Genomic DNA, 228,797 nt, shown 5'->3' on the forward strand with positions numbered 1-228,797 from the left:
TCACCTCATGGACGCAGCTGACGCTGGCGAACCATCGGGCGCCCAGGCTGTCGGCTGCGGTGTTTACCGGCCCCGGCATCGGCATCGCGTTAACCGGCCTGCTGGCCTGGGGCGCCGCCGCCTGCGGCCTGAGCGCCTCGCAGGCGTGGCTGGTTTACGGGCTGGTCACCGCCGCTGCGGCGCTGCTGATTTTCAACCGGCTGCCGGCCTCGCTGCCCTCTGCGGATCGGTCGGCCAGGTCGGAACCCTTCAACCGCAACCTGAAAAGGCTGCTGGCGGCCTATAGCCTGGCGGGCTTCGGCTATATTTTGCCCGCCACCTTTTTATCCCAGATGGCGCACAGCTTTTTTACCAGCGGCAATCAGGCGGCGCTCTTCTGGCCGCTGTTCGGCCTCTCTGCGGTGGCGGGCGTGCTGCTGGTGATCGCCTTCGCGGCGCGCCTCAATATCCAGGCCGCGCTGGCGACGGCGATGGTGGCGCAGGGCGTGGGCGTTGCCAGCGTGGTGATTTTCCCCGATGTGAAGGGGCTGTTTATCGCCACGCTGCTCACCGGCCTCGGCTTCCTTTCGATTATGCAGCTCTCGATGCGGCTGGCGCGCGATCTCTCGCCGGGCGCGATGGCCCGCACCGTGGCGGTGCTGACGTCCGGCTACGCCACCGGGCAGCTGATCGGCCCGCTGGTCTCGTCGGGAAGCGTCATGCTGTTTCACTCGCTGCATCCTGCGCTGCTGCTGGCGGCAGCGGGTCTGGCGCTCGGCGGCCTGATCGTGGGCATCGCCATTAAACGCTAAAAAAGCGCGCTGGTCTGGTGGCGCGGCGACTTCTGATCCAAAATCGCCGTCTGCTTTCGAAAGGATCAACAGATGGCGCGCACTCACACAATCCTGACCCTGGCCAGACGGGCGCTGATCGGCATCGCCGTTCTGCTGCTGGTGTTCTTTATTGGTCGTATTTATCAGTCGGAGCAGGGGCCGTCGCTGCACCGCTGGCACAGCTGGGTGGCCGATGAGATGTCGGCCGATGAGATAGATCGCGCCAGCTTCGCCGATTATCAGCAGCGAGAAGCGCGCATCTTTCAGGAGATGAAAGCGGAGCTGAACGATGGGCTGAGCGATGAGGACAAAAACGCGCTTAACCGCTTTTATCCCGGCAGCGCGGTTTATCCGGCGCGCTTCGCTACCGACTGGAATCGTTCGTTTATTCTGATGCCCAAAGGCGAGATTCGGGGCGCGGTGGTACTGCTGCACGGGCTGACCGACTCGCCCTACAGCGTGCGCTATCTGGCGGAGGATTATCAGCAGCGCGGCTTTGTCGCGGTTGCGCCGAGGCTGCCGGGGCACGGCACGGCGCCGGGATCGCTCACCGCCGTTAACTGGCAGAGCTGGATGGCGGCCACCCGGCTGGCGGTGCGGGAGGCGACCCGGCTGGCGGGCGCGCAGCGGCCGCTGCATCTGGTGGGCTACTCCAACGGCGGCGCGCTGGCGATGAAATATGCGCTGGAGAGCCTTGGCGACAAACAGCTGCGCGCGCCGCAGCAGATCGTGTTGCTGTCGCCGATGATTGGCGTCACCGGCTACGCCCGCTTCGCCGGCGTGGCGGGCTGGCCCGCGCTGTTTCCCGCCTTTGCCCGAACCGCCTGGCTTAACGTGGTGCCGGAATATAACCCCTTTAAATACAACTCGTTTCCCGTTAACGCCGCGCGCCAGTCCTGGCTGCTGACGCAGGCGTTGCAGGCGCAGATCGCGCAGGCGGCGCGCAGCGGGCAGATTAGCGCGCTGGCGCCGGTGCTGACCTTTCAGTCGGTTATGGACGCCACGGTAAGCACCCGCGCGGTGGTCGATGCGCTCTATCGCTATCTGCCGCGCAACGGCAGCAGTCTGGTGATTTTTGATATCAATCAGGCGGCCAATATGAGCGCACTGTTCCGCGCGCCGCTGCCTTCGGCGGTCAGCCGTCTGCTGCCTGCCGCGCCGCGCGCTTACGCCGCCACAGTGATCACCAACCGCACGCCCGAGACTTATCAAACGGTGGCGCGCACCATTAACGCCGGCGAGGTTGAGGAGCAGATTGCGCCATTAAACCTTGCGTGGCCGCGGGATATGTTCTCGTTGTCGCATATCGCCGTGCCTTTTCCCCTGAACGACGATCTCTACGGCGAGCAGCCTGACCAGCAGAACCGCTACGGCATTTCGCTGGGCGATCTCTCGCTGCGCGGCGAAACCAGCAGCCTGACCGTCGGCCCGGAAACCTTTATGCGCGCCACCGCCAATCCCTTTTTCAGCGAGATGATGGCGCGCATCAACGCGCAGATTGCCTGCAGCGGCGCGGCGGATTACCGCGCCTGCCTCGGCCGATAACCTCAGGTGAAGGAGAGAGCAAACAAAAAAGCCCGCGCAAGGCGGGCAACAGAGCGTGTCATTAGTTTCTTGATTTCGTAGGCAACACTTTGCTGTGTGTTACCCGTTAATCATAGCGCAGCGGGAGGATTTTTCTGTGTGAAGTGGGCAACGTTCTGCCGATATCTCTGACAGGCGATGTTCAGGTCAGGCATCAAGCTCGTACTGAACGGAGAGCTGGCCTTTTTTCTCCTTGAGCTTAAGGATACGAATGTTGCCGATCTCCAGCGTATTCTGCACATGCGTGCCGCCGCAGGCATAGGGTTTAAGATCGCCCCAGGTCACCATACGTTTACCCGCCGCGTCGGTGATAATGCGACTGTCGCCACGCTGAACCAGCGCCGCCGCATCGGCATTAAGCTCATCAAGGGTGAGGGGCATTAAGGGGGCGACGGCCTCAAAAACGATGCGTCCTTCGCCCGGCTTATGGTTTCCCTTTACGCCCAGCCAGCCATATTTCTCTCCCGCCAGGCCAATAAGATGGCCGGCTGAGTGGTAGCGGGAGTGGAGCGCGCGCAGCCCGGCGTCAACTTTTAGCCGCACCGGCCCCGTCTCCAGCGGCCCATCCGTGAAATGAAGCACCTGGTCGCCATCCTGCACCGCCTGCAGCATGTTTACGCCGTTAATCGTACCTCTGTCAGAGGGCTGCCCGCCGCCCTGCGGATGGAACAGCGTGGCAGAAAGAATGACGCAGAAACGATTGTCGCTCTGCGGCGTGCAGCTTATTACCTGGCTTTCTGTCTCAAGCGCATCGCTGGCGTAATAGCGTTTTTCAGTCACGGCAACTCCTGTAAAAAAGAAAGACAGGAAGCAGCATACTGAGTCTGCGAGGAATAAAAAAGGGCGAGGAGGCGGGGAGAGAAGGTCATGAGCGAGCATCCCTGCTCGACGGGCAATCCGTTAAATCGCTTCGCGCAGCTCCGGCCAGGCGACAGCGGCGCCGGTATCGCTAAACAGACGTCCCTGGAAGTTGATTACGCCTGCCGCTTCCAGCCACATCCACTCTTCCGGACGTTCAATGCCGGCGGCGATAACGGTGATTTCCAGCGCTGAGCAGCACTTGATGATCGCCTGCACCACCGCCTGCCTCGGGCCGCTGCGGTGCACGTCGCGGATAATGCCCGCGCCGATACGAATACGGTCGGGCTGAATGCGGGTCAGCATCGAAAGCCCTGCCGAACCGTCGCCGAAGTTATCGATCGACAGGCTGATGCCCGCTTCCTTAAGCTGCCTTACCGCAACCGAAAACGCTTCGATCTGAGAAATGACCTCTGTTTCGCTGACGCCGATAATCACCTGCTCCGGCACCAGTCCGGCGCTGCGTATCGCATCCACAATAATGCGCACCGCCTCAGGGATGGCGACCAGCGTCATCGGCAGCAGGCTGACGTAGAGCGACATGCCTTCCGGGCAGGCTCTGCCCGCCTGGTCGAAAGCCTGTGTGACGGCGTTCAGGCTGGCCTGATATTTCGGCAAACCTTCAAGCGCGACCTCTCCATTCAGCGTAGCGATCGCTTCAATCGCCGTGACCTGACGACCCAGCGGGTCGATAACCGGCTTAAAGGCCACGCCGTGATTGGCGGGCCAGGAGTCAGAGGCGCCCGTCTGGTCTGCAATAAAGTCCCAGTATTCAACCGGCGGCACTTCAAAATAGTTCTCTTTTTCGCGCGACTCGACAAAGGTGCGTAAGAACTGTAAGCCGCGATCGTCGTAGGTGAGGCGATAGCGCGAGGTGCCCTTATCCAGCACTGCCTGCAGAACGGTAGACCGATCATGCTCGCGCAGGTCAAACAGCTCCATACCGGCGTTGCCGAAACGGCGCGACGGCGAGTAGTCGCGCATCAGCTCGACAACGTTGTGATGGCGCTTGTCGGCGCAGATGCGGCTATAAATATCCAGCACGCCCGCCTCCGGCCCTTCCAGGATCTGGAAAAAGTGGGTGCCGTTAAACAGCAGAATGCCGGTCACTTGATGGGACGCATTCAGCTGGCTGGCTTTTTCCACCATGCCAGGAAGGGATTTTACAGGCACCTCGTCAGAGAGATGGCTGCGGTAAATTATTGTTGTAAGCATGAATGCTCCGTTTATCGTGATTGTCGCCGCCACATTAACAGCTACAGGCAGGCTAACGCCAATTAACACTGCGTAATTTGTGCGATAACAGGATTAATCCTGCTCATTTTAGCGAAAGCGGCTGAATAAAAAAGATAACTGCGCTGCTTTTTCACCGTGAGGGCCAGGGGAAGTCAAATGTTAATTTCTATAATGCATTGAATTTTAACTGATTAAATATTTTAACCTGAAATTTATTCTGAGCTACCGCTTCGCTTGATGATAAATTGCCTTTTTTACAAGTTTTTACCTTGTTTAACGCGGCGGTTTTTTAAGCCAACCGGCAAGGCTTTACAAAAATAAAAAACTGTACAGGTTTGTGGTTACTAAACTGACAAATGAGGTTATGTCTAATTCGCAACAAAAGGAGACTACGTGTTATTTCACAACGACGAGAAAGGTCACGCCATTATTGGCGAAGCGGTTATCAGCCTGGCTCTCGGTGAGAAAGAAATAAGCGTTGAGACACTCATCGCTGAGCTGAGTCACATGGCTGAAAATGAAACCCACGCCGCAAGGCTAACGGCTATCTCGGAGGCCAGACGCTGGCTGAAGAGTTATCAGCATCATGACAACCGGGATCAAACCGAGCTGCACTGGCTGACAGTGGCAGGGCGGGAAGATGATGGAAGACACAGCGAGGACGTCATCCGGCTCCGGCCGGAAAACGACGATGAAAGATAACCTCATTATCGGGCGCGTCTGACGCGTCCCGGCCGGAGATCGCTGTCAGGGATGACACCTGTTTTATCTGCGCCTGCTTCACCCGCCCGCAAAGTTGTACAACTTTACCTGTCCGCTTTAAGACGCTGAAAGCCCGATAAAACGGGCTTTGCAGGCGATTTAGCACTTTTTGCACAAAAATAAGACCTGTACAACAATGCAAGGGCTGTACAACTTTAGGAGAGTTGTATAACTTTACTACAGGTTTTGATGACCACTATTTAATCGCTTGTTAACGCAGAGGGTTTACCATGCGCCAGAACGTTGTAATTTCAGATACCGTCCGCTATATGAGCGACGTCACGCTGCCGTCGCAGCAGGAAACGCTGGGTCAGGTTGTCACGGAGATCCTGCGTGCCGGTCAGAATCTCAACCGCAAAGCGCTCTGCTCGCGTCTGATCCGTCGCCTGGAGCAGGCCACGGGGCCAGAAGAGGAGCAGCAGCTGCATCTGCTTATCGGCATGCTGTTCAGCCGCTAATCGCTGGCGAACCCTTTATTCAGGTCACGCCGCGCGGTCTGGCCTGAGCATCACTCTTTCTGACGGCGCTGCGCATCATTCTCGCGGGCCATACTATAAGAACACAATATGCAAACTCAACAGAATGCTCAGCATAACGCGTCTGCCGAAGCCGACATTATTCATCACTTCCGCGAAGCGGGCGATCGTCTTGAGGCGGAGTCTCGCGTGCTGGATGCCGTGATTCGCGATATCGTGATCCATGGCAAACGCGTCACCAGCAAAGCGATCATTATCTATCTTATCGCTGAACTGGAGAGCACCACCGACGTGGTGCATCTTGATGTGCTGCGCCACTGCCTGGAAATCGTGGTAGGACGCACGCCGGACGATGAAGGTATCTAATCAGCGATGCGCCGTCGAGCCTGCGGGCGTCGGCGCAGCCGTTTCGAACTGGCCCTGAGACGCCATTACCGAACAGCTCACCGCGGCAGCAAGGGAAACGGCAATCCATATTTTCATCACTCTCTCCTGTTCATGTTTATTTCACTCTCTTTAGCCTGGCACGCGAGCGCGTCAGCGAAAGTCGCTATGATAAGAAAAGGAATTTTCTGAGAGCGAAGGAGAGGGCACAGGCGAATAACGCGTTAGTGCAGCAATCTTTCCGCCGAAGGACGCCCCGTCAGCGAGCCGTGCGTTCCGTAGTGCGCGCGCAGTTCGTCATGCACCTGATTGATCGCATGACGCATCGCCATCAGACGCTCGCTGTCCTGCTCCATTTTCAGCTGAAGCTGCAGCGTTTCCGTTACAGCGCGCCAGGAGATATCGGCGCCCGCGCTCACCAGCTGCATAACGGCTTCGCCGATAACAATATTCGTCATCTTCTCGTTTGCGTTATTTTCCATATTTCCTCGTCTCGCCTGAAACCTGGAAAAAGCTTAGCACAGGAGTAGCGAACTGCAGGACATCCTGTGCTCTCTCTAAACTAGCGTCTGAGACGATAGATATCGGCGAAGTAAAGATAGCCTTTCTTATCATACTGGCTTTTTAAGCGCGCCTTCTCGTCGACGCTAAGCACGTCGCCGGCAAGCAGCGACTGAATAAACGCATCGCGTACGTGAACTTCCATATACCAGTCGCCGGTATAGCAATTTTTCAGCGCGCCTCTGTCAATATCTTTTACTCGGTAGGCGGGATTGATATGGAAAAAGAAGAAGAAATTACAGATGGCGAAAATAGCGCAGCAAACAATATATTCAATGGTGCCGAATGATGAGGAATAAAGCAGCACGCCCATGGTAATGACAAACAGAAAGCACATCAGGCCATACAGTCCGGGGTATTGCTTAATAAAGGAGACGTCAAAATAGGGGCGGTCATTGCGATTCTCAGCGCGGTTTATTTGGTCCAGCTCTTGCTGCAACAGACTTTCTAATTCGTTATACATGCAACCACTCTCTGCTAAAAAATACGCCCAAAGTATAGATGAATCGCCTTTGATTAAACACCGCAAATAAACGCCATGCCAGCCAGCTTAATCAGGCCCTGGCCGCTCCTGCGCGGGGCGGCGTCTGCAACAATGTTTCAGGATAGCGCCAGCGCCGAAATAACCGCAGCGATCTCGGCCCGGTGCGCGGCTGAAAGCGGCTGGAGCGGACGCGGAAGGCAATCAGGATCGGTCACGCCCAGCACGCCTGCCGCCGCCGCCATCACGCGAATGCTCCCGCCGTGCTTGCGGTAGAGCGCCCACAGCGGACTCAGGCGCGCGGAGAGCTGGGTGACGCGCGCGCGATCGCCCTGGGCGGCGGCGACGGTAATCGCCTTCGCCGTCTGCGGAAACAGCCCGCCGCAGACGGAATACCAGAGATCGCAGCCCGCATTGAGCGCCGTCCCGGCAACAGCGTCCACGCTGACGCCAATAGCGATGTGTTGAGGCAGCAGGGCGCGCAGCTGATGAATATGGCTGCGCGCCTGTTCCGGCTCGTCCGGTACGCCAGGAATTTTTACTGACCTTATGTGAGGGAGCATGGCGATACGCCGATACAGGTCGGAAGAGAATGTAAAATGCGTCGTAGCGGGATTGTCATAAAGACAGACGGGCAGCGAAACGTGGCGCGACACCGTTTCAAACAGGCTGAATACCTCATCTTCGCTTAGTTTTTGATAGCTTACCGGCGGCAAAAGCAGCGCGCTGGCGCCTGCGCGCTGCGCGTCATCGGCCAGATGCAGCACTTCAGAGGTGCTGACGGCGCCGATACCAATCATCACCGGGATCTTCCCGGCCTGCTCAACCGCCAGCGTCGCGACGCGCGCTCTTTGCTGTCGCGTCAGATAAGCGTAGCTGCCCGTCGAACCCAGCGCGCAGATCGCGTCGACGTTGGCCGCTGTAAGCCGCGCAAGGATGCGGGCGAATCCTTTTTCATCAATACCTGAGGCGGTCACGGGCGTCAGGGGAAAAGCACTCAGTCCGGAAAACATAGCAAGCTCCAGTTTATTGTGTCCAGGCGCGTCAGAGCGCTTTTTCATGCACCGTCATAGTAAAAATGAGCGGCTCATCGCCGGCGCAGGCGTAGCTATGCGCCGTATCGGTGGCGGCGACAGCGGAATAGCCGGCCTCCAGGGTAAAAGCGTCGCCATTTACCGTTAACAGCAGCGTCCCGGCCGTCACATGCAGCAGCTCAGTGGTTTCCGGCGGATGTCCTGGAGAGGTGAATATGTCACCGGGATAAAGCTCCCACCGCCACAGTTCAACCATATTGGGTCCACTGGTGCCCGCCAGCAATCTGGCGCTCCCGCCGTGCTCTCCCTGCCACAGCAGGGGGATCTGTTCAGGCGGAAGAATATGCACTTTGGGATCGCTGGCGACGTCAACAATATCGGCGACAGAGACGCCCATCGCCGCCGCGAGCCGACAAAGCAGCGCAATGCTGGGATTAGCCTTGCAGGCTTCGATCTCGACCAGCATCCCTTTACTGACGCCAGCCCGGCGCGACAGCTCGTCCAGCGATAATTTTTTTTGGCTGCGGTACAGCTTGATCCGGGCAGAGATCGCCTCGTTCACCGCTGCTGCATCGGCGCCAGCCTCGGTCGTTATGTTGACTTTTTTGGTCATCGGTCGATATTATGCAATAAATTAGTCATTACTGGATTATGAGATCTCTTCAATGGTGCCGTCAATCAGTTCAGATATCTGTCATATCGCCCCAGGGTTCCGCGCATTAAGCATTGTGGTGAAGGTTGCCGCCGTCCGCTCTCCGCAGTTCGGCACGGAGGCGCTGCGCGAAGCGTGCGCAGCGGTGCTTGCCGGCAAGCCGGAGTGGGCGGATGCGCATCTCAACGCCTGGAGCGAGGTGTTTCAAGCTTTTGGCGCGAAACCTAAACGCACGCCATGCTCAGCAGAGGCGCTGCGTAAACGCGTCATTCGTGACGGCGGCATGGCGTCGCTCGATCCAGTCGTCGATCTCTATAACGCGGTTAGCCTGCGCTACGCTATTCCGGTCGGGGGAGAGAACCTCGACGCCTACGTCGGCACGCCAGCGCTGGCGATCGCTGACGGCACGGAAACCTTCGATACCTTCAAAAATGGGCAGCCCGCCGTTGAAACGCCAGAGGCAGGCGAAGTGATCTGGCGTGATGATCGGGGGGTTACCTGCCGCCGCTGGAACTGGCGGCAGGGAGTCCGAACCCGCCTGAGCGTAACGGATAAGAAAATGTGGTTTATTCTTGAAAGCCTGCCGCAAATGCCGCTTGAGGCGCTCTACGCTGCCGGGCAGATGCTGACCGACGGAGTGGAGAACATCATGCCGGGTTCAGCGTGCGAATTGACGCTGGTAGGGCCGATATAAACGCCGAACTGCGCCCTCAGGCGCGCGAAGAAAAAATAAAGTGAGTATCGGTTTCGCTGATCAAATAGAGGCTTTTCGCTTCGCCGCTGGGCGAAACGAACACCACACCCTGACCGATGCTGAGCGGCGCGAAGACCTCAACCGGCTGGTTTTCTTTCTGGATCTCAAGCAGCATGCGCGACTCAAACGCGCGATCGGCAACGCTGTCGAGATGGTAGTTGCAGCTAAAAGAAAGTTCAGGCTTATCGAGTATATAGAACTGTCCGGACGGCATAAGCTTGACCTCGTTCAGGGAGAGCTGTGCGGCAAAAACGCCAGCGATGACCTTAGTGTAGCCATAAAAGGGGGGAGAGGCGTGAAAGAAGTGGTCTGCTTGCCTGATGATGATTTATTAGCGTGCTAATAATTTCGTTAGCAAGAAAAGTTAAAGCGCATACCGGGTTTTATGAGACTATTCTTAAGCCCCTTCAAGAGCTAAGCCATTGCGAGTGCCGGAGATAAGCGCCGGATGGGGCACGCGTATTCTGGCAGGTCGCCTTCGGGCGGCCTTTTTTATGCGCGTCAGAAGCGCGAAAGGAAACCGCCATTCCATGGCGAACAACATTCCAAAAGGCACCTTACTCAGAATTACCTGGCGGACGACGGCTCTTCTGTCCTCCTTTCCGGCCGGCTTCCCTGGCTCTGTCAGGATTGTTCCTGAAATTGCCTCCGCTGGCTTTGCCTCCCGCGCTGCCCGCTTCTTTGGCACGATCCGGATCGTTAGCAAAATTACCCGCGCCACCTCTGTATTTCTGTTGTGTCATAGGTAGAACTCCTATCAATGTTCCATAAGATAAAAGGACTAGCTAGTCACGCATTAAGCGTAGCCCGGCGCACCGCTTAATCAAGCGAATGCCGCAGCAAAAGATGCTGATTTTTCTGGCCGTTAATCAGAGAGATGCCGCTGCGCGCAGCGGCATAGAGAAAAGGTCAGCGACGGTCTGAACATACTGGCTATGTCAGGCGAAAGGCGAGCGGTTTTCCTCTGACGCCTGCGCGCGATCGCGCGAAAGACGCCAGAAATCGGAGCCGGAAGGGTGCTGATAGATGCGCAGCGAAAAAAGCCCGGCAACCGCATAGATATATTCAAAAATCGCCGACTGCGAATTTTCATAGTCGGCCCACAGCGTCGACGAGGTAAAACAGTAGACCTCGATCGGCAGTCCGTCCGGCGAGGGTTTGAGCGCGCGCACCACGATATACATATCCTTGCGAATGTCGTCGCGCTGCGCCAGCCAGGCGGTCAGGTAGTGGCGGAACACGGTGAGATTGGTCATGCCGTTTTCAATAAACCAGCGATCGCCCACGGCGCTAATGTCGCGCCCGTCGAGCAGCACCGAAAGCGGTTCGCTGACGCCGCGCAGCTGGGTCATCGACTGCAGCATCTCCTGATTCACAAAGGTGACGGAGTCGAGATCGAGATAAAAGCTGCGCATAATGCGCCGCGCGCCCGACGAAAACATCGCCTGCCAGTTGGTGTAGGTTTCCGTCAGGAAATTTTTAGTGGGAATGCGCGAGATGGTGTTATCCCAGTTGCGGATAGTAATGGTATGCAGGGCGATATCGGTGACTTCGCCGCTAAGATTTTTATCCGGCATCTCTATCCAGTCGCCGAGCTGCAGCACGTCGTTAGAGGAGACCTGAATGTTGGCCACCAGCGACAGCAGCGTATGCTGAAAAACCAGCATTAATACCGCCGCCGCCGCACCCAGGCTGGAAATAATAATCACCGGCGATTTATTCGACATAATCGCCAGGATCATAATCGCCGATAAAATATGCACCAGAATTTTGCCGACCTGAATATAGCCTTTGATCGAATGATTCTTACGCTTCGATTTTTTCGAATAGGAGCTGTTGACGATCTCCAGCACTTCATTAAAAAAGAGCGACAGATAGATAAAGAAGAGAATGCCGCACAGCGTCCGAATGGCAATTTGCAGATGTTCGGGCAGTTCAGGCATAAACTGCAGCAGATAATAGACGGTGATAACCGGAATAAAGTTGGAGAGTTTTTCCGATATCCTGACATCTTTATCCAGCGGCACATCGCTTTTATGGGTGCTGAAAAAGACTTTGCGCACCACTTTGACCACGAAGAATTTGCAGACAAGGTGCGCAATCATACCGGCGAGAACCAGCAGAATAATATTGAAGGTGGCGGAAAGCGCGACGTTCCCCTCAATAAAGCCCATTAATTCGTTAAAATAGTGCATTTTTACCACGTACTGAAAAAGGTAGAGCGAAAGTTAAGCATAAAACAGAGGCGGATGATAAGCGACGAATGCGTCGTTAAGGAACAGCGGCAAGAGGACAACGCCCAGACAAAGCCGGGCGAGGGGCGCCAGAACGACGGGTTAAGACTGAGTAAGCCGACCGTCTTATCCCGCCGCGCGGGGCGTCAGAGCAGAGAATCGGGATTGGCTTTAGCGGCTTTTTTCTCCTCTTCGACAGCCTGCACCGGATCGGCAGCGCTCAGCCAGCGATCGAATTTCTGGTAGGTCTCGATAAAGGATTTAAAGTAAACGGTAATGCCGGTGACATTCTCTTTTCGCTCCATATAAGCCACCGCCAGTTTAAACGCATCCTGATTTTCAAATTTCACGGGCTTTACTCTCCTGAATTACGGGTTTATTCAGCGTAGCCTGGCGTCGAAACCCGCGCCTGCGCATCTGTCTGCTTTTTCCCGCAAGGCGCGGCGGAGTGTGACGACGCATGACCCGCAGCGGCAGCATCATAACCCCACGCGCCTCGCTTTACATCAGGTTAAATCAGCAATCTTTCTGCTGCTGGCCGCCGTCGCGCAACGGCGGCGGCGCAGCCGGTCAGAAGTTGTACGATACCCCGGCGTACCAGGCGCGGCCTGGCTCGTTATAGGTCGACGCGCCCGCGTTCTCGCGATAGATGCGCTTATCGAGCAGGTTGCTGACGCCCGCGTTGGCGCGCAGGTTTTTTGTCAGGTCGTAGTTGAGATTCAGGCCCAACACCGAGTAGGCGCCAACCTCACGCTGCGACAGATTGTTCACCTCCAGCCGCGATTCGGAAAACTCGCGCGGCTTCTGGCGGCCGTACATCGTCCAGTTGATATTGCCGGAAAGGTCGCGCGTCATCTGCCACTCAAGCTGCGAGTTGATGGTGTATTTGGGAATAATCGACAGCGGATTGCCGGTCTCTTTATCTTCCGACTTCAGCATATAGGTGGCGTTGCTGCGCCACTCCAGCGTATCGGCGATCAGCGGCACCGTCAGGTTGCCTTCCAGCCCTTCAACCACCGCTTTGCCGCCGTTTTCCCAGCGCAGAATGTTATAGCCGTTAGAGGCGATGCCTACGCGCTCGCGGCCAGAGACGATCTTGTTTTTATAATCGTTGCGGAACCAGGTGATGCCCGCCACGTAGCCCTGATGAGTGTACTCGATGCCCAGCTCTTTGTTCACGCTCACTTCCGGCTCCAGATCGTCGCTGCCCAGCAGATAACAGCTGCCCGACGCGATATCCTTCGGGCAGCCGTTGCCGCGTGTCGAGAGCAGATAGCCTTCGGTGGACTGATAGAGGTTCGGCGCTTTGAAGGCGCGGGCGATGCCCGCCTTAAGCGTGAAGTCGTCTCCCAGAGCCTGCGACAGGTTCAGACTCGGACTCCAGTTGGCGCCGAAGCTGTTGTGGTAGTCGAAGCGGATGCCGGGAATAACCTCGGTCGAGTCGGTCGCGGCGATATTATCCTCGAAGTAGAGCGAGCTGAGGGTCGCGCTGTTCTTGCTGCTGCGATCCGCTGCGTTGCCGCTGACGCCGCCGATATTAACGCCCGCCTGGTTGGCGGCCTGCATCGAGGCGGGATCGTTCAGCTTGTCATGGTTCCACTCCGCGCCCAGCGTTACCGTCTGGTCGCGCAGCCAGTCGAGCGGGAAGTTAATCTCCGCGTTGCCGCGGTAGCTCTCCAGTCGGCTGGTGGCGAATTTATCGCTGTTGATCATGCCCTCCACGCTGCCGCCGGAGCCTTCCTGCAGGCGCGTGTTATTGGTTTTTTCGTAATTGAACGTCAGCTTCGACAGGCCCCAGTCCCAGATGCCGTTGTGCGCCAGGCCGTAAGACTGGCGGTAAAGACGGTTGGTTTCACTGCCGACCAGCGACTCGACCAGGCCGTTGGCGCTGTTATTGCCGTTGCTGTTTTGCGTGTCGCCGGCGTAGATATTGCCCTGACGGCTGTAGCCGTATGAGAAATCAAGGATCTGCTCTGGGGTGATCTTCCAGGAGAGCACGCCATTGATATCTTTATTACGCACGCCTTCGCGACCCGCGGCATAGGAGCCGTTCTGCGCGGTATTAATGTCCCAGGCGTCGGCATCGGTTTTATTGATGTTGCCATAGAGGCGCATGGTCAGCGCGTCGCCCGCCAGCGGCCCGCTCAGGCTGAAGTTGGCGCGTTTGGTGGCGCCCTCTTTGCTGTCTTCGGGCTGGTTGGTAAACAGCGAAAGGGAGCCGTGCCAGTCGTTGGTGGGTCGTTTGGTAATAATATTCACCACGCCGCCCGCCGCGCCGGAGCCGTAGCGCGCCGCCGCCGGGCCGCGGATCACCTCGATACGCTCCACCATTTCCGGCGGCACCCAGTTGCTGTCGCCGCGCGAATCGCGCTCGCCGCGCCAGCTGTAGCGCACCGCGTTGCGTGAGGAAACCGGCACGCCGTCAATCAGAATCAGGGTATTTTCCGGCCCCATGCCGCGAATATCGATCTGACGATTGTTGCCGCGGCTGCCGCTGGCGCCGTTGCCGGTCAGATTGACGCCGGGCATTTTACGGATGATGTCGGAGAGATCGTTCACCGGCGGGCTTTTTTCAATATCTTTGGCGGTAATGGTGGAGACGCCGGGCTGCTGCTTGAGTATCTGTTCGGCGGTGACCAGCATCGTCTCGTCGTCAGCCAGCTTTTCCGTCTCTTCCGCACCGACGCCGGTGGCGCTCAGCATGCCGACCATCAGCAGGGCGCAGGGGCGCTTTCTGAAATCTACCGTTACATTCACTTAAACTTTCTCCCTGATACGTTAACGAGTGTAAGTAAATGCGCATGATAGTGATAATGATTCTCATTGTATAGTTGGCGTCAGCATATTTACATTGCTGGACAATGGGTTAAAAAATGGGCGACGCGTTACGCGCGTAATGAGCCAGGGTTTTGTCAGCCGTTCAGAACTTCCTCAGAGGCACGCCGCGCTAATGCCTGTTTCGGCAATGCTTAGCGTTTTTTCGCATTTGTTAAGCCTGCCTCTCCTCCTTGAGAATAAAGCCGTCTGGCCGTTTAGATACTTATCTACTTTTCCCGCAAGGGATTTTATTTGATCAGGAGAAAGATCCCCGTGAAACTCATGCAAGGCGTCACCTACATCGCTTTCGCTCTGGCCGCGCAGGGCGCGATGGCCGCCGACACCTCGGTGCCGACCGACAGTTCACTGCATGTGCAGGCGGATCCCGCGCTGAAAAGCCTGGTGCCTGCCGCTATCCTGCAGCGCGGCTATATTGTCGCCGGGACAAACCCCAACACGCCGCCGACCACCTTCTATAAAGAAGACAATAAAACCCTGGCCGGGCGTGAAATCGACGTGATGAACGCCGTCGGCGAACGGCTTGGCGTCGCGGTGCAGTGGCGCGACACCGGCGGCTTCGACAATATCATTCCCGGCCTGAAAACCGGCCGCTACGATGTGGCGCTCTCCAACATCAACGCCACCCAGGCGCGCCTGAAGCAGGTCGATTTCGTCGGCTACTACAACGCCAGCCGACTCGGCATTATCTCGCTAAAAAGCGCCAGCATCGCGCCGTTCACCACCTTCGACGCGGTCTGCGGCAAAGAGGTCGGCGCGGGGGCAGGCACCACGCAGATCACCCGTCTGGAAGAGGCGAGCAAAGCCTGCGAAAGCGCAGGCAAGCCGCCGATTAAAATCGCCGTTTTCCCGGATCGTCCGGCTGGCGTACAGGCGGTGGTCAGCGGGCGCGTGCCGATGTTCTTCGGGCCTTATGAAGGACTGACCTGGCAGGTGAAACTGATCAAGCCGCTGACCATGAGCGGCGAGATCAGCGTCAACGACGCGCCGGTTTCCGTGGCGTTCCCGAAAGATTCACCGCTGGAGCCTGCGGTGCAGGCGGCGCTCAATTCGCTGATCAAAGATGGCAGCTACCAGAAGATCCTCGATCGCTGGGAGATCGGCTTCGGCGCGGTGAAAGAGGCGAAACGTAATCAGGAGATCTTCCAGTGAATCCAGAACCGCATCGCGCTGACGAGCTGCGCATCGTCGGCAAACGCTACTATGGCCGCTGGCTGAGCGCGCTGCTGGTGCTGCTGTGCGTGGCGGCGATGGCCCACTCGATGATCAATAACCCACGCTTCGAATGGGGCGTTATCGCCGACAACTTTACCGAAGCGTCGATTCTGCAGGGCGTTTTGATGACCCTGCAGCTAACGGCGATTTCGGTGGTGCTGGGGTTCGCCTTCGGCACGGTGCTGGCGCTGATGCGCCTCTCCTCGAATCCGGTGCTGGTGGCGGTAAGCTGGGCTTACACCTGGTTCTTTCGCGGCGTGCCGATGCTGGTGCAGCTGTTTCTCTGGTACAACATCGCCGCGCTCTATCCCACGCTCTCTCTGTCGCTGCCGGGCGTCGGCGAGCTGTGGAGCGCCCAGTCCAACGCGCTGGTCAGCCCGTTCAGCGCCGCCGTTATCGCGCTGGTGATGCACCAGTCCGCCTACGCGGCGGAGATCGTGCGCGCCGGCATCCAGAGCGTCGGCAACGGGCAGCTTGAGGCGGCGCGCGCGCTCGGCTATCGCCCGGCGCAGATCTTCCGCTTCACCATTCTGCCGCAGGCGATGCGCGCCATTCTGCCGCCGGCAGGCAATGAGGTGATCGGCCAGCTAAAAACCACGGCGGTGGTGTCGGTGATCTCGCTGCAGGATGTGCTCTTTTCCGCGCAGATCATCTATCAGCGCACCTATGAGGTGATCCCGCTGCTGCTGGTGGCGACGCTCTGGTATCTGCTGATGACTTCGGTGCTGTCGATCGGACAGTTCTACGTCGAACGCTATTTCTCGCGCGGCGTAGCGCGCGGTCAGTCGCGCACCCTGTGGCGCAGTTTGCTCAACGGCTTTACCCCGACGCGCAGCGAAAGGAGTATCACCCATGGCTGAGGCAATCGCCCTGCGTAACGTGACCAAACGCTTTTCCGGCGTCACCGTCCTCGACGAGGTCGATCTCGATATTCCGGCCGGTTCGGTGACGGTGATCCTTGGGCCGTCCGGCTCGGGCAAATCGACGCTGCTGCGCTGCATCAACCATCTGGAAAAGCTGGATGGCGGCACTATCCGCATCGGCGGCGAGCTGGTGGGATACCGGCAGAAAGGTCAGGCGCTGCATGAGCTGAGCAGCGGCGAAGTGGCGCGCCAGCGCCGCGACATCGGCATGGTGTTTCAGCAGTTCAATCTCTTTCCCCATCGCACGGTGCTGCAAAACATCGCCGACGCGCCGATACGCGTGAAAAAGGCGCCGCGCCAGCAGGCGCTGGAAAAAGCGCGCGCGCTGCTGCAGCAGGTCGGGCTGGCGGGTCGGGAAGAGGAGTGGCCGCAAAATCTGTCGGGCGGACAGCAGCAGCGCGTCGCCATCGCCCGCGCGCTGGCGATGGATCCTGGCGTGCTGCTGTTTGACGAGCCGACCTCGGCGCTCGATCCCGAACTGGTGGGCGAGGTGCTGCAGGTGATTAAGCAGCTGGCGCACTCCGGCATCACCATGGTGATCGTCACGCACGAGATCGGCTTCGCGCGCGAAATCGCCGACACTCTGGTATTTATGGAGAGCGGCCGGATTGTTGCCGCCGGGCCGACGCAGCAGGTGCTTGACGATCCCAGCAACGGGCGCGTGCGCAACTTCATCGCAACGGTGCTTTAGGCGCCATTTCTCCGCAGGACGACCATGACCGACACTATGCACAGCGCCCACTGGGGCGCATTTCGCGCGCGCCGCGACGGTGACAGCCTGACGATTACCCCATTTAGCGCCGACCCCGATCCCAGCCCGCTGCTGGCGAACCTGCACAACGCGCTCGCGCATCCGGCGCGCGTGGCGCGGCCGATGGTGCGGCGCGGCTGGCTGGAGAACGGGCCGGGCCCCGACGCGCGTCGCGGCCTGGACAGCTACGTGGCGGTGAGCTGGGAAGAGGCTTACGCGCGGGTAGCGGACGAGCTGCGGCGCGTCGGCGAGCGTTACGGGCCGGCCGGCATTTTCGGCGGATCTTACGGCTGGTCGAGCGCCGGACGCTTTCATCATGCGCAAAGTCAGGTGCACCGCTTTCTGAATACCGTAATGGGCGGCTATGTGCGCTCGGTTAACAGTTACAGCTCCGGCGCGGCCTCGGTGCTGCTGCCGCATATCGTCGGCGATATGAACGAGATTGCGCGGCGCGGCGTCAGCTGGGAGACGATCGCCGAGCACAGCGACGTGGTGCTGGCGTTCGGCGGACTGGCGCTGAAAAATTCTCAGGTGGCGAGCGGCGGCCTTAGCGAGCACACCGAGCGCGGCTTTATGCAGCGCGCCGCCCGACGCGGCACGCGCTTTATCTCCGTCAGCCCGCTGAAAAGCGATCTACCCGATGAAGCGGGCGGCGAATGGCTGTCGCTGATCCCCGGCACCGACGCGGCCCTGATGCTGGCGCTGCTGCATGAGCTGACCACGCAGGGCCTGACCGACGACGACTTTCTGGCGCGCTATACCCACGGCTGGCCGACGCTCAAAGCCTACCTGCTGGGCGAAGAGGACGGCATTACGCGCGATGCCGACTGGGCCGCCGCTCTCTGCGGCCTGCCTGCGGCGCAGATCCGCGCGCTGGCGCATGCGCTGCACGGCAAGCGGGTGTTGATCACCGTGGCGCACGCCCTGCAGCGCGCGCAGCATGGTGAACAGCCGGTCTGGCTGGGACTGGCGCTGGCGGCCGCGCTGGGGCAGCCTGGCCTGCCCGGCGGCGGCTTTACCTATGCGCTCGGCGCGCTGGGGCACTACGGTAAACACCATAATCTGGCGAGCTTTCCGGCGCTGCCGCAGGGTAAAAACGGCATCGACCGCTTTATTCCAGTGGCGCGCATCGCCGATATGCTGCTGCATCCCGGCGAAAAATTTCACTATAACGGGCGTCATCTGACCTATCCCGACATTCGGCTGGCCTACTGGGCGGGCGGCAACCCGTTTCACCATCATCAGGATCTGGCGCGGCTGCGTCAGGCCTTTTGCCGCCTCGATACGCTGATCGTCCATGAGAGCGCCTGGACGGCCAGCGCGCGCCACGCGGATATCGTGCTGCCCGCCACCATGACGCTGGAGCGTGAAGATGTCGGCGGGGCGCCGACCGACCGCCATCTTATCGCCATGCAGCCGGTGGCGGCCCCGTACGGCGAGGCGCGGGATGATTACCAGATTTTCAGCGAGCTGGCGCGGCGCCTGGGACGTGAGGCGGCCTTTACCGAAGGGCGCGACGCGCGCGGCTGGCTTGAACATCTCTATGCGCAGCTGCAGGAAAAGCTGGCGGCGCATCAGGTAGGGCTGCCCGATTTCGCCGCCTTCTGGCGGGAAGGCGTGGTGACGCTGCCGCAGCTGCAGGATGGCGGCCGCATGATCAATGCGTTTCGCGCCGATCCAGCGGCCCATCCGCTGCCGACGCCCACCGGGAAGATTCAGATCGCTTCCGACGCCATCGCCGGTTTCGGCTATGAGGATTGTCCCGGCCATCCGGTCTGGCGCGCGCCGCGCGAGCAGCCCTCTGCAAACTATCCTTTCTGGCTGATCGCCAACCAGCCGGCGACGCGCCTGCACAGCCAGCTCGATTTTGGCGACTACAGCCGCAGCGGCAAGCGCAACGGGCGCGAGGTTTGCAGCCTGCATCCGCTGGATGCGCAGCGGCTGGGCATCGGCGATAACGACGTGATTGAGCTTTACAACGCGCGCGGGCACCTGCTGGCGAGCGCCGCGCTCACCGAGGCGATCAGGCCCGGCGTGGTGCGGCTGCCGACCGGCGCCTGGTACGATCCGGTCGATCCCGCCGCGGCGCGGCCGCTCTGCCGTCACGGCAACCCCAACGTGCTGACGCAGGATATCGGCACCTCAGCGCTGGCGCAGGGCTGCACCGGCCAGATTGCCGTGGTGAACGTCAGAAAATATATCGGCGACGCGCCGCCGGTCGCCGCCTTTACGCCGCCGCAAGGCTAAGCGACAGTCGCTACAGCGCGGCGATCAGCGTCTGCGCCAGGCGGCGCAAATCCTCATCACTGCGCAGCGCGCTGCAGGCCAGCAGCGCAGGCTGCCCGTCCAGCGCCGCGCGCAGCTTGCCGGCGACGTCCACCGGCGTCGCCAGCGACTGCTGACGGGTGCGCCGCTGGCGCAGCTGCGTGCCGTCGTGGAGAAACAGCGTCACCTCATGGAAGCGCAGCCCAGGATTGATGGCGTCTGGCGGCGCATCCGCGTCGGGCTGGCGCGCCACCTTCGCCGCCAGCGCCATAATCTGCGGATTGACTTCGCCTTCGGCAAAGTCCGCCATGCGCAGGTCGCCGTAAATCAGCATGGCGGCGATGACATACTCCAGGCTAAAACGCGCCTCAATGCCGTTTTTCGGCTGGCGCACCGAGGCGGCGATATCGCCGCCGGGCGGAAAGGCCACGGTTATGCGATCGATAGCGCTCAGCAGCTCTGGTGTCGAACCGCTCCAGCGCTGGCGGATCTCGCGCGTCGCCTCCGCCGCGCTGTGCGTGCCGGCGCAGGTGGCGAAGGGCTTGAACTCCAGGCCCGGCGCGACGATGCGCCAGGGCGCGCCCCAGTTTTCCAGCAGCTTTTCAGGCTGCGCCTCCCGCGCGCTGCCCAGCGAAATAAAGGCCTCCAGCACGCCCTCCGCCTGCCCGTCAAACCCCGCCAGCGCCAGCTGCGTGGCGCGCACCGCGCGCTCGGCGGCGAAACCGGCGTGCAGCGGCTTCACCGCCGAGCCGAACTGGGCGCGCAGGCCGCTCGCCTCGGTGGCGGCGATGCCGAGCAGCACCGCGGTCTGCCGTGCGTCCGCGCCGCTAAAGCGCGCCAGCGCGGCGGCGGCGGCCAGCGTGCCGAGCGACGCGGTATTGTGGTAGCCGAGCGTGTAGTGGCTCTGCGTCATCGCCAGCCCGAGCCGGCCGGCCATCTCCACGCCGATGATAAAGGCGTCAAGAAAGCGCGCCGCGTTAAAGACGTTGTTCTCCGCCGCCCACGCCAGCAGCGCAGGCAGGATCACCACGCTGGGATGGCCGCGAAAGTCGGCGTGAAAGTCGTCATAGTCGAGCGCGTGCGCGGCGTAGCCGAGCAGCAGCGCGCGCGAGGCCGGGCCGCTGTCGCCGTAGATCGTTTTCAGCAGCGGCAAGCCGCTGTCCGGCGCCTGTTGGTTGAGTATCGGCCAGCCTACGGCGAGAAAATCCTGCACCCCTTCGCGTGCGCGCTGGCGCGCAGTCGGGTCAGGTTGGGAAGCGCTAATCAGCTGGCTAAGCTGCGCGGTGAGGTTCACGGCGTCGCCGCCAGATAAGGGAAAAAACGCATCGTCATCTCCGAACGAAAAAGCAGAACCCAGAGGGTAGCAATAAAGGCGCCGCGCTCTATATCTGAAATATCGCTAAGCTAATGCGAATTTGTAGAGAGGCGAGGCGGTATAAGGCGTTGCTTAAATTAGCGTTTGTCGTACTATGCCCTGCATACGCCACGCGCATGGGCAACCTTATTAACCCTCTGTTTACCCGACCTTTTTAGCGGGCAGCAGATCCACAGCAGGATAAGTCGTGTTAGCCATCAAATCGCCGCAAGCCTATCTACAGCAGGCCGGGATCCGCGCGCGGGCCGGAGAGCATATTCGTCCCATCGCCACCCATCTGCGCATTTTTTCCTCGCCGCGCGCCTGGCAGGCGGTGAATCCCGAACTGACTCAAAGCCTTGAGAGTCAGGGCATCCGCTGGCAGCTGGAGCTGCTCGAGGGTGAATGCACCGACGAGGCGATTAGCCAGCTTCAGGCCAATACGGCGCAGCAGGGCGCGGAGGCGATTCTGGCCGTCGGCGGCGGGCGCGTGCTGGACTGCGCCAAAGCGGCGGGCGATGGGCTGGATAAGGTCGCGGTGATCAACTTTGCCACGCTGGCCGCCACCTGCGCCGCCTGGTCGCCGGTGGCCATCGTCTATAACGCGCAGGGCGCGCATCTGCGCAGCCAGCCGCTGCGCAATATGCCGGCGCTGGTGCTGGTGGACAGCGAAATCATCGCCCGCAGCGACGTGCGCTACCTGAAAGCGGGCATTGTCGATGCGCTGGCCAAGTGGTATGAGTTTCGCCCCTATCAGCGCCATAATCCCGACAGTCTGGCGCTCGACCTGAAGGTCATGGCGGCGCAGCGCGCGGTGGACGCTTATCGGCAGTGGGGCGACGAGGCGGTAGAGGCCAACCGGCAACGCCAGGTGACCTTTGCGCTGGAGCGCATCATCGACGCGAATATCGTGCTGGCTGGACTGGCCAACAGTATGCGCGATACGCTACCGACGCCCGGCTACGCCCACGCGATCCATAATCGCCTGACCGGCCTGCCGGAGCTGCATCACTGGCTGCACGGCGAGAAGGTCGGCTACAGCCTGCTGGTTCAGTCTTTTATGGAGCAGGGCAACGGCGAACCGGACCCGGCGCTGGTGGCGCTGCTGCGGCGCTTCGACGCTCCGCTGAAGCTGCCCGCACTGGCGGGCGATCGCGCGGCGGCGCTGCATCGTCTGGCCGCTGAAGTGCGTTTTCCGGCCGCCAGCGCGGCGCGTCTGCCGTTCGAGGTTTCGCCCGCGGCGCTGGAGCAGGCGCTTATCGCCACCGATCATTTTTCATAGCCGCCTGAAGACGGCTCTTACTGCAATCAGGGAAATAATATGGACAGTTCATCTGCAAAAAATCGTCTGCGTCTTGGTCTTTTCGTTCAGCCGGTAGGGCATCACGTGAGCGGCTGGCGCCTGACCGAAGAGCTGGGCGCGCCGACCGATATCGACTGGCTGATTCGTCTGGCGCAGAAAGCGGAAGCGGGACGTTTCGACCTCTTTTTCGTCGGCGACGCGCTGGCGACCAGCATGTATCGCCTGCCCTCTACCATGGCGCGCCTCGAGCCGCTGACCATGCTGTCGGCGGTGGCGGTCAATACTCGCCGTATCGGTCTGGCCGCCACCGCATCGACCACCTTCAGCGATCCCTTCACCATGGCGCGCACCTTCTCCTCGCTGGATCATATCAGCCGCGGCCGCGCCGCATGGAACGTGGTGACGTCGTTCTCCGCCGACGTGGCGAAAAACTTCAGCCGCGACGATATGCCGAACCACGCCGAGCGCTATGCGCGCGCGCGCGAATTTCTGCAGGTGACCAGTAAACTGTGGGAAGGCTGGGAAGAGGGCGCGGTCCAGCCGGATCCGGCATCGGGCCACTATTTCGTTAACGAAAAGATCAGGCCGATTAACCACGTCGGCGAGCATTTCCAGGTGCAGGGCCCGCTGAATATCACCCGTTCTCCGCAGGGGCGTCCGGTGATTATCGAAGCGGGCTCCTCCGCCGACGGGCAGAAGCTGGCGGCAGAGACCGCCGAAGTGGTCTTTACCGCCGCCGCCAGCCTGGAAGAGGCGCAGGCGTTTTATCAGTCGCAGAAGGCGCAGGTCGCAGCCGCAGGCCGCAACCCGGATCACGTGGTGATCATGCCGGGCGTGATGCCGATTGTCGGCCGCACGCGTGACGAGGCGAAGGCGCTGTGGAAAGAGCTGAACAGGCTGGTGGATATCGACAACGGGCTGAAACAGCTCTCGCTGCGCTTTGGCATGGATCTCTCCAGCTATCCGCTGGACGGCCCGGTGCCGGAAGTGCCGCTGGGCGAAGGCAACCAGAGCCGCGTGAAGCTCATGACCGATATGGCGAAGCGCGAGAATCTGACGCTGCGCGAGCTGGCGGCGATCGCGGCGGGCTCGCGCGGGCACCGGGTCATTGTCGGTACCGCAGAGGATATCGCCGACGACTTCCAGCTCTGGCTGGAGCAGGGCGGCGCGGACGGTTTTAATATTATGCCGGCCATTATGCCGGAGCAGCTGGATCTGTTTATCGAGCTAGTGATCCCAGAGCTGCGCCGTCGTGGCCTGTTCCCGACCGATTATGCCTACGCCACGCTGCGTGAAAACCTCGGCCTGCCGACGGTCTGATCTGGCCGTCGCGCAGAAGCCGCAGGGCAGCAATAAAAAAAGGCGCTGATATCAGCGCCTTTCTTATTAGATCAGGAACTCGTCGAGCGAGCCGCCTGCATCCAGCACTTTTTTGATCGGCGAAGGCGTGCGGCCCTGACCGGTCCAGAATTTGGTTTCGCCGGTTTCATCTGTGAACTTATATTTTGCCGGGCGCGGCGCGCGTTTCGCTTTGGGTTTGCTTTCGTTCTGCGCCAGATCGGCCAGATCGGAAATATCGATGCCGTCTTTCAGCAGCATCTCTTTATACAACGCCAGCTTCTCCGCTTTTTCTTTTTGCGCGGCTTGTTCAGCATTCACTTCTTCACGGCGTTCTGCGACAACGACAGAGAACTTCTCGAGCATTTCGTTTAACACGTCGAGCTCAATTTCACGTGCCTGAACGCGCAGCGTACGAAGATTATTCAATGCTTTCAGCGCATCACTCATGGATATAACCCTTAACGAATAAAAATATGTAAAGCGCGCAGTTTACGGTAAAAAATAGATAAAGGAAATAAGCGAAAGCACAGAGAGTATCATTAAATTGATAGCCCGTTGCTACCTCGCCCGGGTTAATGTATTCGCATAAAACAACCCGCACAAATATAACGCAGCAGGACGGTGGGCACGCAACGAATAGTTTTCGCGCGGTTGTCGTTAAAACGATCAAGTTACGGCTTCGCGTTAATTTTTAAACGCAGCGGCTCTTATCTTGCTGATAAAAGGGAGATTAACTCATCTGCATCGCTATTTCAGCCTGCTATTTTACAGGTCATCTGTACAATGATGCCAAATTGATAAGTGAAAAGAAGTTATAAACCGATTAAAACGGCCACCCTTTGCACAGCGTTATCATTAACCTTTGCAATACTTACCTCTCGTAAGCGTTAGTGGCTATTTAGCGCAGCGTGGCGGTAGTGACGCGCGGAACACTATCCGCCGCTTAAAAAGCTCGCATTGTTTCACTATTTCATCATCTGGAATAAATCTTCTTCAGCCGCAGAGACGCTTATATTAAGCCGCCGCCAGTTAACCCATTAATAAGATTTTTGCTATTCCGGGTAAGCGCACCGGTTATCGACCGCGCCAGATCTCCAGCATCGTGAGCGCGACCCCAGGCTTTTTTTATGCATCACGCGGCGGGCTTTCGGCCTGCGGTCCGGCAATCGGCCCGATCAGCCGTCGCCTGACTTTCCTGTAGATTCCAGTTTTTACGCGGCATCCCCGCATAAAGCCATTATAAATCAGTGATATGCCGCTGAATCTTTACTGATTAACCTTTGCAGCATTTATTAACAATTGCTTGCAATGATAATGACAATGCGTATATTTCTCATTTGCTTTATTACAGCATCACGTCAGGACAGCGTCCTGCGGCCGGAGAGGCGAGTCGATCCGGCAACCCGTGGCAGCCATACCCAATAATGAAAAAAGAGGAAGAGTGATGTCTTTTGATGTTCAGCGCGTCAGGGAATACCGCGCGGGCGATTGCGCCTGCGCCATGAAACAGCCTCTGCAACGCTCGCTGCTGGCGGTGCTGATCGCCGCCAGCGTCGCGCAGAGCGCTCAGGCTGCCGATACGACCGCCGCAGGCGAACAGACGCTTGTGGTCGACGCCAGCGCCAGCAGCACCGGGCAGCAGGACGCGCGCGATTACAGCGTGCCGATTACGCGCGCCGGCACCAAAATGGCGCTGACCGCGCGCGATATTCCGCAGTCGGTCACTGTCGTCAGCAAGCAGCGCATGGAGGATCAGCAGCTGCAGTCGCTGAATGACGTGCTGCATAACACCATGGGCATCACCGGCGTCAGCAGCGATATGGATCGCACCAGCTATTACGCCCGCGGTTTCCCCATCGATAACTTTATGGTCGACGGCATTCCAACCACCTTCGCCTCGCGCTGGAACCTGGGCGACGCGCAGTCCGATATGGCGCTCTATGAGCGCGTGGAAGTGGTGCGCGGCGCGACCGGCCTGATGACCGGCCCCGGCAATCCTTCCGCCGCCATCAATATGGTGCGCAAGCACGCCGACAGCAAAGAATTTACCGGCAGCGTCTCCGCGACCTACGGCAGCTGGGGCAAGCAGCGCTACGTCGCCGACCTCTCGACGCCGCTCAACAGCGACGGCAGCGTGCGCGGCCGCCTGGTGGCAGGCTATGACGATAAAAACAGCTTTATCGAGCGCTACGGCGCCACCAAACAATTCGTTTACGGCGTAGTTGACGCCGATCTTACCGATTCCACCACGCTTTCCGTCGGCTATGAGTTCTCGCAGGTCGATACCGACTCGCCGATGTGGAGCGGCACGCCGCGCTGGTACACCGACGGCACGCAGATCCATTCCCGTCGTGGTTTCAACACCGCGCCGGAGTGGGCCTATAACGATAAAGAGAACAAAAAAGTCTTCGTTAACCTGAAGCAGGATTTCGACAACGGCTGGAACATCACGCTGAACGGCACCCACAATGAGATGTTCCTCGACAGCAAACAGCTCTATCTCGACGGCTACTTCGATAAAACTACCGGCCTGGGCGTGTCGCAGTACGCAGACTATCCGGTGGTGGGCGGAACCGGATACAACACCGGCAAGCGCAAGGTCGATGCGGTCGACGCTTTCGCCAGCGGCCCCTACGAACTGCTGGGTCGTCAGCATGAGCTGATGGTCGGCGTTAACTACAGCCGTCAGGACAATAAATATTACAGCTCCTGGGCCAATATCTCGGCGGACGAGCTGGGCAACTACAACAACTTCAACGGCGATTTTCCTGAAACTGACTGGGGCCCGCGCGAGCTGACGGCGGACAGCACCACGGTTCGCCAGAAATCGGTTTATCTGGCGACGCGCATTTCGCTGGCCGATCCGCTGCATCTGATCCTGGGCGCGCGCTACACCAACTGGAATCGTCAGACGCTGGCCACCGGCGAGGAGCTGGAGAAGAACAACACCACGCCGTACGGCGGGCTGATTTACGACTTCGCCGAAAACTGGTCCGCCTACGCCAGCTATACCTCGGTGTTCCAGCCGCAGGATTACCGCGACAGCAGCGGCGCCTTCCTCTCGCCGGTGATCGGGAAAAACTACGAGGTGGGCGTGAAGTCCGACTGGCTCAATAGCCGCCTGACCACCACGCTCTCCGTATTCCGCACCGAGCTGGATAACGTCGGCGAAGATACCGGGCAGATTATTCCGGGATCGCAGTCAACCGCCTACGCGGCGAAAGATGGCGTTGTCAGCCGCGGCGTCGAGTTTGAGCTGAACGGCGCGCTGACCGACAACTGGCAGATGACCGTCGGCGGCACCACCTATCTGGCGCAGGATCGCGACGGCAACGCCTATAACTCGCAGCTGCCGCGCACCAGCTTCAACCTGTTCACCAGCTATCGCCTGCCGATGCTCGATCAGCTGACGCTCGGCGGCGGCGTGAACTGGCAGACGCACACCTGGCAGGATGTCGGCGCGCCGGAAGGCAACGGCACCTGGCACGCGAAGCAGGGCAGCTATGCGCTGGTGGATCTCTTCGCGCGTTATGAGGTGAATAAAAACCTGTCGCTGCAGGCCAACCTGAATAACCTGTTCGATAAAGAGTATGACACCTGGGTCGGCGCCTATAACGTCTATGGCGCGCCGCGTAACTTCTCGGTATCGGCGACCTATCGGTTCTGAGTGAATAACGTTACAAAGGCCGCATAAGGCAACGGCGACGTAGTTTACTCTGCGTCGCCGTTTTTGTTCCGGTAAGGGTTAACGCCGCCAGAATCCACACTCAATAGTGCAGATATGGCAGCCCCCACATAACCCTACGCCGCTGACGCGCGCGCTGCGTCATACGCCGCGACGCGTTCGCGGATCTTCGGCAGCAGCAACCGCCCGTAATCCGCCGCGTCGCGCAGCTGATCGAAGCCGCGGAACAGGAAGGTGGTGACGCCGAGCTTGTAATATTCCAGCGCCGCCTCGGCCACCGTCTCCGGCGCGCCGACCAGCGAGGTGGAGTTGCCCGCCGCGCCGGAAAGGGCGGCGATGCCGGTCCACAGGCAGCTGTCATAGACCCTGCGCGCCGTCGCCAGCTGATACAGCCGCTGCGAGCCGGTATTGCTGTCGGGCTGAATCGCCTTGCCGCCGATCCTCGCCTGCGCCTGCGCGAGCAGATGGTCAGCGCGCTGCCAGGCCTCTTCATCGGTCGCGCCCAGCACCGGACGCAGCGACAGGCTGAAGCGGATCTGATCCTCGCGGCCATATTTCTGCGCCGCGGCGCGCACCTGAGCGATTCGCTCTTTTACCTGCTCCAGCGGCTCGCCCCACATCATATAGACGTCGGCATGGCGCGCGGCGATCTCCACCGCCGCATCCGACGCGCCGGAAAAGTAGATCGGCACGCGCGGCTGCTGGTACGGCTTCACCTCGGTAAAGTTCTCCCGCACCTGATAGCAATCGCCCTCATAGCTGAACGGCTGCGTCGACGTCCATACCTGCTTCATCACCTCCAGATATTCGCCGCTGCGCGCATAGCGGCTCTCCTTATCGAGAAAGTCGCCATCGCGCTGCAGATCGCCGCTGTCGCCGCCGGTAATCACGTTGATCGCCGCGCGCCCCTGGCTGAGCTGGTCCAGGGTGGCGAACTGGCGCGCTGCGAAGGTCGGCGCCTGAAAGCCGGGCCGGTGCGCCACCAGCAGCCCGAGCTTATCGGTGAGCGCCGCCACGTAGCTGGCGATAATCATCGAGTCCGGCGCGCGGCTATTCACCGCCAGCAGCACTTTGTCAAAACCCGCATACTCCTGCGTCTGGGCAAAGGCTTTGATAAAAGGCAGATCCACCACCTGACCGTTGCCGCCATCGGTCTCGCTCGCTTTATGCGCGCCGACCAGACCTATAAATTCCAGCGTCATCATTTACTCCTGTCGGATAAAAGGGCCGCTTTGCCGGCGGCGGTGAAAATAACATCGTCCTGCGGCGTATGGATCCGGCCGCACAATACATTGCGCAGGTGGCGTTCGAGCGGATTGGCGCGCGTCAGCGCGTGATTGCCGATATGCTCGACCATCAACTGCACGCTGCGAATGGCGTTATCGATAGTGACCTGTTTCACTTTCGCCGCGTCGGCCGCGGCGATCTGGCCAGCCGCCGCGCCGTCGAGTAGCGTGCGGCTGGTAAACAGCAGGGTTTCGATGCGGCCCGTCAGCTCCTGAAAGCGCGGCAGGCTCGCCAGCGGCTGGCCCAGGTTGGCGGGCACGCGCTGCTGCAGAAAGCGGATAAATTCACGCTGCGCCGCGCGCGCCACCGCGTCATAGAGCGTGCCCAGCAGCACCGCCATCCACAGGCTCTCCTCCTCGTTGAGGGCAGGGCGCGGCGCGCTCAGGCGGCTGACGTTGACCGCATTTTCCAGCGGCACCCAGACCTCCTCCAGCACCACGCGGTGGCTGCAGGTCGCGCGCATGCCCAGATGATCCCACTCCTCTTCGATGCGGATGCCGGGCGCGGAGGCGGGCACCAGCCAGGCGCCGACCAGCGGATCCGCGTCGTCGCTGCGCGCCCAGACCAGAAACCAGCTCAACCCGACGCTGCCGGTGGAGTAGATTTTCTCGCCGCTGATGCGCCAGCCGTCGGCGGCGCGTCGCGCCGTGGTGGCGGGCAGGCCGCCGCGCGCGGGCGTGCCCAGCTCCGGCTCGACGCGCAGCGCATTGATCAACGCGCCTTTTTGCACGATGCTCTGCGCCACCTGGCGGCGCACGTCGGCGGGCCAGCTGGCGTCGTCGCCGAGCCGACGGGCGTTCAGGTACTGCATTATCAGGATAAGCGCGGTGGAGGGTTCGCCCTGCGCCACCGCCGCGATCGCCGCGCGACACGCCGGCAGATCCGCGCCGCCGCCGCCCGCCGCCGCAGGCAGCGCGAAACTGAGCAGGCCGTGCTGGCGCAGCAGCGCGAAATTGGCCGTGGGAAATTCGCCGCGTCTGTCGACCTCCGCCGCGCTGCTCGCCAGCGTCTGGCTAATTACCGGCAGCAGCTCGTGAAGATATTCGCTAAGCGCCATCATCTTGCCTCAGTGATTCAGGGGGGATTTTTCGATTCTTTATTTTTCTCCCGGCGAAGTAAAAGCATTAAAGCGGATAACCACATGCGTAATCGGCATAATTTACAGGCTGGTTGCCCTCTCCTTTTCCCATTACTCTGCCCCTGACATCATATTTCTTTGATATTTCATTTCCGGGAAAGGTTATTTCATTCGGGGGAAAAAGCATGCCAGTAAATAGCGTTTTATCTCGTCGGCAATTTTTGCATTATTCCGCCGCGGCGCTTGCCGCCAGCGCCATTTCGCCGCCGCTCTGGGCGGATAACGCCATGCCTGGCATGGCGATGCCGCACGATCTGCTGCAGGGCGGCGCAGGCAAATGGGCGCTGGCAAAGCCGACGCCGGTGCGTCTGGCGGTCAACCTCAACGCCATCTGTCTGGCGCCGGTCGTGGTGGCGGATCAGCATCAGTTCTTTAAAGCGCACAACCTGGAGGTCGAGTTCGTTAACTTCGGCAACTCCACCGAGCTGCTGCTGGAGTCGATCGCCACCGGCAAGGCGGAAGCGGCGGTCGGCATGGCGCTGCGCTGGCTCAAGGCGCTGGAGCAGGGCTTTGACGTTAAGCTGACGGCGGGCACCCACGGCGGCTGTATGCGGCTGCTGACGCGCGACGACGGGCCAACCTCGCTGCAGGCGCTGAAAGGCAAAACCATCGGCGTCACCGATATGGCGGGCGCGGATAAAAACTTCTTCTCGCTGCTGCTCAAGCGGCACGGCGTCGATCCAAACACTGACGTGGACTGGCGCGTTTTCCCGCAGGACTTACTGCCGATGGTGCTGCAAAAAGGGGAGATTCAGGCGGCGAGCGGCTCGGATCCGGTGATGTGGCGTCTGACCCAGCAGCCGGGCTATCGGGAGGTCGCCACCAACCTCAGCGACGACTATGCCAACCTGAGCTGCTGCGTCATCGGCACGCGCGGCAGCCTGATCCGCGATCGCCCTGAAGTGGCCGCGGCGATTACCCACGCGATTTTGCAGGCCCACGCCTACGCCGCGCAGCATCCTGAGGTGATCGCCCAGGCCTTTAACAGCAAGGCGTTGAATACCAGTCCTGCAGAGATCGCCAGCGTGCTGAAAACCCATACCCACGGCCACTATTCGTCAGGGGACGCCTTTGTGAAAGAGATCGATATCTACGCGCGCGACCTGAAAGCGATCAACGTGCTGCGCCCGGAAACCGATCCACTGCTGTTCGCTAAAGGCATCACCGCGAACGTGCTGGCGTAAAAAAAAAGGCAGCGCGCGGCTGCCGTTTTATTCCTCTGTCTCTCTTACAGCAGCTGCTGCGAAGTCTGCACCGCCGTCGCCTCTTTCAGGCTCTCCGCGGGGTGGTCATGGCTGAACAGCCGCGTGCTGAGGTAGTTGGCGCCGCCGTCGGCCAGCAGCAGCACAATGCGCTTGCCCTGATTTTCCGGCCGCGCCGCCAGCAGCTGCGCGGCAAACAGCACCGCGCCCGACGAATCCCCGACCAGTATGCCTTCCGCCAGCGCGAACTGGCGCGCAGCCTGATACGCCTGCCAGGTTTCCACCGCAATCGCGTCGTCATAAACCTGAGGATCCAGATTCGGCGGGATCCGCTCCGGCGGCTGGCCGCTGAAGGCGTGGACGCCGGTAATCTCCAGCGGTTCCGGATGCTGCGGGCTCGGCTGCGAGCCGATGCCTGGTTCCACGGCGACCACCTGAATGGCGGGATCCTGCGCTTTCAGATAGCGCCCGATGCCGGAGAGCGTGCCGCCGGTGCCCACCGAGGCGACGAAAATATCGAGTTTGCCTTGGGTGTCGCGCCAGATTTCCGGGCCGGTGGTCAGCTCATGCACGCGCGGGTTCGCCGGGTTCTGAAGCTGCTGGAGAAAATGCACCTCCGGCTCGCCTTCGGCCACCCGCGCCACCAGCCAGCGGGTGGCGGCGACAAAGTCGCCGTCGCTGGCTTCGTAGTAGTCGGCGAAGCCCGGCACGGTGCTGAAGGGCACCACCTCTGCGCCGTAGGCCTGAATAATCTTGCTGCGCTCGATACTGACGAAATCGTTGATGTAGACGCGAAAGCGGTAGCCTTTGGCCGCCGCGATCGAGGCGACGCCGATGCCGGTGTTGCCGCTGGTGGTTTCGGCGATGGTGTCGCCCGGCCTGATAAGGCCGTCGCGCTCCGCCTGTTCAATCATCGCCAGCGCAATGCGATCTTTGACGCTGTGATTAGGGTTAAAAAGCTCCAGCTTGCCGAGCAGTTCGGCGCGCACGCCGTGGCGCTCGCTAAAGCGCGACAGGCGCAGCAGCGGCGTTTGTCCAATCAGTTCGGTCACAGAGTTATAGATAGATGCAGCCACAGGCGACTCCTCTTGAGAAAGCGTTACCATTTCACCGCGTTGCGCTGCCAGGCGAGCGTGCGGTCGCGAACAAGAAACAGCAGGGTGATCAGCGATGAAAACAGCACTGCCATTACGATCAGCGCGGCATACATATTGGCGTAGGCCGCCCATCCCTGCGCCCACTGCAAATACCAACCCAGCCCCGATTTGACGCCCATCATCTCTGCCGCCACCAGCACCGAAAAGGAGGCGCCCAGCCCCATAAACAGCCCAACGAACAGATGGGGCAGCGAGGCGGGAACCGCGACGCGCAGCACCAGAAAAGGCGATTTCGCCCCCAGGGTGCGCGCCACGTCGTAATAGCGGCTATCGACGCTGGCGACGCCCGACCAGGTGAGCACCGTCACCGGAAACCAGGTCGCCAGCGCAATCAGAAACACGGCGGCGGCGAAGCTGGAGGGAAAAAAGTAGAGCGACAGGGGCAGCAGCGCCGTCGAAGGCACCGGGCCGAGAAAGCGCAGGATCGGATGCACCCAGTAGCCAAGCCCGCGAGACCAGCCGATGGCGACGCCAGTAACAAAGCCGACGACGCTGCCGTAGAGAAAGCCGAACGCCAGCAGGCGCAGCGAGTTGAGCACGCTGTCGAGCAGGCGCGGCCAGTCGGTGGCGTAGGCCTCGATCAGCGCGCGCGGCGGCGCGAAAAAGGGCGCGGGCAGCAGCGCCAGCTTGGCGGTAACGTACTCCCACAGGCCGATCAGCAGCGCCAGCGCAATCAGCCAGCGGCCGCTGCGCTTCAGCGGCTGCCAGGCCTTTAGCGTGGGCGCGGCGCTGGAGCCGAGCACCAGCGCGCTGAGCAGCGTCGCCAGCGCGATAAACAGTTCATGCGTCTCGTTGACGAAGCGCGGCGCCGCGAAGCCCTGCGGTTTATCCGGCAGCGCCACCATCAGCGCCACCAGCGCCCACCACGCCAGCAGCGCGCCCCACAGCGCCGGTTCGAGGCGCCGCGACTCGGCGCGGCGGCGCAACGTCAGAATATCTGTGGCCATGCTGCTCTCCCTAACTCATCTTCATATGGTGATGCTGACCGTTATCCGGCAGCAGATCGGGCACATAGTGATCGGCAAACTGCTGCGCGTCGGTGTCCGGGCGGATGACATTGATTTTTTTCAGCTCGTTGACGTAGGTCGCCACTTCGCCGCGCAGCTGCGCGCCGGTGGAGTGGTGGCTGTGGGTATGCTCTTTCAGCATCGCGGCGATGGACTCGACCGGGACCGAGCCAGGCACGAACGGCTGGAAGATCTTCGCCGTCTCGTCCGGATGGTCGGCGGTCCACTGCTGTGCGTCGACGATCGCCTGGGTTATCGCCTGCGCGGTTTTGGGATCGTCGCGCACCAGCGAGCCGCGCAGCCCCAGCACGCAGCAGGTAAGATGGGCATATTCGCCGTTCAGGTTATTGTCTACTTCTGTCAGCCCGTGCTGCCGCTTCAGCAGCCAGCCCTGCGGATCGTCGGTCGCCAGCGCCTGTACTTCGCCTTTACGCAGCGCCTCGCCGAAGAGGTCGGCGGGGTACTGCAGCCAGTTCACCGCCTTATCGGGATCGATGCCCTGTTTCGCCAGCTGAATCGCAAAGAAGTTGCGGATTGGACTCGCCTGGTCGGTGACCGCCACCGATTTGCCCACCAGATCTTTTACGCTGCGGATGTTGCTGTTCTCCGGCGTCAGCAGGCGCATGCAGCCGCCGTGGGTGCCGACGGTGAGATCGACGTCGAATCCCTGCTCCAGCGGCTTGAGCCAGCGCAGCGCCATGCCGATGCCGCCGTCCGCCTGACCGGTGGCGATCGCCTGCAGCAGCGCGTCGGTCGGGCCGCTGAAGTTGACCGGCTCGACGTTGAGGCCATATTTTTTAAAGAATCCCTGCTTCAGCGCCACCGAAATGGGCGACTGGCAGACCGCGGTTTGCCCCCAGGCGAGTTTGATGGTTTTCAGCGGCGGATCCTCCGCCAGCACCGCGCCGGTAAACAGCGGCGTTAACCCGATGCCTGCGCCCAGCGTGGCGAGGCCGCGCAGCAACGCGCGGCGGCTCATCGAAGGTGAATGTATGGCCATGACGCTTTCCCTTGTAGTGAATTACCGGGAAACTACCCCATGCGCCAGAGCGCGCCAAATAACAATCCCGCATGACTTCATGCGATATTTCATTATGAAGATCGGGCAAACCTATTACCGCTATCGGCATATTTCATTCGCGAGGCGCGTGCTATTTATGAGGCTATTAAGCGGACTTCGGAGACTATTTTATGACGACGCAACAGGCGGGCGTAAATATCGATATTGAAAATGTCAGCCACCATTTTACGCTGGAGGGCAGCGATTTGCCGGTGCTGGAAAATATCAGTCTGCAGGTGCGGCCCGGAGAATTTGTCGCGCTGCTCGGGCCGTCCGGCTGCGGCAAATCGACGCTGCTGCGCCTGCTGGCCGGGCTTGAGCCGCCCGCCAGCGGCGTGCTGGCGGAAGAGGGACGCGCCATCACCGCGCCGCATCCATCGCGCGTGGTGGTGTTTCAGGATCCGACGCTCTATCCGTGGCGCACCGTCTACGACAACGTCGGGCTGGGGCTGCAGATCCGCGGCGAGAGCAAACAAGCGGCGCAGACCCGCATCGACGCCATGCTGCGTCGCGTCGGGCTGCAAGAGTTCGCGCGCGCCTGGCCGCATCAGCTCTCCGGCGGCATGGCGCAGCGCGCCGCGCTGGCGCGGGCGCTGGTCAACCATCCGCGCCTGCTGATCCTCGACGAGCCGCTCGGCAAGCTCGACTCGCTGACGCGCCTGCGTATGCAGCAGGAGATTGTCGAACTCTGGCAGGAGCAGAACTTCACCACCCTGATGGTGACGCATGACGTGGAGGAGGCGCTGGTGATGGCGAATCGTGTGGTGGTCTTCAGCTCGCGTCCGGCGCGGGTGCTGGACGTGATCGAAGTCGAGCAGGCCTATCCGCGCCGCCGCGACGATCCGGCGCTGGTGGCGCTGCGCAGCCGGGTGCTGGCGCTGCTGGGCGCGGAGCAGGCCGCCGCCTGACAGACGCCGCTTATTTCGTCAGGCGCGCCGCCATTTTCAGCGCGTTGTCGAAAATGGCGTCGGCGATCGCCGGCGGAATAGCCGCAGGCAGTTGCGCCCGGACGCGCACCACGGCGGCGGGCAGCGCCTCGGCGAAGAAGGCGAGGATCTGCGTCATCCGTTCCCGGGAGAAGCGCACGCTTTCCGCCGTGGCGAGGAAATGGCGCGGAAAGATTTTATCGATTTCGCTTTTTTTGCCTTTCGACGCGCTCAGCCCCATCGCCAGCTTCAGCTCGCGGATATTGAGGCCCGCGCCGCCCAGCACCGGATAGGCGGAAAGAATGTCGTAGAAGGGCGTCAGCCGGTAGCTGCCGCCGCGCTCGATATAGAGGGAAAAGTTTTTCGCATGTCCATCTGTGGCACCGATCAGCCACTGGAACACCTGAAACTTCATAAAATCGTCGCGATCCTCCAGCGCATTGCTGGATCCCATCAGCAGCGACATAATCGCCGCGATGCCTGGGCCGCCGTCAGACTCATACTTTGTCGCGGAGGCGAGACCGAGGCTCTGGCAGATATCCTCCTGCGGCAGGCGCAGCAGCCGGGCGCCGTCGGCGCTCCAGCGGCGATCGAATCGTCTCACCGCCAACGCGCGCAGCCTGCCTGCGGTGATAATACTGGCGTCGGGCACGCGGAAGCCCAGCTCGCGCGCCAGCGCCAGGCAGACATACTCATTTTCCACACTGTCGCGCATATCGAGGGTGGCGAAGGGCTGCTTAATTTCGCCGATCGGCAGCTTAATGATATGCGAGGTCGGCGTCGGACCCTGGGGGATCGCCCAGCCCCGATCGGTATGCAGCAGCGCGGTTTTCTCCTGCGCGCCCGCCACGGAGATGCGGAAGTCGCGCTCTTCCGGGATCATGCCCAGCGGAATATCGCTCTGGTAGGCCGAGAGGATTTTTTCCAGTCGCGCAGCGTCGAGCGTCTCATAACGCAGCGCAAGATCGGGCGCTGCGGCCTCTTCAGGCAGCAGCATCACCGCGCCGACGCTGTCGCGGCCCACTTCCCGCAGCAGATCGAACGGCTGCATCGACTTCGCCCTATAGCGGTTGAGGATGCGCTCCCTGACGCGCGGATTGTCCGGCAGCAGGTTGTCGAAAAAGTTAATCACGCTCACCGAGGCGATAGCGGGGTACTGCAAAGGCAGCGAGAGCGACAGCGGCCGCGCCAGCGGGTTGCTCAGCCAGCTCGCCGCATACTGAAAAAGATGCGCGCCGTTTTTCTGGCGCGTCAGGGTGCCGACGCGCTCGCCGTTCATCCAGGCGATAAGCCGATCCATTACCAGTCAAGCTCCTTGCCGTTTTGCGCTGATTTCCCCTGGATCACCAGCTCCTGCTCCAGCGACTGCAGGATCTTAAACAGCGTCGTCAGGGTGGTTTTGTCGGGATTGTTCTCAAAGTTCGACACCGTGGCCTGCTTGATGCCGACCCGGCGCGCCAGATCGCTCTGCGTCCAGCCGCGCTTCTGCCGTTCAAGCCGGATCAGCTGGGCCAGCTGTTTGGGGCTGTATATCATCGCCGCTCCTGATAAAAGGCGGGGATGCAGCTATCCCCGCCCGGGGGTAAACCAGAAAATATACCCACTCAAGGATAAAGTAAAGCGTATCCTTACATGGGGATAAATCAGCCGCCCCAGCGCTGCTGCAGATAGCGAACGGCGGGCTGCGTCTGCGGCTGATTCAGGTAGTTTTCCCGGAACAGAATGGTGCCGTCGATGCCCGGCGTGCTTTCGTTCAGATCGAGCTGCTTCTTCAGCTCCGGCACGCCGCCTTCTCGCGTCCAGTCCGGCTCGGTGCGCGACGGCTCGCCGACTTTATAGAGCGCGACGCCGATATAGAGGCGCGTATGGGTCGGCTTCACCACCTGCGCCCACCAGTGCGCCAGCACGTCGTAGCGCGCCGCCTGTCGCGCGAAGGGCCAGTAGAGCTGCGGCGCGATATAGTCCAGCAGCCCCTGCTGCACCCAGCGTCGCGTATCGGCAAAGGCTTCGTCGTAGGCGGCCGCGCCGCGCGTGTCGGAGCCTGCCGCATCGTGCGACAGATTACGCCAGACGCCCGCCGGACTGACGCCGAATTCGACCTGCGGTTTGATCTGCCTGATGGCGCGCGACACCTGCTCAATCAGCAGCTGGGTGTTATGCCGCCGCCAGTCCGCTTTCGAGGCGAATCCCTGGCCGTATGTACGCCAGGTCTGCGCATCGTTCAGCGGCGAGTCTGTGGTTTCCGCATAGAAATAATCGTCGAACTGCACGCCGTCGACGGGATAGCGTCTGACCACTTCCGCTACGATGCTGGTGATCCAGTCGCGCGCATCCGGGATGCCGGGATCCAGCACCAGCCGATCGCCAGCGGTGCGGATCCAGTCGCGGTGCAGCACATAGACGCTGGCGGGATGAAGCGACAGGGTGCGGTTCAGCGCCGCGAGGGTCGCGGGTTTGGTATTAACGGCGACGCGGTAGGGGTTGAACCAGGCGTGTACTTTCATGCCGCGCTTGTGCGCCTCATCCAGCATAAACATCAGCGGATCGTAGCCGGGATCGGCGCCGATAGTGCCGGTCAGCATATCGGACCAGGGCAGAATATCGGAGCGCCAGAGCGCGGTGCCGTCCGGCTTGACCTGGAAGAAAACCGTGTTGATGCCGAGGCTTTTCAGCCTGTCGAGTTTGGCCGTCAGCGCCTGCTGCTGTAGCTGAATGCGCTGCGTCGCGCTGCTGAGGTTAACCGAATTGACCGGCGGCCAGTCGAGACGGGAAACGGTGGCGAGCCAGACGCCGCGTACCGGCTGCTGCGCGGCTGCCGGCGTGGTTTTTTGCGGCTGCGGTTGCGCGGCGGGAAAGGGCGTGACCAGCGATTTGGGCGGCTCGGAGGCGCAGCCGGCCAGCAGCAGCGCGACGGCGATCAGCCGTTTTTTGCGCGCCGCGCAGAAGGAGACGGTGGAATAACTAATGGTAAACTCCCTTTCATATCGCTAACTATCCGGAGAGCATCATTCTCTGGTTATCGCGGCGTAAGTCAACCGCTGATCGGAATGCGGGGTCTTGAGGAAAAAAGGGGCATCAGCACGTAGAGTGAGTGTCAGTTTGCGACGGCAAACAGGCGAACATCAATCGGCGCCTTAATTGAGCGGCCGTCCCGCTTCCTCACCGCTGACACTCGTGCTCTGTTTTCCTGCAACCCTTTCGACCCGGGTCACAGGACATTGTTACTGCCGAGCAAGCTGTTTACTTGCCTGCCTGCGTCATCTGCTGGGCGGCCTTCAGATGCTCTTCTACCACCGGCGTGTGCGCGTCAGCCAGGGTCTTCACATCGGGATCCTTAATCTTTTTGGCGTCACTTTGCAGTTTTGACAGCACCATCTTGTGGTCCATGGTGCCGGCATTGGTCATATACATCTTGTCAAAGGCGGCGCCGCTCTCTTTTTCCAGCTTCGCTGCCATGGCTTTGTTTTTGGCATCCGGCTCCGTCGGCAGCGTCACGCCTTTTTGCTCGGCGACCGTCTGGACTTTGGTCAGGGCCGCGCCGTGATCGTCGACCATCTTCTGCGCGAAGGCCTTCACTTCGCTGCTTTGCGCTTTGCTCAGCGCGATTTTGGCGGCGGCCACTTCATTGATATTGGCCTGCGCCATATCCTTCAGCGCTTTTTCATCGCCGGCGCTGAGTTTGCCGTCTGATGCGGTCTGGCCTGCGGCGCCGTTCTGCGCGGGGCTGGCTGGCGTCTGGGCATAGACGCCAGCCGTGCTAAACATGGCGACGACTGCCGATGCGGTCAGCAGTGCTTTCAGGGTGTTATTCTTTTGCATGTTGTTCTCCAGATACTTACAGGGTGGCTGGCGTCAGGCTATTAACCCAGGCAGCCTTGTAGGGAAATCAGAAGTGCATTAGTGAGTATAGTGGATTAACTCTTTGGGGCAGCGGGAACAGGGAAGTGAGAGGCGTGGAGTGTGAACCGAAATTAATTGCTGTGCCAGCTTTGGATATTGCTGACAACAAGAGATTTATGAGGAGCTTTCAAGTGGTTAACGATCCCTCACGGGAGATGACTGTTCAGCCAGGCAGCTTAGTCCTCCCTTCGCTCATAAAGGAACAACAAAATATCCCGCCACGCTTCGGCGGTTATTTTCAGCACGTATGCACAAGGTAAGTGGACGGCCAGTCTCCAGCCTTCTGTAATCAGTTACAGGTTATGAGTAAGCTTTTCAATGTTGTCAGAAAGCATATCCAGCAGAGCCTTGACATAAATATTATTATTTCCCTGATGCCACATCACACTCAGCGGAAGTCCTTCCACATTTTTCACTGGAGAAAGAGCGAGGTATTTTACGCCGTCTGTATTCATATTCTTATAAGATGATGGAACCAGAGCTATGCCCAGACCGGCGGCGACAAAACTGAGGATGGTCTGTTTCTCTTCGGCATACTGCGCAATAACGGGTACGCAGCCGCCCGCCTTAAAAACATTCATCGTCAGATCGTGACTGTGAGGTCGGGTGCGCCTTTCCGGTACGATTACCGGTTCATGACGAAAATCATTAATACTGACTTCACTATGACTTACCAGCCGATGATGGGCAGGAACGGCAAGCACGCAGGTTTCATTTGCGATAAAGCGTGTTGTCAGCGTGACGTCAACATGTTCAGGCGGACGTACAAAGATCACATCCAGCCATCCGGAGAGAAGTCGGGGGATTAGGCTATGCGTTTTATCTTCCGTAATATGAATATCCGCATCGGGAAACTGCCTGACGAAAAGATTAATCAGTTCCGGCAATAACCCTCTGGCTGCGCTGTCAATAGCACCTATCCGCAGCGTTCTTTTCTGCGATAAGGTTTTTTTACGGAACCGCAGCCGCAGCGCATCGAAATCAGCAATTACGGCTTTGGCCTCATTCAAAAATGCTGCCCCTTCAGGCGTCAGCGACACATTTCTGGTCGATCGGTTCAGCAACCTTATCCCCAAATCCTCTTCCAGCAATTTTATGAAACGGCTGAGTGACGCAGGCATCATTTCAAGTTTCTGGGCGGCCCGACCAAAGTGAAGCTCATCACCCAGCACCACAAAGCAACGCAGCTGATTTATATCCATTTTTCCATCCAAACCTGATTATGCAAATTATTTGTATAAAGCAGTGCCGATGATAAAGCCGCGCAAAACTTCATACTGGGATCATTACAAAACGATAACAACCCTACATGACTGTGGAGCATCCTGAAATGAATAACGACCTCGAAAAAAAGGTTATGCGAAAGGTTACCCTGCGCATCATTCCTTTTATTATGCTGCTGTATTTCATTGCGTTCCTGGACCGGGTAAACATAGGTTTCGCTGCCCTGACCATGAATCAGGATCTGGGCTTTTCACCTACAGTATTTGGGCTCGGTGCCGGCATATTCTTTCTCGGCTATTTTCTTTTTGAAGTCCCGTCCAACTTAATTCTGCATAAAGTGGGTGCCCGCATCTGGATCGCCCGCGTGATGATCACCTGGGGCTTAGTCTCTGGCTGCATGGCTTTTGTGCAGGGTACGACCAGCTTCTATATTCTGCGCTTTCTGCTCGGCGTGGCTGAGGCAGGCTTCTTTCCGGGCATCATCCTCTATCTCAGCTACTGGTTCCCGGCAGCAAAACGCGCGCAGGTCACTGCCATCTTTATGGCCGCCGCTCCGCTCTCAACCGCGCTGGGATCGCCTGTTTCAGCCGCCCTGCTGGAGATGCATGGTTTCCTCGGCTACGCCGGCTGGCAGTGGATGTTTGTACTGGAGGCTGTCCCGGCGCTGATGCTTGGCGTTGTGGTGCTGTTCTTCCTGACTGACCGCCCGGCCAAAGCCAAATGGCTGACTGATGAGGAGCGCACCTGGCTGGAAAACACCATGCAGGCCGAGGAGCTAGCTCGTGCGGGCAAACAGAGCCACAGCAGCGCATGGCGCGGACTGGCGGATAAGCGCGTGCTGGCGCTGGCGCTGGTCTATTTCGGTACATCCGCCGGACTCTATACGCTTGGTATATGGTCGCCGCAAATCATCCGCAGCTTCGGCGCCACATCGCTTGAAATTGGTTTCCTTAACGCCTTCCCGGCGGTTATCGGCGTTATCGCCATGATCCTGTGGGCGCGTCATTCCGACCGCACTAAAGAGCGCAGCTGGCATGTGATTGGCGCCTGCCTGCTGGCGGCAGCCGGGCTGATTTACGCCGGTAACGTCAGCACGCTGTTCGCCGTGATCGTCGCCTTAACGCTGGTCACCGTGGGGATCAGCGCATCGAAACCGCCGCTGTGGAGCATGCCGACGCTATTTCTCAGCGGGCCGGCAGCCGCAGCGGGTATCGCTACGATCAACTCCATCGGCAATCTCGGCGGTTTTGTCGGCCCGATGATGACTGGCGTGATCCGTCAGCAGACCGGCAGCTACAGCTGGGGACTCTACTTTGTCGCCGGACTGCTGGCGCTCTCAGCTCTGATTGTCCTGATTCTTTCTGCCAGAGCGAATAAACCGCAAACGGCAGAGATCCCTCATCCTCATATTCATTGACTGGAGAAGTAACTATGCGTAACTACAAAATTGCAGCCATACCTGCCGACGGTATCGGTCCGGAAGTCATTTCAGCTGGTGTTGAGGTGCTGCATGCGCTGACGCGTCGCGATCCACAACTGAAGTTTGATGTAGAGACCTTTGACTGGGGATCGGATTACTACAAAAAACATGGCGTGATGATGCCGGAAGAAGGTCTGAACACGCTGAAGACGTTCGACGCTATTTACTTCGGCGCGGTGGGGGCACCCGATGTGCCAGACCACATCACCCTGTGGGGGCTGCGTCTGCCGATTTGCCAGGGCTTTGACCAGTACGCCAATGTTCGACCAACTAAAATCCTGCCGGGCGTGACGTCACCGTTGCGTAATCGTGGTCCGGGCGATCTTGACTGGGTCATCGTGCGTGAAAACTCTGAGGGCGAATACTCCGGTAACGGCGGCCGTGCGCACCGCGGCTTGCCGGAAGAGGTGGGTACCGAAGTGGCCATCTTCACCCGCGTTGGAGTCACGCGCATCATGCGCTATGCCTTCAGACTGGCGCAGTCACGTCCGCGCAAGCTGCTGACCGTGGTGACCAAATCCAATGCCCAGCGTCACGGTATGGTGATGTGGGATGAAATTGCCGCTGAGGTAGCGCTGGAGTTCCCGGATGTGCAGTGGGACAAAATGCTGGTCGATGCCATGACGCACCGTATGACGCTGCATCCGCAGACGCTGGATACCATCGTTGCCACCAATCTGCATGCCGATATTCTGTCTGATCTGGCCGGTGCGCTGGCAGGCAGTCTGGGCGTAGCGCCTACCGCAAATATCGATCCGGAACGCCGCTTCCCATCTATGTTTGAACCGATCCATGGTTCAGCATTCGATATCACCGGTAAAGGCATCGCTAATCCGGTTGCGACCTTCTGGACCGCCGTGCAGATGCTTGAACATCTGGGCGAACGCGACGCTGCTGCGCGGATCATGGAAGGCATCGAATACGTGTGTAAGGAAGGCATTCTGACGCCTGATATCGGCGGCACCGCCACTACCGCTGACGTCACCCGCGCCGTGGTGCAATTTATCGAAGCTAAAGCTGACGTTGCCGAGACCGCATAACCATGAAAAATGAACAGGCCGCAGCGATTCTGCAGGATATCTTTCAGCAGGCTGTCGACAGCGCCCGCGCCGGGCCGCTGATCCCTCCCAATCTGCCGGAAAAGCCACGCGGCCGTTGCGTGGTGATCGGTGCCGGTAAAGCTTCAGCAGCGATGGCGGCAGCGGTGGATGCGGCCTGGCCGGATGTGGACCTGTCAGGCGTGGTCGTGACGCGTTATGGTCATGCGGCGCCCGCGGGCCGCATCCGCGTTATTGAGGCGGCGCATCCCGTGTCGGATGCGATGAGCGAAACGGCCGCCATGCTGATTGTGGAGACACTGCGCGGGTTAACACCGGATGATCTGGTGCTGGCGCTGATTTCCGGTGGGGGGTCTGCGCTGATGGCGCTGCCCGCGCCGGGGTTAACGCTGGCCGATAAGCAGAAAATCACCCGGTCTCTGCTACACAGTGGCGCCAACATCAAAGAGATGAATCTGGTACGTCGTCACCTCTCCGCGGTGAAAGGCGGTAAGCTGGCGGTGCTGGCGCAACCGGCCCGTATTGTGTCGCTGATTATCAGTGATGTGCCAGGCGATGACCCGGCAGACGTAGCGTCTGGCCCCACCGTTGCCGACCACAGTATGCCGCATGATGCGCTCCGGGTACTTCAGCGCTACGGCATCGCGATCCCTGAAGCTCTTCATGATCTGCTAAACCAGCCGGCCCGACCGATGGCAAACATAGCGAACGGCGAAGTCAGGCTAATCGCTACCCCTGCGCTGGTTTTGCAGCAGGCGGCTGAAGCTGTACGCAATCATGGACTCACGCCGCTTATTCTGGGCGATGCGATAGAAGGTGAAAGCCGTGAAGCGGCCGTGGTTATGGCGGGTATCGCCAGGTCAGTGAAGCAGTACGGGCATCCTGTTTCCGCTCCTGCTGTGCTGTTGTCAGGTGGCGAAACCACCGTGACGGTCAGCAACGGTCAGCCAGGAAAAGGTGGGCGCAACACCGAGTTTCTGCTCAGCCTTGCCTGTGCATTGCAGGGTGAGCAGGGTATCTGGGCGGTAGCCGGCGACAGTGATGGTATTGACGGCACGGAAAATGCAGCGGGCGCGATAGTCTTCCCGGACACGCTGACACGCGGCAAAATACGCGGCCTTAATGCGGTTAACTATCTTGATGGACATGACAGCTACAGCTATTTTCACGCGCTTGATGATTTGCTGATAACCGGCCCGACGTTAACCAACGTAAATGACATCCGGGCAATATTGATTGCCTGAGCCTGTTGCTCTCCTGCGACCCGGGAGAGCAATATCTTTGCTCAGCGTTGTTCAGCCTGAGCCGTTTGTTACCGTTCTGTCTGCTTTTCCTGATGCTCTACCCTGGAAAACTACCGCCTGTCGCGTCCAGTTTGCACGACCAGGAAAATGCATTCGCGCGAATGAAGCCAGTCATGGTGCCTGGAGTGGGTGGACAAGCTCAGGTAGAGCGATGACACCCCCTCTGCTGGCTGGCGAATCAAACGGGAATTCGCTCAGCCAGCTAACGCTTATTATGTTACTTGAGAGAAAAGCGCGGCCGGGCGGCAGAGGGCGCAGAGGCGCGCCGAATTAGCCGGATACTCAGCCCTGCGCCCGTCGCGAGGCAGACGGCCATTGCCAGAAGCGCGACGATAAAGGCATGGGCGATATCCGCTCCGCTCTTGCTGGTGCCCAATAGGCTGTAAAAAAGGCCGCCGATCACGGCGACGCTCAGCGCCGTGCTGATCTGTAGCGCCGAGCTGGTTACGCCGGCAATCATACCTGAAAACGCTGGCGCAACCTGGCCTGTCACCATCCGCACCAGCGTTGGCATCGCCAGCCCCTGGCCCAGACCGGTGGCAAACAGGAGTAGCGCGAGCGGCAGCATGGCAGGAGGCGTGCCCGTCAGCGTATGGGCGATCAACCATGCCAGGCCCGCTAACCCTGAGGTCTCGAATCCCATCCCGATGGCGCTAAGGTAATTTCCAGCAAAGCGCCTCAGGTACGGCGTCAGTAATGGACCGATCAGAAAGCCGATGCCAAAAGGCAGAAAAAGCGTGCCCGCGGTCAGGGCGTTTAAGTGCAGCGCGCCCTGCAGATAAACAGAAAACAGCAGAAAGAACGCGCCGATAGAGTAAAACAGCAGCACGATCGCCAGTCCCTGGCCCAGACCAGGCGCGCGTAACACGGCGGGATCAAGCAGCGGCGAACCGCCATTCTGGCTAAGGCGCCGTTCATAACGCCATAACCACGCGGCCAGCAGCGGGAAAGCAACGAATAACAGCCAGGTCCACCAGGGCCATCCCGCCTCACGGCCTTCAATCAACGGCACAATCAGCGCGCTCAGCGTCAGGGTTGCCAGCAGCATACCGACGGGGTCGAGCCGCTGTGCCGATGGCGCCCGCGTCTCTTTCAGCAACGGCAGGCCAAAAAGCATGACCAGCAGCGCCACCGGCAGGTTAACGAGGAAAATCGCCCGCCAGCCCAGGTGAAACAGGTCCGCTGCAATCAGGATGCCGCCCAACACCTGTCCGATGACGGAGGCCAGACCAAAAACGGCGCCATAAATACTCAGCGCTAAGGGCTTCTCCGCCTCCGGGAAAATGGCCTGCACGGACGCCAGCGCCTGCGGCGCCATAATGGCGGCCGTGGCGCCCTGCAATATGCGTCCGGTAATCAGCACCCACGGCGACCAGGCTAAGCCGCACAGCAGCGAGGCGGCGGCAAAACCGATAAGCCCCAGGAAAAACATCTTCCCGCGCCCGTAAATATCGCCCAGGCGGCCGCCGGTAATCAGCGTTACCGCATATACGGCTGCATAGGAGGAAATCACCAGCTGTTCAGCCGAGGAAGAGGTGCCCAGGTTGCTCTGAATAGCAGGCAGCGCCACGTTAACGATAAAAAAATCGAGCGGCGGCAAAAAGGCTCCAACCAGCAGAATGATAAACATCGCCCAGCGACGCGGCTCGGCTTGCGTGAGGCTATGTGCCGACATAGAACACTCCTTTGGAACAGTCACGGTAAGGGAGGTAGGGTGAGGGCAGAATCGGGGGTTACGCCGTCAGGGCTCAGCGCATACCGCCGGAGGCCAGGATCACCTCGCCGGTGATCCACCGCGCCTCGTCCGATGCGAGAAAAGAGACGATCGGCGCAACATCCTGCACCTGGCCGATGCGGCCGAGCGGCGTCTGCTCTTCATTCCACGTCTGAAAGTCCGAGTTCATCGCGCCGACGCTATGGCTGCCTTCCGTTTCAATCAGGCCAGGGTTCACCGCGTTGACGCGAATGCCGCGTGGACCAAGTTCCTTAGAGAGAACGCCGGTGATGGCGTCGATAGCACCTTTGGCGCCGCTGTAGATGGCGCTCTCGGCAATAAAAACGCGGGTGACGAAGGAACTGATGTTAACGATGCTGCTGCCATTGCCGAGATGCGGCGCGGCGGCGGCGGTCACTAACAGCGGTCCCAGAACATTGATATCGAACTGTCTGCGATAGAGCGATTCGGTGCTCTCTTCAATGCTGGCGAACTGATAAATGCCGGCGTTGTTCACCACAATGTCCAGGCGGCCGAAATGGTCGATGGCTGCGTTGACCAGCGCCTGGACCTCTGTCTGGCGGGTGACATCCGCCGCTACCGCCACAGCCCGTCCACCGGCGGCTTCAATATCGGCCACCACCTTATCGGCCCCGCCTCTGTCTGAGGCGTAATTGACGATAACCTGCGCACCGTCAGCCGCCAGCTGACGAGCAATCGCTGCTCCGATACCTTTGGAGCCACCGGTAACAAGGGCAACTTTATCTTTTAATTTGAGCATGTTTTCAGCTTCCTGAAAGGGCCGCACAGGGCTATTGAGTGATGGAAGCTATGGTGATACCTACAAAGTTGTTTGAGAACTGACAATTTTGTATATTCGATGTTCATTTTTGAACGGCGAGGCGGCGGCATGGAGTGGGGTGACGTTCAGGTATTTCTTGCGGTGATGCGTAACGGTTCTTTTGGTAAGGCGGCCCAGCGTCTTGGCGTGAGCCACCCAACCATCGGACGCCGCATAAAGGCGCTTGAGGATGAAGCGCAGCAGGCGCTATTTCGCCGGACAAAGGAGGGGCTGGTCCTCACGGACGCCGGCGACGGCGTGATGAAGCTGGCGGAAGCGATGGAGAACTCCGCGCTGGCGCTGGAACGTCGCCTGGCAGGAAATCACGACCGCCTGGAAGGGATACTGCGTATATCCTCAGCAGAGTGGTTTGCCAACTATGTTCTGGCGCCGGTACTCGGCGAACTGACGCGTCGCCACCCGGCGATTGTGCCGGAAGTCATCGCAAGTTTCCGCCTGCTCAATCTGGCGCGCCGCGATGCCGACATCGCGTTTCGCATCGTACCCTTTACCGATCCCGATATTGTCCAGCGGCGCCTGATGAGCATGCCGTACGCTCTCTATGGCACGCCTGAAAATGCGCAGAAAATGATCGCCGATCCCGCGTCGGTGGGGCTCATTCTGATGAACACCGAGCAGTCGCACTTTCCCGATGTCGCCTGGCTTCTGGAGCGTTTTCCGCAGTCAAGACCCGCGTTTAAAAGCACCAGCCGGGCGATTCAGGCGCAAATGTGCCGGTGCGGCATGGGCGTTGCCGTATTGCCGCAACCTCTGGGCGATGCCACTCCCGGACTGCAGCGTATTGCCACTTCCGATCTGCCGCCATCAAGGGATATCTGGGTAGGCTACCATCAAGACCTCCGGCATATGGATCGCCTGCGCGCCATGCTCGATATCGCCGACAGTATGCTGGCTTTTAAAGAAGGTTAATTTGCTACAGCGTTACGCTTTTAATTTTTCATGCCTGCGTACGACCTCATCAATAATTTTACGCATCACTTCTTCCATAAAATTCACATCGAGACCTGAACTTTTCGCGATCGCTTTCAATCTGGCCAGCTGCACCGCTTCCCTGTGTTTATCGCTTTCCGGCATATTATGCGCCGCCTTAAGCTCGCCGACTTTATGCGTGCACCGAAATCGCTCTGCCAGAATATAAATGAGCGCGGCATCAAGATTATCGATCGTTTGTCGATGCGATAATAGTGCTGCCTGATAATCATCAGTAGACATATATTTATCTCTCGCCATAAGTTTGAATAAAGAAAAGGGCGGACGCCTCGCTTGTTCACTCAGCAAAGATCGTCAGGCGTATGTTCAAATATGACTATTCCCCCGTTAATCCACCTGTCGTTTGGCAATGATTTTACTTTTTCGGCTGTTTTTTATCGTCAGGGTGACGGCTGAAATCAGGAAATAGAAGACGCCAAAAGCCGCATAGGGTGCAACAGTCGTGACATCTAAAAGCTGGTCACTGCTGGCCTGCTTAAACATAAATATGCCCGCTAATGCAGATTGCGCGCCGCTTAAAATCATCGCCCACTGCCCGTTGGAGGTTTTCCAGCGACGGAGGGAAGCGGAAAGCTGCAGCACGCCAGAAAATATTGCCCATAAGCCAAAGACTTTAATGGTGGCGTTGATGCTTATGGAGAGCGCCCAGACAATAGCCAGTGCGACAATCATGCTGACAATAAGGTTGAATTTCTGCGGCGGGTTTACGGCTAAACCTCCTGATTTTTGAGCATCGATATAATTAGCGAGTGCGTCCCAGGCAGGATAGAGAACCAGCAGAACGGCACCGATAACGGGATTCTCTTTTCCGAGAAGTACCGCAAGCGTAATCCAGATAACAGATACCGCAGCGCGCATATAATAGTAAGACTGAAGCCAATGGTTTTGCGAGTGATCGGATGTTAATTCTTTGCTTTGCATAATGATTCTCCAGATGGACAGCGGCTGTTAGAGACGAAATAAACGTTGTCTGGTGCATAAACGCATGACGAAATTAATCCTCTTCATTAAGGCTATGACCAGTCTGGCGACGACCTGAACGGTCTAAAAGACGAACTCTGCGTATACGCAAGGAATGGTCGTTAGAGAATCGCACAGGGAACCGGACAAACTCGGGGGATACCCAAATAAAAATGTAGGCAAGCGGCGGCATCGCCATGGCAGGAAAATGCGGCTGAGCCGCAACCTGAATGCCTGCAACAGGCGTATTACACGCCAGGTTCAGTGCATCTGAATCATTAATGCGGCCAGGACATGAGCGGGAATCGGTGTTGTGAATATGCGCAGAAGAATCTATTTCACAGGCTTCACTATCAGAGTGATTATCCCGACGACACTCTGCCAACGCTCTCCGGTGGTTCGTTGCTGAGTGACACTCGGCAGTTCTGGGAGGTAACAGCATTTTTCTACTGGCAAGCAGCTGTGCAAGCAGGGTATCGGTGTCTAACCGATGCGATGAGATATTTTCTGACCGTTTAAGCTGCAAAGTGTCGATATTTAACGCATGACGTTGTGAAGCTTTCACCTGATTCTGCAAGAGGGTCTGGAAGCCTGATGCAACAGGATCGGGAGAGCGGTTTTTTATGCTGTCAACGTTCGACAACATTAAATTTACCGCTGCAGGCAGAGCACCAATACTGGTCATAAATAACTTCCCCATAATGGCAAGCGCGTATAAGCATAATTTCACCAGCATTATGCCTGTTGGTTTAACTCTTACTCAGGCGACCTACTAGAAGGTAGGCTGAGCAACAACGACAAATCCAGCTGCTTACTCCCATGTAAAATGGGATTAAATGTTCAGAGCAGCTTTATTTTTTCTGTCTGCCAGCGCGAGGCAGAGCAGAGTGAAACGAGAGCAAAAATAAAGAGCCGCAGACGCCGCTTTTAAGCAGGCAATAATGCGTTGGTTTTGATCAGCTTATTGATTGCCGGTTCGACAATGTGCAGGAACAGGTCAACGTTATCAAAAGCGCGCGCTGCGACCATCGCACCGTGTACCGTTGCCATAAAAGATTTTGCTTCCGTCGCTGCACTTTCGCGCAAGGTAAACAGGCCGCTCTTTTCGCCCCTGTCCAGCACGGCGGTCAGCCATTCGGTAAGGTCGGTAAAATGCCCGCGGACCTCCCTTGCCACCTCTTCAGGTAAAACCGGTAATTCCACCGCCAGCATGACGCAAATGCAGAAGGGCGAATCGTTGTTTTTAATGCAGGTCGCCCAGTAATTCACATAGCCATTAATTTCGCCCAGTGCATCCCCGGCAAAGTGCTGGCTGGTTGCCGCCATTCCTGCCTGCGCCTGCTGACGATAATCACTGACTACCGCCTGTACCAAATCAGCTTTGTTTGGGAAGTGGTGATGAATACTGGCTTTGCGAATCTGTACACGTTCGGCTATATCGGCGTAGCTAAAGCTTTTATAGCCGCCTGAGGTGAGTAGCATCCTGGCGTGATGCATGATTTCTGCGGCTTTCGGTGAACGTTCGGGATTCATGCATACTCCGACAAAAAGATAAAGTAACGGCTGCCCATCAATCTACTAGTAGGTAGGTTAGCGTGTCAACCGATATTCATTTGCACATAAGGCACCGTGGTTTTGCCCTGAAGTCAGGGTAGCTGACAGAGGGCGCAGAGAATGCGCCGTTGTAAAACCATGATCTCTCAGGCCGCCGCCTTAAATGCAGCGCAACAGCCTGGAGAAGGGCGTAATGGCTGTACTCTCCCTTACCTCACAAATGAAACCGCAGCGCCACGTTAAACCCCTGTTCCGCCGCCACCACAATCGCATCTGGCTCCTCACGGAACGGAATATCGCCCAGCAGCAGGCTCGCCTTCACCTTCGCCAGATCGTCGCTGCGGAAGCTAAGCGCGGACATGCGCGCCGAGCCGTCATAATCCGCCGGCAGCGAGCCGAAGCGCGTCTGCGCATAGGCGGCGGAGGCGAAACGTACCTTCGCTTCGCCCGCTTTCAGCACGAAGGCGCCATCCTGACAGGCGAGGATGCGATCCGCGCCGAACAGGTGGCTGTAAACCTGAGCGGAGAGCGCCGGATCCTGCGCCACGATGACAAACTCGCTGATATTGCGCACGCCGTTAGGATGCGACTGCCAGGCGGCCTGCCACACCGCATGCGGCGTGTCGTGCTGGCAGAAAAAGCTGCGGCCGTTGGGGATCAGCGCGGGGCGCAGCCGCACGGTGCGAAAGTGCGCCTCGCTCGCTTCGCCGTCCGGCAGCGTCACCGGCCGGTGAAACGCGGCGGGCGCGTCGCCGTCCAGATCCTGACGCTGAAGATGCAGCCAGGTGCTCTCCGCATCCTGGGTTTTCCATACCAGGCCGGTCAGGCCAGGCGGCGCCTGCCACAAATCTTTGCGCTGTTCGCCACGGCCGGGCTCATAGCCCAGCAGCTCCAGGTAGTTCTCGCCAAAAATCGCCAGGTGGTTGCTGGAGCCGAGCGTATGGTGGCCGCGCTCGCTGAGCTGAAAGCCGAGCCGCCGGTAGAGCGCGCTCGCCTCGTCCAGCCTGTCCGCCACGTTAATCACCACATGATCCAGCACCGGTACGGGAACGGGAATCGCCATCTCCTTTCTCCTCTTTTTCGTCATGCGCTGGCCACGATATCCAGGGCGCGCGGCGCAAGCTGCGTAAAATAGTCCACCGCCGCTTCGAGCATGCCCTCATCGGGATCGAATCCCGGATGATGCAGCCCGAACGCGCTGGCGCTGCCGATGCTGACAAAAGCGCCCGGCACATGGTGCAGATAGAACGCGAAATCTTCGCCGCCCATCTGTGGCGTAGCGCGCTCGGCGGTGAAGCCGTGCGCCTGCGCCAGCTCCAGCGCAAAGTCGGCCCAGGCGGGCGTATTGACCAGCGCAGGCGGCCCGGCGATCCACTCCAGCTCCGCTTCCGCGCCAAAGCCGGCGGCGATGCTGTCGATCAGCTGGCGCATGCGGTGCGGAATCACCTCGCGAATGGCGTCGTTATGGGTGCGCACCGTGCCTTCCAGCTCGACGCTTTGCGGCAGCACGTTCCAGCTGTTGCCGGCGGTAAAGCGCGTGACGCTCAGCACCACCGACTCCAGCGCGCTGAAAACGCGACTCGGCAGGGTCTGCAAGGCGGTAACGATATGGCTGCCGATCACAATCGAGTCGATACCCTCATGCGGCCGCGCGGCGTGCGCGCCCTTGCCGCGGATGCGGATGATAAAGCGGTCGACGTTGGCGTAAAAGGCGCCGCCGCGCGTGCGCAGCGTGCCGAGCGGCAGATCCGGCGCGTTATGCATGCCGAAGATCGCCTGCACGCCCTCCAGCGCGCCGGCGTCGATCAGCTGTTGCGCGCCGTTAAAGGTCTCTTCCGCCGGCTGGAACAGAATGCGCACCCGGCCGGGCAGCTGCTGCTCCTGCTGGCGCAGACGGTGCGCGACGCCAAGCATTACCGAGGTATGCAGGTCGTGTCCGCAGGCGTGCATCACGCCGGGCTGCTGCGACGTCCAGGCATGTTCGACAGCTTCGTCAATCGGCAGCGCGTCGATATCGGCGCGCAGCGCGATGAGGGGTTCGCCGTGGCCAATCTCCGCCACCACGCCGGTTTTCAGCGGCAGCGGCAGCAGACGAATATCGCCCTGGCGCAGCCAGCGCGTGATGCGCTCGGTGGTCTGAAACTCATGATTCGACAGCTCAGGATGCTGATGCAGCTCGCGCCGCCAGGCGATCAGTTGGTCAGATAACAACATGCTTATCCTTGTGCGTCAGAGGGCAGAAAGGGCTCGCCGAGCGTCAGCATCAGGCGGTTCGCCCAGGCGAAAAAGGCGGTTGCCTGGATCAGGTCGAGCAGCGCCAGCGTATCCAGCCCCTGGTCGCGCAGCGCCTCAAGCTGGCTCAGGCTGGCCGCAGGCGGCGTGACGGAGAGCGAGGCGGCGAAGTCGATCTCGGCGGCCCAGCGCGGCGACTGGCCGTGCGACAGCACCGCGCCGGGCGCGACGTTAAGCAGTTTCTGCACCGCATCCTTATCTTTCGAGAGCTGCGACGCCTTGCGCGCGTGCACCGAGGCGCAGTAGATGCAGCCGTTGATCTTGCTCGCCACTGTCGCCGCCAGCTCGCGTTCCGCGCGCGGCAGCCCGCCGGCGGTGTAGAAAATGCCTTTATCGGTCAGGGTGCGCTGCTCCAGCACCGGCTGGTTGCGCGCCAGCAGGCGGAAATAGTCGGAGTCGCTGTGGCCGAAGCGCGCCAGAAGCGCCTGCTCGTCGGCGCTGAACTCCGCCAGCGGCTTCGCCGCCAGCCAGGGCTCCCAGCCGAGTTCCGCCTGGGTAAAGGCGGTCAGCGCCGTCTGGCCGCTGGCGGTCTGCGCGGCGGTGTGCCAGCGGCCCGCAACGGCGGCGTGCGCCGGACTGCCGCTCTCTTCGCCCTGCAGCAGGCGCAAACCGGCCAGCAGGCGGCTCTGAAAGCTGATAAAGCCGACCAGCTGCGCCAGCGTCACCACGCCGCGCTCGCTCCAGCCTGCGTCGCGCAAAGCTTCAATATGCTGCGGCGCGGCGGCAACCGGCTCGAAGGTCACGCGCTGAGCAAAATCGCGCGCCTGCTGATGGCGCGCGTCGTCGCTCAGCGGCTGATAGGTCGGATGGGCGGCGTAGTGGGCGCGCAGCCGTTCAGCGCCGTGCCATTCGGCCACCTGCGCCGCAAGCGCGAGGCGCTCGGCCAGCGGAAAATCGCTCTCCTGCTGGCTAAACAGCACCTCGTAGCTGCCCTGCGCGTGGCGGGTAGCGGCATCGCGCGTAGCCCGCGCCTGCGCCAGCGCGCTGGCGGGATCGATATCGGCCAGTTGCGCCAGTAAATCGTGAGAGTGAGTCATAGGGTCTCCTGAGAGGTGAGCGTGCGCAGCCAGGGCGCAAGCTGTTCGGCGATAAGTTCAATGGAGCGCAGCGTATCGGCGGGCGACGGCTCGACCGAGTGCACCTGAAAAGAGATATCGGTAACGCGCGGCAGCACGCTGTCCTGCGCCAGCGAGGCGCGCACCGTGACGGCGTCACCGACGTGGGCGTCGAACTGGGCGAAAAGATTGTCCAGCGATTCGCCGCGCAGCGCATGGCCGGCGGCGCGGTACTGCTGCGCCTGCTGGCGGATGCCCGGCTCCGCGACGCGGCGCGCATAGCTGTCTGAATCGGCGATAAAGGCGGTGCGCGAAGCGAGAATGCGCGGCGTCACCCCGGCGGGCAGCGCGTCGAGGTAGGCGTCGATAATCGGGTTCTGTATCGCATCCAGCGGCCGCGCCGGATCGCTGGCGGGGCGCGGCTGGGTGCGCGACAGCATCAGCCCGTGTCCGGCGGCCCCGGCGCGCGCGGCGCCTTCGGCGGAGAAGGTGGCGATCCAGACGCGCTGCGCCAGTTGGGGCGCGGCGGGATAGAGATGGTTGTCGGGATGGGCCAGCGAATCGCCGCGCCAGGCGCCGAGCAGCTGATGCAGGTTATCGGCGAAGGCGGCGGCGCGCTGGTCGAAGGTCAGGCCGAACGGCAAAAACGAGTCTGGCGTGCCGCCGGAACCCAGACCGATCTCCAGCCGTCCTTCAGCCAGCAGATCCAGCACCGCCGCATCCTCCGCCACGCGCAGGGCGTTCTCCATCGGCAGGGTGATAATCGCCGTGCCGAGACGAATGGTGCGGGTATGCGCGGCGACGTGCGCCAGAAACACCAGCGGCGCCGGCAGGCCGCCTTCCGCCTCGTGAAAATGGTGCTGGGCGATCCAGGCGCTGTCGAAGCCGAGCCGTTCGGCGTGCTGGATCTGTTCGGTCGCCAGACGGTAGCGCTGCTGCGCAGGCACCTTATCCAGCAGTCGGGTGAAAAAGCCAATGCGTCGCCTCATGCGGAAGCCCTCATACGCGGAGTGAACTGCGGAATGGCGGCGATCAGTTCGCGGGTATAGGCATGCTGCGGAGAGGCGAACAGGGTGACAACGTCACCGCTTTCCACCACTTCGCCTGCGCGCAGTACCGTGACGCTGTCCGCCATATGGCGCACCGTCGCCAGATCGTGGGTGATAAACAGATAGGTGAGTCCCAGCTCGTTTTGCAGACTTTGCAGCAGCAGCAGGATCTGCGCCTGAACGGTCACGTCGAGCGCCGAGGTCGCCTCGTCCAGCACCAGAATGTCGGGGTTAAGGACCAGCGCGCGGGCAAGGGCGACGCGCTGACGCTGGCCGCCGGAAAGCTCACGCGCGCCGCGCGACAGCATCTCAGCAGGCAGCGCCACGCGCTCGGCCACCGCTTCAACCCGCCGACGCCGCTCAGCGGCGCCGAGCCGTTCGAAGTTGCGCAGCGGCTCCTCAATAATCTGCAACAGCGTCTGGCGCGGATCGAGCGAGGCGAACGGGTTTTGATAAACGAACTGGATCTTACGCCGCAGCTGGCGCAGCGGCTCGCCGCGCAGGCCGCCGACGGGCGCGCCGTCCAGCGTCACGCTGCCGCTGTCCGCCTGTTCGAAGCCGAGCAGAATGCGCGCCAGCGTGGTTTTACCGGAGCCGGATTCGCCCACCAGCGCGTACGTCGAGGCGCGCGCCACCTGAAAACTGACGTTGTGCAGCGCCTGCAGCCGCCGGTTTTTACCCAGCGCGAAGCTCTTGCTGATGGCGGCGGCGTCGATCGCGGGCGTCGCCAGCCGGTCGGGCGCGCGCCGTGCGACGCGCTGCGGCGCCGCATCCCGTAGCAGCTGGCGGGTATAAGGATGCTGCGGCGCGCCGACCAGCTGCGCGGCAGGCCCCGACTCCTGAATCTCGCCGTGGCGAAACACCATAATGCGATCCGCGCGCTCGGCCGCCAGCGCCAGATCGTGGGTAACGAACAGCACGGCGGTGCCGGACTCGCGGCGCAGCGCGTCGAGCAGATCGAGGATGCGCTTCTGCACCGTCACGTCGAGCGCGCTGGTAGGCTCGTCGGCAATGATCAGATCCGGGCTGAGCGCCAGCGCGATAGCGATCAGCACGCGCTGCTTCATGCCGCCCGACAGCTGGTGCGGATATTGATCGACGCGCTGCTCAGGATGGCTCAGGCCGACGCGCGTCAGCAGCTCCACCACGCGGCGGCGGCGCGCCTCGCCGCTGAGGTCGCTATGCAGTCGCAGGATCTCCTCGACCTGCGCGCCGACGGTTTGCACCGGATTGAGCGAATTGCCCGGATCCTGCGGCACCAGGCTGACGCGCACGCCGCGCAGCCGGTCGAGCCGCTTCTGCGACCAGTCGGCGATATTTTCGCCGTTCAGGCGGATCTCGCCGCCGTCGCGACGGCCGTTCTCCGCCATCAGCCCGATAATCGCCTGCGCGGTGGTGGTTTTGCCGGAGCCCGATTCGCCCACCAGCGCCGCCATTTCCCCGGCCCGGAGTTCAAAGCTGACGTCGTGCACCACCTGACGCCACTGATGCCCGCTGCGATAGCTCAGGCTGAGATGCTTCACCGCCAGCAGCGGCGCGGATGCGCTCATCGGCGACCTCCTGCAATCTGAATGCTGATGCGATTGGCGGACAGCACCACGGCGATCACCAGCAGGCCGGGAAAGGTGGTGAGCCACCATGCGGTAGAGAGATAGTTGCGGCCTTCGGCGATCAGCAGCCCCCATTCGGGCGCGGGCGGCGGCGTGCCGTAGCCGAGAAAGCTGAGCGTCGAAAGCGCGAGGATCGCCTGGCCGAACTGCAGCGCGGCGAAGGCGATCACCGGCGTCAGCGCGTTGGGCAAAATATGGCGGCGCAGCACGGCGAAAAAGGTGCCGCCGCTGCCGAAGGCCGCCTCGACGTAGTCGCTGTGGCGAATGCGCACCACTTCGCCGCGCGCCAGCCGGGCGAAGCTGGCGATTGACGCCACGCCGACCGCCAGCGCGGCGTGCAGCGTGCCGAAGCCGAGCAGGATCAGCACGCTCAGCGACAGCAGCAGGGAAGGGATCGCCAGCAGCACGTCGACGGCGCGCATTATCAGCGCCTCGGTTTTGCCGCCGCTGGCGCCCGCCAGCACGCCGAGCGCGGTGCCCGCCGTCAGCCCCATCGCCACGGCGATCAGCGCGGCGGAGAGCGACGCCGAGGCGCCGTACACCATACGCGCCCAGAGATCGCGTCCCAGCTGATCGGTGCCAAGCCAGTGTCCCGCCTGCGGCGCCAGACGCTGCGCCCCGGCGATGCCTTCGGTGGCGCTCCAGGCGGTAAAGAGCGCGGGCGCGAGGGCGGCGCCTGCCGCCAGCAGGATCACCAGCCACGCCAGCCATAAGCCCGGCTGCACGCGCAGCGTCCGGCGTCCGCTTAAGGCGCGGCGCGCGGCGGCGTAGTCGACAAGGCTCACAGCGCACCTCCCGCTACGCGCTGCAGGCGCGGATCGAACAGCGGCATCAGCAGATCCACCAGCAGGTTGATCGCCACAAAGCCGAGCGCGGAGATCATCACCACCGCCTGCAGCACCGCCACATCCTGGTTGTTCACCGCCTGCTGCGTCAGCTGGCCGAGACCGCCGAGGCCGAACACTGTTTCGGTGATCAGCGCGCCGGCGATCAGCTCGCCCAGCAGCAGCCCGGCGATGGTCAGCACCGGCAGCATGGCGTTACGCAAGACGTGACGCCACAGCACGCGGCTTTCGCTGGCGCCTTTGGCGCGCGCCACCGCCACAAAGGGCTGCGTCGAAACCTCATCGATGCTGCGCAGCAGGATCTGCGCCAGCGGCGCGGAGATCGGCACCGCCACCGTGACGATGGGCAGCAGCAGCCCCTGCCACGGCGAGGGATTGATCACCGGTATCCAGCGCAGCTGAAAAGAGAAGATCTGGATCAGCGCAATGCCGAGCCAGAAGGTCGGAACAGAGATAAGCAGCGCGGGGACCGACTGCAGCAGCGAACGCAGGCCGCGCAGCGCGGGCTGACGCGACAGCGCCGCCAGCGCAAAGGCGAGCAGCGTCGCCAGCAGAAATCCGCACAGCGCCAGACGCAGCGTGCCCGGCAGATTATCGGCGATCTGCGCGCTCACCGGCACGCCCGCCTGCACCGAAAAGCCGAAGTCGCCGCGCAGCATGGCGAACAGCGTATGCAGGTACTGTTGCCACAGCGGGCTGTCCGCGCCGTAGGCAAGGCGCATCTCCGCTATCTGCTGCGGGCTCAGCCCCAAATCCGGATTCTGAAACTTAATCAGCACCGCGTCGCCGGGCAGCACCTGCAGCAGCGCAAAGGAGAGGGTAAAGGCCGCCCATAGCACCAGCAGGCCGGTTCCGAGCCGTTGCAGCAAATAGTGTCGCATCAGTTACCCCGCCTTAATGTTTTTCCAGCCACGCGCCGTAGAACGCCGGGCGGCCGACCGCTTCAAAGCGCACCCCTTTCAGCCAGGGCGCGCCGGCAAACACCTGCGGCTCCTCGAAGATCGGAATAACGTAGGCGTTATCCAGCAGGTAGCGCTGCGCGTCGCCGGTGAGCTGCAGGCGTTTCGCCGGATCGACCTCGGCGGAGATCGCCAACAGCAGGGCGTTGAGCTTGTCGTCGCGGAAGCTCTGCACCTTGTCGCTGGAGCCGCCTTTTTGCAGCAGCGCGTCGCGGTTGCTGGGGTAGAACTGGCTTTTGATGACGTCGGGATCGGCGCGGCCCACTTCCGAGACGGTCAGCGGCGTTTTCAGCGGATCGAGGCTGTCGAGGGTTTTGCTGCCCGCGTCGCCCGCTTTCACCGTCAGCGCCACGCCGACCTGACGCCACTGCTGGGCAATCAGCTGCAGCACCTCTTTGTTCTGCGGCTGCGGCAGAGATTCATAGATGGTCAGCGCCAGCGGCTTGCCTGCTTTGGCGCGGATGCCGTCGGCGCCCGTCTGCCAGCCCGCCTCGTCCAGCAGCTTTTTCGCCTGCTCCGGGTTAAACGTCAGCCTGTCGCTGAGATCGACGAAGCCCGCGGCGCTGGCGGCGATCACCGATTTAGCCTGCGGGTAGTTGGGCGAGAAGAGGGTATCGACCACCTGCTTCGCATTAGTGGCGTGCAGCAGCGCCTGACGCACGCGCAGGTCGCTCACCAGCGGGTTGTCGGGACGGAAGCTGATGCTGTCGTTTACGCCGCGCGTCGGCGCCGCGTAAAGCGGGAAGTGCTGATCCTTCGCCTGCTTCTCGTCATAGGCCTGCACCTGACGGATCACATCCGCCTGGCCCGCCAGCAGCGCGCCGATGCGCACGCTGTCTTCCGGCGTGACGATGATTTTGATGCCGTCAAGATTGGCAGGCCCCTGCTGCTGGCCGTTTTTCGGCCCCCACTGGTAGCCTTTACGCGCGATCAGGTCGACTTCGCGGCCCAGCTTTTCGTCGCTGACCACGAAGGGGCCGGAGCCGATAATATGTCGCGCGTCGCCGAGCTGGTCGAAATTACGCGCGAGCGTGCTGAGCGAAACCAAACCGGAACCGATAGTGGCGGTGCCCTGTAAAAAACCGGGCGAGGGCTTTTTGAAATAGAACTTCACCGTCAGCGGATCGATCACTTCGCTGCGATCGTAGTTATTAATCACTTCAGAAACCGGCAGGCGCTGCGCTTTATTACCCAGACCGTAGGTATCGAAGTTTTTCGCCACCGCGTTAGCGTCCAGCGGCGTGCCGTCGGAGAAAGTGACGCCGGGCCGCAGCGTAAAGGTATATTCGGTTTTATCCGCATTGCTGCTCCAGCTCTCGGCAATCCAGGGTTCAACCTGCAATGTTTCCGGGTTCTGCCAGGTGAGCTTATCGGTGATTTGATTAAGGATGCCGCCGTTGGGATAGAAGCCGCCGGCAGGCGGATAGAGATTGGTATGCGCCTGCTGCTCAAGATAGATCAGCGTGCCGCCTTTTACCGGCGTCTCCGCCGCGTGAACGGTGATACTCCCTGCAAGCAGAGCAAATGCCAGCGCGCGCGGCAGTGGCGAAAAAGTGAAACGCGTCATGTGAATTCCTTTGTTATCAACTGCCTTAAAAGACGGAATTCATCATCGGACGCGGCGCAGGCCAAATGAACCAACGAATTGCGCAAAGCTTATCTGAAAATAACAAATAACGGCGCGTAAAGGAGAAGGGCGTAATTCGCCAGAAAGGAGGTTTTTTATTATTTCTCGCGCTCACCGCTTTTATTTAATTCAGGATCGCATTGCCTGGCGGAAATAACCTCCGCTATGCCATTTTTCGCCATCCTTTTTTCATATTTGTTGTTTTACGAATTATTAGCCTCGCTCCACACTGGGTCGCAACGGGATATAAGTGAGGAAGGGTGAATGTCATATCGTCTGAGTCTGTTAGATAAATCGCCGGTGCTCGCGGATGAGCCGGCCAGCAGCGCGTTACAGCGCACTCTGCAACTGGCGCAGCAGGCGGAACGCTGGGGCTATCACCGTTTCTGGCTGGCCGAGCACCACAACACCGCGCAGCTGGCGAGTCCGTCGCCGGAGGTGCTGATCGCCTGGATTATCGCGCAGACGCAGCATATTCGCGTCGGCTCCGGCGGCGTGATGCTGCAACACTACAGCCCCTATAAAGTGGCGGAAAACTTTAACCTGCTGGCGTCGCTGGCGCCGGGCCGCATCGACCTCGGCGTCGGCAAAGCGCCGGGCGGGCTGCCGCTGTCGACCCGCGCGCTGCAGGCGGGCGTGGATGCGCAGGCAAAAGGCAGCTTCGCCGAGCAGCTGAAGCAGCTCGGCCAGTGGCTTGACGCGCCGCCGCGCGAGGCTGACGACGAAGAGGCGCTGCACGCCACGCCGCTGCCGTCGCGTCCGGCTAACCGTTTTCTGCTGGGCGCCAGCGAAGAGAGCGCCACGCTCGCCGCGCAGCAGGGCTGGCAGCTGGTGTTCGCCGCCCATATCAACGGCGATCGTCAGCTGATGGAGAATACCCTCGGCACTTACCATCGCCTCAGCGGCCAGCGCGCGCTTGTCGCGGTGCAGGTGGTGGTGGCCGACTCCCCGGCGGAGGCGGATCTGCTGGTCAACGGCCTGCGTCATTTTCACGTTAAGGTCAACGGCGGCCAGGGCGTCAACGTCGGCAGCCTTGAGCAGGCCGAACGCTATGTGCGTCAGGGCGGCTTTACCGACTACGTTATCGAGCCGCGCACGCCGTCGCTGCTGAAGGGCACCGCCGCGCAGGTGCATGCCCAGCTGGATGCGCTGCAGCAGCACTACGCCGTTGACGAATTTATTATCGACACGCCGATTGCCGAACCGAAAGCGCGCGTCCGCTCGCTGGAGCTGCTGGCGACGCACCATCTGATCGCAGCCTGACCCTGGCGGAGAGAACCATGAGCACATTCGATTCCCAGCTGATTGCGTGGCGTCGCGAGCTGCATACCTGGCCGGAGCTATCCGGCCATGAAGAGGCGACCACCGCGCGGCTGCGCGCATGGTTGCAGGCGGCGGATATTGCGCTGCTGGACTATCCGCTAAAAACCGGGCTGGTGGCGGAGATCGGTCAAGGCGAATCGCTGATCGCCCTGCGCGCCGATATCGACGCGCTGCCGGTGCATGAAGCGAGCGGACTGGCCTTTCATTCCCGTCATCCGGGCGTGATGCACGCCTGCGGCCACGACGTGCACAGCGCGGTGATGCTGGGCGCGGCGCTGCTGCTCAAGCAGCATGAGACGGCGCTGAAGGGACGGGTGCGTATTCTGTTTCAGCCCGCAGAGGAGATCGCCGCCGGCGCGCGGCAGTTTATCGACGCCGGGGTGCTGGAAGGGGTGCAGGCGATCTTCGGCATGCACAACGAGCCGGGCCTGCCGACCGGGGTGTTCGCCACGCGCGGCGGCGCGTTCTACGCCAACGCCGACAAGTTTATTATCCGCGTCAGCGGCAAAGGGGCGCACGCGGCGCATCCCGAAGAGGGCGTCGACGCGATTGTCGCCGCCAGCCAGATTATTCAGGGGCTGCAAAGCCTGACCAGCCGCAGCTTCAATACCCTCGACAGCCTGGTGCTGAGCATCACGCGCATCGATGCGGGCAAAAGCTGGAACGTGCTGCCCGGCAGCGTCGAGTTCGGCGGCACCGCGCGCACCCACGACCTCGAGGTGCGCGCCGGGCTGGAGGCGCGCGTGCGGGCGCTGGTGACCCATTTCGCCGATGCGGCGGGCGCGCAGGCGACGCTGAGCTGGCACGCGGGGCCGCCGGTGCTGGTCAACGATGCTGAATGGGCGCGCTTTTCCAGCGAGATCGCCGAACAGGCGGGCTACCGCGTGCAGACGGCCGATCTGCACCTCGGCGGCGAAGATTTCGCTTTTTATCTCCAGCAGACGCCCGGCGCCTTCGTCAGCATCGGCAGCGCCAGCCCGTTCGGCCTGCATCACTCCGCCTTTAATCCCGACGAGGCGCTGATCGCGCCCGCCGCCCGCTACTTCGCGCAGCTGGCGCAGCACGCGCTGCAACGGCTCAGCGCGCGATGTTGCGACGCCATTCTGACCTGATCCCCTGAACTGAACGGCGCTCGCGCGGGCCCATGCGCCGCGCGAGCTGCACCGCTGCAACAAAAAAAGAGAGAACATCATGACCACGAGAGAGCTTCGACTGGGCACCATCCTGCATGGCGCATCCGGCAATATGTCCGCATGGCGTCATCCCGCCGCGCAGGCGGACGCCAGCATCAGCTTCGACTATGCGAAACGCATCGCGCGCAAAGCGGAAGAGGGCAAGCTCGATTTCCTGTTTGTCGCCGACGGCCTCTATATCAATGAAAAATCGATTCCCCACTTCCTTAACCGCTTCGAGCCGCTGACGCTGCTGTCGGCGCTGGCGGGCGTTACCGAGCATCTCGGGCTGGTGGGCACGGTATCCACCTCCTACAGCGAGCCTTTCATTACCGCGCGCCAGTTCGCCAGCCTCGACCATCTCAGCGGCGGCCGCGCCGGCTGGAACGTGGTGACCTCGCCGCTGGAAGGCTCGGCGAAAAACTTTTCCCGCAGGCAGCATCCGGAACATGCGCTGCGCTACCGCATCGCCGACGAGTATCTCACCGTGGTGAAGGGACTGTGGGACTCGTGGGAAGAGGGCGCCTTCGTGCGCGATAAGGCGAGCGGCAAATTTTTCGAGCCGGGCAAGCTGCACGCCATCAACCACCATGGCGATTTCTTTCAGGTGGCCGGGCCGCTGAATATTCAGCGCACGCCGCAGGGACGTCCCATCCTCTTCCAGGCGGGCGCCTCCGAAGATGGCAAAAAGCTGGCGGCGCGCCATGCCGACGCGATTTTCACCCATCAGCCGACGCAGGAAGAGGCGCAGGCGTTCTACCGCGACGTGAAGCGCCAGCTGGTGGAAAACGGCCGCCAGCCGGAGGATCTGCATATCTTCCAGGGGGTCAGCGTGATCGTCGGCGACAGCGCCGAGGATGTCGAGCGGCAGTACCAGACCACCGCCGCGCTGGTGTCGATTCAGGACGCGCTTAATTACCTGGGCCGCTTCTTCGATCACCACGACTTCTCGCAGTATCCGCTGGATGCGCCTTTTCCTGAGCTGGGCGATATCGGCCAGAACAGCTTCCGCAGCACCACCGACGAAATCAAACGCAAGGCGCGCGAGCACGGCCATACGCTGCGCCAGGCGGCGCTGGAGGCCGCGACGCCGCGCCCGCTGTTTCACGGCACGCCGGAACAGGTGGCGGACGGCCTGCAGCAGTGGTTCGAAAATTTCGCCACCGACGGCTTCATTATTCAGGGCGGCACGCCCGACACCTTCGAGCGCTTCGTCGATCGCGTGGTGCCGGTGCTGCAGGCGCGCGGCCTGACGCGACGCGACTATCCCGGCACCACCCTGCGCGCCAGCTTTGGCCTGAAGGAACCGGCTAACCAGTTCTCACAACAATAAGAGCACCTTCGCTATGCAGAATAATAAAACCTTTATCGCCCTGCTGTTGCTGGCCACGTCCGGCGGCGCGTATGCCGAAGGGACTAACGTCGATTACAACGGCCAGCGCGTCAGCCTCGAAGCCAATAAAGCGCCGATTAATACCGCGAAGAATGCCCAGGCGGTGGCGCAGCTGCCGGCCGGCCATCACTTTGTGGTGCCCGGCGCGTTTACCGTGGCGGTCGCCGCGCAGAACTCGCCGCCGCTGACGGTTTTTTCCGACGACAACAAGACCCTGCTCGGCAGCGAAGTGGATATCGCCCGGCTGGTGGCCGACAGCCTCGGCCTGAAGCTCAACGTGGTGCCGACCTCGTGGGAAGACTGGCCGCTCGGCGTCGCCTCAGGCAAGTACGACGCGGCTATCTCCAACGTTACCGTCACCAGAGAGCGTAAAGAGAAGTTCGATTTCGCCACCTACCGCCGCGACACGCTCGGCTTCTACGTCAAGGCCGACAGCAAGATCAAGGCGATCGCGAAGCCGGAGGATATCGCCGGGCTGCGCATTATCGTCGGCTCCGGCACCAATCAGGAGGCGGTGCTGCTCGCCTGGGATAAAGCTAATCAGGCGAAGGGGCTAAAACCGTTCACGCCAATCTATACCAAAGATGACGCCACTCAGACGCTGGCGCTGCAGTCGGGCCGCGCCGACGCCTACTTCGGGCCGAACGTGATCGGCGCGTGGAAATCGGCGCTGACCGGCAAAACCCGCCTGGTGGGGAGCTTTGACGGCGGCTGGCCGAAAGTGGCGCACATCGCGGTGACGGTGAAAAAAGGCAGCGGTCTGGCCGAGCCGATCAATACCGCGCTTAACGGCGTGATCCAGAACGGCGACTACCTCAAGGTGCTCAACCGCTGGGGCGAAGGCGTAGAGAAGATCGATCGTTCCGAAATTAACCCGCCGGGCCTGGGCGACTGAGAGGTGAACCATGAGCCAGCAATTTTTTCGCGACATCTCGCCGGAAGCGCCTGAGCTGCAGCCGATCCTGAGCGGACTCTTCGCCTTTTACGCCTCGCGCTACGGCGACTTCTTCCGCAACAACCAGGAAGTGGAGAAAACCGAGTGGTATCTGCCGCCGCGCGGCCTGTTTATCGTGCTGGAGCGCGACGGCGAGATTATCGCCATGGGCGCCTATAAGCCCTTTGATGAAGAGACCGCCGAGCTGAAGCGCATCTGGACGCGCGGCGATCTGCGGCGCCAGGGGCTGGCGCTGTTAGTGGTGCAGGAGCTGGAGCGGCGCGCGCTGCGCGCTGGCTACCGGCGACTCTATCTCACCACCGGTTTTCGCCAGCCGGAAGCGGTGCATCTCTACAGCAGCTTCGGCTATCAGCCGCAGTTCGACCTGAGCGGCGATCTGGAACGCTACGGGCAGCCGCCCTATGACGGCCGTCTGCGTTTTACCAAAGCGATCGACGTTAACCGCGTCGCTGAGGCGAGTTAAGGAGGCAAAATGAGCAAGGAACATCAACAGTTGAAAGTGGTGCCGGCGCGCTATCCGGCCCGCACTATCGGGGCGATCGTCGCCCTGTTTATTCTGGCGGGCGTGGCGGAGTCGGTGGCGCTGAACCCGCGCTGGGAGTGGGACGTCTTCGCCCGCTGGTTTTTCGATCCGGTGATCCTGCACGGCCTGGGACAGACACTGCTGCTGACGCTGCTCGGCACGGTTTTTAGCCTGATTTTCGGCGGCCTGCTGGCGCTGGCGCGCCTCTCGTCGTCGTGGCTGCTCAGCACGCTCGCCTGGGGCTATATCTGGCTGTTCCGCTCGCTGCCGCTGATTGTGGTGCTGATTATTCTTTATAACTTCTCCTATCTCTACGACACGCTCTCGTTCGGCGTCCCTTTTACCGCGCTCGCCTGGGGCCATTTCCAGACCATTAACGTGCTGGGACAGTTTCCGGCGGCGGTAATCGGCCTGACGCTGGTGCAGGCGGCCTACAGCGCGGAGATTATTCGCGGCGGCTTTCTCGGCGTCGATCACGGCCAGATGGAGGCGGCGTCGGCGCTCGGCCTCTCTGCGACGCGCCGCACCTTCCGCATTATTCTGCCGCAGGCGCTGCGCGCCATTATCCCTACCGCCTTCAACGAGATCATCAGCCTCGCCAAAGGCACGGCGATGGTTTACGTGCTGGCGATGCCGGAGCTGTTTTACACCATCCAGATGATCTACAACCGCAACCAGGAGGTGATCCCGCTGCTGATGGTGGGCGCGGCCTGGTATCTGATCATCACTACGGTGCTGTCGGCGATCCAGCACGGCGTTGAACGCTGGCTGGCGCGCAGCGTCACCCGCGATCCGCAACCTTCACGCTGGCGCCAGTGGCGCAGCCGCCTGAACCCCGTTGCCGCAAATGAGGAGATTAGCCATGTCCGAAGCCATTGATTACCGCCAGGCGCACGCCACCGGCGCCATCAGCATTACCGGCGTCAGCAAAAGCTACGGCCGCCACAAGGCGCTGGACGACGTGTCGCTGGAGCTGGATCCCGGTTCGGTGACGGTGATTGTCGGGCCGTCCGGCTCCGGCAAGTCGACCCTGCTGCGCACGCTGAATCATCTGGAGCGCGTCGATGAGGGCTTTATTCAGATCGACGGCGACTATATCGGCTACCAGCGGCGCGGCGACAAGCTTTATGAGCTGAAAGAGAAGGCGATTTTGCGCCAGCGCGTCAACGTCGGCTACGTGTTCCAGAACTTCAACCTCTTTCCGCATCTCACCGTGCTGGAGAATCTGATTGAAGCGCCGATAGCGCATCGTCAGCTGTCAAAGCGCGAGGCGGTCGCGCGCGCCGGGGAGCTGCTCGATATCGTCGGGCTGCGCCATAAGGCTGACGCCTGGCCGCGCCATTTATCCGGCGGCCAGCAGCAGCGCATCGCCATTGCGCGCGCCCTGATGCTGAACCCGCGCGTGATGCTGTTTGACGAGCCGACCTCGGCGCTCGATCCCGAGCTGGTGGGCGAAGTGCTCGACGTGATTAAAAAGCTGGCGCGTTCGGGCACCACGCTGGTGATTGTCACGCACGAGATCGGCTTCGCGCGGGAAGTGGCGGATAACGTGGTGTTTATGGTGGATGGCAAAATCGTCGAGCAGGGCAGCGCGACCCAGGTGCTGAGCAATCCGCGCCATGAACGCACGCGCCGTTTCCTCGCGCGCGTGTTATAGGAAAGAGACAATGAAAGCACCGTTACTCGCTGCGCTGCTGGTCGGCGCGCTCTCGCCTGCGCTGGCGGCCACCCTCGACGTTACGCAGAATGAGACGCCGATTGCCGCTCCGGCGAATCCGCAGGCGATCGGCAAGATCCCGCAGGGTTTCCATTTTGTCGAACCGGGCTATCTCACCGTCGCCACCGCCAATACCAACTCGCCGCCGCTGGGGCTGCTGGCGTCCGACAATAAAACGCGTATCGGCAGCGACGCCGACTTTGCGCGGCTGCTGGCGGATAGCCTGGGGCTGAAGCTGCATCTGGTGCCCGCCGCCTGGGAGGACTGGCCGCTCGGCGTGACCGCCGGACGCTATGACGTGGCGATGTTCAACATCGCGGTGACGGAAGAGCGCAAGAAGAAGTTCGACTTCGCCACCTATCGCGCCGACGGCCATGCGTTTCTGGTGAAGGCAAGCAGCCCGATCACCAGTATCAACAAGGCGGAGGATATTGCGGGACTGCGCATTATCGTCGGCTCCGGCACCAATCAGGAGCGCATCCTGCTCGGGTGGGACGCGCAGAACCGCGCGAAAGGATTAAAGCCGGTGACGCCCATCTATCTTACCGACGAGGCGGCGGCGACGCTGACGCTGCTCTCGGGACGCGCCGACGCGCTGTTCGGCCCGCAGTCGATGGCGGCCTGGAAGGTGGCGTCGCGCGGCGATACGAAGATTGTCGGCTACGGCCCGGTGCGATCCTGGGTGGCGGTCACCACCAGGAAAGGTAACGGTCTGGCGGAGGCGTTGCAGAGCGCGGTGAACGGCGCCATCGCGGGCGGAGAGTATCAGCAGGTGCTGAACCGCTGGGGCGAGCAGAATGAGGCGATTGAGGCCTCGACGGTGAATCCGCCGGGCATCGTTTACTGAAGCAAAGGCGACGCTGCCCTGAGCGTCTGCCAGCGAAAAAGCCGCCTGATGGGCGGCTTAGTATAAAAGCGCTTCCTGTTCAGGGGTTACGATACTCTTCGTACGTCCGCGGTGCGGGATCGCCTTCTTTACGATACAGGTTATCGGCGGCCTGACGCTCTTTAACGTATACCAGGGTTTCCTGCAGCTGCCGTTGCTCTTCGACCGGCATGGTAGTAATGACCTCGCTGTTGATGGACGCCTGAATTTTATCGAAAATTTCTATCGTAAACCCCAGGAACTCACTGTCGGTGAGGATCTCGTTGCGATAAAGTTCGCACAGCGTTTTCTGCTTATCTAACTCTTTTGTAAGATCCTCGACCTGTTTGTTACAGGCATCCAGCTGTGCTGACTCTGAAGCGTTCGAAGTCATGTTTTATTTCCTCTTTAGTTAACCATTATTTATTTAAACAGCGTCATCAGTGTAGTCCTCCAGTTGGGCAGTTAACAGCGTGTGGTTTGCCATTAAAAAGCTTTTTGTTTTGTAATATGATTAATATTGTGGTTTAAGTTCTTTTTGTGTCGGCTTTATAGGGTATTTAATTTTGTTCAGGCCGGGTAAAGCCGTTGCGCAGTTAAGCTGTAAGCCTTGTGGCATGCGCCCTGGTACGGGGCGAAAGAAGTTTTTTTGATAAGATGAAATAAAGTAATTTGTCAGGTGGTGTGGGCTGCTGGCACGGCGCGACGGGCAAACCGGCGAACAGGGCCAGCCGCGCCGAATCAGCTATCCTGCGTGCTGGAGCGATCTGTTGATGCCGTGCAGGATCGGCATGGCGTACAGCTAATTTGCCTTTTTGCTGGCTCAACTGGCGAAAGGTGCCAGGCTTAGCCCATCGCTGAAACACCTTGATGGAGTCTCCCTATGGGCCGAGTTAAGATCCGGTGCCTTAAATGTGGAGAGCGCCGTTTCCAGTACACGCGGAAAGATGATGAAAAACAGACGCCTCATGGCGCTGTCTGCCTGAGTTGCGGCCGGCAGATTGATCGGGATAATCTCTATCAGCTTTCTCTGGTTATGCGGCAGCCGGACGAGAACGACGACAGCTAAATGAACCGCCGCACGCCGCCTCTTTATCTACAAAAACAGAATAATTTATAGGCTTGCAATGAAAATCCGCTTTCTGTCAGCCAATGAGCACAAGCTGACCGAGGTACGCAAAATCCTCGAACCGGTGGGCGTCGACGTCCTGCCTATCTCGCGTCGCATCGACGAAATCCAGACGGAAAACGAAATTGCGCTGGTACGCGACAAGCTCACCAGGGCGTTTTCCATTATCGGTCGCCCGCTGTTTGTCGAACATACCGGTCTCTATCTCGATGGGCTAAACGGTCTGCCAGCCGGGCTGACGCGCATCTTCTGGAACCGGCTGGAGGCGGAGCGTTTCGCCAAGCTGGTGCAGGGGCTCGACAGCCAGGCGGTGACGGCGAAAACCGTGCTGGGCTACTGCGACGGACGCAAAATGTATCAGTTTCATGGCGAAGTGCGCGGCACCATTGCCGCCAGACCCGTCGGGCCACGTGAGTTTCAGTGGGACTGCGTGTTTATCCCGGAAGGTTATAGCCAGACTTTCGCCGAGATGGGCGAGCTGAAAAATGAGATCTCGATGCGTAAGCTGGCGCTCGATCGCTTCGCTGAATTTCTGAAAACCGCCCGAGGAGTGGCATGAAACCTGAACTGAAACGCGCCTATGACTCTGGCAAGCTGATCCTCTTCGCCGGCGCCGGCATCTCGCGCAATCTGGGGCTGCCGGAGTGGCATGAGCTGATCGCTCATCTGGCGAACGAGCTGGGCTACGATCCGAAAATCTTCAACACCTACGGCACCCATCTTTCGCTGGCGGAATACTACAAGCAGAAGAAAGGGTCGCTGGGGCCGCTGCGCAGCTGGATGGATCGCGAGTGGCATCGCCCGGACATTGATGTCCGGTCGTCAGAAATTCATACCATGATTACGCAGGGCAACTTTAGCCGCATCTATACCACCAACTATGACCGCTGGCTGGAAGCGGCGCATGAGGCGCACGGCGTGCCCTATAGCAAAGTCGCCAACGCGGCGGATCTGGTGGCGCTCACCGAGGACAAGCGACATATCATCAAACTGCACGGCGATTTCGACGACGACACCTCTATCGTGCTGGATGAAAGCAGCTATTTTGAACGCCTCTATTTCGACTCGCCGCTCGATATCAAACTGACCCACGACGTGATGGGCAATTCGGTGCTGTTCGTCGGCTACAGCATCAGCGATTTTAATATCCGCCTGCTGTTCTACCGCCTGACGAAAATGTGGGGCAGAACCGGCCTGGCGACCGCGCGGCCGAAGTCATATCTCTTCACCAACCGCAATAATCCGGTGGCGCGCGAAGTGCTGGGGCAGTGGGGAATCGAAATGATCGTGTCGGAAGAGGACGACCCGCGCAAAGCGCTGGCGGACTTTCTTAATGAATTGATTTCATAAGGCAAAATTTCATTTCACCTGGCGTGGCGATAGCGTTGAAAAAAGGATGCAATCTGTCCGTATGAGGGATATACTGTATATATTAACAGTATCGGAGAGGCAAAAATGGCTGTCGAAATTAAATACGTAGTCGTCAAGAAGGGTGAAGAGAAAATGACGTTTGCCAGCAAAAAAGAGGCGGATGCCTACGACAAGATGCTCGACATGGCGGAGGCCTTTACCGACTGGTTAGCGCAGCATCAGCCCGATATGGATGAGTCTCAGGCGGAAACGCTCGGCCTGTTGCTTGCAGAGCAGAAAGATGCGATTCAGCATATCCTGCGCACCAGCAAACTTCCGGATGCGGCTGACGCGGCGAAAAACGTGCGCGCCGCAGAAGGCGCTGATCAGAGCGCCGAAGGCGACGTCGCTCAAACCAAGAAAGTGCGCGCCGTTAAGGCCGCTTAACGTTATCCTGATATCAAAGACGCGCCGCAGCGCTTTTGCCTGCGGCGCATTTTCGTATATGAGTAGCCTCGGCAGTCAGGCGCCCCTGATCCGCAGGCTTTTGCGCGTCAGTGAGCGAACAGAGAGAAGGTGCCGAAATAGTAGCTTGCCATCCACGCCACATAGACCAGCCACACCACTAAACCTGCCGTTAAACCTAATTTACTCGTCATCAGCCTGCCTCCATTAGATGTGCGGTTACCGGAACCGTTGACACAAATTGACAGAAGGCTGCGAGGCGCGGATTGTTCTGGATCAAAAAACCTGCATACAGCGCTAAAGCGTTACCTCGGCGTAGATCAAAAAGCTTAGGGCAGGTCGGTACGATCGCCGCGCGTGGTGGGGTGCGAGATCACCAGAAATTCGACCTCGCTGTCGCTGTCGTTACGGGCCTGATGCTTCGCTTCGGGAGGGATTTCCAGACCCTCATGAGCGTTAAGCAGGTGACGCTCGCCTTCTAGCTCCATACAGAGCGTGCCGCGCAGTACAAAAAAGAATTGCCGACTCTGGGCATGATAGTGACGAATCTCCGCTGTACCGGCGGGCATCCGCTCGTGGATGATCGTGAGATCCTGCCGCTGCAGCAGTGTCCAGCCCTCGCATTTGTCGCCCCAGAAATAGTGTTCGGCATTCTCTTTCGATACCATGTTGATCTTCCTTATCCGCGTTATGGAACCGATACCATAACGATTCTGCCGGCAAAAAAACACGTCTTTTCAATCATCTTGTTTCTGATGCTCGCTTTTCATACCCTGGATAAAAGAAAACCCGCCGCTGGCGGGTTTTTTATAGTGAAGCGATGACCTGGTTACTGCGCCGGACGCGCTTTATTGCGCGAACGCAGCTTTTTAATCAGACGGTGCGCCTCGGCCTCGCTGGCTACCGCAGGCGAGGAGCCGCGCAGCGGTTTACGCGCCGATTCGTGCAGCGTCAGCACGGTGATCAGGCCAATCACGCCTGCGCCCATCAGGTAGTAGGCGGGCATCATCAGGTTATGCGTGGTATCCACCAGCCAGGCGGTAATCAACGGCGTGGTGCCGCCGAACAGCGACACGGAGAGGTTAAAGCCGATAGCCAGCGCGCTGTAGCGGATGTCGGTAACAAACAGCGCCGGCAGGGTGGCGGGCATCGAGCCGCTGAAGCAGGTATGCAGCGCGCCCAGCACAATCAGTCCGGCGAACACAAGCCACATATTGCCCGACGTCACCAGCATCATGCAGGGGATCGCCAGCAGGATCAGGCCAATCGCGCCGCTGCCGATGACCGGGCGACGGCCAAGGCGATCGGCCCAGTGTCCCCAGAACAGCGTCAGCGGCATCATCACGAACATCACCACCATAATCAGCAGCAGGCTGCTCAGCTCGCCCATGCCGAGGATGCCGGTCAGATAGCTCGGCATATAGGAGGTCAGCATGTAGTTGGAGACGTTAAACAGCAGCACCAGACCAATACATTTCAGCATCGGCTTGTGATACTTCTTCAGCATCTGCACCACCGTCATCGCCGGTTTGCTGTGCTCAAGTGCCTCCTGCTTCTCCATATGCTGCTGGAACGCCGGGGTCTCTTCCAGCTTGAGCCGCACATAGAGGCCGAACAGGCCAAGCGGCGCGGCGACGAAGAAGGGAACGCGCCAGCCCCAGTCGAGCATGGTCTGCTCCGGCAGCACCGAGGTCAGCGCGGTGACGAAGCCTGCGCCCAGCAGATAGCCGCCGAGGGTGCCGAACTCGAGAAAGCTACCCATAAAGCCGCGACGGTTATCGGTGGAGTATTCGGCGATAAAGGTCGCCGCGCCGCCATATTCGCCGCCGGTGGAGAATCCCTGCACCAGTCGCGCGACCAGCAGCAATATCGGCGCCAGAATGCCGATGCTGGCGTAAGAGGGGATCAGGCCGATGCAAAAGGTGCCGATCGACATCATGATCATGGTCATCGCCAGCACTTTCTGTCGGCCGATGCGATCGCCGAGCGGGCCGAACACCAGTCCGCCGATAGGGCGCACCAGGAAGGCGGCGGCGAAGGTGCCGAAGGCCGCGATGAGCTGAGCGGTATTGCTGGCGTTGGCGAAAAAGACCTTACCAATGGTCACGGCGAGGTAGCTGTAAACGCCGAAGTCGAACCACTCCATTGCGTTACCCAGCGCCGCTGCGCCAACCGCGCGCTTCAGCATATCGTTATCGACGATGGTAATATCGTCGACCGTCAGCTCTTTCTGTTTTTTTTGCCAGAAATGCTTTTTGCTTTTATCTGTGGGTTGATTCCCGGTGCTCATAATATCCTCATTAACCAATGAGGCTCTTATAGCTTTCGTCGCCGAACTGCCAACAAACTCTGGGAAAGAAAGCTATAAGCAGCCTGTTAAAATAAATTACGGCAGCTTGTTTACAACAATTTACCTTACTATAAAAACGGCCTCGCTTTCAAATTAGCAGATTTTTAGACTGTCATAGCCGATTAATCACGCAATTGATGCCGTTTTGATTCATCAGCGTGGTGTAAATGGCTCTGTCTCAGCGGGTTATGCTGTAAAAAAACTTAAAGACAGGGTTATAAAAAGTGTTGCGCGCAAATAACCTGACTTAACGCAGGGATTAATAATCGGCGCGTAATTGCTTTATTTAGCTTAAGAAAGCATAACCCTGAGATAAACGGGGTTATAAGCCCATCCAAAATGTCATTAATCTGTCACTGCGTTCATGACGCGTTATCGCTGTCGCCAGCTAACATTCAGAGAGAGTATTGATTCGCTCGCGCCGCCCAGGTCTGCGGCGGCCTTGATGGAGGGGTTATGGCCCGATTTAGTGATAAGCGTATTCTGATTACCGGCGGCACCAGCGGCATGGGGCTGGCGGGCGCGCAGCGCATTCAGGCGGAAGGCGGCCGCGTCGCGGTGACCGGCCGCAATCCCAGTCGACTGCAGTACGCCAACAGCGTGCTGCACGACAATGCGCTGCTGCTGCGCAACGACGCCTCGCTGGAGGCGGATATTGAGGCGCTGGGCGAAGCGGTGGAAAAGTGGGGCCAGCTTGACGGGCTCTGGCTGAACGCCGGTTACGCTGAGCTGGGCGAGCTGGAGTCGATCAGCGCGGACTCCTTTAACGCCATGATGAACGCCAACGTGCGCGGCCCGCTGCTGCAGCTCGCCAGACTCTCGCCTCTGCTTAATCCCGGCGCGTCGGTGGTGGTCACCTCATCGTCGTCAACCTATGAAGGGGCGGCAAGCACCAGTCTCTATGCCGCCACAAAAGGGGCGATTGTGGCGATGGCGCGCAGCTGGGCAACGGCGCTGGCGCCGCGCGGCATTCGCGTTAACGTGGTGGTGCCAGGACCGATCGAAACGCACTTCCGCGATTTTATGCCGGAAACGGCGCGTCAGCAGTTCGAGGATTTTATCGTCAGTCAGGTGCCGCTAAAGCGGGCCGGGAAGGCGGAAGAGGCGGCGGCGGTCGCGCTGTTCCTGCTTTCCAGCGACGCCTCTTACGTGACGGGCAGCCAGTACGCGGTCGATGGCGGACTGGTGCGTTACTGATATCTGGGGCAGCCTGCGCTGCCCGTTAAGCGATTAGCCTGGATAGATGCCGCGCTCTTTGCGCGCCATCAGAATGCGTTCGCAGGCGACGATATAGGCTGCGGTGCGCAGCGAGCACTCTTTCTCTTTGGCTTTGTTCCAGACGTGCACCATCGCGTCGGTCATGATCTTATCCATGCGCGCGTTGATCTCATCTTCGCTCCAGAAGAAGCTCGCCATATCCTGCACCCATTCGAAGTAACTGACCGTTACGCCGCCTGCGTTGCAGATGACGTCCGGCACCACGATAATGCCGCGCTCGGCCAGCACGTCGTCCGCTTCCGGATAGGTCGGGCCGTTCGCGCCCTCCAGCACCAGCTTGCAGCTTAGTCGTTCCGCGCGCTCGCGGGTGATCTGACCTTCCAGCGCCGCCGGGATAAAGATATCCATTTCGGTGCGCCAGAACGCCGCTTCATCGATTTTCTCCGCGCCAGGGAAGCCGAGGATCTGCTTGTGCTCCTGCTGCCAGCGCGAAAGCTCCGCCATATCGATGCCGCCGGCGTTGGCGATGGTCGCGCTGTGATCCTGAATCGCCACCACAAAGGCGCCCGCTTCGCTGAAGAGACGCGCCGCCTCGCTGCCGACGTTGCCGAAGCCCTGCACCGCTACGCGCGCCCCCTCAACGGGAATGCCTGCGCGGCGCGCCACTTCGCGGCCGGTGATAAACACGCCGCGTCCGGTCGCCTTTTCGCGTCCCAGCGAGCCGCCCAGGTGGACCGGCTTGCCGGTGACCACGCCGGTCACGGTGGTGCCGCTGTTCATGGAATAGGTGTCCATCATCCACGCCATCACCTTGCTGTTGGTGCCGACATCCGGCGCCGGAATATCTTTCTGCGGCCCGATGATAATGCCGATTTCGCTGGTGTAGCGGCGCGTCAGGCGCTCCAGTTCGCCTTCCGACAGCGCGAAGGGATCGCAGCGGATGCCGCCTTTGGCGCCGCCGTAGGGCAGGTTGACCGCGGCGCACTTGATGGTCATCCAGGCGGAGAGCGCCATGACTTCATTCAGATCGACGTTGGGATGATAGCGCACGCCGCCTTTACCCGGCCCGCGCGACAGGTTGTGCTGCACGCGATAGCCTTCAAAATGGCGGATGCTGCCGTCATCCATCTGCAGCGGAATATCGACAATCAGCGCGCGTTTCGGATGGCGCAGCGTATCGATCCAGCGTCCCAGTTCGCCCAGATAGGGCGCGACGCGGTCGATTTGCTGAAGGTAGGTGGACCAGGCAGATGTACTGTTTTCAGACGCGTAGGATAACTTTTCCATAAAGACCTTTCTTTTTTGAAGTCGTTTATTATGTGTTGCCGTGGATGGATAGCGGATCTAACCGCACCCCGTTAATTTACCACTTACCGAAGAAAGATAATTTTTCTTACGCCGCTGAAAAAAGCGCTTTTGCCACATTTTGGTGCAGCGCAGTGCATAAATAATGTGGCTGGCTGCGCCGCACTGAATAAAGATGTGCTTATGTTGCATGGTTGTTGCATAAATGAGATTTGTCGTCACTTTTCAGTTCCTTGAGTCATCTCATAAATTGAACAAAATACGCCCGCTACGTATTGACTTGGCAGCGGAAACTAGCCGCATGAGCCAGATTAATGAATGGATTACTTTTCGTAATGCTGAATAGCGGGGCGCTAAATCAGAGCGCCATTATTCCCTATATTTCAATTTTAAGATCGGGCGAGAACAGGGCGCTGACCTGCACTAATGAACTGGCCGGCAAATGGTCGCCATAATAATGAAACAGCACCTGGCGCAGGGCGTCGATATCCCTAAAAGAGGTGATGAATATCGTCACTTTCAGCAACGCGCTGAGGGTCTTGTTTTCTGCCTCGGCAATAAGCTGAAACTGTTTGAATATCGCCTCAGCCTGCTCGGCAAGGGAACCGGCTTGCGCGGCGCTGCCGAACGCGGTGAGGCCGGAAATATAGAGCGTTTTTCCCTGTTTTACCGCATGCACATAGGGCGCTTTAACATCGCCCAGCGCGGGATAATTAATTCGTTCGATGGCTGACCTCTATACCTCCTTCGTTTTATTTACTCTACGGCGCCATTGCTCAGACTAATCGCGCCATAACCGATTGTCGCTGTCGCTGAATTATCTTTTCGCTATATAATTGTAAATACAACGAAAGTAGTAAATAAAGGTTACGCTTTCTCGCCGTTAATATCACCTGCAGAATTGACTAATAAAATGACATTAATTTCCCGCCCGCGTTTTCAACCCCACTTACTTAGCTTGTTAATGTTAGCTGCCCTGAAAACACAGGGCGCGCTGGCGTCCACAAGCGATACGCTGGTGGTCAATGCTGCGCCGGGCTCATCCTCCCGCCATGAGGACGCCACGCAAAAAAGCGCCATGCTGGGCAATGCCGGCCAGCAGGCGCTACGCAACACGCCGTTCTCCGTTCAGTCGCTTTCACGCGAGATGATGAAACAGCAGCAGTTAAAAAGCGTCAGCGACCTCTATCGCTATATGCCGTCGGTTCAGGGCGACGGCGCGCGGCCGCAGACGCGCGGCATGCAGGGCAGCGTGGTGCAGAACAGCATGATCGACGGCCTGAACGTTGTCTCAACCACCGATTACGCGGCAGAGCAGTTCGACCATATCGAAGTGCTGAACGGCCTGGCCGGTTCGCTCTACGGCCCGGCCAATCCGGCAGGGCTGTTTAATTTTGTCGCGAAGCGCGGCGCCGATCTGCCGCAGCAGCGCCTGCGCATCGGCGGCGGCAGCGGCGGCAATCACAGTGTCGCGGCCGATCTCAGCGGCCCGCTCGATCAAAACGATCGCCTGCGCTATCGCCTGAACCTGCTGGATGACGAGGGTCCAGGCTATGTCAGCGGCAGCAAGGTGCGCCGTCAGCTGGTTAGCCTGGCGCTGGACGCTAACCTCAGCGACAGCACCGTGCTGGAGAGCAACTTCAGCTATTACCACTTTTACGATAAGGGCCTGCCGGGCAAATTCGCGCTCGGCAGCGGGCTCACCTTCCCGGCGGCGCCTGTCCCGAAAAAGGCCGGGCTGGGACAATCCTGGGCGGGCGACGACAACCATACGCTGACCGCAGGGCTGCGCCTGCGGCATGACTTTGACGGCAACTGGCAGGGCGAAGCAGGCGTACTGCGTCAGATCGCCGACCGCGAGTCGACCGCCGTCACCCATACTTTTACCGATCGGGCGGGGCGCTACACCACCACGACCTCCTCCTCGACCGCCAGTCGCTTTACCATCAACAGCTATATGGCGAATCTGACCGGCGAAGTCGATACCGGCAATATCCATCATCAGATCGCCACCGGCATTCGCGGTTTTGTCTGGAAGAATATGAATCCGCTGCACGGCGCGACCACGACGCTGGGCAGCGCCTCGCTGGATCGGCCTGCGCGCTTTGAGCGGCCGGACTTCCCCGACTTCAGCAACCGCTATCACTCCGCCACCGCGACGCAGCACGCTTTTCTGCTGAGCGACAACCTGCAGTTTTCCCCGCAGTGGAGCCTGCTGCTGGCGGGCAGCGAAAGCCTGCTCAGCTCCGCCAGCTACGCGAAAACCGGCGCGCGCAGCGGCGAATCTTCTGACAGCGGCTTCTCCGGATCCGCCAGCCTGGTCTATAAGCCGGTGGATCCGCTCACGCTCTACCTTACCTGGGCGGACAGCCTGCAGCAGGGCGACGCCGCGCCGTCGGGCGCTAGTAACGCCGGCGCGATCCTGGCGCCTTATCGCAGCAGGCAGACGGAATTCGGCGCGAAGCTGGCGCTGGATCGGCTGCTGCTGACGGCGGCGCTGTTTGAGATCAAACGCCCCTTTGCCTATACCAACGGCAGCGGCGACTACGCGGTGGATGGCGAACAGCGCAACCGCGGCGTGGAGCTGATGGCGGACGGCGACGTCACGCAACGCGTGCATCTCTACGGCGGCATGAGCTGGCTCGATCCGCGCCTGTTCAATACCTCCACCAGCGCGACGCAGGGCAAACAGGTGGTGGGGTTGGCGCGCTATAGCGCCAGCCTGTTCGCCGCCTGGGATCTACCTGGCCTCAGCGGCGCCGAGCTGCACGGCGGCGCGCGCTATGTCGGACGGCGCGCCACCGACAATGCCAACAGCGGCTGGGTAAGCGGCTATACCACCTTCGACGCCGGCGCGGCTTATCAGACCCGCCTGATGAACACCGCAACCACGTTTCGGCTTGATGTGACTAACCTGACCAATCGCCACTACTGGACCAATATCGTGCCGGGTGGCCTCAATGGTTACAGCGGCGCGGGGTATGCCAGCGCGTCGCTCGGCGCGCCGCGTCAGGTGCAGCTCTCAATGCAGCTCGATTTCTAAGGAGACTGAATAATGAAACCGTTACTGCGGGCCAGCCTGGCGCTGGCGCTGAGCCTGACGGCAGGCGTCGTCGCTGCCGCCACGCTAACCGACGACCTTGGGCAGCAGGTCGAGCTGCCCCATCCGGCGCGCCGCATCGCCGACGCCTGGTATGCGCACCATTCACTGCTGATGACGCTGGGCGCGGGCGACCTTATCGTCGCGACCGTTAATCACCCTGCAGACCGGCCGTGGATGTTTAAGGTGCAGCCTTCGCTGAATCAGGCGCTGCAGGCGCGCGGCAAAACCTTTTCCAGCGAGGCGCTGGTAGAGCGCGGCGTTGACGCCATCTTCGTTCCCGCGCAGGATCCCGATGCGATAAGCTACCGCCAGGCGGCTATCCCGACGCTGAGTATGCGCTTTAACGACGTGGCGTCGATGAAACGATCGCTGCTCACCACCGCGCAGGTAGTGGGCACGCCGCAGGCGCAGCGTCGGGCGCTGGCGTATAACCGCTATCTGGATGCGCAGATCGCCGCCGTCAGCGCGCAAACCGCCTCGCTGAGCGAGACGCAGCGGCCGCGCGTGCTGCATATTCAGTCGCTGCGGCCGCTGAAGATTGACGGCAGCCAGACGCTAATCGATAGCTGGATCCGACTTGCCGGCGGCAGCAACGCGGCGGCGGAGGTGACGGGCAATATGAAAGAGGTTTCGCCTGAGCAGATCATCGCCTGGGATCCCGACGTGATCATTATCGGGGCAGGCGCAGGCAGGCTTGAGGCGTCGCCTTATGCCGCGCTGTTTAGCGGCCTGAAGGCGGTAAAACAGCATCGCGTGCTGCAAAATCCGTCGGGCGTGTTTCCCTGGGACCGCTACGGCACGGAAGTGGCGTTGCAGATCCTCTGGGCGGCAAAGCAGTTGCATCCGCAGCGCTTTGCCCAGCTCGATCTTATCGCCGCTACCCGCCGCTTTTATCAGCGCTTTTACGGCTACCCGCTGCGCGCGGATGAAGCGGAAAGAATTCTTGCGGGTTTGCCGCCGATTTCAGGCTGAAATCGCCAGTGAACAAAGTGTGCGGTGACTGGCGTAAAAAGCAGCGAAGGGGGCGAATTCGGAACATGCTGACGCATTGTATGGTGGGAGAAAGTGTGACGTAGCGCTAAAATAGAGGCTTAGTCGCAGCTGAGGTCTGACAAAAATAATGATTTCACGTTTTTCCCCGATAGCCCTTTTCGCCGTCGTCGCGCTCGCCGGATGCGCGAAAAAGCACTCTTACCAGGACGATCCCACCTTTACCGCCGGTCCCGCGCAGGTCAGCGTCTCCCACGTGATGACGCGCACCGATGACGGCTCATCGGTATTCGTTACCGTCGACGGCAAAGACGCCGGCACGCTAAACGGCGGCCAGAGTAAGGATCTCTTCCTGACGCCAGGCAAGCATAAAATCGGCGGCTATGTCGCGACGCTGTTTGGTCTGGGGCGCGTCACCATTAATCCCGTCGAAGTCAACACGGCTAAAGGCGAAGTCAAGCATGTCGCCTATGAAGTAAAAAGCGACAAGCCTACCTTCACCGAATGGACGCCGCCTGCCGAAGGCTAATCCTCTTCTCCTTGGCCGGTCAGCGCCTGACCGGCTTTGCTCACGCTTCTCCCTTCTTACCATCCCGTGAATGGGTAATTTACAGCCGCACGCCTGATTATGATTATATTTAATCATAATTGACTATATGTGAGCATGATCAATTTATTCCCGCGCTGATTACCCTATAAATGCTGCTGTGACGCCTTCAAAAGAAAGTGCGCTGATTAAATTTAATCAATCTGCATCCCTACAGGAGATCAACGTGGCCTATCTCTACTGCAGCACGCGCTGCCCCGATTCAACATCCGCGCCGCCATCAGGTGTCATCACGGCAATGCGCTAGTCCGTCAGCACGCGCAATGACTTAACGGAAAACAGACGAGGGTGATAACCCTCACGGTTTCGCTCGTCCTCAAGAGAGGCTCAGATGAATACGTTCAATGCTGAAGACACCCTGATTATCGTCGGCATCGTGGTGGCTTATATTCTCTTCACCACCTGGCTGACCTGGCGGCTGCGCAGCAAAAGCAGCGGCGATTTTATGGAAGGATCCCGCGCCATGCCCGCGCTGGTGGTCGGTATTTTGCTGATGTCGGAATATATCGGCGCCAAATCCACCATCGGCACAGCGCAGGCCGCCTTTGAAGATGGCTTCGCCGCGTCCTGGTCGGTGATCGGCGCGGCAATCGGTTTTCCGCTGTTTGGCTTCCTGCTGGTCAAACGTATCTACAGCACCGGCAAAATCACCATCTCAGGCGCGATAGCGGAAAAGTACGGCAATACCACCAAGAACATCATCTCCGTCATTATGATTTACGCGCTGCTGCTGGTGAACGTGGGCAACTATGTGAGCGGCGCGGCGGCGATCTCAACCATCCTGAAAGTTAATCTGCCGGTTGCAGCCTTTATCACCGCGGTGGTCAGCACCTTCTACTTTTGCTATGGCGGCATGAAAGGGCTCGCCTGGGTCACGATGCTGCACAGCGCGCTGAAGTATTTCGGCATTCTCGCCATTATGGGGTTTGCGCTTTATAAAACCGGCGGCTTTACGCCGATGATCGAGCAGATGCCCAGCTACTACTGGACGTGGGATGGCCATATCGGCGCCAGCACCATCGTGGCCTGGCTGATCGGCACCATCGGCTCCATCTTCTGCACGCAATTCGTGATTCAGGCGATCTCCTCGACGAAAGATGTGCGTTCGGCGAAGCGCGCCACCTGGGTCGCCTTCTTCTTTTGCCTGCCGATTGGTCTGGCAATCGCGGTGATCGGGGTGGCGGCGAAATATCTGCATCCAGAGATCAACAGCCTCTACGCTATGCCGATTTTCCTGCAGGATATGAATCCCTGGATGGCGGGCGTGGTGACAACGTCACTGGTGGCGTCGATCTTTGTCAGCGTAAGCACCGTGGCGCTGGCCATCGCTTCGCTGGTGGTGAAGGATTTCTACGTGCCGTACCGCAAGCCGACGCCAGAGCAGGAGTTCAAGGCGACGCGCTGGCTGTCGCTGGTTATCGGCTTCCTGCCGCTGATTTTTGTGCTGCTGGTGCCTGAGGTGCTGAAGCTCTCGTTCTTTACCCGCGCCATTCGTCTCTCGATTTCGGTAGTGGCGGTGATCGCCTTCTACGCGCCGTTCTTCAAGAGCGCGCGCGGCGCGAACGCCGGTTTGATCGGCGCCTGCGTCGCGACATCCGTCTGGTACCTGCTGGGCGACCCGTTCGGCATCAATAATATGTATATTGCGCTGGTCACGCCGGCCATCATTATGGCGATCGATTACCTGATCCCAAACCGACAAGTAGATGAAACGCGCCAGAGCGTTGAACAGAGGGGAGTCCGATATGTCCGTAACCGTTAACCGCGATGGCGTACTGCATCCAGCAGAGCAGGATGCGCGCCTCATGACGGCGATGCTGCCATCGCCGTGCCCGCAAAACCACGCGGCCAACCTTTTGCCGTTGCCGGACGGTTCGCTACTGTGCGTCTGGTTCGGCGGCACCCAGGAAGGCGTGGCGGATATCTCTGTCTACAGCTCGCGCCTGGCGTCCGGCGCCGATCGCTGGAGCGAGGCGGTAAAACTCTCTGACGACCCCGCGCGGTCGGAACAGAACCCGGTGCTGTTTCTGGCGCCTGACGGCGTACTGTGGCTGCTCTGGACGGCGCAGCTTGCCGGCAACCAGGATACCGCTATCGTGCGCATGCGCCAGTCGCGCGACCTGGGCGTTAGCTGGGGGCCGATTGAGACGCTGCTCGACCAGCCCGGCACCTTTATCCGCCAGCCGATTACCGTGCTGGAGAACGGCAACTGGCTGCTGCCGGTGTTCTACTGCCGCACTCAGCCGGGCGAGAAGTGGGTCGGGAATGATGACGTCAGCGCGGTGAAGATCTCCAGCGACGGCGGCAAAAGCTGGCGCGATGTCGCGGTGCCTGGCAGCCTCGGCTGCGTGCATATGAACATCACCGCACTGCCCAACGGCACGCTGGTGGCGCTTTATCGCAGCCGCTGGGCGGACAATATTTACTACAGCCAGTCAGAAGATGGCGGCGAAAGCTGGTCACAGCCGGAGCCGACCACGCTGCCCAACAATAACTCCTCTGTTCAGGTCACCACGCTGCAGGACGGCACGCTGGCGCTGGTGTTCAACAATATGAGCGCGGCAGGCGCGACGGAGCGACGCGCCTCGCTTTATGACGAAATCGATGACGGCGACGACAGCCGCAAAGAGCCGCAGGCGCGCGAAGGGCGCAGCGCGTTCTGGGGCGCGCCGCGCGCGCCGATGACGGTGGCGCTGTCGCCTGACGGCGGCAAAAGCTGGCCGTGGCAGCGCAATCTCGACGAAGGCGACGGCTACTGCATGACCAATAACTCCCAGCAGAAACTCAACCGCGAGTTCTCCTATCCCACCATTAAGCAGAGCGCCGACGGCAATCTGCATATCGCGTATACCTTCTATCGGCAGGCCATTAAATATGTGCGCCTGTCGCCGGCCTGGGTAAAGGAGGCGTCATGATTATCGGCAATTTGCAGGCGCTGGCGATGGCGGGGCTGCCCGCCGCGCTTCGCGCTATCCTTGAGCGCGATGAGTGCGGGCTTGCGGCGCTGCAACAGCGCGAGGATGGCCGCTTTCAGCCCGCGGATGCGCAATGGTTCTGCCATATCGGCCCGGCGCAGACCGAGCCGGCGGCGCAGCGGCATACCGAATATCACCGTCAGTGGGCGGATATCCAGGTGGTGCTGGCGGGCAGTGAGGTGATTAACGCCAGCCAGCAGCCTCAGGCGCAGCCGGACGATGAAGAGCGCAAAGCGGATCTTTTCATCGCCGCCGCGCCGGTGCTGCCGGTTTCGCTACGCCTGAGCGCCGGCGATTTCGCCGTGTTTTTGCCGGGCGAGCCGCATCAGGCGCTCTGTGCCGCTTCGCAGCCGGAAAGGGTGCGCAAGGCGGTGTTTAAGATTCCGCGTTCGCTTCTGGAGGTATAAATGCCGCATGCGATAGTCACCGGCGCCAGCTCCGGTATTGGCGAAGCGATTGTCGCCGCGCTGCTCGATCAGGGCTGGCAGGTGACCGGACTGAGCCGCAGCGCGGTGACGCGCGACAGCGCGCTTTTCCGCAGCGTTCAGGTCGATATGACCGATGAGCCGGCGCTTATTCGCACGCTGGCCGATCTTCCGGTGCCGGATGCGCTGGTGCATGCCGCCGGCATGATGGCCGCCGCGCCGGTGGGCGAGATCAATCTCGGCGTCAGCTCGCGTCTCTGGTCGCTGCACGTGCGCGCGGCGGAGATCCTCGCCAGCCGCTTTGCACCAGAGATGAAGCCGGGCGGCCGCATTGTGCTGATCGGCAGCCGCACCTCGCGCGGGGCGGCTAACCGCTCCCAGTATGTCGCCACTAAGGCCGCGATGGTGGGGATGGCGCGCAGCTGGGCGATGGAGCTGGCGCCGCGCGGCGTTACGGTCAACGTGGTGGCGCCGGGCGCGACGGAAACGCCGATGCTGTCGCAGCCGGGCCGCGAGGCGTCCAGCCCGGTGATGCCGCCGATAGGTCGGCTTATCCAGCCGCAGGAGGTTGCCGCGCTGACCGCTTTCTTGCTCTCGCCGCAGGCGGCGGCGATCACCGGTCAGGAGATGGTGATCTGCGGCGGCGCCTCGCTGCGCTAGGCGCGGGCGTTTAGCTTCGCCAGCTGCGCGCCGAAATGCTGCTCGATCACCTTAAAGGTCTCCAGCGCCTTGACGCGGTAGAGCTGCTCTGAAGGATGGATGCAGTCGGGCGACATCATGGCGCGCCAGTCGGGCAGTTGTTGAATGCGCTGGTACTGACTGACCAGCGGCACCTTTTCCGCGCGGGCGACGGCGTCAAGCCTCGCGGCATAAGGCGCGACATCCCATTTCTCCGCCCGTCCGCACAGCGGATGCGGCTCCTGCAACACCACCGCTTTGCCGTTCGCTCTGGCGCTGTCGATCAGCGCCGTCATCACTTCGCCGTAGCGCTGCGGGCTCACCTGGTACGGTTTTTCGATATCGTGAAAGTGGTAGTGGCGCGCGTCGTTGGTGGCGAAATTAAGCAGGATCAGACGCGCGCGCGACTGTTTCATCGCTTCCTGCCATGGCGGATTGTGCTCATATTTATAGCGGCCGTTCAGCAGTTCAATCGCCTGGGCCGACGGCGCGCCGCGATTGATCACCTGCACGCCGCTGCCATATTTCGCCTGCAGCAGCTGATTAAGCACGGCAATTTCATTGTGCTCGCTGACGATATTGCGCAGCCGACCCGCCTCGCGCACCGCCAGCACCCCTTTGGTGCTGGAGCCTCCCCAGGCTTCAATAATAAAGGTGTCGGGCGATGTGGACTGCGCCATGGCTGACGCAGAAGCGGCGAGGGTGAGCGCAATGGATAGCGCCATTTTAAAATGATTTTTTTTTCGAAGCATATCGCTCTCGGCTTGTTGCCTGCAGTGAATATCGCGGTTAAACCACGGCTGCGATCACGGTAGCAAAATTAATTAGCCGCCAACAACCCGAAAAGTCTCGATAGTTGCCAGCAGAATTATATCAATGCTTTGTTTACAGGGATCGACACTTTTTTAAGCGGATCGAGGGAAACAAAACGTTTTTTTCGCGCCAGCGAAGTAAAATAAGCAGAATCGCATTCGTTAGCGATATTTCTTCTATTAACCGGCCTTATCAGCCGTCTCGTTTAGCGGGGCGCCGCGTGTAACAGGGCGAAAATTAATGGCGTTCGGCGATTTCTAATTTACAGGATGTTGTTTTTGTTGTGTTTTATTGCTATGTCGGCGCTGATTCGGCTATCTTCTGCTGCTCGCTTTACCTGGCTTTTTTCCTAATTGAGTCGCGAATCTCCAGGCATATTCCTAATGTCCTGCTCACGCAATGCATTTTATCGTTAAGTGATGTTAGGCTTTACCCATACAGGCCAGACAGGGTAATTCTGATTTCTGCGCGGCCGACTTCACCAGGTCAGGATTATATCCCTTTCGCGTCTCGCTGTTAAAAATGCGGCAGGAGAGAGGCGATGTTCTGACGAATTATCGAGAAGGGTACAACGTGGAAAATAAAGCGTTTCTCTCAAGCCGAAATATCGGCCTGGATTTCCTGCGCGCGCTGCTAATTCTGGAAGGGGTTTTATATCATGCCGCGCGAAGTCTTCCCGGCGGGAATAACTGGTACTATATTTCCGGGAAAAATGAGGCGGACGGCTTTACCGCGCTGATCGAGTTTATGCATACCTTTCGAATGGAAGCCTTTTTCTTCCTGTCGGGCATGTTCTCGGCCATGGTCATCCTGCGCAAAGGCACCGACTTTTTTTACAGTAACCGCAAAAAGCGCGTCGTGGTGCCGCTGATCTCCGCCTTCCTGTTTATTCCCGGGCTGATGTACCTTATCAACGCGCAAATTGACGGCGAAGCCCTCACCACCCATAACGCGCTGGGCGCCTATACCTCGCTACACCACCTCTGGTTCCTGGTCTCGCTGACCGCGATGTCGTTCCTGATCCCGGGCAGTCTCTATCAGCGCGCGGCGATGATGATGCGCCGTCTGCCTTTCCCGCTGCTGGTTGCGGCGCTGATCGTCGCGGCCAATACCTTCTTTGTGGTGAAGTTCTTCGTGAAAGACTTCGGCGAGTGGGTCAACCTGATCCCCGTCACCGCGCGCTTTATGGTGTTCTACGCGGCAGGCTACGCGCTCTATCTTAACAGCGATCAGATACCGCAGCAGGCGCGCAGCATGCTGGTCAATACCAAAGTGGTGGCGGCGCTGGGGCTGGCCTGCTGGCTGGTGTTCTATGCCATCTTCCACTACAACATCACCAGCAGCCTGAAGTATCTGCCGGTGCTCTGCTCCAGCGTCTTCTCGGTGATTTTCTCCTACTGGGTGGTCTTCACCTTCGAGAAATTGCGTATGAAAGAGAGCCGCCTGGTGAAGGGCGTGGTGGATTCCGCGCTGGTGATCTACATCATGCACTATCCGCTGGTGATCACTTTCGCCTGGCTACTGGATGGCTATCTGCCCGACGCGCTGCCGATAACCTATGTCGCGGTAGTGACCACGCTCGGCCTGATCTGCAGCGCCGCGCTCTATTTGCTGATTAAGCAGCTGCCGCTGATGTCGCTGCTGTTCGGGCTGAAACCGGCCCGCGTGCAGAACGTGCCAGCCACCGATCCCCGCAGCTAATCGCCTCGCTTTGCCTCTGCCCGCCGGACCTTGTCTGGCGGGCATTCTGTTACAAACCTCTTTATTTAGGCGCCGCAAAAGCGGTTATGCTCTTACTACTTCAGACAACCGTGTAGCGAAAGGATCATGATTGTAAATTGCATGGTATATCGCCCAGGCCAGACCGGGCAGGAATTAGACGTAGAAAAAATCAGCGATGTGCTAAGTGAGCCTGACGCCTTTATCTGGATGGGCCTTTATCAGCCCGAAGCGGAGTTTATGCATAAAATCCAGAACGAGTTCGGGCTGCATGAACTGGCGGTAGAGGATGCGCTGTGCGCGCATCAGCGTCCCAAGATCGAACAGTATGGCGAGTCGATGTTTATCGTGGTGAAGACCGTCAGCTCGGAAAATGAACATCTCCACCTGGGCGAAACCCACTTCTTTATCGGTAAAAACTTCCTGATCACCCTGCGTCACGGTGCTTCCGACAGCTATGCGCCGATTCGCGAGCGCGTGGCGCAAAACAGCGCGCTGCTCGATCACGGGCCAGGCTATCCGCTCTACTGTATTCTCGATTTTATCGTCGATCGCTATGGCGAATATACCGCCTCGCTCGGCGATAAAATCAATGAAATGGAGGCGGCGCTGTTCCGCTCCGAGTTTGATAATCTCGCGGTGAAAAAGGTCTATCGCCTGCGCCGCGAGCTGCTGAGCCTGCGCAATGCGGCGCAGCCGCTGGAAGAGATCTGCCAGCAGCTGGTGCGGCTGCATGAAGAGATCGTGCCGAAAGAGCTGCGCGCCTATCTGCGCGACGTGCAGGATCATGCGCGTCACGTCGTCACCGACGCGGAAGATATGCGGGAAATGCTCACCAGCGCCATGCACGTCAACCTGGCGATGGTTGCGGTACAGCAGAACGAAGTAACGAAAAAGCTGGCGGGCTGGGGTGCGATTCTGGTGGTGCCGACGGTGATCTTCAGCATGTACGGCATGAACTTTAAAGAGATGCCGGAACTCAATTCGCCGCTGGGCTACCCGCTGGCGCTGGGCGGCACTATCGTCGGCTGCTTCCTGCTCTGGCTGCGGCTGCGCAGGTCGGGCTGGCTTTAGCGGCTACGCCGCGACGCACTGCGCGTCGCGGCCTGACGGTTTACTCTTCGATTGAAGTCAGCAGCGCATTTTGAATAATGCGCTGCGCTTTCAGCGGATTTTGCTCCAGCTGCGCCGCCTGCAGCGCCGCCATATCCAGCTTGTCGAGCGCGCGATAGATATGCTTGAGGAAGCGGATCGACAGGTTGGCGGCTTCGACATGGTCTTCGCGGAACGGGAACTGATCGAGCTGCCAGACGCCGTCCCAGTTGTTGCATTTCAGCACGTAGAAAAACTCGAAAATTTCGGTCATATGCACGGTGCCGACCACCAGGTCGTCATCCCAGCCGCGCAGGTTGTCGTTCACATCCATGCCGAACAGGCGGCCGCGATCGATAATCAGCTGCGCGGAGCCGGCCGGCGATTCGCCCGCGAACAGCGCGTGACCGAAATCCAGCAGGATCCCCACGTTGTCCAGCCCGATCTCCTCGATACCCAGCAGCGATTTTGCCGCAGAATCCCAGGTCATTTTGACGCGTGGCTCGCGCGGCTTGTATTCGATGGCGAATTTCACGTCCGGGTTCGCGCCGGCGAGTTCACGCATGCCATCGACCGCCAGCTTCCACAGGTTTTTATGATCGACCTGGAAAGGGTAATCCCAGCCGTCCTGACCGGGCCAGACCTTAACGTAGTTCGCGCCCAGCTCGCGCACCACGTCGGCCGCTTCGTTCATCAGCGCCAGCGCCTCGGCGCGCACCGCCGCGTCGGGATGGGTAAAGGCGCCGCGCGAGAATTTGCGCAGATAGATCTCCGGCGTCACGCCGATCGCTTTCAGTCCCGCCTCCTGCAGCGCCTGCTTCACCTCGGCAACGGAGACGCCAGGGGTAAAGGGATAGGGAATATCCACAAAGGCGAGATCCTCGACTTCGGCCGCCAGCTTGATCTGATCCAGCGTGCTGAGCGCCGGGCCGTAGCCGTCGACCGCGTAACGGTCGATGTAGTTTGCGAAATGCCACAGGCCAGCGCCAAACTTCGGATAGTTATAGTCACTCATTGCCGAGATTCTCCGTTCAGGATGCAGACAGAAAGGGGGGCGGATTGCGACGGCAATCCATAAATGAATATATATTCAGTAAAGATTATATATTCCATTGTGCGGGCGAAATTGGCCAGCTTGCCAGCGCAGCGCGCGATAACTGTAAGGTGGGTCACAAAAAAATTCAGAACGGCCAGGGAAGCGCACGCGGACGTCGGCGCAGAGCGCTGAGCCGTTCGGCTTGTTAAACGGCGTCATTAAGGGGATGATCTGCGCAGTCTGGGTCCACATCGTAGGCGCTATGCTTATCAGTACAGAAAACTTTCGCAGCTACACGGCCGATACGCAGCTCGCCTGTACGCTTGCGGCTGTCGCGGGTGCGCTCAATACCGCGGCATTTGAGGTTGTCGGCTTTTTCTCCGCCAATATGACAGGCAATGTCTCTTTGCTTTCGGATCATCTGGCCAAGGCAAGCCTGGCGCCGGCTATTTTCTTTATATCGATCGTCGCCATCTTTATCACCGGCTCCGCTTTTTCCACGCTGCTGATCAATGCCGGACGGCGCAACAACATGCGCAAAGTCTACGCCTTCAATATTCTGGTGGAGGGCGTCGGTCTGGTGGGGCTCGGCGGGGTTGAAACCTGGCTGACGCCGCAGTCGCCCGGCGTGATGCTGATTTTATGCCTGAGCTTTTTGATGGGGCTGCAGAATGCCGTCGTCACCCGAATATCCAACGCGCGCGTCAGAACCACCCATGTGTCGGGCACCTCGACGGATATCGGTATTGAGCTGGCGATGCTGTTTGACGTGCTAAGGCGCAAAGAGTCGCCGAAAGAGGCGCCGCTCTATATTGAGCGATTGAAACTCCACGCCTTAACGCTGCTCTCGTTTCTGGCTGGCGGCGTGGCCGGGATCTGGCTCTATCGCGCGTTGGGCTATTCGTTCATTATGTTGGTCGGCCTGCTGCTTATCGCGCTCGCGCTGCATACCATGCTGGGCAGGCATGTCCGTCCGGCTAATCCGTAAAGCGCTTGCTGCCAGCGAGAGGCGCGGCTCGCTAAACCGCGCCTGCGGCAGGGCGCGCTCAGCTAAAGCCTGCGCCCAGCAGCTGTTTATCGATACGGCAGCCGGGCATCATCGCTTCCAGCCCGGCGATCAGCTCGTCGCTGGCGTGATGCAGCGCATCCAGCGGCATTTCCGGCAGGCTCTCAAGGATAAACCACATCTGCTGCGCGCTGGCGTCGAGCCGCGTTCGCACGCCCTGGCGCCAGTTCCAGCGACGGCAGGTGACGCCGAGATCGTCGCGCCAGATCACTTCGCCCGGCTCGGGCGACTCTTCGCAGGGTTCGCCCGCTTTCAGCGTGTCGAAGCGTTCGCTGCCGTCGGCGCACACCAGCCGCGCATCGCCGACATAGGCGGCAGCATTTTCGCCGCCGATCGGCAGGGCGTACTTAATGCTGATGGCGTTATAGAGATCGACAATCGGATCGATGGCGGGCAGCGCGCCGTCGCGAGCGACCCGCTTGCGCAGCGCTTCGACCGAGCTGGGCGTGCGAGCCGGTTTCGCGCCGAACGCCTTAAAGACGTCGCGCCAGGCGGCGATATGCGCTTCGGCGTAGGGCACATCCTCGGTGGCGACGGCGCGGCAGGCGTCATCCAGCGCCGCACGCGCCACCTGCGGGTGCCGCACCTCAGCCGCTTCGACCAGAATGCTGATAGCGCGAAAGCCCGGCGCCAGCGCGAGTACGGTCAGCTCGACCACAGGAGAGAAAGAAAACATCGCTATTCCTTGTAGAGGGTTACGGCATCAAGTGTAGCGACCGATGGCGGTCGCTGCTCGCCTGGCGCGGCGCAGACCAGATAAAAATCCAGGAATATGCCGAATCCGAAGTAAATTGCCCGCATTTAGCTGTGCGCTTGCATTATTTGTCTATACTGAAACTGGACTTAATAAATAGTGAGGGAATCATGAAAAAGACAATTATTGCACTTTCTGCTCTGATGCTGGCGACCCCGGTTTTTGCGGCTACCACACACGCTACCGATGAAACCGTGGCTGAAGCGCATAAAGGCGCCGACACCGCCAAAGAGAAGCTGCATCAGGCGCAGGATGCGGGCGCTGAACAGAAGCTGAAAGCGGAACACGCGGCAGAAGGCAAAAGCCATGCGACCACCAGCAAAGTGAGCGAAGGTTCGCAGAAAGCCTGGCACAGCACCAAGCAGGGCAGCGAAAAAGCCTGGGATAAAACCAAGCAGGGCGCTGAAGACCTGAAAAACAAAGCAACGAACTAACAGAAAATGGCCGGTTAAACCGGCCATTTTTTTATCCTCTCTCCGGCTTCAGGCGCACCGCGCGCCGTCCCGCCAACAGCGACACCGCTGCCATCGAAAAGATCCCCCAGCAGTAGAGGTTGGCCGTCGCCGCCAGGCCTATGGTCGGCACCGCGCAGCCCGCCAGCAGCGCCGGCAGCGCAAAAGCGAGATAGCTTTTTATCAGAAAGGCGGCGAAGAGCCCGGCGCGCTCGTGACTCTCCGCCAGCGGCATTACGATGCTGATAATGGTCGAAAAGATCGAACCGAATCCCTGACCGGCGACCGCGGTACCGAGAAACAGCAGCGCCGTCTGATGATGATTAATGCCGATCAGGCTCACGCCAATGCCCGCCATAAGCGCCAGGGTGCCGATAAAGAGCGCGCGCTGCGGCTGCCAGCGGCGGAAAATAAACACCGACCCCGTGGCGCTCAGCATCAGCGTCGCCACCACGGCGCCGCCGACAAACGGCGAGCGAAGCCCGCTCACCTGGATCGCCAGCGTCGGCATCAGCGACAAATAGAAGCCGCCCAGCGCCCAGGCCGCCACATTCACCGGCGCCAGCCGCAGCAGCGCGCCCAGCGCACGCGGCGGAATCGCCACTTGCGGCTGTAAAGCGCGCAGCGCGCCGGGCGTCCGCGCCACGGTTTCAGGCATAAGCGGCAGCAGCGCCAGCGCCAGCACCATTAGCGCAAACAGCAGCGCATAGATGGAGACGGTGGGGAAAGGCGCAAAAGTGATCAGCAGAGCGCCCGTCAGGCTGCCCGCCAGCAGGCCGAGAAAGGCGGTAATCGAATTGAGCAGCGGGCCGCGCGCCTTATCGCCATCAAGGATCGCCGCGCCGAAGGTCGGCAAGGCGATACCTGTCGCAATGCCCTGAACCATCCGCGCGGCGATCAGCGTATGCGCCGAGTCCGCCAGCATAAACATGATTAGCGCCAGCGCGTTGCACAGCAGCGCCGCCAGCATCATCACGCGCCGACCGATAAAATCGGAAAGGCGGCCCAGCGTCAGCAGGGCAAAAAGCAGGGCGAAGGCGTAGCTGGCGAAAATCAGCGTCACCGCCACCGGCGACAGATGGTAAAGGGTGCGGTAAAGCGGATAGAGCGGCGTCGGCGCGCTGCTGGTTGCGGAGAACAGCGTGGCGCAGATAAAAGCATAAAGGGTAATGCGCGCCGCGGCGGCGGCGGACAACGTGGTAGCAGCCATGATTATCACCTTAAAGCAAAATATTAGCTTTAAGAGAGGTATACTTGCATTTCTGAGTTAACGCAATATCTTTGCATTAAACAATTTTCGACATGCTTATTCTTTTCAGAGAGGAAAAAATGGCCAGGGAGATGATTCGACAGGGCGGACGCAGCGCGCGCATTCAGGAAGAGGTGCACAAGGCGGTCAATACGCTGCTGAAAACCCGCGGCCGCAGCGAGTTGACGGTGCCGATGGTGGCAGAGACGGCGGGCGTGACGCCATCCACCCTCTATCGCCGCTGGGGCGATTTAACGCAGCTGCTTGCCGACGTGGCGGTGGCGCGCATGCGCCCGATAAGCGAGCCTGACGATACCGGCGATATGCGGGGCGATATGGAAGCTTTCATTTTGCAGTATGCAGAAGAGATGTCGTCGAAACCGGGGCGGCAGATGCTGGCTGACGTTATCGGCAGCGGCGGCGGCAGCGCGACGGTAAAGTGCTGCGGCTTTACCCGGCTTCATCTCGAAACGCTGCATCATCGCGCCATCGCGCGCGGCGAAGCGGGCTTCTCGATTGATGAGGCGGTAGATACGGTGGTGGCGCCGGTGATCTATCACATTCTGTTTGAAGATCGTGAGCCGACGCCAGACTACTGCCGCGAGCGGGTGGCGCGACTGTTTCAGGGCGGTTAACCGCGAGCCTGCGCCGGGCGGCGAACAAACCGCGGCAGAAGAGATGCACCGAATGAATATAGTTACAACATACTTTTAAATGATTTGTTTAAACACAATCAGCAAAGTGCCAAATGCAGCTTAAAAGAGTCCAGCAGCTACTTCGTCGTTGATATCGCCCGTAGCTTCTCTTCGGCTGCGCATTTCACTGCTTACCGGCAGACCTTCTCAGAACAGTAATATCTTTTTTAGGTGATTCCCCGAACATCCGCGCATACTCCCGGCTGAAATGAGACAAGCTTTCGTAACCGACAGCATAGGCCGCTGTGGTGACATCATAATGTTCATTCAGCATCAGTCGCCTGGCTTCATTAAGGCGCAGCCATTTCTGATACCGGAGCGGACTCATTCCTGCAAGCTGCCTGAAATGTAGATGGAATGAGGGGGTACTCATCTGCACCCGACTTGCCAGTTCCTCGACGCGTAAAGGCGATGCAATATTGGTCTTTAACCAGTCGATCGCTTTGCCGATACGATAGCCATGGCCGTCTACCGCTGCAATCTGTCTGAGATGATCGGACTGATCGCTCATCAACAGTCGGTAATGTATCTCCCTGTGAATCAGCGGACCGAGCACAGGAATGGCTTCAGGCTCGTCTAGCAATGAAAGCAGGCGGCAGAAAGGCTCCAGCAAAACATCCGTTATGGTTCCAATACCGACACCCGCTCCCGCGTCTCGTTTTTTGACGGGCGGCAGGCTTCTCAGGGCAATTAATTCCATTAACACGCGCTGGTCAAGTTTATAGGCCAGGCCAACACATGGCCGGGATGCCGACGCCTGTAGTACTTCCGAACTCGCTGGCAGGTCAAGAGAAGTGATCAGGAAGTTTTTCGCATTATATTCGTAAGCTTCACCACCAACCCACATGATCTTGGCGCCATCGGCGACCAGAACGATACTGGGAGGCACCAGGCAGCTCACAGGCGGTGCAGGTTCGTTCCGCCGGAATAATTCCAGCCCTTCTACGGCCGTAGGGAAATCACCGGTACAAGGCGTGCGCTGCGCAATATCCCGGGAAAGCTCGCCGAGTAGTTTCTCAATCGACTTGTCTGAAAACATTCTGTAATGCCTCACTTTTGTTACCTCAATGCGACGTCGTCAACTTACCCATAATCAAAACTAAAATATACGGTTTAGCAACGGGTAAATAGGATCAGGCAAATAATACAGAGTATTTTAATAACAGCTTTCATTAGAGATAACCAAAATAGCAATACTGAAATATTCCTCCCCCTCAACATTGAACGAAAGGTTTTAATCTCATGACGCTAAAATCTTCAGCGCGCTTTTTTAATGGCGCTCTCCTTGTCGGAGCGATGGCTCTGATTACAACAGAAAATGCAGTCGCCCAGCCTGCGCCAGGCACAGCAGATTCTTCAGTACGCCTGGTTCAGACCTGGGATAAAACCTTTGCAAGGAGCAATAAAGTGGATCATCAAAAAGTGACTTTTAAAAACCGTTATGGCATTACGCTGGCCGCGGATGTGTATCTTCCTAAAGATCGCGCAAACAAAAAGCTTGCTGCACTTGTTATTTCGGGGCCCTTTGGCGCGGTAAAAGAGCAGGCTTCAGGTCTCTATGCGCAAACCTTAGCCGAGCGCGGATTCGTGACGCTGGCATTTGATCCGTCTTACACCGGTGAAAGTAGTGGGGAACCACGCAATATCGCATCACCGGATATCAATACCGAAGACTTCATGGCAGCAGTCGATTTTATTGGACTGCAACCTTATGTGGATCGTGAACGTATCGGCGTCATTGGTATCTGTGGTATGGGGGGAATTGCCCTGAACGCTGTCGCCGTGGATAAACGCGTAAAAGCGGTAGTTGCCAGCACCATGTATGATATGAGCCGCGTAATGTCAAAAGGCTACAATGACAGCGTAACACCTGAGCAACGCGAACAGGCGCTTGAGAAGATGAGTCGTCAGCGTTGGGAAGATGCGGCAAACGGCAAACCGGCCTACCAGCCAGCCTATAATAAACTGAAGGGCGGTGAAGCACAGTTTCCTCGTGGACTATGCGGACTACTACATGACCAAACGCGGATATCATCCACGAGCCGTCAACTCTGGCAATTCATGGTCCGTGACAACGCCTTTGTCCTTCATGAATTTCCCGCTGATGACTTACATTAAGGAAATTTCTCCGCGCCCGATCCTGTTCATTCATGGCGAAAAAGCGCATTCGCTTTACTTCTCCCAAACGGCTTATGAAGCGGCAAATCAGCCAAAAGAGCTTCTTATTGTAAAAGATGCCACACATGTCGATTTATACGATCGTATGGATAAGATCCCGTTCGATAACATCACAGCATTTTTCAACAAAAACCTCCATAAATAGGTCATGATGCAGTGTCCGTCTTCTGTCAGAAGCGGCCCTTTTAACATCCTGTGTTCAAAATCCCAGGGGTGCAAAGACACATCTCTTACCCCTGGTGACTTGCCCCTCTAAAAGAGTGCGCAGAAGGGCTGTTAATCAGAAAGCACAGACAAATGGCACGTACATAAGTATGCGGCTGAGATCCGGGGCCTGTTGAGTGAACTAAGCGGCTGGCCAGCATCTGTCTATTACATACAAGAGAAGGGGCTATGCAAAACGCTCTCGATGACAAAAAGAATTGAAATAATTCGATGTATAATTCAGTATATAACCCTGCGTTGATGCGGCAATTATTTTATTAATAAAAATCGCCATTGAGAGCGGCTCGCATTACTATTAATGCGCCCGCAAGCAGGGAGTCAGGCGATGAATATAAGTTTTTATTCCTATTTTTTTTGATTTATATCAACCTGACTTGCGGCTAAGCTGTCCATCTATTTTAATAGAGATAAAATATACCTATAATTAGGTAGTTAACCCGACCTGCGCTATTCCTCATTCCAGCGTTGCTTTGCGCTGCGTCATGAAAGCCCCTATAAATCCTCTTGTCTTTCTGGCTTGCTAAGATAGGCTTATTAACCATTCTACAGGACGTAAGAGTTCGCCAAATAACGGCGCCTGAATAGCATCCGTATCTAATTAAAAAGGGCAGAGCTAATTCGGCGCCGTCATCTGATTATATTCAGGTTCGTATTAATACGGATTTATTCGGTTTCTCATTTATTACTTTTTTAATTACTACTCGCAGACAGCGGGCGCGATCCCACTGCTGCTCATCAGGAGGATATGTGAGCGTAAAACCTCATTCCGGGCACGGCGCGCTTGAAAACTGGGCGCCTGAAAATCAACAATTTTGGGAAAGCCGCGGCAAGCGCATCGCCCGACGCAATCTCATCATCTCCGTCAGCGCGCTGCTGCTCGCCTTCTGCGTCTGGATGCTGTTTAGCACCGTCGCCGTCAACCTGAATCGGGTGGGATTTAACTTCACCGTCGATCAGCTGTTCTTGCTGACCGCATTGCCTTCGCTCTCCGGCGCGCTGTTTCGCGTGCCTTATTCGTTTGTCGTGCCGGTGCTGGGCGGCCGTCTCTGGACGGTGATCAGCACCGCCGTGCTGATTATTCCCTGCGTCTGGCTCGGCTTCGCGGTGCAGAACCCGGCAACGCCCTACGGCGTGTTTATCATCATTTCGCTTTTCTGCGGCCTGGCAGGCGCCAACTTCGCGTCAAGCATGGGCAACATCAGTCTCTTCTACCCCAAAAGTAAGCAGGGTGCGGCGCTGGGTATCAACGGCGGCCTCGGCAACCTTGGCGTCAGCGTGATGCAGCTGGTCGCGCCGCTGATTATCGCCGTGCCGTTTTTCGTCGGCGGCGTAACGCTGGAAGATGGCAGTCAGATGTGGCTCGCCAACGCCGCATGGATTTGGGCGCCGCTGCTGGCTATCGCCACTATCGCTGCCTGGACCGGCATGAACGATATCGCCGGCATGCGCGCCTCGCTGCGCGAACAGCTGCCGGTGTTGAAACAGGGGCATCTCTGGACGCTCGGCATGCTCTATCTGGCCACCTTCGGTTCCTTTATCGGCTTCTCGGCCGGATTCGCCATGCTGGCGAAAACCCAGTTCCCGCAGGTCGATATTGTCCATCTCGCCTTCTTCGGACCCTTCCTCGGCGCGCTGGCGCGCTCTGCGGGCGGCTTCCTTTCCGACCGGTTCGGCGGAGTGCGCGTGACGGTGATCAGCTTCTCGCTAATGACGCTTTTCTCGGCGCTGGTTTTTCTGACGCTGCCGGGCGCTACTGACGGCTACTTCCTGGGTTTCTATGTGGTCTTTATGGGCCTGTTTCTCGCCTCGGGCCTCGGCAGCGGCTCGACCTTCCAGATGATCGCGGTGATCTTCCGCCAAATCACGCTGGATCGCATGACCGCCAAAGGCCACAGCAAAGAAGAGGCGCAGCACGCCGCCGTCACCGACACCGCCGCCGCGCTGGGCTTTATTTCCGCGCTGGGCGCAGTGGGCGGATTCTTTATCCCGAAAGCGTTCGGCACCTCGCTGACCCTGACCGGTTCGCCCGTCGGCGCCATGAAAATTTTTCTGGTCTTTTACATCGTCTGTCTGCTGTTGACCTGGCTGCTGTATGGCCGTCGCAAAACCAATAACAACTAAGCAGAGCATATGAGCACTAACCATACTGGAGATGCGCAATGAGCAAACTTCTCGACCGCTTCCGCTATTTCAAACAGAAAGGCGACAGCTTCGCAGAGGGGCACGGTCAGGTCTATAACACCAATCGCGACTGGGAAGAGAGTTACCGCCAGCGCTGGCAATATGACAAAATCGTGCGTTCCACCCACGGCGTAAACTGCACCGGCTCCTGCAGCTGGAAGATCTACGTTAAAAACGGCCTGGTCACCTGGGAGACGCAGCAAACCGACTATCCGCGCACGCGTCCCGACCTGCCTAACCATGAGCCGCGCGGCTGCCCGCGCGGCGCGAGCTACTCCTGGTATCTCTACAGCGCCAACCGGCTGAAATATCCGCTGGTGCGCAAGGTGCTGCTGGAGATGTGGCGTGAGGCGCGGGCGCAGCACAGCGATCCGGTCGACGCCTGGAACGCCATTATGGCGGATAGCGAAAAGAGCAAAATATATAAATCGCAGCGCGGCCGCGGCGGCTTCGTGCGCGCCAGCTGGCAAGAGCTGAACCCGCTGATCGCCGCCGCCAATATCTGGACCATCAAAAACTACGGCCCCGACCGTATTGCGGGCTTCTCGCCGATCCCGGCGATGTCGATGGTTTCCTATGCGGCAGGCACGCGCTATCTGTCGCTGATCGGCGGCACCTGCCTGAGCTTCTACGACTGGTATTGCGACCTGCCGCCCGCCTCGCCGATGACCTGGGGCGAGCAGACCGACGTGCCGGAATCCGCCGACTGGTACAACTCCAACTACATTATCGCCTGGGGCTCCAACGTGCCGCAGACGCGTACCCCGGACGCGCACTTCTTTACCGAAGTGCGCTACAAAGGCACGAAAACGGTCGCGATCACGCCGGACTATTCAGAAGTGGCCAAGCTGTGCGACCAGTGGCTGGCGCCGAAGCAGGGCACCGACAGCGCGCTGGCGATGGCGATGGGCCACGTGATCCTGAACGAGTTTCACCTGAAAAACCCCAGCGACTACTTCCTTAACTACGCGCGTCACTACACCGACATGCCGATGCTGGTGCTGCTGGAGCCGCGCGAAGACGGCAGCTATGTACCCGGACGCCAGCTGCGCGCGGCGGATCTGGCCGATAATCTGGGCGAAGAGAACAATCCGCAGTGGAAAACCGTGGCCTACAACCAGGAGGGTGAACTGGTGGCGCCGAACGGATCGATCGGCTTCCGCTGGGGCGAAAAGGGCAAATGGAACCTCGAACCAAAAGCGGCGGGCACGCCGACGCAGCTGACGCTCTCGCTGCTCGACCAGCGCGATGCGGTGATGGATGTCGCCTTTCCTTACTTTGGCGGCATTGAGAACCCGCATTTCCGTCATGTGAAGCAGGATGAGGTGCTGCTGCATAAAGTGCCGGTGAAAATGCTGACGCTGGCCGACGGCCGCGAGCTGCCGGTCGCCTCGGTTTACGATTTGACGCTGGCCCACTACGGCCTCGATCGCGGTCTCGACGATGACAACTGCGCGCGCGACTACAGCGAAGTGCGCGCCTATTCGCCCGCCTGGGCGGAGCAGATTTGCGGCGTGCCGCGCAGCCAGATTGAAAAAATCGCGCGCGAATTCGGCGAAACGGCGCACAAAACTCACGGTCGCTCGATGATTATCGTCGGCGCGGGCATGAACCACTGGTATCACATGGACATGAACTACCGTGGGCTGATCAATATGCTGGTGTTCTGCGGCTGCGTCGGTCAGACCGGCGGCGGCTGGGCGCACTATGTCGGCCAGGAGAAGCTGCGTCCGCAAACCGGCTGGACGCCGCTGGCCTTCGCGCTGGACTGGAACCGTCCGCCGCGCCAGATGAACAGCACCTCGTTTTTCTATAACCATGCCAGCCAGTGGCGCTTCGAGAAGCTGCAGGTCAGCGAACTGCTGTCGCCGCTCGCCGACGCCAGCCAGTTCAGCGGCCAGCTAATCGACTTCAACGTGCGTGCCGAACGCATGGGCTGGCTGCCTTCATCGCCGCAGCTCGGCATCAACCCGCTGCGCATCGCCGAAGAGGCGAAACGCGCCGGCCAGTCCGAGCAGGCGTGGACCGTCGAGGCGCTGAAGTCCGGCAAATTGCGCATGGCGTGCGAAGACCCCGATAACGGCGGCAACCATCCGCGCAACATGTTTATCTGGCGCTCGAACCTGCTCGGTTCCTCGGGCAAAGGGCACGAGTATATGCTGCGCTATCTGCTCGGCACCGAGAGCGGCATCCAGGGCGAACCCATAAGCGACGAAAAAGATCGTCCGGAAGAGCTGGAGTGGCGCGGCGAAGCGCTGGAAGGCAAGCTCGATCTGCTGGTGACGCTCGATTTCCGCATGTCCAGCACCTGTCTCTTCTCCGATATCGTGCTGCCGACCGCCACCTGGTATGAGAAAGACGATATGAATACCTCGGATATGCATCCGTTTATTCATCCGCTTTCCGCCGCGGTCGATCCCGCCTGGGAATCCAAAAGCGACTGGGAAATTTACAAAGGCATCGCCAAAACCTTCTCCGAACTCTGCGTCGGCCATCTCGGCGAGGAAACCGACGTGGTGCTGCAGCCGCTGCAGCACGACTCGCCCGGCGAACTGGCGGCAGGCGAAGTGCGCGACTGGAAAAAAGGCGAATGCGATCTGATCCCTGGCCAGACCGCGCCGCAGATTATCAGCGTGCAGCGCGACTATCCCGCCGTTTATGAACGCTTTACCTCGGTCGGTCCGCTGCTGGAGAAACTGGGCAACGGCGGCAAAGGCATCAGCTGGAACACCGATAAAGAGGTCGACCTGCTGCGCCGCCTCAACTACACCAAAGCAAACGGCGTCGCCAAAGGTCAGCCGATGATCAACAGCGCGATCGACGCCGCCGAAGTGATCCTGACGCTGGCGCCGGAAACCAACGGTCAGGTGGCGGTGAAAGCCTGGCAGGCGCTGGGCGAATTCACCGGCCGCGACCATACGCATCTGGCGCGGCCGAAGGAAGAGGAGAAGATCCGCTTCCGCGATATTCAGGCGCAGCCGCGCAAAATCATCTCCAGCCCAACCTGGTCCGGGCTGGAAGATGAGCATGTCTCCTATAACGCCGGCTACACCAACGTGCATGAGCTGATCCCGTGGCGCACGCTCTCCGGCCGCCAGCAGCTCTATCAGGATCATCCGTGGATGCGCGCCTTCGGCGAAGCGTTCTGCGCCTACCGTCCGCCGGTCGATACGCGCAGCGTGCAGAATCTGGAGCATATTCCCTCTAACGGTTTCCCGGAGAAGGCGCTCAACTTCCTGACGCCGCACCAGAAATGGGGCATTCACTCCACCTACAGCGAAAACCTGCTGATGCTGACCCTGTCGCGCGGCGGGCCTATCGTCTGGATGAGTGAAACCGACGCCCAGGAGCTGGGCATCGAGGATAACGACTGGATCGAGGTCTTCAACGCCAACGGCGCGCTGACGGCGCGCGCGGTGGTCAGCCAGCGCGTGCCGGCGGGCATGACCATGATGTATCACGCGCAGGAGCGCCTGATGAACATTCCGGGTTCAGAGATAACCGGCCAGCGCGGCGGCATCCATAACTCGGTCACGCGCGCCTGTCCGAAACCCACGCATATGATTGGCGGCTACGCCCAGCTGGCCTACGGCTTCAACTACTACGGCACCGTCGGCTCTAACCGCGACGAATTTATCATGGTACGTAAGATGAACAAGGTGAACTGGCTGGATGACGAAGGCCGCGATCAGGTACAGGAGGCGACAAAATGAAAATCCGCTCTCAGGTCGGCATGGTGTTGAACCTCGATAAGTGCATCGGCTGTCACACCTGTTCCGTCACCTGTAAAAACGTCTGGACCAGCCGCGAAGGGATGGAGTACGCCTGGTTCAATAACGTAGAAAGCAAACCGGGCGTCGGCTACCCGCACGCCTGGGAAGATCAGGAAAAATGGCGCGGCGGCTGGATCCGCACTATCAAGGGGCGGCTGGTGCCGCGCCTCGGCAGTCGCTCCTCGGTGCTGATGAAGATCTTCGCCAACCCGGTGGTGCCGGGCATCGACGATTACTACGAGCCTTTCACCTTCGACTATCAGCATCTGCACACCGCTAAAGCAGGCAAGAGCCAGCCGACGGCACGCCCGCGCTCGCTGATCAGCGGCCAGCGCATGGACAAAATCCACGGCGGCCCAAACTGGGAAGAGATCCTCGGCGGCGAGTTCAGCAAGCGTTCGGCGGATAAAAACTTCGACGCGATGCAGAAGGAGATGTACGGCCAGTTCGAAAACACCTTCATGATGTATCTGCCGCGCCTGTGCGAGCACTGCCTCAATCCCGCCTGCGCGGCCACCTGTCCGAGCGGCGCCATCTACAAGCGCGAAGAGGATGGCATCGTCCTGATCGATCAGGATAAATGCCGCGGCTGGCGCCTGTGCGTCAGCGGCTGTCCGTACAAAAAGATCTACTTCAACTGGAAAAGCGGCAAGTCGGAGAAGTGCATCTTCTGCTATCCGCGCATCGAGTCGGGCATGCCGACCGTCTGTTCGGAAACCTGCGTCGGCCGTATCCGTTACCTCGGCGTGCTGCTCTATGACGCCGACAAAATCGCTGAAGCGGCCAGCACCGAGCATGAAACCGATCTCTACCAGCGCCAGTGCGACGTTTTCCTCGATCCCTGGGATCCGCAGGTGATCGAAGAGGCGCTGAAGCAGGGCATTCCGCAAAGCGTTATCGACGCCGCGCAGGCGTCGCCGGTGTGGAAGCTGGCGATGGAGTGGAAGCTGGCGCTGCCGCTGCATCCGGAATACCGCACGCTGCCGATGGTCTGGTATGTGCCGCCGCTGTCGCCGATTCAGTCGGTGATGGACGCGGGCGGGCTGGTGTCGCAGAGCAGCGTGCTGCCGGACGTGGAAAGCCTGCGTATTCCGGTGCAGTACCTGGCCAACCTGCTGACGGCTGGCGACACCGCGCCGGTGCTGCGCGCGCTGAAGCGCATGATGGCGATGCGCCACTACAAACGCGCGCAGAATGTGGACGGCGTCACCGACACCCGCGCTATCGACGAGGTGGGCCTGAGCGAAGCGCAGGTCGAAGAGATGTATCGCTATCTGGCGATCGCCAACTACGAAGATCGCTTCGTGGTGCCGAGCAGCCATCGCGAGCTGGCGCGCGAGGCCTTCCCGGAGCGCAACGGCTGCGGCTTTACTTTTGGCGACGGCTGCCACGGCAGCGACACCAAATTCAACCTGTTCAACAGCCGCCGTATCGACGCGATCAATATCGGCGACAACGCGGGAGGCGAATAATGGCGCTGGTTAAAGTGGTTGCCCTGCTACTGGAGTATCCCGACGAGGCGCTCTGGGCGCATCAGGATGAGCTGCGCGAGCTGGTCAGCGCGCAGCATCCCGCGCTGCTGCCTTTTGTCGACCGCTACTTCGGCACGCCGCCGCTCGATATGCAGGCGGAATGGTGCGCGCTGTTTGAACGCGGCCGCGCCACCTCGCTGCTGCTGTTTGAGCATGTGCACGCGGAGTCGCGCGATCGCGGCCAGGCGATGGTCGATCTGATGGCGCAGTATGAGCGCGCCGGACTGGAGCTGAACTGCCGCGAGCTGCCGGACTATCTGCCGCTCTATCTGGAATACCTCAGCATGCAGCCGGAAGCGGAGGCGCAGCAGGGCCTGCTGGACGTGGCGCCGATTCTGGCGCTGATTGGCGGCCGTCTGAAAGAGCGCGACAGCGACTTCAGCGCCCTGTTCGATACGCTGCTGAAGGTGGCGAACAGTCCATTGAGCAGCGAAAGCGTGGCGGCGCAGGTCGCCAGCGAGACGCGCGACGATACCCCGGCCGCTATGGATGCGGTCTGGGAAGAGGAGCAGGTGAAGTTTATCGCCGACAGCGCCTGCGACAGCTCGGCGCAACAGCAACATCAGCGGCGCTTCCGCAATGACACCGCGCCGCAATATCTCGATCTCTCCGCTGGAGGAACAGCCTGATGCACTATTTAAACCTGTTGTTCTTTGATATCTATCCCTACCTGTGCGGCACCGTGTTCCTGATCGGCAGCTGGCTGCGTTACGACTATGGTCAGTACACCTGGCGCGCCTCATCCAGCCAGATGCTGGATAAAAAAGGCATGCGCTTCGCCTCGAACGTGTTTCATATCGGCATTCTCGGCATCTTCTTCGGCCATCTGTTCGGCCTGCTGACGCCGCACTGGATGTATGAGCCGTTCCTCGCCATCGCCACCAAGCAGAAAATCGCTATGGCCGCAGGCGGCGTGTTCGGCATCATGACGCTGGTCGGCGGCTTCCTGCTGCTGAAACGTCGTCTGCTTAACCCGCGCATTCGCGCCACCTCGACCCGCGCCGATATTGTTATCCTCGGCATTCTGGTGGTGCAGTGTACGCTGGGCCTGACGTCGATTCTTTTCTCCATGCATCACCTCGACGGTGTGGGCATGATGAAGCTGGTCGGCTGGGCGCAGGCGATCGTTACCTTCCAGGGCAACGCCGCGCACTGGCTGGATGGGGTAGAGTGGATCTATCGTGTACACCTGATCCTCGGCATGACCATCTTTTTGGTGTTTCCGTTCACGCGTCTGGTTCACGTCTGGAGCGCGCCGGTGGAGTATTTCACCCGTCGCTATCAGGTGGTGCGCGCCCGTCGCTAAACGTTGCTCTCCGCGCCAGCCCAGCCTGTGGCTGGCGCACTATTGCTCCCGCCGCTGATTGACTTTTTTGTAACACCGTCACGTCTTTACAGTAACTGAAGTAATAGCGCCTTGTTTAAGTTACTTAACATTTTTATTAACTCTTTTAGATTAGGCGCTGTGACAAGGATCGCATTTCTCCCTACGCTTAAGCTCAGGTAATAATAAAAAGGTGAAGCGTGCATGTTGATAAAAATGAAGCGAGAGCGATCCCATACGGAAGACCGTTATCTTGCTGTCTGGCTGGCGACGGCGGCCGGTTTGCTGAATGCGATGGCATTAGGCGCGTTCGGTTTTTTTCCCTCGCATATGTCGGGCAATACCTCGCAGCTTTCCAGCGAAGTTAATAACAGCGATCTGCGCGATCTCACTTTTCTCGGCTGCCTGCTGCTGGCCTTCGTCGCGGGCGCGGTCACCGCGCGGCTGGCGGTCATCGCCGGTCTGAAACACAATCTGCGCACCGTTTTCTGTCAGGTACTGGTGGCGGAAGGGATTGCGCTGCTCTGTCTCTCGCTGTTTGAAATCTTTTTCTACTCTTCCGGCAATAACCGCGAGGTGCTGGTGCTGCTCGGTTTTCTGATGGGCGTGCACAACTCCACCTCGACGCAGCTATCTAACGGGCGCGTGCGCGCGACGCATATCACCGGCACGCTGACCGATGCCGGCATTTCGCTCGCCTCGGTCATCAGCGCCATGCTGCGCCGCGACCCGTCGAAAAACGCGCATGCGCAAAAGAAGCAGCTCAAGACGCACCTGACGACGATTTTTTCCTTTCTCGGCGGCGGCATCGCCGGACTCTGGCTGTTTCGCGTGGCGGGTTTTCACGCCATGGCGGCGCTGAGCGCGGTGCTGATTCTGCTAGCGGTGACGTCGATGGCGTTGACGCTGATGAAGGTGAGAGGAACGGCAATGGCGGCAAGACGCTAACAGGATTTAAAGCAAACAGGCAATAAAAAAGCCGGTAACAGGGTTACCGGCTTTTTTTGCGTTTCAGGCCGTTAGCCTACCAGCGGCTTCGCGGTTTTTTCAACCAGCGCCAGCAGAACTTTCACATCTTCCAGCGTCACGGTCGGGTTAAGCAGCGTCAGCTTCAGGCAGGTCACGCCGTTGTGCTCGGTCACGCCGACATTGGCGCGGCCCGATTCCAGCAGCGCGTCGCCGATACGCTGGTTCAGCAGCGCGGTTTCAGCCAGATCGTGACAGCCGCTTTCCGGATGGAAGCGGAACAGCACGCTCGCCAGCTGCGGCTTCATCACCAGCTCCAGCAGCGGATGGGCGCTGATATATTTCGCGACCTGCTGGGCGAGGGTGACGCCGTGATCGATGATCGCCGCGTACTGTTTCTGACCCAATGCTTCCAGACCCATCCACAGTTTCAGCGCGTCGAAACGGCGCGTGGTCTGCAGCGATTTGGACACCAGGTTCGGCACGCCCGCCTCTTCGTCGAACTCAGAGTTGAGATAAGCCGCCTGATAGCGCATCAGCTCGTAGTTCGCCGCATCTTTCAGCAGGAACGCGCCGCAGCTGATGGTCTGGAAATATTGCTTATGGAAGTCCAGGGTAACGGAATCCACCAGCTCGAGGCCGTCCAGATAGTCGCGATATTTTTCCGACAGCAGCAGCGCGCCGCCCCATGCCGCATCGACGTGCACCCAGATATTGTTCTGGGCCGCCAGCGCGGCGATGTCGCGCAGCGGATCGATAGCGCCGGCGTCGGTGGTGCCTGCGGTAGCGACAATCGCCAGGATCTGATCGCCGTTGGCTTTCGCCTGGGCGATCTTCTCTGCCAGATCGGTCACGTCCATACGGGCGTATTGGTCGGTTTTCACCTGGGTCACGCACTGGTAGCCCAGGCCGAGCAGCGCCATATTCTTCTGTACGGAGAAGTGGGCGTTTTCGGAGCAGAACACCTTCAGCTTGCGCAGATCGCCCACCAGGCCATCCTGCTGAACAGAGTGGCCCTGACGCGCAAAGAACGCGTCGCGCGCCAGCATCAGGCCCATCAGGTTGCTCTGCGTGCCGCCGCTGGTGAACACGCCTGCGTCGCCCGCTTCATAGCCGACCTGGGCGCGCAGCCACTCGATCAGCTTCATCTCGATGATGGTGGCCGACGGGCTCTGATCCCAGGAGTCCATGCTCTGGTTGGTGGCGTTGATCAGCACTTCCGCCGCCTGGCTTACCACCAGACTCGGGCAGTGAAGATGCGCCACGCACTGCGGGTGATGCACCCCCAGGCTATCTTTCAGGAAGAACTCGACCGCGCGCTCGATGGCGGCCTGGTTGCCCAGGCCGGTCGGGTTGAAGTCCAGCGCAATACGCTCGCGCAGTTCCGCGACGGTTTTGCCCTGATACATTTCAGGCTGCTTCAGCCACTCGACGACGGCTTTGCTGCTCTGCTCGATAACCTGCTGGTAGGCTTCGATGCTCTGCGCCGAGCCCGCCAGGATCGGATTTAATTCAGACATGATCGCATTCCGCTCCACTTAAACCGGCTGCACGCCAGCGGCCAGCAGCGCCTGCTCGAACTTGTCGAGGAACACTTCCAGCTCCTGGTTGGTGATCAGCAGGGAAGGCAGCAGACGCAGCACGCAGCCGTGACGGCCGCCGCGTTCGAGGATCAGGCCCGCTTCAAAGCACTTCTTCTGCAGCAGCGCAGAGAGGTCGCCGTCCGCCGGATAGCAGCCCAGCTGATCTTTGGCTTCGTTCGGCTTAACGATCTCGATGCCGATCATCAGGCCCAGGCCGCGTACGTGACCGATAACCGGGAAGCGCTGTTGCATCTCGGCCAGCTTGCCTTTCAGCCACTCGCCTTGCTGCGCCACTTTGTCGGCGATGTTCTGCTCTTTAAGGATCTTCAGCGTGGTGAGGCCGGTGGCCATCGCCAGCTGGTTGCCGCGGAAGGTGCCGGTGTGGTGGCCCGGCGCCCAGGCGTCGAACTGCTTTTTAATGCCCAGCACAGCGAGCGGCAGGCCGCCGCCGACGGCTTTCGACATCACGATAATGTCTGGCTGAATGCCGGCGTGCTCGAAGGCGAAGAATTTGCCGGTACGCGCGAAGCCCGCCTGTACTTCGTCGATGATCAGCAGAATGCCGTGCTCTTCGGTCACTTTACGGATGCGCTGCAGCCACTCGGCCGGCGCCGGGTTCACGCCGCCTTCGCCCTGAACCGCTTCCAGGATCACCGCCGCAGGTTTGCGTACGCCGCTTTCCACGTCGTTGATCAGGTTTTCGAAGTAGTAGGTCAGCGCTTTCACGCCCGCTTCGCCGCCAATGCCCAGCGGGCAGCGGTAGAGGTGCGGGTAGGGCATAAACTGCACTTCCGGCATCATGCCGTTGACCGCTTCTTTCGGCGACAGGTTGCCGGTGACGGAGAGCGCGCCGTGGGTCATGCCGTGGTAGCCGCCGGAGAAGGCGATCACGCCTGAACGGCCGGTGGCTTTTTTCGCCAGCTTGATCGCCGCTTCAACCGCGTCCGCGCCGGATGGACCGGTGAACTGCAGCTTGTACTCTTTGCCCTGACCAGGCAGCAGCGACAGCAGGTATTCAGAGAACGCATCTTTTAAAGGCGTCGTCAGATCGAGAGTATGTAACGGCAAGCCGCTGGTAATGACATTTTGGATGCTCTGCAACACGTCAGGATGGTTATGACCCAGCGCCAGCGTGCCCGCGCCTGCCAGGCAGTCGAGGTACTCTTTATTGTCGGCGTCGGTGATCCATACGCCTTTCGCCTGGGTGATCGCTAACGGTAACTTGCGGGGATAACTTCTGACGTTTGATTCGAACTCAGCCTGACGGGCCAAATAGGTTTCATTGTTTGCGTTTGAAGTGGCATCTAAAGAATCAATACGGACTTTATCCGTCATCATATCTCTCCTACAACCGGGGCGATCGACTGTGCCGCAGTTGAATGAATGTTAAAAAATCGGGTTACCTGATTTTAGGCGCGGCCAATATAGAGCTTTTGCGATTCGGGCTCAATCTTTTATTTTGTTTAGATTTGTTCGTGTTTATTTATAACTAACTTTTCCTGCCTTACGACCTTACCCGGCAGCATGCGCGGGCCTGATGACGCCTGTGTTAAGAAGGTGTGACGGCTCGACGCAGCCGTTGAGCTTAACCGCGGTAAAAAACGCTAACCGAAGAAGAAACAGGCAATTAAAGCCCTTTTTTGTTGACGTATTAAACAAATGACGCGGTGAAAATTATCACCCCGTAAATTAATCCGCAGCGCGAAGGTTAAGTTATATAAAAGGCTTAACCTTACGTGCGGGAAACATATTTAAACTAAATTCGTTAAAACGGGAATCTTTAGCGCAGCAGCGAAGGAAGCAGCGCGGCGGAAACGGAATCACGCAGCAGGCGCTGCGCCTGCGCATCCAGGCTGCGGTTCTGCCACAGCGTAATGCCGATACGGCCCGCCGCAGGCAGCGTCCCGTCGAGGATATGCAAGGTGCGCGGCAGCCCGATGGGCGAGCGCAGCGTGATGCCGAGGCCCGCCTGCACCGCCGCCCAGATGCCGCTCAGGCTCGGGCTGGTGAAGACCACGCGCCATGCAATACCTGCCTGATCCAGCGCCGCGATGGCGCGGGATCGCATCTGGCAGGGCGCGTCAAACATCACCAGCGGTAAAGGTTCGCCGTTTGCCAGCAGCGTCCTGAGTTCTTTCTGCGGCGAGGCGATCCATACCAGCGGACACTCCCCCAGGAATTCGCTCTCGTCGAGCGCCTGCTCAGGCTGCCACAGCAGCGCGATATCGACCTGCTTCTCCATCGCCGCCTGACGCAGGGCGCGGTTGCGGTCTATGCGTGCCGTGATGTTGAGATCCGGATGCTGGCTCGCGAGCTGGCTGAGCAGCGCGGGCATCAGCGATTCTCCAAAATCTTCCTGCATGCCGATACGCAGCTCGCCCTGCAGCAGTTCGCCGCGCACGGCGCGCTGCGCTTCGTCGTTGAGCGCCAGCAGGCGGCGCGCGTAGCTCAGCAGCCTCTCGCCGGCGGGCGTCAGCGCCAGCTTGCGACCCTGCTTCACCACCAGTTCGGCGCCGCACTGCGCTTCCAGCTTTTTGAGCTGAGCGCTAACGGCGGAGGTCGACCGGCAGAGCCGCTGGGCGGCGAGCGCAAAGCTGTCGTATTCGATGCCCGTCACGAAGCTGCGCAGCGCATCCATATCGAGAGAAACCGGGAGCTTATTCATATCATCCTGCTTTTCGGGATTAAGCGTGCTGAATAATTTGATTTTCAGGATAGTAGCAGAGGGCGAAACTGGGGGTAAGCGATAAATAAAGATAGGAGCCCTCATGAGCCACGCACTCGATAAAGACAATCTTCAACAGGCCGCGCCAAAGCTGGCGGAGATCACCCATACCTTGTTATTCGGCGATATCTGGCAGCGCGACATTCTGACGCCGCGCGAACGCAGCCTGATCACCCTGGCCTGTCTGGCCGCGCTGGGACGCGAGAAACAGCTCGGCTGGCATATGCGCTTCGCCGCTGAAAACGGCCTGAGCCGCCGCGAACTCAGCGAAGCCTTTACCCATCTGGCGTTTTATGCCGGCTGGCCTGCCGCCGTGACCGCGCTGCACTATTTGCCTGAAGAGGAATTAGTCGAGGAGAAAACACCATGCCGCTGACCCGCATCACGCTGAATGAGCAGACCAGCGAGGCGCGTATCGCGCAGATTTCCGACATCCTGCACCGCACGCTGGTAGAGACCTTCGACGTCCCGGCGCCTGACCGGTTTCAGATAGTAGAGAAGCTGCCTGCGGCGCAGCGCATTTATGACCTGCACTATCTGAGCGGCGGACGCAGCGACGATTTCATCCTCTTTACGCTGCTTGCCGGAAAGCCGCGCTCGGCGGCGCAGAAATCGGCGTTCTGCCGCACGCTGACACAGCGGCTGGCGGCGCAGCTCGCTATCCGGCCCGACGACGTGATGGTGGTGATCCAGTTCAACACCGCCGCCGACTGGAGCTTCAGCCAGGGCGAAATGCTCGCCGGGGAGAGGCTATGATCCTGATGCACTACCGCTTTACGCTGCCCGCCGATTACGACATGACGATTATCGAGCGGCGCATTGCGGAAAATGGCGCAAAGCTCGACGGCTTTCCCGACCTGATATTCAAGGCTTATCTCTATGCGCGCCGCGATGAGGGCGCAAGGGCGAACAGCTACGCGCCGCTCTATCTCTGGCGCGACAGCGCCGGGATGATCCGCTTCTTGCAGAGCGCCGGCTTCGCCAGGCTGACGCAGGATTTCGGCTGGCCAGTGATGCAAAGCTGGCTGGGGGTGAAAATGCCGCCGATGGCGACGCTGCGCGACGCGCGCTTTGCGGCGCTGCGTCACCGGCCGATTGCGCCCTATAGCGATCTCGCCGCGCTGAACCTCGAGGCGGCGCTGGTCGGCTGGGATATTTCGGCCCAGTCGCTGCTTCAGGTCGATTTCGCCGCTGATCAAGGGTTGCCGGAAGAGGAGTACCGCATCGGCTATCTCGCGCTCGGCGATCCGACTATGCGAAACGCGGTAACATCCTGAAAGAATAAATTTAACATCTTTAGTCCCGCCGCCGCCGCACTCAGGATCTGCTCGCCTACGCTAAAAAGGATAAGCACTGGAGAGCAAGGTCGTATGAAAAAAGAAAACAGTAGTATTGGTATTGCGCCTTATGGCGGTTCGGCAGGCGGCTGGGGCGCGCTTAAAGCGGTAGCGGATGCGATTCGCGGCCAGATGTCCGTTAAGGAGGATGTTATCGCGCTGTTCAAGGTCAACCAGCCGGAAGGGTTTGACTGCCCAGGCTGCGCCTGGCCCGATCCGCAGCATCGCTCCTCGTTTGAATTCTGCGAAAACGGCGCCAAAGCGGTCTCGTGGGAAGCCACCAGCAAGCGCACCACGCCGGACTTTTTCGCCGCGCACACCGTCAGCGAACTCTGGCAGCGCAACGCCCTGGAGCTGGAAGGCGAAGGGCGTCTGACCCACCCGATGAAATATGACGCGGCGAGCGACACCTATCAGCCCATTGAATGGGAGACGGCGCTGAACGAGATCGGCGCGCTGCTGCGCAGCTACGACGATCCCGACAGCGTCGAATTCTATACCTCCGGCCGCGCCTCTAACGAAGCCGCCTTTCTCTGGCAGCTCTTCGCGCGCGAATATGGCACCAATAACTTTCCCGACTGCTCCAACATGTGTCATGAACCGACCAGCGTCGGCCTGCCGCAGTCGATCGGCGTAGGCAAGGGCACGGTAGAGCTGGAGGACTTCGATCACTGCGATCTGGTGCTCTGTATCGGCCACAATCCCGGCACCAACCATCCGCGCATGCTGGCGACGCTGCGCGACGTCTCGAAGCGCGGCAAAACCATCGTGGCGATCAATCCGCTGCGCGAGCGCGGCCTGGAGCGCTTTACCTCGCCGCAAAGCCCGATTGAGATGCTGTCGATGGGGTCGACGCAGCTGGCGTCCACCTACTACAAAGTGCGGGTCGGCGGCGACGCGGCGATGCTGAAGGGCGTGATGAAGACGCTGCTGGCGATGCATGAAAAAGCGCTGGCGGCAGGCGAGCCGGGGGTGATCGACGACAGCTTTATCAACGAACACACCGAAGGGTTTGCCGCGCTGAAGGCGGATCTGGAGGCGACTGAATGGCCGCATATTCTGAAAGTCTCCGGCATGACGCTCGAAGAGATCCAGAATATCGCTCATCTTTACGCCGCGTCGGACAGCACCATCATCTGTTACGGCATGGGCATTACCCAGCACCAGTACGGCACGCAGAACGTCCAGCAGATCGCCAATCTGCTGCTAATGCGCGGCAATATCGGCAAGCGCGGCGCGGGCATCTGTCCGTTACGCGGTCACTCCAACGTACAGGGCGATCGCACCGTCGGCATTACCGAAATTCCGCCGCAGTGGATGCTGGACAATATTGAAAAGGTGTTTGGCTTTAAGCCGCCGCAGAAGCACGGTCACGGCGCGGTGGCGGCAATCCAGGCGATGCGCGACGGCAAGGCTAAAGCGCTGCTCTGTCTGGGCGGCAACCTGGCCGAGGCGATCTCCGATCCGCAGGTCACTTTCGAGGCGATGCGCAAGCTCGATCTGGCGGTGCATATGGCCACCAAGCTTAACCGCTCGCACCTGCTGCTCGGCAAGCATAACTATCTCTTCCCGGTGCTGGGCCGCACCGAAATCGATCGCCAGGCGTCGGGCGAGCAGAGCGTGACGGTAGAGGATTCAATGTCGATGGTGCACGCCTCGCGCGGCACGCTGAAACCCGCCTCGCCCCATCTGAAATCGGAGCCGGCGCTGGTCGCCGGGCTGGCGAAAGCCACGCTGCGCAACTCGCGCGTCGACTGGGATAAAATGGTGGGCGACTACAGCTTTATCCGCGACGCCATCGAGGCGGTGTTCCCCGGCTTTGACGATTTCAACAACCGTATTTTGACGCCGGGCGGCTTCCGGCTGCCGGTGGCGGCCGCGCAGCGCAAATGGCTGACGCCGAGCGGCAAGGCGCAGTTCAAGGTGATGCAGGGCATCAACGAAGATCCGCGCTCGCTGAAGTGCCACGATCTGGTGCTGACCACGCTGCGCAGCCACGATCAGTACAACACCACGCTCTACGGCCTGAACGACCGCTATCGCGGCGTAACCGGCCGACGCGACGTGCTGTTTATGGCGGCGGACGAGGCGGAAAAACGCCAGTTCCGCGTCGGCGATAAGGTAAATATGGTGGCGCTCGATCCCGAGGGCAACCGTACCGGACGCCGTCTCGATAACCTCACCGTGGTGGTGTATGACATGGCGCCCGGCTCGGTGGCAGCTTACTACCCCGAGGCCAACGTGATGGTGCCGCTCGACAGCCACGACACCGAAAGCGGCATTCCGGCCTATAAAAGCATCCCGGTCGAGCTGGAGCTGTGCAAGGCGCCCGCAGAAACCTCAGGCGCGCTGCGGTAAAGCGGCGTGGGTAAAATCAGGGGCCGCGCTAGCGGCCCTTTTTGTTGCCGATATCGTCGAGCGCCGCCAGCGCCTCGTCCGGCAGCGTCAGCTGCGCCGCCGCCAGGTTTTCGCGCAGATGCTCCGGCGACGAGGTGCCGGGGATCAAGAGAATATTGGGCGAGCGCTGCAGCAGCCAGGCGAGCGCCACCTGCATCGGCGTGGCGTTAAGCTGCTGCGCCACCTGAGTGAGCTGGGTGGACTGCAGCGGCGTAAACCCGCCGAGCGGAAAGAAGGGCACGTAGGGAATGCCCTGGGCGGCGAGCTTATCGATCAACGCGTCATCCCCGCGGTTGGCGAGATTGTACAGGTTCTGCACGCAGGCGATCTCGGTAAGCTGCTGCGCCTCTTCTACCTGACGCGCCGTGACGTTGCTCAACCCGATATGGCGGATCACCCCTTGCTCTTTGAGTTCCATTAGCGCCCTGAGCTGCGGCTCAAGCGACCCTTCCGCCGGTTTTTGCGGATTGATCATGCTGCGCAGATTCACCACTTCCAGCACGCCGAGATCGAGGTTGCGCAGGTTATCTTCTACCGCGCTGACCAGTTCGTCGGGGGAAAAAGCGGGCAGCCAGCCGCCTTTCTCATCACGACGTGCGCCGACTTTGGTGACGATAATTAAATCTTCCGGATAGGGATGCAGCGCTTTTTTTATTAGCTGATTCGTCAGGTGCGGGCCGTAAAAATCGCTGGTGTCGATATGACGAACGCCGGCGGCGATAGCGTCGCGCAGCACCTGGATCGCGCGCGCTTCATCTTTCGGCGGGCCAAAGACGCCGGGGCCGGCAAGCTGCATCGCGCCGTAGCCGACGCGGCCGACCTCATCGTCGCCAAGACGATAGCGCAGAGAAACCTGAGACATAGTAACCTCCTGATGAAAGGGACTCAGTAAGTGTACTCGCTGTGGCCTGATTGCGCGCTGGAAGGGCAGGGAAGGAAAGAGGAGAAGGCGGCCGCTCAGGCGACCGCAGGCAGTTGCGGATAGAGATGATGGACGCGGCGATCGGGGCCGCAGAGCAGGACAGGGTGACCCTCATTCAGGCGCGTCAGATAGTGATGATGCATCATTTCCGTCAGTCCGGCGCCGCACCAGTAAAGATGATGCTGATGCGCGCTCGCTGGCTGACAGACGGCGCTGAAGGCACGCACTTCGACGCAGAAGCCCTGGCCGCCGAGCCTGATCGCTTCCAGCCAGATTTCGGTCTGGTTTTTCTCGCTGATATTTTCCAGCAACAAAGGAATAGCGGCGGCTCGTGTGGCGTTGCGCGCCATGCTTTCCGCATAGGCGACAACCAGATGGTGAAAGCGTTCGATGCGGCGGCAGGCGCCAGCGCGCGTATCGTCGCGCAGCCACTGATTAAGCGGCAGCAGCAGCCGTAACACGAAATCATCGCCGGTGAAGTTGCTGGCGAGCTTGCGCAGCAGCACCGTCAGCGATCGCTCGCTGCCAAACTCGAGCTGCCAGAGCATGTCGCCGCGCCGCGCCGCCCAGCCGCCGGTGCGGACAGGATGCGCGCCGGCCTGCGCCATTTTAATCTCGCGGATCGTTGCGCCCTGGCTCGTCAGGCGCGTCATCTCCATCACCTCCTGCAGCTGAGCGTCGCTCCAGTCGTGACCGGATGAATGTTTATGGATAAAGCCGCTTCGATACCAGCGCTTCAGATTAGGAAGAGCCGCGCCCGATATCGCACAGATGGTTTCAGACGAATAAGTCATAAGCTGTCCTTGAACGGAGAGCGAAAAGCCACCGCCTGCGGCAGTGGATGAATATACAGTCTGAACCTGTCGCGGCGAAATTAATACAGCATAATATATTGTTTTAATTGCCGTTTCGCTTATTCAGGAACATGTGTCCTTTGGAATTAACAACTTATCAGCTAACGTAATGATATGTGAATATTTTGTTTAGAAAGATGTTTTGACCACTTTAAGGATTAATTCGGCGACAATTTGCCATTTCCGCCGGCGCGCCGCTCTGCCGTCTGCGCTGGCATGCCTCCATATGCTTAACTTATCACAGGCATTTCAAAGAGGCAGGACATGAAATTAAAAAGGAGAGGCGATCGGGCGACGTCGCTTAATCGTTCGCTGCCCCGTAGCATCGCGATGGCCGGGCTGCTGCTGACGGTGGCGGTAACCGGGCTCAGCCTCTGGACAATGCGCGAAGCCTGGCGCGACGCCCTGATTCAGTCTGAACAGATGGCGGTGAATCTTTCCCTTTCTCAGGCGCGTCAGGCGGACGACACCATCTTGCAGGCGGAGCTGTCACTGCGTGAAGTGCAGCATCAGCTGATGAGCGAAATGGCGTCCGGCGTCAACGGCGCCGCCCTCAGTCAGACGATGCAGGAGCTGGCGAGCCGACTGCCGCAGCTGCATGGGCTATTTTACTACGACGCGCAGGGCAAATGGATCGCCACATCGGCGCGGCAAATCCCGTCTCGCACCAACAACGCCGACCGCGAATATTTCCACTTTCACCGCATCAATGCGCGCAACAGCGTGCATATCGGCCCGGTGATACGCAGCCGCAGCACCGGCGATCTGGTGATCCCTGTGTCGCTGCGGGTCAATGACGCCTCCGGCGGCTTCAACGGCGTGCTGCTGGCCACCATCCGCGTCGACTATTTTCGTCACTACTACAGCTACTTTGAGCTGGGACTACAGGATGTGCTGGTGCTGATGCTGGCGGACAGCACGGTGCTCTACGCCCGACCGATGTCGGACAGCTATATCGGCAAGAACCTCTCCTCCAGCCACCTCTTCCAGACGATGCTCGCCAGCTCCGACAAAGGAAGCGGCCAGTGGCGTGCCGCGCTGGACGGCCAGGCGCGCATTTTCGGCTTTGCCCGCTCCGAGCGGTACGGGCTGGTGGTGGCGGCGGGCTACGATAAAAATAATCTGCTGAGAAGCTGGCTCAAGGGGCAGGTAGAGGATGTGCTGCTCGATCTGGCGCTGCTGGCGGGAATTATACTGCTGGGCGCCTGTATCCTCAGCCAGGCGCAGCGCAGTCTGCGCTATCAGCAGGAGCTGACCCGATTGCGCGACGAGCTGACGGCGGCGAACCTTTCGCTGGAGAACCTGGCGCACGCTGACGGCCTGACCGGCCTGGCGAACCGTCGCCAGTTCGACCATCTCCTGAAGCAGTGCCTGCTCGACGCGGCGCAGCACGGCCAGCAGCTGTCGCTGATCCTGATGGATATCGACTATTTCAAACGCTATAACGATACCTACGGGCACGTTGCCGGCGACGCCTGTCTGAAGGCGGTCGCCAGCGCGCTAAAAGGCGTGTTGCTGCGCAGCGGCGACAGGGTGGCGAGATACGGCGGCGAAGAGTTCGCCATTATTTTGCCGGGCGCCACGGAGCAGGAGGCGCTAAACATCGCTAACGCAGCGGTGAAGGCGGTGAGCGCGCGCAATATCCCCCATGACTCCTCCTCGATAGCCGCGCACGTCACGCTGAGCGCAGGATGCGCCACCTTTCTGCCCGAAAGCGATCGCCCCGATCCTCAGGCGCTGATCGAGCAGGCGGACGCGGCGCTCTATCGGGCGAAGCATGGCGGGCGCAACCAGGCGCGGCGCGGCGCCTGAGCGCTACGGCGAGGCTGACGCGGCGCAGTAAGTTTCGACGATCTGCGTCAGCGGCTGCGGTTTGCCGAGATAGTAGCCCTGCAGACCGTCACACTCCATCAGTTTGAGCTGCTCCATCTGCGAGGCGGTTTCAACCCCCTCAGCGGTCACGCTCAGCGAGTAGGCCTTGCCGAGTCCGACCATGTTCTCCACAATCTGCCGCGCCTGCGAAGAGTCGTTCAGCGGGAAGATAAAAGATTTATCGATCTTAATGCCGTCAAACGGAAAGGTGCGCAGATAGTTGAGCGAGGCGTAGCCGGTGCCGAAGTCGTCGATTAAAAACTTTACTCCCAGCGCCTTGATCGCCTGCATCACCTCAAGCGTGGTTTCCGGATCCTGCAGCATGGCGTTTTCTGTGACCTCGATCTCCAGCCGACTGCTCGGCAGGCCGGTGGCGTCCAGCGCGGCGTGAATACGGTGCGGCAGGCCTTTGTCGCTCAGCTCTACCGCAGAAAGGTTGACCGACACCGTCAGGCCCGGCAGGTCGCGGCGCGTATCTTCGCAGGCGCGCAGCAGCACCCAGTCGCTCAGCGCGCCGATCAGCCCGGTCTCTTCCGCCAGCGGGATAAACTGATCGGGCATCAGTACGCCGTGCTGCCTGTGGTGCCAGCGCACCAGCGCCTCCACGGCGGTGACGCGCGCGGATCGCACGTCGTAGCGCGGCTGCCAGGCGAGCCGCAGCTGGTCGGTGTGTATCGCTTCGCGCAATTCGCGCTCCATTTCGCGCCGCTGTACGATCTTCTCCCCCATGTCGCGCTGGTAAAACACCCAGTTATTGCGCCCGGCATTTTTCGCTTTATAGAGGGCGATGTCGGCATAGCGCAGCAGATCGCCAGGGTCGTTGCCATCCTGCGGCGCCAGCGCGATCCCCATGCTGGCGCCGATAAAGACGTCGCCGCCGTTGATAGCGAAGGGCTGATTGATCTGGGCGATGATGCGGCGGCACAACTCAGCGATCTTATCCGGGCCAGGGATATCGGAGACGATCATGACAAACTCGTCGCCGCCGAGGCGAGCGGTCATCCCGGCATCCTTGAGACAGGCGTTGAAGCGCAGCGAGACCTCGTGCAGCACGCTGTCGCCGGCGGCATGGCCGTAGAGATCGTTTACCGGTTTAAACTTATCCAGGTCGATCATAATCACCGCCAGCGGGCGATCGCTATGCCGCGCGTCGCTGAGCTTGCCCGCCAGCCAGGCGTTCATCTGCGCGCGGTTGGGCAGCCCGGTCAGCTCGTCGAACTGCGAGAGATAGCGGACGCGCGCTTCGGCCTCGACCTCCAGCGTAACGTCGGTGGCGGTGCCGCGGTAGCCTTTTTGCCCCTGCGCGAGGGTAACGGGACGCAGCGTGAGGTTGCAGAAGCGAATATGCTGCTGCGCGGATCGGTAGCGGCAGCGCAACAGCGTCAGCGGCTCGCCGGGCTGCTCCCGCTGCGTCAGCCGTTGCGGCAGGTCGGCGTCGTCGAGCAGAAAATCGTGCAGCGGCTGCTGCAGCCAGTCCTGGCTATGGTAGCCGGTGACGGCGGGAAAACGGCCGGAGATCCAGGTAAAGCGCAGCTGCGCGTCCGCTTCCCAGATCCAGTCGGTGGTGCTCTCCGCAACGTCGCGAAAGCGCTGCTCGCTGGCGGCCAGCGCCTGCTGGCTCTGCTCCAGCAGAAATGTGCTGACGTCGCTATGGCGCGCTTTGCGCAGCGCGTTGCGCATCAGCATGGTGGCGCTAAAGAAGATGGCGCACATCAGCAGCGCCAGCAGCGGCAGCAGCCAGGTGAGCAGCGCGCCGCCGGGATTGTCGCTCTGCCACTTCAGCGTCACGGCGCCGCCCAGCGCCGACGCGAGATAGCGATCGTGCTCTTCTGCGTCGTCGGGCGGCGCCTCGGCGTAGCTGAGTTTTTTTATGCCATACTCCGCGCCCGCGCTTTCCAGCTTGGCGGGCGTCAGAAGATCGACAAAAACCATGGTCGAGGGCAGGCCTTCTACCCTTTTTACGCTGCGATCGCCGCCGGGGGTAATCCAGGCGGCGCCAAGCAGCGCCAGCCGGTCGCCGATGCGCACCAGCCGCGCTATCGCCTTGCCGTCGCTCTGCTGCAGCCGCTGCTGTAGGGCGTTAAGCACATCCTGCCCCAGCCACGTCTGAAAGCTCTCATGGCGCAGCGCGCCATTGAGCACGCTGTAACGGGTCTCGCCATTGGGCGCGATCACGAATACCCCCTCATAGCCGAAGGTTCTGAACAGCGACTCGCCCAGGTTCTGGTTGCGCCAGGCCCAGTCAAGGTTCAGCGTGCGATGCAGATTGTTATAGGCTTCGCCCCATTCAGCGTTGTCGCTAAGATGAAAGCGCATGCTCTCTTCGCGGCTCACAAATCCCTTTCCTACCAGCAGCCCGCTGCGAAGATCCGCTTTATCGTTCAGATCGTCGGCCACGCAGAGCAGCGCGGTCAGCGCGGCGCAAAAAGAGAGGCCGAGCAGCATCAGCATAATGAGCATCGGTTTTCTGACCAGGCCGCGCGCGCGGCCGTCAGAAGAGGGGAGAAAAGCGTAAGTCGTCATGTTTAGTCGCCGCGCCAGAAATGGATAAAGGGTATTCCAAATACCTCTCTCGGTTATCGGCAGCAGGGCCCTGGACTACAGCCTGTAGTTGAGCGGAATGACGATAATCTGCGGGAATTGTTAAAGCGCGGTAATAAAATTAATTAAAGGCCTGGGGTTGCCGATGATAAGGAGGCTAAACCCTGCCTGAACGCATAAGGTCAGGGATGCTTACCTTATGGAGAACAGGATGAACATCACCCAACGCCTGCTGCTGGCATTTTCGCTGCTGTTTGGCGCGATTATTTTACAGGCCGTACTGGCTATCTCGCTGCTGTCCGGTTTTCAGGGCCGCTTCGAGTATGTGCAGGCCAACGCCATTCCCTCGATTAAAGATTTGGGGAAAATGATTGATGAAGGCAACCAGCTGGCGCTTATGCTCTACAAGCATCAGAGCCAGACCGAAGACGCGAAGTTTGCCGGCGTAGAAAAAGAGATCGCCGCGAGCCTGGCGCAGATCAAATCGCAGATCGACTACTACATGGCCAACGATATCTCTAACGACGAGGATAAACGCCTGACCAACCTCGCCTATGAGAATCTGCGCGCCATCAACGATCGGCTGCCGGCGTTTCTCGCCGCCTCTCATGCGCACCAGGACAGCCTGACGCTGGAGCTGATCGAAGGCAATGAGGGCGTCGGCGCGGCGATTCACCAGATGATTGCCGACTATCAGAAACAGCTGACGCTGAATATCGATACGAGCAACCAGCTGCGCGATGCCAACCGCAGCCAGTTCACCACCGTGCTGTGGGCCACCATCGGCGGCGTCATCGCCACCGTGGTGCTGTTCGGCCTCTTCTCCGCCTTTACCATTTTGCGCATTCGCCGCAGCCTGTCGGCGATGGGCAACGTGATGGCGCGCGCCAGCGACAATCTTGATCTGACGCTGAACGCCGACGAAAGCCGCCGCGATGAAATTGGCAATATGGCGCGCGCCTTTAACCACCTGATGCAGCGCGTCGCCTCGGCGCTCGCCTCGGTTAATCAGGCGTCGCAGTCGGTCAGCAGCGCATCGGTGCAGATTACCGCAGGCAACGAGGATCTCTCTTCGCGCACCGAGCAGCAGGCGGCGTCGCTGGAGCAGACGGCGGCCAGCATGACCGAACTGAGCGAGACGGTGCGTCAGACGGCGGATAATACCCGTCAGGCGAGCCAGCTGGCGGCCAACGCCAGCAGCCTCTCGGAGAAGAGCGGCGAATCGCTGACCACGATGCTGGCGACGATGGACAATATTCGCGGCAGCTCGCGCAAGGTAAACGAGATTGTTTCGCTGATCGAAGGCATTGCATTCCAGACCAATATCCTGGCGCTCAACGCCGCGGTAGAGGCGGCGCGCGCCGGCGAGCACGGCAAAGGCTTCGCCGTCGTGGCGGGCGAGGTAAGAAACCTGTCGCAGCGTTCAACCGCCGCCGCTCATGAGATCAAGGCATTGATTGAAGCGTCGCATCAGCTGACGGAAGCGGGCGCTGCGCAGGCGAGCGACGTAGGCCGCAATATGGACGTAATGAAAGACGCGATTCGTCAGGTGAGCGATCTGGTCGGCGAAATCGCCGCCGCCGCGGTCGAGCAGAGCCAGGGCATCGCGCAGGTGCATCAGGCGGTGAACCAGATGGATGACGTGACGCAGCAGAACGCCGCGCTGGTGGAAGAGGCGTCGGCAGCGGCGCAGTCGCTGCAGGAGCAGGCCAGCACGCTGACCGAGCTGGTCGGCAAGTTCCGCGTCGGCAACGATTTTGACGCTGCCGCGCCGCGTGCGCCAGCGGTGCAGCCTGCGCGTCTGCGCACCCCTGCGCCGCAGCGCGTCGCGCTGATCAACGAGGCGGACTGGCAGAGTTTCTGATGCGAAAAGCGGGGGAGGCCGCAACCGGCTGAGTCCCGTTAATGCGCAATGCAAATCCGGAAGCGAATACGCTTCCGGATTTTTTTATGCTTTTCCGCGCGGCGCGCGACCTGCTGGCTACCGCAGTTGACGACCTTATTTTTTCTTATTGAGCATCGCCTGCAGGTCAGCGAAGGGATTATAGGTGGCGGCGCCGATATCTTTTTGCGCATCTTCTCCCGCCACCACGCGGGTGCCGTACTGGTCCGCTTCGGTGTACTTCGAGTGTTCATGGTCATGACAGTAGAGGCACAAAAGCTCCCAGTTGCTGCCATCTTCGGGATTATTCGTGTGGTCGTGGTCGATATGATGAACGGTAAGCTCGCGCAGGTTGGAGTAAACAAACTCGCGCGCGCAGCGTCCGCACACCCACGGATAGATTTTCAGCGCTTTCTCGCGGTAGCCGCTTTCCAGCCGCGCGTAGTTTTTGGGGATCAAAGCCATGGTGGTTGTTACCTGTTAAATAATAGTGACTGTGCAAACCCAGCCGCAATGAACCTGAGCCGTGAGTCAGCGATTTCATTTTATAATAACTGTTATGCCGTCATTCAATGAGGAAAATAAGATGGACCAGCCATTCACGCAAGAAGAACAGCGGATAATCATGGAGACGCTGACGCGTCACGAGGAGGCGTTAATCAGACGGGTCGCCGAGGTTATCGCCGAAACGGAGTCCGCCGCCAATGCGGAGTTTGATGCAGCCGACATTCACTTTACTCAGCACTCGCCGGCAAACGCCGATTACCTGACCATTTTTCTCTTCGGCAAGCTATTTGACCGTCTGCACGAAGGCAATCTGTCAATGGGAGAGAAGATTTTAACGATGGAAGCGAAACGGCTCGGCATTAGCCTGCACGTGGATTAAGCGGCATGAGTCCTGACAGCATGTAGCCCGGCTATAGCTTCGCGCTGTACAACACCGGCCCTGTCGGCAGCCCCGTTTTCGAGCCGCCTTTTGGCTCCAGACTCACCGCCAGCACCGCGTTTTTCATCGAAAGCTGCCGGGCAATAGCGATATCGTTGACCGACTCGCCCGTAATCAGACCGAGTGACACGGGCGGCTGGCCCGCGGGTATCACCCACAGCTGCAGGCTTTTATCAGGCGCAACAGCCATTACTTCGACAGGCGAGAGTCTGATGCGATCGCGCGCGCCGTTCGCGCTGACGATCCACTGGCCGGTTTGCTGGGCGCCGTTGAGCACGGTGAGCGGCGTCAGCGCGGGCGGACGGAAGGCGAACGCGTAAAGGAGCACGGCGAGCACCAGCCCGGCAGCGGTAAGCCAGGGAAGGGCGCGCCCATAGCGCGGCGCTGGCTTTTTCTCCGGGAGCGCGAGCGCGATTTTTTTCCATACCGCTTCCGGCGGCGTCACCGGCGCCAGATGACTGTCCATACCGCGCAACAGAGCGGCCCAGCGCGCCGTTTCCTCGGCCAGCGCCGGCTCGCTCTTCAGCCTGCGCTGAAAACGCAGCCTGGCCGCGCCGCGCAGCGTGCCCAGCGCATACTCCGCCGCCAGCGCCTGGTCGCGCCGATCGTTTAGGCTCATAGTCCCACGCACTCCCGCAGATGCGCCAGACCGCGGCGGATCCAGCTTTTAACCGAGCCGACGGGCTGCTGCAGCCAGTCGGCGATATCGCTATGCGACATGCCCTGATAGTAGGCCAGGGAGATTGTCTGCCGCTGTTCGCTGCTTAAATTTTTCAGGCAGCGATGAAGACGCTCCGCCTGGTCGCTGTCGCGCGCCTCATCATGCAGGCCTGTTGCAGGTTTATCCCACTCGTCGCCTGCCGCCTCGTCAGACGGCGCTGGCCGTACCGCGCTGCTGCGCAGCCAGTCAATGCAGCGGTTGCGCACGATATGGGTCATCCAGGTCATGGGCGAACTGAGCGCGTGATTAAAGGTCGAGGCATTGTTCCAGACCGTAATGAAGCAGTCGTGCAGGACATCCTCCGCCCAGGCGCGATTGCGCAAAGTCCGTAACGCGACGGCGAACAGATAAGGGGAGGTGATGCGATAGAGCCGCTCAAACGCGAGGCGGTCGCCCTTGACGACCGCTTTCATTAACTGATTAAGCTGCTCAGCCTGCGTGGAGTCCATATTCTTTCCGGAATGGTTTAGCGCCAGTCCGAGTATAGGCAATTACTTCGGCATCAGAACAGTATCGATAACGTTAATCACGCCGTTCTTCTGATAGACGTCATAGGTGCTGATACTGGCGATATTGCCCTGAGCATCTTTAAGCTGAATATTGTGCGGGCCGTTATTCATAATCCACAGCGGCTGACCGTTTACCATTTTCAGTTCGGCATGGCCGCCGCCCTGTTTAATTTTCTGTTCCAGCGCCTTCATGTCATATTTTCCCGCTACGACGTGATAGGTCAGCACGCTGCTGAGCTTTGCCTTGTTTTCCGGTTTAAGCAGGCCATCTACCGCGCCCGCAGGCAATTTGGCGAATGCCGCGTTGGTCGGCGCAAATACCGTAAACGGCCCTTTGCCCTGTAAAGTCTCGGCCAGACCCGCCGCCTTAACGGCCGCCACCAGCGTGGTGTGATCTTTAGAATTTAATGCGTTTTCGACGATATTTTTCTGCGGATACATCGCTGCGCCGCCGACCATCACTGCGTCACTGTTCATCGCGGCCCATGCGCCTGCTGAAGCGAAAAGCGCGGCGAACACAACGGAAAGGCTGGTTAACTTTTTCATCATATATCCTCGTTTAAGGAGCAATAAGGTTGCTCACAAAGGGATATACGCGCGAGAAGGGGGAATGGATGCAGAGGGATAAAATTATTTTCAGATATGGGCTGCTGAGGCGCGTGGAGGGAAGCCTGGCTTCATCTTATGGCGAGAGTCTGCGCTGCAGCCCGGTCAGGCGGTGCCTGCCCGGGCTGCATTTTCACGTAGCGCGCGTCCCGACGTTACTTCGCCAGAAGCTCTTTTCTGACAATCTCAGCGCCCGCGCTCAACGCATTGAGCTTGCCGTTCGCCACGTGGCGCGGCAGCGGGATCATGCCGCAGTTGGTGCAGGGATAGAGCTTATCGGCGTCGACAAACTGCAGCGCCTTGCGCAGGGTGGCGGCCACTTCTTCCGGCGTCTCGACGGTGTTGGTCGCCACGTCGATGGCGCCCACCATCACTTTTTTGCCGCGAATCAGCTCAATCAGATCCATCGGCACGCGCGAGTTCTGACACTCCAGCGACACGATATCGATATTCGATTTCTGCAGCTTCGGGAAGATCTCTTCATACTGACGCCATTCCGTTCCCAGCGTCTTTTTCCAGTCGGTATTGGCTTTGATGCCGTAGCCGTAGCAGATATGCACCGCCGTTTCGCACTTCAGGCCTTCAATGGCCCGCTCCAGCGTCGCGATGCCCCAGTCATTCACTTCATCGAAGAAAACGTTAAAGGCAGGCTCGTCGAACTGGATAATATCCACGCCGGCCGCCTCAAGTTCTTTCGCTTCCTGGTTAAGAATTTCGGCGAACTTCCACGCCAGTTTTTCGCGGCTCTTATAGTGGCTATCGTAAAGCGTATCGATCATCGTCATCGGACCAGGCAGCGCCCATTTAATCGGCTGGCTGGTCTGCTGACGTAAGAATTTCGCATCCTCGACGAAAACCGGCTTCGGACGGCTCACTTCGCCAACCACGGTCGGCACGCTGGCGTCGTAGCGATCGCGAATTTTCACGATCTCGCGCTTTTCAAAATCGACGCCGCTCAGGTGTTCGATAAAGGTAGTGACGAAATGCTGCCGCGTCTGCTCGCCATCGCTGACGATATCGATACCGGCCTGAAGCTGATCCGCCAGGCATAAGCGCAGGGCATCGTTTTTGCCGTCGACTAATTCGCGACCCTCTAATTTCCACGGCGACCAGAGCACCTCTGGCTGCGCCAGCCAGGAAGGTTTAGGCAAGCTGCCGGCGGTAGAGGTAGGTAATAACTTTTTCATTAAACGTGACCCTGTCGGTTAAATAATCAAAGAACGGAATGAACAGCCCATTGCTCAAGAAGCGTCTGATAGGGTTTGATAAAGTTCTCTTCGGTGAACTTACCCTGCTCAACGGCCAGCTGGCTACGTTCTTCGCGGTCGTAAACAATGCGCGTTAAAGAGTAATCCTGATGATTCAGATCCGGCTGATAGCATTTTCCCGCCGCTGAATTGGCGTTATAGATCTCAGGCCGGTAAATTTTCTGGAACGTCTCCATGGTGCTGATGGTGCCAATCAGCTCGAGGTTGCTGTAGTCGGCCAGCAGGTCGCCGCTAAAATAGAAGGCCAGCGGGGCGACGCTATTGAGCGGCATAAAATAGCGCACCTGTAGCCCCATTTTGGCAAAGTAGCGGTCGGTTAATGAGGGCTGGTCTTGCTGATATTCGACGCCCAGCACCGGGTGATGATTATTGGTGCGGTGATAAACGTTTTTGCTGGAAACGCTCAGGCAGATAACCGGCGACTTTTGAAAGCACTCTTTATAAGCCGCCGACGCAACGAATCCCTTGAAGATGGCGCCGTGCAGATCGCCGAAATCCTCAGGAAGGGTGAATTCCGCTTTATTTCTGTTGTGCTCATGGAGCCGTACGCTGAAATCGTAATCGCGCACGTAAGACGAGAAGTTATTGCCTGGAATACCTTCGATACGCTGGCTGGTTTTGCGGTCGATGATAGTAGGTCTTAATATTTCAATCACCGGAAAGGTTGCGCGGCGGCCCTCCGTCTCGATAATCATTTCAGCGGAAATAATATCGACTTCGACGGCATAGCGATCGCTGTTCGGGTTATCCCACTGCGCCAGCGAATTGAAACGGTTGTCAATCATCGCCAGCGCGTTGCGCAGATTCTGCTGGCGTTTTTCACCTCGGGCCAAATTGGCAAAGTTGGTGGTGATGCGCGTATTTTCCGAGGGATTATAATTTTCGTCGAAACGAAGCGTTTTAATCGTAAAGTTGCAGGGCTGGGTCATTTTAATCTGGCATCCTAATGAGTGATGGACAATCTGGCGTTAATTCTTTCTTTTCAGGATATCCCGATTTGTTAAGCTGCTATCTCGTTCACAACTTTTCGCGTTACCAATACTTAACATCCATGTATCTTTTATGCCTGAGTCGGGAATCAACGAAAAGTGATATAAATTCAACGAACATGAAGCATTTTCATGATCGCCTCGGCGGTCAGGCGAAGGACAGAGCAAGCGCGGCATAAAAAAGCAGGCGTTAAGCAAAACTTAATGGGGCGGATAAATTCGCTAACGTATTAACAAATATAAGAATTAACTCTAGATCGGCTCGCTTTTTCGGTGGTGGCCGCATGCCCGACATGCTATTAACTCTGGATGACGTTTTATCCTTGCCCGCCTGCTGGAGAGAATAATGAAAAAGAGTCTGTCCTTCGCTTTACTGCTGTCGCTGGGCGCGTTAAGCCCGTTTGCGCTGGCCGACCAGACGCTGCGCTTTGGCGTCGATCCGACTTTTCCGCCGTTTGAATCCAAAGCCAGCGATGGCTCGCTGCAGGGTTTTGATATCGAGCTGGGCAACGCCATCTGCGCGCAGGCGAAGGTCACCTGCCAGTGGGTGCAGATCGGCTTTGACAGCAGCATTCCCGCGCTGCAGGCGAAGAAGTTCGATGCGATCCTGTCGGCGATGTCGATGACGGAAAAACGCCGCGAGCAGGTCGACTTCAGCGCGATGATCTACAACACGCCCAGCGCGCTGCTGACGCCGAAGAACAGCGCGCTGACGGACGATATCCGCACGCTGCGCGGCAAGTCGATCGGCGTGGCGCAGGGCACCATTCAGGAAACCTACGCCAAAGCGAAGTGGGCGGCGCAGGGCGTCAATATCGTCTCCTACCCGAACCAGATGGAGATCTACCCGGATCTGGTGGCTGGCCGGCTTGACGCTTCGCTGGCGAACGCGGTGTCGGCGGCGCAGGGCTTCCTCAATACGCCCGAAGGCAAAAACTACGCGATCCAGGCGACGCTGGTCGATAAAGAACTGCTCGGCAACGGCGTCGGCATCGGCCTGCGCAAGGGCGACGCCGCGAATCTCAAGCTGATCAACGACGCGCTGGCGCAGCTGCACGCCAACGGCACCTACGATCGGCTGGCGAAAAAGTATTTCGCCTTTAAGGTTTACCCATAAGCCGCGCTGCGCGTCGCCCTTCGCCGCTGGCTGGTTGAGGGGCGGCCCGCCGCTGCCAGCCACAGGAAATCCCATGTCCGATCTGCCGCATTACGCTTCCCAACGCGCCCGTTTTGTCGCCGCCGTCGAGCGCCAGAAGGGCGTTCTGACCGCTTACCGGCATCCGCTGCCCGGCCCGCAAGGCGAAGCGCTTTTCACCGATGTCGCGGTGCTGGGCGATCCCCAGGCCGCTAACCTGATGCTGATTATTTCCGGCACCCACGGCGTAGAGGGTTATTACGGCTCCGACAGCCAGATTGCGTGGCTCAATCGCTTTCATCTCACCGCCTTGCCCGACGACACCGCGATCGTGCTGCTGCATCTGCTCAATCCCTGGGGCGCCGCGCATCTGCGGCGCGTCAATGAAGACAACATCGATCTCAATCGCAATTTTATCGACTTCGCCCAGACGCCGCCCGCGAATGCAGCCTATGCCGACTATCACCCTTTTTACCACGGCGAACGCGCTCAGGCCGATCGGCTGCTGCAGGCGGCCCTCGACGGCGCGGGCTGGGCCACGATAAAGCCGGTGGTGGAAGCGGGGCAGTATCATTTTGCCGACGGCCTGTTTTATGGCGGCGCGCAGCCCAGCTGGTCTTACCGCACTCTGCAAGCGATTGTTGAACATCATCTCGCGCGCGCGACGACCATTCTCAGCTTCGATTTGCATACCGGCGCGGGCGCGTGGGGACATCCGATGCTGCTCTCGATCGCCGAACGTCCCGTCGCCGCACATCAGTGGGGGAAAACGCTGTATGGCGAATGGCTGACTCTGCTGTTCACCGGCGCCGGACGAGAGAGCGAAACCGGCGTAACCGCCACCGCCACCGGCTATCTCTCGCAGTTCCTGCTGGACGCCTTGCCCGATACGTATATTTTGCCGCTGGTGGTGGAGTGCGGCACCTTTCCCGGCGAGGAGATGCATCGCCGCGTGCGCGACGATCACTGGCTGCACTTGCAGGGCGATGCGGCCAGCGAGGCAGGGCGCGCCATCAAACAACAGCTGGTAGAAGGGTTCTGGCCAGCAGACCGCGACTGGCGCGATCTGGCGGCCTTTCGCACCCAGCAGATTTTTACGCGCGGCTGGAACGGTTTACTCGGTCTGGATCACAGCCGTCCGTAAAAGGTCATGCGCGCCGTCTCGGAGAGCGCGACGCCCGGCTGGGTATTGTACGCCAGCACGGCCAGCATACGCGTGATATCGCCTTCGGTCGGCGTTACCCGGTGCAGCGAATTGCGGCCGCGAAACAGCACCAGGTCGCCGGGGTCGATCTCCAGCGCCGCCACCGGCCGGCGCTGATCCAGCACCTCGGCCACGCCGTCGAAGTTCATCTCGCCAGCCTCGGCGTCACGCAGATCCTTCACATACTGGAACAGGCCGCCGCCGCGCGGCTTCTGCACCAGCAGGGTGATGGCGAAAGAGGAGTTGTCAAAGTGCCAGCCAAGCTCCTGCCCGTCAGGGGCGTAGTGCAGGTTGATGGAGGAGAGCGGATCGGCGTAGGGGTAGAGCGCGCTTTCTCCCAGCACATCGCACAGGAACTGTTTAAACAGCGCGTCGTTGTAGAGCTGGCGCAGCGGCGACGCGGCGGCGATCAGATCGTCGGTAATACAGCCTTTGGTGCTGTTCACATCGCGATTGCGCGGGTGATCGGCGCTGTAGGCCGCATCGGGTTTCATCAGATAGACGTTGTGCTTGCTGAGGGTGTGGAAAGCCAGATGGCGCTGCGCCTCGCCTTCGGCAACGATCGCCTGCAGCGCGGCAGGCTGTAAAAACTGACGCAGCACCAGCGCGCCGTGCTGATTGAGCTGTTCGCGGCAATCGCGCCGCCAGCGGGCGTCGGCAAGCGGGTGTAAATCGAAACGGATCAAGTTCATAGCGGCGGTTCTCATCATAGCAGGTGGATAAAAACTGTAACCCGCTGATATGTTGCTGCATAACGATAGTTATTTAACGACCTGTTAAGGAAAGATTAATGCCCGCTCAGTCGCCGCGTTTACCTAAAATCAGCGTTATTCAGTCGTTCAAGGTCGCCGCCGAGCTGGGCAGCCTGGCGAAAGCGGCCGCCCAGCTGGCGCTGACGCCCGCTGCGGTAAGCCAGCAGATCCGTCAGTTAGAGGAGCAGCTCGGCAGCGCGCTTTTCCTGCGCACGCAGAGCGGCGTTATGCTCACGGAAACCGGCAAAGAGTACCTGCGCTATGTGAGCGAAGCCTTCGATATTTTGCAGCTCGGGCAGCAGAACCTGCGGCACGCCGCCGTCATGCCGAAGCTGACGCTCTATGCGCTGCCGGCGCTGGCCTCAAAGTGGCTGTTGCCCAATATTATGCAGTGGCGCGAACGCTGTCCCGATATCGATCTCTCGCTGCACGGCACCCACGCGCAGGTGGATTTCAACGCCACGCCGGCCGATTTCGTGATCTGTTTCGGCGAGGAGCGCTATCCGCAGCTCGATAAGCAGCGCCTGTTTGTGGATGAGGTGATGCCCGTGGCCAGCCCGTCGCTGCTTCAGCGCTATCCGCTGGGGCACGCGCTGGAACAGGCGCCGTTGATTCATCTCGACTGGGGCAATGAGGGGCGTTTTCTGCCGGACTGGCGTAGCTGGCAGCAGGCCAGAGGCGCGGCGACGCCGACGACACGGCCATCGCTCAGCTTTAACCTGACTTCGCTGGCGATTGACGCCGCGGTCGCCGGCGCGGGTTTGCTGTTAGGGCAGAAACGGCTGATCGCCGCGGAGCTGGCGCGCGGCGATCTGGTGGCGATTGATGCGCTGAGCCTGCCGCTCAGCAAAGCCTATTATCTCGCCTGGCCGCAGCGCTCGCGCAGCCAGCCGGGCAGCGAAGCGGTGATAGCCTGGCTCGCCCAGCTCGCAGCAGAACCGGCGGTTTACGGCGTCACGCCAAACTCCATCTGATTACGCGCCAGGGTTTTATTGTCGCTATCGACAATACGCGTCGTAACGCGCAGCGCTCCCGTGCGTGACGGTGTCACCGGAAGCTCAACCACTTTTTTACCGCTGTCGGCGGCGATATCAACCGGCTGCTTGCCCTGCGCCAGCACGCTGTCGCCCTGGACAATGCGCCACTCCAGCTGGCTGCCGTGGTAAGCGACCGGCAGATCGTTAATGGCCCACAGGTTGATTTGCCCCGGCTGGCCTGCCTTCCAGTCGAGCCTGCTGGGCTCTATCGACGGCAGCAGCGGCTGATAGGCGCGCTGCATCGCAAAGTAGCCCGCTTTCGGCTGGCGCAAATAGTCAACGACGCCCCAGTTAGCGGAGGGCCAGGTCTCCACGAACATAAACTGAAACAGCGCGGTGACCGGCTGAAAACGCTGACGCCGGTAGCTTTCCGCAGCGATGGCGACCAGCCGCGCCTGATAGCGCTGGGTATTGGCGATAAAGCTCTGAATAGAGTCGCCGCGGGAAATTTTCGCGTTCTGAAAAGTCTGGATAGGCTGAAAATTATGATACTTCCAGCGCGCCCACTTCGGATCGCCCGGCTGGGTAGTGGCAGGCCAGAGATCGCTGCGCGGAATAAAGGTGCGCAGCGTGGCGAGCCGGGGCAGCGCCTGAGCGCCGAACTCGGTGATGGTGGCGGTTTTCGCCGGCTCCAGCAGATTCGCCAGCGAGCCGAAATACCAGCCTGCCCAGTAGTGCTCTTCAACGGCGGAGAAGGGGTGCACAATGCGGCTGGTGTCCTGCGCCAGCGTATCGGCGACGCGCTGCATCAGGTTGCGGTTGAGATCCTGATGCCAGTCGGGAAAGCGCTTGCCCATCCACGGCGAGTTGAACGGCGGTTCGTTTTGTCCGCCCCAGACCACCACCGCAGGCGAGTTGCCGAACTGCTCCACCATCTCCTGCGTCTGTCTGACCGCGTTGTCGGCGAAGGCGGCCGTATCGTTATAGCCCCACTGCAGCGGCACATCCTGCCAGATCATCAGCCCGCGCTCGTCTGCCGCCTGGTAGAGCGCGCGGCCCGCCACATGACCATGCACGCGGATGGCGTTGGCGTTCATCCGCTCCACCATATCGAAATCGCGCGCGTAGCGCGCCCTGGTCATGGTGCTGAGCCAGGGTGAGCCGATGTAGTTGGTGCCGCGAATAAACAGCCGCTGGCCGTTAACCAGCCAGCCCTGATTTTGCGCCTGCTCCACCACCTGACGCAGTCCGGTGCGGCTGCTGCGCTGGTCGAGTACGCCCTGGTCGTCGCGCAGTTTCACCTCGACCTGATAGAGCGCGGGCTTGCCGTAGCCCTTCGGCCACCAGAGCTGCGCCTTCGGCATCGGCAGCGTGACGGCGATGCGCTGCGCTGCGTCGCCGCTCGGCTGCAGCGCCACGGCCTGCGAGAGGCGATAGGTTTCGCCGCTGAAATTATCGGGCCGCGCGGTGAGATCCAGCGTCGCCGCCTTCGCCGCCGGGGCGCGATAGACGAACTCGACGCGCAGGCGCGGCTGCGTCAGCCCCTGCGACCAGTCGGGCCTGAGGATCACATTATCGATCGCCACGCTGCGGCTGAGGCGTAATCTCACCGGCGACCAGATGCCGCCGGAGTTGGCGTCCTGCCCCTGCGGCGACCAGGCGCCCCCAGGCCGGGAGTCGTGCTGGTTCAGAATGCCTTTCATCAGGTTTTTGCGCAGCGGCCAGTTCTTTTGCGGATCTTCGAACGGGCTGTCGACGCGCACCGCCAGCCGGTTATAGCGCCTCAGGCTGTCGGTAATATCGACGGCGAAGCGCTGAAAATAGCCTTCATGCCGCGCCAGTTTCTTGCCGTTGAGCCAGACGTCGGCAAAGTAGTCAACGCCGTCGAACTCCAGCGTCGCCAGCCGATCGGCGTCCGGCTTGCGCAGGGAAAATTCGGTGCGATACCAGAGCGCGCCCTGATGATCCCAGCCGGCGCTGTACCAGTTTGCCGGCACGCGCAGCTTGCGCCACGTCCGATCGCTGCCGCGCCAGCCGACAAAATCGGCGTCGTTGCCGTCATGGGCGCGCCACTCGCCCGCCAGCGACCAGCTCTGCGGCGGCGGAAGCGGCGCGGCGTACAGCGGCGCGCAAATCAGGACGCTCAGCGCCAGGGCGTAACGCATCATAGCTTCTCCTGCAGGTGGCGTAGTTGAGTGAAGAGCGCATCCGACTGCTGCTCAAGTTCGGTTGTCAGCGCGGCGCTCTCCAGCTGCGCCTCATCGCGCGCCGACTCCTCCAGCGCCTGTAGATAGCGCGTGAAGGCGTCGAAGCCAAAAGTGGAGGCTTCACCGCGCAGCTTATGCGCCAGCCGGCGTATGCGGGTCATATCCTGTTCGCAGAGCGCGCTTTTCAGCTGCGCGATCATCTCCGGCAGTCCGTCAGCGAACAGCGCCAGCAGCTCGCTCAGCAGCGCGTCGTCCAGACCGAGCCGCGCCGCCAGCGTCTGCCGATCGGGCGGCGGCGAGGGCGCGGCGGGCTGCGCGGGCGTCGGCAGCGTGACCACGCGCAGGATCTCGTCATTTAGCGATTCCAGGCTGACCGGCTTCGACAGATAGCCGTCGAAGCCGTGCTGCAGGCAAAACTCTTTATCGCCCTTCATGGCGTGCGCCGTCATGGCGATGATGCGCTGGTGCGCCTGTCCGGGACGGCTCGCTTCGCGCTCGCGGATCAGGCGCGTCGCCTGCTCGCCATCCAGTTCAGGCATCTGCAAATCCATCAGGATCAGATCCCAGCTCGCTTTATCCAGCTGCTCCAGCGCTTCGAGGCCGTTGCCGACAATGGCGAACTGATGGCCGAGCCGCGTCAGGAAATGCGCGGCCAGCTTCTGGTTCACCAGGTTATCCTCAGCCAGCAGAATGCGCAGCGGCCGCTCCGCGCTGGCGGCAAGCTCGCGCGGCGGCGCAAGGGGCGCGACGGCGCTGGTGGGCTGAAGCGCCAGCGCCTGTCTGATGACGTCATACAGCTCGCGCTGGTCAACAGGTTTGCCGAGAAAGTAGTTCACGCCGATGCGGGCGAGCTGATCGGCGTCCATCACGCGGCTCATCGAACTGAGCATAATGATCTGGCTGTCGGCCAGCGCGGGCGTCGCTTTGATCTCCTGCGCCAGCGTCATGCCGTCTTTATCCGGCATCTGCGCATCCAGCAGGATCAGCGAAAAGCCGGGATGTTGCTGTAGAATCGCCAGCGCCTCGTCGGCGCTGGCCGCCAGGCTCGGCAGCAGCCCCATATTGCGCAGCATATCGCTCATGATATGGCGGTTGGTGGCGTTATCGTCTACCACCAGCACCGGCACGCTGCCGAAGCGCGGCGAGGTTTTCAGGGCGTCGCTGACGGGTTGATGCGGCGCGGGCAGGGTAAAGCTGAACACGCTGCCTTTGCCCGGTTCGCTCTGCACGCTCAACTCGCCGCCCAGGATCTCCACCAGCCGCGCCGAGATGGTCAGCCCCAGCCCGGTGCCGCCATATTTGCGCGTGGTCGAGGTATCCGCCTGGCTGAAGGATTCAAAAATCAGCTGCTGCTTGTCAGCGGGAATGCCGATGCCGGTGTCGCGCACCTGGAAGCGCAGCCTGTTGCTCTGCTCGTCGCGACGCACGGATAGCTCTACCTCGCCGGAAGGGGTGAACTTCAGCGCATTGCTGGCCAGATTGGTCAGCACCTGTCGCAGCCGCACGCTGTCCGCCGTCAGCAGATCGGGCACGTCCGGCGCGACGTTGACCAGCAGCTCGACATTCTTTTCCGACGCGCTGGGCATCAGCGGCCGCATCAGCGCATGCAGAAAACCGCGCAGCTGGAACTCCTCCTCGTCCAGCTCGATCTTGCCCGCCTCAATCTTGGAATAATCGAGAATATCGTTGATGACGCGCAGCAGCGTATGGGCCGAGTGGTAGACCAGCGTCATATATTCGCGCTGCTCGGCGGTGAGCTGGGTATCGAGACAGAGCTGGGTCATGCCGAGAATGCCGTTCATCGGCGTGCGGATTTCGTGGCTCATATTGGCGAGGAAAATACTCTTCGCCTCGTTTGCCGCCCGCGCGGCGGCCAGCGCCTGTAGCGAAAGCTCTTCCGCCTCTTTGCGTTTGGTGATGTCCTGCAGCGTGCCGATGACGCGCGCGGTCTCGCCGCTGACGGTGAGGCTCGCCACCTGGCCGGAAAGCAGCATCCAGCGATAGTTTCCGTTACGGTGTAACAGACGGATCTCGCTCTCGAACACCGGCAGCTGCTGATTGCTGGCGCTGGAGAAGAGCTGCTGCAGCGGCTCGCGGTCGTCGGGATGCAGCAGCGTATCGAGGAAACTGGCGCTGTAGTGCCAGGTCTCGCGCGGGTAGCCCAGCATATTGAGCAGCGCGTCGTTGACCTGCAGCAGATCTTTTTGCTGCTGCCAGTCCCAGATGCCGATCTGGGTGGATTCCGCCGCCAGCACGAAGTCGGCGTGCAGCTGGTTGCGCGACTCGCTGATGGGTTCGAAACCCGTGATATCAATATGCAGGCTGACGATGCCGCCTTCCGGCGTGCGGTTGTGCTGCACAAAGACCTGCCGGTTGCCGATGCGGCGCATTTCGCTGTGGTTATCCAGGCGGCAGCGGCTGACCAGATTCTCAATCATCGCCTGCCGGCTCTGCTGATTTTCCGTCATATAGGCGGAGGCGATAAAATCCTCCGCCAGCTGCGTCAGCGTGATGCCCAGGCGAATGCGCGCCTCTATGCCGGGATAGAAGCGCACCACCTGCTTGTTGAAGGCGATCAGACGCTCCTGGTCGTCATACATCAGTACCGCCGCGCGCAGCGAATCGAGCGCTTTAGGAAGCTGGCTTTCAGGCATCACGCCTCCTTAATTGGGGCTGCCGCGCTGGGCGGCGTAGTTAACAGGAAAACAGCGGTTCGGGGTGGTGAAAGGGTCCTCCAGCTGCCGCCGGAAATAGCTCTGCTCGCCGGGTTCGCTGTCGCGCAGCAGCGCGCCCATATTGGCCTTGAACAGCAGCGCCTCCAGCACCATGGCGTTGGTGGTGAGCGTAATGGCGCGGTTGTAGTCGCCGGTCGCCTCGACGCGTCCTTCGAACCAGCCGCGCTGCGGATCGTTCTGCCGCTGGGTCATCGCCATCAGCGCATCGGTAAAGGGCGTTTGCCACAGCGCCCAGAGTCCGAAAACGGCGCGGGTCGACACCTGCGCCAGACGCGGCACCCATTTGCCGTCGTCAGCCAGCGTATTCCAGGCGTAGCCGTTGGCGAAGATGGTGTCGTTAACGTGCCAGGGCGGCGCGGAGATATTGAAATCGCTGCGGGCGGTCAGGATATTTTTCTGCTGCCAGCGCATCTCCTGCACGCGATAGACATTGCTGGCGCGCTGGCGCTGAAGCGTCACGATATCGCGATCGGCGCCGGGCAGCGTCCAGGCGTACTCCATGCCGCTCAGCACGTAGGGCGTGGTGGTAATCGCGGCGGGCGTCCAGGTGGTGCGCGGATCGCGCGCGTCGATATCGAGCGCCAGCCCGTCGATAATCACATGCTGCGACGGCGGACGCAGCGACTGGTCGTTGGCGAAGCCCCAGAGACCGAAGCCTGCCGCGCCGTATTCGCTGTCGCCAAGCCGGCCTTCCGCCTGCGGCGTCAGTTTTCCATCGCGCATCTGCCCGGCGTAGAGCTGCCCTTTGCTGTCCACCACGCGGCAGAAGTCCCAGCGTAAAATCACGCGCTCCAGGTATTCGCTGTACTGGGGATGAAACGACGCCACGATGCGCAGCGCCATCATCAGCCGCGCCATATCTTTCGCCGACCAGCCGATCACCTGCGGCGTATTGGCGTAGCCCACCATTGCGACGCTGGCGGCGCTGTAGAGCAGATTCGGCACGTTCGCCGAGGTGAGCGGCAGCCGGTTCAGGGTGCCCAGAATCAGCGTCAGGCGGCGATCGAACGCCTCGTCGTCGATCAGATCGAGCTGGCGCGCCGCCGTGAGGGCGATCAGGGTATCGCCCATCTGCCACAGGCTGACCACCGGCCGCTTATCGCTGCCGTTCACCAGCCCGGTTTGCGGCTGCGCGTTGTTCTCGAAGTAGCGCCAGGCGATGGTCGCCCAGCGTCGCTCCTGCTCGTTGAGCGCGCCCAGCCGCGCGGTGGTGTGCCAGCCGCCGTTAACCAGCCAGCGCCAGCCCGCCCCCTGGTTCCAGGCCAGCAGGCCAGCAGCCAGCGCGAGCGCCAGCAGCAGCGCGAGGAGGAGACGAATTACTGTTTTAGGCATGTCGTCGCCACCGGCGGTAACTTAACGGGCGCCTGGCTGTCGCAGCGCGCGCATTTGCACGCCTGACACGACGGGGCGCTGCGCACGGCGGTGCCGCTCTGCTCGCACCAGTTTTTTATGCCTGGCGTGACGTTAAGGAACGGGCGGTTGCGCGGCGTGTTGTTGGGTTCAAAGATATCAACCAGCCGTTTCTCCCACACAGAGGGCGCATAGCTGGCCTTACGCGGATCGTTGCTGTTGAAGCGCAGCAGCTTGCCTTCTTTTTTGAACAGCAGCGCCTCCATCATGATGCCGTTGTTATTGGCGGTGAACTCTTTAATCGGCCCGTCGCCGTTTTCATACAGACCTTCGTAATAGCCTTTACCCTTTTCGTCGGCATTCTCTATGGTGTCGAACAGGCGGTCGGTATAGGGCGAATCCCACAGCACCCACATGCCGAGCGCGGCCTTGAGCGAAACCGCCGCGACGTTGGGCACGTACTGGCCTTTGTCGGTAATGGTGTTCCAGTTGTAGCCGTCGCTAAACACCGTGTCGTACACGAAGTAGGGCGATTTATCGAGCTGGTGCTCCGAGCGCGCCGTGAGCGTCCCGGTGATCATGTAGCGGTTTTCCTGCGCCTGATAGACGCGGTCGGCGAAGTTTTTCATCCACGGATGGCTAAAGTCGCGCGCATCGTTATCGCGATCGTCGGCGTTGTCCCAGCCCATCTCCAGACCGTGCAGGAGGTAAGATTCGGTCACCACGTAGTTATGCTGGTTGGTCATGCGCGGATCGCGCGTGTCGTAGGGCACCAGCACGCAGTAGATATCCGCCAGCGCGTATGGCTCGGGCCGGCTCGCCTGGCAGGTGGTAAAGCCCCACAGCTGGTAGCCCGACGCGGCGTACTCTTCATAGCCGAGTCGACCTTCCTGCACGTACTGCGGCTGTTTTTTGCCGTCGAGATAGGCGCCGTAAAGCGTGCCGCAGTCATCCACCACGTGGGTGAAATCCCAGCCGAGCACCACGTTGTCGATGCTGTTGCCGTGCTCCGGGTAGCGCTCTTTGATGATTTTCAGCCACAGCAGCATGCGGCCGATATCGATGGCGGAGAAGCCGATCTCGCCGGGTTTGTTCAGGTAGTCCACTTTCTGGCCGGTAATGGTGTTGTACGCCTTATTGGGCACCTGGTTCTGGAACAGCACCAGTTTGTTTAGCGTCGCCATAAACTGCAGCAGCCGCCGGTCGAATTCCGCTTTATCGATGATGCCAAGCTCGCGCGCCGCCGTCAGCGCCGCCAGATAGGAGGCGCTGTCCCACATGGTGGTGGAGGGATATTTGTTAACCGCGTTCACCAGGCCGGTGGTGGGCTGCGTGTTGGCCACAAAATAGGCCCAGGCGTTTTTCGCCACCGCCATTTCGCGCTCGGTCAGTTCGCCGTGACGCACTTTGTAGTCGGACGCCGGCAGGCTCACCGCCGCCTGAATCGCAGGCGCCAGAAGCATCAGCGCAGCCAGCAGGGCAGCGAGGCCGGAACGGCGAAGCCATAAAGATCTCATTTCGTTGTTACTCCTTGTTGCTGCGGCTGCTTAGCGGGTAAAGGGGCGGCGAGACAACCCAGGCAAAGAAGCTGGCCGTGGGCGATATAGGAGAGGCTCTCCAGCACCATCGCGTTGGTATCCGCATCGAGAGCGGCGTTGACCGAGCCGTCGGCGTTGAAGCCCGCTTTCCAGCCCTTGCCGGGTTCAATCATCGGCAGCATCCCTTTGCGCAGCGCCTCGCTCCAGCGGTTGCGGAACAGCGCATACCAGGCGAAGGCGGAACGGGTTGAGGTAAGGGCGCGGCTGGCGAGCGTTTCGCTGGCGCTGTCGTCGATGTTCTGGATGGGCAGCGGCTGGCTGCCCGGTAGCGCGCCGACGAAATCGGGCGCCTGCTCGGCGTAGTCGCTGTTGATCTCGCCCGCGTCGGACGGGGTGCCGGTGCGGTTCTGGACAATCTGCATAATGCGCCAGGTGATTTCGCCGCTGCGCGCGTCGAAACCCTGTTCCAGCCCGGTCAGCAGATAGGGCATGCTGATCAGGGAAGGCTGCTTGCCCCAGGGCGTGCGCAGCCCCTCGTCAGGCACCGCGTGGCCGTCGATCTCCACCAGCTTCAGACCGTCCGGCGGCTGGCTGACCGCCAGACCGGCGGAGGCGTTAATCAAACGCAGCACGCTGCCTGCATAGAGGCGATAGCCGTAGCTGCCGCGCGGATCGTCGGTGCGGATCACCCAGCGGTTGACCGGCAAACTGGCGCCCTGCGGCCCGCTGCTCTGCAGCAGTCCCGCGAGCTGCCAGCGCGACAGCAGCTGATTGACCGCCGCCGCATGCTGCGGATAGCGCCACAGCAGGATCTGCAGCGGCATCAGCAGGCGGCCCATATCGATAGCCGAACCGGCATTCTTGTCTGCCGAGGGCAGCGCCTCCAGCGTGTCGGCGTGGTAGAAGGCGGCGGGCAAACCGTCCGGCTTCAGCGGCAGCGCGCCCAGCGCCTCCAGCGCCGAGCCGATGCGATCGTCGAACTCCGCGTCAGGAATGATGGCGAGCTGTTTCGCCGCGATAGCCGCGAGCAGGTAGCTGCCGGTGCTCCACAGGCTGAGCCAGGGCTTGTCCGCCTCGGCGTTTACCAGCCCGTTGGTCTGGGTGTTATTGACGAAATATTGCCAGGCGATACGCGCCCAGACCGCCTCGTCGAAGGTCAGTTCGCGCTGCTCAGGCAAGGGCGGGAAGGATTTGCTCAGCACGATGCCGTCCGTGGTTTCGACGCGCGTCGGCATCTGCCGCTCGACCCACAGCACGATGGCGAAGCCGATTAAAAAGCCGATCAGGATCGTGAGATAGCTGCGCGCGCTGTAAATGCCCGATTTCAGGCTCATTCCGCTTCCGCCTCCTGCGTAGCAGGCGGCGTCCACATCGCCGCCATAATCATAGGCATCATGGCGGCGATATTGACCGCGCCCCAGAAGATATTAATCACGTAGCCTGACGGGTCGTCGACGTTGCCGCGCGCCACCTGAATGCCGCCCCAGATCAGACCCAGCAGCGTCAGCGCCACGATCGCCAGCTGCGGCTTCACCAGATAGAGAAAACGCCCCGACTGCCGCTCTTTGGGCGTCACGTGGAACTTCACCTTTTCGCCGCGCAGCACGGTGCTCAGGGCGCGCAGGTTGACGGGGTTCTACGCCGGAACCCCAGAAAATTCCGTCATTCCACATTGTGAACGTCAATCGGTTTGTTGCCTGACGTGCCGAGCGAGTAACTCAGTCGGTAAATGCCTGCCCGAACTGCCGTGCCCGCTTTACATCGTCGGTATGCAAGTAAATCGACGTGGTCGAAATCGACGCGTGACGCAGGTTATCTCGTACGGCGCTCAGCTCAACCCCTCTGGCGATCGCGTGGGTCGCATGGGTGTGCCGCATCCAGTGCGGAGAGGCCCGATGCAGCTTTTCAGCCAGCACCGGATGGTCGTTCTTGATAATCTGCGCGACGAGCCGAAAAAACCGGCGCATGACTTCCCACAGCCGCAAGGGCTTGATGCCGGCATCGGCGTCGTCAAGGCTGCCAATCAGGGACGTGGTCGGATTCCAGTGAGCACGGCTGACAGGAAGCCCCCGCTCCTGCAGATATCGGTCCAGCGCTGTGCGCGCTAGGGGTGTCAGGGTAACGCGGGCTGGCTTGCCGCCCTTGCCGACCACGTGCAGCCAGTGATCACCGGCTGCGTCGACTTCGATGCTGCGCAGTGTGGCGTCAGCCAGTTCGCTGATCCGCAGTCCCGTTGCGTAGCCGAAATCCAGCATGAACCGCAACCGTTGCGCAGCGGGCGCCTGCCAGCCGTACGACCACTCGAGCCCGTTGGCGATGGTGCGCGTCAGCATCCATTCTCCTTCGGTGAAAGCGTGCGAGGTTTCAAGAGCCATGGCGCGCTTGCTGCCGCGTACCTTGATGCCGGAGAATGGGTTGGCCACGACGTAGCGCTGCTCGACCAGCCAGCGGAACATGGCGCTGAGCACGGCAAGCGCATGCGCAATCGAACGGGCCGAGAGGTTGTCGACAAACGGGCGCCAGTCCGTTGATGTGCGCGGCCGCGGTGGCCCGACCCAGCGTTCTCGCGGTGTAGGTCTGCGCAGAAACGCCCTGTAGTCGGTGGCATCCCGGGTGGTCAGCGAAGACAGCGCCTTGCCGCGAGCAACGATGCCCCAGAGAATCAGCCGTTCGGCTTCCTTGCGGTAGGCCCGCTGCGTGGCCGGGGATTCGTGCAACGCGAGCCATGCCTGGATAGCGTCGTAATCGTTGTCGACGCCGAGGATGCAGGCCGACACCGGTGCGCGGAAGGCGCCGGCGGATCCGTCGATCTCGTGCGGTAGCCGTAGTTGCTCCCAAGGCGTCACGACTGACTGCCGATCCGCGATGATCAGTGCGCGGGCCCGCTCCGTGAGCGCCGGGTACGCGGCAAAGAAGGCCTCGATCCTTCTTGCACTGGCCGGCCCGAGACCCGGAATGACGGTCCACCACTGCCGGCGACGCGGAATCCGTACCGTGAGATCGGCCAGGGTCCGGATGCCGGCCGCGTGCAGGGTGCGGGCAGCGCGATTCGGCAGCCAGTGCGCAATGTCGTCGCCGATCTGCGGAGCTGGCGCAGGCATGATGCGCAGTAGCTCGACAGCCTGCGTGGTGGCGCGCGCATGATGCATACGCTTTTGGGCCGGGCATTCGAACAGCGTGGCCAGATCTGCCCGCTGTCGGTTACGGGCATAAAGTGCCAGTTGCCGGCGGATCTGGCCGATGACGCCGCGGGCTGACTGGCTGTGGCTGAGCCGATCTTGCATGTACCGGTGTGCCGCCTCACGCGAGGATGCGCCCTCGTACCAGGCACGCAGCGCTGCCAGTGCATCAGCATCAGGAAAGTCGGTCGGGATGTCGGCGGCGGACGGGCTCGTGGGGCGCGTTTTCATGTCATCGAGTTTAATATGGAAACAATGCCACAGAGATAATAAAGCTTATCTCTGTAGAATGCGGGAGTTCAATATTTCTGTCGTACCCCATGTCGTGATATCACAAAATTGAAGGATCTGACGTTGCGTGGAGAGGATGGTCGATGATCAACAAGAATAAGCTGCTCAGCGTCTTTTCCGACGCCGAACAGGAAGCCCTGTATGGCCTGCCTGATTTCGACGATGCGCAGCGGCTGGAATACCTGGCATTGACCGAATCCGAACTGGCGCTCGCCAGTAGCCGGCCCTCCATACCCGCGCAGGTCTATTGCATCTTGCAGATTGGCTACTTCAAGTCCAAGCACGCCTTCTTCCGCTTCGATTGGGACGAGGTTGAGGACGATTACGATTTCGTGTTGAGCCGCTATTTCCACGGCGAGCCGTTCGAACGCAAGCCGATCACCCGGCACGAGTACTACGCCCAGCGCGAACAGATCGCTGAACTGTACGGCTATCGACCGTGGGTGGCCGCCTTCCTGCCGCAACTCATGCAGCAGGCCGCGCAGATCGTACGTCGCGACGTGACACCGGGATTCGTCGCCGCCGAGCTCATCGTGTGGCTCAATGAGCACAAGATGATCCGGCCCGGCTACACGACCTTGCAAGAGCTAGTCAGCGAAGCCCTGTCCGTCGAACGTCGGCGGCTGGGCGACCTGCTCACCGGCGTATTGGACGAATTGACCCAAACCGCGCTAGACCAACTTCTGGTGCGCGATGATACTCTGTCGAAACTGGCGGCGCTGAAACAGGATGCCAAGAATTTCGGCTGGCGTCAGATGGTCCGCGAACGCGAAAAGCGCGGCACGCTGCAGCCGTTGCACGAAATCGCCAGGACGCTGCTGCCCCGGCTGGATATCTCGCAGCAGAACGTGCTGTACTACGCAAGCCTGGCGAACTTCTATACCGTCCACGACCTGCGCAACCTGAAGGCGGATCAGGCGCAGCTCTACCTGCTGTGTTACGCCTGGGTGCGCTTCCGACAGCTCACCGACAACCTGGTCGATGCGATGGCCTTCCACATGAAGCAGCTCGAGGAAGAAAGCAGCGCGGGCGCGAAACAGTCACTCATCGCCGAGCAAGTAAAACGCCATCGGGAAACGCCGCAGATCGGCCGCCTGTTGTCGCTCTATGTGGACGACAGCGTAGCCGATCCGACGCCGTTCGGCGAGGTGCGTCAGCGCGCCTATAAAATCATGGCCAAAGATGTGCTACAAAACACGGCGCAACGCATGACGGTCAAGCCGCTGAGTCAACTGGCACTACACTGGTTGGCGGTGGACGGCCTAGCCAAACGTATTCGCCGTCACCTGCGCCCCTTGTACGTCGAGCTCGACTTCGTCGGCACCTCCCCAGACAACCCGTGGCTCGCGGCGCTGGCTTGGGTCAAGGGGGCCTTCGCCAAACAGCAGCGCCTGTCACAACGACCGCTCGCCGAATGTCCCGCGGCCACGCTGCCGAAGCGCCTGCGACCGTACCTGCTGATCTTCGGCGCTGATGGTCAGCCGACCGGTTTGCACGCCGATCGCTACGAATTCTGGTTGTACCGCCAGATCCGGAAGCGCTTCCAGTCGGGAGAGATCTATCTCGACGACAGTCTGCAACATCGTCACTTCTCCGACGAGCTTGTTTCGATGAACGAGAAGGCCGACGCGCTGGCGCAGATGGAGATCCCGTTCCTGCAGCAGCCAATCGATGCCCAACTCGATGCGTTAGCGGCCGAGTTGCATGCACAATGGCTGGCCTTCAACCGAGAGCTGAAACAGGGCAAGCTTACGCACCTGGAATACGACAAGGATACGCAGAAGCTGATTTGGCGCAAACCGAAAACCGAGAACCAGAAGGTGCGTGAGCAGGCATTCTACGAGCAACTGCCATTCTGCGATGTTGCCGACGTGTTCCGCTTCGTCAACGGCCAGTGCCAGTTCCTGTCGGCGCTGACGCCATTGCAGCCGCGCTACGCGAAGAAGGTAGCGGACGCCGATAGCCTGATGGCGGTTATCATCGCTCAGGCAATGAACCATGGCAACCATGTCATGGCGCGCACCAGCGACATTCCGTACCACGTTCTGGATAGCACCTACCAGCAGTATCTGCGTCAGGCGACGCTGCATGCGGCCAACGACTGCATCAGCAACGCCATCGCCGCGCTGCCGATCTTCCCGTACTACTCGTTCGATCTCGATGCGCTGTACAGCGCCGTCGATGGGCAGAAATTCGGCGTCGAGCGACCGACCGTGAAGGCGCGTTACTCGCGCAAATACTTCGGACGAGGCAAAGGCGTCGTCGCCTACACGCTGCTGTGCAATCATGTCCCGTTGAACGGCTACCTAATCGGCGCGCACGAGTACGAGGCGCATCACGTGTTCGACATCTGGTATCGCAACACGTCGGATATAGTGCCGACTGCGATCACCGGCGACATGCACAGCATCAACAAAGCCAACTTCGCTATCCTGTATTGGTTCGGGTTGCGCTTCGAGCCTCGCTTCACAAACCTCGATGACCAGTTGCAGGAATTGTATTGTATCGACGACCCGGCGCTGTACGAGAAATGCCTGATTCAGCCGATCGGACAAATCGATCGGCAGCTCATCACCAGTGAGAAGACAAATATCGATCAGATCGTCGCCACGCTGGGCCTCAAAGAGATCACGCAGGGCTCGCTGATCCGCAAACTATGTACGTACTCGCAGGAAAACCCGACACGTCGCGCGATTTTTGAGTTCGATAAGCTCATTCGTACCATCTACACGTTGCGTTACCTGCGCGACCCGCAGCTCGAGCGAAACGTGCATCGCTCCCAAAACCGCCTCGAGTCTTACCATCAGCTTCGTTCGACCATCGCCCAGGTCGGCGGCAAGAAGGAATTGACCGGCCGCACCGACATCGAAATCGAGATCAGCAACCAGTGCGCCCGGCTGATCGCCAACGTCATCATTTTTTACAACTCGGCGATTCTGTCGCATCTACTGACGAAATGGGAGGCCAGTGGCAACGCCAAGGCGCTGGCGCGGCTTACGCAGATATCACCGGCAGCCTGGCGGCATATCCTTTTGAACGGGCACTACACTTTTCAAAGCGACAACAAAATCGACCTGGACGCGCTCATTGCAGGGCTCGAATTGGAGTGATCGAATTTTCGGCGGTTCTGGCTTGGAATCCCTTATTCCTGTTACGGTGGAATACGATGCCACAACCAGGTAATCCTTTACCCCCAGCCGTGGTCAACACCTGGCGACTGAGCGTCGGCACGTCGCTGTTCGTGATCGATATCCTGGCCGACGGCAGCTGGCGACCGGCGTATATTGCGCCAAAGCGGCTGGGTGGCTGGACGATGGATGTGTTGCCGAACATGCCGCCGACGTTAGTCGATATCGCTCCCTCGGTACGCACCTGGGCGCGACAGTACGGCGCGAATGTAACGAACCGGCGCACGCCGGCGCGCCGGTTTCCCGCGCAAACCGCTTCTTCGAACAGGACGCCAGAATGAACATGCTGAAACGTCGTCTCGATGCGACAGACGAAAAGCTGCAGGAGCTGAAAACAGCCCGCAAAGCGGCAGCTAAGGCGCAGCGCCAGCAGGTCAAGCAAACGCGCGCGGATCGCGAGCGAAAGATCATGCTGGCCGGCGAGGCGTTGCTGCGGCGTGTCGATCGCGGCGAGTGGGATGAAGCCGATTTCCGCGCGATGATGGACGATTATCTGTCGCGGCCCGCCGATCGCGCGCTGTTCGAGCTCGACGATGTATAGCCTTTGATGTTCGACGTCGACGCACCGCACAGCCAGGTCGGCAAATGTTGATTTGATTCACGATGAAGGATGCCCGATGCTGCCAACGCTCCGCATGAACCGGAATTTTGTCGAGGCCTTGCTGGCCGAGCGCGCGCCCTGCTTTGCGATGGGACTCGTGGCCGAGGGCCAGACGCACTATGCTTGCCTGGCACTGCGGCCGGTGGATGACATTCCGAACGACGTAACACGCAGCGGTTTCAACTTTGGCCACTCGATACGCGGCACCGACGACTTCGAGGTCGTACACTTCGGCTTAGAGTTTTACGGCTACCGCATCTTCAATGCGCTGATCAATCCGAGCAACTTCATCGCCAGGACAATCCTGTCGCACATGGTCGACACGAAGGCGTTTTTCTTCTTCGCGGTCAACCCGTCAGGCGGTGTGACGGTGTTCAAGTCCGGCATCGGTGAATGCAGCCTGGACAGCATCGAGTCTAATCTCGAGCGGATACTGCGCTCGAGCACGTCCGATGCTCAGTACGACGCGGCGCTGACAACGTTCAGCGACCATCCAGATCCGGTCGGGCCGATGCTGCACTGGGTTTGCCGGGACTGCGAAGATTGTCTCGACCTGTCCCACAATGTAATCGAAACTGGGCCCCGCGTAACGGTCCTGATGGTCCGTGTGACCGAGACCGTCATGTCACTCACCGGACGTCGCTCCAACATTCTTCGGCTGGAATAAGCCGATTAATGTTCACAATGTGGAACGACGGAATTTTCTGGGGTTCCGGCGTAGATCCCCCAATTGCGACCCGGCGCCTTCGTCGATGGCGGAAGTCCGCTAATGGAAATCGTCGACGGGCACTTTGATTCGAGGCAGCTAATAGCTCTGCAGCGCGAGGTCGCCATCGCGGAGGACGATGTCAATAAGGCAACGGCACGACTTGGCGCCTTGGAGCAGACACAGGCGGAGCAGCAGCGCAAGCTGGTCTTGGCGCGCGGCCTCAAGAGAGCCGTACTGAGGGAGAGGACCCAGGCTGCCGCCGCGGCCGTACGGGAGGGCGAGGCTGAGATCGACGCGCTGCGGACTGATCTGGCCTCTAGACGGCTGCTTGAAGAGGCCGGGTTCTACTCCCACACCGCGATCACGCGCGCCGACCATGAATTGCGGGCCGCAGAAGAGCGGAAAGAAAAGCTGGAGCGAGACTGGGCCTCCGAAACTGCGGTCAAAAATGGTGCCGAGATCGATATTGGGTTTGATGACGACTCCGGCCCGAAACTGGGTCTTCTCGAAGGTGCTGTGTTGGCGACCAAGCGAGAAATGCAGAGCGCCGCCTTGGATCTCGCGTCCGCGAAGAAGCATCTACGGACATTGCTGGACTCGGAGGCTGCTCTCGCCTCCGCGAGCAACGGACTTCGAAAGGCGACTTTAGTGGCCGGCCAAAGCGGACGGATAAATACCGTGCTGGTCGGGAGCGGAAGCGAGGTCCCCGCCGGCGAAAGGCTCGCATCGCTTGTGGATTGTCACCACCCATACGCCCTTGGCGTAATACCCGAGAGACAGCAGAGACGCGGATGGCGGCTCGGTGACGCGGTACGCGTGGAAGTTGGCGGTTCGAAATATCGTGGCGAGGTCGTGTCCGTGTCCCCGTCGCCACTCACAAGCATCGGAATGTACCCCGCAATCGATGTCATCTCCTCTAAGCCGGACGCTAAGAGCAGCGTCGCCTACGTGCTGGTCAAGATTGCATCTCCGCCGAAGGGCCTTCAGGCCACCTGCCCCGTTGGCTCATACGTTGAGATGGAACTCATCTAGCGGGCAAGTTTCGCGGGACTTCGAGAAGGCGAAAGCATGAATACAGAACTGGCACAGATCCTTGGCGATATTCTTTCCGTTGATCGTCCTTTGGACGGAAGCGAGAGCCTATCCATCCTGGGGTTGGACTCGCTCTCGGTCATACGCCTGGTGGTGAAAATCGAGGAGGATTTGCACATCCGCTTTCCTGAGGAGGCACTGCAGGCAAGCACGTTCTTGACGGTCGACTCGCTGTCTGCGGTTGTGTCCGATCTCGTTAAGGATGCTGGCATATGAGGGAGCTAGCGCTGCCGGAGCGCGTCCGCCTTGCCGCTCGAGACAACGCGGCAGAGGTGGACAGCCGAGGCATGTTCCCGGAGCGCGCTGTACGCAGTCTCAGAGAGGCTCAACTTCTCTCAGCCCCGTTTGGCACGCATCCTTTGGCAACCAGTGCAGAGGTAGTCGAGGGGCTAGGGGCTGAGTGCCTCTCGACAGCGATGATATATGCCATGCATGTACAACAGGCCTGGGCTGTCCGTTCGGTGGAGGATTGGCTAGAGATCGATCTCCTCCGCGAGTTCCAGGAGAGTGAAAGGCTCGTGGCAAGCGTGACAAGCGAGTACGGGAAGGGCGGAGACGTCACCAAGGCGCTCGCCCCCTTGGAGTACGCCGGCAGCCATGTATTGGTCCGGCGAAAAGCACCAATAGTCAGCTACGGGGAGCACGCCGACAGCTTTCTCATTCTGATGAAAAAAACGGCTGAGGCCCCAGATCGTGACACTTGCTTGGTGATCGCGTCGAGATCCCATGGCGTTGCTCACGCCACGGGCCCGTGGGATTCGTGCGGAATGCGCGGCACGCGCAGCGTGCCGATGGAATTTGATCTGCGCGTTGGGCGGGAGCGGGTCGCGGTACGCAACGTTAGCGCTGTCATCGCCCGAGCGTTTGTACCCGCCGGCCATATCGCTTGGGCTTCTGCTTGGCTGGGCGCGGCCACCGGACTTCTCACTCAGTCTCTAGAAGTCGCTGCGGATAGCTCCCGCCTCGGCGCGATGCTCGCGTCCGATGCATACAGGGAGGCAATCGGCAGAGTAAGAGCAGATCTCGCCGCTATTCGAGCATTGAGGGACAGATGTCTTCATGGCTTCGAACAGATTCAGTATGGTCGCCGCGCGTACGACTATGAGTTCGCCCAGGAAATTTCCTGCCTCAAGGTATTTGCGTCTGAGACAGCCCTAAAAGTGGCTCAAGCCCTGCAGATTCTGGCGGGGGCTCACAACGGATACGTCCGCGCGGCCTCTATTCCGATTGAGCGCACTGTACGCGATCTGCTGGCTGCGCCGCCCCCCGCGGCAAAATAGTTGTCGCCCCGATAGAAACTTGAATCTTTCCTGAATTCAAGTTTCGTAGATGGTGGTGGGTTGCCGTCGCCGAAGGCGACGGCCCCCTTGCCACCGATTTCCGCAACAAGGGGGCGATGATGAGAGAACAAGTTGGCTCGATACGGACAAGGTTTTAAGGACAGAGCGGTGGCGCGGTTGCTGCCGCCGGAGAGCGCCCCGCTGGAGGTGGTGGCTCGGGAGATTGGGGTGAGCACAGATACGTTGGAACGCTGGCGCGGTGAGGAACTGGCCAAGCCGGCGCGAGAACGCAGCTGGACGGCAGCGGCTCGGCTGGAGGCAGTCATTACCACGGCAGCCATGGACGAGGCCACCCGCAGCGCCTGGTGCCGCGAACACGGCGTGTATCCACAGCAACTACAGCAATGGCGTGACAGCGCAACGCAAGCGCTTGCCGAACCCGCGGAGAAGCGCGCCAGCCCGCAGCAGACCAAGGAAGACCGTCGGCGCATCAAGGAACTCGAGCGCGAGCTGCGCCGCAAGGACAAAGCGCTGGCTGAGACGGCAGCGCTGCTGGTGCTGTCAAAAAAAGTCGAGGCGATCTTCAACAAGAACAGAAGCGAGGACGAATGATCGGGCTCGAAGATCGCCAGACCCTGGCCCAGGACATTGAAGCGGCTCAACAGGCCGGTGCGCGGCTGGCGCAGGCCTGTGAGGTCGCCGGCATCGACGAGCGCAGCCTGCAGCGCTGGAAGGCCAACCATGGGCTCGTATCGGGTGATGGCAGACCCGGCGCGGTGCGGCCGACACCGGCCCACGCGCTGACACCCACCGAGCGCGAGCAGATTCTGCAGGTGGCCAACGAGCCGCGCTTTGCCGACATGCCCCCGGCGCGCATCGTCCCGATGCTGGCCGACGAAGGCGTGTATCTGGCCAGCGAATCGAGCTTCCAGCGCGTACTGCGCGAGCATGGGCAGAACCAGCACCGGGGCCGCGCCAAGGCACCGCGCAAGAGCCGCCCGCCAACCACGCATATCGCCACTGCACCGCGCCAGCTGTGGTGTTGGGACATGACGTACTTGCCTGCCGAGATCGTGGGGCGCTGGTTTTATTTGTACCTGATTCTGGACGTGTACAGCCGGAAGATCGTGGGCTTCGAAGTGCACGACAGTGACGACGCCGACCATGCGGCGCATCTGGTCAAGCGTACGGCGCTGGCCGAAGGCATCCATGCCATGGCGACCAGGCCGGTGCTGCACGGCGACAATGGCTCGACCCTCAAAGCCACGACTGTCCTGGCGATGTTGAACTGGCTGGGTGTCAAGCCTTCGTACTCGCGCCCGCGCGTGAGCGATGACAACGCCTACGTCGAAAGCCTGTTCCGCACGGCGAAGTACCGCCCCGAGTTCCCCGACAAGGGCTTTGCCAACCTCGATGAGGCTCGCCGCTGGGCTTCGCACTTCGTGCATTGGTACAACCATGATCACCGGCACAGTGGCATCCGCTACGTCAGTCCCGCCCAGCGTCATGCGGGTGAAGATGCCGCGATCCTTGCCGCCCGTCACGAGGTATATCTCCAGGCGCGAGAACGAAATCCGCGGCGCTGGTCGGGCGCCACCCGGAACTGGACGCCTATCGGCGCGGTAACACTGAACCCCGAGCGCGACTGCATCGTCAAAACGTATACGCGCTCGACCGATATAGAGCCATTGGCAGCATGACCGAGACGACAACTAGCTTGACTCGCGCCGGCCGCTTATGTACCCTAACCGCTTACTGACGAGTGCCATCGCCACGCTGGAGGCGGCCCGAATTAGGAAAATTGAAGACCCGATTATCTAGATTGAGGCGAGAAGGAAATGCGACACCTGGCTTCGATTCGGTTTATTGCAGATGGGACCACATACGACCACCACGGCCTCAATTGCTGGCGCGTCAGCAAAGGGCTGGCTGTCGAGCATCTGCTTTCCTATGGCTACGAGGCCTACAATTTTGCGCTGGCAACAATTGATCATTACGTGACAGGGCTCCCCCCTTCGCGCTCGGTCGAGTCAATGTTCTTTGGTTCGGGCGAAACGCAAGTCGTTGCTGACGCGCTGGGCGTCGCTCTGGAAGTTGTGGCTACCCCCACAGGGCTGGGCGGCACGATCATGCCCTTGCTCGACGCGGGGCAACCTGTTTTAGTGCCGTGTTGCAAAGGACCGGAGCTGAAATTTTCCGCAAATACAACCGGAACACATTTGATCTTAGTCCGCGCCCTGGACGAGCAGACCGGTGTCGTCGGAACAGTCGACAACGCACAGCTCATCGGCCTTATCAAGACCGCGCGGGTACAGCAGCTCTTTGATTTGCGGGGCGAAGAGTCCGCCTGCGACAAGCAGACTCTGTACGATGTTCTGGGCGACGTCTATGCGGAGCACTACGACACGTTGGGGCGCCTAACCCTGCTCCATCAGCAGTTGTTTAGCGAAGCGACGCACGGGGCACCCTATGTTCTCACCGCTAGAGTGCGAAGCGACTGCCGGACTCAGCCCGCAGCCGAAACTGTCGTGGCTGGCGCCATTGGACGAATCGAATCGGTCAGGGCCGCAATCGAACGCAAGGCCGCTCGCGTCAACGAGGCTTTTCGTTCCGCCCTGGAGAGCGAAGAGCCTTTAACCAAAATACTACGCTTCCTGGCCAACCAACGGAGCTGGGCGAGATGGTTGGGGACCATTCTTGCGCGAGGCGGAATTTTCCAGTCCGCCGATGTAAACTCGCTAAATCATCTTGCTGACGAGGCCGCGCAGGGTTGGCGCGACTATTTTCTGCGGGCGGCCATTGGACGCCAAGTCGCCGGCTCCCTACGGTCGGTGGAAGAAAGAGAACATCGGTTGATCGAATTCGTTCGGGGCCACTGCGCTCAAATGTCGTCAATTGATCATCTTAGTAGCGAGAAATTTCCAGTCTAATTCTAGTGAGGCACACATGAAGGTTACGTTTTCCGGCCGTCTGACTCAGAACCCCACGGTGATTGAGGTTGCCGGCGACAAATCCATCTCTCACCGCGCGGTGATGCTCGGCTCTCTGGCTGAAGGGGTTACCACGGTTCGGAAATGCTTGCTGGCAGCGGACGTGGTCAGCACCATTGGGATGATGCGAGCCATGGGAGTGAGCATCGAGATTGCCAACGGGCTTGTGACGATCTACGGAGCCGGCGAGAGAGGGCTTGCGCGGCCAAATGCGGAGCTCGACGCTGGCAATGCTGGTACTGCGATGAGGCTGATGGCAGGGATCTTGGCAGGGCAGCCCTTCGAAAGCGTGCTAGTTGGAGACCATTCGTTGTCGAAGCGGCCGATGGGGCGTGTTGCAACTCCCCTTGGCCAAATGGGAGCGGAAATTCAACTTTCCCCTTCTGGGACCGCTCCGATGAGGATCGCCGGAACACCCAGGCTGCGCAGCATCACTTACGATTTGCCTGTGGCCAGCGCCCAAGTGAAATCTGCGGTGTTGTTGGCTGGCCTCTATGCAGATGGAGTCACCACGGTAATTGAGCGCAAGCCGACCCGCAACTACACGGAAACCATGGTATCCGCCTTTGGGGGCAACGTCTCGGTCAGCGGGCAAGAGATTCGGGTCGAGCGAAGCAACCTGAAGGGTCGGGACGTTGTTGTTCCCGGCGACATATCGTCCGCAGCATTCTTTATGGTGGCGGCAGCTATCAATCCGGGCGCCTCTATTACGATCAGGAACGTTGGCATTAATCCGACACGCACCGGCATTGTCGACGCACTACGGCTCATGGGCGCGCGCGTGGAGCTTTCGGACCGCCGCAGCTCTGGCGGCGAAGAGGTCGCCGATATAACCGTCACTGGCGCCGAGTTGGCGGGGATCGAGCTGGACGCAGATATCGCCCCCCGGATGATCGACGAGTTTCCTGTGTTCTTTGTCGCCGCGGCCTTTGCCAATGGGACCACTGTAGTGCGCGGCGCGGAGGAGCTCAGGGTCAAAGAGAGCGACCGTATCGAGACCATGCTCGTGGGACTGCGCCAACTGGGCGTGACCGTCGAATCCAAGCCGGACGGCGCGGTGATATCGGGCGTGGGCAGTCGAACCCTCAAGGGTGGTGTCGCAATTGAGACGGCGTACGATCACCGGATCGGTATGGCATTCGCCATCGCCAGCTCTCGCTGCGAAGACGGAATAACGATCGTGGACGCGGAGGCGATTGGAACGTCGTTTCCAGGCTTTGGAGATCTGTGCGCCGGCTGCGGTCTGGTGAGTTCGCAATAAGCAATCCCGTCACGAGGGGCGTATGCGCACTATTTGGATCACGGGCCTGAGCGGAGCGGGCAAGACAACGCTGTCAGTGGAGATTGCCCGCCAGCTTCGAGTACGCGGCTGTCCAGTATGTCTGCTGGACGGCGACGTTGTACGGCAGGGCCTGAGTCAAGACTTGGGTTTTGCGCCTGCTGACCGAACTGAGAATGTACGTCGAGTCGCGGAGGTTGCAAGACTGGCCAACAACTGTGACATCTTCGTAGCCGTCGCACTCGTGTCCCCCTTTGAGCAGGACCGTAGAACGGCAAGGGACATCATCGGGGCCGATCGATATGTCGAGGTTTTCCTTGATGTCCCCTTATCAATTTGTGAGGCCCGGGATGTGAAGGGCCACTACCGACGGGCACGGGCAGGAACGCTAAGCGCCTTTACCGGCGTGTCTCAGGCTTACGAGCCGCCGAAAGCGCCCCAGATTTGTATCAGCGACCCTGGGTTCGATGTTGAAGGTGCAGCTGCCGACATCGTACGACGCGTTACAGGCACGTGACGTCCCAACAGACGACCGACAGCACGAACAACGTCCGCCGACGTAACGCGGGTCTCCGTTTGGGCCCCTCCCCCGCGCCCTGCGCTTCCCATGCGGGAAGAGGACTTCCTGAGAGATTGCTGCAAAACCAATACGGTCTCGCAACACTTCTCCGGCCTGTGCGCGCGAGACGCACTAGGCACGAATTGCGGCGCGTAGTTGTCCTCGAAATGGACGTACCGATTGACGCCTCTAGGTCGCACGCACGGCCGTGAGCAACGACCCATTCGTTTGATTCCATTGTTGAAGTTCCGCGGGCACCGGTGACGTCGCGCGTGCATCGCGGCCCGCCGCCCAACTATCACTACTCGCCAGCAGCGTCGAAGGGAGTACGAATGTTTCGCCTGTGCTTATTCGATCTCGACAACACGCTCGTCCACACGGACGATTTGGAATCGCTTCGGTTAGCCAGCAAGAAACCTAAAGGGGGAATCTACGCCGGAACCCCAGAAAATTCCGTCGTTCCACATTGTGAACATTAATCGGCTTATTCCAGCCGAAGAATGTTGGAGCGACGTCCGGTGAGTGACATGACGGTCTCGGTCACACGGACCATCAGGACCGTTACGCGGGGCCCAGTTCGATTACATTGTGGGACAGGTCGAGACAATCTTCGCAGTCCCGGCAAACCCAGTGCAGCATCGGCCCGACCGGATCTGGATGGTCGCTGAACGTTGTCAGCGCCGCGTCGTACTGAGCATCGGACGTGCTCGAGCGCAGTATCCGCTCGAGATTAGACTCGATGCTGTCCAGGCTGCATTCACCGATGCCGGACTTGAACACCGTCACACCGCCTGACGGGTTGACCGCGAAGAAGAAAAACGCCTTCGTGTCGACCATGTGCGACAGGATTGTCCTGGCGATGAAGTTGCTCGGATTGATCAGCGCATTGAAGATGCGGTAGCCGTAAAACTCTAAGCCGAAGTGTACGACCTCGAAGTCGTCGGTGCCGCGTATCGAGTGGCCAAAGTTGAAACCGCTGCGTGTTACGTCGTTCGGAATGTCATCCACCGGCCGCAGTGCCAGGCAAGCATAGTGCGTCTGGCCCTCGGCCACGAGTCCCATCGCAAAGCAGGGCGCGCGCTCGGCCAGCAAGGCCTCGACAAAATTCCGGTTCATGCGGAGCGTTGGCAGCATCGGGCATCCTTCATCGTGAATCAAATCAACATTTGCCGACCTGGCTGTGCGGTGCGTCGACGTCGAACATCAAAGGCTATACATCGTCGAGCTCGAACAGCGCGCGATCGGCGGGCCGCGACAGATAATCGTCCATCATCGCGCGGAAATCGGCTTCATCCCACTCGCCGCGATCGACACGCCGCAGCAACGCCTCGCCGGCCAGCATGATCTTTCGCTCGCGATCCGCGCGCGTTTGCTTGACCTGCTGGCGCTGCGCCTTAGCTGCCGCTTTGCGGGCTGTTTTCAGCTCCTGCAGCTTTTCGTCTGTCGCATCGAGACGACGTTTCAGCATGTTCATTCTGGCGTCCTGTTCGAAGAAGCGGTTTGCGCGGGAAACCGGCGCGCCGGCGTGCGCCGGTTCGTTACATTCGCGCCGTACTGTCGCGCCCAGGTGCGTACCGAGGGAGCGATATCGACTAACGTCGGCGGCATGTTCGGCAACACATCCATCGTCCAGCCACCCAGCCGCTTTGGCGCAATATACGCCGGTCGCCAGCTGCCGTCGGCCAGGATATCGATCACGAACAGCGACGTGCCGACGCTCAGTCGCCAGGTGTTGACCACGGCTGGGGGTAAAGGATTACCTGGTTGTGGCATCGTATTCCACCGTAACAGGAATAAGGGATTCCAAGCCAGAACCGCCGAAAATTCGATCACTCCAATTCGAGCCCTGCAATGAGCGCGTCCAGGTCGATTTTGTTGTCGCTTTGAAAAGTGTAGTGCCCGTTCAAAAGGATATGCCGCCAGGCTGCCGGTGATATCTGCGTAAGCCGCGCCAGCGCCTTGGCGTTGCCACTGGCCTCCCATTTCGTCAGTAGATGCGACAGAATCGCCGAGTTGTAAAAAATGATGACGTTGGCGATCAGCCGGGCGCACTGGTTGCTGATCTCGATTTCGATGTCGGTGCGGCCGGTCAATTCCTTCTTGCCGCCGACCTGGGCGATGGTCGAACGAAGCTGATGGTAAGACTCGAGGCGGTTTTGGGAGCGATGCACGTTTCGCTCGAGCTGCGGGTCGCGCAGGTAACGCAACGTGTAGATGGTACGAATGAGCTTATCGAACTCAAAAATCGCGCGACGTGTCGGGTTTTCCTGCGAGTACGTACATAGTTTGCGGATCAGCGAGCCCTGCGTGATCTCTTTGAGGCCCAGCGTGGCGACGATCTGATCGATATTTGTCTTCTCACTGGTGATGAGCTGCCGATCGATTTGTCCGATCGGCTGAATCAGGCATTTCTCGTACAGCGCCGGGTCGTCGATACAATACAATTCCTGCAACTGGTCATCGAGGTTTGTGAAGCGAGGCTCGAAGCGCAACCCGAACCAATACAGGATAGCGAAGTTGGCTTTGTTGATGCTGTGCATGTCGCCGGTGATCGCAGTCGGCACTATATCCGACGTGTTGCGATACCAGATGTCGAACACGTGATGCGCCTCGTACTCGTGCGCGCCGATTAGGTAGCCGTTCAACGGGACATGATTGCACAGCAGCGTGTAGGCGACGACGCCTTTGCCTCGTCCGAAGTATTTGCGCGAGTAACGCGCCTTCACGGTCGGTCGCTCGACGCCGAATTTCTGCCCATCGACGGCGCTGTACAGCGCATCGAGATCGAACGAGTAGTACGGGAAGATCGGCAGCGCGGCGATGGCGTTGCTGATGCAGTCGTTGGCCGCATGCAGCGTCGCCTGACGCAGATACTGCTGGTAGGTGCTATCCAGAACGTGGTACGGAATGTCGCTGGTGCGCGCCATGACATGGTTGCCATGGTTCATTGCCTGAGCGATGATAACCGCCATCAGGCTATCGGCGTCCGCTACCTTCTTCGCGTAGCGCGGCTGCAATGGCGTCAGCGCCGACAGGAACTGGCACTGGCCGTTGACGAAGCGGAACACGTCGGCAACATCGCAGAATGGCAGTTGCTCGTAGAATGCCTGCTCACGCACCTTCTGGTTCTCGGTTTTCGGTTTGCGCCAAATCAGCTTCTGCGTATCCTTGTCGTATTCCAGGTGCGTAAGCTTGCCCTGTTTCAGCTCTCGGTTGAAGGCCAGCCATTGTGCATGCAACTCGGCCGCTAACGCATCGAGTTGGGCATCGATTGGCTGCTGCAGGAACGGGATCTCCATCTGCGCCAGCGCGTCGGCCTTCTCGTTCATCGAAACAAGCTCGTCGGAGAAGTGACGATGTTGCAGACTGTCGTCGAGATAGATCTCTCCCGACTGGAAGCGCTTCCGGATCTGGCGGTACAACCAGAATTCGTAGCGATCGGCGTGCAAACCGGTCGGCTGACCATCAGCGCCGAAGATCAGCAGGTACGGTCGCAGGCGCTTCGGCAGCGTGGCCGCGGGACATTCGGCGAGCGGTCGTTGTGACAGGCGCTGCTGTTTGGCGAAGGCCCCCTTGACCCAAGCCAGCGCCGCGAGCCACGGGTTGTCTGGGGAGGTGCCGACGAAGTCGAGCTCGACGTACAAGGGGCGCAGGTGACGGCGAATACGTTTGGCTAGGCCGTCCACCGCCAACCAGTGTAGTGCCAGTTGACTCAGCGGCTTGACCGTCATGCGTTGCGCCGTGTTTTGTAGCACATCTTTGGCCATGATTTTATAGGCGCGCTGACGCACCTCGCCGAACGGCGTCGGATCGGCTACGCTGTCGTCCACATAGAGCGACAACAGGCGGCCGATCTGCGGCGTTTCCCGATGGCGTTTTACTTGCTCGGCGATGAGTGACTGTTTCGCGCCCGCGCTGCTTTCTTCCTCGAGCTGCTTCATGTGGAAGGCCATCGCATCGACCAGGTTGTCGGTGAGCTGTCGGAAGCGCACCCAGGCGTAACACAGCAGGTAGAGCTGCGCCTGATCCGCCTTCAGGTTGCGCAGGTCGTGGACGGTATAGAAGTTCGCCAGGCTTGCGTAGTACAGCACGTTCTGCTGCGAGATATCCAGCCGGGGCAGCAGCGTCCTGGCGATTTCGTGCAACGGCTGCAGCGTGCCGCGCTTTTCGCGTTCGCGGACCATCTGACGCCAGCCGAAATTCTTGGCATCCTGTTTCAGCGCCGCCAGTTTCGACAGAGTATCATCGCGCACCAGAAGTTGGTCTAGCGCGGTTTGGGTCAATTCGTCCAATACGCCGGTGAGCAGGTCGCCCAGCCGCCGACGTTCGACGGACAGGGCTTCGCTGACTAGCTCTTGCAAGGTCGTGTAGCCGGGCCGGATCATCTTGTGCTCATTGAGCCACACGATGAGCTCGGCGGCGACGAATCCCGGTGTCACGTCGCGACGTACGATCTGCGCGGCCTGCTGCATGAGTTGCGGCAGGAAGGCGGCCACCCACGGTCGATAGCCGTACAGTTCAGCGATCTGTTCGCGCTGGGCGTAGTACTCGTGCCGGGTGATCGGCTTGCGTTCGAACGGCTCGCCGTGGAAATAGCGGCTCAACACGAAATCGTAATCGTCCTCAACCTCGTCCCAATCGAAGCGGAAGAAGGCGTGCTTGGACTTGAAGTAGCCAATCTGCAAGATGCAATAGACCTGCGCGGGTATGGAGGGCCGGCTACTGGCGAGCGCCAGTTCGGATTCGGTCAATGCCAGGTATTCCAGCCGCTGCGCATCGTCGAAATCAGGCAGGCCATACAGGGCTTCCTGTTCGGCGTCGGAAAAGACGCTGAGCAGCTTATTCTTGTTGATCATCGACCATCCTCTCCACGCAACGTCAGATCCTTCAATTTTGTGATATCACGACATGGGGTACGACAGAAATATTGAACTCCCGCATTCTACAGAGATAAGCTTTATTATCTCTGTGGCATTGTTTCCATATTAAACTCGATGACATGAAAACGCGCCCCACGAGCCCGTCCGCCGCCGACATCCCGACCGACTTTCCTGATGCTGATGCACTGGCAGCGCTGCGTGCCTGGTACGAGGGCGCATCCTCGCGTGAGGCGGCACACCGGTACATGCAAGATCGGCTCAGCCACAGCCAGTCAGCCCGCGGCGTCATCGGCCAGATCCGCCGGCAACTGGCACTTTATGCCCGTAACCGACAGCGGGCAGATCTGGCCACGCTGTTCGAATGCCCGGCCCAAAAGCGTATGCATCATGCGCGCGCCACCACGCAGGCTGTCGAGCTACTGCGCATCATGCCTGCGCCAGCTCCGCAGATCGGCGACGACATTGCGCACTGGCTGCCGAATCGCGCTGCCCGCACCCTGCACGCGGCCGGCATCCGGACCCTGGCCGATCTCACGGTACGGATTCCGCGTCGCCGGCAGTGGTGGACCGTCATTCCGGGTCTCGGGCCGGCCAGTGCAAGAAGGATCGAGGCCTTCTTTGCCGCGTACCCGGCGCTCACGGAGCGGGCCCGCGCACTGATCATCGCGGATCGGCAGTCAGTCGTGACGCCTTGGGAGCAACTACGGCTACCGCACGAGATCGACGGATCCGCCGGCGCCTTCCGCGCACCGGTGTCGGCCTGCATCCTCGGCGTCGACAACGATTACGACGCTATCCAGGCATGGCTCGCGTTGCACGAATCCCCGGCCACGCAGCGGGCCTACCGCAAGGAAGCCGAACGGCTGATTCTCTGGGGCATCGTTGCTCGCGGCAAGGCGCTGTCTTCGCTGACCACCCGGGATGCCACCGACTACAGGGCGTTTCTGCGCAGACCTACACCGCGAGAACGCTGGGTCGGGCCACCGCGGCCGCGCACATCAACGGACTGGCGCCCGTTTGTCGACAACCTCTCGGCCCGTTCGATTGCGCATGCGCTTGCCGTGCTCAGCGCCATGTTCCGCTGGCTGGTCGAGCAGCGCTACGTCGTGGCCAACCCATTCTCCGGCATCAAGGTACGCGGCAGCAAGCGCGCCATGGCTCTTGAAACCTCGCACGCTTTCACCGAAGGAGAATGGATGCTGACGCGCACCATCGCCAACGGGCTCGAGTGGTCGTACGGCTGGCAGGCGCCCGCTGCGCAACGGTTGCGGTTCATGCTGGATTTCGGCTACGCAACGGGACTGCGGATCAGCGAACTGGCTGACGCCACACTGCGCAGCATCGAAGTCGACGCAGCCGGTGATCACTGGCTGCACGTGGTCGGCAAGGGCGGCAAGCCAGCCCGCGTTACCCTGACACCCCTAGCGCGCACAGCGCTGGACCGATATCTGCAGGAGCGGGGGCTTCCTGTCAGCCGTGCTCACTGGAATCCGACCACGTCCCTGATTGGCAGCCTTGACGACGCCGATGCCGGCATCAAGCCCTTGCGGCTGTGGGAAGTCATGCGCCGGTTTTTTCGGCTCGTCGCGCAGATTATCAAGAACGACCATCCGGTGCTGGCTGAAAAGCTGCATCGGGCCTCTCCGCACTGGATGCGGCACACCCATGCGACCCACGCGATCGCCAGAGGGGTTGAGCTGAGCGCCGTACGAGATAACCTGCGTCACGCGTCGATTTCGACCACGTCGATTTACTTGCATACCGACGATGTAAAGCGGGCACGGCAGTTCGGGCAGGCATTTACCGACTGAGTTACTCGCTCGGCACGTCAGGCAACAAACCGATTGACGTTCACAATGTGGAATGACGGAATTTTCTGGGGTTCCGGCGTAGAACCCCTTGACGGAGAAAAAGGCGAGATAGGAAGAGCGGCCGTCCCAGGCGGAGATGCCCCAGGTGCCGAACATAAACGCCAGTTCCGACACAATGAAAAAAGGCAGGAAGTGCAGGTAAAAGGGCGTCGAGTAGGCCGACACGGGCGGAATGCCGGTAAAGAGATAGATCAGCGGCGAGATCAGAAACACCGTGTTCCAGATGCAGGCGAGATAGGACCAGAAGGTGGTGCCGTACATCAGCGTCTGGCCAGGGCTGAGCTTAAAGCGGCGACGGCTGAAAATCTTGTCGTGGAACAGAATATCCAGCGAACCCGCCGCATATTTAAAGCGCTGGATCATCCAGGTGAGCAGATCCTGCGGCGACAGCATTTTCGACTCAATGCCGGGATGCATAACCGAACGCCAGCGCCGCCCGCTGTCGCCGTGCAGCACGATAGAGGTGTAGATATCTTCCGATACGTGAAATTTGTAGGGCGTCAGCTCGGTATCGGCGATCACATGCGGGCGCATCGCCAGACTCAGCGTGGCGCGCATCTCGTCGTCGCGAATGTCGCGGGTATGGCGCGAAATCTCCTCTTCAACGCTGAATACGTAGCTGCGCAAGGCCGCCTGCATCACCGCCTCGCGGCGATGCACCGACGCGGCGCCGCAGCAGAACGCGGCGTTCGCCCAGTTGCGGCGGCGCAGGATCACGTCGTAGAACATGCGCGGATCGTTAAAAAAGGGATCGCTGCCGACCGTCAGCCGCCCGAACAGCCCCTCTGCGGCGCGGCCGAACAGATAGCCCGGCAGGCCAGCGCGGCGGCGCAGCCAGTCGGCAAAACGTTCGCCCTCCGGCAGATCGTAAAACCACTGCGGCGTCTGCACCCAGGCGACGTCAGGATCGCGAAAATAGCCCAGCGTATTAGCCAGCAGCGTAGGGAAGACGCGAGTGTCCGCGTCGCAAATCACCAGAAAGTCGCCGTCGGTCTGCTCCATGCCGTTACGGATGTTGCCCGCCTTAAAGCCGATATTATTTTCACGCGTAATGTAATTCACCCCTTCCTGCTCGCACACCGCGCGCATTTCAGGCCGCCGACCGTCGTCCAGCACGTGGATGGCGAGATCGAGGGGCGTGGGATAGGTCAGCTTAAGCGCGTCACGAATAGAGAGTCGCACCAGCTCGGGGTCCTCGGAGTAGGTGGCGATAAAGAGATCGACCTTCGGCGGGCGCGGATCGGTGCGATCCTGCTCCTGCAGGCACTGGTTGATCTCGTCGGGCGGCGGCGGGCAGGCGGGGTCCTTGACCTGCCAGATATTGATGGTGAACAGCAGCGTGCCGACCCAGGCGAGCGTTTCCGCCAGCGCCAGCGGAATGGCGTACCAGAGCGCATCCATATTGAGCGACTCCATCCAGCGCCAGCGGATGTAGTTGGCCCCCAGTATCAGGCCGGCCACGGCCAGCACCTGCCAGAGCCGCATCACCCACAGCGGCGTATGGAGCGGGGCGGGCGGACGTCGATGTTCAAAGCGTGAAAAGTAATAATCCATGGCGTCTCGTTTTGATGGCGGAAGCGTCTGTTGGTTATCTTTTCACCTGGCAGCAAGCGTCAATTCATTAGCTTAATAAATAGAGATAATTAAGTTATTTTTATGTTTTTAGCGAAGCGACTGTGCATAAGGATCAACTAGTCAATCAGAATGCGCGCCCTGACAATTTATATAGTATTAAATTACAGGTGTTTACAAGGTGATTAAGAATTTTTTCATTTCAGCGTGACTTAAACTGCAACAGCGCTAAACTTCTCCTTACAGAGTAACGATCTATTTCATTTAACTAAAAAATATCCTTACATCACTTACGGTAATCATTTATGGCGGATGTGGCGGTTGAGCCTAAAACGGTAAGCCTTGACTGGCGCGCGTGGCGCTATGCGGTGCCTGGCAAGCGCGATCTGCGCGTCGATATGCTGCGCGGCATCGCGCTGGTGATGATGGTGGTGGCGCACACCGAGCTGCTGTCGCTGGTGAATATTTTTACCTGGGAGCGGTTCGGCCTGACTACCGGCGCCGAAGGCTTCGTTATTTTGTCAGGCTTTATGCTGGGCATGCTTAACCGCCAGCGGCTGCAAAAAGAGGTGCTGCTGACGGTAAGCTGGACCCTGTGGCGGCGGGCCGGGAAAATCTATCTGGTCAACCTGACCATCATCGGCCTGATGCTGCTGCTGTCGCGCATTCCTTACGTCAACACCTTTGAAGTCACCCACTTTGTCGACCGCTACTCCGGCACCGTCTGGTCGCTGTTTCCCACCACGCCGCAGATCAAAGAGACCTGGTTTAATATCATTCTCTATCTGCAAATCGGGCCGCATCAGACGCAGATCCTCGGCCTCTATATCTGCCTGCTGCTGCTCAGCCCGCTGTTTCTGGCGCTGCTGAAGGGACGCCGCGCAGGCTGGCTGCTGCTGGCGTCGCTGGCGGGCTACGTCAGCTATCATCTCTGGCCAATACGCCTGACGGTGGCGGAGTTCGAGTTCGCCTTTCCGCTGCTCGCCTGGCAATTTATCTATGTGTTGGGCATGTGCTGCGGCTGGTACAAAGATGAACTGATGTCGCTGGCCCGCACGCCGGGCGGCTATATCGTGATGGGCATGATGGTGATCTATGCGCTTGCCATGATGTTCGTCGCGCAGAACCATACCAACCCCTTTATGCCCTCATTCCTGCTGCTGCATGTGATTCCGCCCGCCGATTTCAACTGGTTTTACTATCACCTCGCCAGCAAAAACGCCCTTGGCCCCTGTCGCGTGCTGAACGATTTCAGCCTGATGCTGCTGGTTTATCTGGTGCTGACCTTCTGCTGGCGCCCCCTCGAGCGCGCCCTCGGCTGGTTTCTTATCCCGCTCGGACAGCACTCGCTCTACACCTTTATCCTGCACGTTTTCGTGGTGATGGCGGTCAGCCAGTTCGTGGATTTCGACCTCTGGCACCAGGCGTGGATACGCAACACGCTGATCCATCTCGCCGCGCTTGGGCTGCTGTGGTGGATGGCGAAAAAAGAGATTGGCGGGCGTTTCATCCCTAATTAAGCGAGGAGTGCGGCATGGTTTACCGGGGGCTTTCGGCCAGAGGAGCAGGATGGCTGACTATTGCGTTCGCCGCGGGCGCGGCGGCGCCCGCTTTCGCCGTGGCGACCGACAGCGAAACGGTTTCGGCGCACGAAGAGCCGATTCAGGCGGGGGTATTCACCAGCCGCTGGGGTCGCCTTTTCTCCGGCAACAAAGATAAATTTTCCAGCGCGCTTAGCTTTTCAAGCGGGCTGAAAGAGCAGTGGATCACCATTCCTAACGGCGAGGAATCGGCGCAGCAAAAAAAGAAGATCAATCAGCTGGTCAACCTCAGCCTGCAATACTCTCCCTACAGCTTCTGGTTCGCTAACGTCACGCTGCGCGCCCCCATTACCGATTTCGATAAATATACCACCGATTTTCGCTACAGCTTTGGCTATGACGACTGGCATCCCAATACCTTCAGCCTGGTCTATAGCAACTATGGCGATAACCACCTGTTTCCCTCGGGCAACGCGCGCCGCACCTACTTCGAACAGGGTGCCTTTACCTTCGCCTATAAATTTTCGCTGCCGAAGGCGCTGGAGAAGCATCTGCTCATCAATAAAGGGGACGCGCTCACCTGCCAGGTCGGCGTCAGCTGGGTGCCGCGCTACTATTCGCTGGCGGATAACGATCTGCGCTCCAATAAAGAGGTCGGGCTGGGCGGCTGCGGCTACACCTTTAAGCAGCACTTCTTCATTCGCGCCACCGCTTTCTGGTTTCCGCACTCTGAACAGCAGCAGCCGTGGAACGGCGACTACAGCTACAGCTTCGGCTATGCCGGCTATACGCCCGGCTCGTTTTCGCTCCAGTACAGCAACTACAGCGGCACACGCTTTCCCGGCCGCGGCAGCGCCAACGCGAAATTTCGCGAGGGCACGATTTCGCTTATCTGGTTTCTTCCTTTCTGAGGTTTTTTATGGACGCGCTACCGCCTCAATCCGTGCTCATCGTCGACGACGCGCTGCTCTACCGGCGGCTGCTGGCTGGCCTGTTGCGGCAGTGGGGCTATCAGGTCTTCGAAGCGGAGAACGGCGAACAGGCGCTGACGCTGCTGGCGCATGAGGCGGTTAGCCTGGTGATTAGCGACTGGGAAATGCCGGTGATGGATGGCCTGACGCTGTGCCGCGAGATCCGCCAGCAGCTACAGGATCGGTATATCTACATTATCGTGCTCACCGCGCGCGACAGCGTAGAGGATTTGCGCGTCGGTTTCGCCGCAGGCGCGGACGACTTTTTACGCAAGCCGGTCAACCAGGTCGAGCTGCAGGCGCGCCTGCACGCGGGCGAGCGCATTCTGCAGCTGGAGGGGACGCTGGCCAGCAGAAATCGCCGACTCAGCGAGGCGCTGACGCAGATCCAGCAGGATTTGCAGGCGGCGGCCAGGCTGCAGCGCAGTATTCTGCCGCCGCACCATCTGCGCCAGGGCGACTATTTCGCCGACTGGCTGTTTATGCCCTCCGCGTGGGTATCCGGCGATCTCTTTCATCTCTTTCCTCTCGATAACAAAGCCGTCGGCTTTTACTGCGTCGATGTCGCCGGACACGGCGTAACGGCGGCAATGATGTCGGTGGCGGTGGCGCGTCAGTTTTTGCATGGCCGCACGGTCGATCCCTTTCTGTTCGACGGCGCGGCCGTTACGCCGCCGTCGCAGGTGGTGCGCATTTTGAACGAGCGCTTTTGCGCGCAGCATCCCGAGGTCACCAGCTATTTCACCCTGGTGTACGGCGTGATCGACCGTCATAGCGGCGAAGGGCGGCTCTGTCAGGCGGGCCATCCCACGCCGTTTATCGTCAGCGACAGCGGCGCGGTGCGCGAAATCGGCGAGGGCGGCCCGCCGGTCGGGCTGCTTGAGCACCTCGACTGGGACGAGTACGCCTTTCACCTCGCGCCGGGCGAACGACTCTGCCTCTACAGCGACGGCATCAGCGAATGCGAAAGCGCGGAACAGCAGATGTATGGCGCCGCGCGACTGCAGGCCCTGCTGGCCTCGCTGCATACTCACTCGATCGAGGCGCTGCTGGCGGCGGTAGAGCAGTCGCTTAATCAGTGGCGCGGCAAGACTACGGACGAAGCCGCGTCAGCGGCGGATGATATTTCCCTGCTGGTGATTGAACGGCAGCAGGGCTTAACGGGAGAAACCCATGAAATTTGAAACTGAAAAGATCGACAAGGCTCTACTCTTCACGCCGGTGGTGCGCCGTCTCGACGCCTCTGTCGCGCTGCGTTTTAAAGAGGCGGTGGCGGCGGTGATCCAGCAGGGCGAAACCGCGCTGATCCTCGACTTTTCGCGCGTGGATTTTATCGACAGTAGCTGTCTGGGCGCGCTGATCTCGCTGCTGAAATCGCTGAGCGGCAAGGGACAGCTGGTGCTTTGCGCGCTCAACGCCAATATCAAAGCGATGTTTGCGCTGACGCGCATGGATCGGGTGTTTACCATCTGTGCCGACCGCAGCGAGGCGCTCGCCGCGATTAACGAAGGAGGTTGACCTATGTCCGAACACGCCCAGGAAAAAGCGCTACGGCTGCCCGCCACCATTAACAGCCTGACCACGCTCGGCGTCGCGCTGCGTCAGTTCCTGGCCGCGCTGCCGGTGAACGAGGGCTGGATCTATCCGCTTGACCTGGCCTTATGCGAGGCGGCGAGCAATATTATTCGTCACGGCTATCATGACGACGCCACGGCGTGTTACAGGGTCAATTTTAGCCACGACGGCCGCGCGGTCACGGTGACACTCTTTGACAGCGGCGTGCCGGTGCCGGAGGAGAAGCGCCAGCCGCCGGTGATCGATCCCGACGCGCCGCTGACGCTGGAGAGCCTGAGCGAGGGCGGCCGCGGCATGCAGCTTATATTTTCAGGCGTGGACCGGGTCAGCTACCATCAGGGGGAAACGGAAAACCAGCTGACCCTGGTGAAAATGCTGCCTTAGGCGTTCTGCGCCGGAATCAATGACATTTCCCTCATGCCACCCATTGCGCTGGAAGCCGTTGATGCATCTAAAGCCAGCGCTGTTAGCCGCTATATATCATCGATATCAGCAGGGTCATACAGCGTTTCCTGCTCGGCTATATTTGAAACTGCCAGATATTCCTTTGAGCTTGCTGTTTGATCTCACGTTATTATCCAGCTAAAAAAATTCGTAAGTAAAAGATATAAAGTTATGTAATCGTCAGCCGGGCAGACAATTTATCTTTAAACCTTCTCTGGCTGCATCTAATTCTTGCAAGATCACTTTTCTCATAACTATGTAAGCTTATCATTCATAGCTGCAATAGACTTCCATTAACGTGGTTTACTAATTACTGAGTAATTTCCCATTGGAAGTAGGGGTTCAATAAAAACCAGCGTAAAACAATTATGAAAAATAACAATTTATATAGAATGGAAAATCTATATGGTTGAATGAGCACTAATAAGCCTGAGGGCTTCCAAAGTAAAGCAGCACCCAAACCTTCAATTGATAAATATTCATTAGCTTGATTTTTCGTATTTTGAGAAGAGGTTTATCAAATTAATAATGCATTCCGGGACTCTGGCCATCAGAGCCGAGAGTGAAGATGATGGCATCAATATCTTTCGGCAATTCAGTAAATGTTTTAGACAATGAAACATCACCGTGAAAACATCTATTTCCCGAGCAAGCGATTTCACTTTGCTCTTATCTCTGACCAGCACTACAGGCTGACAGCTCATTTCGATAGCGGTATTCAAGACCTGAAGGCCAATACTTCCTGTCGCCCCTGCAACGAGCATTTTCATGATAAACCTGCTGATAATTCAGACTTATTTTCGATACATCCAGAATATCAATTATCATTTTGGTCAGTAGCAGGGCTAAAATGATTGTATCTATGACCCCCCTTCATGAGGGCGCGATGAAGTGAATGCCATAAGGAAATCATCAATGCTGAAAGAAAACTTCAATGAACTGCAAATCTTTCTAGTGGTAGCAAGGGAGCGAAGTTTTACCAAAGCAGCGGGCAAGCTTGGGGTTTCTCAGTCTGCCCTCAGCCACGCGATGAAGGCGCTGGAGGAAAGACTGAATATCCGTCTTCTGACCCGCACTACCCGAAGTGTTGCGCCTACGGAAGCAGGGGAGAGAATTATTGCCTGCCTTGAACCCCGTATCGCCGATCTTGAACAGGAGCTGGAATCGCTTGTACAACTGAATGGGACCGCCTCCGGCAATATCCGTTTATCTGCCGGGGAGCATGCCGCGCGAAGTGTGGTATGGCCGAGGTTAAAAACCTTCCTCAGGGAATATCCGGAAGTTAATCTCGAACTGGTGGTGGATAATGGCTTTGTCGATATCGTCGAAGGGCGTTTTGATGCCGGGATCCGCCTGGGTGAAAGCGTGGATAAGGATATGATCGCCGTGAAGATTGGACCGGATATACGCATGGCTGTGGTTGGCGCACCCTCCTATTTTGCCGCTAACCCCGTGCCCGAAACACCTCACGAGCTGCAAAATCATCGGTGTATCAATATGCGCCTGCCGACTTCCGGTGGACTTTACCACTGGGAGTTTGAGAAGAAAGGGAAACCGTTACGGGTCAGAGTGGAAGGGCAGGTAACGTTTAATTTGCAGGCGGAAAGGATTAATGCTGCTTTATCCGGTTTTGGCATAGCCTGTATACCTGAAGACAGGGTGCAGGATTATATAAAGTCAGGAGAACTTATTCAGGTTCTGCAGGAGTGGTGTCCGTCTTTCCCCGGATATTACCTCTACTACCCGAGCCGTAAGCAGCATCCACCCGCTTTTGCGCTGATGATCGATGCACTTCGCTACTCGGAATAACGGGTCCGCCATACGCGGTGAACCCCTTCAGGTATTAACGACCTACGCGAGCCAGGTGCTCAGGAGAGTAACGTTCGCCAACGATTTTAATCGTTTCAAGCGCCTGTGTTATCTGAAGCGAGTCATCCTGCGAAAGGATAATGTCGGCAGCCCCCAGATTTTCCTCCAGCCGGTGCAGTTTGGTGGTACCAGGGATGGGAACAATCCACGGCTTTTGTGCCAGCAGCCATGCAAGAGCAATTTGCGCAGACGTTACGCCTTTCTCTGCAGCCAGTTCACCCAACAAGGAAACCAGCTTTTCATTGGCTTCAATCGCCTGTTCAGCGAAACGCGGCACGGTGCTGCGGTAATCATCCTTGCCAAATGTCGTTCCAGGTTTAATCGATCCTGTCAGGAAGCCTTTGCCCAGAGGGCTGAAGGGAACGAAACCAATGCCCAGTTCTTCCAGTAACGGCAGGATCTCCTGCTCTGGCTCGCGCCACCACATGGAGTATTCGCTTTGCAGCGCAGTGACAGGTTGTAAAGCGTGCGCACGACGAATGGTTTTTGCGCCAGCCTCGGACAGACCGAAATGCTTGACTTTGCCTTCAGCTATCAGGTCTTTCACGGTTCCCGCGACATCTTCAATGGGGACATCCGGGTCGACACGGTGTTGATACAGCAGATCAATGACATCAGTCTTAAGACGGCGTAATGAGCCTTCCACAGCTTCTCGGATATGCTCCGGACGGCTGTTTAAAATCTGCTGCTTGTTGTCCGTACCGAAGGTAAAACCAAACTTGGTGGCAATGACCACACGGTCACGAAACGGCTTTAAGGCTTCGCCGACAACTTCTTCATTAAGGAAGGGGCCATACACTTCAGCGGTATCGAAGAAGGTGACGCCACGTTCAACCGCTGTGCGAATGAGCTCGATAGCCTGACGAGTTTCGGTCGCCGGGCCGTAGCCGTGGCTTAAGCCCATGCAACCGAGCCCAAGTGTGGAGACTTCGAGTCGGGATTTACCCAGATAACGTTTATGCATTGAATGAATACCTCTTTTATCGCGAGTTAAACATCAAGTTTGCGGCCAGTCAGCCATTCAATTCTGGCAGGATCGCGGTGGGAGAAGAAGGCGCTTGTTGCGGTATCGATAGCTGTGATCTGCAGCATATCGTCATAACTCAGTTCAAAATCGAGAATGTTGATATTTTCTTGCATCCGTTCTTTTCGCACTGTTTTTGCCAGCGAAACGATGCCTCGCTGGAAAATCCACCGTAGTACAACCTGCCCCACGCTTTTACCGTACATCTGGCCAATCGCCGATAACATGGGATGTTCAAACAGACCATTTTTACCCTCTGCAAACGGAGCCCAGGCTTCCGGCTGAATACCTCGACTTTGCATCCATGGCGCGGCATGCAACTGCTGGTTGAAGGGGTTAACTTCAATCTGGTTTACCGCAGGGGAAACGTTGTTGAAGGCGATAAGATCGGCCAATCGGTCAGGATGGAAGTTACTGACGCCAATGGCGCGAATTTTGCCTGCCTGCTGCAGTTCTTCCATGGCACGCCATGCCCCGTGGACATCACCGTAAGGCTGGTGAATCAGGTACAGGTCAACATAGTCAAGTTGCAGTCGATTCAGGGAACGCTCGAACTGTGCTTTAGCCCCTTCGTAACTGGTATCCTGCAGCCACAGTTTGGTTGTGACAAAAAGTTCGTTCCGTGCAATACCGGTTTGTTTCAGTGCGTTCCCGACCTGGGTTTCATTCTGGTAAGACGCTGCGGTATCGATCAGGCGGTATCCCGTATCGATGGCATCAATAACGGCGCGCTCACATTCAGCGGCATCTGTCATCTGGAAGACACCAAAGCCCAGCAGGGGCATTTCAACACCGTTGTTCAGTTTTACAGTTTGCATGAGGTTGTCCTTAGCTATTGTCCAGGGAAGCTTAACGCAAACTGATTTATTCTATTAGATAGGGTAATTAGCTAGGGTTTATTAGTAATAGTCATTAATTTGTAAATACTTAATCGACAGACTTTGCATAAAGCGGTTATTTATGAGAATCATTCATAAGGGTAAGCGTCTTAGCTGACTAAACCAATCCTTTTCCAGACGCTATGCTGCATGAGTTGTCATCACGACAGGGACAATATCTGAAATCATCTGGTTTAAACTGATGGCTATACCTGTAAGGGATAAAAATGAAAGATGTCATTGTTGTAATTGGTAGTGGCTCTATTGCTCAGGCCATTGCGCGACGTGTGAGCGTTGGAAAACATATTCTCCTGGCCGATATAAGAAATGAAAACGCTCAACAGACTGAAAATACTCTCTCACGCGCCGGATTTGACGTAAGTACTACTATGGTCGATGTGCGTTCGCGTGAGTCTATTCAGAAACTCGTGAAAACAGCGTGTAGCATAGGTGAAATAAAGGGGGTCATTCATACTGCAGGATTGTCACCGTCTCAAGCACAAGCACAGGACATCATCCGCGTTGATCTATACGGCAGTGCCGTACTTTTTGAGGCATTTGGTAAAGTTATCGCATCCGGTGGGTCCTGTGTTGTGATTGGCTCGCAGTCCAGTCATCGCTTAGACGTTGATGCTCTTACACAGGCTGAGGCGGATGCGCTTGCAACCCTGCCGCCTGAAGACCTTCTCGAACTGCCTCTGGTGAAAGAAATTAAAGACAGCTTATATGCTTACCAGATATCCAAACGCTGCAATGCGCTTCGCGTTATGTCTGAAGCGGTAAAATGGGGCAAGCGCGGTGCGCGAATTAACTGCATCAGCGCTGGTATCGTCTATACGCCTCTGGCTTATGACGAGCTTAACAGCGACGAAAGGGGCGCATTCTATCGAAACATGCTAGATAAATCTCCGGCGGGACGGGGTGGTACGCCAGATGAAATCGGTGCGCTGGCGGAGTTTCTGTTTGGGCCTAATGGTACCTATGTGACAGGAAGCGATCTGTTGATTGATGGTGGTGCAACCGCTTCCTACAAATACGGTGAGTTACGTCCACAGTAATACATCATGATTTTCCGTAATTTGATGATGTCGTCGCAGGAGAGCAGTTTCGAGAATTGAGCCACGCACTGGCGGAAGTTCTGACAGCCTGGAATTACTCCCCCGCGCAACGCCCAGGTAGGGGCGGATATCTATAAATGAAAGTGTCGTCTGGCATCAATAATGAAGTTTTATTTTTTTAGCTGAACGGTCCATGGCGTGCCATCACTGAAAAGAGCGAGAATAAGTGAAGAGATGATGCCACTGCCATATTGTAATGCTCCCATTAGTGCCGATGCAGAGCCTGCAACATTAGGCACTGTGTCAAGTGCGCAAGCTGTAGATGTTGCAGCGATGATGCCATTCATAGAAAAGAATACGAACACAGCGCCGACAATCACGGTAATACCACCTACACCCAGACAGGTCGTGATCGCCAGCACTAATGCGGCAATAGTGGCGATTAATACGGCATTCCTGAGCAGTGCTTCCAGGGGATAGTGGTGAACCAGGCGTCTGTTGACCATGCTCACAGTCATTAATCCCACAACGTTTACTGCAAACAGCCAACCATAGTGCTGCGGATCGACACCGAAGTACGTGATGTACACAAATGGGGAGCCCGTGATAAAGGCGTAGGCCGCGACGTAATAGAATGTCAGGCACAGAGTAAACTGCATGTATTTGGCGTTGGTTAGCAAGGCATAGTAGTTTTGAAAGGCTTTTGTTAAAGAGGTTTGCGAGCGTTTTTCAGCAGGTAATGTCTCCGGTAACCAGAATAAAGACATAAGCATTAGTGTTCCGATAATCGCCAGCAGCCAGAAAATGGCATGCCACGAGGTCACTTTAATCATTTGCCCTCCGATCAGTGGACCAGCAATTGGCGCGATGGCCATAATGATCATCAGGGTTGAAAGCATTTGTGCTGCACGAGTGCGGCTAAACAGGTCACGGATCATTGCTCGTGCCAGCATCGGACCGGTACAGGCACCTAACGCCTGAAAAACACGCCAGAAGACAATTTGCACGATATCTGTTGATAATGCGCAGCCCACCGAGCCGATGATGAACAGACCTAAGCCGATAAACAGCGGCTTACGACGCCCGTAACGATCGCTAATCGGTCCCCAAATCAGTTGTGCGATGCAAAAGCCGATAAGGAACCCCGTTATTGTCAGCTCTGCATCACCCTGCAAATCTCTGGCCATAACAGGCATAGCCGGAAGATAGATGTCGGTTGATAAAGAGGTAACAGCCATGAGGGCGCTGAGAATAAGTAGAAACGACAGACCGGTTTTTTTAGCTATAGCCGACCGCGTACTTGCCTGTTGATTAAGCATGGTGACCCGTTAGGAATAAAGAGATAAGGACATGTTAACGGGTTTGTGCATACAGATAATTACAGGCGGAAGGATAGGGACTATGAATAACATTCATTAATGCTGTGAAATGCGAAAAAAGCGAAAGAATGATTTGAACAGGTGCTTATGTGAGGCCTTACAGGAAACAACCGAAGGGAATATCATCTATCGTGATTCATGGAACGATGGTTGTTGTGCCTGATAGCGAAAAACCAAAGGAGGCGAATGCCTCCTTTAGCATTAACATGGAAAAAAATTTTCGACGTTTCTGATCTGAAAAGCAGCTTACTTATCTGGCTGAAACAGCTTCTGCACAAAATCAATATAGGCCGGGCGCCAGACATCCATTTCATGCCCCAGTTTAGGGTAGCTATGCCAGTCGCTGCGAATGCCGCGCTGATCGAGCTGCGCCTTCAGCCCGGTCATATCGCGTCCGGTGATAATGTCCTCTTCGCCGCTCACCAGCGTCAGCAGCTTAAGCTGGCGATTGATCGCTGCGGGCTTCTTCAGCTGCGCCGCCACGCGAAAGTCAGGCACGGTTTCGGTGGTCACGCCGCTGAAAATCCCCAGCCAGGCGAACTTATCCAGATGACGCATACCGCTGACCAGCGCCTGATAGCCGCCCTGAGAGAGCCCCGCCAGCGCCTGGCCGCCGGCCTCTTTGCGCACAGGATAGCGCGCGGCCACCAGCGGCATAATCTCCTCTGTCAGCTCTTTGTCCGCCGCCTGCGCGTTACGCGGATAGAAAACCTCGCGGCGCGCGGCGGGAGCAAAGCTTTCTGGAATCGCGCCCTCAGCGTCGGTTTCGGTATCCGGCATCACCACCAGCATCGGCACGATTTTCCCCTCGGCGAGCAGGTTGTCCATAATCTGCGGCACGCGTCCCTGGGTCAGCACCGACATGCCGGTATCGCCAAAGCCGTGATAGTAGTAGAGCACCGGCAGCGGGGGCGAATCGGCGCGCGTGCCGGGCGGCACCCAGACGGCGATGCGTCGTTCGCGCTTCAGCGACGGCGAATGCCAGCTCAGGGTGTGGATCTCGCCGTGCGGCACCTCGCGATCGTCCAGCAGGCTGCCCGGCACCAGGATCAGGCTGGTATTCACCTGCCGCTGCGGTTTCGCCAGCGCGTTGCCCGTGTCTATGCTGCGGAAACCGTCCACGTTAAAAAAGTATTCATATAAGCTGGGCTGCAGAGGTTCGCTGGTAAAAGACCAGATACCCTGATCGTTTTTGCTCATGGGATGCGAGACATAACGATCGGGCGTAGGCCCGGTCACCACCTCGACGGCTTTGGCGGCAGGCGCCCATAACTGCCACGTTATCGTGTTGTTAGCGTTGACGTGGCTGATGTACTGTTCCGGCGGAAGGGTGTCGGGCGGGCGCTGGGGCAGTGGAATCGCCAGCGGCGACTGACTCCATATCGCCAGAGTCAGGCCGAGAAAGAGGCAGCGAAAATTCATCAGATATCCTTAACAGAATGCAGGTGCGTTAAGTGTGGCATAAGCTGAGAAAATTGAGCTGCCGCGCGTGAATTTTGCTGCCTGATTCTCTCTCTTTTAGCTGAGATCGCGGCCGTTGCTGGCGATCATTTTTTTATACCACCAGAACGATTTTTTGCGCCAGCGCGCCAGCGTGCCGCGACCTGAGTCATCGCGGTCGACATAGACGAAGCCGTAGCGCTTGCTCATCTCGCCGGTTGAGGCGGCGACCAGATCGATACAGCCCCAGGTGGTATAGCCCATCACCGGCACGCCGTCGTCGATCGCCTGCGCCATCGCCCGAATATGCTCGCGCAGATAGCTGATGCGGTAGTCGTCGTTGATGCTGCCGTCCGCCTCCACCGTATCCTGCGCGCCCAGCCCGTTCTCTACCAGAAACAGCGGCTTCTGATAGCGGTCGTACATCATGTTCATGGTGATGCGCAGGCCCAGCGGATCGATGCCCCAGCCCCAGTCGCTGCGTTTGATATAGGGATTGCTCAGCGACTTCACCACGTTGGCGGCGCTGCTGTTCTGCTCGTTCATCTCCGCCGAGGCGCAGCGTGACGCGTAATAGCTGAACGACACAAAGTCGACGCTGTTTTTCAGAATCTCCACGTCGTCGCTCGCCATCTCAATAGAGACGCCTTTCTCGCGAAACAAGCGGGCGGCATAGGAGGGATAGGCGCCTCTGGCCTGCACGTCGATAAAGAACAGATTCTCGCGATCCTTCTCCAGCGCCGCCCAGACATCTTCCGGCTTGCAGGACCAGGGATAAAAGTTGCCGCCCGCCAGCATGCAGCCGACCTGGTTAGCCGGGTTAACCTCGTGGGCGATACGGGTCGCCAGCGCGCTGGCCACCAGCTCGTGGTGCGCCGCCTGATACTTCACCTGATCCTGATTCTCGCCCGCCTCAAACACCAGACCGGCGCCGGAAAAAGGGCTGTGCAGCAGAATGTTGATCTCATTGAAGGTAAGCCAGTATTTCACCAGCCCGTCGAACGCCTCGAAGCAGGTGCGCGCATAGCGGGCGAAGAAATCGACCATTTTGCGGTTGCGCCACGAGCCATACTCCATCACCAGATGCATCGGCACATCAAAATGACACAGCGTGACCAGAGGCTCGATACCGTACTTTTGGCACTCCTCAAACAGGCTGCGGTAAAAGGCGATGCCCTCCGGATTCGGCTCGCGCTCATCGCCGCGCGGGTAGAGGCGGCTCCAGGCGATAGAGGTGCGGAACACCGTAAAGCCCATCTCCGCCATCAGCGCGATATCCTCTTTATAGCGGTGATAAAAATCGATCGCCTCGTGGCTGGGATAGTATTCGTCGTCGCGCAGCGCAAAGCGCTTCTCTAACCCCAGTTTTACCGGCATGCGCGCGGCGCCGTGCGGGATCATATCCACCGTCGTCAGGCCTTTCCCGCCTTCACGATAGCCGCCTTCAGACTGATTCGCGGCGAGTGCGCCACCCCATAAAAAACCTGCTGGAAATGTCAGTTCCGACATAAATTACCTCAATGATGAACGGCTGCCTTAACGGGCTTAATCGCGTCGGACGGCGCGGGCGAGGCGCTGGCCTCGGGCGCGCTTTCCGGAATATCTTCAAAACCTAAAATCAACGTCAAAATAAAAGAGAGCACCACGGAGAGCACCATCACCGCCACCACCCAGACGATGCTCATCGGGTTGGCGGGATCGAAAAACTGCACGCTGGTAAAGAGTCCCGGCGACGCCATCGAGTGGCTGGCGAGCCCGCCGACGCCAGCCACCGCGCCGCAGACAAAGCCGCTAATCAGACAGGCGACCAGCGGACGCTTTAGCCGCACCGCCACGCCATAGAGTGCCGGTTCGGAGATGCCCGCGACAATCGCGGAAGCGGCGGCGGCGAGGGCGGTCTGGCGCAGCTCGCGGTTTTTGGTCTTAAAGGCGACCGCCAGCGAAGAGCCGCCCAGCGACAGGTTGGCGCCGATCTCCGACGGCATCACCATGCCCTCTTTGCCGCTCTCTGCGATGGTCTGAATAATGGTTGGGGTAAAGACGCGATGCATGCCGGTCATCACCAGCAGCGGCCAGATCGCGCCCATAATCGCCACCGAGAGCCAGCCGAGATAGCCATGCACGGTATAAACCAGCGCGGAAATGCCGCTGCCGATCCAGATGCCGAGCGGGCCAATCAGCAGAATGGCGATCGGCGCGGCGACCAGCACGATCAGCATCGGCTTCAGGAAGTTTTTCGTCACCGCCGGGGTAATACGGTCGATGATGCGTTCGATATGCGACAGGATCCAGGTCATCACCAGCGCCGGGATTACCGTGTAGGTATATTTTACCGGCGTTACCGGAATCGAGGCGAAGTCGACCGCCTGGCCCTGCGCCGCTTTCGCCATCAGATCGATAAAGCCGGGATGCAGCAGCACGCCTGCAATGGCGATCGCCAGCGACATATTGGTTTTAAACTTCAGTGAGGCGGACGCGGCCACCATCACCGGCAGGAAGAAAAAGGCGCCGTCGCCGATCACCGTCAAAATCGTCAGCGTCGAGGAGCCTTTCGGCAGCACGCCGCTCATTTCGAGCACCATCGCCAGCAGCTTCACCATCGAGCCGCCGATAATGGCCGGTATCAGCGGCGACATGGTGCCCACCAGCGCATCGAGAATGCCGGCGCCGATGCTTCTCAGGGTGATTTTACGTTTCACCGGCGCGCCGCCTGAGGCGGCAGGGGTACCGAGTTCAAGGATCGCCTGATAGGCCTTGCCGACGTTGTTGCCGATAATGACCTGGCACTGGGTGTCGTTGTTGACCACGCCCATTACGCCAGGCAGCGCTTTAAGCGCGGCGCTGTCGATCAGGGCGCGATCTTTCACCACGAACCGCAAGCGGGTCATACAGTGGGTAACCGCCTCAATATTCTGCATGCCGCCCAGCGACTGTACGATGGCGCGAGAGACTTCTGCGTAGGGATTAGGCATAGTTTTGCGTCTCTGTTGTTATGAGTAGAGTAATTTTTACCGGCGGCCTGCTGTTGTAGGGACAGATCGCGCCTGATTCGCTAAGGCGTGGTGAGGCGTCATAGGAAACCGGTTTCACAAAATCATGAACAGTTGCAAAATTGATAACAAGACGTAAAAGGCGGATATTTTTTAAACTGTGACTGGCATCACTTACTGGATTGATGCTTGTCGAGCGGCGTCTGAGGTTAAGTAGACTGCTCAGCTGACTGAGGGAGAAGGGAAAAATTATGGCCACCATACTTGAGGTCGCGAAACGGGCGGGGGTGTCAAAAGCCACGGTTTCCAGGGTGCTGTCGGGCAATGGCTATGTCAGTCAGGAGACGCGGGAAAAGGTGATGCAGGCGGTAGCCGAAACGGAGTTTCGTCCCAACCTGCTGGCGCGCAATCTGTCGGTGAAATCGACCCAGACCATCGGGCTGGTGGTCACCAACACCCTCTACAGCGGCAACTACTTTTCCGAGCTGATGTCGCACTCCGCGCGCATGCTGGAACAGCAGGGCCGCCAGCTTATTCTGGCGGACGGCAAGCACAGCGCGGCGCAGGAGCGGGCGGCGATCGACTTTCTGCTCGATCTGCGCTGCGACGGCATCATCATCTATCCGCGCTTTCTGACCATCGACGAAATGGACGAGATTATCGCGCAGCACAAACAGCCGGTGCTGGTGGTGAACCGACGTCTGCGCCAGCACCACAGCTTCTGCATCTACGCCGATCAGAAGCGGATCAGCGCGATGGCGGTACAATCGCTTATCGATCTCGGCCATCGGGATATCGCCTTTATTACCGGCTCGCTCGATTCCCCGACCGGCCTTGAGCGCCTCGCCGGCTATAAAGCGGCGCTGGAAGAGAGCGGCATCCCGCTGCGTGAGGCGCTTGTCGCGCAGGGGAACTGGCATGCGGAGAGCGGCGCGCAGGCCACCTCTGCGCTGCTCGCCAGCGGCTGCGCCTTTAGCGCGCTGGTAGCCAGCAACGACGAGATGGCGATCGGCGCCATTCGCGCCCTGACCACGGCGCAGATCGCGGTGCCGGCGCAGGTGTCGGTGCTGGGCTTTGACGATATTCCGCTCGCGCCCTTTACCGTGCCCGCGCTGTCCAGCGTCAAAATCCCCGTTACGGAAATGATTCAGGAGGCGATTGCGCGCCTGCTGGCGATGCTCGACGGCGGATCCTGGCAGGACGCCGAGGCGTTCGCCGCCAGCCTGTCGCTGCGCGAATCGGTGGCGTCCGGCCCCTTTGCGCCTTAGCTGACGCTGGCGGTTAGCCAGCCTTTCAGCTGCGCCAGATCCTCATGCTGCGCTGGATACGCAGTTTGCAGGCGCGCCACCGCGGCGGCCAGCGCGTCGGGACGATAGGCGACGCCCTGCAGCTGCGTCGCCAGCGCCTCAAGCGGCGCAGGATTCAGGCTATCGCTAAAAATCTGACAGCGGCTAATTACGCCGCGCTCGACGTCGAAATGGATCTCCACGCCGCCCCAGGCGAAGCGGTTATCGAGCAGATGAGAGAAGTCGGGCGAGTGGCCGAAGTTCCACTCCCAGCTGCTCTGCCGCGCAAACTGCTCCGCAAAGCCAGGCAGGTCGGGCAGCGCCTCTGGCGAAATGCGCTCCGGCTGGCAGCGCGCCTGATAGTAATCGAAAAAGGATTCAGTGACGGCGTCACAAATGGCGGCGTAATTTATCGCTGGCGCGATTTCCGTTAAATTCGCCACGCGTGAACGCACCGAGGTGATGCCTTTGGTTTGCAGCTTTTTGATGTCCGGGTTGAGATAATCCGCCAGCCGCGACAGATCGGCATTGATTAAAAAAGTGCCATGATGGAAGCCGCGATCGGGCGTTTCATGATAGGCGGAGCCGGAGATTTTGCGGATCTCTTCACCGCGTCTGACCACGATATCGTTACGTCCCGACGCTTCGGCCTCGATCCCGAGCCTGCTCAGCGCGTGCAAAATAATGCCGGTCGAGACGCTTTTGTCATATTCCGGCTTGCCCGCCATAAAGGTAAAACAGCAGTTGCCCAGGTCATGAAACACCGCGCCACCGCCGCTGCTGCGTCGCGCCAGCTTAATGCCGTCCTGCGCCATGCGCCGCGTATTGCACTCTTTCCAGGGATTTTGCGCCCGGCCAATGACCACGGTTTCGGCGTTGCGCCAGAGAAACAGCACCTTTTGCGTGGCGGGCATCTGCCGGTAAATGCACTCCTCGACGGCGAGGTTAAACCAGGGGTCGTGGGATTCCGAAAGCAGTAGGCGCAGCGTGGTCATCTCTTCTCCTGTGGTGGTAAGCAAGGCGGGCGACCAGTTTAACGCGCTTCGCCGCCCTCAGCATGATGGCGCGTGCTCTGATTAAAGCGGCTTAAGGTTTCCCTAAAGTTAATACGGCATGCTGGCGGCTCCTGTTAACAGATGGACTGCAAGCATGTTTTTCCCGCTCAATAAAAGACCGACGCTAAATCGGCTCTCTTTTCTGCTGCTGTTTTCGATTTATATCGCCGTATTTCTCAACCTGGCCTTTTATCACCAGGTGATCGCCGCCATGCCGCTGGATAGCGTGCGCAACTGGCTGGTGTTTCTCTCTATGCCGCTGGTGGCGATATCGGTGATTAATATCGTCGTGACCCTGGCCTCTTTTGTCTGGCTCGATCGCGCGGTAATCGCGCTGTTTATTCTGGTCTCCGCCGCCGCGCAATATTTCATCTGGAATTATGGGGTGATTATTGATCGGTCGATGCTGGTGAATATCCTCGATACCACGCCGTCAGAGAGTCTGGCGCTGATGACGCCGCAGCTGGTGGCGACGCTGCTGCTCTCCGGCGTGGTGATGGCGGCTCTGGCGTTCTGGGTGCGTGTTCGCAGCATCAAACCTTTCTGGAAAAGCGCGGTTTACCGCATTATCAGCGTGGCGGCGTCGGTGATCTGCATCCTGCTGGTGGCATCGCTGTTCTACAAAGATTACGCCTCGCTGTTTCGCAATCAGAAAGAGCTGGTGAAGTCGCTCAGCCCGTCCAATTCCATTGCCGCTACCCTCTCCTGGTATAAACACAACCGGGATCTGAATTTGCCGCTGGTGAAAATCGGCGAAGACGCGCATCTGCAACCGGCGATGCAAACGGGCAAAAAGAATCTGACCATTTTAATCGTCGGCGAAACCTCGCGCGCCGCGAATTTCTCCCTGTCCGGCTACGACCGCGAAACCAATCCGCTGTTGAAAAAAGATGACGTCACCTATTTCCCGCATACCGCCTCCTGCGGCACCGCGACGGCGGTGTCGGTTCCCTGCATGTTTTCCGGCATGCCGCGCGTCCACTATGACGACGCGCTCGCCGGGCATCAGGAAGGGCTGCTGGATGTGATTCAGCGCGCCGGCATTAAGGTGTTGTGGAACGATAACGACGGCGGCTGCAAAGGCGCCTGCGATCGCGTGCCGCATCAGGATGTCTCCAGCCTCAACCTGGCGGGGATGTGTATCAAAGGCGAATGCTACGACGAGGTGTTGTTTCACGGGCTGGAGGAGTATATCCAGCAGCTGCAGGGCAACGGCGTTATCGTGCTGCATACTATCGGCAGCCACGGCCCGACTTATTACAATCGCTATCCGCCGCAGTTCCGCCGCTTTACGCCAACCTGCGACACCAATCAGATTCAGGACTGTTCGCAGCAGCAGCTGGTGAATACCTATGACAATACCTTGCTGTACGTCGACTTTATCGTCGATAAGGCGATTAAGCTGCTGCAGGCGCATCAGGACAGATTCACCACCAGCCTGGTCTATCTCTCCGATCACGGCGAATCGCTGGGCGAGAACGGCACCTATTTACACGGGATGCCTTATGCCATCGCGCCAGAGGTGCAGAAACATGTGCCGATGCTGATCTGGCTGTCGCCGGACTACCAGCAACGCTATGGGGTAAATAAAGGCTGTCTTGATAAGCTGGCGGCGCAGGATAACTTTTCGCAGGATAACCTCTTCTCCACTATGCTGGGGCTTACCGGCACGGCGACTAAGGTCTATAAAGCGGATGACGATATTCTGACTTCCTGTCGGAAAAGCTAATGGTGAAAGCCCTGCCAGCGCAGGGCTTTTTTTATTTCATGTTTATATCAATATGGGTTCCAGATTAATAAAGCGCAAAAAATCCTGAGAAGGCTTATTACAGCAATGCTGCATTGAGGGTTTTTCCTGTTGGAAGTAACCATCCTGAAACAAAAAGAAACTCACAGTCAAAGATAAAATAGCCCAGCCTCATCAGCAGAGTTAATGGCGATATCGCTCAATAAAATGATATTCCACGCCGCAAGTGATGCAGATGACGCGTGTGATGCAGGAGATACGGGATCTGGTAGAAATGAATCCGATGAAGATGACACGCTCTGTAATACGATAAAAAGTCATTGCGCGACCGCATGGCGGTGCGTGAAAAAATAGAAAACCGCCTGTACCTGAATGAGCAATACGACCTGAAGAGAAGCGAACGGCTCTATTTAACGCGCCATATCGAGCGAATGAGAAAATAAATGAAAAGATCAACCAAAGGCGCGATGGAAAGCAGCGCGCCGTAATGTGACAGCGTCACTTTTATTCAGGTTCTGAACCAGATAGCTAAGTAGCTAATAACACTTAATGCAGCGATCAGCAGCGCCAGATATTCTTCGCGTTTAACAAGCAGGGCAGATTTCATTTTTACTCTCCTCAGTCACTGAGTAGAGTTTTACATTTTGCAGCTTAGAGAAACCTTAAGATGGAAAAAGCAGCAGCTGCTGCGCGTCACAAAAACGGGGGATGAAGCCGGCCCTGAAGAGAGAGCCGGCAGAGAGTATTAGCGGTTAGCTTTTAACGTACCTTTCAGCCCGTGCGGTTCAGAACGCAGATACTGCGGCGGTGCAATCGCCTGCGCGCCCAGTTCGGCGGCAGCATGCCACGGCCAGCGCGGATCGTAGAGCACGCCGCGCGCCAGCGCCACCAGATCGGCGGTGCCTTCCTGCAGCACCGCTTCGGCGTGTTTCGGCTCGGTAATCAGGCCGACGGCGATAACCGGAATATTTACCTCTTTGCGAATATCGCGCGCAAACGGCAGCTGGTAGCCAGGTCCTACGGTAATCGACTGCTGAGGCGCAAGGCCGCCGCTTGATACGTGAACGTAATCGCCGCCTGCGGCCTCAAATTGTTTACTGAATTCAATGGACTGCGCATTATCCCAGCCGCCCTCAACCCAGTCGGTTGCGGAAATACGCACGCCGATCGCGATATCATCAGAGACCGCCTCGCGCACCGCGTGGAAAATTTCCAGCGGGAAGCGCATGCGATTTTCCAGCGAACCGCCATATTCATCTTCACGATGGTTGCTGAGCGGCGACAGGAACTGATGCAGCAGATAGCCATGCGCAGCGTGCAGCTCAATGAGTTGTATGCCGAGTTTTTCCGCGCGTTTTGCGCTGTCGACAAACTTCTGTTTAATACGCGCCAGATCGTCGCGGCTCAGTGCCAGCGGCGGGCGATCCTCTTCATGGAAACCTTGCGCTGAAGGCGCGACCGTTTCCCAGCCGCCTTCTTCAGGCGTCAGCTGGTGACCGCCTTCCCAGGGCGCGGCGCATGAGGCTTTGCGGCCCGCATGGCCCAGCTGGATGCCAACCGGAATCGGCGAATAGGCACGAATATCTTCCAGCACCGTGCGTAAAGCCGCTTCGGTATCCTCGTCCCACAGGCCGAGATCGCCCGGAGTGATGCGGCCAATCGGCTCAACCGCGGTGGCCTCGATAATCAGCAGGCCCGCGCCGGAAAGCGCCAGCTGCCCAAGATGGATGCGATGCCACGCGGTGGCTTTGCCTTCGCTCGCGGAGTATTGACACATAGGCGCAATAACAATGCGGTTTTCCAGTGCCAGCTTGCCAATATGCGTTGCGCTAAAGAGTTGACTCATGAATACCTCATTTCCTTGTAATGACTGCCTCGAAACAGAAAGTGTAATCGACTACTGGCAGATCATCGGCTTAATGCAAAAAAATAGCATAAAGCCAGCAGGCGAGAGTTTACCGTTATGGCTGCGCGGTGGCTTCACTTTCGCTGAATGGCGATTGAATGACCTGATTAGGTACAAAATTTAAGCGCTTCTGAAAATGATCGCGCTACGCGAATTCTGGCGGAAAAGCAGGGGCAGAGTACGGCGAAATTTACGTAGCGACGCCATTTTACCGGTTAAAAAAAAACCCGTTGCGGGTATCTGGCTTTATATAATGCCCATTATACAAACCCAGCGATCCAAAGGATCCTTTTTGCCGCCAGGATGGATAGCAGACGCCAGACGCAACGCGCCCGGCGTCCGCTGGATTACGCCGTTGTCTTACGGTTAGTGAGCAGCGCCTTCACCGTTTCGGCGGCGCGCTTGCCCGCCAGGAAAGCGTGATCCGAATTGTAATACTCCCATTCGCTGTAACGTCCGGAAAGATGAATGCCCTGCGCCGCCAGCCAGTTGCGGATCAGCGCCACGTTGGCTTTGCGCTGATGATCGTAAACCACATAGGCATAGGGCATATCCACCTCATGGGCGGTAACGATAACGTCATCCTCGCGAATGATGCCGACGCGAATGCAGTCGTCGATACAGCGCTGGATCAGCGCCTCGCCTTCATACGGCAGCGGCTGATCGGCGCGATAAGTGATTTCGCAGGTTAAACCAAAACCGCCTGGCGGGTTGCATTCCGGGCTGGCGTTGCCCTGCAGGAAAATGCGGTGGAACAGGGTATCGCCAGGATAGTAGATCCAGTGCTTGTCGCTAAGGTTGGCACGGCCGATGCCGAGATTAACGCAGCGCACCGACACGTGACGCAGCAGCGAGGCAGCTTGCTGCACCGCCTGCGGCGCGCGATTGCCCATCAGGCGCACCAGCTCGGGCAGCGGCAGGGTGCTGATTAGCTGATCGTATTGGTAATGACGACCATCCTTAAGAATTACGCTGCGGCTTTGCGGCTGGATCTCGGCGATCTCCGAATCCGTTTCCAGCACGCAGCTGAGATGCGGCAGGAAGCCATTCATCAGCGCCTGAAAACCGCCACGCTTAGGGTAGCCGAAGCGGGCGTTAGGGCCGACAGGTTTATCCAGCGGCGCCAGCGCGCCTGAGATAATCTGCTGAAGATCGGGCAGCGGAACGCGCCCGCCGAGCCAGGAAGTTTCCATATCGGCCAGCGGGGTTTTCCACAGTTTTCGGTTGTAGGGAACGGCAAAGTGATGGGCGATGCCGCGCCCCCAGGTGCGGAAGATAAAGTTTTCAAAATCTTCTCCTGCCGCATCCGCGCCGACAGGCTCTGTCGCCTCGGCGCCCAGCACGCCGTCGGCGCAGCAGTCGCGACAGTCGGTATTGGCCGCCGAGCGCACCGCGCTAAGCGGCGCCGCCTCCTGCGCTCCCGTGACACCGTAACGCGCTTCAATCGCGCCCAGCACGCATTCGCCAATCACCTCTGCCGGCAGCCCATGCAGCGCCGACTGGAAAGGATAACGGGTAAAGACGTCATGGCTGTAAACCCAGGCTTCGCGGTTTTGCCAGTGCAGGTTATCGCCCAGCAGTTTGTCGTAAAGCTGAAGCACGTAGGGATCGTTGGAGAACATAATGTGGCCCGCATAATCGAAGGTAAATCCCTTGTCTGCGATAGAGCGGCACCAGCCGCCGGGCGTCGGGTTTTTCTCCAGCACCACCGCGCCTTCGCCGTAGTGGTAGCCCGCGCTCAGGCCGGTCGGCCCGGCGCCAAGGATCAGACACTCCACCGGACGCAGCGTTACCGCACGCACGCCGTCAGTGATTTCCGGCGCGGGTGCCGCGGCAACCGGCTCAACAAGGTTATCGCGCAGCCTGGCGATCTGTGCCTGCATCTGCTCAGCGGTGCGGTCCCACGAGGTCTCGGCGATGATCGCCGCCATCCGCGCCGCCTGCTGGCGCCGCGCCTCATCGCTTAGCCCCAGCGCGGCTTCGCAGGCGAGGATAAAGCCCTGCGTGGTATCGGCGATGCTCACCACGTCGCTATAGTGGCGCACCACATCCGGCACGGCGGTGCTGACGATCGGCAGCTGCGCCGCCATATACTCCAGCACCTTGGTCGGGCTGATAAAACGCGTTGAGGCGTTCAGCGCGAACGGCATCAGACAGACGTCCCACCCGGCCAGAAAATGAGGCAGCGCCTCATAGGGCTGCTGGCCGAACCAGTGCAGATTGGGCCGCTGCGGCAGGCTGAGCGGATCGATTTTCACGACCGGACCCACCATGGCGATGTGCCAGTCGGGATGCGCATCGGCGAGGGCGGCGACCAGCGCGATGTCCATACGCTCGTCAATTACGCCGTAGTAGCCCAGTATCGGGCCAGGCAGATTTTCCTGCAGCGGGTGGCCGTTGCTGCGATCGAGCGCCTGCTCGAAATGCGCGGCGTCGACGCTGCTGGCAAAACAGTGCACGTTCTGGTGGCGATGCTTTTTCGCTTCATACAGGCTGGTGCCGCCGGTAAAGACCACGTCGGCGCGGCTTAGCAGCGCGGACTCGCGCTGCTGCAGCTGGCGCGGCGCCATCTGGAAGGCGGAAAGCTCATCCATGCAGTCATAGATAATGGCGCTGGGATTGAAGCAGACCAGCAGCGGCAGCGCCATCGGCGTATAGAACCAGACCAGCGGCTGCTCGTCGCTCTCCAGCAGCGTGGCGAGCAGCGGCTGCAGCACGGCGATCTGGCTGTCATGGAAGCCCGGCGCGTCGATGTCGGTGTGCGGTTCGATAACGGTGACGTTAGGCGCGGGCGACTGCTGTCGTAAACCCGCCTCGCCGGGCTGGTAAACCGGCTCCTCAATGAACAGCACGCGATGGTGCTGGGCAAGACGCGACAGTAAATGCTGTGGCCGTTGAAAGACGAAACCCCAGCGAAGATGACTAAATACCACCAAAACGGACTGTTTCATAGAGGACTCCTGTGGCTCGCCGGCCGGCGACAAAAGCGCGTGAAACCGGTGCAGCGAACGTTGTGATTGCCGCAAGGCCGCGGCGGTAGGCTGGTGTAGCTGACGCGTAAAATCAGGGGCGACATCCCACAGGCCGCTGCGCGGCCAGTGCTGGGGATCCTCCCAGAGAGGGCTTTCAATAATGGGGTAAATGCAGACGCCCAGGATGTCGCAGCCGTCCAGCTGCGCCTGCGCAATCTGCGCGGTGATATAGGTCATCCAGGCGGGACGCCCGCTGCCGACATGGCTGGTTTCCGCCAGCAGTATCGGACGCTGATAGCGCTGCGCTACATTCAGCAGCAGCTTATGCAGCGGCTTTCGTCGTCCGTCGCCCAGGTGCCACGCCAGCCGCTGATTGGAATGGGCTTCCCACTGATTGGCGTGATAGTAGTTGGCGCCGATGATATCGAGATAGCGCGCCGCGCCGCCCAGTTCCGGCTCGCGCGCGCCGACCAGCATATCCCAGGCATGAAACTGCGCGGCGTTCAGCTCGGCGGTGAGCTGATAACAGGCGTCGCTCTCTTCATCGGGAACCAGATAAATAAGGGGATCGCAATGAAGAAAGCGCGCCCGGGGATCCGCCAGCCAGATAGCGTCGCAGCCCGCCAGGGTCGCGCGCACTAGCTGACGCTTGATAGCGTCGGGATCCGCCTCGCGGTGGTTGCCGAACAGTCCGACCATCAGGCCCCAGCTAAGGAAGGAGATCTCATTCATCGGCGAATAGATCGGGGCACGGCGATACCAGGGCGCGAGGAAAGCGGCGACGCGCTGGCAAAAAGCGGCGAAGCGCGGGACAAAGCTGTCTGAAAAAAGATCGATATCGTCCGGCCAGCCGTAATGGCAGAAGGTCCAGTTAATCTGAATGCCCAGCTCCTGCGCCGCCTCCATTTTGGCCCGCAGCGTGGCGAATGTCCGCTCCGGATCCTCTTCCGCCTGGCGCCAGCCGATGCTCTCGCGCACGGTACGGATGCCAAAATGCTGTAGAGCGAGATAGTCGCTGCGAAAGCGCGTTTGATGACCCGTCAACGCATCCATCACCAGACGCTGGCCTGCCGTATTGATATGGTCGGCGCCTTCGTACCCGGCCTGCCAGAAGCTAGAAAAAGGCAACATCGTCTCCTCCTGTCAGAATCAGGATTAAAAAGAGAGGGCTTATTGCGTGCGCGGCATGCTCCCCGGCATAGCAATCAGGCTGGAAAAACTAAAGAGAACAACGTTGCTGTCGTGAATTCCGTATCCGGAAAAGAGAGACGGTGCGCCACCGGCCAGGCCTGGCCACAGTAAAAGCGTTATCCCGCACGCAGAGAAAAGGGGGTAGAGATTATTAGTTTCAGTAAGCAATCACTGTTGATCAGAGTATAACCCTGCCTGGTTTTCTCACAACTATCTGAAGCAAAACAAAAAAGCCAAGCGGCAAAGCGGCGGGTCAGCGGAGGGAATAAAAGCTGTATAACTTTATCAGATCAGAGGTCCTGCGCACAGACGCCTGCGCCGCGCCGGCGCTGCGTGCTCTTCTGCGGTTTAGCGCCAGCCGCGCGCAGAGAGGCAGCCTTTAAACGGCCGCCTGACACTGGCGACAAAAATGGCTGTCGCTGCTGCCGAGAACGCGACGCAGGAAGTCCTGCGTGCGCGCTTCCTGAGGCTGCAGCAGAATTTGCTGCGCCGGGCCCTGTTCGACAATCTGCCCGCTGTGCAGAAAGCAGACGCGATCGGCCACTTCGCGGGCGAACTGCATCTCATGGGTGACGACAATCATCGTCATGCCTTCCTGCGCCAGGTTGCGCATCACCTGCAATACCTCGCCGACCAGTTCGGGGTCGAGCGCGGATGTCGGCTCGTCGAACAGTATCGCTTTCGGCTGCAGCGCCAGCGTGCGCGCGATGGCGACGCGCTGCTGCTGACCGCCAGAGAGCTGCCCCGGCCAGGCGTTGATCTTGTCCGCCAGCCCCACCAGCGCCAGCAGGGATTTGGCGCGCTTCTCCGCCTGAGCGCGCGACTCGCCGTTGACGTGAACAGGGCCTTCCATCACATTTTCCAGCACGCTGCGATGCGGGAAAAGGTTGAAGCGCTGAAATACCATGCCGATCTGGCGACGCAGATCGTTAATGCTCTTATGGCGATTATCGACCCGGCGATCCAGCACGCGGATCTCGCCGCCTTCATAGCTTTCCAGCCCGTTGATGCAGCGCAAAATGGTCGATTTGCCAGAGCCGGACGGGCCGATCAGGCAGACCACCTCGCCAGCGTTTACGGAAAAACTGACGCCTTTCAACACCTCGACGCGGCCGAATTTTTTATGGACTTCGTCAATCTCGATCATCTCAGGCTCCTTTAATCTGGCGTTTTTCCAGCCGTTTGGTGAGCGCCATCAGCGGCATGCACAGCAGCAGATAGAGTACCGCCACCAGCGTATAGACCGTGGTGTTGTCAAAGGTCGACGCGGCGATCAGCTGACCTTGTCGGGTCATTTCCGTAACGGCGATGGTGGAGGCGAGGGCGGAATCTTTCAGCATCATCACCAGCGTATTGCTGTAGGGCGGCAGCGCGACGTGAAACGCCTGCGGCAGGATGACGCGGCGCATCGCTTTGGCAAAGCCCATGCCCATTGAGCGCGCCGCTTCAAACTGACCGCGATCGACCGACTCGATGCCGGCGCGAAATATCTCGGCGATATAGGTGGAAAAGCAAAAAGCGATGCCGATGACGCTGGCCTGAAAAGAGGTCAGGGTGATACCAATATCGGGAAAAACAAAGTAGATATAAAACAGCACCACAATCATCGGCAGGCCGCGGGTAATATTAATCACCGTCGCCACCGGCCAGGAAATAATTTTCCACGGGCACATCTTGGCGGCGGCAAATATTAATCCCAGCGGCGTGCTAATCACCAGCGACAACAGGGTGATGGAGATCGTCATTTCAGCCCCTTTCAGCAAAAAGGGCAGATAGGTATGAATGCTGCTCCAGTCCATCTTAGGCTCCTGAACGTGCTGTGTAACGGGTGTTGGGGCAACGACAATTCATTATAATGAATATCTTTACCCGCCACGGGCTGTCAATAAATACCGGCTCTTGCGAGATAGCGAATTGTTATTACCGCGATAAGAAACAGCTATAGATAGGCGAATTGATTAAAGCAACGGCTTTTTCGGTAATGTGTGAGGTGCGGCGTTTTGGTAAAATAAAACATTGACAGCGGCAGCATAAATTTCATTATAGTGAAAAAGACGTTCGCCCTTTCGCTACTGAACCAGGAGTGAGTTATGTCTGTCGCCCGTAAAATAAGCCTGCTGAATATCTCCATAGCCCTGAGCCTCGCCGCCGTGGTCAGCGTCAACGCCCAGGCCGCCGCGTTAACGGCAGGGTCGCCGCCCTCCAGCGCGCCCACTACCTTCCTGAATACACAGAGCGGAAAAATCGAAGGCTTTATGCCGGACGTCGCGGCGGAAGTGGCCCGGCGTCAGCATCTGGAGGTCAATTTCACCGCCGTGCCTTTTTCAACGCTGATACAGTCGGTTATCGCCGGGAAAATCGAGATGATCGTCGCCGGTATGACGCCGACGCCGGAACGCGCGAAGCGCATCGGTTTCTCGCAGCCGGTCACCGCCTTCGGCGCAGGGCTGGTGGTGCGCGACGACAACACTAAAAAATATGACTCCTGGCAGGATTTGAAAGGCGACGTGGTGGGCACCATGGCGGGCACCGACTACACGCAAAGCCTGATGCAGAGCGGTATCGCCAAAGAGGTGAAGGTCTATGACAGCCCGGCGGACATGACGCGCGATCTTTCGCTGGGCCGCATCGCGGCGGGCATGAACGACTATCCCATACTGAAAGCGCAGGCCAAAGCGGGCGGGCTGAAAGGCATGCACGTTGTCGAGGGCTATAAGCCGGAACACGTTTCGCCCATGGCGTTCGGCGTGAAAAAAGGCAACGACAAGCTGCTGGCGGAGATCGACAGCGCGCTGACCGCCATGAAACAGGACGGCACGCTTCAGACCATCAAAGATAAATGGGGCATGCCCTGAGTTAACCCAGGTCGGCGAACAGGCGCGACGGCAAACAAGAGCATGAGATGAAAAACGCATCGCAACACAAGGCGGAACCCGGCGCCGCGGAAACCGATATCGGCTCGCGGCTGAAAAGCCTGCGCAAGGCGCGCAATCTGACCATTACCGAGCTGGCGCTGCTGGCGAACGTTTCCGCCGGCGCCATCAGCCAGATTGAACGCAACCTGACCAATCCCACCGTACGGGTGCTGGAACAGCTGCGGCTGGTGTTGAAAGTGCCGCTGACGGCGTTTCTGGAGGAGAGCGCCGCCTCGCTGCGCGGCGCCGAGCATTACGTTCGCCGCAGCGCGGAGCGGCCGCGCTTCAACGTCGGCAAGCGCGGCATCGCCAAAGAGATGCTGTCGCCGTCGGGCGACCACGATATGCAGTTTATGGTCATCGACATTCCCCCTGGCGTCCGCTCCGACGAAATGCTGATCGGCCAGGGCGAAAAGGCGGGGCTGGTGGTCGAGGGCGAACTGACGCTGGAGATCAACGGCGATACCGCGCGCCTGATGACCGGCGACAGCTTTCAGTTTAAGAGCCATCTGCCGCACAACATTTTCAACCATACCGAGAGCGATGCCAGAGTGTTGTGGATCATGCATATCCCGCCAGAAAAGCATCTCTGAATGCCCTGAACTTAAAAGGTTTCTCTATGCGCATAAAAATCAATGCTGTGACAGACAGCCCGACATTTCCCGACCAGGTCGACGTGGTGGTGATCGGCGGCGGCATCATCGGCACCTCCGTTGCCTACGAGCTGGCGAAGCAGGGCGTTGCGGTGGCGCTGTTTGAGAAAGGCGTGATCGGCGGCGAGCAGTCCGGGCGCAACTGGGGCTGGGTGCGGCAGCAGAACCGCGACCTCTACGAGCTGCCGCTGGCGATGCGCAGCCTGCAGCGCTGGGAAGCGCTGGGCGGCGAAATCGGCCTGGATCTCGGCTTTCGCCGCAGCGGCATCCTCTACGGATCGCAGAACGAAGCGGACGTGGCGCGCTGGGAAAAGTGGGGCAAGCAGGCGCAGCAGCTCGGTTTCGTCAGCCACCTGCTGTCGCCGAAAGAGGTGCACGAGCGGCTGGGCGATCAGGCGCGCTGGGTCGGCGGCGTCTGGTCGCCGAGCGACGGGCGCGCCGAGCCGTCGCTCGCTTCGCCCGCTATCGCTGTCGGCGCGCAAAAGCTGGGCGCTTCCGTTCATCAACGCTGCGCGGTACGCGGCCTGGATATCAGCGCGGGCCGCGTCTCCGGCGTCTGGACCGAGCGCGGCCGCGTGCGCGCCAGTCAGGTGATCTGCTGCGGCGGCGCATGGAGTTCGCGCTTCTGCAAGCAGTACGGCATCGACCTGCCCAGCGCCAATATTCTCGGCACCGCGTTTAAAACCACGGCGGCGCCGGAGGTGATCCAGGGGTGTTTAAGCATGCCGGAGCTCTGTATCCGCCGCCGGCTGGACGGCAGCTACACCGTGGCGATCCCTGGCCGCGGCCAGCTCGATCTCGCGCCGCAGAATATCCGCTATGCGACGAAGTTTTACCCGATGTACCGCAGCAAGATCGCCAAGAAGCTCAAGCTCCGGCTGAACGGCTCTTTTTTTAACGGGCCGGAGGCGGCGGGGCGCTGGTCGAACGACAGGGTGTCGCCGTTCGAGAAGATTCGCGTACTGGACCCTGAGCCCGATCGGCAGATTCTAAATGAAGCGCTGGCTGTGCTGGTGAGGGCGTTTCCTGCGCTGGAGGGCATTAAAATCGATCACTCCTGGGGCGGCTGGATTGATACCACGCCGGATCTGGTGCCGGTAATCGATGAGATGCCGCGCGTGCCCGGTCTGTTTATCGCCTCAGGCTTCAGCGGGCACGGTTTCGGCATCGGCCCTGGCGCGGGCCTGCTCTGCGCCCAGCTGATGACCAGTCGTCAGCTCTTTACCGATATCGCGCCGTACCGCCTGGCGCGCTTCGACAAAGGCAATGCCATCCGCGAGCCGCAGATGATGTAACGGCAAAAGCCCGCCGAAGCGGGCTAAAGCGCGTTACGCGCGTCGCGGTTCGCCGCGCACCGGCGTCTCGCCAGCGACAAAATAGCTTGCCGTCGAGGCGGGCAGCGGCTGGCGGCCGCGAATGTTATCGGCGATTTTTTCGCCGATCATAATGGTGGTCGCATTCAGGTTGCCGGTGATGATCAGCGGCATAATCGACGCATCGACGACGCGCAGCCCCTGCATGCCGTGAACGCGGCCTTCGCCATCCACTACCGCCATCTCATCGCTGCCCATTTTGCAGGTGCCGCAAGGATGGTAGGCCGTCTCCGCGTGGTTGCGCACGAACTCATCCAGCTGCTCGTCGGTCTCGCACTCTACGCCGGGACTGATTTCGCGTCCGCGGAACTTGTCCAGCGCCGGCTGGTTGATAATCTGGCGCGTAATGCGTATCGCGTCGCGGAACTCATGCCAGTCCTGCTCGCTCGCCATATAGTTGAACAGGATAGCGGGATGGCGGCGCGGATCGCGCGACTTAATGCGCACATGGCCGCGGCTCGGCGAACGCATTGAGCCGACATGACACTGGAAGCCGTGCGCGTTGACCGCGTTCGAGCCGTTGTAGTTAATCGCCACCGGCAGGAAGTGATACTGAATATTCGGCCAGGCGAACTCTTCGCGGCTGCGGATAAAGCCGCCCGCCTCGAAGTGGTTGCTGGCGCCGATGCCGGTGCCGTTGAACATCCACTCCGCGCCGATTTTCGGCTGGTTCCACCACTTTAGCGCAGGGTAGAGCGACACCGGCTCTTTGCACTCGTACTGCAGATACATCTCCAGATGGTCCTGCAGGTTCTCGCCGACGCCGGGCAGATCGTGCACCACGGGAATATCGAACGACTTCAGCAGGCTGGCCGCGCCAACGCCGGAGCGCTGCAAAATCTGCGGCGAGGCGATAGCGCCCGCGCACAGCAGCACCTCGCGCCGCGCATGCACCTTGTGCGAGGTATTGCTCGCGCCCAGCAGATACTGCACGCCGACGGCGCGCTTGCCGTCGAACAGGATGCGATCGGTGGTCGCATGCGTAACGATTTTCAGGTTGGGACGGTTTTTCGCCTGGTCGAGGTAGCCGCGCGCGGTGCTGGAGCGGCGCCCCTGCGGCGTCACGGTACGATCCATCGGGCCGAAGCCCTCCTGTTGATAACCGTTGAGATCCTCGGTGCGCGGATAGCCCGCCTCGACGCCCGCGTCGATCATCGCCGCGAACAGCGGATTGTTGCCTGCTTTCGGCGTCGCCACGCAGACCGGACCGTCGCCGCCGTGATAATCATTCGGCCCGATATCGCGCGTTTCCGCTTTGCGGTAGTAGGGCAGACAGTTGTGATAGCGCCAGGACTCCAGCCCCGGCGCTTCCGCCCAGCCGTCGAGATCCATCGCGTTAGCGCGGATGTAGCACATGCCGTTGATCAGCGATGAGCCGCCCAGACCTTTGCCGCGTCCGCACTCCATGCGGCGATGGTTCATATGCGGTTCCGGCTCGGTCTCGTAAGCCCAGTTGTAGCGTTTTCCCTGCAAAGGAAAGGCGAGCGCCGCAGGCATCTGCGTGCGAAAATCCATACGGTAATCAGGGCCGCCCGCTTCCAGCAGCAGAACGTTGACGTCGCTGTCTTCGGTCAGTCGGGCAGCCAAAACGTTCCCTGCGGATCCGGCTCCGATAATGATGTAATCAAATTCCATTAGTCGCTCCTCAGGTTTCTTTATTAATCAAAATACCGACTGAAAACGGTCCAGCTCGACCTGCACAGATTTCACCTGGGTGTAATTCTGCAGGGTCATCAGGCCGTTCTCCCGGCCGACGCCGGAGTGCTTGTAGCCGCCGACCGGCATCTCTGCGGCGGATTCGCCCCAGGTGTTGATCCAGCAGATACCCGCTTCAATCTGGTGAATAACGCGGTGCGCGCGATTGAGATCCTGCGTAACCAGACCCGCCGCCAGGCCGTACTCGGTGGCGTTGGCGCGGCGCACCACCTCTTCTTCGCTCTGATAGGTCAAAATCGACATCACCGGCCCGAAGATCTCTTCGCGCACGATGGTCATCTCATCGCTGCAGTCGCTAAAGACGGTCGGCTCGACCCAGGCGCCGGCGTCGAAGCCTGCGCCCGTCATCCGCTTGCCGCCGCACAGCAGGCGCGCGCCTTCTGCAACGCCGCGCTCGATGTAGCGCATTACGTTATCGCGGTGGCCGAAGCTCACCAGCGGGCCGAAGTTCGTCGCGGGATCGTTGAGGTCGCCGGCGCGAATGCGGGCGACGCGCGCCAACACTTTCTCTTCAAACGCGGCCTTCAGGCTGGCCGGAACAAAGACCCGCGTGCCGTTGGTGCAGACCTGACCGGAGCTGTAAAAGTTAGCCATCATGGCGATATCGGCGGCGAGATCGAGATCCGCATCGTCGAAGATAATCAGCGGCGACTTGCCGCCCAGCTCCATGGTGACCTCTTTCAGGGTCGAGCCCGCTGCGTTAGCCATCACTTTTTTGCCGCTGGCGACGCCGCCGGTGAAAGAGACCTTGTCGATGCCGGGATGCTCGGTGAGCAGCTGACCGGTCACCGCGCCACTGCCCGGCAGCACGTTGAATACGCCATCCGGCACGCCCGCTTCGCTGTAGATTTCCGCCAGCTTCAGGGCGGTAAGCGGAGTCACTTCGCTCGGCTTGAAGATCATCGCGTTGCCCGCCGCCAGCGCCGGCGCGGATTTCCACAGGGCGATCTGAATCGGATAGTTCCACGCGCCGATACCCGCCACCACGCCGAGCGGTTCGCGACGCGTATAGACGAAAGCCGTGTCGCGCAGCGGGATCTGCTGGCCCTCCAGCGACGGGATCAGGCCCGCGTAGTACTCCAGCACGTCTGCGCCGGTCACGATATCCACGCTGGCGGTTTCGCTCAGCGGCTTGCCGGTGTCCAGGGTTTCCAGCGCGGCCAGCTCGTCGTTGCGCTCGCGCAGGATATCCACCGCACGGCGCAAAATACGCGAGCGCTGCATCGCGGTCATCGCCGCCCAGACCTTCTGGCCTTTGCGCGCGGCGGCAACGGCGCGGTCGACGTCCTCGCGGCCAGCCTCATGCACCTTCGCCAGCACGTCGCCGTTGGCGGGATTGATGGTGTCAAAGGTGTCGCCAGCCGCTGCCGGGACGTAAGCGCCATCAATATAGAGGTGCTGCTCTGCGAATCGGGACATGGTTCCTCCTTTATCAGGGATGGGTGTTGCCAGCTAACTGCTGGCGAATGAACTGGGTCGTCAGCGAGCGAGCCAGCTGAAAATCAAAGGGCTTGCCGCCCAGCGCCGCGCGCAGCCAGAGGCCGTCGATCAGCGCCGCCAGCCCATAAGCGGCGGTGCGTGCCGCCTCGCGCGGCAGCTCGCGACGGAACTCTGCGGCCAGCGACGAGAAGAGGCGGCTGCTGCTGACGCGCTCCAGCCGGTTGAGCTGAGGCTGATGCATGCTGCTCGACCAGAAGTCGAGCCACGCCTTCATCGCCGCCTTATGCAGCTGGCTTTCGTCGAAGTTGCCTTCGACGATGGCGCAGAGGCGCGCTTCGGTGCTGGCGCCGGCCAGCGGCCTGAGCCGCATCGCCACCGCGTCGTGCAGCTGCCGCGTTACGTCGCGCATAGTGGCTTCCAGCAGGCCGTTCTTGTCTTTGAAGTAGTGGCTGATGATGCCGGTCGAGACGCCCGCGCGCCGTGCAATCTGCGCGATGGTGGCGTCGTTGATCCCGACTTCGTTAATGGTTTCCAGAGTGGCATCAATCAGCTGCCGACGTCGTATCGGCTGCATTCCTACTTTTGGCATGACAAGCGCTCCGCCGCTAAACAAGTCCACTATTAGAACTTTTATTGATTGAACGTTCAATATAAAAAAGAAAGTTGTTAGGATACTGTACCTGAATTGTTGCAAGGCGCAGCGTACATCGCATTGTTTTACCGCTACGCTTAACGATCAGGAGGAGAACAATAAAGGAGACGCGTTCGCACGCGGAGGACAATATAACCTGTTGAATTTATTATAAACCAGAGGTAACTGATGATTAATCCACCTGCAAGTGAAAAAGACAGAATCAATCCCGTGGTGTTCTACGCCTCGGCCGGACTGATTCTGACATTTTCACTGGTGACGATACTCTACAGCGATCAGGCCGCAGCATGGATTCAGGCGGCAGTGAACTGGGTATCGTCGACATTTGGCTGGTATTACATGCTGGCCGCGACGCTCTACATCGTCTTTGTGCTGTTTATGGCCTGTTCGCGCTTTGGCGCGATTAAGCTCGGGCCGGAGCAGTCCAAGCCGGAGTTCAGCCTGCTGAGCTGGTCGGCAATGCTGTTCGCCGCCGGTATCGGCATCGACCTGATGTTTTTCTCGGTGGCGGAGCCGGTCACGCAGTATATGCAGCCGCCGGAAGGCGCGGGGCAGACGCTGGAAGCAGCGCGGCAGGCGATGGTCTGGACGCTGTTCCATTATGGTCTGACCGGCTGGTCGATGTATGCGCTGATGGGCATCGCGCTGGGCTACTTCAGCTATCGCTATAACCTGCCGCTGACCATCCGCTCGGCGCTCTATCCCATCTTCGGCAAACGCATTAACGGCCCCATCGGCCATACCGTCGATATTGCGGCGGTGGTCGGCACCATTTTCGGCATCGCCACCACGCTCGGCATCGGCGTCGTGCAGCTGAACTACGGGCTGAACGTCCTGTTCGACATTCCAGAAGGGCTGGCGGCGCAGACTGCGTTGATCGTGCTCTCGGTGGTTATCGCCACCATTTCAGTCACCTCCGGCGTCGATAAAGGCATTCGTATCCTTTCCGAGCTGAACGTGGCGCTGGCGCTCGGCCTGATCCTGTTTGTGCTCTTTTTCGGCAAAACCGATTTCCTGCTCAACGCGCTGGTGCTTAACGTCGGCGACTATATCAACCGCTTTATGGGCATGACGCTCAACACCTTCGCCTTCGATCGTCCCACGCAGTGGATGAACAGCTGGACGCTCTTTTTCTGGGCCTGGTGGGTCGCCTGGTCGCCGTTCGTCGGTCTGTTCCTGGCGCGTATTTCGCGCGGCCGCACCATCCGCGAGTTCGTGCTGGGCACGCTGATTATTCCCTTTACCTTTACGCTGCTGTGGCTGTCAGTGTTCGGCAACGCCGCGCTCTACGAGATTATTCACGGCAACACCGGCTTTGCGCAGGAAGTGATGGCGCATGCGGAGCGCGGCTTCTATCTGCTGCTGGAGCAGTATCCCGCCTTTAAGCTGAGCGCTTCAGTGGCGACCATTACCGGGATGCTGTTCTACGTGACGTCGGCGGATTCCGGCTCGCTGGTGCTGGGCAACTTCACCTCGAAGCTGAAGGACATCAACAGCGACGCGCCAAACTGGCTGCGCATCTTCTGGTCGGTGGCGATCGGCGTGCTGACGCTGAGTATGCTGATGACCAACGGCATCTCCGCGCTGCAAAACACCACGGTGATAATGGGTCTGCCGTTCAGCTTTGTGATCTTCTTCGTGATGGCGGGGCTCTATAAATCCCTGAAGGTAGAAGATTACCGTCGCGCCAGCGCCAGCCGCGATACCGCGCCCTATCTGGCCACCAGCAACGACCGGCTGAGCTGGAAAAAGCGTCTGTCGCGGCTGATGAACTACCCTGGCTCGCGCTATACCCAGCAGATGATGGAGAGCGTGATCTTTCCGGCGATGCAGGAAGTGGCGAAAGAGCTGGAGCTGCGCGGCGGCCGCGTGACCCTGGAGCGACTGGAGGCGGAAGAGAGCGCGCTGGGCTACATCGACCTGCGCGTCAACCTGGGCGAAGAGCAGGATTTCGTCTATCAGGTGTGGCCGCAGCAGTATTCCGTGCCGGGCTTTACCTATCGCGCGCGCAGCGGCAAATCGACCTACTATCGGCTGGAAACCTTTCTGCTGGAGGGGAGTCAGGGCAACGACCTGATGGACTACAGCAAAGAGCAGGTGATTATCGACATTCTCGATCAGTACGAGCGTCACCTGAACTTTATCCATCTGCATCGTGAAGCGCCGGGCAACAATATTACCTTCCCGAGCGTGTAATATTTAAACGGGCCAGCCAGGCTGGCCCGCTATTAGTTGCCCAGGCGATCGCTGCGCCAGCGGTCATAGTAGATATGCTCCGCCTGGAAATCCGCCGCGCCCGCCTTGCCGGTCAGCCGCAGCGCCAGCTGCAGCGCGAAGTCAAAAGCGACGCCCAGCCCTCTGCCGCTGAGCAGATTGCCATCCTCCACCACATCCGCCATCACATACTCGCCATCCTCGTAGTGCATCCAGAGTTCGCCCGAGCAGGTATAGCGGCGTCCTTTCAGCAGACCGTTGCCCGCCAGCACGCGCGCCGCCGCAGAGCAGATGGGCGCAATAATCTTCCCCGCCTCGTCGTGGCGGCGAATAAAGGCGCTCACCGCCGGGCTCGCGGCCAGATTCATCGTGCCCTCCGGGCCGCCGGGAATAATGACCGCATCGAACAGCTCGTGCTGGGTCTCTTCCAGCAGGCGATCCGCCAGCGTTGTCACGCCGTGATAGCTGATAACCTGATTGTGCGGATGGCAGGCGACGGTAGTTACCACGACGCCCAGCCGGCTCAGAATATCGAGGGTGATAAAGGCTTCCGCTTCTTCGAAGCCCGGCGCCAGCAGTAGGGCAGCTTTCTTTGACATCGTCTCTCCTTGCATCTGTCATTGGGTACAGAATCATGAAAGTAAAACAGCGTTTCATTTATAGCGTGAATACAGTGCAATTGACAGCCCTGACGGTTAATGGTTGTATTATGCAACCAACATATTTTTACGGAATGACCCCTGTGCTCACAGAGAGTTTGATAAATGATATCCGCGCCTCTTCACGTCTTATGGTGCGTGAACTGGGCTTTATGAACGCTACGCTCGCCGCTACCGACTGGTCACCCTCTGCGGTGCACAGCCTGCTGGAGATCGCCAGCGGCAACGCCCGCAACGCGGCTCAACTGGTGCGGATACTGGGACTGGAGAAGTCCAGCGTCAGCCGCATGCTATCGAAGCTGCTGGCGGCAGGAGAGATCTGTGAGGTCGCTTCGGTGCAGGATGCGCGCGTGAAGCAGTTGCAGCTGACGCCAAAGGGCGTTGAGACGGTTAATGCGATCCATCATTATGGCGCGATGCGCGTCGCTGACGCGCTCCTGCATCTTCAACCCGAGCAGCAGCAAGAGGTTGCCAGGGGCTTATCCGCTTACGCCCGTGCGCTGGAAAAATGTCGCGGCGGCGAACCCGCAGAACCCTTATCCCGGCTGGAAATTGTGACCGGCTATCGTCCCGGCATGATTGGCCGGATTGCCGAGATGCACGGGCGCTACTACGCCGCACATTATCAGTTCGGACATTTTTTCGAGGCGAAAGTAGCAGCAGGACTTGCCGAGTTTGCGGGCCGTCTGGATCACGAGGATAACCAGATCTGGCTGGCGGTCGATCAGGGCGTTATCGTCGGATCCCTCGCCATTGACGGTCAGGATTTGGGCGACAACCAGGCGCATCTGCGCTGGTTTATCCTGGATGAAAGCGCTCAGGGAAGCGGTATCGGCAACAGGCTGCTGACGGAGGCGATGGCTTTCTGCGATCGGCGCGGCTTTGACGCTACCCAGCTCTGGACGTTTAGCGGACTGAACGCCGCGCGCCGTCTCTATGAGCGCTTCGGCTTTAAGCTGACGAAGGAGTGGCAGGGCGATCAGTGGGGCGCGACCCTGACCGAACAGCAGTTTAGCCGCGACCGCGCTTCAGCGCGCTAGCGGCCTTATATCAGCGAACTAGCGCGCCTTTTTCCTGCGCGCCAGTTATTTCCCACGTTCGCTATAGAGCACGCCGCCGCGCGCTTTATCACTGGCTTTAGTCTCGACGATCGACACCACCACGCGATCGCGCTCTACGCCGAAACTCTCTACCACGGCATCGGTGATCTTTACCATCAGGGTTTTCTTCTGCTCGGCGGAACGGCCTTCTACCGCATACACCACAATCTCAGGCATGCTGTTCTCCTCTTTTTCCATCAATAGCAAACGGGCGCAGCCGTGGCATATACAGCTGCAATTCGGGTGCTGCTTTTGCTTTTATCGCAGGCGAAGCGACTCATACTGCTTTTGATTATGTACATATGCAAAGAAGATCAAAGGCTATTTGCAACATGGATCACGGCCTGTGGTTATTTCAAATCTCCACACCAGAATAACCAGAATATAAACGTGGATTAACAGAGTAGGCTGTTGCACGCCGATAATCCTGAGCGAGAGTGATTTTATTGTGCGATAAATGTGACCGCAATCACTTCGCAATTAGTGCATTTATTGATATAAAAATGCAACAAAAAGCCGCTTCTTGTGGAGCATATATGCGTATTTTGGTTCTGCCTTGTGACGGCATCGGCCCTGAAATCACCTCAGCTACGGTAACCGTGCTGAACGCGCTGGACAAAGTCTACGGCCTGGGTTTTGCGTTTGACTATGAGGATGTCGGCTTTAAAAGCCTGGAGCTACACGGCACCACGCTGCGTCAGGCGTTGCTGGATAAAGCCAAAACCTATGACGGCATTATTCTCGGCACCCAGTCGCACGCCGACTACCCGGCGCCGGAAAAGGGCGGACGCAACGTCTCCGCCGGTTTCCGCATCGGCCTTGACCTCTACGCCAACGTGCGCCCGGCGCGTACCCGCCCGTTCCTGACCTCGAATATGAAAGAGGGCAAGACCATGGATCTGGTGATCATGCGCGAGGCGACCGAAGGCTTCTATCCCGATCGCAATATGTCGCGCGGCTGGGGCGAAGTGATGCCGAGCCCGGACATGGCGCTTTCAACGCGTAAAATTACCCGCCACTGCTCTGAGCGCATCGCGCGCAAGGCGTTTGAGCTGGCGATGCAGCGCCGTAAAAAAGTCACCGCGATCCATAAAGCCAATAGCTTCCATATGACCGACGGCCTCTTCCTCGAAGCGGTGCGCGACGTCGCCAAAGCGTTCCCGGAAGTCGAGCTGGACGATCTGCTGATCGACGCCTCAACCGCGCATCTGGTGCGAAACCCCGAGCGTTTCGACGTGTTGGTCACCACTAACTTCTACGGCGATATCCTCAGCGATCTGGCGAGCGAACTCTCAGGCAGCCTGGGTCTGGCAGGCTCTGTCATGGCCAGCGATACTCACTGCTGCGCGCAAGCGCAGCACGGCTCTGCGCCGGATATCCAGAATCAGGACAAAGCCAACCCGGTGTCGATGATCCTGTCGGCGGCGATGATGCTGGCATGGTATGCGGAAAAGCATACCCAGCCGACCTTGCTGAAAGCGGCGCAGGAGATTAACCGCGCTATCGACGAAGTGCTGGAAAATCCCGAAACGCGCACGCCGGATCTGGGCGGCAGCTGCGGCACCAGGGCGTTTGCAGAGCATGTAGCTGCGGCCATCCGCGCGTAGCCATAACAACATCTGGCTACGGAAGGTTTGTATGACATCGCCCTTATCTCTGGAACGCTCAACGCTGGTCATTGATGGCCGCCCCTTTCAGTTTTTCGATCTGACCCGGCTGCTGCCGCTCGATCGGCTACAGCGCCTGCCGTTCAGCCTGCGCATTCTGCTGGAGAACGTCGCCCTGCGCTCGCCGCAGGCGCTGCCCCATTTTCTGCGCATGCTACAGGGCGAAGAGGCGGCTGGAGAGGTCGCCTTTTATCCCGACCGCCTGATGTTTCACGACACCACCTGCCTGCCAGCGCTGGCGGACTTTGCCGCGATGCGCGATCTCACCGCCGAACTCGGCGGCGATCCGCAGCGCATCAATCCGCATATTCCGGCGGTGCTGACCATCGATCACTCGGTCATCGTCGAACGCTACGCCTCCGCCGACGCGCTGGAGCAGAATCTGCAGTTCGACTTTCGCCGCAACGCTGAGCGCTATCGCTTTATTCGCTGGGCGGAGCAGAGCCTTGATAACTTCCGCGTCATCCCGCCAGGCACCGGCATAATCCACCTGATGAACCTGGAGGCGATCGCGGAGATCGTCACGGTGGACGCGCGCGAAGAGGTGCCGCTGCTGCACGCCGACTGCATGGTGGCGACCGACAGCCATACGCCGATGATTAACGCGCTGGGCATTCTGGGCTGGGGCGTCGGCGGACTGGAAGGGCAGGCGACGCTGGTCGGCGAACCGGTCACGCTGCGCTTTCCGGAGGTGATCGGCATTTCGCTGTCGGGTGCGCTGGCCGCTGACGTCAGCGACAGCGATCTGGCGCTGCATATCACGCGGCTGCTGCGCGAAAAGGGCGTGGTCGGCAAGTTCGTCGAGTTTACCGGCCCGTCGCTGCATCTGCTGCCGCTGGAGTCGCGCGCCACCATCGCCAATATGGCGCCGGAATATGGCGCCACGGTGGTGTTTTTCCCGTGGGACGATCGCAGCGCCGACTATGTGCAGATGACCGGACGCAGCGCAGAGAAGCAGACGATTATTCACGCTTATATGCGAGAGCAGCATCTGTGGCGATCGCCGGAGACGCCGACGCCTGAATTCACCCAGCTTATCGCGCTAGATCTCGGCAGCATCGAACCCTGCATGGCGGGGCCGGTGAATCCGCATCAGCAGATCCCGCTGGGCCTGGCTGCCGAGAGCTTTCGCAACAGCCTGAAGGCCGAAGCGCGTAACCGCCGCTGGCAGCACGCCGCTTATCCGCAGGCAGTTGAGCAGGGCGCTATCGCCATCGCCGCCATTACCAGCTGCACCACCACCGCCAATCCCTGGCTGGTGATCCAGGCGGCGCTGTTCGCGCGCAACGCCGCGCGGCACGGCCTCAAGCCCAAACCCTGGGTGAAAACCTCGTTCTCGCCGGGATCGCGCGCCGTCACCGACTATCTCAGCGCCTGCGGTCTGCTGAGCGAGATGGAGAAGATCGGCTTTGACGTGACCGGCTACGGCTGCATGACCTGCATCGGCAGCTCCGGCGCGCTGCAGCCCGCCATGGAGTCGCTGGTGAACGAGGGGTTGCAGGCGGTCTGCGTGCTGTCGGGCAACCGTAACTTTCCTCGCCGCGTCAATCCCAGCCTGGGCCACGGTTATCTGACTTCCCCGGCGCTGGTGATCGCCTGGGCGCTGGCGGGCCATATTTCCCACGATATGCTGAACGACGCGCTGGGCTACGATGCGCAGCAGCAGCCGATCCGCATGCGTGATTTAATGCCGGCGCGGGAAGAGGTGGAAGAGTGGGTCGCGCGCGCCATGAAGCGGGAGTTTTACGTTAAACGGCGCGAGATTATCTGGCAGGGTACGCCGCACTGGCAGCAGATCGCCGCGCCAGGCAGCATGCACTATCCGTGGGACGTGCGTTCGACCTATCTGCGTCGTCCCGGTTATTTGCAGCGTCTGCCGCGCGATCCCGCTGCGTCGCTTTTGCTGCACGACGCGCGCCCCTTTTTGTGGTTCGGCGACGACGTCACCACCGATCATATTTCGCCCGCTGGCGCAATTCCGCCTACCAGCCTGGCGGGAAAATGGCTGCTGGAACACCATGAGGATCCGCAGGATCTCAATCTCTACTCGACGCGCCGCAGTAATCATGAGGTGATGGTGCGCGGCGCTTTCACCAACAAGGCGCTGGCGAACCGGCTGCTGCCGCCGGAAAAACGCGGCGGCGGCGGGTTCGCCTGGGATGCCGATCACCAGCAGATCCTGCCCGCTTATGAAGCGGCGCAAAGCTGGCTGGCGCGCGGCGTGCCGCTGGTGGTGTTCGCCGGCGAACGCTACGGCGCCGGCTCCAGTCGCGACTGGGCGGCGAAAGCGCAGGCGCTGATGGGCGTTAAGGCGGTCGTGGCGGAGAGCTTTGAGCGCATCCATCGCACCAATCTGATTGGCATGGGGATCCTGCCGCTGCACTACGGCGCGGGCGAGGCGGCGCGTCTGCCGGAAATGGACGGCAGCGAAACGCTGGACTTTATCGGGCTGGAGAATTTACAGCCCGGCAGCACGCCGCTACAGCTGCGTATCAGTCGGGACAGCAGGCTGCTCGGCGAGTTTGCGCTGACGGCGGTGATTGACTCACAGCAGGAGCTTGCTTATCTGCTGCACGGCGGCATCTTGCCCTTTGTTATCCAGCAAACCCTGAAAGGCTGACTATGCGTTACGATCGGAGCTGATAAGAAAGGGTTCTTGAGGTGGGCATTTCAGCTATGCATGGCCTTCTGAGGCACAGCGGTAAGCGGTTTTTGATTCAGGTTTCCGGAATGATGCGGCGCATTTTTTTATTTTCCAGCGCCACCGCCAGATGCTGCTTCATCATATAGGAGGCTTCGATACGCTGCCCCGACTCAATCAGCCCCAGCAGGCGCAGGTGGTCTTTGACTTCGGCGTAATAGCGGCTGCGGTCGTCCATAATGCGGTAGTCCATCAGCATGCGCATGCGGTTGACGTTGCGCAGCGAGATCTCGAAGAAGGGGTTATTAGAGAAGGCGATTACCGTCTCGTGAAAGCGGTAGCCAGCAAGCTGCAGCTGTTTTGGCGAGAGTCGCTCAATGCCGTTGTCGAGCAGCATCTCCAGCTCGCGGCGTATTTCGTCGATCTTCTCCTGCGGCGCGTTAAAGGTCGGTTCCAGAATCGCCATCGGCTCAATCACCATGCGAAAGCTAAAAATATGCTCCAGCGCCGCTTTGGTTTTCGCCACCGGCAAAAAACGCCAGCCGTAACCCTGTTTTCGCTCAACCCAGCCTTCGCTGATGCCGCGCGCCAGCAGCGTCGAGAGCTGGCTTTTGGTCAGGTTGTAGCGCTTCATCAGATAGAGTTCGGTGACTTCCGCGTCGATATTGTCCTGCAGCCAGTCTTCCGCCAGCTGATAATATTCCGGCAGGTCGCTGCCGTCGGCAGGCGCCGCTTCGTCATGCTGCTGTGGCGCATAATCCTCTTTGACAAAAAAGCCGCGGTTGAGCTTTTGCTGCAGAACGCCTTTTTGTTCGAGATAGACCAGCGCCTCGCGTACCGGCGAGCGCGAGACGTCAAAGGTTTCGGCCAGTTTAGGCACGCTCAGGTGCGCGCCCGGTGCAATGTTGCCGGTATCGATCAGGCCAACGATTTTCTGCGAGAGTCGCTCAGTCAGGGCGCTTATTTTCATGTATGGCGTAGCGTTAAGTCATGAATAGCAGAATATTGCATTTAAATAAATTCAAATGCAATGCAGTTGGGCATGTTGAAGGAAGCGGGTTTAACCCGTTAATATCAGGGGCAAAAAGCGGATTGAAATCTGTTTCAGGAAAATAAGTCCGGCGCAACGTCGGATGCTGGCCTGATACCTTTAAGTGCGCATAATCATGATTATGTTAAATAGGATATCACTGATGGCCAAGACGCTGTTTCTCTCTTCCCTCTTCTTTTCTCATCACCTAAACGCCGCCATCTGCCACAGCGCCGTTCGTCATGTCGGCTATCGGACTTAAAAGCGCCGAACGCTGTCGGCGCGTTGAAATAGTGCAAACCGCCTCGGCGCCCTTTACGGCCGACCGTAATAACCATCCCAGTATGTCGCGGTGGCGCTCTCCAGCAATATGCGACTCTGTTGCTACGGCCGGTCGGCACTGTAGACATGCGAAGCCACGCGGCTGAACTGCGCCTCCGGCCTGAATGGCCCTGTCGGGCATTCGCGGAAGTTGAGTTCGTAACTGACGAATCCAACGAAACCGAAGAGATATTATCGATCAATAAAGTCTGATAACTCGCCTCTACAAAAAGGCCGCAATAGCGGCCTTTCCTACCTGTTCCAAATCCCCTCAGGCATCCTTGGCCTTCATCCATCCATACTGAAATATATTATTCCTTATTTTTTATATCACTTTTAAATTTTTTTGATTGAATTCAAGCCCATTAATGTTCTCCATGCGAAAATAAGTAAGGCGGCGTATGATTTTCCCGTTAACGACACTCCAGGTAAAAACGTTCTCGTCATATACTTTTACGATTGCATATTCCTTATTATCCTTCACAAACGTTGTCAACTCGTTGTCGTGAACAGATGATCTGCCCAACGATATAAAAGTAAAAGAGAAAAAGAATAGGGTTGCTGCAATATTGATAATCTGAACACCAAAAGTCGCGATATTACCCTCTTCAAACGAAATAGCTTCTTTTTCAGAATCTAACGGCATCCAATGGCTTAAAGGGATCAAAAGAAGGAGAGCAAAAAATCCAACAAACGGTAGATCTTTGAGCGGAAATTTTAGCATCAGGTATGATGCAACCAAATAAACACCGCTTATTCCTAAATGTGCAGCGGCTTTTTTCTTTTTGTTGCCCTTTGCCCACATAAGTAGCACGATAGAAATCGTAACTATAGGAAATGAAAAGAAAAATATTATCATAATATCATTACTTATTGTAGGTATGCTGAGCGTTATTAGTTCTAGTGGTATATTTAGCTCACTGGCAGCGCCCCTTTCATAAAAGTATACAGCGGCATACAAGGCAGCCGTCATACCTGCCACGGATAATGATTCTCTTTTTAAAAGATAGCTAAACATAGATTTCTCATTTTTCCTTTTTAACGAAAATCATAAAGGGGGCCGGATGCTCCAAGAGGCAGCAGGACGTCAAACCGACCATATCCGTTACGCCAAACTGCACTTAACATTCTGCCGCCTCGTGCCGATAGATATGACTGTCAACTTTAGATAAAGGAAAGGCACATGGCTAATGATACACTGGGCGGCAAGGAACTTCAGGATAAGATTCATGCCGGACTCGAAATCTATACAGGTAAACCCTTCATCGAGCGGTTTGGGCTGTTTATGGGCAAGGCGCAATTGCTGGAGTTTGGCCTGAAAAAAATTCTTGTTTCTCTTCCGGGCTATAGCCTTTCTGAAAAGGAATTAGAAAGACTCACGTTAGGCCGAACGCGCGTTGAGCTTGAGAAGCTGGGGCTGCGCTCGGACTATAATACTTGCCTAAAATCATTCGCGCGTCAGCGCAATACAATGGCGCATGAGTTTCTGGCTAATTATGCCATTACTCAGCAGCTTCTGGACGGCGCAGGGCTGATACATACGTTTGAACGTGAGCTAGTTCATGCCAGCTTCGCCTTGGAACAACTGATCATCCTATTCGACTTTATCAATACCGCCGGTGACGTTACTGCCTGGCTGCAACAGAAAATCCTCTGACGCCATTATGCCGCGCCATTCTTTTTTCCTGATTGGGCAGAACAGCAGTTTCTCCAGTACCGCGCCACTCAATAATCGTAAAACGATTAACGGATGTGTTCTATACTCCTGGAACCAGAAATGATTCTTGGGAGTGCATATTCATGGAGAAACAATTATGCCAAAAGAAAAAGAAATTCAGCGGTTAAAAGCCGAACAAGAATTTTACAGTAACGCCCTTGCTGCTCATGCAACCTCACGTCAGCCCACAGCTTACCAGCAGGCATTGCAGGATGGCCTGTTTGCAAGTTATGAGCGCGTAACAGCATCGCTTGATACTCTACTGTGAGTTGAAAGCACAGCAATATAAAGTAAAAAGAAAAGGCCGCTACCCTTTGCGTATTACAGGAAACTTAACTTAAAAGGCACCACAGTGACTAACAGATTCCTCCAGTGCGTCCTTAAACGCACCTTGTTTATTTTGGCTTTTACCGCGATTTCTACAGCAGCCAACAGCCAGACTACCTGCCGCACGGATTCCTACGGGAAAACCAGTTGCGACAACGGCAAAGATTATCGAACTGATGACCGTGGTGTAACGACCAGCAGCGATGGCACTATTTACCGTCGCGACTCAAACGGCAAAGTTAGCGACAACAAGGGCAATGACTGGCGTACCATTGATGGAGTGACATACGGCAGTAATGGCGACACGACCAGGGTAGACGATCGCGGCTACATCACGACGAGGCACGCAGACGGCACTTACACAACCTGCCGCAAGGATGATCGCGGCGTTACCACTTGCTGGTAGCTTTCAGGAAAGTGTGTAAAACGGGCCTTTCGACGTGAAAACGCGCCCAAATCAGAACTGGTATTTTTTAATAAATTAGCAACATAAAACCGGGCTGTTTCTCGCCCGGATTACCGATTCTTTTGCGGCCTTCGGGGCGTTCCGGCGACGAGTGCCGATCCGCCTGGGCGCGTAACACCCATTATATTAAATGAAGTGCGCACCCGCTTAATTGCGAGCCGCCCCGAGCGCTAATTGCAGCAGGCCCGTCGTTAAAACGCCCTGCGCGCTATCCGCTGAAAACTGGCAACATACCGAGCCAGCTCAGCGTCCACGCCAGAATATTCAACACGCCAAAAGCTATCACTATCGCCGGCGCAAAGGTGCTTAGCGCCCCTGCTTTTTCCTCACTGGCAAAGCGCCTGCGCGCTTTGATATAGAGTAAGGCCGGCACAATCACCGCCCAGAGCGTGGCGAACAGCCCGGCGAAGCCGATAGCGGCGAGAAAGCCGTCTGGAAACCATAATGAAGCGCTCAGCGCGGGCACAAAGGTCAGCAGAGCTACCTTAAAGCGCGCCAGCGGCGTGTCGCCGAGCTTCAGGCGATCGGCGATAAAATCAAACAGGCCAGCCGTTACGCCCAAAAACGAAGCAATCACCGCAAAATGGGAAAACAGCGTCATCATAAAGCTCAGCGCGCCGACATGCAGGCGATCGCGTAAGGCGGCGAGCAGCGCGGCGATATCTCCACCAGCCGCCACCACGGCGGGAAATGCGGCGCGCGGCAGATTGCCCATCGTACCGGTCATCCAGAACAGATAGATAATCAGCGACATCAGGGTGCCGAACACCAGCGCGCGCCTGACCTGCTTCTGCTCGCCGCCATAGTAGCTTATCAGGCCAGTAATATTGCCATGATAGCCAAACGAGGCGAGGCAAAACGGCAGGACGCCGAACGCATAGGGCCAGTAGCCGCCCTCGCCGTTGCCGGCGTCGGCAAGCGTAAGCAGATCGACCTGCGTGAGCAGCCCGCCGAAGAGCGTGACCAGCAGCAGAAGTTTGGCCAGCACGCAGAAGGTCATGATCCTGCTGACCCCTTTTGTGCCCAGCCAGACGACGATGGCGACGCACAGCGTGAGGATTACTTTCGCGCCCGCGGTGGAGACAGGCAGACCGGCGCTGTTAAGCGAATGCTGATAGACCGGCCCGCTGGCTGAAATATAGGCATAGGTCAGGATGCCGAGTACAAACAGGATGCTCAGGCCGTTTAGCGCGGCCCACCGGCGTCCTAACAGCGATCGGGTTAAGGTGTCGTAGCCAGACCCGAGCGGAAAATAGCGGCTCGCCTGCTGAAACAGCAGTCCCGACAGCAGCATACATCCCCAACTTACTAGCAGTATCAGCAGCGACCAGCCGAACCAGGCGCCGGCCATGACTACAGGCAGCGTAAACATACCGGCGCCAACTACCGTCCCGCAGATAATCATCGCGCCCCACCATACTGAAGGCTGACGCTGGGTTAATGCTATTTCTGTCATTACGTATTCCGATAAAAAATATTAAGCCTGCACCAGGCGAGCGACGGCCAGAGCATAACTCATTAGCTGGCGATCCTCGCCTGGCAGACCATCCACAGAAAGGCCGACGGAGAGTTCGCCTGCTCTTCCAACCGGCAAAGTCAGACTGGGCGCGCCTGCACTGCTTGCGATATCCGTATTGCGAACCAGTTTTTCAAAAACAGCCGGATCGTGCGCGTCTGTCAGGCGCGGCACTGCGCAGCTCACGGTTGGGTAAAGTAAAACATCAAGCTGATGTTCAGAAAACATCTCTTGCCAGGCGGTGCGCACATCACCTGTCGTACAAAGGCCTGCCAGATAGTCATCCCAGGAAACGCTGCACTGCTGCAGCTGCCGTTGAAGAAGATTACATACCTGGTCATCGCTCAGCTGTTCCAGAATGGAGTGAAATCGCCATTCGAGCCCTTCAGCCAGCAGAAATCGAGGGAAATCGATAAAAAACTCATAAAACGGAACGGCAAACTGAACTGACGCATTGAGTTCACCAAGATGGCTGTCATCAAGTCTGATGACCTCCACGCCCTGAGCCTCAAGCCTGGCGACTGCCTCCCGGCATCGCTTCTCTACCGATATATCCAGTTCCTGCCACAGAAAGCGCTCAGGAATCCCCACGCGGCGCGGCATAACTGGCTCAACCGGTTTTTCACCCATGAGGGCGGCGTCGAGCAGCACGATATCGGAAACGCCGGGCGCAATAAAGCCTGGCGTATCCCGAGTGTGGGAAACCGGCACGATGCCGACAGATGCGTAGCGTCCGGTGGTCGGACGGAACCCTGACAGACCGCACAGCGAGGCCGGAATACGCACCGATCCCCCGGTGTCGGTCCCGACGGCAAAAGCGCTGGCGCCGGCAGCAACGGCAGCCGCGCACCCCCCGCTGCTTCCGCCAGCAAGATGTCCGGGATGAACGGGATTGCCTACCGTGCCCCAGGTGCCGTTACATGAGGTCACGCCAAACGATAATTCATGCATATTATTTTGCCGCACAGCACTGCGCCCTGCTCGATTAAGCGTGCAACAACGGGGGCGTCTTTTTCAGGAAGGAAATCGGCCAGTCCCGGCGTACCTGCTGTCGTCGCGAATCCGCGAGCGTTGATGTTGTCTTTACAGGAAAAAGGCAGTCCAAAAAGAGGCGCGCGGGTGCTCTCTGCAGGTACCGCGTCACCGTTCAAACGCTGCGGATCATAAGCAATAAAAGCATTAAGCGACAGCGTTTCACGGTAGCGTTCCAGTCGGTACAGATGATTCTCTTTTAATCCAGTCGGGTGACGATTCGAGGCCACCTCAGCGGCCAAAGAGCCAGGTTGTTTAGTCAGCATGAACGTGTCGCTCTCAGTAGTGAAAATGGCGCGCCATGGCGTGCAGCGGATTATAAGGTAGCAACGAACCACCCAGACTAGAGATAGCGGCGCACGCGGCATTGATCCCCGTCTGTACGGCCCCTTCCGCCCACCCTCCGGTAAAGGAGCAGCTGCATCCTGCGAGGTATATTCCTCTGTCGGTTTCAGGTTTGACGGCGCTCTGGAACTGGAAAAAAAGCGCTTCTGAGTAACGGTCGTCGCCCGGATAGTTCAGCTTGAACGCCCCCATCGAGAGAGGATTGGTCAGCCAGTCATACTCCAGAATAAATTTTGGATCGTTATTCATTGGAACAAGGTGGCGGGCGAAGTCTGGCGCGGTCTGGCTGAGCTCCTCGACAAGCCTTGCCAGACGAGTCTCTTTATCCTTCAGCGTAACCAGCTTGTGCGAATCATCTTCCCACGTATAGCTGATGAGCACGACGCCGTGTCCGTCGGGATCGCCTGGCTGATAGTCAAGGCAGTAGACCCCTTTCGCGAGCGTATCTGTCAGGATGGTGTGCGGCAGTTTCTCTTTTAGCCAAAACTTGTCCCGGGTAAGCAAGAAAAGCTTCGACGAACCGATAAGATGCGTCTCATTTATCGCTCGCGAGACCTCTGGCGAGAGCCACTGCGGACGCTGAGAGAGCTTTAAAGCGATCTGCATCGCGCGCGTCGATACCGTAACAATGACGCGGTCAAACAGCGTAGCACCCCCCTCGGCGGTCACAACGTCGAACAGCTTATCGTCACGTTCTACGATAGCCGTGACTTTTTGATAGCGGATGCGGTCCGACAGCGGCTGTCCGTCAATATGCTCTTCGCCCATGCGATGAGTGAGCGTAGCAATCCCTGCCGGCACCAGCCGCTGATCCTCTTCCAGACCATTGACAACCAGCCGCATGATCTCAATAAAAGAAGCGCGGAAAACGGGCTGAAAACCACCGGAGCCGATGCCAAGCGAGCCAAACAGGGCAAAATCGGTGGGTTTAAGCCAGGCCTCCCCGCCGGGCGGATTTTTGCCGGTGAAAATGCGAACCAGAGCCGAGTAAAAACAGCTGTCGCCAAAGAGATCCAGATAACATTGCCACGCCTCTTTTGCGTCTGCGAGCCTTCCCTCTTTCAGCGCCTGCGTAATGGCGGCGGGCGCAACCAGCACCTTGCCGTTATCCAGGGTCAGACCCTCTTTTATAAACGACCGCCATCCTTTATCGACTTTCTGAAACAGCGCGGGCGGCGGCGCGCCAGCGCGCCAGGCAAATGCCTCTCCCTGATAGTGGATTTCGGTATCGACAATGCCAGGGTCTGGAAAAGCGGATGCGGTACTAATATCGAAATGGTTTAAATAGTGAAACAGCCCGACTTCCGTGGGAGGAAAGCGCATAGCCCCCATTTCGGCAATATAGTGCGGCATGGAAGGATCAAAGCGCTGGCTGAGCAGTCGACCGCCATAGCCGCCCTGCTCAGCCTCAAACAGCGTCACGTGGCGTATTCCCGCCCGAAGCAATTCACGCGCGGCGATCAACCCGCTTAAGCCGGCGCCAATAATAGCGACGCGAGGCGCGCTTTCGCTCTCTGGACACTGGCCGATGCCTCCCTGCGACTGCGCTCGCGCAAGAAAATCACCGTAATCAAATAGCGTATCAATATAGGGGAAAGCATGCGCCGCCCCGTTTTCATGTGATGGAGATGTCATAGGTGTTCTCAGATGATCAACTGGAGGCTGTCGAGAGGACGTTCAAGATTAAGCAAAATCGTTTTGCGCGCAGCGATTAGCCATTGCCCTTCCACCAGACGAAACGCATGCTCAATGCGGGCAGCGTAATGCCACTCTTGCTCGCCGCGGCTTTCGCTGTAGATGACCTGAGTAGCGGCCGCAGCCTTTGGCTCGCCTTCGCGCCAGGCAATCACCGGCCGCTGTAAAAGGTGCTGACTGCGGCTCTTTGGCTGTTGAGAAAAATTACGCGCGTTGCGCAGGCGATTAACGCGTAGTTGCGTGACAAAACGATCCTCATAAAGCAGCGAAGACTCGGTTAAAGGATCAGGCTGACCATGACGCAGCGGCATCCACCAGGTGTAATCCTCAGAGAGAAGCGCCATCCAGGCATCATAATTTTGCTCGTCCAGCAGTTCGGCTTCGTTATAGATCAGGTCGGTCAGCAGCTTATAAACATGTTCAGGAGACATGATGTCCCTCCAGCATATGCTGCCACATGGCATAGAAGTTTCTCATTGCAATCTCACTGGTTCCTGAAGTGACGGCCGTGCGGTTCCATTGCTCATCCGCCTGATAAAGACGTGCGATATTGACCCACTCACTGGCCTGGCTTTGCAGCCCCTCGGTCGCGCGTTCATACATCTCTACATCGTCATGCGCCACCATTGAACAGGGGGAATTGATCAGGTTGTTATACTGAACGGTTCGTTCCAGCATCTGTTGCGGTGCGCCAACCAGTTCCAGTATCCAGGATTCGACCAGGGTCTCGGTGGCCGACACGGGACGAATGATGCGAAGGGTTTGTATTGGGCCTTTTACCATCAGGTTGGGGAAGTAGACGGTATTGTGCCGCGTATCATCGAGAATTTGCCGGGCCCGGGTTTCGCCATAGCTTTCAACCATACTTTCCCAGTAACCGGGGATGGCTGAATAATCTTTGTGGATTGAATTACGGGTTCCCGTATGTCCGTGTCCGTTTGGCCAGATGCGAATCCCCATTTCAGCAAAGAAAGCGTGCGACGACATGAACGGAGAAAAGAGTTCCACCGCCATCGGCTGTTCAGCCTGCCGCGCTGACTGCGCCCAGAGATTGACGGCTTCACCTGCTGAGGATTCATGCGCCACCATGGGATGGCAAGTGTCAGTCTGATTGTCCATGACCATTTTCCAGTTGCATCGATGGCGGTGGCGCAGCGGCGCGCCAACGACACGAAGTTGGCCAGCTGGAGAGCGATCGACCATATTGTCCAGAGTAGAAAGCGCCTCGCCGTAAAACGCTTCAAAAGAGAGGCCGTGCTGACTCAGACGCACAAAAATGAAATCGCGATAATTGACGACGTTTTCGACTCGCGCCATGCCCTGGCCTGCTTCACACGCGGACATCACACAGGGATCGTATTCATTTTTCACAGGAATGCTCAGCAGTTCACCTGTCGGCTTAAACGTCCATGCATGGTAAGGACAGCGTAGAAAGCGACCGCAGTTGCCTGAGGATTCGGCTAAAACCTTGACGCCTTTATGCGGGCACCGGTTAAACAAGACGGTGATGTCACCTGCTTTTTGACGAATAGCGACCAGGGGCTGAGCAGCAAGCTCAACGGTAACATAATCCCCCGCAGCGGGGAGTTGACTGGCGTGGCACAGGTAAAGCCAGCTGTGCGCAAAGACAGTTTTTTGCTCCGTGAGAAAAAGCGTCTGATCAAGGTAGGCGGATTTATGGATTTCGCTGCCGCGAAAAAGATTGTTGAGATTCATGGCTTAACTCATAAAGCTAATTTGAGAACGCTTCCTTTAGCTCTGGAAACGCAGGGATAAATTGTCCGGCTGGTTGCCGCTTCCTGCGGCGTCATAATAAAGTCGCGGTGCTCGACTTCTCCCTCAACGACCTCAAGCGCGCAGAGTCCGCATTCCCCCCGTCGGCAATCGTAAAGGGGCTCCAGACCGGCCTCTTCCAGCGCGTCCAGCAGAGACTGACCGCGAGTGACCTGAAACCTTATCCCCGTCTCTGTCGCCTCGACCTCATAACCGTCCGTTTCAGCCTCAGTGGGAAGAGCGTTAAAGATTTCAAATGCAAGATGGCTGCGGGGAAAATCATGGGCATCGCAGTAGTCCAGCACCGCATTCAATAAACGCGCCGGTCCGCAAACGTGAATGCGATCGTTGCGCTGCAGCTTACCCAGCAACGCCTCAATAGTGATGCGTGGGCCTTCTGAGGTGTGCAAACGAAATCTCTCTTGCGTCAGACTTTCCAGGCGATCCCAGTAAGCCGCATGGGATCGAGAAGAGGCAAAGTAATGGCATTCAGGCTGGCGCCCGGCGGCGACCAGACGCGTGACGATCCCCGTCAGGGGCGTTATCCCAATCCCCCCGGCGATAACGATATCTCTTCCATCCAACGGCGCGGATAGCTGCGGGAAATGATTGAACGGCCCCTCCAGAGTGACGATGTCCCCCTCCGCCAGACCTGACAGATAGCCGCTGCTCAACGAGTCCGGCGAGAGTCGCACAGCAAACGTCAGCGCGGTCGCGGGCAGTTCCAGCATGACGCAGGAATAACACCGCGCGCCGATCGCGTCAGGCATTTGCCAGCGGTAGTGCGCTCCCGGCGTGAGCAAAGCCAGCTCATTGTTATCCGCGTCGAGAGTGAATTCCCGAACGGCTTCGCCCAGAGAACGAATAGTCGTGATGACAAAACGCTTCATAATGATTCCGCTACCGCCGTTTCTTGCAGGTAGCGCCAGCGAGGCCGGCCTGACTCAAACTCAATAATGGCGATCGACCAGCGGACATGCGCGGCGCCATTTTCATAATGCGTTTCGCGATAGCGACAGGTTACCGACGTTTCCGACTGGTCGAGCGTTTCGCAGGCGTCCGTCTCAATACGCAGGTCTGGCCGTATTCCTGTGTTGTTACGGAACAGGCTTTCCACTTCGGATAAGCCGACAGGCTGTCCCTTCATAGTAACCATGCTGAAAGCGTCGCTGAAGCTGGCGAGCAGCCGATCAAGGGCTGAGGGATACCCAGCGCGCCCGGTAAATACCTCTTCAATCCACTGATGCAGTTCAGTCACGCTGTAATGGGCGATTAACTCTCTTTCCGATCGCATAAGACCTCCGATTTTTGGGTAAGATTGATGAGCCCGAGCAGAGGAAGTAACCCTAGCCCGGCGGCAATAAGAAACGCGGAATGGTAAGCTGACGTCATCGTTGTGGACTTCTGCAAAATATTGAATAACAGGGTAAAAACCGCTGCGCCTGTGCTGAAAGAAATTTGCCGGTTCAGATTCCAGATAGTGCTGGCGCGTGCAAGGCGATCCCCTTCAAAATCCATCATCGCGGTGGTCTGTGCGGTATTGGCCGCTATACCGCCGCCGGTTCCCATGAGCAGATAAGCGCCAACAAGAAACAGAAGATCGTGTGACGCCTCGGTGACCGACAGCATCGCAATACCGGCGGCGTGAAGCAGTAGACCAGCAAGAAAAAGGGGTGCGGCGCCGGTGCGGTTATACAAACGGCCGCAAAGCGTCATCGCGCAGAACGATCCGCCGGCGTAGAGCACCATCAGCAGACCCGTTTCGCTCGCTGTCCAGCCCAGCACCTCCTGCACGAAAAAAATATTAAGCAGATTGACCCCGGTAAAGATGCCCGGCACCGCGTAATAAACGATGACCGAAAAACGCATATGCGCGTTTCCAAGCACGCTTAAATCCAGCACAGGGTTAGCCTGGCGGCGGTAGTGCAGCACATAAGCAAAAGCCAGCGTTATGCCCGCCAGAACCAGCCCCAAAGGCAAGCTCTGGTGAGCAGAATCAGCATATAAGGACATGCCTGACAGCAGAGCCGTCAGCGCCAGACTGATAATGATCAGGCCGATGATATCGGGCCGTGGCGCCACGCTTTTTTCAGATTTGATCCACAGCAGCGCCAGCGCAGCAGTCACGAGGCTAAAAGGAATATTGCAGAGAAAGACCCAGCGCCAGGAGAAATGGTCGACAATTGCCCCGCCAGCAGCCGGTGAAATGGCTGGAGCGATAAGGGCGACAGCCATCACCAGCGTAGAAATTTTGGCTCTTTCATCCTTTTTAAACAGGCCAAAGGTTAACGCCTGCCCTACGGGAATCAGTAAGCCTCCGCCTACACCCTGGATAAAGCGGAATAACACCAGGCTGCCAAAGTGGTCGGCAAATCCAGAGAGCAGTGCGCCAGCAGAGAATATCAGCATTGAAGCTGTCATCGTCAGACGCGCGCCAAAGCGGCTGGCAAGCCAGTGGCTAAGCGGAATAATAAGTGTTAAACCAAGAATATAGCTATTAGCCACCCAGGCAACGCTGGAAGCTGAGACCTGTAACTCGCGCGATATGTCAGGCAAGGCGATAGCCGACATAAATATATTGATACAGTCGATAAAAAAACCAGCAAGAAAAACACAAGCAATGCGATAGCGATACGTCATTGTGACCTCCGACGCGGAGTCTAAGGCGGCTTGACGTTGAGATTCGATTAAATTAAATTAAACGCGGTGTTTACTTAAAATTAACAGTTAATGTTTAACCATTTAAACCGAATCCAGACATTTATCGCGGTGGTCGACTGCGGTTCCTTTACGCGCGCGGCAGAACGTCTCTTTATCAGCAAAGCCATGGCGAGCATTCATGTCAAATCGCTCGAAGAAGCGCTTAAAGTTCAGCTGTTAATTCGCAACTCTCGCGGTATTATCCTGACTGAAGCGGGCGAAGCGCTATACAGAGATTTCTGCGAAATCTTCATTAACATCCAGAGCTCACTGGAAAATGTATCTGACAGCCATCGGTCGCTCTCTGGCGCGTTAAATATTACTTCAACCACGGAGTTCGGCGAACAATATATCATTCCGCTGACTGGGGAGTTCTGCCAGCTACACCCTAACCTGGGTATTAATTTTTACGCAGACTCATCTCTGAATGATTTAGTTTCCGATCGCCTTGATTTAGCTATTCGCCTTGGCACACTACGTGATTCGGAATTAAAAAGTCGAAAGTTAGCCAGCTATGATATTTTGCTGGTCGCCTCGCCTGAATGGCTGGAAAATAATCCATTACGCTCCATCAAGGATTTAAACACCGCACCCTGGATTGCTAACAGTAATTTACAGACGCCGACGCAGTGGACGCTGTGTCATAAAGACGGAACGTCCACAGAAATACGCGCCATAGCGAAATACCACTCCAACTCGTCAACCGCCATTAAATCAATGGCTATCGCCGGTCTTGGCGTTGCCATTCTTCCTGAATGGATGGTTCGCCAGGAGCGTGAAGCAGGCAAGCTGATTCAGCTTTTTGCGGACTACGCCTTACCGACTCAAGATATTACGATAGTCTATGCAGGCGACCATCGCATTCGTCTTAAATGCCGAATTTTTATCGACTTTTTAATAAAAAAAATCAAAATATAATCCCCTGAGCGCCTGAAATCAGTCCCTGCAAGAAAAGTCGCATTGACGCTTGACGCGCTCCGACGGGCAAAATTAGGATATGATCGTTTCCTAATTTCACTCAGCAGCGTGCCTGAGGCATGCATGCCGCCGTGTTCAACCCGCAGCGCTACCCCACTTTCATTGCCTACAAGGAACAACGTCATGATCCATGGTTCAATGCCGACCGCGCCTGAGGGTTTCAGCCACAAATTCGCCACCGTCAACGGCTTACGCTTTCACTACGTCGAAGGCGGCGCGTCAGGCGAGCCGACCGTGGTGCTGATGGCGGGGTTTCCAGAGAGCTGGTACGCCTGGCGTCACGTGATGCCGCAGCTGGGTCGCCGTTTCCATATTATCGCGCTCGACTTGCCCGGTCAGGGCGACAGCGATCGCCCGCTCGATGGCTATGACACGCAGACCGTCGCTCGCCGCACCCACGATCTTCTGGCTCATCTGGGCGTCAGGCGATATCGCCTCGCCGCCCATGACGTCGGCGCATGGGTCGCCTTTCCCTATGCGCATCTGTTCGCGCAGGAGGTGGAGGCGCTGGCGCTAATGGATGCCGGCATCCCTGGCGTGACGCTGCCGGACAGGCTGCCGGCCGCCTCCCCTGATGCCTGGAAAACCTGGCACTTCGCTTTTCACGCCGTGCCCGATCTTCCTGAAATCCTGCTTGAGGGGCGTGAACGCGCCTATCTGGAGTGGTTTTTCTGGACGAAGACGGCCAGTCCGGCCTGCTATGGCGAAGAGGAGATCGCCGAGTATCTGCGGATTTATGGCGCGCCCGGCGGCATGCGCGCAGGACTGGCCTTTTACCGCTCGGCGGCGCTATCCGCTGAGCAGAACCGGGCGTTCGCGCAAAAGGGCGAACTCACCATGCCGGTGCTGGGTTTAAGCGCCGATCAGGGTTCGATCCCGGATATGGCTGCCCTTCTGCGCGCCTTTGCCGCTGACGTCGTCGGAGAAACGATTAAGGGGTGCGGGCATTTCCTGCCTGAGGAGAAACCCGATGCCGTCGCGGACGCCTTAACGCGATTTTTTTTGCGCGAGGCGGGCTCTGCACGCCCGCCCGCTCAGGAGAGCGCCCGCGTGTAACCGCGCTACTCTCTTCCCCGCAGCGTTATGCGCGTCAGTTCTGACGGCCGCCCTAACCTGATCGCCATGCCAGGCCAGAGGGCGGTGCCGTTGTTAACGTAAAGCTGCATGCCATCGACCTGATAAAGCCCGGAAACAAAGCCGCCGTTGGGTTTGGCAAACAACCGGTCAAAGCCGGCGATCAGTCCGCCATGCGTATGGCCCGACAGCTGTAAATCGACCTGTTGCTGCGCGTTCTGGCGCGCGTTGCGCGGCTGGTGGTCGAGCAAAATTACCGGGGCGTTTTTCGGCGCGCCTTTTAATGCCATCGCCAGATCGGGGCCGTCCGCATTTCTGCGTGATGCGGAGATGTCCGGCAGGCCGGCAATAACCAGCTCCGCCGCGCCGCGTTTAATAATAATGTGGCTGTTGTGCAGGGTCGGCAGGCCCAGCGAAGCGAGGTGCGCGGTCCAGCGCTGCTGTTCGAAAAAGTATTCGTGATTGCCGGTAATGGCGTAAACGCCGTCCGGCGCGTGCAGGCTGGCGAGCGGCGCCACATCCTGCCTGCGGTTCTGCACGGTACCATCAATCACATCGCCCGTTATAACGATCAGGTCGGCATTAAGCGCCATTGCCTTATTGACCATCTGCGTGGCCCAGGCGGCATTAAAGAGTCTGGTGATATGCAGATCCGTCAGCTGAAGTAGCTGATAGCCTTCAAACTCGCGCGGCAGATGAGCGATTCTGATAGTGACCTCTTTCACCGGCGGCACGCGTATCGCCTGCTGTACGCCAACGGCCGCCAGCGCCATCGCCAGCAGCGCCGCCAGATAACGCACCATCGGCATAATCTCCAGCGGATGCCTGAACAGAAGCGACATTAACGCCACTGCGTCAATCAGCATCTGCAGCAGCGCAAGAAACAGCACGGCGCCGAACGCCCAGTTGCACAGGATGATCAGCGCTCGCGGCATCTCTGGTGAAAAGATGCCGCCCGCGGTAAAGCGGCTGATCAGCAGATATTGCGAGGCCAGCAGAACCAGCGCGGATAAAACGATTTTCAACGCTAGCGGCATCGCTAACGGGATAAGGAAACGCACAATGACATACCAGCTCGGTAAACTGAAAATCAGATGAAACATGGATCTTCCCTGGGTTACAGGCGCTAGTTCAGCGCGAAAAGGGGGTTAACTGGATGGTGTTACGCTTGCTCAGGAGTTGAAGCGTAGCACGAAAGCGCCCGGTCGCTTCGTTATGCACTCTGTCGTCGAGGCAGGTAAAAGGGTGAAGCTGAAAAAAGAGGGAATGAATAAAGCAGGAACGTCTGGCATCAAGCGGTAACCGGATGCTCAGCCACGCCTGATTGCGCTAAGGCGTGACTGAAGCGAAGAAAATTACATAATACCGGCGACTGATTTCGCCAGCTGGGCTTCCAGCACCGGTTTAGCCTCTTCGAATTTCAGGTTGACCTTATTGGCATTCGAGACCACGCGCGTCTGGTATTTCATGCGGTTGCCCTCTTCGCTGCTGGTCTGCAGCTTAATGCCGGCATTACCCTGACGCAGCGCGCCGATATTATCGGTCGTGACGGTGGATTTGCTGCGCTCGGAGATTTGCAGATCGGTCACCATGGTAAAGTTTACGTCCTCAACCAGCGCATCTGCCGCCATGCCCGCCAGTCCGGCCGCGAGGCCAATGCCCAGAATAGCGCCGCCTGAGTTGCTGTTATAGGCGGTAATGCCGGCACCCAGCGCCGCGCCGGTGGCCGCGCCCTCATATCCGGTCGACAGGAACCCCTGCGACTGACGCAGATCCATTTTTTCCGCCTTCAGCACGTTGGCCTGAATCCAGTAATAGGCTGTGTCAGGCGACGAGGTCACGGTATAGCCTTTCGCGCGCAGATCCTGCGCCAGCAATGTCTGCAGATCGCTCATATCTTTATCTGACGTATTACGCACCTGCAGATAAACCGTTTTTTCATTTGACGGCTCAAGCCATACTGTCTGGCTCATCTGCGTTTTGACTTCGAGATTACGTTTCTTGATGGCCGTTCCCATTGCGCTGCAACCTGAGAGAACGAGACATGATGCGACGACAGCCGCCATAACGGCATTGCGGTTTTTCATTTACTGCTCCTTGTTAAATTAAAAAACGGGACGGTCTCGCCCCGCCGCGCACTCAGGTGATGGATATATTTGAAAACGCATCCTCTACCCACAGAGTGGCGGAATGGTTATCGGAACAAAGGAGAGAAACTTAAATCTTTTTCACGGGTGTGGCAGGAGCGCACAGTGAGTTCTTGCAAGCGTTGCGCGCCCGGAGCGCGCCTGGAGCCAGCGGCACGGAGAGAAATGATAAAGAAAGCGTCAGGATCTACGCCTGACCGGCGACGATAAGCGGCGCGCTGCCGCCGTGAGGTTTAGCCGTGATTGTCGTCAGCCAGCAGCCCGAACACCCAGTCGTCCCGCCACTCGCCGTTTAAATAATAATTCTGCCGGATTGTCTGTTCCTGTTTGAATCCACATTTAAGCAGCAGGCGCTTTGAAGCGATATTTCCCGCCGTCGCTGTAGCGGTGAGTTTTCTGTAACCCTGCGAATCGAACGCATAACGAATGATCGCGTTCAGCGACTCCGCGCCATAGCCTTTACGCTGATGCTCCGCCGCTAAAATAAACCCGACCTCCGCCACGTCCGGACTGCGCTCGATAAAGCCGGTAACGCCCACCGGCGTCCGGCAACTTTTTTGCTCAATAACCAGACATAACCAGTGCGCCTCGCCTTTGCGCCAGGGTAATAAGCGCGTTGCAAAGGAGGCGGATCTTATTGCTTCTTCATCCCGGGGATCGGCTATATACGCCATCAGGTTTCTGTCCTGGTGTAGCGCCAGGAAAAAAGGCCAGTCCTCTGGTTTTAGCGGCCGATAAACCAGCCGTTGTGAAGAAATAACCGATCGCAATGAGATCTCTCCCGCCTGATAAGCGTTAAAACAGACAATCCCGTTCAGACAAGATTCTGCTTTTTCAAATAGGCCGCCAGCCGGTGTTTGAATCGACGCGTCTGAAAGCGTATTTCACTCCAGACGTACAGCGGCGATTTGATAAAAATCTCCCGCTCTTCGGCACGGATCTGCGCGCATTTTTCACAGCGGAGACAGCTGTCGTAAAACCAGAAATATTCGTCCCGACTTAAAAGCGCGCGGCAGTGCCTGCAGTAAGCTCCCATACATTCCTTATTATTTGATGCGTTCGCCAGCGGTCAAAGCCGCGTTTTACGCCTGATGTTAACTGCGACGCTTTTGCCGGCGGTGAAACACCCAATAAATAACTGGTACTGTCCACATCCGGCCTGTTCCGCAGTCTGACCTGTTGCCTCAACCTACGGGCTCAGCAGCACGGGTAGCAATGAGAGTTATTCTCAAATATTGCGCTTTGGGAGCGCAGGCATGGCTTATTTGCTAAATAGTGGTTAAGGACGCGGCAACGGCGCCTGGGCATCACGCTGGCGGCGCGGCGGTCGTCAGCAGCGCGGGTGCGCAATCGGGCCAGCAGGAAGCAGGCAGACGGGAGAGCCTCCGTCCTGGTAACGAGACGGAGGCGTATGCATTAACGCCTGACGGCGCGTTTTTTACGTAGCCACAGCAGCGCCAGAAGCGCCGCAACGGCAGCGAGCGCCATGCCGACGCGAGACAACAGCATCAGCGGCGAGGGTTCTCCGCCGGCGCGCAGCGCGTTGACGCGCTCAGGCGTGATGCGCACCGCACTCTGCCCCATATCCTGCATCACATAGTTAGTGACGGCGGCAATCTGGCTATCGCTCAGCGAACCGGCAAAGCCGATCATGCTCTGGCCTTTTTCCGGCCAGACGCCCTGCAGCACCGCCATGGCCACGTTATCCGCCGTGGGTTTATTCAGCACGGGATGATGCTGCAGCGCCGGCAGCCCGTTCAGCCCCTGACCCGAGAGGTTGTGGCACGAGGCGCAGCTGTCGCGATATACCCGCTCGCCCTCGCTTAGCCCTGCCAGCGTCTGCGGCAGATCGTTACCCGCTACCGGCGTCAGCCCTTTCACTGCGGCTGGCGCCGCTTCAGCATCGACCGGCAGCAGATAAGCGGCGATCGCCTGGCGATCTTCCGGCGTCATGCGCGAGAAGCTTTTGTCGATCGCCTCCAGCATCGGGCCGCCCGCCGTGGCGCCGTTAGCGGCATGGCCGGTGGCGAGGTAATCCGCCAGCATCTGGCGCGTCCAGCGCGGATTGCCCTGCAGCGTTGCGGCGGTGATATCCGGTGCGTACCAGGTGCCAAGCGACGCGCCCTGCAGACTTTTCGCCTGCTGCTCCGCCATCAGCAGATTGCGCGGCGTGTGACAGGTGCTGCAGTGGGTTAATCCCTGCACCAGATAAGCGCCGCGATTCCACTGCGCCGTCTGCGTCGCGTCCGGTCGATAGACGTTGCTGTCGGCAAACAGCAGGTTCCACGCCGCCATGCTGAAGCGCAGGTTAAACGGAAACGGCAGCGCGGTCGCTTCCGGTTTCACGTCGACCGGCTGCACGCCATGCATAAAGTAGGCGTAGAGCGCTGCCACATCCTCGTCGGTCAGGCGAGCGTAAGCGGTATAGGGCATCGCCGGATAGAGCTGGCTGCCGTCGCCGCGCACGCCTTTACGCAGCGCGGCCGCGAACTGCGCTTCGCTGTAGTTGCCGATACCGGCGCTTTTCGACGGCGTGATATTGGTGCTGAAGATAGTGCCGAGCGGGCTGGCGATGGCATGGCCGCCGCTGAACGGCGCTTTGCCCGCTTCCGTGTGGCAGGCGCCGCAGTCGCCGGCGATCGCCAGATATTCGCCGCGCTTGATCAGCGCCTGCTGATCCGCCGCGAGAGCCTGCGCGGAGGCGACAGCCAGCGCGCCAGCCGCCAGCAGCGATTTCCAGTGCTTAACCATGTAGCGTCTCCTGCAGAATTTTGTCCGCAGTGCGCAACGCCAGCGCCATAGCGGTCAGCGTCACGTTGCAGGTGCCGACGGTGGGCATCACGCCGGTACCAACCATAAACAGGTTCTCATGGTCGTGCGCCCGTCCCCAGGCGTCGGTGACGCTGGTGGCGGGATCCCGCCCCATCGACAGCGTGCCGGTGATATGCTGGCGGTTAGAGAATTTGCCGCTTTTGCTGTGCTTAACGTTGGTGGCGCCGAGGCGCGCCGCAATCGCGTCATAGCATTCGCGCGTTTTTTCGGTGCCCTTCACGACGTAGTCGTTGATATCCCAGTAGAGCGACGGCGTAGGCAGGCCGAGCGCGTCTCTGTTTCCGCTCAGGGTGACGCGATTATCAGGATCCGGCAGCTGCTCCAGCGCGTTTTTAATGCTCAGACGACGCGCGGCGCGGAAGCGGATCTCCTCCTGCAGCTTTTTACCGAAATAGCCTTCCGCCAGCACCTCTTTAGTGACGGAGGCGACCTGCGAGGCGTTAGAGATATCGATGCGGAACGGCGCGTGTTCGCGGCGGAAATCGCCGTCGCGGAACTGCCCGATCGAGCAGGGACTCACCGGGCCACGGCCCGGCCAGATCTCTTCGTCAACGTCGAAGGTGACGCCGATCGCCGGGTGGTCGCACAGGTTGCGACCGACGTTGTCGCGCGCGTTGGCAATCCCCTGCGGAAATGTGCTGCTGGTGGACATCAGCAGCAGCTTCGGCGTTTCAATTGCGTTCGCCGCCAGCACAAAGGTTTGCGCGGTCACGCGATGGCTGACTTTATTCCAGTCATAGTAATTCGCCGCCGTAATCCGGCCCTGCGCATCATGCTCCAGCTGATAGACCACCGCTTCGGTGACCACCTGCACGCCGCTGTTCTCCGCCTGCTGCGCCGCAATACCGCCATGATACTGAGCGTCGATCGGGCAAACCGGCATGCAGTTGTTATTGCCGCAGCAGGCCGGGCGGCCATCAAAGCTGCGGCTGTTGCGGCCGGTGCTGTCGTCCAGCACGGTAAAATCGGGCGCCAGGCGCGCGGTGACGCGCTGCTGCAGCCAGGATGCCGGAACCCGCTCCATCGGGTAAGGCTTGCTGCGCGGCGAGCCGTTATCTGGCGAGCCGCCGACGCCGGCAATCGCTTCGGCCTGATAGTAGTAATCCTCCAGGTCCTCATAGCCGATCGGCCAGTCTTTCCCGACGCCGTACTGGCTCTGCTGGCGGAAATCATTCGGCACAAAACGCCACAGCTGCGCTGCCCAGTGCCAGCTCGTGCCGCCGAAGATGCGGATATACTGCGCCGCAAACGGATGCGGGCCAGCCTGATGCAGATAGTCGTTCGGCTCCGGGGTATAGCGCGGCTGCGGCGCCATCGGCGAGAACGGATAAGGCGACATAAAGTCAGATTTAAACGCGGACGCGCGGAAGCGCTCGACCAGCTGGTCGCGGCCGACTTTCGGGCCCGACTCCAGCAGCAGCACCGATTTGCCGGCTTTGGCCAGACGCGTGGCGAGCAGCGATCCGTTGACGCCCGCGCCAATCACCACCACGTCGGCGGAATAGTTCTTATTCATTTACGACTCAACTCTCTTCATCAGGGCCGTTGCGCCCAGCTACCTACAGGACCGTAAGAAAAACCTGGCGGCACCAGCTTGTCGCTCACCAGCTGACTGGCCAGCGTATTGACGTAGGTGACATAGAGGGCACGCTCGCCCTTGCCGACCACGCCGTTGTACCAGCCGCCGAGGATCGCCTTCGCCAGCGTTTCGCTCTGCGCATCCGCCTCGGCAAACGCAAGGCGATCCTGTTGCAGCAGCGCGGGCTGGCTTTGCAGCAGATGGTTTAACTTCGCCAGCCCGCTGGCGAAGCCTTTCTGCGTCTGGTCGAGCGCCAGCATCAGCGCATGCGCCACGGTGGCGTTGAGATCGGCCTGCTGGGTGAGCAGGCGCGAAACCTGGAGGAAATCATCCAGTCCCGCGAGCGGCGCCTGCGGCTGTGCGGCCTTAAGGGGCGGCAGCGACAGCAGCTGACCGCCAGCGCTGGCGATCGCCACCAGTCCGGCCAGCTTAAGCACGCGGCGGCGTGAATAGTGCGTCATAGTATTTTCCCGTTAAAACGTCGCCCGCCATCCCGCGGGCGACAAAATCGCATTCGCTTAGCTGCGGCGTTTACGGCGTAGCATTAGCCAGGCCAGCGCCAGCATGCGCCGCCCCACGCCGTTGTTCAGTTGATGATTCAGCAGAGGGCGGGAGAGCTACAAAAAAGAGATAAAACCGATCGAGGATTCGGCAAAAGGCGAAGCGCGGTAGCGCGGAGGTGACGAGGCCGACAACCGTCATCACCGCGCCGGAAAGCACTCGTCGCCGACGTGACAAATTGACCCAGCCGGGCGGCAGATCCTGTGAAGAACGCATGGTATATCCCTGTAAAAGACAATGCTCAATATCATCTGAAAGTGACGACAACGCTATTTTTTAATAAGCAGACAGCACCGTTACGAAATAATCACTTTCTGTAACGATAGTCACCGCTTTTATTATTACTATAGTTATAATTACATTAAATAAAGGCTAAACAAAGATGATAAAGATTAACTTTTCATCATCCTTACTAACTCTGCCTGGCAGCAGAAAATTCCTGGTGGCTCAGGCGAACCAGATTATTAGCTAAGGTGATAATCACGATAATTGACTGGCGGAGCTGATTAAAATAGCGCCGTTAGATGGCCTGCCTTCACCGCATCTGTGATCTGAACTGAGCGTCAAAGAATAATGCATTCAGTTCGCCGCAAATAAAAAACCCGGCCATCTGGCCGGGTAATTTGTCGCAGGCAAACTGCGTGGTTATCTTGTCAGGCTGGATTAAAAGCCTTCGAGTACAATTTTACCGCGCGCCCGGTTGCTCTCGATAAGCGCATGGGCGCGACGCAGGTTTTCCGCGTTGATGACGCCGTAATGCTCGCCTTTGGTGGTGCGCAGCGTGCCGTCGTCGATCAGACGGCGCACGTTTTCCAGAATCTCATTCTGGCGCGCCATATCCGGCGTCTGGAACAGCGAGCGGGTAAACATCAGCTCCCAGTGCAGCGAGATCGCTTTACGCTTCAGCGGCATCGCGTCGAGGGTCTCAGGATCGTCAATGACCGCCAGACGGCCCTGCGGCGCCAGCACCTCGACGATCTGCTGATAGTGTTTATCGGTGTGGGTCAGGCTGGCGACATAGCGAACGTTCTCGACGCCGATTTCGCGCAGCCCTTCCGTCAGCGGACGAGAATGATCGATAACGTCGTGCGCGCCCAGTTCACGCACCCACTCGGCGGTTTCAGGACGCGACGCGGTGGCGATAACGCGCAGTCCGGTCAGCTTGCTGGCCAGCTGCGTCAGAATCGAACCGACCCCGCCGCCGGCGCCGATAATCAGCAGCGCTTCCTTCTCATCTTCTTTCACCTCAAGACGGTCGAACAGCAGCTCCCAGGCGGTCAGCGAGGTCAGCGGCAGCGCGGCGGCATCGGCGTTGCTGAGCGAAGCAGGCTTGTGACCGGCGATGCGCTCATCCACCAGGCCATATTCCGCGTAGGAGCCGGGGCGATCGATGGCGCCGGCGTAAAAGACTTCGTCGCCGGGCTTGAACCGGGTCACGCTCTCGCCAACCGCTTCTACCGTGCCGACGGCGTCCCAGCCGACAATGCGCGGCTGCTGCGTCGGCGCGTTGTTGCGCACTTTGGTGTCGACCGGGTTGACGGCGATCGCGGCGATTTTCACCAGCAGATCGTGCGCGCCCGGCTGGGGCTGGGGCAGCGTGGTGTCGTAGAGCGATTGCGGATCGGCGATCGGCAATCCATTCTGGCTGTAAACGATAGCTTTCATCTCTGTTCCTTTTTGCAGTAATAAGTTTGCTGATGCTGGGTAACAGCATAGGCGGCCTGTGCCAGGATAAACACCTGCTGGCGACAGCAGCACTTTCACTGCTGGAGTGAAAATAGCGGTGCATCGGCAGAAAACGATGTCAAATGAAGCGGATAAAAAAACAGCAGTCGCGCCGTTATGGATGTACAGACGTCTAGATGTAGATTATAGTCCTTTCCCTACGATAAAAGGGATCTGGCTTATGAACAAAAAAGTGCTTTCTATTCTGCTGGCCGCGTCGGTTACGCTGCTTAGCGCCTGTAATAAAGATGACGACAGCAAAATCAAAGTGGCCATTAATACCGGCCCGGACCAGACGTTGTGGGAAACCGTTAAACAGGTGGCGCATGACAAATATCATCTGGATGTCGATGTCGTGGCGTTCAACGACTACGTGCAGCCGAATGAAGCGCTGTTCAATAAAGATGTCGACGCCAACGCCTTCCAGAGCCTGCCCTATCTGGAGATGCAGTCCAAAGAGCGCGGCTATCATTTCGCCGTGATCACCAATACCTTCGTCTTCCCGATCGCCGGCTATTCGCGCAAAATCAAATCGCTGGATGCCCTGCCGGACGGCGCGACTATTACCATCTCTAACGAAGCGACCACGCTGGGCCGCAGCCTGCTGCTGCTGCAGGCGCAGGGTCTGATCAAGGTGAAACCAGAGGCGGGGCTGCTGCCGACCACGCTCGACGTGACCGACAACCCGAAAAAACTGAAGTTTGTCGAGGTCGATACGCCGCAG

At 59.1% G+C, this 228,797-nt stretch carries 197 protein-coding genes and 5 pseudogenes (2 of these 202 running past the window's edge); 95 read left to right on the top strand and 107 right to left on the bottom strand.

Annotation, left to right across the window (positions count from 1 at the left end; genetic code table 11):
• Together AC6I7Z_RS20200 and AC6I7Z_RS20205 are read left to right on the top strand one after the other, a co-directional pair.
• Positions 1–791, top strand: the 3' portion of a protein-coding gene (locus AC6I7Z_RS20200; RefSeq protein WP_497815612.1) for a YbfB/YjiJ family MFS transporter. Its footprint begins 385 nt before the window's first position; the window shows 791 of its 1,176 coding nt (coding positions 386–1,176); the start codon falls outside the window, past its left edge; its stop codon occupies positions 789–791.
• Positions 792–863: 72 nt separating this feature from the next.
• Positions 864–2,357, top strand: a complete 1,494-nt coding sequence (locus AC6I7Z_RS20205; protein ID WP_497815613.1) for an alpha/beta hydrolase — start codon at positions 864–866, stop codon at positions 2,355–2,357.
• A 186-nt stretch (positions 2,358–2,543) separates the two neighbouring features.
• Here AC6I7Z_RS20205 and AC6I7Z_RS20210 read toward each other — a convergent pair whose 3' ends face one another.
• Both AC6I7Z_RS20210 and AC6I7Z_RS20215 read right to left on the bottom strand, forming a co-directional pair.
• Positions 2,544–3,176, bottom strand: coding sequence for an alanyl-tRNA editing protein (locus tag AC6I7Z_RS20210; protein WP_497815614.1), 633 nt, complete (start codon positions 3,174–3,176; stop codon positions 2,544–2,546).
• Between the two features lie 120 nt (positions 3,177–3,296).
• Positions 3,297–4,469 (bottom strand): diguanylate phosphodiesterase, encoded by a 1,173-nt coding sequence (locus AC6I7Z_RS20215; protein WP_497815615.1) that lies wholly within the window; start codon positions 4,467–4,469, stop codon positions 3,297–3,299.
• Between the two features lie 414 nt (positions 4,470–4,883).
• Here AC6I7Z_RS20215 and AC6I7Z_RS20220 point away from each other — a divergent pair, with 414 nt between their 5' ends.
• The 3 genes from AC6I7Z_RS20220 (at position 4,884) to AC6I7Z_RS20230 (ending at position 6,094) form a co-directional block, all read left to right on the top strand.
• Positions 4,884–5,192: a hypothetical protein gene (locus AC6I7Z_RS20220; RefSeq protein WP_497815616.1), complete on the top strand. Its 309-nt coding sequence runs from the start codon at positions 4,884–4,886 to the stop codon at positions 5,190–5,192.
• Positions 5,193–5,482: 290 nt separating this feature from the next.
• Entirely contained in the window at positions 5,483–5,710 is a 228-nt protein-coding gene (ycgZ, locus tag AC6I7Z_RS20225) for a regulatory protein YcgZ (RefSeq protein WP_497815617.1), read from the top strand.
• 108 nt (positions 5,711–5,818) lie between these two features.
• Positions 5,819–6,094, top strand: coding sequence for a biofilm development regulator YmgB/AriR family protein (locus AC6I7Z_RS20230; protein WP_497815618.1), 276 nt, complete (start codon positions 5,819–5,821; stop codon positions 6,092–6,094).
• 242 nt (positions 6,095–6,336) lie between these two features.
• Here the strand turns inward: AC6I7Z_RS20230 and AC6I7Z_RS20235 are convergent, their stop codons facing one another.
• The 4 genes from AC6I7Z_RS20235 to AC6I7Z_RS20250 form a co-directional block, all read right to left on the bottom strand.
• The gene (locus tag AC6I7Z_RS20235) at positions 6,337–6,594 is read right to left on the bottom strand and encodes a hypothetical protein (RefSeq protein ID WP_497815619.1); all 258 of its coding nucleotides are present in this window, start codon (positions 6,592–6,594) and stop codon (positions 6,337–6,339) included.
• 80 nt (positions 6,595–6,674) lie between these two features.
• Entirely contained in the window at positions 6,675–7,136 is a 462-nt protein-coding gene (locus AC6I7Z_RS20240; protein ID WP_497815620.1) for a YlaC family protein, read from the bottom strand.
• Positions 7,137–7,273: 137 nt separating this feature from the next.
• Positions 7,274–8,167 carry a dihydrodipicolinate synthase family protein gene (locus AC6I7Z_RS20245; RefSeq protein ID WP_497815621.1) on the bottom strand — a complete coding sequence of 298 codons (894 nt, stop codon included), beginning with the start codon at positions 8,165–8,167 and terminating at the stop codon, positions 7,274–7,276.
• Between the two features lie 31 nt (positions 8,168–8,198).
• A complete protein-coding gene (locus tag AC6I7Z_RS20250; protein WP_497815622.1) occupies positions 8,199–8,801 on the bottom strand; it encodes a helix-turn-helix domain-containing protein in 603 nt (200 codons plus the stop codon).
• Between the two features lie 43 nt (positions 8,802–8,844).
• Here AC6I7Z_RS20250 and AC6I7Z_RS20255 point away from each other — a divergent pair, with 43 nt between their 5' ends.
• Positions 8,845–9,534 (top strand): B3/B4 domain-containing protein, encoded by a 690-nt coding sequence (locus AC6I7Z_RS20255; RefSeq protein ID WP_497815907.1) that lies wholly within the window; start codon positions 8,845–8,847, stop codon positions 9,532–9,534.
• Between the two features lie 16 nt (positions 9,535–9,550).
• On the opposite strand, the gene AC6I7Z_RS20260 is transcribed toward AC6I7Z_RS20255, so the two are convergent.
• The 5 genes from AC6I7Z_RS20260 to AC6I7Z_RS20280 all read right to left on the bottom strand — a co-directional run bounded on the left by AC6I7Z_RS20260 (position 9,551) and on the right by AC6I7Z_RS20280 (position 14,540).
• The gene (locus tag AC6I7Z_RS20260; protein ID WP_497815623.1) at positions 9,551–9,808 is read right to left on the bottom strand and encodes a hypothetical protein; all 258 of its coding nucleotides are present in this window, start codon (positions 9,806–9,808) and stop codon (positions 9,551–9,553) included.
• A gap of 343 nt (positions 9,809–10,151) precedes the next feature.
• A complete protein-coding gene (locus tag AC6I7Z_RS20265; protein WP_071997410.1) occupies positions 10,152–10,337 on the bottom strand; it encodes a con-10 family general stress protein in 186 nt (61 codons plus the stop codon).
• A gap of 195 nt (positions 10,338–10,532) precedes the next feature.
• Positions 10,533–11,789 (bottom strand): mechanosensitive ion channel family protein, encoded by a 1,257-nt coding sequence (locus tag AC6I7Z_RS20270; protein WP_497815624.1) that lies wholly within the window; start codon positions 11,787–11,789, stop codon positions 10,533–10,535.
• 185 nt (positions 11,790–11,974) lie between these two features.
• Complete coding sequence (locus AC6I7Z_RS20275; RefSeq protein WP_033748479.1) at positions 11,975–12,178, bottom strand: hypothetical protein; 204 nt, start codon at positions 12,176–12,178, stop codon at positions 11,975–11,977.
• A gap of 220 nt (positions 12,179–12,398) precedes the next feature.
• The gene (locus AC6I7Z_RS20280; protein ID WP_497815908.1) at positions 12,399–14,540 is read right to left on the bottom strand and encodes a TonB-dependent siderophore receptor; all 2,142 of its coding nucleotides are present in this window, start codon (positions 14,538–14,540) and stop codon (positions 12,399–12,401) included.
• Between the two features lie 387 nt (positions 14,541–14,927).
• On the opposite strand from AC6I7Z_RS20280, the gene AC6I7Z_RS20285 reads away from it, so the two are divergent.
• The 4 genes from AC6I7Z_RS20285 to AC6I7Z_RS20300 are packed head-to-tail and all read left to right on the top strand — an operon-like array spanning position 14,928 to position 19,799.
• Positions 14,928–15,815: an ABC transporter substrate-binding protein gene (locus AC6I7Z_RS20285; protein ID WP_497815909.1), complete on the top strand. Its 888-nt coding sequence runs from the start codon at positions 14,928–14,930 to the stop codon at positions 15,813–15,815.
• Positions 15,812–16,738 (top strand): amino acid ABC transporter permease, encoded by a 927-nt coding sequence (locus tag AC6I7Z_RS20290; RefSeq protein ID WP_497815625.1) that lies wholly within the window; start codon positions 15,812–15,814, stop codon positions 16,736–16,738. The genes AC6I7Z_RS20285 and AC6I7Z_RS20290 overlap by 4 nt, the downstream gene beginning before the upstream one ends.
• Positions 16,731–17,492: an amino acid ABC transporter ATP-binding protein gene (locus tag AC6I7Z_RS20295; RefSeq protein WP_427107365.1), complete on the top strand. Its 762-nt coding sequence runs from the start codon at positions 16,731–16,733 to the stop codon at positions 17,490–17,492. The genes AC6I7Z_RS20290 and AC6I7Z_RS20295 overlap by 8 nt, the downstream gene beginning before the upstream one ends.
• A gap of 24 nt (positions 17,493–17,516) precedes the next feature.
• Positions 17,517–19,799, top strand: coding sequence for a molybdopterin-dependent oxidoreductase (locus AC6I7Z_RS20300; protein WP_497815626.1), 2,283 nt, complete (start codon positions 17,517–17,519; stop codon positions 19,797–19,799).
• A 10-nt stretch (positions 19,800–19,809) separates the two neighbouring features.
• Here the strand turns inward: AC6I7Z_RS20300 and AC6I7Z_RS20305 are convergent, their stop codons facing one another.
• Complete coding sequence (locus AC6I7Z_RS20305) at positions 19,810–21,111, bottom strand: MmgE/PrpD family protein (protein WP_497815627.1); 1,302 nt, start codon at positions 21,109–21,111, stop codon at positions 19,810–19,812.
• Positions 21,112–21,379: 268 nt separating this feature from the next.
• On the opposite strand from AC6I7Z_RS20305, the gene AC6I7Z_RS20310 reads away from it, so the two are divergent.
• Positions 21,380–22,453, top strand: a complete 1,074-nt coding sequence (locus AC6I7Z_RS20310; RefSeq protein ID WP_497815628.1) for an iron-containing alcohol dehydrogenase family protein — start codon at positions 21,380–21,382, stop codon at positions 22,451–22,453.
• A 39-nt stretch (positions 22,454–22,492) separates the two neighbouring features.
• Positions 22,493–23,794, top strand: a complete 1,302-nt coding sequence (locus tag AC6I7Z_RS20315; RefSeq protein ID WP_497815629.1) for an LLM class flavin-dependent oxidoreductase — start codon at positions 22,493–22,495, stop codon at positions 23,792–23,794.
• 66 nt (positions 23,795–23,860) lie between these two features.
• Here the strand turns inward: AC6I7Z_RS20315 and AC6I7Z_RS20320 are convergent, their stop codons facing one another.
• Complete coding sequence (locus tag AC6I7Z_RS20320) at positions 23,861–24,262, bottom strand: H-NS family histone-like protein (RefSeq protein WP_497815630.1); 402 nt, start codon at positions 24,260–24,262, stop codon at positions 23,861–23,863.
• Between the two features lie 997 nt (positions 24,263–25,259).
• Here AC6I7Z_RS20320 and fhuE point away from each other — a divergent pair.
• Positions 25,260–27,482 (top strand): ferric-rhodotorulic acid/ferric-coprogen receptor FhuE, encoded by a 2,223-nt coding sequence (gene fhuE / locus AC6I7Z_RS20325; RefSeq protein ID WP_497815631.1) that lies wholly within the window; start codon positions 25,260–25,262, stop codon positions 27,480–27,482.
• A 134-nt stretch (positions 27,483–27,616) separates the two neighbouring features.
• Here fhuE and AC6I7Z_RS20330 read toward each other — a convergent pair whose 3' ends face one another.
• Both AC6I7Z_RS20330 and AC6I7Z_RS20335 read right to left on the bottom strand, forming a co-directional pair.
• Positions 27,617–28,702, bottom strand: a complete 1,086-nt coding sequence (locus AC6I7Z_RS20330; protein ID WP_497815632.1) for an LLM class flavin-dependent oxidoreductase — start codon at positions 28,700–28,702, stop codon at positions 27,617–27,619.
• Positions 28,702–29,847, bottom strand: coding sequence for an acyl-CoA dehydrogenase family protein (locus tag AC6I7Z_RS20335; protein WP_497815633.1), 1,146 nt, complete (start codon positions 29,845–29,847; stop codon positions 28,702–28,704). The genes AC6I7Z_RS20330 and AC6I7Z_RS20335 overlap by 1 nt, the downstream gene beginning before the upstream one ends.
• 203 nt (positions 29,848–30,050) lie before the next feature.
• Between AC6I7Z_RS20335 and AC6I7Z_RS20340 the strand changes: the two genes are divergently transcribed.
• A complete protein-coding gene (locus AC6I7Z_RS20340; RefSeq protein ID WP_497815634.1) occupies positions 30,051–31,109 on the top strand; it encodes an ABC transporter substrate-binding protein in 1,059 nt (352 codons plus the stop codon).
• Positions 31,110–31,153: 44 nt separating this feature from the next.
• Here AC6I7Z_RS20340 and AC6I7Z_RS20345 read toward each other — a convergent pair whose 3' ends face one another.
• The 3 genes from AC6I7Z_RS20345 to AC6I7Z_RS20355 are packed head-to-tail and all read right to left on the bottom strand — an operon-like array spanning position 31,154 to position 34,291.
• Positions 31,154–32,203, bottom strand: a complete 1,050-nt coding sequence (locus tag AC6I7Z_RS20345; RefSeq protein WP_497815635.1) for a PLP-dependent cysteine synthase family protein — start codon at positions 32,201–32,203, stop codon at positions 31,154–31,156.
• Between the two features lie 23 nt (positions 32,204–32,226).
• Positions 32,227–33,231 (bottom strand): ABC transporter permease, encoded by a 1,005-nt coding sequence (locus AC6I7Z_RS20350; RefSeq protein WP_497815636.1) that lies wholly within the window; start codon positions 33,229–33,231, stop codon positions 32,227–32,229.
• 10 nt (positions 33,232–33,241) lie between these two features.
• Positions 33,242–34,291, bottom strand: a complete 1,050-nt coding sequence (locus tag AC6I7Z_RS20355; RefSeq protein WP_497815637.1) for an ABC transporter substrate-binding protein — start codon at positions 34,289–34,291, stop codon at positions 33,242–33,244.
• A 191-nt stretch (positions 34,292–34,482) separates the two neighbouring features.
• Here AC6I7Z_RS20355 and AC6I7Z_RS20360 point away from each other — a divergent pair, with 191 nt between their 5' ends.
• A complete protein-coding gene (locus tag AC6I7Z_RS20360; RefSeq protein WP_497815638.1) occupies positions 34,483–35,259 on the top strand; it encodes an ABC transporter ATP-binding protein in 777 nt (258 codons plus the stop codon).
• A gap of 10 nt (positions 35,260–35,269) precedes the next feature.
• Here AC6I7Z_RS20360 and AC6I7Z_RS20365 read toward each other — a convergent pair whose 3' ends face one another.
• The 5 genes from AC6I7Z_RS20365 to AC6I7Z_RS20385 all read right to left on the bottom strand — a co-directional run bounded on the left by AC6I7Z_RS20365 (position 35,270) and on the right by AC6I7Z_RS20385 (position 40,379).
• Entirely contained in the window at positions 35,270–36,577 is a 1,308-nt protein-coding gene (locus tag AC6I7Z_RS20365) for a type II toxin-antitoxin system HipA family toxin (protein WP_497815639.1), read from the bottom strand.
• Positions 36,577–36,813 (bottom strand): type II toxin-antitoxin system antitoxin HipB, encoded by a 237-nt coding sequence (gene hipB / locus AC6I7Z_RS20370; RefSeq protein ID WP_033748518.1) that lies wholly within the window; start codon positions 36,811–36,813, stop codon positions 36,577–36,579. Before hipB ends, AC6I7Z_RS20365 begins: the two co-directional genes overlap by 1 nt.
• Positions 36,814–36,920: 107 nt before the next feature.
• Positions 36,921–38,243, bottom strand: coding sequence for a glycoside hydrolase family 10-like protein (locus AC6I7Z_RS20375; protein WP_497815910.1), 1,323 nt, complete (start codon positions 38,241–38,243; stop codon positions 36,921–36,923).
• A gap of 274 nt (positions 38,244–38,517) precedes the next feature.
• Complete coding sequence (locus AC6I7Z_RS20380) at positions 38,518–39,096, bottom strand: DUF4142 domain-containing protein (RefSeq protein WP_497815640.1); 579 nt, start codon at positions 39,094–39,096, stop codon at positions 38,518–38,520.
• Between the two features lie 374 nt (positions 39,097–39,470).
• Positions 39,471–40,379, bottom strand: a complete 909-nt coding sequence (locus AC6I7Z_RS20385; RefSeq protein WP_497815641.1) for a LysR family transcriptional regulator — start codon at positions 40,377–40,379, stop codon at positions 39,471–39,473.
• A 128-nt stretch (positions 40,380–40,507) separates the two neighbouring features.
• On the opposite strand from AC6I7Z_RS20385, the gene AC6I7Z_RS20390 reads away from it, so the two are divergent.
• From AC6I7Z_RS20390 to AC6I7Z_RS20400, 3 genes are read left to right on the top strand one after another with little or no spacing between them, the layout of a single operon-like run.
• Positions 40,508–41,818: an MFS transporter gene (locus AC6I7Z_RS20390; RefSeq protein WP_497815642.1), complete on the top strand. Its 1,311-nt coding sequence runs from the start codon at positions 40,508–40,510 to the stop codon at positions 41,816–41,818.
• Between the two features lie 14 nt (positions 41,819–41,832).
• A complete protein-coding gene (locus tag AC6I7Z_RS20395) occupies positions 41,833–42,921 on the top strand; it encodes a tartrate dehydrogenase (RefSeq protein ID WP_497815643.1) in 1,089 nt (362 codons plus the stop codon).
• A 2-nt stretch (positions 42,922–42,923) separates the two neighbouring features.
• Positions 42,924–44,183: a glycerate kinase type-2 family protein gene (locus AC6I7Z_RS20400; RefSeq protein ID WP_497815644.1), complete on the top strand. Its 1,260-nt coding sequence runs from the start codon at positions 42,924–42,926 to the stop codon at positions 44,181–44,183.
• Positions 44,184–44,460: 277 nt separating this feature from the next.
• On the opposite strand, the gene AC6I7Z_RS20405 is transcribed toward AC6I7Z_RS20400, so the two are convergent.
• Entirely contained in the window at positions 44,461–45,918 is a 1,458-nt protein-coding gene (locus AC6I7Z_RS20405; protein ID WP_497815645.1) for an MFS transporter, read from the bottom strand.
• A gap of 73 nt (positions 45,919–45,991) precedes the next feature.
• Positions 45,992–46,738 (bottom strand): SDR family NAD(P)-dependent oxidoreductase, encoded by a 747-nt coding sequence (locus AC6I7Z_RS20410; RefSeq protein ID WP_497815646.1) that lies wholly within the window; start codon positions 46,736–46,738, stop codon positions 45,992–45,994.
• A gap of 129 nt (positions 46,739–46,867) precedes the next feature.
• Between AC6I7Z_RS20410 and AC6I7Z_RS20415 the strand changes: the two genes are divergently transcribed.
• On the top strand, positions 46,868–47,728 hold the full coding sequence (locus AC6I7Z_RS20415; protein ID WP_497815911.1) for a LysR family transcriptional regulator: 861 nt from the start codon (positions 46,868–46,870) through the stop codon (positions 47,726–47,728).
• Between the two features lie 12 nt (positions 47,729–47,740).
• Here the strand turns inward: AC6I7Z_RS20415 and AC6I7Z_RS20420 are convergent, their stop codons facing one another.
• The 12 genes from AC6I7Z_RS20420 to AC6I7Z_RS20475 all read right to left on the bottom strand — a co-directional run bounded on the left by AC6I7Z_RS20420 (position 47,741) and on the right by AC6I7Z_RS20475 (position 59,700).
• Positions 47,741–48,031, bottom strand: a complete 291-nt coding sequence (locus AC6I7Z_RS20420) for a chorismate mutase (RefSeq protein WP_497815647.1) — start codon at positions 48,029–48,031, stop codon at positions 47,741–47,743.
• Positions 48,032–48,136: 105 nt separating this feature from the next.
• Positions 48,137–48,730 (bottom strand): DUF308 domain-containing protein, encoded by a 594-nt coding sequence (locus AC6I7Z_RS20425; protein ID WP_497815648.1) that lies wholly within the window; start codon positions 48,728–48,730, stop codon positions 48,137–48,139.
• A 73-nt stretch (positions 48,731–48,803) separates the two neighbouring features.
• The gene (locus tag AC6I7Z_RS20430; protein ID WP_497815649.1) at positions 48,804–49,454 is read right to left on the bottom strand and encodes a hypothetical protein; all 651 of its coding nucleotides are present in this window, start codon (positions 49,452–49,454) and stop codon (positions 48,804–48,806) included.
• 242 nt (positions 49,455–49,696) lie between these two features.
• Positions 49,697–50,302 carry a TetR/AcrR family transcriptional regulator gene (locus AC6I7Z_RS20435; protein ID WP_497815650.1) on the bottom strand — a complete coding sequence of 202 codons (606 nt, stop codon included), beginning with the start codon at positions 50,300–50,302 and terminating at the stop codon, positions 49,697–49,699.
• Between the two features lie 235 nt (positions 50,303–50,537).
• Positions 50,538–51,386, bottom strand: coding sequence for a VOC family protein (locus AC6I7Z_RS20440; protein WP_497815651.1), 849 nt, complete (start codon positions 51,384–51,386; stop codon positions 50,538–50,540).
• A gap of 20 nt (positions 51,387–51,406) precedes the next feature.
• Entirely contained in the window at positions 51,407–52,537 is a 1,131-nt protein-coding gene (locus tag AC6I7Z_RS20445; protein WP_497815652.1) for an amidohydrolase, read from the bottom strand.
• Between the two features lie 2 nt (positions 52,538–52,539).
• The gene (locus tag AC6I7Z_RS20450) at positions 52,540–53,652 is read right to left on the bottom strand and encodes an alkylhydroperoxidase domain protein (protein ID WP_497815653.1); all 1,113 of its coding nucleotides are present in this window, start codon (positions 53,650–53,652) and stop codon (positions 52,540–52,542) included.
• Positions 53,649–54,659, bottom strand: a complete 1,011-nt coding sequence (locus AC6I7Z_RS20455; RefSeq protein WP_497815654.1) for a putative FMN-dependent luciferase-like monooxygenase — start codon at positions 54,657–54,659, stop codon at positions 53,649–53,651. Before AC6I7Z_RS20455 ends, AC6I7Z_RS20450 begins: the two co-directional genes overlap by 4 nt.
• Positions 54,656–56,269 carry a dipeptide ABC transporter ATP-binding protein gene (locus AC6I7Z_RS20460; protein ID WP_497815655.1) on the bottom strand — a complete coding sequence of 538 codons (1,614 nt, stop codon included), beginning with the start codon at positions 56,267–56,269 and terminating at the stop codon, positions 54,656–54,658. The genes AC6I7Z_RS20455 and AC6I7Z_RS20460 overlap by 4 nt, the downstream gene beginning before the upstream one ends.
• Positions 56,266–57,114, bottom strand: a complete 849-nt coding sequence (locus AC6I7Z_RS20465; RefSeq protein WP_497815656.1) for an ABC transporter permease — start codon at positions 57,112–57,114, stop codon at positions 56,266–56,268. The genes AC6I7Z_RS20460 and AC6I7Z_RS20465 overlap by 4 nt, the downstream gene beginning before the upstream one ends.
• On the bottom strand, positions 57,111–58,055 hold the full coding sequence (locus AC6I7Z_RS20470; protein WP_497815657.1) for an ABC transporter permease: 945 nt from the start codon (positions 58,053–58,055) through the stop codon (positions 57,111–57,113). Before AC6I7Z_RS20470 ends, AC6I7Z_RS20465 begins: the two co-directional genes overlap by 4 nt.
• Before the next feature lie 13 nt (positions 58,056–58,068).
• Positions 58,069–59,700: a TIGR04028 family ABC transporter substrate-binding protein gene (locus AC6I7Z_RS20475; protein ID WP_497815658.1), complete on the bottom strand. Its 1,632-nt coding sequence runs from the start codon at positions 59,698–59,700 to the stop codon at positions 58,069–58,071.
• A 324-nt stretch (positions 59,701–60,024) separates the two neighbouring features.
• On the opposite strand from AC6I7Z_RS20475, the gene AC6I7Z_RS20480 reads away from it, so the two are divergent.
• The 8 genes from AC6I7Z_RS20480 (at position 60,025) to AC6I7Z_RS20515 (ending at position 67,690) form a co-directional block, all read left to right on the top strand.
• Positions 60,025–61,023 (top strand): MsnO8 family LLM class oxidoreductase, encoded by a 999-nt coding sequence (locus AC6I7Z_RS20480; RefSeq protein WP_497815659.1) that lies wholly within the window; start codon positions 60,025–60,027, stop codon positions 61,021–61,023.
• A gap of 17 nt (positions 61,024–61,040) precedes the next feature.
• Positions 61,041–62,195: an amidohydrolase gene (locus AC6I7Z_RS20485; RefSeq protein ID WP_497815660.1), complete on the top strand. Its 1,155-nt coding sequence runs from the start codon at positions 61,041–61,043 to the stop codon at positions 62,193–62,195.
• 79 nt (positions 62,196–62,274) lie between these two features.
• Entirely contained in the window at positions 62,275–63,588 is a 1,314-nt protein-coding gene (locus tag AC6I7Z_RS20490) for an LLM class flavin-dependent oxidoreductase (RefSeq protein WP_497815661.1), read from the top strand.
• A 13-nt stretch (positions 63,589–63,601) separates the two neighbouring features.
• Positions 63,602–64,543 (top strand): ABC transporter substrate-binding protein, encoded by a 942-nt coding sequence (locus AC6I7Z_RS20495; RefSeq protein ID WP_497815662.1) that lies wholly within the window; start codon positions 63,602–63,604, stop codon positions 64,541–64,543.
• A gap of 10 nt (positions 64,544–64,553) precedes the next feature.
• The gene (locus tag AC6I7Z_RS20500) at positions 64,554–65,066 is read left to right on the top strand and encodes a GNAT family N-acetyltransferase (protein ID WP_497815663.1); all 513 of its coding nucleotides are present in this window, start codon (positions 64,554–64,556) and stop codon (positions 65,064–65,066) included.
• 9 nt (positions 65,067–65,075) lie between these two features.
• On the top strand, positions 65,076–66,005 hold the full coding sequence (locus AC6I7Z_RS20505) for an amino acid ABC transporter permease (protein ID WP_497815664.1): 930 nt from the start codon (positions 65,076–65,078) through the stop codon (positions 66,003–66,005).
• A complete protein-coding gene (locus AC6I7Z_RS20510; protein WP_497815665.1) occupies positions 65,989–66,783 on the top strand; it encodes an amino acid ABC transporter ATP-binding protein in 795 nt (264 codons plus the stop codon). The genes AC6I7Z_RS20505 and AC6I7Z_RS20510 overlap by 17 nt, the downstream gene beginning before the upstream one ends.
• 10 nt (positions 66,784–66,793) lie before the next feature.
• Positions 66,794–67,690 carry an ABC transporter substrate-binding protein gene (locus AC6I7Z_RS20515; RefSeq protein ID WP_497815666.1) on the top strand — a complete coding sequence of 299 codons (897 nt, stop codon included), beginning with the start codon at positions 66,794–66,796 and terminating at the stop codon, positions 67,688–67,690.
• A gap of 79 nt (positions 67,691–67,769) precedes the next feature.
• Here AC6I7Z_RS20515 and AC6I7Z_RS20520 read toward each other — a convergent pair whose 3' ends face one another.
• Positions 67,770–68,102 (bottom strand): hypothetical protein, encoded by a 333-nt coding sequence (locus tag AC6I7Z_RS20520; RefSeq protein WP_497815667.1) that lies wholly within the window; start codon positions 68,100–68,102, stop codon positions 67,770–67,772.
• Between the two features lie 489 nt (positions 68,103–68,591).
• On the opposite strand from AC6I7Z_RS20520, the gene AC6I7Z_RS20525 reads away from it, so the two are divergent.
• The 4 genes from AC6I7Z_RS20525 (at position 68,592) to AC6I7Z_RS20540 (ending at position 70,634) form a co-directional block, all read left to right on the top strand.
• Entirely contained in the window at positions 68,592–68,777 is a 186-nt protein-coding gene (locus tag AC6I7Z_RS20525) for an ECs_2282 family putative zinc-binding protein (protein WP_497815668.1), read from the top strand.
• 58 nt (positions 68,778–68,835) lie between these two features.
• Entirely contained in the window at positions 68,836–69,396 is a 561-nt protein-coding gene (locus AC6I7Z_RS20530) for a non-canonical purine NTP pyrophosphatase (RefSeq protein ID WP_497815669.1), read from the top strand.
• Positions 69,393–70,187, top strand: coding sequence for an SIR2 family protein (locus tag AC6I7Z_RS20535; RefSeq protein ID WP_033790496.1), 795 nt, complete (start codon positions 69,393–69,395; stop codon positions 70,185–70,187). Before AC6I7Z_RS20530 ends, AC6I7Z_RS20535 begins: the two co-directional genes overlap by 4 nt.
• Before the next feature lie 105 nt (positions 70,188–70,292).
• Positions 70,293–70,634 carry a YebG family protein gene (locus AC6I7Z_RS20540; protein ID WP_497815670.1) on the top strand — a complete coding sequence of 114 codons (342 nt, stop codon included), beginning with the start codon at positions 70,293–70,295 and terminating at the stop codon, positions 70,632–70,634.
• A 347-nt stretch (positions 70,635–70,981) separates the two neighbouring features.
• On the opposite strand, the gene AC6I7Z_RS20545 is transcribed toward AC6I7Z_RS20540, so the two are convergent.
• Together AC6I7Z_RS20545 and proP are read right to left on the bottom strand one after the other, a co-directional pair.
• On the bottom strand, positions 70,982–71,320 hold the full coding sequence (locus tag AC6I7Z_RS20545; protein ID WP_497815671.1) for a cupin domain-containing protein: 339 nt from the start codon (positions 71,318–71,320) through the stop codon (positions 70,982–70,984).
• Between the two features lie 161 nt (positions 71,321–71,481).
• Positions 71,482–72,942 (bottom strand): glycine betaine/L-proline transporter ProP, encoded by a 1,461-nt coding sequence (proP, locus tag AC6I7Z_RS20550; RefSeq protein WP_497815672.1) that lies wholly within the window; start codon positions 72,940–72,942, stop codon positions 71,482–71,484.
• 516 nt (positions 72,943–73,458) lie between these two features.
• On the opposite strand from proP, the gene AC6I7Z_RS20555 reads away from it, so the two are divergent.
• On the top strand, positions 73,459–74,199 hold the full coding sequence (locus tag AC6I7Z_RS20555; protein WP_497815673.1) for an SDR family oxidoreductase: 741 nt from the start codon (positions 73,459–73,461) through the stop codon (positions 74,197–74,199).
• Between the two features lie 33 nt (positions 74,200–74,232).
• Here AC6I7Z_RS20555 and AC6I7Z_RS20560 read toward each other — a convergent pair whose 3' ends face one another.
• From AC6I7Z_RS20560 to AC6I7Z_RS20570, 3 genes are all read right to left on the bottom strand, one after another.
• Complete coding sequence (locus tag AC6I7Z_RS20560; protein ID WP_497815674.1) at positions 74,233–75,507, bottom strand: Glu/Leu/Phe/Val family dehydrogenase; 1,275 nt, start codon at positions 75,505–75,507, stop codon at positions 74,233–74,235.
• 57 nt (positions 75,508–75,564) lie between these two features.
• A complete protein-coding gene (locus AC6I7Z_RS20565) occupies positions 75,565–75,747 on the bottom strand; it encodes a hypothetical protein (RefSeq protein ID WP_497815675.1) in 183 nt (60 codons plus the stop codon).
• Positions 75,748–75,901: 154 nt separating this feature from the next.
• Positions 75,902–76,204 carry a RidA family protein gene (locus tag AC6I7Z_RS20570; RefSeq protein WP_497815676.1) on the bottom strand — a complete coding sequence of 101 codons (303 nt, stop codon included), beginning with the start codon at positions 76,202–76,204 and terminating at the stop codon, positions 75,902–75,904.
• A gap of 285 nt (positions 76,205–76,489) precedes the next feature.
• Between AC6I7Z_RS20570 and AC6I7Z_RS20575 the strand changes: the two genes are divergently transcribed.
• The 7 genes from AC6I7Z_RS20575 (at position 76,490) to AC6I7Z_RS20605 (ending at position 84,285) form a co-directional block, all read left to right on the top strand.
• Entirely contained in the window at positions 76,490–78,568 is a 2,079-nt protein-coding gene (locus AC6I7Z_RS20575) for a TonB-dependent receptor (protein ID WP_497815677.1), read from the top strand.
• Positions 78,569–78,580: 12 nt separating this feature from the next.
• Positions 78,581–79,600 carry an ABC transporter substrate-binding protein gene (locus AC6I7Z_RS20580; protein WP_497815678.1) on the top strand — a complete coding sequence of 340 codons (1,020 nt, stop codon included), beginning with the start codon at positions 78,581–78,583 and terminating at the stop codon, positions 79,598–79,600.
• A 148-nt stretch (positions 79,601–79,748) separates the two neighbouring features.
• Entirely contained in the window at positions 79,749–80,147 is a 399-nt protein-coding gene (locus tag AC6I7Z_RS20585; RefSeq protein ID WP_497815679.1) for a hypothetical protein, read from the top strand.
• Positions 80,148–80,556: 409 nt separating this feature from the next.
• The gene (locus tag AC6I7Z_RS20590; protein WP_497815680.1) at positions 80,557–81,987 is read left to right on the top strand and encodes a sodium:solute symporter family protein; all 1,431 of its coding nucleotides are present in this window, start codon (positions 80,557–80,559) and stop codon (positions 81,985–81,987) included.
• Positions 81,971–83,140, top strand: a complete 1,170-nt coding sequence (locus tag AC6I7Z_RS20595) for a sialidase family protein (protein WP_497815681.1) — start codon at positions 81,971–81,973, stop codon at positions 83,138–83,140. Before AC6I7Z_RS20590 ends, AC6I7Z_RS20595 begins: the two co-directional genes overlap by 17 nt.
• On the top strand, positions 83,137–83,607 hold the full coding sequence (locus tag AC6I7Z_RS20600) for a NanQ anomerase/TabA/YiaL family protein (RefSeq protein WP_497815682.1): 471 nt from the start codon (positions 83,137–83,139) through the stop codon (positions 83,605–83,607). The genes AC6I7Z_RS20595 and AC6I7Z_RS20600 overlap by 4 nt, the downstream gene beginning before the upstream one ends.
• Entirely contained in the window at positions 83,608–84,285 is a 678-nt protein-coding gene (locus AC6I7Z_RS20605) for an SDR family NAD(P)-dependent oxidoreductase (protein ID WP_497815683.1), read from the top strand.
• On the opposite strand, the gene AC6I7Z_RS20610 is transcribed toward AC6I7Z_RS20605, so the two are convergent.
• Positions 84,282–85,028, bottom strand: a complete 747-nt coding sequence (locus AC6I7Z_RS20610) for an SGNH/GDSL hydrolase family protein (RefSeq protein WP_497815684.1) — start codon at positions 85,026–85,028, stop codon at positions 84,282–84,284. The genes AC6I7Z_RS20605 and AC6I7Z_RS20610 overlap by 4 nt on opposite strands.
• Before the next feature lie 661 nt (positions 85,029–85,689).
• Between AC6I7Z_RS20610 and AC6I7Z_RS20615 the strand changes: the two genes are divergently transcribed.
• Both AC6I7Z_RS20615 and corA read left to right on the top strand, forming a co-directional pair.
• Positions 85,690–86,817 carry an acyltransferase family protein gene (locus tag AC6I7Z_RS20615; protein WP_497815685.1) on the top strand — a complete coding sequence of 376 codons (1,128 nt, stop codon included), beginning with the start codon at positions 85,690–85,692 and terminating at the stop codon, positions 86,815–86,817.
• A 126-nt stretch (positions 86,818–86,943) separates the two neighbouring features.
• Complete coding sequence (corA, locus tag AC6I7Z_RS20620; protein WP_497815686.1) at positions 86,944–87,909, top strand: magnesium/cobalt transporter CorA; 966 nt, start codon at positions 86,944–86,946, stop codon at positions 87,907–87,909.
• A gap of 40 nt (positions 87,910–87,949) precedes the next feature.
• On the opposite strand, the gene AC6I7Z_RS20625 is transcribed toward corA, so the two are convergent.
• Entirely contained in the window at positions 87,950–88,942 is a 993-nt protein-coding gene (locus tag AC6I7Z_RS20625) for a sugar phosphate isomerase/epimerase family protein (RefSeq protein WP_497815687.1), read from the bottom strand.
• Between the two features lie 283 nt (positions 88,943–89,225).
• On the opposite strand from AC6I7Z_RS20625, the gene AC6I7Z_RS20630 reads away from it, so the two are divergent.
• Positions 89,226–89,951 carry a YoaK family protein gene (locus AC6I7Z_RS20630; protein ID WP_497815688.1) on the top strand — a complete coding sequence of 242 codons (726 nt, stop codon included), beginning with the start codon at positions 89,226–89,228 and terminating at the stop codon, positions 89,949–89,951.
• A gap of 58 nt (positions 89,952–90,009) precedes the next feature.
• Here the strand turns inward: AC6I7Z_RS20630 and AC6I7Z_RS20635 are convergent, their stop codons facing one another.
• Positions 90,010–90,705 (bottom strand): B3/B4 domain-containing protein, encoded by a 696-nt coding sequence (locus tag AC6I7Z_RS20635; protein ID WP_497815689.1) that lies wholly within the window; start codon positions 90,703–90,705, stop codon positions 90,010–90,012.
• A gap of 188 nt (positions 90,706–90,893) precedes the next feature.
• Between AC6I7Z_RS20635 and AC6I7Z_RS20640 the strand changes: the two genes are divergently transcribed.
• Entirely contained in the window at positions 90,894–91,217 is a 324-nt protein-coding gene (locus tag AC6I7Z_RS20640; protein ID WP_033748700.1) for a KPN_00521 family repetitive protein, read from the top strand.
• 31 nt (positions 91,218–91,248) lie between these two features.
• Here AC6I7Z_RS20640 and AC6I7Z_RS20645 read toward each other — a convergent pair whose 3' ends face one another.
• Positions 91,249–92,445, bottom strand: coding sequence for an MFS transporter (locus AC6I7Z_RS20645; RefSeq protein WP_497815690.1), 1,197 nt, complete (start codon positions 92,443–92,445; stop codon positions 91,249–91,251).
• Positions 92,446–92,564: 119 nt separating this feature from the next.
• On the opposite strand from AC6I7Z_RS20645, the gene AC6I7Z_RS20650 reads away from it, so the two are divergent.
• Entirely contained in the window at positions 92,565–93,119 is a 555-nt protein-coding gene (locus tag AC6I7Z_RS20650; protein ID WP_497815691.1) for a TetR/AcrR family transcriptional regulator, read from the top strand.
• A 184-nt stretch (positions 93,120–93,303) separates the two neighbouring features.
• On the opposite strand, the gene AC6I7Z_RS20655 is transcribed toward AC6I7Z_RS20650, so the two are convergent.
• Positions 93,304–94,218 carry an AraC family transcriptional regulator gene (locus tag AC6I7Z_RS20655; protein WP_497815692.1) on the bottom strand — a complete coding sequence of 305 codons (915 nt, stop codon included), beginning with the start codon at positions 94,216–94,218 and terminating at the stop codon, positions 93,304–93,306.
• A 203-nt stretch (positions 94,219–94,421) separates the two neighbouring features.
• Between AC6I7Z_RS20655 and AC6I7Z_RS20660 the strand changes: the two are divergent.
• From AC6I7Z_RS20660 to AC6I7Z_RS20690, 7 genes and pseudogenes are all read left to right on the top strand, one after another.
• A pseudogene (locus AC6I7Z_RS20660) lies at positions 94,422–95,502 on the top strand (alpha/beta hydrolase).
• 827 nt (positions 95,503–96,329) lie between these two features.
• Positions 96,330–97,703 (top strand): NarK family nitrate/nitrite MFS transporter, encoded by a 1,374-nt coding sequence (locus AC6I7Z_RS20665; protein WP_497815693.1) that lies wholly within the window; start codon positions 96,330–96,332, stop codon positions 97,701–97,703.
• A gap of 38 nt (positions 97,704–97,741) precedes the next feature.
• Positions 97,742–101,476: a nitrate reductase subunit alpha gene (locus AC6I7Z_RS20670; RefSeq protein ID WP_497815694.1), complete on the top strand. Its 3,735-nt coding sequence runs from the start codon at positions 97,742–97,744 to the stop codon at positions 101,474–101,476.
• Positions 101,473–103,008 carry a nitrate reductase subunit beta gene (gene narH, locus AC6I7Z_RS20675; protein WP_497815695.1) on the top strand — a complete coding sequence of 512 codons (1,536 nt, stop codon included), beginning with the start codon at positions 101,473–101,475 and terminating at the stop codon, positions 103,006–103,008. Before AC6I7Z_RS20670 ends, narH begins: the two co-directional genes overlap by 4 nt.
• Positions 103,008–103,697 (top strand): nitrate reductase molybdenum cofactor assembly chaperone, encoded by a 690-nt coding sequence (gene narJ, locus AC6I7Z_RS20680; protein ID WP_497815696.1) that lies wholly within the window; start codon positions 103,008–103,010, stop codon positions 103,695–103,697. Before narH ends, narJ begins: the two co-directional genes overlap by 1 nt.
• Entirely contained in the window at positions 103,694–104,374 is a 681-nt protein-coding gene (gene narI / locus AC6I7Z_RS20685; protein ID WP_497815912.1) for a respiratory nitrate reductase subunit gamma, read from the top strand. Before narJ ends, narI begins: the two co-directional genes overlap by 4 nt.
• Positions 104,375–104,596: 222 nt before the next feature.
• Positions 104,597–105,340 (top strand): YoaK family protein, encoded by a 744-nt coding sequence (locus tag AC6I7Z_RS20690; RefSeq protein WP_497815697.1) that lies wholly within the window; start codon positions 104,597–104,599, stop codon positions 105,338–105,340.
• Between the two features lie 71 nt (positions 105,341–105,411).
• Here AC6I7Z_RS20690 and AC6I7Z_RS20695 read toward each other — a convergent pair whose 3' ends face one another.
• The 3 genes from AC6I7Z_RS20695 to AC6I7Z_RS20705 form a co-directional block, all read right to left on the bottom strand.
• Entirely contained in the window at positions 105,412–106,878 is a 1,467-nt protein-coding gene (locus AC6I7Z_RS20695; protein WP_497815698.1) for a pyridoxal phosphate-dependent decarboxylase family protein, read from the bottom strand.
• 18 nt (positions 106,879–106,896) lie between these two features.
• Entirely contained in the window at positions 106,897–108,279 is a 1,383-nt protein-coding gene (locus AC6I7Z_RS20700; protein ID WP_071997408.1) for a diaminobutyrate--2-oxoglutarate transaminase, read from the bottom strand.
• Positions 108,280–108,721: 442 nt separating this feature from the next.
• On the bottom strand, positions 108,722–109,606 hold the full coding sequence (locus AC6I7Z_RS20705; protein ID WP_497815699.1) for a LysR substrate-binding domain-containing protein: 885 nt from the start codon (positions 109,604–109,606) through the stop codon (positions 108,722–108,724).
• A gap of 103 nt (positions 109,607–109,709) precedes the next feature.
• On the opposite strand from AC6I7Z_RS20705, the gene AC6I7Z_RS20710 reads away from it, so the two are divergent.
• From AC6I7Z_RS20710 to AC6I7Z_RS20725, 4 genes are all read left to right on the top strand, one after another.
• Positions 109,710–110,042, top strand: a complete 333-nt coding sequence (locus AC6I7Z_RS20710; protein ID WP_497815700.1) for a carboxymuconolactone decarboxylase family protein — start codon at positions 109,710–109,712, stop codon at positions 110,040–110,042.
• Positions 110,033–110,422: a tautomerase family protein gene (locus tag AC6I7Z_RS20715; protein ID WP_497815701.1), complete on the top strand. Its 390-nt coding sequence runs from the start codon at positions 110,033–110,035 to the stop codon at positions 110,420–110,422. The genes AC6I7Z_RS20710 and AC6I7Z_RS20715 overlap by 10 nt, the downstream gene beginning before the upstream one ends.
• A complete protein-coding gene (locus AC6I7Z_RS20720) occupies positions 110,419–110,943 on the top strand; it encodes a DUF4865 family protein (RefSeq protein WP_497815702.1) in 525 nt (174 codons plus the stop codon). Before AC6I7Z_RS20715 ends, AC6I7Z_RS20720 begins: the two co-directional genes overlap by 4 nt.
• 93 nt (positions 110,944–111,036) lie before the next feature.
• The gene (locus tag AC6I7Z_RS20725; RefSeq protein WP_497815703.1) at positions 111,037–113,361 is read left to right on the top strand and encodes an FdhF/YdeP family oxidoreductase; all 2,325 of its coding nucleotides are present in this window, start codon (positions 111,037–111,039) and stop codon (positions 113,359–113,361) included.
• A 28-nt stretch (positions 113,362–113,389) separates the two neighbouring features.
• On the opposite strand, the gene AC6I7Z_RS20730 is transcribed toward AC6I7Z_RS20725, so the two are convergent.
• On the bottom strand, positions 113,390–114,262 hold the full coding sequence (locus AC6I7Z_RS20730; RefSeq protein WP_497815704.1) for an aldo/keto reductase family oxidoreductase: 873 nt from the start codon (positions 114,260–114,262) through the stop codon (positions 113,390–113,392).
• Between the two features lie 95 nt (positions 114,263–114,357).
• Positions 114,358–115,116 (bottom strand): DEAD/DEAH box helicase family protein, encoded by a 759-nt coding sequence (locus AC6I7Z_RS20735; RefSeq protein ID WP_497815705.1) that lies wholly within the window; start codon positions 115,114–115,116, stop codon positions 114,358–114,360.
• 324 nt (positions 115,117–115,440) lie between these two features.
• Here AC6I7Z_RS20735 and AC6I7Z_RS20740 point away from each other — a divergent pair, with 324 nt between their 5' ends.
• Complete coding sequence (locus AC6I7Z_RS20740; protein WP_497815706.1) at positions 115,441–116,988, top strand: sensor domain-containing diguanylate cyclase; 1,548 nt, start codon at positions 115,441–115,443, stop codon at positions 116,986–116,988.
• 3 nt (positions 116,989–116,991) lie between these two features.
• Here AC6I7Z_RS20740 and AC6I7Z_RS20745 read toward each other — a convergent pair whose 3' ends face one another.
• Positions 116,992–119,571 carry a bifunctional diguanylate cyclase/phosphodiesterase gene (locus AC6I7Z_RS20745; protein ID WP_497815707.1) on the bottom strand — a complete coding sequence of 860 codons (2,580 nt, stop codon included), beginning with the start codon at positions 119,569–119,571 and terminating at the stop codon, positions 116,992–116,994.
• Positions 119,572–119,800: 229 nt separating this feature from the next.
• Between AC6I7Z_RS20745 and AC6I7Z_RS20750 the strand changes: the two genes are divergently transcribed.
• On the top strand, positions 119,801–121,453 hold the full coding sequence (locus AC6I7Z_RS20750; RefSeq protein ID WP_497815708.1) for a methyl-accepting chemotaxis protein: 1,653 nt from the start codon (positions 119,801–119,803) through the stop codon (positions 121,451–121,453).
• Positions 121,454–121,588: 135 nt separating this feature from the next.
• Here the strand turns inward: AC6I7Z_RS20750 and yajD are convergent, their stop codons facing one another.
• On the bottom strand, positions 121,589–121,936 hold the full coding sequence (gene yajD, locus AC6I7Z_RS20755) for an HNH nuclease YajD (protein ID WP_033790448.1): 348 nt from the start codon (positions 121,934–121,936) through the stop codon (positions 121,589–121,591).
• Between the two features lie 121 nt (positions 121,937–122,057).
• Here yajD and AC6I7Z_RS20760 point away from each other — a divergent pair, with 121 nt between their 5' ends.
• Positions 122,058–122,357, top strand: a complete 300-nt coding sequence (locus tag AC6I7Z_RS20760) for a hypothetical protein (RefSeq protein WP_497815709.1) — start codon at positions 122,058–122,060, stop codon at positions 122,355–122,357.
• A 31-nt stretch (positions 122,358–122,388) separates the two neighbouring features.
• Here the strand turns inward: AC6I7Z_RS20760 and AC6I7Z_RS20765 are convergent, their stop codons facing one another.
• The 5 genes from AC6I7Z_RS20765 to AC6I7Z_RS20785 all read right to left on the bottom strand — a co-directional run bounded on the left by AC6I7Z_RS20765 (position 122,389) and on the right by AC6I7Z_RS20785 (position 126,450).
• Positions 122,389–123,036: an anti-sigma factor gene (locus AC6I7Z_RS20765; protein WP_497815710.1), complete on the bottom strand. Its 648-nt coding sequence runs from the start codon at positions 123,034–123,036 to the stop codon at positions 122,389–122,391.
• Positions 123,033–123,587 (bottom strand): RNA polymerase sigma factor, encoded by a 555-nt coding sequence (locus AC6I7Z_RS20770; protein WP_497815711.1) that lies wholly within the window; start codon positions 123,585–123,587, stop codon positions 123,033–123,035. The genes AC6I7Z_RS20765 and AC6I7Z_RS20770 overlap by 4 nt, the downstream gene beginning before the upstream one ends.
• A gap of 42 nt (positions 123,588–123,629) precedes the next feature.
• Complete coding sequence (locus tag AC6I7Z_RS20775) at positions 123,630–124,193, bottom strand: fasciclin domain-containing protein (protein ID WP_497815913.1); 564 nt, start codon at positions 124,191–124,193, stop codon at positions 123,630–123,632.
• A gap of 215 nt (positions 124,194–124,408) precedes the next feature.
• Entirely contained in the window at positions 124,409–125,440 is a 1,032-nt protein-coding gene (locus tag AC6I7Z_RS20780) for a methionine synthase (RefSeq protein ID WP_497815712.1), read from the bottom strand.
• Positions 125,441–125,466: 26 nt separating this feature from the next.
• Positions 125,467–126,450, bottom strand: coding sequence for a DUF1852 domain-containing protein (locus AC6I7Z_RS20785; protein WP_497815713.1), 984 nt, complete (start codon positions 126,448–126,450; stop codon positions 125,467–125,469).
• A 406-nt stretch (positions 126,451–126,856) separates the two neighbouring features.
• On the opposite strand from AC6I7Z_RS20785, the gene AC6I7Z_RS20790 reads away from it, so the two are divergent.
• Positions 126,857–127,627, top strand: a complete 771-nt coding sequence (locus AC6I7Z_RS20790) for a transporter substrate-binding domain-containing protein (RefSeq protein WP_497815714.1) — start codon at positions 126,857–126,859, stop codon at positions 127,625–127,627.
• A gap of 73 nt (positions 127,628–127,700) precedes the next feature.
• Positions 127,701–128,789: a DUF2817 domain-containing protein gene (locus AC6I7Z_RS20795; protein WP_497815715.1), complete on the top strand. Its 1,089-nt coding sequence runs from the start codon at positions 127,701–127,703 to the stop codon at positions 128,787–128,789.
• On the opposite strand, the gene AC6I7Z_RS20800 is transcribed toward AC6I7Z_RS20795, so the two are convergent.
• Positions 128,774–129,541, bottom strand: a complete 768-nt coding sequence (locus tag AC6I7Z_RS20800; protein ID WP_497815716.1) for a HalD/BesD family halogenase — start codon at positions 129,539–129,541, stop codon at positions 128,774–128,776. The two genes, AC6I7Z_RS20795 and AC6I7Z_RS20800, sit on opposite strands and share 16 nt — an antisense overlap.
• A 98-nt stretch (positions 129,542–129,639) precedes the next feature.
• Here AC6I7Z_RS20800 and AC6I7Z_RS20805 point away from each other — a divergent pair, with 98 nt between their 5' ends.
• A complete protein-coding gene (locus AC6I7Z_RS20805; protein WP_497815717.1) occupies positions 129,640–130,575 on the top strand; it encodes a LysR substrate-binding domain-containing protein in 936 nt (311 codons plus the stop codon).
• Here AC6I7Z_RS20805 and AC6I7Z_RS20810 read toward each other — a convergent pair.
• From AC6I7Z_RS20810 to AC6I7Z_RS20840, 7 genes and pseudogenes are all read right to left on the bottom strand, one after another.
• Entirely contained in the window at positions 130,548–132,746 is a 2,199-nt protein-coding gene (locus AC6I7Z_RS20810; protein WP_497815718.1) for a glycoside hydrolase family 2 protein, read from the bottom strand. The genes AC6I7Z_RS20805 and AC6I7Z_RS20810 overlap by 28 nt on opposite strands.
• A complete protein-coding gene (locus tag AC6I7Z_RS20815) occupies positions 132,743–135,439 on the bottom strand; it encodes a response regulator (RefSeq protein ID WP_497815719.1) in 2,697 nt (898 codons plus the stop codon). The genes AC6I7Z_RS20810 and AC6I7Z_RS20815 overlap by 4 nt, the downstream gene beginning before the upstream one ends.
• A gap of 9 nt (positions 135,440–135,448) precedes the next feature.
• Positions 135,449–136,852, bottom strand: a complete 1,404-nt coding sequence (locus tag AC6I7Z_RS20820; protein ID WP_497815720.1) for a DUF3131 domain-containing protein — start codon at positions 136,850–136,852, stop codon at positions 135,449–135,451.
• Complete coding sequence (locus tag AC6I7Z_RS20825) at positions 136,837–138,333, bottom strand: DUF3131 domain-containing protein (RefSeq protein ID WP_497815914.1); 1,497 nt, start codon at positions 138,331–138,333, stop codon at positions 136,837–136,839. Before AC6I7Z_RS20825 ends, AC6I7Z_RS20820 begins: the two co-directional genes overlap by 16 nt.
• Before the next feature lie 50 nt (positions 138,334–138,383).
• A complete protein-coding gene (locus AC6I7Z_RS20830; protein WP_497815721.1) occupies positions 138,384–139,742 on the bottom strand; it encodes a DUF3131 domain-containing protein in 1,359 nt (452 codons plus the stop codon).
• A pseudogene (locus AC6I7Z_RS20835) lies at positions 139,739–140,038 on the bottom strand (cellulose synthase); the annotation flags it as partial. The pseudogene AC6I7Z_RS20835 and the gene AC6I7Z_RS20830, both read right to left, overlap by 4 nt.
• 88 nt (positions 140,039–140,126) lie before the next feature.
• Entirely contained in the window at positions 140,127–141,818 is a 1,692-nt protein-coding gene (locus AC6I7Z_RS20840; RefSeq protein WP_007180429.1) for a site-specific integrase, read from the bottom strand.
• A gap of 143 nt (positions 141,819–141,961) precedes the next feature.
• On the opposite strand from AC6I7Z_RS20840, the gene AC6I7Z_RS20845 reads away from it, so the two are divergent.
• The 11 genes from AC6I7Z_RS20845 (at position 141,962) to cysC (ending at position 153,534) form a co-directional block, all read left to right on the top strand.
• Positions 141,962–144,988 (top strand): Tn3 family transposase, encoded by a 3,027-nt coding sequence (locus AC6I7Z_RS20845; RefSeq protein WP_007181927.1) that lies wholly within the window; start codon positions 141,962–141,964, stop codon positions 144,986–144,988.
• A 56-nt stretch (positions 144,989–145,044) separates the two neighbouring features.
• The gene (locus tag AC6I7Z_RS20850; RefSeq protein ID WP_007180431.1) at positions 145,045–145,347 is read left to right on the top strand and encodes a hypothetical protein; all 303 of its coding nucleotides are present in this window, start codon (positions 145,045–145,047) and stop codon (positions 145,345–145,347) included.
• The gene (locus AC6I7Z_RS20855; protein WP_007180432.1) at positions 145,344–145,607 is read left to right on the top strand and encodes a hypothetical protein; all 264 of its coding nucleotides are present in this window, start codon (positions 145,344–145,346) and stop codon (positions 145,605–145,607) included. Before AC6I7Z_RS20850 ends, AC6I7Z_RS20855 begins: the two co-directional genes overlap by 4 nt.
• 76 nt (positions 145,608–145,683) lie before the next feature.
• Complete coding sequence (locus AC6I7Z_RS20860) at positions 145,684–146,334, top strand: hypothetical protein (RefSeq protein ID WP_497815722.1); 651 nt, start codon at positions 145,684–145,686, stop codon at positions 146,332–146,334.
• A 102-nt stretch (positions 146,335–146,436) separates the two neighbouring features.
• A complete protein-coding gene (locus AC6I7Z_RS20865) occupies positions 146,437–147,408 on the top strand; it encodes an HlyD family secretion protein (RefSeq protein WP_065810679.1) in 972 nt (323 codons plus the stop codon).
• A gap of 36 nt (positions 147,409–147,444) precedes the next feature.
• Entirely contained in the window at positions 147,445–147,684 is a 240-nt protein-coding gene (locus AC6I7Z_RS20870; RefSeq protein WP_065810680.1) for a phosphopantetheine-binding protein, read from the top strand.
• 212 nt (positions 147,685–147,896) lie between these two features.
• Entirely contained in the window at positions 147,897–148,748 is an 852-nt protein-coding gene (locus tag AC6I7Z_RS20875) for an acyl-CoA dehydrogenase family protein (protein ID WP_282475794.1), read from the top strand.
• 132 nt (positions 148,749–148,880) lie between these two features.
• A protein-coding gene (locus tag AC6I7Z_RS20880; RefSeq protein ID WP_089454866.1) for an IS3 family transposase occupies positions 148,881–150,448 on the top strand; the annotation gives its coding sequence in 2 pieces (ribosomal slippage) (positions 148,881–149,319 and positions 149,319–150,448; 1,569 coding nt in all).
• 138 nt (positions 150,449–150,586) lie between these two features.
• Positions 150,587–151,678 (top strand): hypothetical protein, encoded by a 1,092-nt coding sequence (locus tag AC6I7Z_RS20885; RefSeq protein ID WP_065810683.1) that lies wholly within the window; start codon positions 150,587–150,589, stop codon positions 151,676–151,678.
• 16 nt (positions 151,679–151,694) lie between these two features.
• On the top strand, positions 151,695–152,999 hold the full coding sequence (gene aroA / locus AC6I7Z_RS20890) for a 3-phosphoshikimate 1-carboxyvinyltransferase (RefSeq protein ID WP_065810684.1): 1,305 nt from the start codon (positions 151,695–151,697) through the stop codon (positions 152,997–152,999).
• A gap of 22 nt (positions 153,000–153,021) precedes the next feature.
• Entirely contained in the window at positions 153,022–153,534 is a 513-nt protein-coding gene (gene cysC / locus AC6I7Z_RS20895; protein ID WP_065810685.1) for an adenylyl-sulfate kinase, read from the top strand.
• Positions 153,535–154,137: 603 nt separating this feature from the next.
• Here the strand turns inward: cysC and AC6I7Z_RS20900 are convergent.
• From AC6I7Z_RS20900 to AC6I7Z_RS20915, 4 genes are all read right to left on the bottom strand, one after another.
• Complete coding sequence (locus AC6I7Z_RS20900; protein WP_007180433.1) at positions 154,138–154,710, bottom strand: hypothetical protein; 573 nt, start codon at positions 154,708–154,710, stop codon at positions 154,138–154,140.
• 76 nt (positions 154,711–154,786) lie between these two features.
• Positions 154,787–155,050: a hypothetical protein gene (locus tag AC6I7Z_RS20905; RefSeq protein WP_007180432.1), complete on the bottom strand. Its 264-nt coding sequence runs from the start codon at positions 155,048–155,050 to the stop codon at positions 154,787–154,789.
• On the bottom strand, positions 155,047–155,349 hold the full coding sequence (locus AC6I7Z_RS20910; RefSeq protein ID WP_007180431.1) for a hypothetical protein: 303 nt from the start codon (positions 155,347–155,349) through the stop codon (positions 155,047–155,049). Before AC6I7Z_RS20910 ends, AC6I7Z_RS20905 begins: the two co-directional genes overlap by 4 nt.
• Before the next feature lie 56 nt (positions 155,350–155,405).
• On the bottom strand, positions 155,406–158,432 hold the full coding sequence (locus AC6I7Z_RS20915; RefSeq protein WP_007181927.1) for a Tn3 family transposase: 3,027 nt from the start codon (positions 158,430–158,432) through the stop codon (positions 155,406–155,408).
• A 143-nt stretch (positions 158,433–158,575) separates the two neighbouring features.
• Between AC6I7Z_RS20915 and AC6I7Z_RS20920 the strand changes: the two genes are divergently transcribed.
• Positions 158,576–160,267, top strand: coding sequence for a site-specific integrase (locus AC6I7Z_RS20920; protein ID WP_007180429.1), 1,692 nt, complete (start codon positions 158,576–158,578; stop codon positions 160,265–160,267).
• A gap of 90 nt (positions 160,268–160,357) precedes the next feature.
• Here AC6I7Z_RS20920 and AC6I7Z_RS20925 read toward each other — a convergent pair.
• Positions 160,358–161,881 (bottom strand): annotated as a pseudogene (locus AC6I7Z_RS20925) (glycosyltransferase family 2 protein); the annotation flags it as partial.
• 323 nt (positions 161,882–162,204) lie between these two features.
• Here AC6I7Z_RS20925 and opgC point away from each other — a divergent pair.
• From opgC to AC6I7Z_RS20950, 5 genes are read left to right on the top strand one after another with little or no spacing between them, the layout of a single operon-like run.
• The gene (gene opgC / locus AC6I7Z_RS20930; protein WP_497815723.1) at positions 162,205–163,419 is read left to right on the top strand and encodes an OpgC domain-containing protein; all 1,215 of its coding nucleotides are present in this window, start codon (positions 162,205–162,207) and stop codon (positions 163,417–163,419) included.
• Positions 163,420–163,433: 14 nt separating this feature from the next.
• Positions 163,434–164,351: a hypothetical protein gene (locus tag AC6I7Z_RS20935; RefSeq protein ID WP_497815724.1), complete on the top strand. Its 918-nt coding sequence runs from the start codon at positions 163,434–163,436 to the stop codon at positions 164,349–164,351.
• An 8-nt stretch (positions 164,352–164,359) separates the two neighbouring features.
• Complete coding sequence (locus tag AC6I7Z_RS20940; RefSeq protein WP_497815725.1) at positions 164,360–165,595, top strand: PP2C family protein-serine/threonine phosphatase; 1,236 nt, start codon at positions 164,360–164,362, stop codon at positions 165,593–165,595.
• On the top strand, positions 165,585–165,929 hold the full coding sequence (locus AC6I7Z_RS20945; protein WP_497815726.1) for an STAS domain-containing protein: 345 nt from the start codon (positions 165,585–165,587) through the stop codon (positions 165,927–165,929). The genes AC6I7Z_RS20940 and AC6I7Z_RS20945 overlap by 11 nt, the downstream gene beginning before the upstream one ends.
• Positions 165,930–165,932: 3 nt before the next feature.
• Entirely contained in the window at positions 165,933–166,370 is a 438-nt protein-coding gene (locus tag AC6I7Z_RS20950; protein WP_497815727.1) for an ATP-binding protein, read from the top strand.
• Between the two features lie 603 nt (positions 166,371–166,973).
• Here the strand turns inward: AC6I7Z_RS20950 and AC6I7Z_RS20955 are convergent.
• A pseudogene (locus tag AC6I7Z_RS20955) lies at positions 166,974–167,200 on the bottom strand (NAD(P)H-binding protein); the annotation flags it as partial.
• Positions 167,201–167,345: 145 nt separating this feature from the next.
• On the opposite strand from AC6I7Z_RS20955, the gene AC6I7Z_RS20960 reads away from it, so the two are divergent.
• A complete protein-coding gene (locus AC6I7Z_RS20960) occupies positions 167,346–168,239 on the top strand; it encodes a LysR family transcriptional regulator (RefSeq protein ID WP_497815728.1) in 894 nt (297 codons plus the stop codon).
• 34 nt (positions 168,240–168,273) lie between these two features.
• Here AC6I7Z_RS20960 and AC6I7Z_RS20965 read toward each other — a convergent pair whose 3' ends face one another.
• Together AC6I7Z_RS20965 and AC6I7Z_RS20970 are read right to left on the bottom strand one after the other, a co-directional pair.
• A complete protein-coding gene (locus tag AC6I7Z_RS20965) occupies positions 168,274–169,263 on the bottom strand; it encodes an aldo/keto reductase (RefSeq protein ID WP_497815729.1) in 990 nt (329 codons plus the stop codon).
• Positions 169,264–169,289: 26 nt separating this feature from the next.
• Positions 169,290–170,141 carry an aldo/keto reductase gene (locus AC6I7Z_RS20970; protein WP_497815730.1) on the bottom strand — a complete coding sequence of 284 codons (852 nt, stop codon included), beginning with the start codon at positions 170,139–170,141 and terminating at the stop codon, positions 169,290–169,292.
• Positions 170,142–170,428: 287 nt separating this feature from the next.
• Between AC6I7Z_RS20970 and AC6I7Z_RS20975 the strand changes: the two genes are divergently transcribed.
• Positions 170,429–171,259 (top strand): SDR family oxidoreductase, encoded by an 831-nt coding sequence (locus AC6I7Z_RS20975; RefSeq protein ID WP_497815731.1) that lies wholly within the window; start codon positions 170,429–170,431, stop codon positions 171,257–171,259.
• A 170-nt stretch (positions 171,260–171,429) separates the two neighbouring features.
• Here AC6I7Z_RS20975 and AC6I7Z_RS20980 read toward each other — a convergent pair whose 3' ends face one another.
• The 4 genes from AC6I7Z_RS20980 to ascF all read right to left on the bottom strand — a co-directional run bounded on the left by AC6I7Z_RS20980 (position 171,430) and on the right by ascF (position 177,050).
• A complete protein-coding gene (locus AC6I7Z_RS20980) occupies positions 171,430–172,578 on the bottom strand; it encodes a multidrug effflux MFS transporter (protein WP_497815732.1) in 1,149 nt (382 codons plus the stop codon).
• A gap of 306 nt (positions 172,579–172,884) precedes the next feature.
• Entirely contained in the window at positions 172,885–174,060 is a 1,176-nt protein-coding gene (locus tag AC6I7Z_RS20985; protein WP_497815733.1) for an alpha/beta hydrolase-fold protein, read from the bottom strand.
• Positions 174,061–174,156: 96 nt separating this feature from the next.
• Positions 174,157–175,587 (bottom strand): 6-phospho-beta-glucosidase, encoded by a 1,431-nt coding sequence (locus tag AC6I7Z_RS20990; protein ID WP_497815734.1) that lies wholly within the window; start codon positions 175,585–175,587, stop codon positions 174,157–174,159.
• A gap of 8 nt (positions 175,588–175,595) precedes the next feature.
• Positions 175,596–177,050 carry a PTS cellobiose/arbutin/salicin transporter subunit IIBC gene (ascF, locus tag AC6I7Z_RS20995; protein WP_497815735.1) on the bottom strand — a complete coding sequence of 485 codons (1,455 nt, stop codon included), beginning with the start codon at positions 177,048–177,050 and terminating at the stop codon, positions 175,596–175,598.
• A 269-nt stretch (positions 177,051–177,319) separates the two neighbouring features.
• Here ascF and AC6I7Z_RS21000 point away from each other — a divergent pair, with 269 nt between their 5' ends.
• Positions 177,320–178,336: a LacI family DNA-binding transcriptional regulator gene (locus AC6I7Z_RS21000; RefSeq protein WP_497815736.1), complete on the top strand. Its 1,017-nt coding sequence runs from the start codon at positions 177,320–177,322 to the stop codon at positions 178,334–178,336.
• Here AC6I7Z_RS21000 and lplA read toward each other — a convergent pair.
• Positions 178,333–179,349 (bottom strand): lipoate--protein ligase, encoded by a 1,017-nt coding sequence (lplA, locus tag AC6I7Z_RS21005; RefSeq protein WP_497815737.1) that lies wholly within the window; start codon positions 179,347–179,349, stop codon positions 178,333–178,335. The two genes, AC6I7Z_RS21000 and lplA, sit on opposite strands and share 4 nt — an antisense overlap.
• Before the next feature lie 154 nt (positions 179,350–179,503).
• Between lplA and eptA the strand changes: the two genes are divergently transcribed.
• Complete coding sequence (gene eptA, locus AC6I7Z_RS21010; protein WP_497815738.1) at positions 179,504–181,138, top strand: phosphoethanolamine transferase EptA; 1,635 nt, start codon at positions 179,504–179,506, stop codon at positions 181,136–181,138.
• A 763-nt stretch (positions 181,139–181,901) separates the two neighbouring features.
• Here eptA and AC6I7Z_RS21015 read toward each other — a convergent pair.
• The 4 genes from AC6I7Z_RS21015 to AC6I7Z_RS21030 all read right to left on the bottom strand — a co-directional run bounded on the left by AC6I7Z_RS21015 (position 181,902) and on the right by AC6I7Z_RS21030 (position 189,024).
• A complete protein-coding gene (locus tag AC6I7Z_RS21015; RefSeq protein ID WP_497815739.1) occupies positions 181,902–183,002 on the bottom strand; it encodes an NADH:flavin oxidoreductase/NADH oxidase in 1,101 nt (366 codons plus the stop codon).
• Positions 183,003–183,409: 407 nt separating this feature from the next.
• Positions 183,410–187,165, bottom strand: a complete 3,756-nt coding sequence (locus tag AC6I7Z_RS21020; RefSeq protein WP_497815740.1) for an FAD-dependent oxidoreductase — start codon at positions 187,163–187,165, stop codon at positions 183,410–183,412.
• A 439-nt stretch (positions 187,166–187,604) separates the two neighbouring features.
• Positions 187,605–188,372: an amino acid ABC transporter ATP-binding protein gene (locus AC6I7Z_RS21025; RefSeq protein ID WP_313590548.1), complete on the bottom strand. Its 768-nt coding sequence runs from the start codon at positions 188,370–188,372 to the stop codon at positions 187,605–187,607.
• Position 188,373: 1 nt separating this feature from the next.
• Positions 188,374–189,024 carry an amino acid ABC transporter permease gene (locus tag AC6I7Z_RS21030; RefSeq protein ID WP_033748787.1) on the bottom strand — a complete coding sequence of 217 codons (651 nt, stop codon included), beginning with the start codon at positions 189,022–189,024 and terminating at the stop codon, positions 188,374–188,376.
• 291 nt (positions 189,025–189,315) lie between these two features.
• On the opposite strand from AC6I7Z_RS21030, the gene AC6I7Z_RS21035 reads away from it, so the two are divergent.
• From AC6I7Z_RS21035 to AC6I7Z_RS21045, 3 genes are read left to right on the top strand one after another with little or no spacing between them, the layout of a single operon-like run.
• A complete protein-coding gene (locus AC6I7Z_RS21035) occupies positions 189,316–190,080 on the top strand; it encodes an ABC transporter substrate-binding protein (RefSeq protein ID WP_497815741.1) in 765 nt (254 codons plus the stop codon).
• 47 nt (positions 190,081–190,127) lie between these two features.
• Positions 190,128–190,733 carry a cupin domain-containing protein gene (locus AC6I7Z_RS21040; protein WP_216493239.1) on the top strand — a complete coding sequence of 202 codons (606 nt, stop codon included), beginning with the start codon at positions 190,128–190,130 and terminating at the stop codon, positions 190,731–190,733.
• A 26-nt stretch (positions 190,734–190,759) separates the two neighbouring features.
• Positions 190,760–192,088: an NAD(P)/FAD-dependent oxidoreductase gene (locus tag AC6I7Z_RS21045; protein ID WP_497815742.1), complete on the top strand. Its 1,329-nt coding sequence runs from the start codon at positions 190,760–190,762 to the stop codon at positions 192,086–192,088.
• 33 nt (positions 192,089–192,121) lie between these two features.
• On the opposite strand, the gene betA is transcribed toward AC6I7Z_RS21045, so the two are convergent.
• From betA to betI, 3 genes are read right to left on the bottom strand one after another with little or no spacing between them, the layout of a single operon-like run.
• Positions 192,122–193,801: a choline dehydrogenase gene (gene betA / locus AC6I7Z_RS21050; protein WP_497815743.1), complete on the bottom strand. Its 1,680-nt coding sequence runs from the start codon at positions 193,799–193,801 to the stop codon at positions 192,122–192,124.
• Positions 193,802–193,828: 27 nt separating this feature from the next.
• Positions 193,829–195,301 carry a betaine-aldehyde dehydrogenase gene (gene betB, locus AC6I7Z_RS21055; protein WP_497815744.1) on the bottom strand — a complete coding sequence of 491 codons (1,473 nt, stop codon included), beginning with the start codon at positions 195,299–195,301 and terminating at the stop codon, positions 193,829–193,831.
• A 13-nt stretch (positions 195,302–195,314) separates the two neighbouring features.
• Positions 195,315–195,911, bottom strand: coding sequence for a transcriptional regulator BetI (betI, locus tag AC6I7Z_RS21060; protein ID WP_497815745.1), 597 nt, complete (start codon positions 195,909–195,911; stop codon positions 195,315–195,317).
• A gap of 231 nt (positions 195,912–196,142) precedes the next feature.
• Here betI and AC6I7Z_RS21065 point away from each other — a divergent pair, with 231 nt between their 5' ends.
• Positions 196,143–198,170 (top strand): choline transporter, encoded by a 2,028-nt coding sequence (locus AC6I7Z_RS21065; protein ID WP_033748797.1) that lies wholly within the window; start codon positions 196,143–196,145, stop codon positions 198,168–198,170.
• Between the two features lie 32 nt (positions 198,171–198,202).
• On the opposite strand, the gene AC6I7Z_RS21070 is transcribed toward AC6I7Z_RS21065, so the two are convergent.
• Entirely contained in the window at positions 198,203–198,787 is a 585-nt protein-coding gene (locus tag AC6I7Z_RS21070; RefSeq protein WP_497815746.1) for a DJ-1 family glyoxalase III, read from the bottom strand.
• A gap of 134 nt (positions 198,788–198,921) precedes the next feature.
• Between AC6I7Z_RS21070 and AC6I7Z_RS21075 the strand changes: the two genes are divergently transcribed.
• On the top strand, positions 198,922–199,887 hold the full coding sequence (locus AC6I7Z_RS21075) for a bifunctional helix-turn-helix transcriptional regulator/GNAT family N-acetyltransferase (protein ID WP_497815915.1): 966 nt from the start codon (positions 198,922–198,924) through the stop codon (positions 199,885–199,887).
• 45 nt (positions 199,888–199,932) lie between these two features.
• On the opposite strand, the gene AC6I7Z_RS21080 is transcribed toward AC6I7Z_RS21075, so the two are convergent.
• Positions 199,933–200,124 carry a tautomerase family protein gene (locus AC6I7Z_RS21080; RefSeq protein WP_497815747.1) on the bottom strand — a complete coding sequence of 64 codons (192 nt, stop codon included), beginning with the start codon at positions 200,122–200,124 and terminating at the stop codon, positions 199,933–199,935.
• A 359-nt stretch (positions 200,125–200,483) separates the two neighbouring features.
• On the opposite strand from AC6I7Z_RS21080, the gene AC6I7Z_RS21085 reads away from it, so the two are divergent.
• The gene (locus AC6I7Z_RS21085) at positions 200,484–201,554 is read left to right on the top strand and encodes an isocitrate/isopropylmalate dehydrogenase family protein (protein ID WP_497815748.1); all 1,071 of its coding nucleotides are present in this window, start codon (positions 200,484–200,486) and stop codon (positions 201,552–201,554) included.
• 31 nt (positions 201,555–201,585) lie between these two features.
• Positions 201,586–204,234, top strand: coding sequence for an aconitate hydratase (locus AC6I7Z_RS21090; RefSeq protein ID WP_497815749.1), 2,649 nt, complete (start codon positions 201,586–201,588; stop codon positions 204,232–204,234).
• Positions 204,235–204,331: 97 nt separating this feature from the next.
• Here the strand turns inward: AC6I7Z_RS21090 and AC6I7Z_RS21095 are convergent, their stop codons facing one another.
• Both AC6I7Z_RS21095 and AC6I7Z_RS21100 read right to left on the bottom strand, forming a co-directional pair.
• Entirely contained in the window at positions 204,332–205,225 is an 894-nt protein-coding gene (locus tag AC6I7Z_RS21095) for a GntR family transcriptional regulator (protein ID WP_497815750.1), read from the bottom strand.
• A 706-nt stretch (positions 205,226–205,931) separates the two neighbouring features.
• A complete protein-coding gene (locus tag AC6I7Z_RS21100) occupies positions 205,932–206,624 on the bottom strand; it encodes a hypothetical protein (protein ID WP_497815751.1) in 693 nt (230 codons plus the stop codon).
• A gap of 165 nt (positions 206,625–206,789) precedes the next feature.
• Here AC6I7Z_RS21100 and AC6I7Z_RS21105 point away from each other — a divergent pair, with 165 nt between their 5' ends.
• From AC6I7Z_RS21105 to AC6I7Z_RS21115, 3 genes are all read left to right on the top strand, one after another.
• Complete coding sequence (locus AC6I7Z_RS21105) at positions 206,790–207,263, top strand: hypothetical protein (protein WP_497815752.1); 474 nt, start codon at positions 206,790–206,792, stop codon at positions 207,261–207,263.
• A gap of 157 nt (positions 207,264–207,420) precedes the next feature.
• Positions 207,421–207,591, top strand: coding sequence for a hypothetical protein (locus tag AC6I7Z_RS21110; RefSeq protein ID WP_193390076.1), 171 nt, complete (start codon positions 207,421–207,423; stop codon positions 207,589–207,591).
• A gap of 84 nt (positions 207,592–207,675) precedes the next feature.
• Entirely contained in the window at positions 207,676–208,056 is a 381-nt protein-coding gene (locus tag AC6I7Z_RS21115; protein ID WP_497815753.1) for a hypothetical protein, read from the top strand.
• 268 nt (positions 208,057–208,324) lie between these two features.
• Here AC6I7Z_RS21115 and AC6I7Z_RS21120 read toward each other — a convergent pair whose 3' ends face one another.
• The 8 genes and pseudogenes from AC6I7Z_RS21120 to AC6I7Z_RS21155 form a co-directional block, all read right to left on the bottom strand.
• A complete protein-coding gene (locus AC6I7Z_RS21120) occupies positions 208,325–209,572 on the bottom strand; it encodes an aromatic amino acid transporter (protein WP_497815754.1) in 1,248 nt (415 codons plus the stop codon).
• 21 nt (positions 209,573–209,593) lie between these two features.
• Positions 209,594–211,032 (bottom strand): annotated as a pseudogene (locus tag AC6I7Z_RS21125) (amidase family protein).
• A complete protein-coding gene (locus tag AC6I7Z_RS21130; protein WP_497815755.1) occupies positions 210,944–212,644 on the bottom strand; it encodes an NAD(P)/FAD-dependent oxidoreductase in 1,701 nt (566 codons plus the stop codon). Before AC6I7Z_RS21130 ends, AC6I7Z_RS21125 begins: the two are co-directional and overlap by 89 nt.
• 8 nt (positions 212,645–212,652) lie before the next feature.
• Entirely contained in the window at positions 212,653–213,135 is a 483-nt protein-coding gene (locus tag AC6I7Z_RS21135; protein WP_286867990.1) for an aromatic-ring-hydroxylating dioxygenase subunit beta, read from the bottom strand.
• Positions 213,125–214,420, bottom strand: coding sequence for an aromatic ring-hydroxylating dioxygenase subunit alpha (locus tag AC6I7Z_RS21140; RefSeq protein WP_497815756.1), 1,296 nt, complete (start codon positions 214,418–214,420; stop codon positions 213,125–213,127). Before AC6I7Z_RS21140 ends, AC6I7Z_RS21135 begins: the two co-directional genes overlap by 11 nt.
• Before the next feature lie 8 nt (positions 214,421–214,428).
• Complete coding sequence (locus AC6I7Z_RS21145; RefSeq protein WP_497815757.1) at positions 214,429–215,367, bottom strand: flavin reductase family protein; 939 nt, start codon at positions 215,365–215,367, stop codon at positions 214,429–214,431.
• Positions 215,364–215,771 (bottom strand): hypothetical protein, encoded by a 408-nt coding sequence (locus AC6I7Z_RS21150; RefSeq protein ID WP_497815758.1) that lies wholly within the window; start codon positions 215,769–215,771, stop codon positions 215,364–215,366. The genes AC6I7Z_RS21145 and AC6I7Z_RS21150 overlap by 4 nt, the downstream gene beginning before the upstream one ends.
• The gene (locus tag AC6I7Z_RS21155; protein ID WP_497815759.1) at positions 215,750–217,117 is read right to left on the bottom strand and encodes an MFS transporter; all 1,368 of its coding nucleotides are present in this window, start codon (positions 217,115–217,117) and stop codon (positions 215,750–215,752) included. The genes AC6I7Z_RS21150 and AC6I7Z_RS21155 overlap by 22 nt, the downstream gene beginning before the upstream one ends.
• Before the next feature lie 90 nt (positions 217,118–217,207).
• On the opposite strand from AC6I7Z_RS21155, the gene AC6I7Z_RS21160 reads away from it, so the two are divergent.
• Together AC6I7Z_RS21160 and AC6I7Z_RS21165 are read left to right on the top strand one after the other, a co-directional pair.
• Positions 217,208–218,095 carry a LysR family transcriptional regulator gene (locus tag AC6I7Z_RS21160; RefSeq protein ID WP_497815760.1) on the top strand — a complete coding sequence of 296 codons (888 nt, stop codon included), beginning with the start codon at positions 217,208–217,210 and terminating at the stop codon, positions 218,093–218,095.
• A 183-nt stretch (positions 218,096–218,278) separates the two neighbouring features.
• Positions 218,279–219,211, top strand: a complete 933-nt coding sequence (locus tag AC6I7Z_RS21165; RefSeq protein ID WP_497815761.1) for an alpha/beta fold hydrolase — start codon at positions 218,279–218,281, stop codon at positions 219,209–219,211.
• A 5-nt stretch (positions 219,212–219,216) separates the two neighbouring features.
• On the opposite strand, the gene AC6I7Z_RS21170 is transcribed toward AC6I7Z_RS21165, so the two are convergent.
• The 7 genes from AC6I7Z_RS21170 to AC6I7Z_RS21200 all read right to left on the bottom strand — a co-directional run bounded on the left by AC6I7Z_RS21170 (position 219,217) and on the right by AC6I7Z_RS21200 (position 228,013).
• Positions 219,217–220,332, bottom strand: a complete 1,116-nt coding sequence (locus tag AC6I7Z_RS21170; protein WP_497815762.1) for a metallophosphoesterase — start codon at positions 220,330–220,332, stop codon at positions 219,217–219,219.
• A 252-nt stretch (positions 220,333–220,584) separates the two neighbouring features.
• Complete coding sequence (gene traT, locus AC6I7Z_RS21175; protein ID WP_497815763.1) at positions 220,585–221,316, bottom strand: complement resistance protein TraT; 732 nt, start codon at positions 221,314–221,316, stop codon at positions 220,585–220,587.
• Between the two features lie 293 nt (positions 221,317–221,609).
• Positions 221,610–222,146: a GNAT family N-acetyltransferase gene (locus AC6I7Z_RS21180; RefSeq protein ID WP_497815764.1), complete on the bottom strand. Its 537-nt coding sequence runs from the start codon at positions 222,144–222,146 to the stop codon at positions 221,610–221,612.
• A 646-nt stretch (positions 222,147–222,792) separates the two neighbouring features.
• On the bottom strand, positions 222,793–224,127 hold the full coding sequence (locus tag AC6I7Z_RS21185; RefSeq protein ID WP_497815765.1) for a cytochrome c: 1,335 nt from the start codon (positions 224,125–224,127) through the stop codon (positions 222,793–222,795).
• The gene (locus AC6I7Z_RS21190) at positions 224,120–225,724 is read right to left on the bottom strand and encodes a GMC family oxidoreductase (RefSeq protein WP_497815766.1); all 1,605 of its coding nucleotides are present in this window, start codon (positions 225,722–225,724) and stop codon (positions 224,120–224,122) included. Before AC6I7Z_RS21190 ends, AC6I7Z_RS21185 begins: the two co-directional genes overlap by 8 nt.
• Before the next feature lie 20 nt (positions 225,725–225,744).
• Entirely contained in the window at positions 225,745–226,248 is a 504-nt protein-coding gene (locus AC6I7Z_RS21195; protein ID WP_497815767.1) for a sugar dehydrogenase complex small subunit, read from the bottom strand.
• A 763-nt stretch (positions 226,249–227,011) separates the two neighbouring features.
• Positions 227,012–228,013, bottom strand: coding sequence for a zinc-binding alcohol dehydrogenase family protein (locus AC6I7Z_RS21200; protein WP_497815768.1), 1,002 nt, complete (start codon positions 228,011–228,013; stop codon positions 227,012–227,014).
• A 241-nt stretch (positions 228,014–228,254) separates the two neighbouring features.
• Here AC6I7Z_RS21200 and AC6I7Z_RS21205 point away from each other — a divergent pair, with 241 nt between their 5' ends.
• Positions 228,255–228,797 carry the 5' portion of a MetQ/NlpA family ABC transporter substrate-binding protein gene (locus AC6I7Z_RS21205; RefSeq protein WP_497815769.1) on the top strand. It continues 258 nt past the right edge of the window, so the window shows 543 of its 801 coding nt (coding positions 1–543); it begins with the start codon at positions 228,255–228,257; its stop codon lies beyond the right edge, outside the window.

The sequence above is a fragment of the Pantoea sp. X-Soil-MYKO-1289 genome (assembly GCF_059730625.1).

Excerpts from the sequence above, each read along its gene's own strand:
- AC6I7Z_RS20205 (WP_497815613.1), top strand. The coding sequence starts at position 864 with ATGGCGCGCACTCACACAATCCTGACCCTGGCCAGACGGGCGCTGATC.
- AC6I7Z_RS20215 (WP_497815615.1), bottom strand. The coding sequence starts at position 4,469 with ATGCTTACAACAATAATTTACCGCAGCCATCTCTCTGACGAGGTGCCT.
- ycgZ (WP_497815617.1), top strand. The coding sequence starts at position 5,483 with ATGCGCCAGAACGTTGTAATTTCAGATACCGTCCGCTATATGAGCGAC.
- AC6I7Z_RS20230 (WP_497815618.1), top strand. The coding sequence starts at position 5,819 with ATGCAAACTCAACAGAATGCTCAGCATAACGCGTCTGCCGAAGCCGAC.
- AC6I7Z_RS20235 (WP_497815619.1), bottom strand. The coding sequence starts at position 6,594 with ATGGAAAATAACGCAAACGAGAAGATGACGAATATTGTTATCGGCGAA.
- AC6I7Z_RS20240 (WP_497815620.1), bottom strand. The coding sequence starts at position 7,136 with ATGTATAACGAATTAGAAAGTCTGTTGCAGCAAGAGCTGGACCAAATA.
- AC6I7Z_RS20245 (WP_497815621.1), bottom strand. The coding sequence starts at position 8,167 with ATGTTTTCCGGACTGAGTGCTTTTCCCCTGACGCCCGTGACCGCCTCA.
- AC6I7Z_RS20250 (WP_497815622.1), bottom strand. The coding sequence starts at position 8,801 with ATGACCAAAAAAGTCAACATAACGACCGAGGCTGGCGCCGATGCAGCA.
- AC6I7Z_RS20260 (WP_497815623.1), bottom strand. The coding sequence starts at position 9,808 with ATGCCGTCCGGACAGTTCTATATACTCGATAAGCCTGAACTTTCTTTT.
- AC6I7Z_RS20265 (WP_071997410.1), bottom strand. The coding sequence starts at position 10,337 with ATGACACAACAGAAATACAGAGGTGGCGCGGGTAATTTTGCTAACGAT.
- AC6I7Z_RS20270 (WP_497815624.1), bottom strand. The coding sequence starts at position 11,789 with ATGCACTATTTTAACGAATTAATGGGCTTTATTGAGGGGAACGTCGCG.
- AC6I7Z_RS20280 (WP_497815908.1), bottom strand. The coding sequence starts at position 14,540 with ATGGTCGGCATGCTGAGCGCCACCGGCGTCGGTGCGGAAGAGACGGAA.
- AC6I7Z_RS20285 (WP_497815909.1), top strand. The coding sequence starts at position 14,928 with ATGCAAGGCGTCACCTACATCGCTTTCGCTCTGGCCGCGCAGGGCGCG.
- AC6I7Z_RS20295 (WP_427107365.1), top strand. The coding sequence starts at position 16,731 with ATGGCTGAGGCAATCGCCCTGCGTAACGTGACCAAACGCTTTTCCGGC.
- AC6I7Z_RS20300 (WP_497815626.1), top strand. The coding sequence starts at position 17,517 with ATGACCGACACTATGCACAGCGCCCACTGGGGCGCATTTCGCGCGCGC.
- AC6I7Z_RS20315 (WP_497815629.1), top strand. The coding sequence starts at position 22,493 with ATGGACAGTTCATCTGCAAAAAATCGTCTGCGTCTTGGTCTTTTCGTT.
- AC6I7Z_RS20320 (WP_497815630.1), bottom strand. The coding sequence starts at position 24,262 with ATGAGTGATGCGCTGAAAGCATTGAATAATCTTCGTACGCTGCGCGTT.
- fhuE (WP_497815631.1), top strand. The coding sequence starts at position 25,260 with ATGTCTTTTGATGTTCAGCGCGTCAGGGAATACCGCGCGGGCGATTGC.
- AC6I7Z_RS20330 (WP_497815632.1), bottom strand. The coding sequence starts at position 28,702 with ATGACGCTGGAATTTATAGGTCTGGTCGGCGCGCATAAAGCGAGCGAG.
- AC6I7Z_RS20335 (WP_497815633.1), bottom strand. The coding sequence starts at position 29,847 with ATGATGGCGCTTAGCGAATATCTTCACGAGCTGCTGCCGGTAATTAGC.
- AC6I7Z_RS20340 (WP_497815634.1), top strand. The coding sequence starts at position 30,051 with ATGCCAGTAAATAGCGTTTTATCTCGTCGGCAATTTTTGCATTATTCC.
- AC6I7Z_RS20350 (WP_497815636.1), bottom strand. The coding sequence starts at position 33,231 with ATGGCCACAGATATTCTGACGTTGCGCCGCCGCGCCGAGTCGCGGCGC.
- AC6I7Z_RS20355 (WP_497815637.1), bottom strand. The coding sequence starts at position 34,291 with ATGGCCATACATTCACCTTCGATGAGCCGCCGCGCGTTGCTGCGCGGC.
- AC6I7Z_RS20360 (WP_497815638.1), top strand. The coding sequence starts at position 34,483 with ATGACGACGCAACAGGCGGGCGTAAATATCGATATTGAAAATGTCAGC.
- AC6I7Z_RS20365 (WP_497815639.1), bottom strand. The coding sequence starts at position 36,577 with ATGGATCGGCTTATCGCCTGGATGAACGGCGAGCGCGTCGGCACCCTG.
- hipB (WP_033748518.1), bottom strand. The coding sequence starts at position 36,813 with ATGATATACAGCCCCAAACAGCTGGCCCAGCTGATCCGGCTTGAACGG.
- AC6I7Z_RS20380 (WP_497815640.1), bottom strand. The coding sequence starts at position 39,096 with ATGCAAAAGAATAACACCCTGAAAGCACTGCTGACCGCATCGGCAGTC.
- AC6I7Z_RS20385 (WP_497815641.1), bottom strand. The coding sequence starts at position 40,379 with ATGGATATAAATCAGCTGCGTTGCTTTGTGGTGCTGGGTGATGAGCTT.
- AC6I7Z_RS20390 (WP_497815642.1), top strand. The coding sequence starts at position 40,508 with ATGAATAACGACCTCGAAAAAAAGGTTATGCGAAAGGTTACCCTGCGC.
- AC6I7Z_RS20395 (WP_497815643.1), top strand. The coding sequence starts at position 41,833 with ATGCGTAACTACAAAATTGCAGCCATACCTGCCGACGGTATCGGTCCG.
- AC6I7Z_RS20400 (WP_497815644.1), top strand. The coding sequence starts at position 42,924 with ATGAAAAATGAACAGGCCGCAGCGATTCTGCAGGATATCTTTCAGCAG.
- AC6I7Z_RS20405 (WP_497815645.1), bottom strand. The coding sequence starts at position 45,918 with ATGTCGGCACATAGCCTCACGCAAGCCGAGCCGCGTCGCTGGGCGATG.
- AC6I7Z_RS20410 (WP_497815646.1), bottom strand. The coding sequence starts at position 46,738 with ATGCTCAAATTAAAAGATAAAGTTGCCCTTGTTACCGGTGGCTCCAAA.
- AC6I7Z_RS20415 (WP_497815911.1), top strand. The coding sequence starts at position 46,868 with ATGGAGTGGGGTGACGTTCAGGTATTTCTTGCGGTGATGCGTAACGGT.
- AC6I7Z_RS20420 (WP_497815647.1), bottom strand. The coding sequence starts at position 48,031 with ATGTCTACTGATGATTATCAGGCAGCACTATTATCGCATCGACAAACG.
- AC6I7Z_RS20425 (WP_497815648.1), bottom strand. The coding sequence starts at position 48,730 with ATGCAAAGCAAAGAATTAACATCCGATCACTCGCAAAACCATTGGCTT.
- AC6I7Z_RS20430 (WP_497815649.1), bottom strand. The coding sequence starts at position 49,454 with ATGACCAGTATTGGTGCTCTGCCTGCAGCGGTAAATTTAATGTTGTCG.
- AC6I7Z_RS20435 (WP_497815650.1), bottom strand. The coding sequence starts at position 50,302 with ATGAATCCCGAACGTTCACCGAAAGCCGCAGAAATCATGCATCACGCC.
- AC6I7Z_RS20440 (WP_497815651.1), bottom strand. The coding sequence starts at position 51,386 with ATGGCGATTCCCGTTCCCGTACCGGTGCTGGATCATGTGGTGATTAAC.
- AC6I7Z_RS20445 (WP_497815652.1), bottom strand. The coding sequence starts at position 52,537 with ATGTTGTTATCTGACCAACTGATCGCCTGGCGGCGCGAGCTGCATCAG.
- AC6I7Z_RS20450 (WP_497815653.1), bottom strand. The coding sequence starts at position 53,652 with ATGACTCACTCTCACGATTTACTGGCGCAACTGGCCGATATCGATCCC.
- AC6I7Z_RS20455 (WP_497815654.1), bottom strand. The coding sequence starts at position 54,659 with ATGAGGCGACGCATTGGCTTTTTCACCCGACTGCTGGATAAGGTGCCT.
- AC6I7Z_RS20460 (WP_497815655.1), bottom strand. The coding sequence starts at position 56,269 with ATGAGCGCATCCGCGCCGCTGCTGGCGGTGAAGCATCTCAGCCTGAGC.
- AC6I7Z_RS20470 (WP_497815657.1), bottom strand. The coding sequence starts at position 58,055 with ATGCGACACTATTTGCTGCAACGGCTCGGAACCGGCCTGCTGGTGCTA.
- AC6I7Z_RS20475 (WP_497815658.1), bottom strand. The coding sequence starts at position 59,700 with ATGACGCGTTTCACTTTTTCGCCACTGCCGCGCGCGCTGGCATTTGCT.
- AC6I7Z_RS20480 (WP_497815659.1), top strand. The coding sequence starts at position 60,025 with ATGTCATATCGTCTGAGTCTGTTAGATAAATCGCCGGTGCTCGCGGAT.
- AC6I7Z_RS20485 (WP_497815660.1), top strand. The coding sequence starts at position 61,041 with ATGAGCACATTCGATTCCCAGCTGATTGCGTGGCGTCGCGAGCTGCAT.
- AC6I7Z_RS20490 (WP_497815661.1), top strand. The coding sequence starts at position 62,275 with ATGACCACGAGAGAGCTTCGACTGGGCACCATCCTGCATGGCGCATCC.
- AC6I7Z_RS20495 (WP_497815662.1), top strand. The coding sequence starts at position 63,602 with ATGCAGAATAATAAAACCTTTATCGCCCTGCTGTTGCTGGCCACGTCC.
- AC6I7Z_RS20500 (WP_497815663.1), top strand. The coding sequence starts at position 64,554 with ATGAGCCAGCAATTTTTTCGCGACATCTCGCCGGAAGCGCCTGAGCTG.
- AC6I7Z_RS20505 (WP_497815664.1), top strand. The coding sequence starts at position 65,076 with ATGAGCAAGGAACATCAACAGTTGAAAGTGGTGCCGGCGCGCTATCCG.
- AC6I7Z_RS20510 (WP_497815665.1), top strand. The coding sequence starts at position 65,989 with ATGTCCGAAGCCATTGATTACCGCCAGGCGCACGCCACCGGCGCCATC.
- AC6I7Z_RS20515 (WP_497815666.1), top strand. The coding sequence starts at position 66,794 with ATGAAAGCACCGTTACTCGCTGCGCTGCTGGTCGGCGCGCTCTCGCCT.
- AC6I7Z_RS20520 (WP_497815667.1), bottom strand. The coding sequence starts at position 68,102 with ATGACTTCGAACGCTTCAGAGTCAGCACAGCTGGATGCCTGTAACAAA.
- AC6I7Z_RS20525 (WP_497815668.1), top strand. The coding sequence starts at position 68,592 with ATGGGCCGAGTTAAGATCCGGTGCCTTAAATGTGGAGAGCGCCGTTTC.
- AC6I7Z_RS20530 (WP_497815669.1), top strand. The coding sequence starts at position 68,836 with ATGAAAATCCGCTTTCTGTCAGCCAATGAGCACAAGCTGACCGAGGTA.
- AC6I7Z_RS20535 (WP_033790496.1), top strand. The coding sequence starts at position 69,393 with ATGAAACCTGAACTGAAACGCGCCTATGACTCTGGCAAGCTGATCCTC.
- AC6I7Z_RS20540 (WP_497815670.1), top strand. The coding sequence starts at position 70,293 with ATGGCTGTCGAAATTAAATACGTAGTCGTCAAGAAGGGTGAAGAGAAA.
- AC6I7Z_RS20545 (WP_497815671.1), bottom strand. The coding sequence starts at position 71,320 with ATGGTATCGAAAGAGAATGCCGAACACTATTTCTGGGGCGACAAATGC.
- proP (WP_497815672.1), bottom strand. The coding sequence starts at position 72,942 with ATGAGCACCGGGAATCAACCCACAGATAAAAGCAAAAAGCATTTCTGG.
- AC6I7Z_RS20555 (WP_497815673.1), top strand. The coding sequence starts at position 73,459 with ATGGCCCGATTTAGTGATAAGCGTATTCTGATTACCGGCGGCACCAGC.
- AC6I7Z_RS20560 (WP_497815674.1), bottom strand. The coding sequence starts at position 75,507 with ATGGAAAAGTTATCCTACGCGTCTGAAAACAGTACATCTGCCTGGTCC.
- AC6I7Z_RS20575 (WP_497815677.1), top strand. The coding sequence starts at position 76,490 with ATGTTAGCTGCCCTGAAAACACAGGGCGCGCTGGCGTCCACAAGCGAT.
- AC6I7Z_RS20580 (WP_497815678.1), top strand. The coding sequence starts at position 78,581 with ATGAAACCGTTACTGCGGGCCAGCCTGGCGCTGGCGCTGAGCCTGACG.
- AC6I7Z_RS20585 (WP_497815679.1), top strand. The coding sequence starts at position 79,749 with ATGATTTCACGTTTTTCCCCGATAGCCCTTTTCGCCGTCGTCGCGCTC.
- AC6I7Z_RS20590 (WP_497815680.1), top strand. The coding sequence starts at position 80,557 with ATGAATACGTTCAATGCTGAAGACACCCTGATTATCGTCGGCATCGTG.
- AC6I7Z_RS20595 (WP_497815681.1), top strand. The coding sequence starts at position 81,971 with ATGTCCGTAACCGTTAACCGCGATGGCGTACTGCATCCAGCAGAGCAG.
- AC6I7Z_RS20600 (WP_497815682.1), top strand. The coding sequence starts at position 83,137 with ATGATTATCGGCAATTTGCAGGCGCTGGCGATGGCGGGGCTGCCCGCC.
- AC6I7Z_RS20605 (WP_497815683.1), top strand. The coding sequence starts at position 83,608 with ATGCCGCATGCGATAGTCACCGGCGCCAGCTCCGGTATTGGCGAAGCG.
- AC6I7Z_RS20610 (WP_497815684.1), bottom strand. The coding sequence starts at position 85,028 with ATGGCGCTATCCATTGCGCTCACCCTCGCCGCTTCTGCGTCAGCCATG.
- corA (WP_497815686.1), top strand. The coding sequence starts at position 86,944 with ATGATTGTAAATTGCATGGTATATCGCCCAGGCCAGACCGGGCAGGAA.
- AC6I7Z_RS20625 (WP_497815687.1), bottom strand. The coding sequence starts at position 88,942 with ATGAGTGACTATAACTATCCGAAGTTTGGCGCTGGCCTGTGGCATTTC.
- AC6I7Z_RS20630 (WP_497815688.1), top strand. The coding sequence starts at position 89,226 with ATGCTTATCAGTACAGAAAACTTTCGCAGCTACACGGCCGATACGCAG.
- AC6I7Z_RS20635 (WP_497815689.1), bottom strand. The coding sequence starts at position 90,705 with ATGTTTTCTTTCTCTCCTGTGGTCGAGCTGACCGTACTCGCGCTGGCG.
- AC6I7Z_RS20640 (WP_033748700.1), top strand. The coding sequence starts at position 90,894 with ATGAAAAAGACAATTATTGCACTTTCTGCTCTGATGCTGGCGACCCCG.
- AC6I7Z_RS20645 (WP_497815690.1), bottom strand. The coding sequence starts at position 92,445 with ATGGCTGCTACCACGTTGTCCGCCGCCGCCGCGGCGCGCATTACCCTT.
- AC6I7Z_RS20650 (WP_497815691.1), top strand. The coding sequence starts at position 92,565 with ATGGCCAGGGAGATGATTCGACAGGGCGGACGCAGCGCGCGCATTCAG.
- AC6I7Z_RS20655 (WP_497815692.1), bottom strand. The coding sequence starts at position 94,218 with ATGTTTTCAGACAAGTCGATTGAGAAACTACTCGGCGAGCTTTCCCGG.
- AC6I7Z_RS20670 (WP_497815694.1), top strand. The coding sequence starts at position 97,742 with ATGAGCAAACTTCTCGACCGCTTCCGCTATTTCAAACAGAAAGGCGAC.
- narH (WP_497815695.1), top strand. The coding sequence starts at position 101,473 with ATGAAAATCCGCTCTCAGGTCGGCATGGTGTTGAACCTCGATAAGTGC.
- narJ (WP_497815696.1), top strand. The coding sequence starts at position 103,008 with ATGGCGCTGGTTAAAGTGGTTGCCCTGCTACTGGAGTATCCCGACGAG.
- AC6I7Z_RS20690 (WP_497815697.1), top strand. The coding sequence starts at position 104,597 with ATGTTGATAAAAATGAAGCGAGAGCGATCCCATACGGAAGACCGTTAT.
- AC6I7Z_RS20695 (WP_497815698.1), bottom strand. The coding sequence starts at position 106,878 with ATGTCTGAATTAAATCCGATCCTGGCGGGCTCGGCGCAGAGCATCGAA.
- AC6I7Z_RS20700 (WP_071997408.1), bottom strand. The coding sequence starts at position 108,279 with ATGATGACGGATAAAGTCCGTATTGATTCTTTAGATGCCACTTCAAAC.
- AC6I7Z_RS20705 (WP_497815699.1), bottom strand. The coding sequence starts at position 109,606 with ATGAATAAGCTCCCGGTTTCTCTCGATATGGATGCGCTGCGCAGCTTC.
- AC6I7Z_RS20710 (WP_497815700.1), top strand. The coding sequence starts at position 109,710 with ATGAGCCACGCACTCGATAAAGACAATCTTCAACAGGCCGCGCCAAAG.
- AC6I7Z_RS20715 (WP_497815701.1), top strand. The coding sequence starts at position 110,033 with ATGCCGCTGACCCGCATCACGCTGAATGAGCAGACCAGCGAGGCGCGT.
- AC6I7Z_RS20720 (WP_497815702.1), top strand. The coding sequence starts at position 110,419 with ATGATCCTGATGCACTACCGCTTTACGCTGCCCGCCGATTACGACATG.
- AC6I7Z_RS20725 (WP_497815703.1), top strand. The coding sequence starts at position 111,037 with ATGAAAAAAGAAAACAGTAGTATTGGTATTGCGCCTTATGGCGGTTCG.
- AC6I7Z_RS20730 (WP_497815704.1), bottom strand. The coding sequence starts at position 114,262 with ATGTCTCAGGTTTCTCTGCGCTATCGTCTTGGCGACGATGAGGTCGGC.
- AC6I7Z_RS20735 (WP_497815705.1), bottom strand. The coding sequence starts at position 115,116 with ATGACTTATTCGTCTGAAACCATCTGTGCGATATCGGGCGCGGCTCTT.
- AC6I7Z_RS20740 (WP_497815706.1), top strand. The coding sequence starts at position 115,441 with ATGAAATTAAAAAGGAGAGGCGATCGGGCGACGTCGCTTAATCGTTCG.
- AC6I7Z_RS20745 (WP_497815707.1), bottom strand. The coding sequence starts at position 119,571 with ATGACGACTTACGCTTTTCTCCCCTCTTCTGACGGCCGCGCGCGCGGC.
- AC6I7Z_RS20750 (WP_497815708.1), top strand. The coding sequence starts at position 119,801 with ATGAACATCACCCAACGCCTGCTGCTGGCATTTTCGCTGCTGTTTGGC.
- yajD (WP_033790448.1), bottom strand. The coding sequence starts at position 121,936 with ATGGCTTTGATCCCCAAAAACTACGCGCGGCTGGAAAGCGGCTACCGC.
- AC6I7Z_RS20760 (WP_497815709.1), top strand. The coding sequence starts at position 122,058 with ATGGACCAGCCATTCACGCAAGAAGAACAGCGGATAATCATGGAGACG.
- AC6I7Z_RS20765 (WP_497815710.1), bottom strand. The coding sequence starts at position 123,036 with ATGAGCCTAAACGATCGGCGCGACCAGGCGCTGGCGGCGGAGTATGCG.
- AC6I7Z_RS20770 (WP_497815711.1), bottom strand. The coding sequence starts at position 123,587 with ATGGACTCCACGCAGGCTGAGCAGCTTAATCAGTTAATGAAAGCGGTC.
- AC6I7Z_RS20775 (WP_497815913.1), bottom strand. The coding sequence starts at position 124,193 with ATGAAAAAGTTAACCAGCCTTTCCGTTGTGTTCGCCGCGCTTTTCGCT.
- AC6I7Z_RS20780 (WP_497815712.1), bottom strand. The coding sequence starts at position 125,440 with ATGAAAAAGTTATTACCTACCTCTACCGCCGGCAGCTTGCCTAAACCT.
- AC6I7Z_RS20785 (WP_497815713.1), bottom strand. The coding sequence starts at position 126,450 with ATGACCCAGCCCTGCAACTTTACGATTAAAACGCTTCGTTTCGACGAA.
- AC6I7Z_RS20790 (WP_497815714.1), top strand. The coding sequence starts at position 126,857 with ATGAAAAAGAGTCTGTCCTTCGCTTTACTGCTGTCGCTGGGCGCGTTA.
- AC6I7Z_RS20795 (WP_497815715.1), top strand. The coding sequence starts at position 127,701 with ATGTCCGATCTGCCGCATTACGCTTCCCAACGCGCCCGTTTTGTCGCC.
- AC6I7Z_RS20800 (WP_497815716.1), bottom strand. The coding sequence starts at position 129,541 with ATGAACTTGATCCGTTTCGATTTACACCCGCTTGCCGACGCCCGCTGG.
- AC6I7Z_RS20805 (WP_497815717.1), top strand. The coding sequence starts at position 129,640 with ATGCCCGCTCAGTCGCCGCGTTTACCTAAAATCAGCGTTATTCAGTCG.
- AC6I7Z_RS20810 (WP_497815718.1), bottom strand. The coding sequence starts at position 132,746 with ATGATGCGTTACGCCCTGGCGCTGAGCGTCCTGATTTGCGCGCCGCTG.
- AC6I7Z_RS20815 (WP_497815719.1), bottom strand. The coding sequence starts at position 135,439 with ATGCCTGAAAGCCAGCTTCCTAAAGCGCTCGATTCGCTGCGCGCGGCG.
- AC6I7Z_RS20820 (WP_497815720.1), bottom strand. The coding sequence starts at position 136,852 with ATGCCTAAAACAGTAATTCGTCTCCTCCTCGCGCTGCTGCTGGCGCTC.
- AC6I7Z_RS20825 (WP_497815914.1), bottom strand. The coding sequence starts at position 138,333 with ATGCTTCTGGCGCCTGCGATTCAGGCGGCGGTGAGCCTGCCGGCGTCC.
- AC6I7Z_RS20830 (WP_497815721.1), bottom strand. The coding sequence starts at position 139,742 with ATGAGCCTGAAATCGGGCATTTACAGCGCGCGCAGCTATCTCACGATC.
- AC6I7Z_RS20840 (WP_007180429.1), bottom strand. The coding sequence starts at position 141,818 with ATGAAAACGCGCCCCACGAGCCCGTCCGCCGCCGACATCCCGACCGAC.
- AC6I7Z_RS20845 (WP_007181927.1), top strand. The coding sequence starts at position 141,962 with ATGATCAACAAGAATAAGCTGCTCAGCGTCTTTTCCGACGCCGAACAG.
- AC6I7Z_RS20850 (WP_007180431.1), top strand. The coding sequence starts at position 145,045 with ATGCCACAACCAGGTAATCCTTTACCCCCAGCCGTGGTCAACACCTGG.
- AC6I7Z_RS20855 (WP_007180432.1), top strand. The coding sequence starts at position 145,344 with ATGAACATGCTGAAACGTCGTCTCGATGCGACAGACGAAAAGCTGCAG.
- AC6I7Z_RS20860 (WP_497815722.1), top strand. The coding sequence starts at position 145,684 with ATGCTGCCAACGCTCCGCATGAACCGGAATTTTGTCGAGGCCTTGCTG.
- AC6I7Z_RS20865 (WP_065810679.1), top strand. The coding sequence starts at position 146,437 with ATGGAAATCGTCGACGGGCACTTTGATTCGAGGCAGCTAATAGCTCTG.
- AC6I7Z_RS20870 (WP_065810680.1), top strand. The coding sequence starts at position 147,445 with ATGAATACAGAACTGGCACAGATCCTTGGCGATATTCTTTCCGTTGAT.
- AC6I7Z_RS20875 (WP_282475794.1), top strand. The coding sequence starts at position 147,897 with ATGCATGTACAACAGGCCTGGGCTGTCCGTTCGGTGGAGGATTGGCTA.
- AC6I7Z_RS20885 (WP_065810683.1), top strand. The coding sequence starts at position 150,587 with ATGCGACACCTGGCTTCGATTCGGTTTATTGCAGATGGGACCACATAC.
- aroA (WP_065810684.1), top strand. The coding sequence starts at position 151,695 with ATGAAGGTTACGTTTTCCGGCCGTCTGACTCAGAACCCCACGGTGATT.
- cysC (WP_065810685.1), top strand. The coding sequence starts at position 153,022 with ATGCGCACTATTTGGATCACGGGCCTGAGCGGAGCGGGCAAGACAACG.
- AC6I7Z_RS20900 (WP_007180433.1), bottom strand. The coding sequence starts at position 154,710 with ATGCTGCCAACGCTCCGCATGAACCGGAATTTTGTCGAGGCCTTGCTG.
- AC6I7Z_RS20905 (WP_007180432.1), bottom strand. The coding sequence starts at position 155,050 with ATGAACATGCTGAAACGTCGTCTCGATGCGACAGACGAAAAGCTGCAG.
- AC6I7Z_RS20910 (WP_007180431.1), bottom strand. The coding sequence starts at position 155,349 with ATGCCACAACCAGGTAATCCTTTACCCCCAGCCGTGGTCAACACCTGG.
- AC6I7Z_RS20915 (WP_007181927.1), bottom strand. The coding sequence starts at position 158,432 with ATGATCAACAAGAATAAGCTGCTCAGCGTCTTTTCCGACGCCGAACAG.
- AC6I7Z_RS20920 (WP_007180429.1), top strand. The coding sequence starts at position 158,576 with ATGAAAACGCGCCCCACGAGCCCGTCCGCCGCCGACATCCCGACCGAC.
- opgC (WP_497815723.1), top strand. The coding sequence starts at position 162,205 with ATGGCGGATGTGGCGGTTGAGCCTAAAACGGTAAGCCTTGACTGGCGC.
- AC6I7Z_RS20935 (WP_497815724.1), top strand. The coding sequence starts at position 163,434 with ATGGTTTACCGGGGGCTTTCGGCCAGAGGAGCAGGATGGCTGACTATT.
- AC6I7Z_RS20940 (WP_497815725.1), top strand. The coding sequence starts at position 164,360 with ATGGACGCGCTACCGCCTCAATCCGTGCTCATCGTCGACGACGCGCTG.
- AC6I7Z_RS20945 (WP_497815726.1), top strand. The coding sequence starts at position 165,585 with ATGAAATTTGAAACTGAAAAGATCGACAAGGCTCTACTCTTCACGCCG.
- AC6I7Z_RS20950 (WP_497815727.1), top strand. The coding sequence starts at position 165,933 with ATGTCCGAACACGCCCAGGAAAAAGCGCTACGGCTGCCCGCCACCATT.
- AC6I7Z_RS20960 (WP_497815728.1), top strand. The coding sequence starts at position 167,346 with ATGCTGAAAGAAAACTTCAATGAACTGCAAATCTTTCTAGTGGTAGCA.
- AC6I7Z_RS20965 (WP_497815729.1), bottom strand. The coding sequence starts at position 169,263 with ATGCATAAACGTTATCTGGGTAAATCCCGACTCGAAGTCTCCACACTT.
- AC6I7Z_RS20970 (WP_497815730.1), bottom strand. The coding sequence starts at position 170,141 with ATGCAAACTGTAAAACTGAACAACGGTGTTGAAATGCCCCTGCTGGGC.
- AC6I7Z_RS20975 (WP_497815731.1), top strand. The coding sequence starts at position 170,429 with ATGAAAGATGTCATTGTTGTAATTGGTAGTGGCTCTATTGCTCAGGCC.
- AC6I7Z_RS20980 (WP_497815732.1), bottom strand. The coding sequence starts at position 172,578 with ATGCTTAATCAACAGGCAAGTACGCGGTCGGCTATAGCTAAAAAAACC.
- AC6I7Z_RS20985 (WP_497815733.1), bottom strand. The coding sequence starts at position 174,060 with ATGAATTTTCGCTGCCTCTTTCTCGGCCTGACTCTGGCGATATGGAGT.
- AC6I7Z_RS20990 (WP_497815734.1), bottom strand. The coding sequence starts at position 175,587 with ATGTCGGAACTGACATTTCCAGCAGGTTTTTTATGGGGTGGCGCACTC.
- ascF (WP_497815735.1), bottom strand. The coding sequence starts at position 177,050 with ATGCCTAATCCCTACGCAGAAGTCTCTCGCGCCATCGTACAGTCGCTG.
- AC6I7Z_RS21000 (WP_497815736.1), top strand. The coding sequence starts at position 177,320 with ATGGCCACCATACTTGAGGTCGCGAAACGGGCGGGGGTGTCAAAAGCC.
- lplA (WP_497815737.1), bottom strand. The coding sequence starts at position 179,349 with ATGACCACGCTGCGCCTACTGCTTTCGGAATCCCACGACCCCTGGTTT.
- eptA (WP_497815738.1), top strand. The coding sequence starts at position 179,504 with ATGTTTTTCCCGCTCAATAAAAGACCGACGCTAAATCGGCTCTCTTTT.
- AC6I7Z_RS21015 (WP_497815739.1), bottom strand. The coding sequence starts at position 183,002 with ATGAGTCAACTCTTTAGCGCAACGCATATTGGCAAGCTGGCACTGGAA.
- AC6I7Z_RS21020 (WP_497815740.1), bottom strand. The coding sequence starts at position 187,165 with ATGTTGCCTTTTTCTAGCTTCTGGCAGGCCGGGTACGAAGGCGCCGAC.
- AC6I7Z_RS21025 (WP_313590548.1), bottom strand. The coding sequence starts at position 188,372 with ATGATCGAGATTGACGAAGTCCATAAAAAATTCGGCCGCGTCGAGGTG.
- AC6I7Z_RS21030 (WP_033748787.1), bottom strand. The coding sequence starts at position 189,024 with ATGGACTGGAGCAGCATTCATACCTATCTGCCCTTTTTGCTGAAAGGG.
- AC6I7Z_RS21035 (WP_497815741.1), top strand. The coding sequence starts at position 189,316 with ATGTCTGTCGCCCGTAAAATAAGCCTGCTGAATATCTCCATAGCCCTG.
- AC6I7Z_RS21040 (WP_216493239.1), top strand. The coding sequence starts at position 190,128 with ATGAAAAACGCATCGCAACACAAGGCGGAACCCGGCGCCGCGGAAACC.
- AC6I7Z_RS21045 (WP_497815742.1), top strand. The coding sequence starts at position 190,760 with ATGCGCATAAAAATCAATGCTGTGACAGACAGCCCGACATTTCCCGAC.
- betA (WP_497815743.1), bottom strand. The coding sequence starts at position 193,801 with ATGGAATTTGATTACATCATTATCGGAGCCGGATCCGCAGGGAACGTT.
- betB (WP_497815744.1), bottom strand. The coding sequence starts at position 195,301 with ATGTCCCGATTCGCAGAGCAGCACCTCTATATTGATGGCGCTTACGTC.
- betI (WP_497815745.1), bottom strand. The coding sequence starts at position 195,911 with ATGCCAAAAGTAGGAATGCAGCCGATACGACGTCGGCAGCTGATTGAT.
- AC6I7Z_RS21065 (WP_033748797.1), top strand. The coding sequence starts at position 196,143 with ATGATTAATCCACCTGCAAGTGAAAAAGACAGAATCAATCCCGTGGTG.
- AC6I7Z_RS21070 (WP_497815746.1), bottom strand. The coding sequence starts at position 198,787 with ATGTCAAAGAAAGCTGCCCTACTGCTGGCGCCGGGCTTCGAAGAAGCG.
- AC6I7Z_RS21075 (WP_497815915.1), top strand. The coding sequence starts at position 198,922 with ATGACCCCTGTGCTCACAGAGAGTTTGATAAATGATATCCGCGCCTCT.
- AC6I7Z_RS21080 (WP_497815747.1), bottom strand. The coding sequence starts at position 200,124 with ATGCCTGAGATTGTGGTGTATGCGGTAGAAGGCCGTTCCGCCGAGCAG.
- AC6I7Z_RS21085 (WP_497815748.1), top strand. The coding sequence starts at position 200,484 with ATGCGTATTTTGGTTCTGCCTTGTGACGGCATCGGCCCTGAAATCACC.
- AC6I7Z_RS21090 (WP_497815749.1), top strand. The coding sequence starts at position 201,586 with ATGACATCGCCCTTATCTCTGGAACGCTCAACGCTGGTCATTGATGGC.
- AC6I7Z_RS21095 (WP_497815750.1), bottom strand. The coding sequence starts at position 205,225 with ATGAAAATAAGCGCCCTGACTGAGCGACTCTCGCAGAAAATCGTTGGC.
- AC6I7Z_RS21100 (WP_497815751.1), bottom strand. The coding sequence starts at position 206,624 with ATGTTTAGCTATCTTTTAAAAAGAGAATCATTATCCGTGGCAGGTATG.
- AC6I7Z_RS21105 (WP_497815752.1), top strand. The coding sequence starts at position 206,790 with ATGGCTAATGATACACTGGGCGGCAAGGAACTTCAGGATAAGATTCAT.
- AC6I7Z_RS21110 (WP_193390076.1), top strand. The coding sequence starts at position 207,421 with ATGCCAAAAGAAAAAGAAATTCAGCGGTTAAAAGCCGAACAAGAATTT.
- AC6I7Z_RS21120 (WP_497815754.1), bottom strand. The coding sequence starts at position 209,572 with ATGACAGAAATAGCATTAACCCAGCGTCAGCCTTCAGTATGGTGGGGC.
- AC6I7Z_RS21130 (WP_497815755.1), bottom strand. The coding sequence starts at position 212,644 with ATGACATCTCCATCACATGAAAACGGGGCGGCGCATGCTTTCCCCTAT.
- AC6I7Z_RS21135 (WP_286867990.1), bottom strand. The coding sequence starts at position 213,135 with ATGTCTCCTGAACATGTTTATAAGCTGCTGACCGACCTGATCTATAAC.
- AC6I7Z_RS21140 (WP_497815756.1), bottom strand. The coding sequence starts at position 214,420 with ATGAATCTCAACAATCTTTTTCGCGGCAGCGAAATCCATAAATCCGCC.
- AC6I7Z_RS21145 (WP_497815757.1), bottom strand. The coding sequence starts at position 215,367 with ATGAAGCGTTTTGTCATCACGACTATTCGTTCTCTGGGCGAAGCCGTT.
- AC6I7Z_RS21150 (WP_497815758.1), bottom strand. The coding sequence starts at position 215,771 with ATGCGATCGGAAAGAGAGTTAATCGCCCATTACAGCGTGACTGAACTG.
- AC6I7Z_RS21155 (WP_497815759.1), bottom strand. The coding sequence starts at position 217,117 with ATGACGTATCGCTATCGCATTGCTTGTGTTTTTCTTGCTGGTTTTTTT.
- AC6I7Z_RS21160 (WP_497815760.1), top strand. The coding sequence starts at position 217,208 with ATGTTTAACCATTTAAACCGAATCCAGACATTTATCGCGGTGGTCGAC.
- AC6I7Z_RS21165 (WP_497815761.1), top strand. The coding sequence starts at position 218,279 with ATGATCCATGGTTCAATGCCGACCGCGCCTGAGGGTTTCAGCCACAAA.
- AC6I7Z_RS21170 (WP_497815762.1), bottom strand. The coding sequence starts at position 220,332 with ATGTTTCATCTGATTTTCAGTTTACCGAGCTGGTATGTCATTGTGCGT.
- traT (WP_497815763.1), bottom strand. The coding sequence starts at position 221,316 with ATGAAAAACCGCAATGCCGTTATGGCGGCTGTCGTCGCATCATGTCTC.
- AC6I7Z_RS21185 (WP_497815765.1), bottom strand. The coding sequence starts at position 224,127 with ATGGTTAAGCACTGGAAATCGCTGCTGGCGGCTGGCGCGCTGGCTGTC.
- AC6I7Z_RS21190 (WP_497815766.1), bottom strand. The coding sequence starts at position 225,724 with ATGAATAAGAACTATTCCGCCGACGTGGTGGTGATTGGCGCGGGCGTC.
- AC6I7Z_RS21195 (WP_497815767.1), bottom strand. The coding sequence starts at position 226,248 with ATGACGCACTATTCACGCCGCCGCGTGCTTAAGCTGGCCGGACTGGTG.
- AC6I7Z_RS21200 (WP_497815768.1), bottom strand. The coding sequence starts at position 228,013 with ATGAAAGCTATCGTTTACAGCCAGAATGGATTGCCGATCGCCGATCCG.